Here is a 230686-nt window from a genome sequence, read left to right on the forward strand (position 1 = left end):
ATTTTCCACTCCATGCAGTCCCACTTCTAGGAGCACTGCCATAGCGATATAAGGATTAGCCATAGGGTCTACTGAACGCAACTCCAAGCGAGTTCCCATGCCGCGCGATGCCGGTACTCGAACCAAAGGTGAGCGATTTTGCCCAGCCCAAGCGATGTAAACTGGCGCTTCAAAGCCAGGCACCAAACGTTTATAAGAGTTGACAGTCGGATTCATGATAGCCGTATAGTTATAGGCGTGCTTAATCAAACCGCCCAAGAAATAGTAAGCTGTCTCAGACAACTGCATCCCTTTTGGATCCTCTGGATCATAAAATGCATTATTTCCATCTTGGTCAAAGAGGGACATATTGCAGTGCATACCAGAACCAGCAATACCAAACTTGGGCTTAGCCATGAAGGTCGCATAGAGACCGTGCTTACGAGCAATGGTTTTCACCACCAGCTTGAAAATCTGAATCTTGTCACAAGCTCGTAGCACTTCATCATACTTAAAGTCAATCTCGTGCTGACCGACTGCCACCTCATGGTGACTCGCTTCTACTTCAAATCCCATCTTAGTCAAAACATTGACAATTTCTCGACGAGTATTGTCTGCCAAGTCTGTCGGCGCCAAGTCAAAGTAGCCACCCTTGTCATTCACTTCCAGTGTCGGATCGCCATTTTCATCCAATTTGAAAAGGAAAAATTCTGGCTCAGGACCAAGATTGAAAGACTTGAAGCCCAGTGCTTCCATATGTTTGAGAGCTCGCTTAAGGTTACTACGAGGATCTCCTGCAAAGGGAACATGTTCTGTCGTATAAACATCACAGATCAAGCCTGCTACACTGCCATTTTCATCTCCCCAAGGAAAAACTGTCCAAGTATCCAAATCAGGATAAAGATACATATCAGATTCATTAATCCGAACAAATCCCTCGATAGACGAACCGTCAAACATAGCCTTATTTGATAAGACTTTTTCAAGCTGCTCATCCGTTGCTGGAATTTCAACGTTTTTCATGGTTCCCAAAATATCAGAGAACATTAGACGGATGAAAGTGACGTTTTTTTCTTTTACTTCGCGACGAATATCAGCTGCTGTAATGGGCATGGGTAACTCCTTATAGTTTTAAAAAATAGTTTATGGCCGACGCATGTGACCAAAGGTTGGCAGAGAAGAGCCAAAACGACCTTGCTGTAAAATATCATTGTGGAGAGCCCGGCGGACTTCCTTTTCACTAATCGTTTTGTGGGATTTAGCTTCACGCTCAGCATATTTCTTTTTGATAGCGGCGATATTATAACCTTCAGAAATATAATCCTTAATTTCCAAAAGTCGATCCATATCATTCAGAGAATACATTCGGCGATTGCCCTCATTCCGAAGGGGAGTGATGAGGTTTTGCTCCTCATAATATCGAATCTGACGGGCAGATAAGTCCGTCAACTTCATAACGCTACCTATGGGAAAGACTGCCATATTTCGGCGAAACTCTTTTTCCTTCATTTTTTTCCTCTCTATGCACTATTATAACTAATTTTTTTGTATGTCAACAATCAATGTGAGATTTTCTCACACATTTAATTTATAGACTTAAAGAAATTCTTAATTCTATCCACATCCGAATTTACCACTATTGCAACAAAGACACCCATAAAGGTTTCAAAAACTCTAGCAAAAACGTATAAAATAGTATCTTCCGGACTAATGGAGAGAGTGATAATCAGCATAGCTGAAACACCACCAATCACCCCAGCCTTATTGTTCATAGCAACATTGGTCATGATCGTCAGCATCGTACAGATTGGCACAAATACCAAAGTCACCCAAAATTGGCCGTTCAATAAATTTCCCAACAGATAGAATAGCAAAGCATAAAAGCCCCCGACACTATTTCCTAAAATACGAGAAGTTCCGAAATGAACACTTTTATCAAAATCTTCTCGCAGGCTAAACACCGCTGTCAAAGCCCCAATTTGGAGCCCCTTCCAGCCAAACATACCAAAAATGAGTAGGACAATAAAGACTGCTATCCCTGTTTTCATCGTCCTCATGCCTAAGCGAAACTTTGATTTATCAAATTTGTACTTACTAAAATAGCTCATGCCTTTTCCCTTTTAAAAGTAAACTATCTCTATTCTAACATATTTTTCAACAAAAAGGCTCTGTCCATCGAGTTTATTGTTTGTATCCTACAAGAATGCATAGCCAGCTTCTACTGTATTTCTAACTATATTTCCCATTATTGATTACTCATTAGGAAAATAGAAGCCAAAAGCCCATTTCCTCAGACACATACGTGGACAAAAGAAAAAGAGTTGGTTTCCCAACTCTTTTCGTTTCAAAGATTATTTTTCAGTCAAAGCTGCAAGCCCTGGAAGAACTTTACCTTCAAGGAGTTCCATTGAGGCACCACCACCGCGTCACAAATACCTCCACTAACACAAAAAGGTGACATAGCCACCTTTTTGTTAACGTTTCAGTTTTGTTCCTTTTTCTACAAAATCAGGATTTTGTAGAGACTAACGGGCTGAAATTATTTTTCTGTAAGTGCAGCCAAACCTGGCAATACTTTACCTTCAAGAAGCTCCATAGAAGCGCCTCCGCCCGTACTAATCCATGAGAACTTGTCTGCACGACCAAGGTTGATGGCTGCAGCAGCTGAGTCACCACCACCGATGATTGATTTCACACCTGGTTGTTTCACGATAGCGTCCATGACACCGATTGTACCAGCTTGGAAGTCAGGGTTTTCAAACACACCCATTGGTCCGTTCCATACAACTGTTTTCGCACCAGTCAAGGCTTCGTCGAATTTAGCGATAGATTTAGGACCGATATCCAAACCAAGGAAGCCTGGATCCACTGCTTCACCTTCAGTATCTTTCACTTCAGTGTAGTCAGCAAATGCGTTTGCTTCTTTAGAGTCAACTGGCAAGATCAATTTGCCGTTTGCTTTTTCAAGAAGAGCTTTCGCAACATCCAATTTATCTTCTTCTACAAGTGAGTTACCGATTTCGATACCTTGTGCTTTGTAGAATGTGTAAGTCATACCACCACCGATAAGGACTTTATCAGCTTTTTCAAGCAAGTTTTCGATAACACCGATCTTGTCAGATACTTTTGAACCACCAAGGATGGCTACGAATGGACGTTCTGGAGTTTCAACTGCTTCTTGGATGTAGGCAATTTCGTTTTCAAGAAGGAAGCCAGCAACAGCTTTTTCAACGTTTGCAGAGATACCAACGTTAGATGCGTGTGCACGGTGAGCTGTACCGAATGCATCGTTTACGAAGATACCATCTCCAAGAGATGCCCAGTATTTACCAAGTTCTGGATCGTTTTTAGACTCTTTCTTGCCGTCAACATCTTCAAAACGAGTGTTTTCAACCAAGAGAACTTGTCCATCTTCAAGAGCGTTAACAGCTGCTTCCAATTCAGCACCACGTGTAACGCCTGGGATAAATTTAACTTCTTGTCCCAATTTAGCAGCCAAGTCAGCAGCTACAGGAGCAAGTGATTTACCTTCTTTGTCTGCTTCTTCTTTTACACGTCCAAGGTGAGAGAAGAGGATTGCACGTCCACCTTGTTCAAGGATGTACTTGATAGTTGGAAGTGCTGCAGTGATACGGTTGTCGTTAGTAATCACGCCATCTTTTACAGGAATGTTGAAGTCAACACGAACGAGAACTTTTTTCCCTTTCAAGTCAACGTCTTTAACAGTCAATTTTGCCATTAGATATGACTCCTTCTTTTTTTATACGTGTTAATTATATCACAAAATCTACAAAAGTGATAGCAAAAATTCATGGCTTTTCCTTTTCTCCAATCAAAGATAGATGAAAGACCACACTATTCTCATTTTTCTGATAAATGCTAATGCTGCTAGATGATCGAGTTGATTTCCAATAGCCATTCCTTCAAACTGTTCTGCAAAACAAAAAAAGAGATCCATTCGGATCCCTTCTTCATACAATTGAATTATTTAGCGATTTTCGCGAAGTATTCAAGAGTACGTACAAGTTGTGCAGTGTATGACATTTCGTTGTCGTACCATGATACAACTTTAACCAATTGTTTACCGTCAACGTCAAGAACTTTAGTTTGAGTTGCGTCGAACAATGAACCGTAAGACATACCTACGATATCTGAAGATACGATTGGATCTTCTGTGTAACCGTATGATTCGTTAGCCGCTGCTTTCATAGCTGCGTTTACTTCATCAACAGTAACGTTCTTTTCAAGAACTGCTACCAACTCAGTAACTGATCCAGTTGGAGTTGGAACGCGTTGTGCAGAACCATCAAGTTTACCATTCAATTCTGGGATTACAAGACCGATAGCCTTAGCAGCACCAGTTGAGTTAGGAACGATGTTAGCAGCACCAGCGCGAGCACGACGAAGGTCACCACCACGGTGTGGTCCGTCAAGGATCATTTGGTCACCAGTGTAAGCGTGGATAGTAGTCATCAATCCTTCTACAACACCAAAGTTGTCTTGAAGTGCTTTAGCCATTGGAGCCAAACAGTTTGTAGTACATGAAGCACCTGAGATAACTGTTTCAGTACCATCAAGAACGTCGTGGTTAGTGTTAAATACGATTGTTTTAACATCGTTTCCACCAGGAGCAGTGATAACAACTTTCTTAGCTCCACCTTTAAGGTGTTTTTCAGCAGCGTCTTTCTTAGCAAAGAAACCAGTTGCTTCAAGAACGATTTCTACACCGTCAGTAGCCCAATCAATTTGTTCTGGGTCACGTTCAGCAGAAACTTTAACGAATTTACCGTTAACTTCGAATCCACCTTCTTTAACTTCAACAGTACCATCGAAACGACCTTGAGTTGTGTCGTATTTCAACAAGTGTGCAAGCATAACTGGATCTGTAAGGTCGTTGATGCGAGTAACTTCAACACCTTCTACGTTTTGGATACGACGGAAAGCAAGACGACCGATACGACCGAAACCGTTAATACCAACTTTAACTACCATTAGTGATTTCCTCCTTATGAAAATCAAAAAAATTTTATGTGAAAAGAGTAACTTGAATCACTACAAATCACCTTTCAACATTTCTATTATATACCTTATTGAGTAAAATTGCAACTGATTTCATTATTATTAACAAGTAACAAATTTTCTTTCATGTATTTTCGATGTTTTTCATAAATTTCATATTTCGATTCCAAAAAGAAAAAACGCCCGCTAGAAGCGGGCGTCATGTAGTGAATTATTCACCACGGTGTTTCTTAATGATTTCTTCTTGTACTGACTTAGGTACATCTTCGTAGTGGTCAAATACCATCATGAAGGTACCACGTCCTTGAGATGCTGAACGAAGAACAGTTGCGTAACCGAACATTTCAGCAAGTGGAACGTAAGCACGAACGATTTGGCTGTTACCGTGTGCTTCCATACCATCTACACGTCCACGACGAGCAGTTACGTGACCCATAACATCACCAAGGTTTTCTTCTGGAACAGTGATTGTTACAAGCATCATTGGCTCAAGGATAGCTGGTTGTGCAGTCTTAGCAGCTTCTTTAAGGGCAAGTGAAGCCGCAACCTTGAAGGCTGTTTCAGATGAGTCGACATCGTGATATGAACCATCGTAAAGTTTAGCTTTCACGTCAACGATTGGGTATCCAGCAAGGACACCATTCGCCATTGACTCGATCAAACCTTTTTCAACCGCTGGGATGAATTCACGAGGAACCACACCACCGACGATTGCGTTTTCGAATTCGAAACCTTTTCCTTCTTCGTTTGGAGTAAATTCAATCCATACATCACCGAATTGACCTTTACCACCAGACTGGCGTTTGAAGAATCCACGTGCTTGAGTAGAAGCGCGGAATGTTTCACGGTAAGATACTTGAGGAGCACCTACGTTTGCTTCAACTTTGAACTCACGACGCATACGGTCAACAAGGACATCAAGGTGAAGCTCACCCATACCAGAGATAACTGTTTCACCAGTTTCAACGTTTGTTTCAACGCGGAATGTTGGATCTTCTTCAGCCAATTTTTGAAGGGCAATACCCATCTTATCTTGGTCTGCTTTAGATTTTGGCTCAACCATCAATTGGATAACTGGTTCTGGAACGTTGATTGACTCAAGGATGATTTTAGCTTTTTCATCTGTCAATGAGTCACCAGTTGTCGTATCTTTCAAACCAATAGCAGCTGCAATATCCCCAGCATAAACGGTTTCAATTTCTTGACGACTATTGGCATGCAATTGCACAAGACGTCCGATACGTTCACGTTTACCTTTAGAAGTGTTCATTACGTAAGAACCAGATTGAAGTACACCTGAGTAAACACGGAAGAATGTCAAACGACCTACGAATGGGTCAGTCATGATCTTGAAGGCAAGAGCTGCAAATGGCTCTTCGTCAGATGCTGGACGAGTTTCTTCTTCGTCTGTATCTGGGTTGATACCTTTGATCGCTGGGATGTCTAGTGGGCTTGGAAGGTAGTCAATAACCGCATCAAGCATCAATTGAACACCTTTGTTCTTGAAGGCAGAACCACACAATACTGGGAAGAATTCAACGTTGATAGTTGCCTTACGGATACCAGCTTTCAATTCTTCGTTAGTGATTTCTTCACCTTCAAGGTATTTCATCATCAATTCTTCATCAGTTTCAGCAACAGCTTCCACCAATTTTTCACGATATTCTTGTGCTTGTTCAAGGTATTCAGCTGGAATATCTTCTTCAAGGATATCTGTACCAAGGTCGTTAGTATAGATTTCAGCTTTCATCTTGATCAAGTCGATGATACCACGGAAGTCATCTTCAGCACCGATTGGCAATTGAATTGGATGAGCATTTGCTTGAAGACGGTCATGAAGTGTGCTTACTGAGTAAAGGAAGTCAGCACCGATTTTGTCCATTTTGTTAGCAAATACAATACGTGGAACTCCGTACTCAGTTGCTTGACGCCAAACTGTTTCAGTTTGAGGCTCAACACCTGATTGTGAGTCAAGAACGGTAACCGCACCATCCAATACACGAAGAGAACGTTGTACTTCGATTGTGAAGTCCACGTGTCCTGGTGTGTCGATGATGTTTACGCGGTGGTTGTTCCATTGAGCTGTTGTCGCAGCAGATGTGATAGTGATACCACGTTCTTGCTCTTGCTCCATCCAGTCCATTTGTGACGCACCTTCGTGAGTTTCACCGATTTTGTGAATTTTACCAGTATAGTAAAGGATACGCTCAGTTGTAGTTGTCTTACCAGCATCGACGTGAGCCATGATACCGATATTACGAGTTTTTTCAAGTGAAAATTCGCGTGCCATGAGGTTAGTTTCTCCTATTTTTTATTTTACAATCTATTATAACATTATTTAGAAAAAACGGATAGGCAGGACCTACCCGTTCTAAATGTTTATCTTGTTTTTTGTTGGTTTCAACTTACAAGATGATCAGTTGAATTATAGCTAAGAATAATATTTTTAGCTAATTTGAACCCGAGCGAGGCCCTGCGCAAAAAAGACAAACTGCTTTGTGTTCTTCAAACACTGCATCAGTTTCCTATTTTTGCCTTGTGCCTTTAGCGCTCTTGGTATCATGATCTTACCAACGGAAGTGTGCGAAGGCACGGTTAGCTTCAGCCATACGGTGAGTATCTTCGCGTTTCTTAACTGCTGCACCAGTGTTGTTAGCAGCATCCATGATTTCTTTTGCAAGACGATCTTGCATAGTGTGTTCACCACGACCACGTGAAATTGTTACCAACCAACGAAGTCCAAGTGTAGTACGACGTTCTGGACGAACTTCAACCGGTACTTGGTAGTTTGAACCACCGACACGGCGTGCACGTACTTCAAGAACAGGCATGATGTTTTCCATCGCTGTTTCAAATACTTCAAGTGCATCATTTCCAGTAGCTTCTTTAATTTGCTCAAAAGCTCCGTAAACGATAGAAGCTGCTGTACCACGCTTACCATCAAGCATAACGCGGTTGATAAGACGAGTAACTAATTGTGAATTGTAAAGCGGATCTGGCAATACTTCGCGCTTAGGCGCACGGTTTTTACGACTCATTTATCTTTATCCCCTTTCCTTATGCTTTTGGACGCTTAGTACCGTATTTAGAACGGCCTTGCTTACGGTCAGTAACACCTGCTGTATCAAGTGCACCACGAACGATATGGTAACGTACCCCTGGAAGGTCTTTTACACGTCCACCACGAAGAAGCACCACGCTGTGCTCTTGCAAGTTGTGTCCGATACCTGGAATGTAAGCTGTAACTTCAATCAAGTTGCTCAAACGTACACGGGCAAATTTACGAAGGGCTGAGTTAGGCTTCTTAGGTGTCATAGTTCCGACACGAGTTGCAACACCACGTTTTTGTGGTGAAGATACGTTTGTTTGAACTTTTTTGTGGCTGTTGTAACCAACGTTCAAAGCTGGTGATTTAGATTTTTCTACTTTTGATTTACGCGGTTTGCGAACCAATTGGTTAATTGTAGGCATCTACATTCTCCTGTATTTTTTTAATTTTGGTGATGATACACTTGGTGACAGCTACCATCTGTGTGTACTTTTGCAACATTTGTCAGCACGTCTCTGTACACTTTTGAGAGACCAAAAGTAAAAAGTACCGTTTATCATTGTAACACAGAAGCATATCCTCGTCAATAGGTTTTCTTAATTTTTTGCTTATTCTTGTAATCTTTAATAAGCGTTTAAAATAAAGATATTTTACTACTAACAAACTAAAAAAACTCTCAGAACATGATTCATATTACATGATTAAGAGTTCTTATTATTTTTATCATGATTCTTCTACTCGTAATCACTGTGTCGCTTAAGCCCCTGAGGGAGCAGAAGACGAGCCGGGAGTATGCTCCGAACTTGTAGCAGGGGCTGGACTGTGATTTTCCTGTGGTTGTGATGGTGTCTCACTTGAAACTGCAGGAGCTACATAGGCTGGTGAGGGCGTTGGGACAGGCTGCTGGTCTGAATCAGGTTCAGAGGATTCCTCAGGTGTCTTCATTGCATATTTTACGGCTTGAATTCGGCCTTGGAACTTAGCTTTGGCTTCCTCATCTTTTACCTTATCAACCGCTGCTTGTGCTTGAGCCAAACCTTCATTGGTACGCTCTTCTTCTAATTTTTTAACAGCGGCTTCAGCATCCTGAATCGTATTATCCTCTGAAGATGCTTGATTTGTAGAGCTAGCGCTAGCGTCGCTAGAGCTTGAACGTCTACTGTAACTAACGTTTTTAGTAGAGACAGTATTCTTTTGAGCTGGTTTTAAAAATAAAAGACCAGAAATCAAGATAGCCGCTAAGATCAATATAATTCCAGAACGAACAAAAACAGAAATTCCCTCTAATTTATCAAAAATATTTCTCATAATTCTTTCCTAAAGTTAATCAAATATATTCCCAATCTCAACATCAATCGTATTTGATTTAACATCGATATTGGTCACCTTTAACAGTGATTTGTATTCTAGATGATCGCGATTGGCTTGCGCATTGTCCGCAAAGACCGCTACTCCTGCCAACTCCGAATCAAACTCGGACAGAAGGCTAATCATCCCATTAACTGTTCCGCCTCCCTTTAGAAAGTCATCAACAATCAGTACCCGACTGCCAGCCTTTAGGCTACGTTTTGAGAGAAACATTTTCTCAATTCGATCTCCGCTAGAGCCAGAGACATAGTTGACACTGACCGTAGAGCCCTCAGTGATTTTCAAATCGCGACGGACAATGACAAAGGGAACATTCAAGACATTAGCGACAGCATTGGCCAAGGGAACACCCTTGGTCGCCACTGTCATAACGGCATCAATCTTTTGGTCTTTGAAAGCTTTGGCAATGATGCGACCGATATTATTGAGGATAGACGGCGTACTGAGCAAATCGGACAAATAGATATAGCCGCCAGGCAGGATTCGATTACTTTCAGACAGTTGATCGCGGAGATCTTGAACGATAGCTTTTGCCTCCTTTTCTGAAATGGAAGGAGTAAAGACGACACCTCCCCCAGCACCGGTAATTGTCTCAATCGTACCAATTTCGATTTCTTCAAAGGCACGTTTGATAATCACGATGTCTTCTGAAATAGAAGACTTGGCAGACTCATATTTTTCTGCAAATGTATTTAAACTTGTTAATTGGTAAGGATGGTTAATCAAGTAATTGGAAATAACCACCATGCGCTCACTTCTTCTTAATTTCATTTTTTCACCAATTCGACTCCATCAAAATCAGCCACAAACTAATCTATGAGCTAGGATCTTCTCGCACAGAGCACAAATCAGCTCTTTCGATTTCAAAGTTTGGAGTGATTTCCATGAATATTTATTTTATTTTTTTCATTATATCATACTATATCAAAAAAACGAACATTATACTAAATATAATGCCCATTTTTCGTATTTCACTTATCAATTTTTGGTTTATAGAAGGAACGATTTTCCAATGCGAAAATTTTATTGGTCATTTCTCCCGGAGCAACGAGAGACAAAGCCGTGGTCATCATCATCATTTCCGCATCCAGATTGTCAATCATGTGTAGGATTTCGGCCTCCATAATCTTTGGACGAACGGGACTGCCGTATTCAAGGAGACCGTGATGGCTGAGGAGGACGTGGCGCAAAACGATAACATCTTCTTTGGTGTCGTCGATTTTCAGCTCCGCCAAGGTTTTGGTCAGTTCCTCATCAATCAGTGCAATATGGCCAATCAGATTGCCTCGCACAGTATATTCCGTATTTTCTGGACCGCTCAACTCAATGACCTTGGCCAAGTCGTGCAGCATGATCCCCGCAAAAAGAAGACTTTTATTGAGCTGAGGATAGATGTCACCAATCGCATCCGCTAGCTTGACCATGGTAGCTGTATGAAAAGCGAGTCCTGATTCAAAAGCATGGTGATTGGTTTTCGCTGCTGGGTAGGAATAGAATTCCTTATCGTATTTGCTGTAAAGCGAGCGCACAACCCTTTGCCAGACTTGATTTTCAATCTTGAAAATCATTTGCGCTAGATATTCCCGCAGTTCTTTTTGGTCAACGGGTGGTTTTTCTTTAAAATCAGCAGGATTGTTGGGCTCACCAGCCTTTGGCAGGCGCAGGGTCAACTGATTAACCTGAGGGGTGTTATTGTAGACCTCGCGGCGTCCTTGCATGTGAACGACTTTCCCTGCTGTAAATTCCGCCACATTATGGGGCTGGGCATCCCATAATTTCCCCTCAATCACTCCAGTGTCATCTTGGAAAGTGAAGGCGAGGTAATTCTTCCCAGCTCTGGTCTGTCGGACTTCGGCTGACTTAATCAGATAAAAGCCTTCAAACAGTTCATCTTTTTTCATTTGATTAATTTTCATAGTCTTCCCTTTCATCTGGAATATCGAGCAAGTGAAAATGGAGGTCTTGGTCAGACAATTCAATATGCCGCAGCGTTCTTTCAATGGCATTGGTTCGTCGAGTCAGTAGCTCATCAATGCTGCCAGAAGCATTCTTCAGGTGCTTCTGAGCCTTAGCTAGAATACCGCCAAATTTATTAAATTCCAGCTTGACACTACCCAAAACCTTGCTGATGTCATCTGCGCTACGCTGAATGTTCAGGGTTTTAAAGCCAACTGAGAGAGAGTTGAGCAGGGCTGACAGGGTAGATGGACCCGCTACAACAATCTGCTCATCTCGCCGCAAACCGTCGAAAAACTCTGGATTGCGAACCACTTCGGAATAGAGTCCTTCCGTTGGCAAAAACATAATCCCAAAATTAGTCGTAGTTGGCGGAGCTAGATATTTACTGTTGATATCCTTTGCAAAGCGCTTGACACTAGCCAACAACGACTTACGGTGAAGTTCAATTTCTTCCTTGTTGCCCGACTCATAAGCTTCTTCCAAGCGGTAGTAATCTGCTAAAGGAAACTTAGAATCGATGGGCAGGTAGACATAGTCCTGCTCCGTCTGCCCCGGCAATTTGATAGCATACTCCACGCGCTCACTAGAGCCTGCCACTGTGGCAAATTCTCGCTCATATTGGCTGGGCGTCATGATGTCTTCGATAATTTGTCCCAGCTGGAGTTCGCCCATAATGCCACGGGTCTTGGTATTGGAAAGAACCTTATTGAGACTGCCCACATCCCGAGCCACTGTCTGCATCTCTCCTAAACCACGATTAACAGACTCTAGTTGTTTGGACACCGTCTCAAAGGAGGTCTGCAGACGACTCTGCAAAGTCTTCTCTAATTTTTCCTCAACAGTTTGGCGCATCTGCTCCAGCCGTAAGTCATTGGACTCCTGAATCTGACGCATCCGCTCATCGGTCTTATCTCGATTTTTGCTGAAACTCTCCGCCATTTCAGTTCGTAAATCCGTCAAATGAAGGTGCAAATCTGTTCGAACTTCTGCCAGCCGATCTCCCAGAACAAGTTCCAACTCTTTTTGCCGAAGAGCCTCCTGCTGCCTTTCCTGCTCAAAGCGGTAATCCAGCTGGTCGGACAAGTGATCCTCCTGCTCTTCTAGCAAGACTCTGATTGCCTGCTCCTGCTGCCCCTGTCTCTGCCAGAAGAAATAGAGAAAGACCAGATTGATGATAAGCAGGATGATGATGATATATTCCATATCAACTCCTATCTTTACTGTAAATAACAACCGTATAACCCCTGTCAAAAGATAAAAATACAGGTCTATCTATAAATTCGTTAGAAGCATAGACTTTTTTAAAGAAAAAATTCGTTTCATTTAAAGGATATTTAGCTCCTTCAATGGTCAAAGGAACATCCTCTGTCGGCAGAAAGGCCAGATAGTCCATGCCTTCCACCGGCTTGATCTCATGACGGCCAGAGGGAACATAGCAGATGCAATTCTGGGCATCCACTAAGATCAGCTGCTCCATATAGGGAGCGATTTTATCATTGCTGGGCAAGAAAACATTGGCCAGAGCATGATCTAGACGACCGCCAAAGGCGCCGAAAATCGTCAGATAAGCGTCTGGATAGCGCTCAAAGCAAGCCAGAACAGCCAATTCTAAGTCCGTATCATCCTTTTCAGGCTGAGCCTGAATGACTTCCTTGGCTCTATCTTTGATATGCAGCAATTCTTCGTCAGAGACAGAATCAAAATCACCAACCGCTAGATCTAGAGGCAAGCCCTGCTTTAGCAAATAAAAGGCACCACGATCAACTCCGACAAAAAGATCAAAATCTCGATTGACCTCCGTCAAATCACCGCCAGCAAACAGAGCAATCCTAAGCATCTAGTACATCCCTCAAGGTCTGAACTTGATGGCTGACATCACCTTTGAAGACATAGCTGCCTGCTACGAAAACATTGGCTCCAGCTTCTCTAGCCATCTGAATCGTCTTATCATCAATCCCACCGTCCACTTCAATATCAAAGTTCAGCTGATTGGCCTCTCGCAGAGCGACCAGTTCACGAATCTTACTCATGGTTTCTGGCAGAAAAGCCTGACCACCAAAGCCTGGGTTGACTGTCATCACTAAGACCTGATCCACTAGATTCAAGACATTTTTAATCGCTTCAACCGGTGTTCCAGGATTGATAACCACACTAGGCTTGACACCTGCCGCCCGAATCTTCTGCAAAGCTCCGTGAATATGCGGCGTTGCTTCCACATGGATGCTGATAATATCTGCACCTGCTCGAGCAAATTCCTCGATATGATGCTCAGGATTGGATACCATGAGATGGCAGTCAAAAACCATCTTGCTGTGGGGACGCATACTAGCCACAACCCCAGCCCCAAAGCTGATATTGGGTACAAAATGGCCATCCATGACATCCAGATGGGCATACTCCGCCCCGCTAGCTTCTAGCTTTTTCAACTCTGTCTCAAAATTAGCATAATCCGCACTCAGAACAGAGGGAGCAATTTTAAATGTTTTCATGATAGTTCCTTTCTCTATTTAGGAAGTTTTTTAGCCGTCTTTTTATAAGTTTCACGACGATTTTCGATTTCACTGAGAAATTGCAGGTAATTTTCAAAACGAAAAGCAGCAATTCGCTCAGCTTCTACGGCTGGTTTGACGGCACAAGCCGGTTCATGCGTATGGGTACAAGTTCGGAATTTGCAATCCCGACTGATTTCGGCAATTTCTGGAAAGGCTGCATTCAAGTCTTCTCCCTTGTCTACCTCATAATCCAGAGAAGAAAAGCCCGGAGTATCCGCAATTTTTCCGCCATTTAGGTTATAAAAGCTGACCGCCCGTGTCGTATGGCGACCCCGCCCCAGACTTTCAGAGATTTCTCCTGTTTCTAACTGCAAGTCTGGCGCAATTTTATTGAGCAGAGTGGACTTCCCAACACCAGTCTGACCCATGAAAACTGTGATTTTCCCCGTCAGCAGTGGCAATAAATCCTCGACAGACCGGACCACCTGATAGCCAATCCGCTGATAGGCCTGAACATAAGTATCCAAGCTGGCTTCATCCTCCAATAGATCCAACTTACTCAGATAGATAAGGGGGTGGATGCCCTTGTGCTCCAAAAGCACCAGAAAACGATCCAAGAGATTGGCATTGAAGTCAGGCTCCTTGGCACTCATGATGACAACTGCCTGATCAATGTTGACAATGGGTGGCCGCACCAAACTATTTTTACGCTCGGCTATTTTTAAAATGTAGCCTTCAGAATCCTTGTCCGCTGAAAATTCGACATGGTCACCAACATAAGGCGTTTGTCCTTTTTTGCGGAAATTCCCACGCGCTCTGGTCTGATACACCTGCCCATCTGACTCTACATAATAAAAGCCAGCCAAGGCTTTGATAATTATTCCTTGCAAGATTGCTCCTTTAAAGTTAATACAATTATTATATCAAAAAAACATATATTTGGCTTTTACTATTGGCATTTTCAAAAAATATGTTATAATAAAAAGCAAGCGGAGGTGGTGGAACGGCAGACACGCATGCTTCAGGCGCATGTGCCCGTACGGGTGTGAGGGTTCAAATCCCTTCCTCCGCATCGAACAAGAACTCTTGTCTAAGTTGACAAGAGTTTTTCTTTTAAAAAATTATGGAAACCTCGTGAAATTTCTTTCAAAAAAACCAGCTCTTTTCAAAAAGGGCTGGTTTTCAAATCTTATAATCCTTGTTCCTTCAAGGCATCCGCCAGACGGGCAAAATCTGCCAAAGTCAAGGCTTCCCCCCGAACACTTGGAGATAACTCAGCTTGCTCTAAAGCAGCTGTTAATTTAGCCTTGGTATCCTCTGACTTTCCAAAATGACTGGTCAGATTGTTCCAGAGCGTCTTGCGACGGTGAACAAAGCTAGCCTTGGAGACCTTGAAAAAGAATTTCTCGTCCTTTACTGCAACTGCCGGCTGGTCTCTGCGCACCATCTTGAGAATGGCCGAATCCACATTTGGCGCTGGCACAAAGACTGTCCGCGGCACGATAAAGGCAACCTTGGCCGTCATGTAATACTGGACCGCAATCGACAAACTACCGTAGGCCTTGGTATTCGGCTGAGCTGAAATCCGATCCGCCACTTCCCTCTGCATCATAACGACAAACTCACTAAAAGGAATCCCACTCTCAATCAAATGCATGAGAATCGGTGTCGTGATGTAGTAGGGCAAGTTTGCCACTACCTTAATAGGCAGGTCTGGATTCTTAAACTCTGCTATGTACTGAGCCAGATCAACCTTGAGAATATCCTGATTGACCACAGTCACATTGTCAAAATCACGCAGAGTATCTGCCAAAATCGGCACCAGACGATCATCAATCTCAAAAGCCATGACCTCGGCGGCACTTTCAGCCAAAAACTCCGTCAAAGCCCCAATACCGGGACCAATTTCAATGACATTGACCTTTTTGTCAATCTCGGCTGTATCCACAATCTTCTGGAGGATGTTGGTATCAGTCAGGAAATTCTGACCGAACGATTTTTTAAAAGTGAAACCGTGACGCTCCAGAATGGCACGGGTCACACTATAGTCTGCAATTCTCATTTTCTCTCTTTTCTATCTCTTAGCCATCATATAAAAAATCAACCGAATTACTAGTGCCAATAAAAGCAAATATATGACCCCATTACCTCGCTTGTTCTCTTTTGCTTCGGCCCCAGTCTCATCAAGCACTTGATCATCTTCTTGGGCTTGTACCTGCTCTTCTTTTTGGCTTTGCTCTTGTTTAGGTTTAGCTTCTTGACGTTGTACTAGCTTATCTTCTTGAACTTGGACTTGCTCAGCTTCTTGGACTTGCACTTGTTTATCTTTTGGGCGTTGCATTTTCTTCAACTCATCTTGGTATGCAACCGAGTCTAGAATATTGTCTTCTGGCAACAATTTTGAGGCATAATAATCAGGAAACCCCATGGCAAGCCCAATCAAGTTCGTACCTGTTAAAGAAAAATCCAATTCTTGGGGTTGATTTCCCTGAATTGCTCGGATGTTTTTTAAAAGCTTACGCGAAGCTGTAGACAATCCGTCCATAGAAGCAACTTCTAAAATATCAAATCCTAGCATGTCACCATCTTTGACATTTGCAAGAATATAGCGAACAAAATCATCATATAGTTGCAAGGACTGAGGGGCATTCTTTTCTAAAAAGGACCGATTTTTGTGGGAATTTTTCTGGAATTTTTCAATATGAAGTAAGATATTAAATTTTTTCCATAGAATACTAGGCATTCGCAAATCTTTTTCATCCCAAAATAATTGCCAAAAATAAGGAATTGTGTAAACGCCCTCCGTTAGAATACGTGCCTCATCGCCGTTTTTTAAATAAATATAGCTTCTATTTGCCATGTCATCTCCCTTCACAATTTTTTATTAAAGTTTAAATTTCCGTTAAAGTCACACCAAACAGTTCCAAACGCTTGAGTCGCCTCTGTTTCCACCATTACCAATACAGATGCTTGCTAATTCGTTATTCGTTATCTTTTAAGGAGGTCATTTGCTCAAGTAAGGTGTAAAGTTTTTTCTGCTCTTCGTCATCGTAAGCAAATGCATTAGCCTTAACTTCTCTACATTTCTCGTCATACAAAAAGCCCTCATAGTCATCTTCTGTAGATAAGGCTGTATAGACTTTCGCCATTTCTTCAGGACTAATCGAAAATCTCGACTTAATTTTATACAGATTTTTCATAAAAGCGCTGAGGTGATCATAACGGCGCATATCTACTTTGACATTGGTCACACGGATTGCGTGAACCTTGATACCTTCCCAATGTTTACGCATATAAAGCGACAGCATCAACAAGGCCAGTTTATTCTGATAATAAGTCTTAGCAGGACTGTAATGTTTTTGACCAGATAAATTTTCAAAATCAAGCTTCATGAAAGGATAAAGCACTAGCCCTTGGGAAGAAATATTAATAATCCGACCACTCTCAGACTTTTCCAACAAATCTTTCAACAGGATAGAAAGCAAGAAGGGAGCGCCCACGTTGGTCGCAAACTGCTTTTCTAATCCATCTTTGGTTATCACAGGACTTTTGATTGATAAATCAAAATCAGCCGCATTGTTAATTAAAACATCTAAAGTCTCTTCTTTTTGGATATACTGTTCTACCACTTTCCTGACGCTCTTCATATCAGACAAATCAACCAAGGTATAATCTACATGCGGATTGCCTGTTTGTTGACGGATTTTCTCACAGGCTTGCTCAGCAGCTTCTTTTCTCCGGCAAAATAGGGTCACTGACCACTCTTTTTCAGCTAACTGTTTAGCAGCCTGGTAGCCAATACCACTATTGCCGCCTGTAATAATTACTTTTTTCATTTCTGACTCCGTTAGACTGAATACTTAAGCATCACTTCTTCCACTTCCGCCAAGGTCACCCCAAACAGTTCCAGCCGCTTGAGTAGCTGCTTACCGTTAGAATAGCCGATGCGGAGTTGCTCACCTAGATACTCTCGGCGCTGACGGCTATCGCTTCCCATGAGCAACCCTAGGCGCATAAGGTCATTCTTTGTTACATCAAAATCACTGCTTGACTCAAAATGGCTGGTCACCCCAGTGAGGGCTGTTTTTAAGTCTTCAAAACTAGCGTGCTCAATACCTAGTGAGCACCCTTTGGTCTTGGACTTAGGAGCCGCTTCGTCACGCTTGAGAAAGGCATGTTGGACAGTGGGAATTTCTGTCATAATCAGACGGCGAATCCGCTCGCCGTTGAAATCAGGATCTGTAAAGACAATAACTCCATGTAAGTCCTGTAGGCGACGAATCCGTTCGATATCGGCACCGCTGATAGCGGAACCTCTAGTTTCATAGGTCTCAACATCAAAATAGCGCTTGAGATTGGCTGTGTCATCACGCCCTTCCACAACGACCACTTGGGGGATTTTTATCTTTTCAGTCAAGCCCAAACACCTTCTTTGCATTTTCATAGGTCGCTTGCGCCACTTCCTCGACCGTCAGTCCACGCAGTTCAGCAATTTTCTCGACAACATAGCGAGTATAGGCTGTTTTGTTTTCTCGGCCACGCTTGGGAACAGGTGCCAAGTAAGGCGCATCCGTCTCGACGAGGATTTTGTCCAAAGGCAGGTTCTGCGCAGCTTCTTGAATATCCGTCGCTTTTTTAAAGGTGACGACTCCAGAAAAGGAAATCATCATCCCCAGCTCGATAAAGCGCTCTGCCATTTCCAAAGAACCCGAATAAGAGTGCATGATACCGCCACGAGGGCCTACACCCTCACTCTTGATAATCTCATAGGTGTCTTCTAAAGCGTCGCGCGTGTGGACGACAAAGGGCAGATCTAACTCTTTGGAGAGCTGGATTTGTCGGCGAAATACTCGCTCTTGCACTTCCTTTGGCGCTGTCATCCAGTGATAATCCAGCCCAATCTCGCCCAGAGCCACCACTTTTGGATGAGTAAGCTTGTCCAGCAGATAGGCTTCCACCGCCTCATCATAAGTCCCAGCCTCAGTCGGATGCCAGCCAATCGTAGCATAAATCTGCTCATAATTGTCGGCCAACTCCAAGGCGCGCTCAATGGTCGGCCGGTCAAAACCGACAACATTCATATTGCTGACACCCATTTCTGTAGCTAGCTGGAGCTCCTCTACCTCTCGACCAGCAAATTCTTCCACGTTTAAATGCGTGTGTGTATCAAAAATTTTCATGCTTTACTTCCTTGTATTTCCTGCCTTTCATTATACCAGAAAAGTCAGTTAAAGGGGCAAGAGCTTTACTTTCTCTCCATCTATTCCAGCGAGTATTTGTTATTTTTTCAGCGCCTATCAAAAATAATTTTACTGTTTCTTGATAATTTTTTATTATTTTTCGATATTTTGTTATTGATTATCGATATATTTTGTGATATAGTAAATAAAACTAGAAATTATTTGGAGGAATCCATGTCAAAGACAAGACAAAAAACAGCTGAAGATATAAGCATTGTGCTTACAAAAATCAGCCTCAGCATTTTATTTATTGCTTCCATTGTCCTGATAGCCATCGGACCTTGGGTAGTCAGCCTAGTCATCGAATTTCCCTCACCTTTCTTTCAGGGAGAAAGCCGCTATTGGATATTGTTGCTCCTAGGCTATGTCTTGGGCTGCCTGGCTCTGACCTGTATCGTACATCTCTATCGACTCCTCAGCCGCATCGGGAAAAATCAGGTCTTTATCAGACAGAATGTACAGTATATGCGCTATCTAGGCTGGGAAGTCGGAATGGTCACCCTCATTTCTTTCTTTATGGGCTTGACAGTCTATATGCCCATGCTCCTCGTAGCCGTTTCTTGCTGCATTTTAACCTTGATTATTCGGGTTATCCGCAATGCTTTTGGCAAGGCAATTGAGCTGCAAGAAGAAGTAGACTACACGATTTAGGAGGGACTATGATTCAAATAAATTTAGACCTTGTCATGGCTCAAAAACGGATTAGTGCTGGACGCTTAGCAGAATTGATTGACCTCACCCCTGCCAACTTGTCCATCTTGAAAAATAATCGAGCCAAGGCAATACGCTTTTCAACACTTAATGCCCTTTGTCGGGAATTGGACTGCCAACCCGGCGATATTCTTGAATATATCACAGATGAAACCGAGGAGGAATAAACATGGAAACACCATCACAAGGACAGATGACGGGACAACCCTACCTTCCTTTTGAAAAAGACCAAGAACGAAAAAGCATCTTCACAGCTTTAAATATAAAGGAACTGAAGAATTTTAGAATCAGCTCTCTCATTCTCTATTTCTTGGCCTACTTTTATACAGTTGCCATTGACGGCAACAAGACCATTTACTTTTTTCCTATTGCGATTGGTCTAATTAGCCTGACCGAGTGGTTAGTAAGAAAAACGCCGACAAGCTTGCCTCAAATCGAAAAGGATGCCTCTGCTAGGCTCGAGTCCAAGCTTTTCCTGATTCTCAGCCTGACTCAGGCACTGGCTCTCAGTATCTGGGGCTTTCACCCGCAATTAGAGATTTTTCAAGCTTTGACTCTCCACATCTCCTTTTCTTTTTATATCCTGTCACGGACGGGTTGGCTCAATCAAGGTCGCTTGGGGATCATGGTTTGGTACGATAGCATTCAGGCCTTTCTAATTCTACCTTTTAAAAACTTTTTCGCTGGTCTTCAGGTCTTTGCTCTGAGTGATAAGGCTTCAGATGCAACTACTGAAGACAGCGATTCTTCGAGAAAAACACTCCAAAGTACGATGATCGCAAGCAGCCTTCTTATTGCTGGTATGCTTGTCTTCTTCGTTTGGTCACAACTCAGCCAAGTCTCTGATCGATTTGCTCTTTTCTTTAGTGATACAGCTGATGCCTTGCATCTTTTCTTTGACTTGATCTTTTCAAATCTTGATACAGACGCCATCGCTCTTCGCCTCTTCTTGGCCCTACCTATCAGCCTCTATCTCTACAGTCTGATTGTTGGCAGCTTACTGAATCAAAAGAATATCAAAGTTACCTATCAAAGCTTCCAAAATAAAATTCAGCCACTGCGAATGTTTCCTGCTTTTACAGCCTATATCATCATCGGCAGCCTCTGCCTGACCTACGCTCTCTTTTTCCTCGTTGGTTTAGGAGAATTAAGCGAACTCCTTAGTGCTGGCACTAGCCTCCAAACCATTTCTCCACAAAATGCCTCAACCGTAGCTGTTGCTGGTTTCTGGCAGCTCGTTCGTGTATCACTTCTAAATTTCGCTGTCTTAGCCGCCTTTTATTTGCTGGCCCAAAAACCTCTCTGGGACCAAAAAGGCACTCGACTAGCCAGCACTATTCTCTTTATTTTCGCATTTTTACTGGCCTTGCTTGCTGGCTGGAAACTCTTTGGCATCTATATCTATCTTTATGGCCCAACACCATTGCGCCTGATTTCAGCTTGGTTTATCCTTGTTCTACTGGTCTGGTGTATCCTGACCCTAATTCGTTTCTACAAGCCCATCCAAGCGATCCGAATCGGTATCTTCTACGCCCTTATTAGTTTCACGCTGCTCTGCTATCTCTATCCTCTGCTCTTAGCCGCTTGATAGAGAGCATACTTATATGCCAATATAATTATCAAAATAATTATCAAAAAGAGGCTGGGACAAAAGTCCTAGCCTCTCAATTGTCTTTGGATTGTCGAGCAAGACGCAGTGGTTGAGTGGGCTCTACTACGCTGATTTCATCAGCTTTTACAGCCCTACTCAACTGTGCGGAGGTGGGATGACGAAATCGAATTCTAACGAATTACCGATTTCTGTCCCACTCTCTTTTCTTTTATTCAAACTAGATAAGATACACCTAGAAACTCCCAAACCATCTCGCTTACTTTCCCTTTCACGTTAAGTTCCTATCCGGCACGGACTCTCTGAGTCTCATTTCTTCATAGCAATACTAGCCACCCTTAAACCATAAAAGCCTATTTTATCAAGAACAATAGAAAAACCAGCGGTCTCGAGTCTCCACTGGTTTCTTTATGGTAATCGTTTGGATTATGCAGCCAAAACTTTGCGTCCTTTACGACGACGAGCTGCCAATACGCGACGACCGTTTTTAGTTGACATACGGTTACGGAATCCGTGTTTGCGCGCACGACGAAGTTTACTTGGTTGATAAGTACGTTTCACGATGAATACCTCCTCATAGATTTTGTATTCGTTTAGCCGGCTATAAAGTGATCAGTTACTAAACATACTTTACTATTCTATCGGATTCTCTCCTGTTTGTCAATAGTATTGGACCAATTGTTTCTTTTTGGAAACGAAATCATTCAAATCGTGTCGCTTCATAGAAGGGAATCAAGGCAGTCATAGCCTGCTCAAGCTCCGACAGAACTTGCTGCTTGCTTGTAGCTTGGGAAAGATTGACGTCATATTTGATCAAAACCTTGCGGACTAGCCCAGCAGCCACCTCCTGTCTTAGATGCTGCCTATTTGCCTCCGTAGCTTCGAAGCGTTGACTCACGCCATCTATCTGGGCAAAATAGTAAGCTGGCGGCTGAATGGGCAGATTCAGCACCCGATTTTGCTTGCTGAGACTGTGATCGTCTTTCTTACGCTCCATAAAGCTTACCTCCAGCGACACTCCAAAATCTTCTGCAGTTCCATACAAGCGCAGAGCGAACATGGGCTCTGTGATGTCCCCATAGCCTCTTAGATAATTCCAAAAGTGTGGGCGTAAAATCTGAGCCTGATTCAGCCAATTGCTGGTCCGCTCCAGACTCAGCTTAGGATAGAGAGCCTGAAAGTCTCGGACTAAGTTCGCAAACTCCTGCCGAGCAGCCTGACCTCTAGCTTTCAAATCCAACATTGTCTCTCGCAGTTCCCCTGCCTTATCTGGTGAAATGTATTTACTTCCTTGAACAGTCAAAAACGACTCAATAGCTGGAAAAAGTGACATAGAATTTTCTCCTTTCTGTATCTAAAAACCAGCTGAGCAGCTGGTTAAGATTTATTCCGAATCAATATCTACAACAACGTAGCGGTTAGGCTCATCGCCTTCTGAATAGCTTGTCACACCATCAATTCTTGAGATAATCCGGTGGATGATTTTACGTTCACTATTAGACATAGGATCCGTATGCTGGCTGCGACGGTCCTCTAGAGCACGCTGAGCCAATTTTTGCGCATAGCTTTGCAAAACTTCTGCACGATGCTCCACGTAGTCATTTACATTGATAGAAATGTAGAAGCTCTTGGAATATTGATTGTAAAGATAATTCTGAGCCAACAGCTGCAAGGCTTTCAAGACTTTACCGTGGTAACCAATCACGCGCCCTGGCTCATTCGTATCAATTTGCATATTGATTGTTCGGCGATTGTGGCTGCTAGAAAGAGTCGCTTCAACATCCATTTCATCCACAATCTTTTGCACATATGCAGTCACACTTGCGACAACTTCCTCAATATCACAATCATCCTCAACCTGGATTCCCAAGTCAAAGAAGGATGACTCAGCTGTCTCTTGCTGACTAGGTGCCACTTCTGCTAAAGAGCTATCTTCCTCTGAATCTTTCTGAGTCTGTGCTTCATCAACCGCTTGACTGGTCTTTAAGAAATCAATTGCACCTGTTTCTTCCAGAATGGTACTAGCGTCTTTATCGTTTTTAAGAATTTCAGCCTTGATTTTTTCTGAAACAACTTCACCTTCGTCTTCGGCCTTCTTGATAGCCGTCACCACTCGCCCTAAGTCGACTGTTGCTTCACTGACACTTTGTACTGGCTCGTTTTGTGCATTGATTTCCTCAGGAACTCCTTTTACCGCCTGTTGGTTGGCCTTGGCCACAGTCGTTTCAGCAATCGGCTCCACATCTACCTGCGCAGGTTTCTTGCCAAATAAACCGAGAAAACCTTTCTTTTCACGCGAAACAACGGTAATATGTGCTCTCATTCGTGGGATATCCAGCGTTTTTAGTCCATTTTGAATCGCTTCTTCAACACTTGCTCCTGTAAAAATAACCATCTGCAAGAGTCCTCCTTTTTACTTTTTCTTTTTCTGTGCTTTTTGAAGAGCACGTTTTTTCTTCATTTCCAATTGGCGCTCCGCCTTTGCCTTCGCTTCACGTTCAGCAATAATCTTAAAAGGATTGCTCAAAAGTAGGGTCTGACCGACTTGATAAGCGTTAGAAACTGTCCAGTAAAGAGCGACCCCGCTGGCTGCATACACCGCAAAGAAGAAAATCAATACCGGCATTAGGTAGGTCATCACTGCCGTCCCACCATTTTTCTCTGGCAAAGCCTTATTAGATAGCCAAGTGCTAAAGAAAGTAAAGAGAGCAGCGAGAATAGGTAGGATAAAGGTCGGATCTGTTGTTCCTAGATTAAGCCAGAGGAAGTGACCTGTTTTCAAAAATTCAACCCGTGTCAGAGCTTGAAAAAGTGCTACAAGCACTGGCATTTGGATAAATAAGGGAAGAAAAGCGGCATAGGGATTGACTCCCATTTCTTTATAAAGCTTGCTGGTTTCCTCTGCCAAAGCTGCTCTACTATCCATATCTTTGCCCGGATATTTTTCCTGAAGCTTCTTGATATGGGGCTGAACTTCCTGCATCTTTCTGGATGAGGTCGTCTGAAATTGAAAGACTGGCAACAAGACTGTCCGAATAATCAAGGTAAAAAGAATAATCCCGATTCCTGTACTTCCATTGAAGGACAAGAATTGAATCATCTCCGCAAAGAAATAAACTAATTTCTCCCAAAAATCACTTGAATTAGCGGTCACTTCGCTGGTGCCACAAGCCGTCAGAATAAGCAGCGAAGCCGCTAAAAGAAATCCTATCTTACTCTTCTTTTTCACAAACAAATCCTTCCTGATAAATTCTTGCAACTTTTAAGACATGCAATAAATTTTGTTCCACTTGATGGTAGTCTAGAGTTTCAACTCCCTTACGAGCAATAACAACAAAGTCATCCTTGGTCAAGTCTGCCCGATGCTGAATCAAGACATGACGAATCTTTCTTTTGATACTATTGCGGACAACTGCATTGCCCAGCTTTTTACTGACTGAAATCCCCACTCGAAAATGGCGCTGTTCTTTTTCTAATTTATAAACGACAAACTTTCGATTGGCAAAATTCTGCCCAGCTTTAAAAATCGCCTTGAAATCTTTTTCGCTCTTGACGCGATAGTTTTTTCTCAAAACTCAACTCCATCCACCAAAATTAACTCTATTATACCATATTTTCCCAAAAAGCCAATAAGGGCTAGGTGCAAGACGAGCCCTCTTTTTGAATAGTTTTACCGAATGAAAGAAGTAGTTTGGAGAGAAGAAACCGACCGCTCAGCTCCAAAAAAGAGTCCGGGACAAAAGTCCTAGCCTCTCAATTGTATTTGGATTATCGAGCAAGACGCAGTGGTTGAGTGGACTCTATTACGCTGACTGCATCAGCTTTTATAGCCCTACTCAACTGTGCGGAGGTGGGACGACGAAACCGAATTCTAACGAATTACCGATTTCTGTCCCACTCTCATTTTACACGGTAAAAAACGTCTGGGTGCTCTGAGATACCTTGGGCAATAATGAAGCGATCTCGACTGCTATCAGTCGGATCCTGCCCGCTAACAGTCTCTCCTGCTGGCAGCTTTTTCCCTGCTGGAATAATAGACAGGGCAGCACCTGTAAGATTATGCCAACGAATATTTGTGCGATAAATTCCATTTTCATCCAGACCAGCGTAAACCAGCTCCAACTTGGCAACATCTGACACCAGTCCCTTGGCATCAAATGTATAAGTGACACCATTGGCATCTTTCCAAGTACCAGCCATGCTAGAAAAATCCCCAGAAGCAATGGCCTGCATATCTAAATTAGAGGTTGCGGCAGGCTCTTTTTCCACCTTGCTTTCTGACTTAGCAGAAGACTCCTTAGTTGCTGGCTCCGAAGGCTCCTGACTGCTAGAGATAGAAGTGTCCGAACTACTTGTTTCGGTAGAAAGCTCTGTCGAACTTTTGCGCGTCTCAGACTTTTTGGAAGAAGCCGAGCTGGTCGAGGTCGAGCTAACTTTGGAACTGCTAGAAGGCGAAGTCGGCTGGTCTTTCTTTTGACCGCAGGCCACTAACACAGACGATGCCACCAGAGTTCCAGCCAAGAGAATCATCCATTTTTTCATCTTTAGCACCTCGCAATATTTTCTTGTTCTTGTAACATTATTGTAACATAAATACAGCTTTTTAGAAAGCAAAAACCAGCTCGAAAGCTGGCTTATCTTATTGAATTTTTTTCAACATATTGTCGATATGCTGGATAGATTTTTCGCGGCCTAATAGGTAAATGGTATCTGGCAACTCTGGACCATGCATTTCACCTGAAACAGCGATACGAATTGGCATGAAGAGGTTTTTGCCCTTGATACCTGTTTCTTTTTGGACTGCTTTGATTTGTGGGAAGATGTTTTCTGTCACAAATTCTTCATCTGTCATTGCTTCCAGTTTTGCTTTGAAAGTTTCCAAAACGACTGGAACTGTTTCGCCGGCCATCACTTCTTTCTCTGCTTCCGTCAATTCTGGGAAATCTGAGAAGAAAAGGTCTGTCAATGGCACAATCTCATCTACTGACTTCATTTGTGGTTTGTAGAGTTCTACCATTTTTTCAGCCTTGTCGGTCAAGCGTCCTGCTTCCTCCAAGAATGGTTTTGCCATTTCAAAGATTGTCTCAAAATCCGCATTCTTGATGTACTCATTGCTCATCCAGTCCATCTTTTTCTGATCAAAGGCAGCTGGAGATTTGCTGAGACGGTTTTCATCGAAGAGTTTGATGAGTTCTTCACGAGAGAAAATTTCGTCTTCCCCACCAGGATTCCAACCAAGAAGTGCGATAAAGTTAAAGACTGCTTCTGGTAGGTAGCCCTTTTTGCGGTAGTCTTCGATAAACTGGAGAGTGTTGGTATCGCGTTTAGACAACTTTTTACCAGTTTCAGAATTGATAATCAGGGTCATGTGGCCAAACTCTGGTGCTTCCCAACCAAGCGCTTCATAAACCATAAGCTGCTTAGGTGTATTGGCAATATGGTCGTCACCACGGATAACATGAGAGATTTGCATATCGTGGTCATCGATGACAACGGCAAAATTGTAAGTTGGGTAACCATCTTTCTTTTGGATCACCCAGTCACCACCAATATTGCCACCTTCAAACTCAATATCGCCCTTGACCATATCAGTCCACTTGTAGATACCAGCTTCATTGACAGCCAGACGAACCGTTGGAATGATAGCCGCTGCTTCGCGTTCTGCGATGTAAGCTGCTTTTTCTTCTTCGCTCATGCCAAGGTATTCGTTGATGTAGCGAGGTGTTTCGCCAGCTGCTTCTTGGCATTCGCGCTCAGCAGCCAATTCTTCTTCTGTAACATAAGATTTGTAGGCCTTGCCTTCGGCTAGCAATTGGTCAATGTATTTTTGATACAATTCCAAACGTTCTGATTGGCGATAGTTTTCATGTGTTTCAGGGCTTTCATCCCAATCCATGCCCAACCAACGAAGGTTTTCAAGCTGTGAACGTTCACCATCTTCGACATGGCGCTTGCGGTCTGTATCTTCAATACGGATGATAAAGGTTCCACCGTGGTGACGAGCATAGAGGTAGTTAAAGAGCGCGGTCCGCGCATTTCCGATGTGTAAAAGTCCCGTCGGACTTGGTGCATAACGCACTCGAATATCTTTTGTCAATTTTCGATCTCCTATTTGGGAATAGCAGGAAGGTCTTGCCCCTGCTTTCGTATTCAAACGTTATTATTATATCACATTCTCGACCCAGAATCCGCTGAATCGCATGATTTTTTAAGACAGTCTTTCTTCGAGGACAAAGTCAATTGGCAGCCAAGCTAAAACCTGCTCCATCTGCTTTTCCCAGTAGTACCATTCATGGTTGCCAGGACTGTGGCTGTAAGTAATATCCAAGCCCAAGTCTTGCAGATTTTTCACAGCCACCTGATTGGCCTCGTAGAGAAAATCCTCTTCACCGCACCATGCCCAAAGCTTAGTCTTTTTATCAGATTGCTTGGCTATACTTTCCAGTGAATGGGGGCTACTGGTCCAGTCTTTAAAGTCTCCAAAAACTCCTCGCCAATAGGCTGGTGTTGCTATTTCAGCATTATCTGGACGACTATCAAGAAAACTCAAAGCCCCTGAAAGACTAGCCGCGTATGAAAAACGGTTAGACTTGAGAGCCAGCTTAAAGGATCCGTATCCGCCCATGGAAAGACCAGCGATAAAATTCTTCTCTCGCTTGTCAGACATATTGGGGAAAAAGCGCTTGAGCACCCGTGGTAGCTCTTCAGCGATAGCCTCGTAATAGTTAAAACCGTATTGAGTATCGGTGTACCAGCCATTGCTGGTATTCGGCATGACAACAATCAAGTTAGTCGAGCGAACCAGACGTTCGATATTTGAGCGCTTAAGCCAGCTATTGTGATTACCGTTCATACCATGAAGCAGATACAAAACAGGAATATCCTTATCATCTGGCTTGTCCACGCGCGACGCATCTGGATAGAGGACATTGACTCCCCACTCCATCTCCAAGGCTTCTGAATAATATTCTATCTGCATCACTGCCATCTTTTTTCTCCTCTTGTAAAAACTACTGTTCTTGACCATGCAGCACAGCCAGCCACACTCCGAAAGCAAAGCCTGTTCTGCGACCGCCAAAAGATAAGAAAAAGCCGATATTCGACTTTCTCTCTGCAAAATACTGGGAAAGTTACTCCCTCGAGTGACTCTAGCGAACTTCCATGACAACCGGAAGAATAGCCGGCCGTCGTTTGGTTTGCTCGAAGAGGAACTTGGCCAAACTATCACGGACTGTTCCCTTAAGCTCGCCCCAGTCAAAGTTATCCTGAGCCAGATAGTCTTCCACTGTCTTATTGATCAGGTCAGTGCTCTCCCGCAGGATGTCACGACTCTTCTTGACATAGACAAATCCACGAGTATGAACCTTGGCTTTGGAAATGATTTTCTTCTCCTTACGATTGACCGTGAGCGCCACGATAAAGATACCGTCTTCAGACAGAACCTTACGGTCACGTAGGACGATATTGCCCACATCGCCGATGGCATTTCCATCAATCATGACATCGCCTGCTGACACTGCTCCAGCTGGCACAAAGTCGCCATTTTCGTAGGACATGACGCTACCACGCTTCGGTATCAAGATATTTTCTGGTAAAATCCCGACTTCCATGGCTGCCTTAGCATGGGCATCCAGTCCGCGGTATTCTCCCTGAATCGGGAAGAGGTACTTGGGTTGCAATAAATTGAGCATGAGCTGCAAGTCACGTGCATTGGCATGGCCAGATACACGCAAGTTTTGGGTAATCAGCTTGACCACGCCACCAGCTTGGTAAATCATGTTTTCCACACGCGCTACGACTGCTTCCTTGGCAATAGATGGCGTTGTAACGATGTAAACCAAGTCTCCGTCTTTGATTTCTACATAACGGTGACGACCGATGGACATCTTGCGTAGACCATTAATAGGCTCGCCCATCCGACCCGTCTCCAAGATAATCAGCTCGTGGTCCTCAAACTTAGACATTTCCTTAGGCTTGATCAACAGGCGCTCATCCGCCAAGGATAATTTCTTGAGGCGAATAGCCGTACGGACGATATTTTCAATATCAAAACCTGTCAAAACGACGCGACGACCTGTTTCTGCCGCAGCTTCAAAGACCTGCTGAATCCGAGACAGGTTGCTGGCAACTGCTGCTACGATGACACGGCCATCCCAATCCGAAATCGTGTCCGTAATCTCACGGCCAACCTCGCTCTCACTAGCTACTTGCACAGTGCTATCAGCGTTGGCTGAATCGCTTAGCAAAGCTAAAACGCCCTCACGGCCAATCTCAGCTAAACGGCCAAAATCTGTCGCATAAGATTCGCTGGCAGATTGGTCAAACTTGAAATCTCCCGTATAAACAATATTGCCTTCACGCGTCTTGACCACGATTCCCAGACTCTCTGGAATCGAGTGGGTCGTCCGGAAGAAAGAGACAACCGTTTCGCCAAATTCAATTTCGGTATTTTCATCGATAACATGAAAATCATTGAATTTCTTCACAGCGTCATTGCTTTTAACAAAGAGCTTGGCTAGCTCAATTGTCAACTCCGAACCGAAAACCGGTACCTTGGCTTCTGTCAAAAGATAGGGCAGCGCACCGATGGCATCCGCATGACCGTGGGTCAGAAAGACACCTGCAATCCGGTCTTTATTTTCAAACAAATAATCCATGTTGGGAATGACTACATCTACTCCCAACTGCTCATTTTCTGGGTACTTGAGCCCAGCATCCAATACAAAAATGGAATCATCCACTTCGGCGACGTAGAGATTTTTCCCATTCTCACGAACGCCACCCAAAGTAATCAGCTTAATCGTGCTTTTACTCATTTTTACTCCTATCGATTTTAGAATCTCCTTTATCAAAGATTCCTTGATTTTATTACTAACGGTCCTTGGCAAGCCAAGTCGAATTACAGTTTTGCAAACAGAGTTTGCACATCTTAGTCATTATAGCATTTTTTCACGCTTTTTTCAAAACAAAGGAAACCTATAGAATGAGCAGCAAATCTAAGGATAGTAGTTTGATACAGCAAGTCTCTGGTCACTTCTTCCTTCCTAATTCAAAATGCGAAGAAAGGCACCTCCCAGTTTCATTTTAGAAGACAGCTTTTATAAACTAGATCTACTCACAAGATAAAAAATAATAGAACCTAGTCTGAGGCTAGATTCTATTATTCGAACGGGATGCCCTAAGCTGCTCTCCTGAAATCGATCAGAAGATTAGTTGGGAAGCTGCCCTATCTTATATAGGCTGAATGGATGAACAGACTTACTCAAAGCCATTGTTTTGGCTTAATTCTTTGAACCAGTGCCCTGATTTTTTGATAGTCCGTTCTTGGGTTTCTAGATTGAGCTCGATCAAACCGTAGCGGTTCTTATAGCTATTGAGCCAAGACCAGCAATCGATAAAGGTCCACATGAGATAACCTGTACAGTTGGCCCCGTCCTGGATGGCACGATGGAGCTGGCGCAGATGGCCTTTAACAAAGTCAATCCGGTAATCGTCTTGGATCATGCCATTTTCACGGAATTTCTCTTCACCCTCGACGCCCATGCCATTTTCCGTCAGCATCCACTCAATATTGCCATAGTTTTCCTTGATGTTTTGTGCAATATCGTAGATTCCTTGTTCATAGATTTCCCAGCCACGGTGAGGATTAATCTTGCGGCCAAGCATAACATAAGGCTCATAGAAATGATCTGGCAGAAGCGGCGACTCTGGATGTTTCAAATACTTGGGCGCTGCAACCCGCAGAGGCTGATAGTAATTGACACCCAAAAAGTCGACCGTATTTTCCCGAATCGCTTGCAACTGCTCCTCAGTCGTAGCTGGTAAAAGATCATGCTCACGCAAAAGATCAACTAGCTCTGCTGGATAATGCCCCAAAACAGATGGATCCAAGAAAGACTTGGCTTGGAAGAGCTCGGCAATGCGAGCGGCCTTCAAGTCCGCCGGATGCTGGCTGCGTGGATAAGCAGGTGTCAGGTTTAGGATAATACCGATTTTGTAGTCTGCTCCAACCTCATGACAGGCTTTCACTGCTAAAGAACTAGCTAGCTGGGTATGATAAGCCACCTTAACCGCAGCCCGAGCGTCCACTTTATTAGGATAATGTCCATCGTAGAAATAGCCAAACTCAACTGGTACGATAGGCTCGTTAAAGGTCACCCACTGATCCACCAAGTCACCGTAGCTTTCAAAGCAGAAACGAGCATAGTCTACATAAGCATGGACTGTATCTAAACTTTCCCAGCCTTCTTGCTCTTCCTGCAAGGCAAAGGGCAGATCAAAATGATACAGATTGACAATCAAGCGAATGCCCTTGGCCTTGATTCTTTCAAAAACCTTGCGGTAGAAGTCAACACCGACTTGATTGACTGGACCACGACCATCTGGAAAAATCCGTGACCATTGGATAGACGTCCGAAAGGCCGTGTGGCCTGTTTCGACTAAAAGGTCGATATCTTGCTCCCAATTTTCATAAAAAGTGGATGCCTTGGCAGGACCAATTTCGTTATAGAAACGATGGGGTTCTTGGCTAAACCAATAGTCCCAAAGGTTGTCTCCCTTTCCATCTCCTGAAATCCGACCTTCTGTTTGCGGACCCGATGTAGAAGATCCCCAGACGAAACCTTTTGGAAATTGAATCATATTTTATTTACCTCTCGATTTATCTTTACACTTCATTATATAAGGACCTTCTGCAAAAAGAAAGCAACAGTCTATTCAAATTTCTCCACTGATTAAAGACATTTTTGATTTGGAAAACTAAAAGTTCATTCAAAAAACGCAGACAAATTGTCTACGCTTCATCATTTTTACTGATTAATAAACTGTTTTCTCTGTTTCGAAATCAAAGAAATGCGCCTTGTTTAGGTCAAAACCAAGGTCAATTCCAGCACCTGTTTCTGAGTAGTCACGAGCATCTACCCGCGCGATAAACTCACTGTCGCCAACTTGGCAGTAAAGGTGAGACTCAGAACCCAAAAGCTCAGAGACAGAGATGGTCGCATGAACCACAGAATCTGGAAAGGTCTCTAAGAAGGCAGGTTCTGTATTGATGTCTTCTGGACGAATACCAAAGATCAACTTCTTGCCGTCATAACCCTTCTCACGCAACACCTTCAGTGTTCCTTCTGGCACTGTCAAACGCAAGCCATCGGCAACAATTTGATTTCCCTCAAGTGTCACAGTGATAAAGTTCATCGCCGGGCTACCAATGAAGCCTGCCACAAACTTGTTGACTGGATTTCTGTAGACTTCTTGTGGGCTACCGATCTGCTCTACTCGACCAATGGTTCCAGTTCCAGCAGGGTTCTTGGTTGCTGACATGATAACAATGCGGTCTGCAAGCGTCATCGCTTCTGTCTGGTCGTGGGTAACGTAGATGGTTGTTGCTCCGATACGGCGATGGATTTTGGCAATCTCAGCCCGCATGGACACCCGCAGCTTCGCATCCAAGTTTGACAAAGGCTCGTCCATTAGGAAAACCTTTGCATCACGCACGATAGCGCGACCCATGGCAACACGCTGACGTTGACCACCTGACAAGTCCGCTGGCTTGCGATCCAAGAATTCTTTCAAACCAAGGATTTCAGCTGCTTCTTGCACCCGTTTGTCAATATCTTCCTTGCTGTACTTGCGCAATTTCAATCCGAACGCCATGTTGTCGTAGACTGTCATGTGCGGATAGAGGGCATAGTTCTGGAAGACCATGGCAATATCGCGGTCTTTCGGCGCCACATCGTTGACCACTTTACCGTCAATTGACGCTGTTCCTTCTGTGATATCCTCAAGACCCGCAATCATACGCAGCGTTGTGGATTTCCCACATCCTGACGGACCGACGAAAACGATAAATTCCTTGTCCTTAATGTCCAAATTAAAGTCTTCAACAGAATAGTGCTCACTATTTGGATACTTCTTATAAATATTTTTTAGATTTAATTCAACCATAAGCTTCTCCTAACTCCTTTATCATATTGTAAGTTCTTTCTGCTTGATTATATCACGAATAGTAGGCTCTCACACTGACTCTTCTATATCTTTTTTTCTACTTTTTTTAGCATTAATATAGAAAAGAAATGAAGGTTCACTCACTTTAGCGATTCCATCACTCGACTTGCTTCCGATAGGCCTTAGGAGACTTGCCACACAGCTTCCGAAAAACTTTATAGAAATAACCAACATTGCTATAGCCAACTGCATAACAAACGTCTTCTATACTGTCATTTTTGGCAAGTAAGAGCTGCTGGGCAGCCTTGATGCGCTGCTTATTTAGCAACTCTGCAAAAGTAGAGTTGGTCTCACGCTTGATTAGCTGCCCCAGATAAACTGGATTGATATAGAGTTCCTTGCTGATATCTTTTAGGGATAAGTCTTTTTGATAATCACGACCAATCACCTCCAAGACATTGGCAACATTCTCATTCATTCGATACTGAGCGAACAAATCTGAGAGCTGATCTTTCATATAATCCAGCAAGTCTGCAAAGGTATTCGTGCTTTCAATCTTTTTGATAATGGTTGTCATATCGTCTGGTTTCAAATGCTGAAACAGATGGTAAACATCCATGATAAACTGAATGAACAACTGTTTGGTAATGGAAACTTCAGGCGTATTTTGCAGCACGATATCCTTGAGCAAGTCCAATTCGTCCAAAATCTGACCGATATTTCCTTGAATAATCACACGATACATGGGCTCATAGTAGCTAAAGAGCGGATTGGTTTCTTGCAAACTAACCGTTCCATAAAATAGAGTTTTTTCTAGATTTAGCTTGAAAGCCTGCAGGCCTTGTTTATAAGGAGCTGTGAATTCTTCCAGATAGAGCGCTTCTTCCTTTTGCGAGGATAAAAACAAATAGCCTGTCTGTCCTAAAATACTATAAGGAACTGAAACTAGGCCTTTTTCGTGAGCAGCTGCTCCCAACCAGACACTATCGAAGGATTTGAGATAAGTAGCTATTTCATCTTCGCTTGTCTCTTCTTTAAAAATCAGATCTAGTTGATTATTGGAAGAACGGTCAAATTCCCTTTCCAATTTTTCTAGGATTGCCGCCAGTTCAACCTTATCGACTGGCTTCACCAGATAATCTGCCACCTGCAAATTGAGGGCGGTTTTGACATATTCAAATTCTTGATAGCCTGAAAGAATGATAAAAGCTGCATTGGGCAGGGAATTCTTCATCTGCTCAATCATCTGCAAGCCATTCATCCCTGGCATATTGACATCGGTAATGACCAAATCCACAGGATTGTCCTTGATATAGGCGAGGGCCGTTTCTGCATCATTAGCTGTAGAAACAACCTCCATATTCCATTTTTCAAAAGGAATCAGCACCTTCAAGCCTTCTGTGATCATGTATTCATCATCGACTAGTAATACTCTGTACATCTTTTTCTATTCATCCTTAATTTCTATAATATAGGTCACTCCTTGCTCCTTTTGAGATTTCAGTCGGATACTATAACGGTCGCCAAAAAAGAGCAAGAAGCGTTCATGAATATTCCGAATACCAATGGATCTTTGCTGTTCTCGATTCTGGGCATCCATTAGCTCTCGGCTGGCCAGAATGTCTTGGATTTCGGCCAAACGGTCAGCTGGGATGCCTCGACCATTGTCTTGGATCATCAGCCTTACAGCGCCGTCTATCTTTTGAGCCTTGACACTGATAACATTATCCTGCCTGCGGTAGTCGATACCATGGGCAAAGTAATTTTCAATCAGCGGCTGAATACTAAACTTGGGAATCATCATTTCTTCCAAGCCTTCTTCAATTTTGAAGCCATAGGCCACTGATTTGGGATGCCGAACCATGCAAAGATAGCTATATTTCCGACAAAATTCCAATTCATTTTTCAAACTACTTCTGGATTCATCTGAGATATTATTTCTCAGCAGGCTGCTAAATTCATAGATAATATCTGCCAACTCTTCCTGCCGCTGCATAACCGCATACATCCTGATAAATTCCAAGGTATTGTACATAAAATGAGGATTGATTTGCGCCTGCAAGGCCCTCATATTAGCATCTTTTTGGCTAATCTCCAAACGATAAATATCCCGAATACTCTTGTCCAGACTATCCAACATGGTATTGGTCGTTGTCGCAATCAGAAGCAACTCCTGCTCCTTGGTCTCTGTTGCAATACGCTTCTGATTGTCACCATCTGTGATGAGATGGAGTGTATCCACAATATCAACAACCTGCCTTTGGTAATTGAGAAATATCCTCTGCAAAGCGGCATATAAAACTCCAACCAAAATCAGACCAGAAAAAATAATCAAACCAGTGCTGAAAACCGTCTTCTCTATCACATAGTGCGCAGGGACTGCTGTCTGGACAGTGTAATTGTAGATAGTTTCTTTTTTGATCCAATCATTTTGGCCAATTCCTTTTGTATCACCAAAATGCAGAATTTCTTTTTTGTAAGGCGAAATGACACTGAGAGCGAGTGGAACATCGCCCCGCGTATTATCGACAACCTTGTTGAAGACTTCCCCATCAATCCGAATGTAAATCGTTCCGATGACTTGATCGACTGTCTTATCATAAATCGCGATTGGAAAGGCATCGCGCGCAGGTCTAAATTCCTCAGCAGGAAGCTGTTTGCCACCTCTCGCTTGCCTTGTAGAGACAAAAACAGTTTTGTAATCATTTAAAGCAATGTCAATGCCTGTAACAAATTCATTTTCAACATAAATATCATTGATATTTTGATGGAGGGATACTTGAACATAAGTAGGTACATCTGCCGATAAGCGCCAGCTAGCGTACTCAGAGGGACTCATGATAAAGTAGTTATAAACCCCGTCCAATTTTGCTCGATTTTCAACTAAACTTTGAGCCAGTTGATTCGCTCGGCGATTGTAATAATCCACTTCGTCAGCCAAGCGAGTCACTGCTTGTTGCGCAATCTGCTCAGTTTCCTTATAACGACTATGCCAATCAGAATAAGACAAAATGAGACCCAAACATCCCACAATAGCCACCATAATGACAGCATAGACTTTTAGTAACGAATGGAGCCAAAATTTCTTCATGGTTTTTCTGTTATCAACTTAGACTGAATGGTTTGGTAAATTGGGTCTAAAACATCACTAACAAAAAAGTGCCAAAGCCCAATAAAAGCAAAGAAGAGCAAAGCCGGCATGAAGTAGCTGGCAATCAATAGCAAGATTGTCCCTAATAAGAGTTTCAACATGGCTGAAATATTGAGAAAAACGCCAATCAAAGATAATTTCAAGCTATTTTTATAAGAAAACTCAAAAAAGACCTGCAATTTCAGATAGACTGCGTATACTGCTGGTGCCAAAAGCAAAAAGAGCAGATTTGCTATCGTCAATAAAAGGTAGAAAATAGTTTGGTGAGGAAGCTGGATAAGGAGATAAATCCCATAAGATAAAAGAGCCTGCACTACAAGCAAAGTGAAAAACACTTTGTTTGTAGCAAGGAAATTTTCTTTAAACAGATCCCACGCTTCCTTCCAGTGATATTTTTTATAGTCATAGCGATATTGCTGAAACAAAGTCATGAGCACACACCCCGCTGGAGCAAGTCCAAAAACAAGACCTCCACACAGAGCCAATACCCAAAAAATTGCGGATGCAAGCATAGCCATATAAACTCGTTGAAAAATCCACTCAACTAATTTTCCCATCGTTCTTCCTTTCTGCTGGTCAAATTTCCACACATTCTAAAATTATAACACATTTTAACCGTTTACAAAAATTCCTATCACTCCAAAAAAGAAAAATCCTCCCCAAAACGAGACGAGGAGGATTCATCATGTTGCTTATTTCTTAGAAGCAAGGAATTCGTCGTATTGTTTTTGCATCTCTTTCAATACTTTATCGTATGCTCCTTCAGATTTCAGTTTGTCCATCATCTTAGGAATTTCAACATCAGGATCAACTGTACCAGTGTTGATAGCAGTGTCGTATTCTTTCATTGTGTTCGTAATGCTAGATACTTCTGCTTTCACTGGGTCTACATTGAAGTTAAATCCAAGAGCAGGTGACTCTTGTGCTTCTGCAAGAATCTTCTTAGAATCTTCGATTTGTTGATCTGTTACGTTTTCATTGATGTAAAGAATCCAGTTGTTACCTGTGTTCCAGCCAGACATATGGGTATTACCATTGTAGGCTTTCAAAGTACGAACGCGGTTTTCTTTACCTTCAACTTTTTCCCAGTTTTCGCCTTCTGGACCATATACAAGGCCGTTCAGCAATTCAGGATTTGTGTTAAGCAAAGTCAACAATTCCATTGATTTTTCTTTGTTCTTAGAGTTGTTTGAGATAACGAAGTTCGCTACTTGAGTAGTTTGGCTCTTCTTGTAGTTCTTAGTCAGTTGGCTGATTTCGATCTTACGGTTTGCCACACGAGAAAGCAAGCTGTTACCGTAGTCAGCAGGTCCTACTGTTTCTTCACGAACGAACCAAGAATCTTCAGACAATTGATAAGCTGTATCGCTAGTTGCTACGTCTTTTGGAATATAGCCAGCTTGATAATATTTATGGATGGTTCTGAGGCTATCCAAGAAGCGAGGAACTTCATAACGGTTTACAATCTTAGTTGTATCGCCTTCCAGGTCAATAACGAAAGGAAGTCCGTTAGTTACAGGATAATCAAAGTTATCAGATGGGATAAAGTTCTTACCGATAGCGAAAGGAACAACTTTTGGATCTTTTTCTTTAGCAGCTTTCAAAACTGGTTCCAAATCTTGGTAAGAATGGATATTTGAAATATCGCTGATACCATATTTTTCAAGAAGTGGTCCGTTGAAGGCAAAGTTTTGTGAAGAAGTTACATTGGCATTAACTGGAACAGCATAGATTTTACCGTTGACAGTGTTTCCTTTGATGTAAGCTGGGTCTAAAGAATCGTAAAGCTTTTTACCTTCTTTTTTGTAAAGCTCAGTCAAGTCAGCATAAGCACCTTTTTGGGCATTGATGACATAGTTTTGAGCGAAGGCGATGTCGTAGTTTTCACCTGATGAAGTGATAACGTTCATTTTTTGTTCGTAGTCACCCCAACCGATGTATTCGATATCCAACTTAGCATCGATTTCTTTGCCGATAATCTTGTTAGCATTTTCGAGCAATTTGTCCAAATTATCTGGTTTATCACCGATTTGGTACATTTTGATAACCGTCTTACCATCATCAGTTTTAGATGACTTTTGGTTGTTACCGGTAAGACTACCGCAGCCTGCTAGGAGGCCTGAGAAAGCCAAGAAGCTAGCAGAAGCTAGAGCATATTTTTTCCAATTTTTCATAGAAAAATCTCCTTTTAATTTTTTATATACAAATTTAATGATGTGAGTTTTTAGTGGTAAAAACTCTGAGACTAAAGGGGCAGCTTATTCTTTGACGCCTCCGATAGTCAATCCCTTAACAAAGTAACGTTGGAAGAATGGATAGACGCAAGCGATTGGCAAGGTTGCAATTACGACCATGGCCATACGACCAGACTCTTTAGGTAGAGATCCTGTCAAGCCTGCAAGCTGAGCACTCGCTCCCGCACTCTTAGACAAGTAGTCCATATTTTGCTGAATCTTCATCAGCAAATATTGAAGGGGAACTAAGTTGTCACTGCGAATGTAGAGCAGCGCGTTAAACCAATCGTTCCAATAAGCAAGGGCAGTGAAGAGTGTGATTGTAGCGATACCTGGAAGAGATAGTGGCAAGCAAATTTGGAAGAAAATCCGAGTCTCACTGGCACCATCTATCTTAGCGGATTCAATAATCGCTTCTGGGATCGTTCTCTTGAAGAAAGTTCTCATCAAAATGATATTGAAAGGACTAAGCAGTAGCGGCAAAATCAAAGCCCACACTGTATCTCCTAAACCAAGCAAGTTGGTCATAACGATGTAAGTTGGAATCATCCCTGCTTGAAAGAGCATACTTGCCATTGCAAACAAGGTAAAGAAGCGTTTGAATTTAAAGCTGCGACGTGAGATAGCGTAGGCATAAGTTGTTGTGAAGAAAACATTCAAACTAGTACCTACTATCGTAATCACTACTGTCACAAAGAGTGACTGCAAGAGCTGATCTTTCAAGCCAAATAAGAATTCATAGCCCGCTAGACTGAACTGTGACGGCCAAAAGGCAAAACCATTATGAACCAAACTACTTTCATCCGTCAGCGAGATGATGATGACAAAGAAGAAAGGCAGCACACAGGAGAGCGAGAAGATGGCAATCAAGATGTTAAAGAAAAAATCGGCTTTTTTGCTAAAGGAGTGAATTCCCACATTATCGACTTTTTCTTTTTGAATTTTTGGGGATTTCATAAGTTCCTCCTTCTAAAAGAGAGCAGATTCTTTATCAATTCTGCGGACAATCAGGTTGCTGACGATCACGAGGATACAGCCCACAACTGATTGATAGAGACCCGCAGCTGAAGCCATCCCGATATCACCTGTACCGGTCAATCCACGATAGACATAAGTATCCAAAACGTTGGTTACACTATAAAGTGATCCTGAATCATGCGGAACAGTGTAGAACAAACCGAAGTCCGCGCGGAAGATATTTCCGACTGCTAGAATGGTTAGTACTGTGATCAGAGAAGCCAAAGATGGCAAGGTGATATTACGGATACGCTGCCATTTTGTAGCACCGTCGACCGTTGCTGCCTCATAGTAAGTCGGATCAATTCCCATGATACTTGCATAGTACAAAATACTACTATATCCTAAGCCCTTCCAAATACCAATGAAAAGGATGAAGGCTGGCCAGAAAGAGATCACTGTATAAAAGTTGATATTCGGATTATGCAATAAATTATTCAGCAAGCCCTTGCCAGGGTTCAAGAAAGCATCTACGAAGAAACTAATAATAACCCAAGAAAGGAAATACGGAAACAGCATAGTTGTCTGATAAATCTTCACCATCTTTTTCGAGCGAAGTTCGCTAAAGATGATGGCAATTCCGACAGAGAAAATCAATCCTAAAACGATGAAACCACCATTGTAGAGAATGGTATTTCGTGTAATCGTATAAGCATCTCTGGAATTAAACAAGAACTTGAAGTTATTGAAGCCCACCCATTCACTGCTCATAAGACTATGGATGAAGCCTTCGCCGCTTAGTTTGAAATTCTTAAATGCAACGACGTTTCCTAAAACTGGTATATAGAAGAACAAAACAAACCAAATAACTCCCGGTAAGACCATGAGCAAGAAAATGAAGTTTTCTTTTAGTGTTTTGATAACCTTATTCATTCAAATCTCCCTTTCTATTGTTTTGATATCGTTTTCATGTTTCTATTATATGCCTTTTTTTACTCTCATTTAAACTCCTAATTATAGAAAAAACTATACAAATTATTTATCTAATATACAGATAAAAAGTAGAGTAGAGCCATAAAAACTTTGATCAAACAAAATAATTACGTTGTGTAAATCGTTGACGCTGTAGCGATGGTATGCCACTGGTTAGCTGTTGTGGCTGCAAAATCCTTGTCTCCATAAAAGTCATTGAAAGGCAAGATTTCTTGCTCTAATTCTTCTACAGAATCAAGCTGACCAGTCGTATATTGCTGCAGGCGTTCCTGCGCCCGTTTGATCCGCTTGAGCAGGCCTCCAAAGCGGATATCAATAGTATCCAGTCCGAAAATTTTATTTTCTAGCTGCCATTGGCGACTGAATTGCTCGGCAAAGTCTTCTACTTTTTGATAGAGCAAAGGCAAATCATTTTCAGCCAATTCTGCCAAGCGATCCTTGTCTCCTGCACGATAGGCTTCTTGAATGCCAGATGTGACGGCAATTTTCAAGGCCAAGAGCGCATTCAACTGAGCCTGAGTTTCAAAAAGATAGCTATATTCACCAGCTTTGAGGCAGACTTCTTGCAAGGACTGAGCGGCAGCTTCAAAGTGCTGGCTGTCCTCCTCAGGTCGTATATGGCGTTCCAGCAAAGGACAGAGAATATCCTGATAGAGGATGTAGCGATTTGGATTGATACCACTGAGGTTTTCTGGCAAGCCTGGCAAGAGATTGGCCAAGTCTACTTTCATAAAATCATCAAAGGCAAGGCCTGTGCTAACTAAGAAATGCTCGGCTAATTTATCTAAATCATTTCGATAGGCCAATTCTGCCCAAATCTGTAAGGCAGGCAGGATTGAGAATTGAGAGGTTTCTCCTCCATTATCCCCCCAACCAGTCACAATCACTTCCTTGACATGATTTTGGCGGCAGGCTTTATTAGCTTCGATGGCTACCAAGCGACTGAAATGGTTGTGCGGGGTAAAGCCAATCCACTTCCAAGCACCGCCAGCAAAGGCAATGTCTTGACTGATTTTATGATGATTTTGGAAGTTACGGTTGTATTTTTCTTCGCTATCTTGATAGTAATCCCAGTAAACCAAGGTCACACGGTCTTTGAGCCGCTCTAGATAAACTCGAGTTTCCTCTGGGATTTCCACATCACGGTCGTACTGGCCATCTGCTGACATGAGCTTGAAGAACATATCGCTCCACATCTGACAGTGGAAACCGTACTTATCAGCGATATCCAGCACGCGCTCAAGGTGTTGGCACATGAGGAGACTGCGGTTTTGGAAACCATGCTGAATCAAATAGCGTCCAAGACCGACCAAGTGGGCTTCGTCCATCCCGATATTTATCTTACGTGTACGAAGTTGGGACATAGTCTTAAACATGCCTTCGATAAGGTCGTAGACCTTTTCTTCCCCGATCAGTAAGATATCCTCCACATCTCGAAGCTCCTGCACTTCCTTGACACCCCATTTGACAAAAGCTGATAGGTGCGCCAAGGTCTGAATGCAAGGCACGAAGGCCATATCGAAATCTGCGGCATAGGCCTCAATCTCTTGCAATTCTGCAACAGTGTACCGGCCTCTGAAATAGCCAAAATAGGGCTGGTCTTCTATCTCATAGGTATCTTCCATGTAGAGTTCAAAGGTAGAATACCCCATCAAGGCCAAGACCTCAATCATCTTCTTAGCTGAGCTTAGATTCAAGACGGCATTGCGGGAACAGTCAGCCATATAGGCCAAATCCTCATAGGCCACCTCTTCCTCAATCTCCACCTCATCCTGCCCTTCTTTAAGGGCAGCAGATAAGAGGGCTAAAGCTCGATAGAGCTGATGAGGCTTATGATAGCTGACTTGATAACATCCCTGACGGCCTTCCACCTTGATCGATACGGCTGAGTTAGGAACAAGACTGACTTCAATCTCGCCCAAGTTCAAATATTTTTCTAAGCGAGCAAGAGTCTTTTCTTGCTTGCTTGATAATCCTAAGAATGTGGCCATTGGCCTTCCTCCTGTAACCAGTTTACTAAAGCACCATAAAGATTAGCCTCCCCCTTGTAGGTACATGCTAAAATTTCTGGCACCACCGAATACTCTTCATAGCGGTCGACATAGTAAGCAATCGCTGAGCGGACACCTTGGATGAAGTCTGGATTTTGGCTGATGGAGCCGCCCAGACTAATCACATCTGGATCGATGAGATACTGGATATTGAGCAAACCTTGTGCAAGATTCCGGTTCATCCGCTCGATAGCTTCTTGACAAAGGGCATTTCCTGCCGCAGCCTCTTGGTAAATCTTGCGACCATCCCAGTCAGTCTGACCAGATTTTTCAATTACGTATTGAACCATGTTACCTGTAGATGCTAGTTGCGACCAGTTATTGAGTTTTTCAGCAGGCGCTAGGGTTGTCATATAGCCAAACTCCCCACCCAAACTGTGACGACCATGATGAAGCTTGCCATTGATAATCATAGCTCCGCCAATCCCAGTACCGATAACCACACAGGCTGCATTTTCCAGCTCGGGATGAGCAAGAAGTTCACTCAAACCAACACAGTTGGCATCATTTTCTAAGTGAACCGGCAGACCATAAGAAGCCAGCTTATCATACCAAGAAAAACCGTGAATATAAGGAACAGCGCTAATCCCACCAATGACTCCTGTCTCTCGGTTAACCGCCCCAGGCACACTCATGGCAATGCCCTGGTAATCCCGCTTGGAAAGACAAGAATCCAGCCAAGTCAGCAAGTCATCTAAATTGTCTGGCGTAGAAATGTTTTGCTTTTCCAGTATCTCTCCTTCTTTGGAAATAGCCGCAAACTTGATACCTGTACCGCCTATGTCAATTGTTGCAATAAGCATTTTTTCTCCTTTCTCTGTTTTCTAGAACTTGAAAGGCAATAGGGCAAGGAACTAAATTTTCAAGTATTTAGTCCATTGCCCTAGCCTCCTCTTTTTAATCGTTTTTCAAGAGCTCTGTGCGAATTTCCTGTGGTCCTAAGATTCCATCCTTTTCTGGAAGCACTTCTTCCAAAAGGTTGACTAGGGTTTGGGAAGCAGTTGTCACTTCTTGCTCTTCTTGGGTCATATTGTAGTAGCGAAGTACGATACCTGACTCGTCTTCTGCCACTTTAAGGGCTGTCGGGCAGATTTCTGCTAAGTTCAGAGCAGGGTGGTCCAAGGCTTGTCCAGTCGCTGCAACACTTCCTTCTTGTTTGGAAATTTGCAGAGCTGTCAACGGTGTTTGGAAGGCTTTGGCCCGACGATAAGCAGCAAATCGCTCTTGCGGTTGGTGGCATTCCACCGTGTACTCGACTTGGAAGTCACGCAAGCACTGCGCTTCTGGAGTTGGGAAGTAGCCCCAGTCGCCCAGCTCACCAGTTGCCCGCAGAATGGTTACTGCAATCGTGTCATCACCTAAAATCTCGTATTCATTTAGACCTTTATTAGCAACTGTGACTGCTTTTTGGTCATCATAAAGGCTGACGAAGGCTTGTTGGTGCTGTGGATTTTCTGGATTTTCCCATGAGGCAGCTGGTTGGTTGTTGCGACGAACCACTTCGTAAATGCTGTCTGAATCGTTGGTTTTACTGCTGTTGTGAGTTCTGAAGAGAACACGGATGCGGTGATCCTTAGCAGTATTGGTAAAGCGAGTCTTAAAGCGCAATTGCGGGCTGTCCGCAAAGACTGTCAACTCAGTTGTCAAGATCATAGTTGTCAATTCTGACGAACGGCCTGCTGAACGCTTCATAAACTCAACGATGCCCTTTTGTTCTTGATCCAACAGTTCATCTGCACTTACTGGCAAGGTCAATTCATGGCTTAATTCCACCTTGGTATAGCGGGCATTGTTTTCCAGCACCTTTACGCCAGCTAGTTTTGCATAGATTGGCTCTGTATTTTTGGGTTGGAAGTAGATATACTCATTTCCAATATCGCCGCGATCTTCAAAGCGGAGGAAGTCTTCATAGGCTTCATGGGTCGTCTTATCGTAGACGGTCAAGTCTTCATCAAAGCTGATAGTCACAAATGGAGTGTCAATCACGCCATTGCGATAGAGGCCTTCATGCTCTTCTTTTGCACCAGGAAGCAATTGGAAGGTTTTCCAAGACAGAGGTGCTAGATGAATCGGCAACGTCACGCGCAACTGCCGGGCAATATAAGCCTGACGGAAGCGATCTTTTGGAAGGTCATATTGGAAATTAGCTCCCAAATCTTCGATTTTAGCTTCAACATAGCGGCCATCCAAATCCTTCACAATCAAGTCTGGAATTGTCAATTCTGCCATTCTCCGATAGGCTTCTGTCGGATGAGCTTCCTTGAAATCACAGGTCGCAAAGGTCACATCCACAGAAACGGTATCTACCTTGTCATGGAGGCCAGTATTGATAACGGTGAAGAGCAGGTCGCTCTCAGATTGGCGGCTATCCAGCTTTTGCTTCCATTCTCCCAGCAAGTTACCTTTGACAAATTCGCCCACTTGATTGACCTTGGCGAAGCGGATTTCCATTTCGCGGTGAACTTCGTCGACACTGCAGCCGCAAATACTATCGTGCGGAGCATTTTGCAAGAGTGTCTTCCAAGCATAAGTCAGCTGGTCTTTGTGATTGTGACCGCCTGTGATAACAGTCAGCGGCTCAACTACCTGCTCTAGCAAGTTACTGTTTTCTTGGAAAGCCTGCTTCAGATAGATGCGGGCTGAAGAGGTATTAGCCAAAGTGTACCAACCGTCGGTTTCTTGGCTGGTCAATTCGCCTTGAACTGTTGACAATTCCTCAGGCAGAGCAGCTTCCACAGCTTGCATATAGTCATCAAAAGAACTGTGCACAAAGTTGATTTCTGGATAAAGCTCATTGGCTACTCGGATGGCTTGGCTGAGGTCACGCTGAACTGGCTGGTGGTCACAGCCGTTCATCATCAGCCATTGATTGGTAGAGGCATAGCTCTTCACGTCAGCCAGTTTTTGCTCCCAGAAAACTTTCGCTTCTTCTGGATCTGTTGGGATTTCATTCCCATTGCTGTACCAGTTGGCAAAGAGAATGCCTAGAACTTTACTTCCATCGGCACCTTGCCAGTACATTTCAGAGTACTGAGAAGTAAACTGCTCGTCCTCCAAGACTTGGTTGTCAAAACCAATCGGCTTAACCCCACGGCCAAAAGCAGCTATGTGAATGCCTGATTGCTGCAAAAGCTGAGGCGCTTGTCCCATATTTCCAAAAGTATCTGGGAAATAACCAATCTGAGTGGACTTGCCCCATTTCTTGCACTCCTGCTGACCGATCAAGGTATTGCGAACATTGGCTTCGCTGGAAATCAAATAATCATCCTGCAAGATATAGAAAGGCCCGATTTTTAGCTTGCCTTCATCAATATAGCGCTGCAGTTTATCGCGATTTTCTGGACGGATTTCCAGATAATCATCCAAGACAATGGTTTGCCCGTCTAGGTGGAAGCTCTTGAATTCTGGATCATGTTCAAACAAATCAAAGAGATTGTCAAAAAGCTCGACCAGCTGCATACGGTGGGATTCAAAGGGGAGATACCATTCGCGATCCCAGTGGCTGTGAGAAATGATATGTACAGTAATATTTTCCATTTTTGTTCCTCTACTTGTTAATTCTATACCTCAATTTTTAAATCATAATAATCTAATACCAGTTCGCAGAACATCATGTTGGCCCAGCTGAACCATTCGCGAGAATACTTGGTTGGATCGTCCACATGGAAGCTTTCATGCATAACACCTGTACCACCATCGCAGGCCACGAGCAAGTCCAGAATCCGACGTTTTTCTTCCTTATCGTGCGTGGTTAATCCTTGAATGGCTAGGGCAATCGGCCAGATATAGCGGTAGAAGGTATGTGAGCTACCAAGTCCCGCAGCATATTTACCCTCATAATAGTAAGGATTTTCTGGGCCTAGAATGGTGCGGCGTGTCGCTTGGTAGACTTCGTCGTCAATTGAGCAAAAGCCTAGATAAGGCGCTGCCAAAAGGCTTGGTACATTCGGATCGTCCATAATGCTGGCATTTCCCAAACCGTCTACCTCAAAAGCGTAAATCTTTTCACCTTTAGCATTTTGGGTGTAGGCGTGGTTTTCAATTCCTTCCTTGATTTCCTTTTGCAGGCGCTGCGCATGCGGAACGATCTCCTCAGCACCCTCTAAGTTCAATTTTTCAAAAATTTCTGCCACATAGCCCAAGACAACCGTTGCAAACATATTAGACGGTACTAGATAGCTGTAGATACAAGCATCATCACTTGGACGAAAAGCCGACCAAGTCATGCCTGTCACTGCAAAGTCAGGGCCTTTGCCATCATTAACCAAGGTATCTTCCTTGCGATCTGTATCACGGACAAAGCGATAAGAAGACTGGCTGTGGTCCTGCTCGATCGTCCAAACTCGTAAAATTTCTCTGACGCCAGCAATAAAGGTAGCGTCTAGATGACTCGTTTCTCCAGTCTCTTTCCACAAGAGATATGCCAGCTGCAGAGGATAGCAGAGAGAGTCAACTTCGTACTTGCGTTCCCAAATCCAACCAGACAAGTCTGTATGATCTGTCTCATGGTGGCCTTTCCAGTTGTCAGCGATATTAAAGGCATTGGCATAAGGATCTTTGAGAATCAGCGTCATCTGGCGTTTGACCAAGCCAGCAATCGTTTGACGGATTTTTGGATCTTGCTTGGCCACAAAGAGATAGGGCTTGAGCTGAGCAGTCGAATCCCGTAGCCACATAGCTGGAATATCGCCTGTCAAGACAAAAGTAGACCCATCTTCCAATATTTCGACCGTGTTGTCCAAGGTATCCGTATAGCAACGCTCAAAAACAGAGACCCAAGTCGGATGATCCTGGGCTAACTGGGCAATAGACTCCAACCATTTCCCAACAATTTCTTTAGAATAAACCATATTCATTCTCCTTTTTCATACTCGTTTACATTCTCTAGTATAGGCTAAACAGTTTTTAAAATATATACACAAACTAAAGGCCTTTCGATCATATATTTTTGCCTTGTCCGCTGCTTCCTGATTCATGTTATAATCAAGACAAAGCAAGCTGGATTGAAGGAGATTTTCCATGAAAACAATACTAGAAACGATTGATACCCGCTATGGAACGGACAATTCCCATAGCTTTTCCCACGGCAATACCCTGCCCTATACAGGGGCACCATTCGGCATGAATTATTTCGTTCCTCAGAGCAGCCATACAGACGGCTCTTGGTTCTTTAAACCAGACCTACCCATCTTCCAAGGTATTCGTCTGACCCACCAGCCCAGTCCTTGGATCGGGGACTTCTCTTGACTCCTGCTCACGCCTGTCACCGAAAAGATAAGCAAGCCTGATATCTATCACCGCCAGTCGTCCTATCGACCGGACGAGAGTATTTTTCAGCCACATTATTTGAAAGTTCACTCCAATCGCTATCAAGTCAGCACGGAACTGACTCCGACTACTTATGGAGCTCGCTTCCGACTCACAAGCCAATTGGCCCAGCCTATCAGCCTTATTCTACACAGCGGAGCTCAGACCCATTTCCATATGCTGGACGCCTACACGCTTCTAGGCCGTCTGAAAGAAGAAACCAATCCAGCCAAGCGGCCTCTAACCATGCATGTCTGCCTGCGCTTTGATCAGCCTATTCAGACCAGTCATGCCCTTGGAGAGGACTTGGTGCTAGACTTTGAACAAGGACAACTGCAATTTGCCCTAGCCACTTCCTTTATCTCGGAAGAGCAAGCCCTGACGAATCTGACCCAAGCCGACTTTGATGCGGTAAAAGAACAAACCAAGCAAGCCTGGGAAAGCTACCTCCACCGATTTGATGTTGTAGAGCAGGGTAAGGCTGACCGCCGCATGTTCGACCAGACTCTTTACCGCGTCTTCCTCTTTCCTCAGACTTTTTATGAGATTGATGCTGAAGGACAAGAAATTCATTGGGACTTTACCCATCAGACTGTCCAGCCTGGTAAATTCTTTACTAATATTGGATTTTGGGATGGTTTTCGTACCAATTTTCCTCTGCTAGCTCTTATCGCACCCAACACCTATCACGATTTTCTAGAAGGATTTCTGAATTTCTACAAAGAAACGGGCTATCTACCCAAGTGGCTGGCTCCTGATGAACGAGGCATGATGCCAGGAACCTTGATCGACGGTGTGATTGCGGACGCCGCTGCGAAAGATCTCATTCCTGACCTAGAACAGGAATTGTTCCAAGCCATGCTGGACACATCAGAGAAAGAATATCCTTCCAAACGTTACGGCCGACAAGGGGCTAGCGACTACCAAACCTTGGGCTACCTGCCAGCAGATTATCATGAAAGCGTCAGCCACACGCTGGACTATAGCTACAGCGACTTTTGCATTGCCAGCCTAGCCAGCAAACTCCAAAAGGAGCAAGTAGCTCAGCGATATGCCCAGCAGGCGCTTCATTACCAAAACCTTTTCGATTCAGAAACGGGCTATATGCGGGCCAAAGACCGACAAGGGCAATTTCGAGCCGACTTTTCTCCTTACAGCTGGGGCCGAGACTATGCCGAATGCTCTGCTATTCAAAATACGCTCAGCGTCTTCCATGATATTGAAGGCTTGAAAGAGCTCATGGGCGGTGAGCCAGCCTTTACCGATTATCTGACTAAGCTCTGTCAGGACCAGCCTTATTTTGATGTCATGGGCTACGGCTACGAAATTCACGAAATGAGCGAGATGGCGAATGCTCACTTTGGCCAGCTAGCCATTTCCAATCAGCCTAGTTTCCATATTCCTTATCTTTTCCGCTATAGTAGCAGGCCAGAATACACTAGTCTGTTAATCAAAAGCTTAAGAGAAGAGGCTTTTCAGGCTAGTTGGCAGGCTTTTCCTGGTGACGAGGACAATGGAAGCCTTTCTGCTTGGTATATCTGGAGCGTCTTGGGGCTCTATCCGACTTGTCCTGGAAAGCCTCACTATGACTTAGGCATTCCTCTCTTTAACCACCTTCGCCTCTTCCTACCACAAAGTCAAAAATGGCTCGATATTTACGCTCATGACAACCATCCCCATTTCCAGTTTGTGAAAAAGGCAGAATTAGACGGACAAAGCCTGCAGCGAATTTCCCATGAGGACTTACTGGCTTCTGACAGGCTGGACTTCTACCTATCCTGGTTACCAAATTCATCTTCCACCCACGTACAAAAACAGCAAAAGAGGCTGGGACAAAAGTCCTAGCCTCTCAATTGTCTTTAGATTATCGAGCAAGACGCAGTGGTTGAGCGGGCTCTACTACGCTGATTTCATCAGCTTTTACAGCCCAACTCAACTGTGCGGAGGTGGGACGACGAAATCGAATTCTAACGAATTACCGATTTCTGTCCCACTCTCTTTTCTCATTCTAACTCCCCTTGACCTCAATCTTGAGTCTGCTTTGACGACCGTCCTCTCGGCTGGCACAAAGGTAAAAATTCAATTCTTGCTGACTCGTAAAAGCCAAGGTTGATAAGGTCAGCTCTTTTCTGGTCTCACCTGGAGCAAAGCTCACATCCCAGATTTGATCCTCATAAGCCGTTCCGTGCGTTCCTGTTCCAGGCTCCGTAACCAGTCGAATCTGCTCCACCTGCTCCAGTCCATCTAATCGACGCAGACTAATCTGGCTTGATTGCCCCCCGATTACTGTGTCCGCTGCTTGTGAAATCACCAAACCAGAAGGCCTCTTCTCTTCCTCCATAATCGCTGGTGTCCTGTACACGGCCAGCTTACTCAACAGTGGTAAGGCTTGGAAATCCGTCAAAATCAAGCGCAAGTAACGAGCCTCGACCATTTCGCCCAAAAGTAGACGCTTATAGCCAATCGTCTGACCACGGGCAAAAACAGTCCAGCCATCCTCTTTCTTCACTTCTAGGATAAAACCTGCGACCCGTTGCCCTTTGGCAATCGGTTCTCCGATTTCTAGCAAATTAAAAGTGCAACTGCGACCTAGGTCAATCTCCAAGACATAAGAGGTTTCCTCTTCATTCGGAGCCCAGAAACTATCCCTTTGACCATCCGTCAGATTGCTTGCTGGATAGCCTGCCCTTTCACTGCTACTTGTGACTTCGGCCTCCGCAGCCAAATCTTCATCGTAAAGGCTAGAGATAACCTGATGAAATTCCTGCAGGCGCTGGACATCAACTTCCGCCAACAAGCCCTCCTTGGTCGGAGGCACGTTGAGCAGAAGCGGTGTCCCCCGCCCCACCGAAGCCAGATAAATATCCAGCAAATCCGTCAAGGACTTGGGTGGCTGACTGTCATGATAAAACCAGCCTGAACGCAGGGACACATCTGCTTCTCCGATAGAATAGTGAGTACCGTCTGGATCGCCATGGCAAAGATAGATAGGCGGTGTCTGCTCACTCAGCTTTTCCGGCCGAATCTTCTGCCACAAGGGATCGCCAGCTCGGCCACTTTCATTGCCAATCCAACGCAATTCAGTCGCCTCAGTTGAGAAAATGACAGCGTCTTTTTGATAGCGACGAATGGTTTCAAACCAAGCCTCAAACTCATAGGAAAGCTTTTGAGCTCCTTCTCCACGCGCCCCATCCATCCAGATTTCAACAAATTTTCCTTTATTGCCATAAAGTGGATTGCTCAAGATTTCTTCTAATTGCTGCTGATAATATTCATTGTAGGCTTCTTGAGTATCTACGTGATAGAGCGGGCTGTGGGCGTCCCAAGGTGAAAGATAGAGCCCCAAATCCATATCATAGTGACTGGCTGAGCGGGAAATCTCAGCCAAGAGGTCACCCTTGCCATCTCTCCACGGACTGGCAGCCACCGTATAGTCTGTATAGCGGCTCGGATAAAGAACAAAGCCATCATGATGCTTGACCACAACAATGACCCGTTTAAAACCTGTTTCTTTCAGAACCCTGATCCACTGGTCTGTATCCAGTTTAGTCGGATTGAAACGCTTGGGATCTTCTTGACCATTTCCCCATTCCTGCTCGTAAAAGGTATTGATGCCAAAATGGATAAAAGCGGCCAATTCATCTCGATGATAAGCCAACTGAGCCGCCGAAGGCAAGGGACCAAAATCCGCAATCTCTTCCAATTTTTTCATATGTCTCGCTATTCCTCATTTCTTCCTAGTCAATCTCTTCTCTAGCTCCACTATAGCAAAAAAAGAGGACGCTAACAACGCCTCCTTTTTGACTTCCTAAAAAGCTACTCTTTCTTCTATAATTTGTGGAAGACTGAAAATCCTGACCTAGTCCTTGCAAATCCTTTTACTGATCTCTCAGAATTTCAAATTCCTTTGAGTGCCTTTAACATCCCCTAGCATAATAATCTTGACAAACCTTAGTCAATCACAATCAAGGCCTTAATGGTCTTCCGTTCGTCCATATCTTTATAGGCTTGGTCAATCTCTTCCAGTTTATAGCTGGAAGTAAAGACGCGACCTGGATTGATATCGCCATCAAGAACTGCTTTCAATAAGAGTTGTTTGTCGTAGGTTGTGACAGAGGCTGCGCCACCCGCCACTGTGATGTTTTGTGCAAAGGTGGAACCAAGGGCACGATTATTATAGTGGGGAACACCAACAAAGCCTAATCGGCCGCCGTTGTGAAGGACTCCAAGCGCTTGGTCAACAGCTGCTTCTGTTCCGACACATTCGAGCGCAGCATCAGCTCCGCCACCGAGGATTTCGCGCACCTTGGCAATGCCTTCTTCTCCACGTTCAGCAACAACAGCTGTCGCTCCTGATTCAAACGCCATCTTTTGCCGGTCTTCATGACGGCTCATGAGGACGATTTGGGAAGCACCACGCATCTTAGCGGCGATAACAGCGCATTGCCCAACAGCGCCATCACCGATGACGACTACCTTGTCACCTGCTTTAACATCCGCCACACGCGCTGCATGGTAGCCTGTCGGCATGACATCAGCCAGCGACAAGAAGGACTTAAGCATCCCTTCTGAATAATCTGACGGCTGACCCGGAATTTTCACCAAAGCCCAGTTGGCATACTTGAAGCGCATATATTCTGCTTGCACCCCATCTGACCAGTTATTGCCAATATGCCGGTCACAAGTCCCGTCATATCCTGCTCGGCAGGCATCACAATCCCCACATCCATGAGTAAAGGGAGCAATGACAAAATCGCCTGCTTTCACAGTCGTTACTGCCTCACCGACTTCCTCGACAATCCCAATCGCCTCGTGTCCACTGTTCATGCGCCCAGGCTTCACCTGCTCATTTCGATAACTCCACAGGTCAGAGCCGCAGACACAGGTACGAACAATACGGATAATGGCATCATCTGGATCTAGAATTTGCGGATGATCCATTTCTGCTAGTCCAACTTGACCAGCCTTGAGATAAACTGCTGATTTCATTGCATTTCTCCTTGAATTTTACTAACTATATTATATCACTTTTCAGAGACCTAGCCTAAGGGAAGGTAAAAGAGTTGCGTGACAATTTTATATCCCAGCAAGCTCTACCCATCACTTTTTAAAGCCGCTTTCTTAGCCCTCACTAGCTGAGGCCATACTCCAGCAGCAGCAGCTGAATCCATCAAAATGACCTCTAGCGTGACTCGGCTAGAGGTCTGATTCACCTTGCTGATATGGGAGCAATCAGTTTATTCCATTCGGAACTGACTAACAACAATTGTTGATTATTAAATTTTTAATTCCTTTAAGCGCTAATGATTTTCTTTTATCTTAGCATTAGAAATATTGATCACAAAGCAACTATCGGTTAACATCTCGAAGACTGAAAACCATCTAAAAGCTTCTACTTTCTATCCCACTGTCATAATCAGATAGGCTAAGCAGGCCTACCCAATGATTTAACCAATAGTCCAGTAAAGCAACGACTTATATGTTACAAATAAATATATCAGCAAAGCAAATCGAATGCGAAATTAATTTTTTCCTTTCCCTATCTTTACTTATATTATACTCCTCCCACCAAAATATTGCAAGCGTTTACACTATGAAGTTTGGAAAAATTTAACTAAAAAGAATGAACATAAAAAAGTAAAGGAGACCCTAAAATGAGGTCTCCTTTAGACTGTAGTTGATTTCTATCAGCTACTATATATAATATAGCATAACCTTATTTCTCGTCGTCTTTATGAAGCATGTTTTTAACACCTTCAATAGCGCCTTCAACTGCATCTTTTGCATCTTCAGCAACTTCTTTGACTTTAGAAACAACTTTTTCAGCTGCTCCTTCTTTTTCAAGTTTTTCGTCACCGATTACTTTCCCAACACCTTCTTTGACAGCGCCTTTAGCTTGGTTGAATTTTTCTTCTGTTGACATAACTATGTCCTCCTTTATTTCTTTTTGTTTTTAATTAATGTACGCGAGCTTTTTCACTTGATGAAGCAGCATCTTTAACAGCTTCTACACCTTCACCAACTTTTTCTTGAACGGCTGAAAAACCACCGCTAAGACCAGATTTTGCTTTTTCGAATTGCTCTGAAGCAAATTCTCCTGTTGATTCAGCAACATCTGTCACTCGATCTTGAAGGCTAACTGAGTCAGCTTCATGTTGTTCTTTCGTTTTAATATCAACAACATTGACATTTACTTCAACAACTTCCAAATCAGTCATCTTAGAAACTTCCGCCACAACAACATCTTTAATTTCCTTGTACAAGGCAGGAACATTCTTTTGATATTCCACTACTACGTTCAAGTCAACAGCCACTTGTTCTTTCCCAACTTCAACATTAACACCATTCGTTACGTTATCAGTGTTAATCAATTTATCTGCTAAATTAGAGAAGAAGCCACCATCAACAGCTAGCAAACCTGAAACTTTCTCTAAAGAGAGACCAATGATTTTTTGAATGACTTTATCTTCGTAAGTCAATTCACCTTTTACTTCATGAGTTGCTTGCGCAACTTCTTTTTTAGCAACATCTTTAAAATCTTTATTTGTATTTGACATAAGAAACTCCTTATTATTTATTTAATATATTTTTTTGTTGTATATAATATCCGATTCCTGCTCCTATGGCAGCGCAAATCAAGACAAATAGTGTCTTAAAGAAGCCAAAGGATAGGATAAAGCAGGCTAGAACACCGCCCGCTAATCCAGATAGGATTAGATATTGATATTTTTTAAACCATTCCATTTTGGTACTTCCTTACTTTACACGACTAGTATTTTTTTAGCCTGCGATTTTGGTTTGAAATCTGATACAGAGATTTCAAGCTTGACATCATGATTGAGACCGAAGAATTCTGTTAATCCAGTAGCAATTTCATCCTGAATCAACTGACTTCTTTTGATGATGTTTTCTGACGGAACAATTGCTCCTTTAACAGAAACCAGACATTTGTTTTTCCGGCTATTTACGGAAACTGTAGGATCTTTAATAAAATCATGGTCTGTCACCAGACTACGAACAAATCCTTCTATCGCTGAATTTTTCAGCATTAGTTTACCATCCGCATCAGCTAACTGAATTTCCAAACGTCTCTTAGGATAAAAAAGTATCACTAACATCAGCAACAATATTAAGCTTGCTAAAACCAGTGTCCCCCAGAAAACATATCTAGATAGATAGTATCCTACAAAAGGAATCTTTTTCCAAGTGAATAACTGGATGCCTAAACCGCTAACTTTATGAAAATCTAGTAAAACAGGAATCAAAATCGTCAAGATTAAAATACAGAAAATAAGGGAAAGTATTTTTCTTGATTTTGACATATTGAATCCTTTCATCATTAAATTATATTTGTACAAAAAGCAATTCTATGCTTTCTTTCCTACAAAAAACGATACAACTGCAACTACAATAACTGCGCCGATGATAGAAGGAATCAAAGCCATGCCAGCCAAACTAGGTCCCCAAGTTCCTAAAAGAGACTGACCAACAGCTGAACCAACTAAACCTGCAACAACGTTGGCGACAATTCCCATAGAACCGCCTTTTTTTGTTATTGATCCAGCAACCAGACCAATAAGACCTCCGACAATAAGTGACCACAACATAGTAATTCTCCTTTCTAAATCAAAATTATTTAATATTATTTTTGATTAATATAATTATATAATTTTCCAACTTGGAAACATAATAATTCAGCTTGGTTTTCTTACCGTTTATCTGTACTATAGATACGAAAAGATGAGAATTCCTTGTTCTATAGGCTTTTACAAGCATTTTTAGATATATTTTAGAGTTATTAAACGAGGTTAAATGTATAAAAATATGGTATAATTTCCTGATAATAAAAACACTATATAAAGAAAGATAATATTTTAATGCGAGAATTACTGTCTAAAAAGAGCCACAGGCAATTAGAACTATTAGAACTACTATTTAAAAACAAACGCTGGTTTCATATTTCTGAACTGGCTGAACTATTAAATTGTACAGAACGTTCAGTAAAAGATGAGTTATCCCATGTTAAGTCCTCTTTTCCTCAATTGATTTTTCACTCGTCCACTAATGGCATACGTATCATTAATACCGATGATAGTGATATTGAAATGGTCTATCACCATTTTTTTAAGCATTCAACCCATTTTTCAATTTTAGAATTCATCTTCTTTAACGAAGGATATGAAACCGAGAGTATTTGTAAAGAGTTTTATATAAGCTCTTCCTCACTCTATCGTATAATCAGTCACATTAACAAAATTATAAAAAAACAATATAATTTTAAAATTAGTCTCAATCCTGCTCGAATCATTGGAGATGAGATTGATATCCGTTATTTTTTTGCACAATATTTTTCGGAAAAATATTATTTTCTTGAATGGCCCTTTACAGATTTTTCAGTAGAACCTTTGTGTAAGCTGTTAGCACTGGTCTATAAAGAAACTGCATTTCCTGTCAATTTCGCAACTCAACGAATGTTAAAATTGCTCCTCGTTACGAATTTATATCGAATAAAGTTTGGTCATTTCTTGGAAGTTGAGAAAAATTCTTTTAACAATCAATTGTTAGAATCTTTCATGCAGGCAGAAGGAATTGAAGACATTGTAGCGAGCTTTGATTCTGAATATCATATCTCTTTGAATAAAGAAGTGATCGGTCAACTATTTGTCTCCTATTTTCAAAAAATGTTTTTCATTGATGAAAATCTATTTATGAGCTGCGCAAAAACAGATAGTTATGTAAAAAATTCGTATCAATTGTTAAGTGATTTAATTGATCAGATAGAAAGCAAATATAATCTAAAAATAGACAATAATGACAATCTTATTTGGCATTTGCATAATACAGCACATCTGCACCGTCAGGAACTATCTACAGAGTTTATTCTGTTTGATCAAAAAGGGAATACCATCAAGAACTTTCAAAATATTTTCCCTCAATTTGTTTCAGATATTAAAAAAGGAATTGAACATTATCTAGAGACTCTTGGTATCGATAATAATTCAATGAAAGTCAATCATCTATCTTATACTTTTATCACTCACAGCAAACATTTAGTGCTGAATCTTTTACAAAATCAGCCTAAATTAAAGGTTTTAGTCATGAGTAATTTTGATCAGTATCATGCAAAATCAGTAGCAGAGACACTTTCTTATTATTGCAGTAATAATTTTGAACTTGAAGTTTGGAATAAATTAGAATTATCAATCGATTCTTTAAAAGAATCACCTTACGATATCATCATTTCTAATTTTATTATTCCACCCATTGAGAACAAGAGACTGATCTATTCCAATAATATTAATACAGTCGCGCTCATCTCCCTGCTTAACGCGATGATGTTTATTCGCTTAGATGAGTGATTTAGACTATTTTGATAACAAAAAACCGCAATCTAGCGGTTTTTATTCATTTATCTGAGCAAATTTTTGAAAAACGGATACACCCCTGTGAAGACAGAGTTATATCCGTTTAATAATTATTTACTGCTTATTCATTTTTTTAGCATTCCAAAAAAATGGGCAAGCCTATTCAAACAAGCCGTAATAGTCCGCTATGGTCATCTTGGCTTTTTCTTCTTGCTTGAGGTCTTGGATGATTTGCCCTTCCTTCATGACAATCAGTCGGTTGCCGTATTTGAGAGCATCCTCCATGTGATGGGTAATCATGAGGGCCGTCAGCTGGTCTCTGCGGACAAAGTCGTCAGTCAGCTCCATAAGAGCCACACTGGTCTTGGGGTCCAGCGCTGCCGTATGCTCGTCCAAGAGAAGCAGCTCTGGACGCTTGAGTGTCGCCATGAGCAGACTCAAAGCCTGTCTCTGACCACCTGATAGAAACTCAATCGGCGTATCCAGATGTTTTTCCAGACCATTACCAATCTTATCAATAGTCTCCTGAAACTCCTGCCGATAGCTATTCAGCCGACGAGGAACTAGACCGCGCGATTCGCCACGAAACTTGGCAATCAGCAGGTTTTCCGCCACTGTCATCCGAGGAGCCGTTCCCATCTTGGGATCTTGAAAGACGCGCGATAGATATTTGGCTCTCTTTTCAGGTGAAAAGTTGGTCACATTTTCCCCCAAGATGTAAATGCTACCGCTGCTTAGAGAGAGCGTACCGGCAATCACATTAAAAAGAGTTGACTTCCCTGCTCCATTGCCACCCAAAATCGTGATAAAATCGTGCTCATGAATCTCCAGCGACACATCGTTTAGGATGACCTTTTCTTCATCAAAGCCGTTATTGACCCGCTTGCTGGCATTTTTTAATTCTACAATCGCTGTCATTTGCTTAACTTAGCTCCTTTAAAGAATTTATTTTTCAAGGTCGGAATCATGAGGCAGACCGCCAAGATAACCGCACTATAAAGACGGAGATAGCTCGTGTTGAAGCCAAGAGCGATGACACCCCAAATCAGAAACTGGTAGGCAATGGCACCAACCACAATGGTAATCAGGCGCTCAGCCAAGGTCAGACCCCTAAAAAGCACTTCTCCGATAATCAGACTGGCCAATCCGACGACGATAACCCCAATCCCGCGGGACACATCCGCATAGCCTTCCTGCTGGGCAATCAGAGCACCAGACAAGGCAATGACGCCATTAGACAAGATCATGCCCATCAATTCCATGCGGCCAGTATTGATACCGAAACTACGCGCCATATCAGGATTGTCTCCAGTCGCGATATAGGCCTGCCCTAGCTTGGTATCTAGGAAAAAGAGCAGAGCGACAATAACCAGACTGACAAAAATCAAGCCTGTCAGGAGATTGTTAATTTCTCCAGAGAAGGGCAAAAAGTCCTGAATCTGCTGAGTTCCCAGCAGACCTAGATTAGCCCGCCCCATGATCATAAGCATAATGGAATGGCAAGAGGTCATGACCAAAATTCCTGACAGCAGGGTCGGAATCTTGCCCTTGGTATAGAGAAGCCCGGTCGCCAAGCCTGCCAGACATCCCGCCAACACCGCAGCCGCCGTTGCCAAGAAAGGGTTCACCCCCTTGGTAATCAAGGTGACAGCTACCGCCCCACCTAGTGGAAAGGAACCTTCCGTAGTCATATCTGGAAAATTCAAAATCCGAAAAGTCATGAAAATCCCCAGACCCAAAATGGCCCAGACCAGACCTTGTGAAATAATGGAAAGAATCATCTTATTGTCCTAACTAAATTAAAATCGTATTCTATTTTAACACAAAAAAGCAGCCAATTTCAATGCCGAAATACCGACAGATAAATTGGCTTTTCTAGGTAATTACTGAACGACGGTCATTCGCCCTGTAGCAACGTCATATACTGCTCCTGAGATCTCTACATCATCTGGTATTAGAGGTGATTGGCGGAGAAGCTCCACGTCTTCCCGCACACTTTCCTCCACATCTGTAAAGGGAAGGAAATCCTGACCGCTAACATCAACGCCCAGCTCTTGATTGAGAAAAGCAGCAAATTCTTCATTTTTGAAAGTTTGTGCGCCACAATCCGTATGGTGCAAGACTACAATTTCCCGCGTGCCCATCTGCTGCTGTGAAATAACCAGCGAGCGAATCATGTCCTCCGTCACCCGCCCGCCAGCATTGCGCAAGATATGAGCATCTCCCAGCGCCAGCCCCAGAGCCTGAGCCACGTGTAGCCTAGAGTCCATGCAGGTCACGATTGCCACCTTGGTCTTGGGCTTAATAGGCAGGTGGGAGGTTCCATGCAGGTCCACATAGGCTTGGTTGGCCTTCATAAAATTTTCAAAATAGGACATTCTTTCCCCTTACTAGAATTTATTTGATAGTCAAATTATTTCCTACCATCTTATCATCTTTTGGGTGTTTTGTCAGTTCTCAGATCTAGATAAAGCAAAAATGTCCGTTTTTTATGAAAAAATGAAAGAAACATGCAAAAAAGGTGCGAAAATTCATCCACACCTTTCTATGAACCTTTTGCGATATAGCGACTGAGTGAGCCCGCAAAGCTTTGAAGATTGAGACTTTGAACATAGATTTCCCCGGTACCTCGGAAGGTGTTGACAACTCCTTCTCCCGTTCCAATCGACTGCCAGAAACCATTTTCCAGATGGATATTATAATCCAAGGACTGACTCCAAGCTACGACATGGGCATTGTCAATGGTTACTTCTTGGTTATTTAGCTCAATTTTCCTAATTGATCCATAGGCATTAGCCAAGAGAGTACCCTGCCCTTGAGTCGTCATGACGAAGAGGCCACCTTGACCGCCAAATATCGCCTTGCCAACAGACTGGCGCTCCATCGTATAGTAAGCTGTACCATCCAGAGCCAGAAAGGCACCGTCATTGAGCCGGTACTGCTTTTCTCCCAGATAAAGTGGAATAACTTGGCCGGGAACTTCTGGTGCTAAAGCTAGGAAACCATTGTCAGACTGGGCGACAGCTTGGGTAATGAAGGTACTTTCACCCGACACCATGGAACGGCCGACTGCCTTGACAAAGCGTCCCAAACCCGAACCGTTAGCATTGAGCTGAGTGTTCAAGGTTACATTAGGCGTGTGATAGACCATACTGCCACGCTGGATAAAGACTGTCTCCCCTTGATTGAGGTAGAGGTCAACGAGTGGAAATTGCATGTTGCTATCCATGGAAAATTGCATAAGAGTTCCCTCCTTGTTTTTAAGAAAATTATAGCAATAATAAAATATTTTTGCAATCTAAAACAAAGAAAATCATCCAGCAAAGACTTTTTTCAAGACTTCCCCAATCGTTGTCACACCGATGACTTGGATATTGTCTGGCACCTTGAGGCCGTTCAGAGAGTTTTTGGGAGCATAAATCTTGGTGAAACCCAATTTCGCCGCTTCGTTGATGCGCTGCTCGATACGATTGACTCGACGGATTTCACCTGTCAGGCCGATTTCGCCGATAAAGCACTCTTGAGGATTAGTCGGCAGATCCTTGTAGCTGGAAGCAATGGCGACCGCTACTGCCAAATCAATGGCTGGCTCATCTAGCTTGACACCACCAGCTGATTTGAGGTAGGCGTCTTGATTTTGCAGGAGGAGCCCTGCCCGTTTTTCCAGAACCGCCATGATAAGGCTGGCTCGGTTAAAGTCCAGTCCAGTCGTGGTTCGCTTGGCATTGCCGAACATGGTCGGTGTCACCAAAGCCTGCACCTCAGCTAAAATCGGCCTCGTTCCTTCCATGGTCACGACAATAGACGAACCTGTTGCGCCGTCCAGACGCTCTTCCAGAAAGACTTCACTTGGATTGACAACCTCAACTAGCCCACCAGACTGCATTTCAAAAATGCCAATCTCATTGGTTGAGCCAAAGCGGTTCTTGACGGCTCTCAAGATACGGAACGTGTGCTGACGTTCGCCTTCAAAATAAAGCACGGTGTCCACCATGTGCTCTAGCGTTCGGGGACCAGCTAAGGTTCCTTCCTTGGTCATGTGGCCAACGATAAAGGTCGCAATATTATTGGTCTTGGCCAGCTGCATAAGCTCAGCTGTCACCTCTCGAACCTGAGAGACAGAGCCTTGAACACTGGAAATCTCCGGCGACATCACTGTCTGAATGGAGTCAATAATCAGAAAATCTGGCTTGATTTTCTCAATCTCTGTGCGGATGTTTTGCATATTGGTCTCGGCGTAGAGATAAAATTCACTGTCAATATCACCGAGACGCTCCGCCCGCAACTTAATCTGCTCAGCTGATTCCTCCCCACTGACATATAGGACGGTGCCCTGGTGAGAAAGCTGAGTGGACACCTGCAGAAGCAGGGTAGACTTCCCGATACCAGGATCCCCGCCAATCAGGACCAAACTGCCAGGTACTACGCCACCACCCAGCACACGATTGAACTCATCCATTTCCGTCTTGGTCCGGTTGACATCAATCGAAGTGACCTCAGCCAGCTTCATGGGCCGAGTCTTTTCACCTGTCAGGGAAACACGGGCATGCTTGACTTCTGCGGCCTCCACTTCCTCAACAAAAGAAGACCAAGAGCCGCAGTTGGGACAGCGACCTAGATACTTGGGCGAATGATATTCACAATTTTGACAGACAAAGGTCGTTTTTTCTTAGCGATAATAAACCTCTTTCTATATCTCTATCTCACACTCAATCACTTGGCAAAAATCAATTTGCTCATTTGGCACAAACTGACGAATCAGCATGCGATGGGCTACAAGGACTACTGTCTGGTAATCTCGATACTTTGCCATACAGTCTACAAAACGAGCCTTCATCTCCTCAGCCGTCTCATACTGAATAGGACTACTGGGGAGCAAGGCACCATTATTTTCTAAAAACAGGCTTCGAGCTTTTTCAAAGTTCCCTCTTCCCGTTTGATAAACCTGCCATTCGTGTAGCAAAGGCTCCACTCTCAAAGGAAGGCCAGTGGCACAAGCCACATAAGATGCCGTTTCTAAAGCTCGCGTCATTGCAGAAGACACCAGCAAATCAGCTGAACGCATTAAAGGATGCTGGCAAAGTTCCTGAGCCTGCCGTCTTCCCTGCTCAGATAAAGGCGCCAAATCCAGACCAAAGCCAGTATAAGAACGCTCCTCTAACTCATGGTAATCAGGCTCACCATGGCGCACAAAGATCACTTTCATCTCAATGCCCAGTAGAGCCAAATCCGCCTGTCCGCACACCGTCGGCTACATCCCCATCCGCAATCAAAAATGGTGCGAAAACAGCCTGCACAATGCGGTCACCCACTTCCAGTACAACCTCTTGGTCTGTGATGTTCTGCATCTGAGCAAAGATATGGCCTTCATTTCCAGGATTGCCGTAGTAGTCGCCGTCGATGACCCCAACGGAGTTAATCAAAACCAGACCTTTTTTACGAGGATTGGACGAGCGGTCATAGAGGTAAAGCACCTCACCGGGCTGCATATAGGCCTTGACACCAGTCGGAACTAGCTTAATCTCCCCTGGCGCAATGATGGTGCGCTCTGCCACTTTCAAATCATAGCCCGCTGCGTGAGCCGTCTCTCTCTTGGGTAATAAATCTTCATTTGGAAAGCTGGAAACCAGCTCGAATCCACGAATTTTCATACAGTTCTCTTTTCTACTTTTGCTGTCCCTATTATACTAAATTCGCAAAAAACAAGCAAAAGAACCGCCGATTGGGCGGTTCTCCTTAGTATAAACCTTTGACGACCTCTCCATCCTCTAAATAGGTAAACTGTTCCGTCAAATCTGACGTGAAAACCTGATACATTTCCTGAAAGCTCACGGCCAGCGAGTAGCGGTCAAGGTCTTTGCGGTCAATCCAGAATACCTCCCCTTCTTCGGATGAGACCAGTTCTCCCTCAAAACGATTGGTCTTGTAAAGAAAAACGATGTAACGCTCATCTTTTTCAGTATAAAACTGCTTGACACCACACAAGCGAGGCTCATAGATGGTCAGACCTGTTTCTTCCTTGATTTCCCTTATTACCGATTTGACAAAGGACTCACGATGTTCAACATGGCCGCCTGGAAAGCAAAGGCCGGTCCAATCATCATTTACTTTATTTTGCACTAAAATGCGGTCCCCATCGTAAACCATACACATATTTGTTAAAATAACTCGCTCCGCTCTTGACATCTCTGCTCCTCCATCTACCGACCGATTCACTCGGCCTGCTGTGACTCATTATAACATAAAAGTGATTAAATTGATGAAAATCCAGATTTCTCAGCCCTTCCAGCAAAAAAACCGCCGATTGGGCGGTTCTTATAGGGAGATTATTATGAAAAAGAAAAGTTTTAGGATTTCATCAAATAAAGTTAGGAGGTCTTCATTTGATGGTTATATTATATAAAGCTTATCTTAAAATTAGCTAAAAATAATTTTAGGTTTTATAATTCTTGCAAAAGATATTGAAATAGCTCTAAATTACCCTTTTCTTCGTTGATCAAAAACTCTGGATGCCACTGAAGGCCGATGATACGACTGCCATCCACAGCCTCAATCGCTTCGATGGTATTATCCCTTGGGTCAAAGGCAGTTGCTCGGAAATTAGGCGCCAAGTCCTTGATGCTTTGGCGATGGACAGAATTGATCTGGCTGGCTTGACCAAATAAACGCTCCACGACGCTGCCTTTCTCTGTACGAATGGAGTGCGAAGTCCCAAACGGTTGCCCCTGCCAATGATTGTCAATTTGCTGATTAAGCGTGCCACCAAAAGCGACATTAACCAACTGCAGACCACGACAGATAGCTAAGACTGGCTTACCCTGACGAATAGCTTCCTTTAAGAGTGCCAGCTCAAACTCATCGCGAGCCAGATTGTAATCATCGCTATCGATGGCCTTTTCCTCCCCATAAAACTGTGGATGAACGTTTTGACCACCTGATAAAATGAGCTTATCAATGGTTTCTATATAGTCCTTGACCAGACTCTTATCCCCGACAGGAATCACCATAGGCAGACCGCCGACTAGCTTGATGCTTTCGGCAAATTTGCAAGATACAGACGAATGAATATTTTTGCCCGCCTGATCCACTGGACAAAGATTAGCCGACACTCCAACAATTGTTCTGCACATAGATGATCCCTCCTTAACTTGATATAGAATATCTTACCATTCTACCTCTCAGCCGTCCAATAGTATTTTTTTAAGCTGGCCATAAAAATTTTTTATGTCAAGAACAGCTTTCCACAAAAATAGATATAGTAGCGACAGACAAGAAAAAATCAGCAGAAGTCCGCTGATTTCATTTTTCTAATTCAAGCATGACGCTGACTGCCGTCAAGGCATAAAGCGGAGCAGTTTCAGCCCGCAGGATACGTGGACCTAGACCAGCGGAGACAGCACCTGCTTGGCCAAAGGCTACTATTTCATCTGGCGATAGACCACCTTCTGGTCCGAAGATGAAGAGCAGTTTGTCTCCCTTATCCAAACCTTTCACGGCCTGCACTAGAGCTGCAGTTTCTCCTTCTTTGGCCGATTCTTCATAGGCCACGACGATGCGGTCAAAGTCTGCCAAGACCGCCAGAAAGTCTGCCTTTGTATCAAAGAGCCGAACCTCAGGAATCATATTGCGCTTGCTCTGCTCTGCTGCTCCCTGAGCAATTTTCTCTAGTTTTTCGCTCTTTTTGGCCAGCTTTTTGCTATCCCACTTGGCCACCGACCAGTCAGCTGGAAAGGCCCAGATAGCATTGGCTCCTAGCTCTGTTGCCTTTTGAGTGATAAATTCCAACTTATCACCCTTGGGAAATCCTGAAGCAATGGTCACTTGAACCGGCAACTCGGTATTGTCTGCTAGCTCCTCCAAAATTTCCAAACTCTGCTGGCTGGGTTCCAACACATGAGCCAGTCGTTTCACGCCATCATCAAAGACCAGTGTGACTTGATCGCCCTCCTTGAGCCGCATGACTGAAAACATGTGTTTGGCCGTGTCCTTATCCTTGACTACCAGAGGAGACTGAGGATTTCCTTTTATAAAATACTGCTGCATCTAACCACCTATCACGCCTGAAATGTCCTGCGTTTTCTTAAAGACACAGGCATTCCATTCGCCCTGAATCATATGTGTTTCTAAGAAAAATCCTGCTGCTTCTGCTGACTCGCGCACCATTTCCCACTTCTCAGAAATAATCCCACTCATAATCAGATAGCCCTCATCCTTGACCAGACGATAGGCATCCTCTGTCAGATGGATGAGAATATCGGCCAAAATGTTGGCAACAATGACGTCCGCCTCGATTTCTACACCTCGGAGAAGATCCCCTGGCGCCACATGAATGTTCTCCATACCAGGATTGAGCTCAATATTTTCCTGCGCCACGCGCACTGCCACCTTGTCTAAATCATAGGCGTAGATATCCTTAGCGCCCAAGAGTGAGCTAGCAATAGAGAGAACTCCGCTGCCCGTGCCTACATCCAGCACCGTTTCTCCGCCCCGCAAAACCTGCTCCAGAGCAAAGAGGCTCATCTTGGTCGTCGGGTGAGTACCCGTACCAAAGGCCATGCCAGGATCCAGTTTAATAATCTTCTCACCAGCTGTCGCCTCATACTCCGTCCATGATGGCACAATGGTCAAGTCGTGGGTGACCCGAGCCGGCTCAAAGTACTTCTTCCAATTGTCCGCCCAGTCTTCCTCGGCCAATTCCTGCCGAGTCAGCTGAATATCTCCCGTCTCCAAGCCAAATCCATCCAGCTCAGCCAGGTGCTCATTGGCCTGGGCCGCAATGGCCTCTATATCCACAGAATCTGGGTAGTAGCCGGTAATCTTGACCCGCTCGCTCTGCTCCACTTCTGGAAAAAGCTCGCCATACTGGTCAACCTGCCCTAGATAATCTGCGCTGTCATCAATAGCCACACCCTGACTGCCCAGCTCAATCAGAATATTAGAGGCTGCTTCCTCCGCCTCACGCTTCACTTCAATCGTTAATTCCTGCCAAGTGTCCATCATTAAAATACCAAGCCCGTAAAACCTAAGACCAAAATAGGAAATTCTCTGACGACGCTTGCGTCTATGAGAGCCTTATCTTTTTTGACACAGTGTTTAGGGCGGGTTCAGTTAAGAAATTTAACTGAACAATCCTTTCTTTGTTTATTTCATTGTCTTCGTCATGTAAACCATATCCATGCCCTCTTTTTCGGGCTCAGTATGAGTCTGTCGGTAGCCATTTTTCTCATAAAAAGCTACCATACCTTTATCTTGGAAAACCGTGCACAAATCCCATTGCATAACGGTGGAGAATTTCTCCTCTATCAGACCAAGCCCCTCAGAACCATATCCTTTGTTCTGGTACTGAGGCAAAATCGCCACTGTTCCAATCCAGCCTGCTGTCTGTTCATCATTTGTATTCAAGCGAATAAAGCCCAGAATCTTCTCGTCGTCTTTGACAAAATAATAAAAACTATTGGACCGCTCAACCAGCTTCCAGCGAATCCGCTCACGCTCCTCCAGATAGGGGTCGTATTGATCCTGATATTTCTCATAAACGGCCTTAAAACTCGCTCGCTGAATGGCAATAATGGTCTCTAAATCCTCAGCTCCCGCCCGTTCAATATAAATCATGCTCGCACCTCCAAATAATCACTCAACCTGTCCTGCAACTGCGGAATAACCTTTTCATCTGCTAAAAACTGGCTCACATCCATCATCTGATAAGCCTGGCCCTCATCACCAAAGATGATACTGGCACATTCTTCCTGAGAGATAGTTCCAACCATAAAAATAGAAGTTGTGTCAGGATCAAGCATTCCTTGATAGTCCTTAACCCAGAGAATATCCGCTTCTTCAAGCTTTAAACCAAGCTCTTCAAAAACTTCTCTTTGGACGCATTCAAAAGGCGTCTCCTCACCCTCACGGCCACCGCCCGGCAATTCCCACATATTGGGCCAAGGGATGGTTGAAATATCGTCTCGCAAGATAGTCAGCAGCTTATCATCACAGATCAAGGCAATCTTGCAGCCAGAAAATTCCATCTGTTTGTACAGCAAATCTAGTCCTTCTGCATTTTCCATAAGCGCCTCCTAGTACCTCGGATAAGGATAGAAATCCGTCTCAGTCAAGTCCGCTCTACCATTTTCAAAAGCCTCAGCATTCCAAGGTATCTCAAACTCTGCTGCCTCTGGATCTGCTAAGAAATCCATGAGTGCATCGAGACCAGACTCAGCTGTTTGGGTTAGGAAATCCACGAAATAAGCCAGAAACTCCCGCGACAGCCCCTTCTTAGGCTCATAGGGCAGGGCAGCCAGATAGTCCTCGGCCTCAAAACGAGACTTGACCGGATTATAGAAAAGCATGGCTTCCTCAAAGTAAATATCCTCAGCCGAGGCATTGCCTTCAGCATCAACCGTCTCAATCCCGCCTGGGTTTTGCACCTCAAGGAGAAAGGCCACTTCCACCGCGTGATTTTTCTTGTCCCAGTTAATCTCATAGTCAAAAGAAAAATTCTTCTCCATTTCCTCATCTAATATATCTAAAAAACCGTACTTAGCCATGATTTCCTCTTTTCATTGTGATAAAATATTACTATCTATAATAGTAACACAAAACGCTAAGAAAAACACTTGCAGAAAGGAAATCTTATGCCAGAAAACCTAGCCCTGCGCATGCGACCGACCAGCATTGATCAGATTATCGGCCAGCAGCATCTGGTCGGACCCGGGAAAATCATCCGTCGCATGGTTGAAGCCAACCGCCTGTCCTCGATGATTCTCTACGGGCCACCCGGCATCGGCAAAACCTCCATCGCCTCAGCTATTGCCGGCACAACCAAATATGCCTTTCGAACCTTTAACGCCACCGTAGATAGTAAGAAGCGCCTGCAGGAGATCGCTGAAGAAGCTAAATTTTCCGGCGGACTGGTGCTCCTTCTGGACGAGATTCACCGTCTGGACAAGACCAAGCAAGACTTTCTGCTGCCACTATTAGAAAGCGGTCTGGTCATCATGATTGGAGCGACGACAGAAAATCCTTTCTTTTCTGTCACCCCTGCCATTCGAAGCCGGGTTCAGATATTTGAGCTTGAACCCCTCAGCAACGACGACATCCGGACAGCCATTCAGCTAGCCTTGACGGATAAGGAACGAGGATTTGATTTTCCAGTGGAGCTAGACGATGAAGCTCTAGACTTCATTGCTATCTCTACCAACGGAGACCTGCGCTCTGCCTATAACTCGCTGGACCTAGCAGTACTCTCTACCCCAGAAGATGGCAAGGGTATCCGCCACATCACTCTCGATGTCATGGAAAACAGCCTGCAAAAGAGCTATATCACCATGGATAAGGACGGGGACGGCCATTATGATGTCCTCTCTGCTCTGCAGAAGTCCATCCGTGGCTCCGATGTCAATGCCAGTCTCCACTACGCAGCTCGCCTCGTTGAGGCAGGAGACTTGCCTAGCCTAGCTCGACGCTTGACCGTTATTGCTTACGAGGATATTGGCCTGGCAAATCCTGACGCCCAAGTCCATACCGTTACAGCTTTGGAAGCTGCCCAACGGATCGGCTTTCCTGAAGCCCGTATCCTCATTGCCAATATTGTTATTGATCTGGCTCTATCTCCCAAGTCCAACTCAGCCTATGTGGCCATGGATAAAGCTTTGGCTGACCTACGGAAGAATGGCAACCTCCCCATTCCCCGCCACTTACGCGATGGCCACTATGCCGGCAGCAAGGAATTGGGCAACGCACAGGACTATCTCTACCCTCACTCCTATCCTGGCAATTGGGTCAAGCAAGACTATCTGCCTGACAAGATAAGAGATGCCGATTATTTCACTCCCAATGAAAATGGCAAGTACGAGCGAGCTCTTGGATTGACCAAGAATAAGATTGATGACTTAAAAAAATGATGGCATCGTTTGCAAAAAATCACATTTTTCTCTTGAATTTTTCAAAATTTATGGTATTATAATTATAGAAACGCTGTGGTGTACGACTTCACACTTAAGTGTTGACCGACTATTTTTTGTATTATTAGGGAAACAAAAGACTTCTAACAGCGTGCAAGCCGTGTCACGCGGAAGCAGCTTCAGTTAGAGCGAGTTGCCCACCTGCTTAATTGCGCGGGTTCAATACAAATCGTGAAGGTCCGGCACCAATACAGCTTTTTCTCTTGCCTCCTTAGCTCAGTTGGTAGAGCAGTAGACTCTTAATCTATGGGTCGCAGGTTCGAGCCCTGCAGGGGGCATAGAAAGTATGACTAAGAAAGCCTATTCTATAGGCTTTTTTACTTGCTCCGAAATCATTTTGCCCCACTTTCTGCCCCACATTTTTTTATGAGTAATCTTTCCAAATATCTCTTATTTGATTAAATTCTTCAAAAATTTTCTCTTCTAAAGTGTGTCCGTACACTTCTACCAACATTGAAATATCTCTATGCCCTAGAATTTTTGCGATAACTCCAAGGTCAAATCCTTTGTGCCAGAGGTAGCTCCCATAGGTATGACGTGCTCCTTTTGTCGTGATAATTGGATAAATGTCCAACTCATTTAAGAGAACACTCAAAGCTTTATTGACACTTGCAATATCTGGTACCAAGTGAATATATCCATAATGCTGAAAAATCATTTTATACCTATTCTTGATTCCTAGCTCTTTATTAGCCTTCTCCTGTTCAATTTTTAGGACTTGTAATATCTTAATACATTCTTCGTCTATCGGTACCATCCGAATAGACGTTTTATTTTTTGGAGGGACAAATTTATGAGAAAGGGTATTAAACCTCCTATATGTTTTTAGCAGTCCTCTGTCAAAGTCAACTTCATTCCAAGTTAACGCTATTAACTCTCCAAACCTCATGCCTGTTTTTAATAGAAAATAGACAATATAAGGAACAATTGAACGTTGGTAATCAAATTTTCTCTTTACTGCTAAAAGTAAATCCAGATAGTCCTTTTCTGTATGTAAATATTTCTCTTCTGTCATCTGTTGTTCTTTGGATGAAAATAACTCGACATGTTGTGTAAAATCATCTATTAGAACTTTGTCTGCAATTGCCATTTGGATGCTCTGATGAATCCCAGTATTCAATCTACCAAGAAAATTTCTACCAACTGTTTGTCCATACTTATTCATAATTCTTTGGTATTCACTCGCACGAATTTGAGTGACTTTTTTATTTCCAAATAATCTTTCAATTGTGTTTTTACGGAGAAGATATTTTTTCTTTGTCTCTTCCGACCTACTACTCGGTAGAATTTTTAGTTCAAGCCATTCTTGATACAGATCTACAAGAGAAATATCTCTAGAAATTCTTTTTCCTAAACGAAGTTCTTGCAGAATCGGTTCAGCTTCTGACTCTGCAAGTTTTTTTGTTTTAAAACCGCTATTATGAACAACAGTTTTCCCTTCGCTACGAATTTCATAGGTCCATAAATTACTATCTCCTCGCTTTCGAAACGAACACTTGCCATATTACGCCACCTCAGTTCCTAGAATCTCATTTACAACACTTTTTGGAACAACCATCAAACGTTTGCGATTATAAAATGTATAGCCTCGTGAGACAAGTAATTCTCTTGCCTGATGAATGATATCATTTGCTGTATGAGGGCGATAGCCCATTTCAATTAATTCTTTGTTACTAATTAAATTATTGTCCATAGTTATCCTCCTTATTTATTTTCTAAATTCAGAAACTCGCCTACAAGTAGTTGTAATTCTGCATTTAATTTAGGGAGATTCTGTATTAATACTTCTTTTAATTCTTCCGCAAATTGGTTCGTTTCTTCTCTCAATAGTTTGCGGACTCTTGTTTTTTTCTTTTTGATGCTGTCTGATTTTAAATTTGGAAAAGCCAATGATAACAGTTCAGGATTGTTGAGAAAGATAATTGTAAATGCTCTTTGCTCCACTCGAATATGTTCTAGCTTATAAAATCCGAAATTATCAAGTCGATTCATAACATCTTGGACCATCTCCTCACCAATCGCTTTGGTTCTAAGTTGGAATTCCAGTCTCCACCAAAACGGATTTACAGCCAAATCTAGCTTCTCATCGCGCTTGTGAGCAATGATTTCTTTATTCTTATCATATAACCTAACTTGTACATTACTACCGCTAGAACCCCAATATTTCGTCTCTAATTCACCCCCTCTACCATAGAAGACCTTATGGGTAACACCACCTTTAATATGTTGCAAATTAACGATTTCAGTCCTATTGAAAATGTCAAATGCCAAATCAAAACGAGACAAACGTACTGTCAATGAATTCAATCTAGCAAAGTACATTAATTGCCTCCATACTTTCATTCCATCAAATTCTTTTAAAGTATTAGGATTGAAATCAATTCGAATCAATTGTTCATTTCCATAAGTGGATAATTGAAAAAATATAATATTGATTGAATCATACTCATTAAAATCTTTAGCTAAAGTAAATACATCATCTCGTACGTTATCATGTATTTCAAATGAATCAACTCTTGTACTTATTGCCTGTTTCAGATTTTTAAAAATTTGTCTTAGGGAACCAATGTCTGTATCCCAGATAACCGTTAATCTATCAATACTGACATCTAACCGCTGTACTAATTCTCCTACATCACATCGTTCTTGAATACTTCTTAAATCTTGTATAGAAACCAACAAAATTGTCCCCCCTTCTTTTAGATTTTTTAGGTTTCAGAAACACCGTCAAATCAACGATTGCTCGTTCCGTCGTTCTTTGGGCGTTGCCCTAAGTGTCCCTTTTTGCTGGCTGTTAGAATAGCCAGCTTTTGCTTGGCTAGAAATTGTCTGGACGGCAGTCTGCAGGACTTCGCCTGACTTCCCGTCAGGCTCGTCCCTTGTCCTTGTCCACACAATTTCTAGCTCCAAGGCTTCGAATAGTCGTAAGTCATAGTCTCGTCCTCAACTTCCTCCTCACTCACTGTTCCTAAACTTATGAGCTATTTTTATCGTTTATAACTTATTTTTAAGTTATAAATATATTTTATAAAAAATATTTTAGTTAGTCAACTAAAAACTTGATTTGTAAGTTTATAGGTGATAAAATAAGTTAAAAATAAAAATAGGAGTTTCCCATGACCTTTATTATTCAAAATTTTGGACCCAATTTGGCACGACTACGCATAGAAAAAGGGGTAAGCCAAACTCAACTAGCTGAAGATTTAGGAATCGGTAAACAGTCCATCTCTGATTACGAAAAACAAAAAAGCTATCCTACCTTTGCAAATTTGGATAAGATAGCAGAATATTTTAATGCAACTCCAACCCAACTCTTTGGAACGAGTAAAGAGATTGAGTTAGAAAAGAGTGTTCTTGAATCTAATGAATACTCTGATAAAGTAAGTGAAATCTTAAAAGCTGTCAAATACATCGAGCATTTCCTACATACTGATGGACAGTACTTAGAGGATTTACTTTACCTAACAAGAGGCAACCAACTATACACAGAAGATGGAAAAGAGTTGTATATTGATCCAACTTCTCAGAAAAGAACACTTCATACCCAATATGAACCTGGTTTTATTGAAGCAAGAGATAAATCTCCACTAGAGCTCTTAATTGAAAATAAGGAGCTATTAGATTAAATAAAAAAAGCGAGGATATCCTCGCTTTTCTATTGTAAAATCTTATTCTTCATTATCAATCATCAAACACTCTGCCTGTGAGTTGGTACATGAGGTAAATGTGCTCCAAGGTTTTGACAATTCGCGTCACATGAAGTTATTTAAGCATCTCCTTTTCTCTCATTACCATTTTCTGTTATAATAAATTGTACTTCTAGAATAGAAAGGACTTAAGATGACAACTCTTATTAAACATAAACGTGTAGAATTTTCAGAACTTTTTTATGACCTAGTTTTTGTTTTTGCAATTTCAAAAGCAACTACTTTAATTGAGCATCTTCATAACGGTATTTTGACTTGGAATTCTTTCCTTGATTTTTTCATGGCTGTTTTGGTTCTCACTGATTCATGGATGATTCAAACCGTTTATACCAATCGCTATGGAAAGAACTCTTTATTTAACATGGTAATCATGTTTATCAAAATGGGACTTTTACTCTTTATAGCCAATATGATTGGACCTGATTGGCAACAATATTTTCATTATCTTTGTTGGGCTGTTGGTACATTAACCTTTACCTTATTTTTACAATATTTGGTTGAATTTTTTAGAAAATCAACCGATAATGTTGAACGGGAAAGTATCAAAGGTTTTCTATGGATAACAGGTCTAGGAAGTTTAGGAGTCTATCTAGCAGCTCTTCTTCCTATTTACGTTGGAGTCTCTGTCTTATTTGCTAGTACTCTGCTAACATTTATTATGCCAATTATCTTGCTTAGTAAAGATAAGCATTACCAGGTAAATCTCCCCCATTTAATCGAGCGCATCTCCCTTCTTGTCATTATTACGTTTGGAGAGATGATTATGGAGCTAGCTAACTTCTTTACAATCGAGAATTTCTCGATTTATTCGGTTCTTTATTTCATTATTATGCTTTCTCTGTTCTTGTTTTATTTTGGTCAATTCGACCATGCTATTGATGAAGAATCTAATCAAAAGGGACTATTTCTAATTTACAGTCACTATCCTATTTTCATTGGACTTATTATGATGACCGTTTCGATGAGTTTTCTTCTGAATCCTGAAGCTAATCTTCTCTTTGCAACCAGCTTCTCTTATATCGGATTTGGCCTCTTTCAAGCTGCTGTCCTAGTAAATGGGCCCTATAACAAACACTATCTTCGCTATTCGAAAAGTTACTACTGTGTCCAAGCGACACTCTATCTGGCTGCCTTGATTCTCTCTTTAATCTTTGCTTCTAATCCTATAATAGTAGTGAGTATAACAACCATTTTAGCTCTAGCTATAGCCATTCATTTTATTTATTTTTATGTGACACAGAATAAAAAATATTCCAAATCTAACTGGGGGTTCTTTTAATGAGTTTATAACATAAAAAAGCTTTGGGAACCAAGGCTTTATATGATATCAATCACCGACCACGAAAATGTTTAGCTTACAGAACTGCTAGTGAAGCTCTAGAGGATGAGTTCGAGTAAATGTTGCACTTATTCTTGCAATTTATCATTTACTTGATGCACGAACTCGATATTTTTTTCGTTAATTTGTTTTTGCCCCACTTTTGCCCCATTTTTAAATCCTGACATTGAAAATACCTAAAAGTATTTCCCTAAAATCAGCTATATTTCAACATTTTTGTTTATTTTCAATATGAAAAGTTCTTACAAATTCATGCAGGGGGCATAGAAAGTATGACTAAAAAGCCTTGGGTTCCAAGGCTTTTTCATTTCATTATCCGTACAATAAAAAGGCTTCAAACCATTGTTTTGGATCAATAGTTTGAAGTCTTTTTTACTTTATTGATTTCAAAAAAGTTGTACTTTCTTCGATGTGTCTTACATCATGCCGCCCATCATGCTTGGATCCATAGCTGGTGCTGCTGGCGCAGGTTCTGGCTTGTTGGCCACAACAGCTTCTGTTGTCAAAATCAAGCTAGCAACTGAAGCGGCATTTTGCAGGGCTGAACGCGTTACCTTGACTGGGTCAATAATTCCAGCCTCAATCATGTTCACCCATTCGCCGGTCGCTGCATTGAATCCTGTACCTGCTTCAGAGTTTTTCAGGCGGTCAATGATGATAGAGCCTTCAAAACCAGCATTCAAAGCGATTTGACGGACAGGCTCTTCCAAGGCACGGAGGACGATGTTACGACCAGTCGCTTCATCACCTGTTAATTCGAGGGCAGCTACTGCATCTAATACGCTAACAAAGGCTGTACCACCACCAGATACGATTCCTTCTTCTACTGCGGCACGAGTCGCGTTAAGGGCATCTTCGATGCGGAGTTTCATTTCTTTAAGTTCGGTTTCGGTTGCAGCACCGACCTTAATCACCGCCACACCACCGGACAATTTAGCCAGACGTTCTTGCAGTTTTTCTTTATCAAACTCAGAAGTTGTACTTTCAATTTGAGATTTGATAACCGCCACACGGTTGGCAATAGCTTCTGGATTGCCAGAACCTTCCACAATCACAGTACTGTCCTTGTCAACAGTGACTTTAGAAGCTTGTCCAAGCGCTTCAATCGTCGCATCTTTGAGCTCCAGACCAAGATCTTCTGTAATCACTGTACCGCCAGTCAAGATGGCAATATCTTCCAGCATAGCCTTACGACGGTCACCGAAACCTGGTGCTTTAACAGCCACTACATTAAAGGTACCACGAATCTTGTTAAGAACCAGTGTTGGCAGAGCTTCACCATCTACATCATCCGCAATAATCAAGAGCGGACGGTTGGTTTTCAAAATACTTTCCAACAATGGCAAAATCTCTTGAATGTTAGAAATTTTCTTGTCTGTAATCAAGATATAAGGGTTGTCCAGATCAGCCACCATTTTTTCGCTATCCGTCACCATGTATTGAGACAGGTAGCCACGGTCAAACTGCATTCCTTCTACGACATCCAGCTCTGTTTCCATCCCTTTGGACTCTTCGATAGTGATAACGCCATCGTTGCCAACTTTTTCCATAGCTTCAGAGATGTACTCGCCGACTTTCTCGCTGCGAGAAGACACAGCAGCAACCTGAGCAATTGCTTCCTTGTTAGAAACTGGAATCGCAGTTTCTTTCAGAGCGCTGACAGCAGTCGCAACTGCTGCTTCAATTCCGCGGCGGATACCGATTGGGTTGGCACCCGCAGTCACATTTTTGATGCCTTCACGAACGATAGCTTGGGTCAATACAGTAGCAGTCGTTGTTCCGTCTCCAGCGATATCATTGGTTTTTGAAGCCACTTCTGACACTAGCTTAGCACCCATATTTTCAAAATGGTCTTCCAGTTCGATTTCCTTGGCAATGGTCACACCGTCATTGGTGATGAGGGGTGAACCAAAAGATTTTTCCAAAACGACATTGCGCCCTTTAGGGCCCAAGGTTACCTTGACAGTATCTGCTAGAATATCCACACCACGAACCATTGCACTACGTGCATCTGATGAAAATTTAATATCTTTTGCCATTTTTAAACCTCTTTCTTAGATTTTTACTCCACAATTGCAAGAATGTTGGCTTCCCCAACAACCAAGAATTTCTCATCTTGATCTTTGACTTCAATGCCAGCATGGCTTTCAACTAAAACCTTATCACCTGGCTTGACACTTGGCGCGACCAGCTCTCCGTTCAACGTACGGATTCCTTGACCAACTGCGATGACTTTTGCCTCTTTTGTCGCGTCTTGTCCTGCACCAGCAATGACAAAGCCACCAACTTTCTGTTCTTTTTCTTCTACTTTTAAGACCACACGGTCACCTAATGGTTTTAACATCTTTATTCCTCCAAAGATTGAATTTTAGCACTCTACAACAAAGAGTGCTAATCTATAGTTATTATTTTATCACTTGGTCAGAAATAGTCAAGAAAAAACTTTGCCGAATGACAAAGTTTTTGGGGAAATTAATTGGAAACATTATTGAGCTAACTTCAGTTTCTCTTCAAAATCATCAATCACTTTTTGCAGATTTAGTCTACCCTTGTAGATGCCATAGCCAAAGACCAGCATGACAAGAATTCCCAAAATAGCTAAGATGACTCCTACGATAAACAGAAGCAGATTGGTTCGATGAAAGAGATAGATCAGGACAAAACCGATACTGGCAATGGTGAAGAAAAGACTAAACCAACGTCCTAGATTTTCAATCATATGCTTCTGGTATTGAATTTCTGTTTCATAGCCTTGAATCAATTCTTGTTCTGTCATGATTTTCCCTCTTTTTCTTAATATTGGAGACCTGGGTTAAAGAAGCCAGCCAGTACACCAAGGAAGGCGATAACAACTAGAATGAGCATCACTTTAATTGGAGAAAGGTTCTTCTTGGCCATGAGCCACCAGCAAAATACGATAAAGACAGCTGTTAAGAGACCTGGATAAACACCATCTAATTTATCTTGTAAGACAAGGTAAGGCTCTTTTTCACCCGGATTGGTCAATTGGAAAGCAGTTTTGATAGGTACCCAAGTTGCTGCAACAGCACCGATAACCATTCCGCCGACAATCCCAACAGATTTACGGATAGCTTGCCCTTGTTCTCCTACTAGGAATTCAACGGCCTTGTCTCCTAATTCATAGCCTTTAAAGTAAGCGAAACGCATACCGAAATAAGCCAGCAGATTCCAAACTAGGATATAGAAGATAGCTCCAACAGGTGAACCTCCATTTGAAAGCCCCATTGAGATCCCCAAAATAACTGGAATCAAGGTTCCAACGATCAGAGAGTCACCGATACCAGCAACCGGTCCCATCAAGCCAGCCCGAAGTCCGTTGATGGTTTCGTCATTTACCGCTTCTGCACCATTGGCACGCGCTTCTTCCAAACCAGCTGTGATCCCAACGACCAGAGTACCCAGCTGAGGTTCCGTATTGAAGAAGGCTGTATAAGTGTGCATAGAGCGTGCTTGCTCTTCTTTTGTATCGTACAATTCTTCCACGATTGGTAGCATAGAAGTCAAGTAACCAAAAGTCTGCATGTGCTCTTGAGAGAAGCAGGTCAAGTGACCATAGTACCAGTGGTGGAATGATTTGGTCAGTGTTTTTTTAGATATTTTTTAGTTGCCATCTTAGATATCCTCCTCGTCATCATCGTCAAAATCACCTACTGCCACAGCACTAGCTTTGACATTTTTCGCCATCTGTACTTCATAGAAGAGCAGGGCAAAGATCAGTGATACAACTGCACTAGACACAAGGTTGAGACCAAGTGAGGCAGCCAAGGTAAAGCCAACGAAGAATGGAACAAAGTCTGTCACTTTTTCAACGATTTGTTTCAAGAGAATCGCAATACCGACACATGGAAGGAGAGAACCTACTGTAAAGAGGGTTTTCATTGGTAGACCATCCATTGGGAGGGCATCTTTCAGAGCTGTAACGGCATCAGCACCGTAACGGCAAAGAATCAGTGTTGGCAAGAAAGAGAAGAGGAAGTGGGAAACCCATGGCAGATACCAGTCAACCGCATACAATTTTTTGTATTCTCCCTGTTCGACTGCTTTCCAGCCCATGTGTTGCCATACCAAGTTCATCGTTGCTGTTCCGTAGAAGAGAACAGTTCCTAGTGTACCAACCAGCACACCCATTGATTTTGCAAAGTCAGCAGCCTGCTGAGCATCTGAAATCCCTTGTGACTTGATCGCAACCATTGCCAAAGGAATACCGATATAAGAAACTGCACGGACATCGGCCGAAACAGTACCGCCAGGTGTTACCAGCGCAATATACACCAACTGCATGGCTACCCCACAGATAATACCGAGGCTCACATCTCCTAAAATTAAACCACAGACGAGTCCTCCGACAAGCGGACGTCCAAGTGTATAGTTACCAATACTTGAGCCACCCATACCCGGCATAGAGGATAAACTAGCAAAGATACCGAGGATTGCGGCTTGCAACCAAGAAATTGTCATAATCTTTCTCCTTTAAGTAAGATCGAGCAGTAGCAGGAGCTCGGTTCCAACTCCTTCAAATAGACCTTGCCCCGCAAGGCTATCGAAAGTCCAAAACCTTGTCCTGCTTAACTTCTGCCCCTGTTTAAAAACCAAATTTAGATTTGAAATCACTCCAGTAACCGATGGAAACGTCTGGAAGCAGCTGGAATTTTACCTTGTAACCTGCTTTTTCAATCGCTTCGATCGCTTCCGCTTCTTCTTGTGTGATGGATTGATTGTTGCCCAGCTTGACAGCTCCTGGACGGTCATTGGCTGGTCCGACGATGATTTCTTTGACATTGCCTGGCACATAGCCTTGGTCCACCAAAATTTCTTTCATATCAATCGGATTTTTAGTAATCAAGAAATAACGGCTGTCAGATTCGGTTACCTTGCCAGATTTTTCCTTGAAGGCTTCCTTAGTCCAAACAAAAGTTTTCTTGTCAGAAGCCCCTTTATAGGCTTGGATCAAAACCTTGTTGCTGGCTGCTGCATCATTGACTGCAATCAGCCCATCGCAAGGATATTCCTTAGCCCAACGAGTGACCGTTTGACCGTGGATCATGCGGTCGTCAATCCGTACAAATGTTACTACCATTTTGAATCTCCTATCTAAGTTAGTAAATGAATAACTTTTTAAATGTCGTCATCTTCCTCATCGTCATCTGATGAGACTTCAAACTCCTGTAAGGCTGCTGTCGCTTCTGAAAGAATCGTCTGAACAAGATCTTTGCCTTCCAGCATATCCTTCATCACAAGCCCAGTGAGCCCCATTGTCAGATTCAGCCCTCCAAGAATGACTGCCGAATCCAATTTGCCTAATTCTGCTAGGACACTAGCCGCCGTTGTTAGAGGACTTCCTCCGACAATATCGGCTAAAACCAAGACTGAATCATCTGCTTCTAAACCTGCCAAGGCTTGACGGAAATCGAGAGCAAAATCATCGACTGATTTTCCCTCTTTCAGACCCACAGCGATGATTTGGTCTGTTTTATCACCAGCAAACATCTTCAAGGAGCTCTGTACGCCTTCAGCTAGCCCCCCATGACTGACCAGTACAAGATATTTCATCTTTCCTGCCTCCTTATTTTCTTGATTCTATTGTACACAAAATGAAATCGCTTCCCTATTGTCAAATGTCACTTTGAAAAGATGACAAATGTGAGTTTAGATGTGACAAATGTCATATTGGTCTAGTCATCCGTGACTTTCTTTCTGACTTAATTAGAAATAAAAAAGAAAGCAGAAAATTATCTGCTTTCAATTTCTTTTTGAATACTTGGGAGGGCACTGTCAATTTCTTGATTGCCCAGAGCTTCCTTAATCAAATAATCAAGTCTTTCCAAGGTCTGCCGATCGACTTCTTGTCCAATATCTATGATAGAACGCTCCATCATACTATCTAGCCTCTCAGAAGTCAAGGAATCCAAGCCGAAGTCATCTGCTTGCAAGATTTTTCTGGTTTGCTGACTTTTCACGACAGAGGGCAAGACTGATGTTCCCTGCGATTTTTCAAACAAGGTCTGCTGGCTCTCTTTGTCTTGTGACAACAAGAGCATAAATTCCCAAGCCAGCTTCTCTTGCTTAGTGTTGGAAGACATGCCAAAGAGGGAAGTCTTGACCTGTGTTCCCATCACCTTGCTATTGGCTGTCGGCATCGGGATACAGGTCCAAGAAAAGCTAGAATATTTAGCAACATGATAAGGATAAGGCTTGTAGGTCCGATACTGGGCTAGACTCATAGGATAGAAGGCCACTCGCCCCTCGTCAAAGTCATGAGAAGTCACCTTATAATGCTGGCTGAGCATGTCTAGCTTGCTCATAAAGGCCAATGCTTGATGCATCTCTGGGCTGTCTACATTGATACCTGATTTATCGGTAAGATGGCCGCCGTAAGCTATCAGAGCTTGCTGCCAAGTGTAATCTGTAATACCGTACTGATCTACCACGCCATCGCCATTGGTATCCTTGGTTACTTTTTTGCAAATCTCATAGAAATCCGCCAAAGTCCAGCCTGACTCAGGAATGCTGATTCCTTCTTTTTCAAGCAGGTCTTTATTGACACACATCATGATAGGATTACTCTCAACTGGAAGAGCATAGCTGACTCCCTGATATTGTCCAGCTTCATAAGCGACGGGATAAAAGGCTGTCCGTTCATCATCCGTTAGGAGGGTATCCAAGGATTTGAGGGCACCAGCTGAAGCCAACATGCTAAAGTCATTTTCTGGCACCATGAAAAGATCTGGCTGTTCGCCTTTTAAAACCTGTTCTGCCAGCCAGTCAGCATAATTCTTCTTGGGAATCCCGCTTTCGTAGATGATCTTGACATGGGGATGCGTCTTTTCAAATTTTTTAATCAGGGTGTCCAAGGCCTTGTTTTCACGACTATTTGGAACATCCCAGCTAGAGCCCGCATAGACACCGATGCGTAGGACTTTTTCATGACTAGACGACCAAAGTGCAAAGCTTAAAATAACTGAAACAAAAACCAAAACAAGAACAACCAAATGTCTAAGTCGCCACTTCATTTGTCACTTCCCTTGCTAAAGTCTCGCTGGGTGACTCCGGTCTGCACGGCCCAGATAGCCAGCTGAGTCCGGTCACGCAGATTCAGTTTAGACAGAATCCCTGATAGGTAGTTGCGCACGGTTCCTTCCGACAGATAAAGCTTGGCTGCAATCTCCTTATTAGAAATCCCAAAGCCAATCTGCTGGATAATCTTCCACTCCGTCCGGCTCATGTCCTCTACATTTTCCTCTGACACCGTGATAGCAAAGTTGGACTGGGCCATCTGTGAAAAGATTTTGAAGACCTTGGTGGCAATATTGGGATTGATCATAGCTCCGCCCCGATAGACTGTCTGAATGGCTTCGTGAAGCTCTTCTGTCGAGACCCCTTTTAGAATGTAGCCAGAGGCACCGTATTTGAGAGCAGAGAAGATAAATTCATCGTCATCAAAGGTCGTCAGAATGATAATCTTAGCATCCGGATACTGCTCCTTGACAGCCTTGGTACAGAGCACACCGTCCATGACTGGCATGCGAATATCCATCAAAATCACATCTGGACGCACCCGATGAAGCTTTTCCAGCACTTCCTTGCCATCTCCAACTGTCCCGACTACCTCGATGTCAGCATGAGCAGACAGGATGATTTGCAGAGACTCACGAATCAAGGCCTGATCGTCTGCAATTAAAACTTTAATCATTCCAACCTCCTATTTTGGGGATTTCAATGTAGGTATAAAAGCCATCTCGATTTTCAAAATGAACCTTCCCACCGATAATAGCCAACCGTTCCTGCATTTGCTTCAGACCATAGCCATAGTGCAATTCATCAAACCCTACACCATCATCTCGAATGGTCATAATATAATTTTCTTTTTCTAACAACTCAATCCAAACGGTCTTGGCGTGCCCGTGACGCACAGAATTGGTAATTGATTCCTGAACGATGCGAAACACAATATCTTCTTTGGCAATATCTAAATCGATCGTATCCCATTCATAGAGAAAGTGGATATCCAAGTTGGAAATGGCTTCATACTCTCGGATAATCTTTAACAAAGCCTCTTTCAGACTATTATTCTCCAGAGTACCTGGCCGCATTTTATTGAGTGAGCCTCGGACATCCCGAATCCCGTCACGAACGACGACCGAGACATTGTTGAGCTGTTCCTTGGCCCGCTCGGTATCAATATCCACTAGTACCTTAATGGCATCAATTCCCGCTGAGATACCCGTCAAAGCATGGCCCAGTGTATCATGAATCTCACGGGCAATTCGTTTCCTTTCTCGGTCTTCAGCAATTTTTTCTGACAAAGCTAGATAGCTATTCAGCTCCCGATTGGCCTGAGAAGCCATGCGAAGCTCCTCCTCAATTCGGTGCCGCTCTGTAATCGCCGACATGATATAAAAGAGCAAGGAAATCATAAAGACTACAATATTGAGGGAGAAAAGAAAATTCTTACCAAAAAGCAGCAGCAAACGTATAGATTCTGGATAAAAACGAATATAGGTATCCAACGAAGGCAGTTTAACAAAGAGTGACAGCAGGTCGTAGTTTGACAATAGCAACATACTGAAACTCAAGATAATAAAGGAAAACCAGTATTTTTTATCCTTGGAGGCATTGAACTCTTTAGATCCATAGAAAATATCTGCAAAGACGAGAAGAATCAGCCCATTGTAAGACGAATGCAGGGCAGTAAAGATGACCAACATCAGCAAAATCTCAATCATGGTCACCTTATCGTAAACGGATAGCTGATTGGGGTGCTTTTCCCGATAGTACATCACCAGCAATAGGCAGGCATAAAAGATAATGGAAATCAGAAAAATGAAACTGGGAGATCCTGGAATGGCATCCAAACGTTCCAAAAGCGAGTGACTGAAGCTTCTTGTTACGACATAATTGGTTGCAAAGAGGTAAATCGAAGCATTATAGACAATGGCTATAAAATTGATGACCATCAGAGCTATTTTACTGTAAAAAATGCTTTTGTTTGGTTTCATTACTGCCACCCTGTAACTATATACTCGCTGATATTGTCCTTGTTTATCAAGCGGACTGGTATCAAATACTGTCTATCACACGACTTCTCTTCCCGCAGCAGCTCAATCACTTCTGCCACCTTTCGTCCCATCTGAATAGGCGACTGGGCCACTGTTCCTTGAATGTCGTTCGTATTGGCTAAAAAATTCTTAATATCTGGAGAACCGTCAACTCCATAAATATAAATTTTTTCTGCTACACCTTGATCCTTGATTGCTGCCAAGGCACCGATTGCTGCACGGTCATTAAGAGCCATGACAACGTTAAATTCCAAGCCATTATCCAAGGCATTTTTGACCTGGGGCATGCTTTCTTCGGTCTGTCCCAAAGTCTCCAGCTGAGAAACGATTCGATAGCCGGGATGTCCCTTGATGGTATCCAGAAAGCCCTGTAGCCGATCCATAGCTGAGATGGCATTCTGATGTTCAAGCAAGAGAATATTCGCCTCGGAAAGCCGACTCATCATATCTTTAGCAATCAAAACTCCCGCTTGATAGTTATCTGACACGATAGTCGTGTCAACAGCTACTTGCTTGCTCATTGGCGCATCTACCACGATAATGCGAATACCCGCTTTTTTAGCTTTATTCAAAGCCTTGATAATAGCTGGGCTGTCACTCTTTACTGGATTGATGACGATGATATCCACTTTCTCTTTGATAAAATAAGCAATTTGCTGGCTCTGCTTTTTCTCATCTAACTCCGAATCACGAACATAGAGCCGACTCCCCTGTTGATTGGTTTTTTTCTCCAATTCAGCATTCAAGGTTTGATAAAAATCATTGTTCATGGTCATATAGGTCGCCCCGATTTTCATTTGATTGCTATCGGGCATACTAGCCTTAGAATAAATAAAAGTAAGGCAACAGATTACCAGCACAAAAATAGACCAGAGAGCACATTTCTGGCAAGTCTGAATCCTCTTTTTCCCCTTACTTGATCCCATTTCTATCTCCTAGTCACCTATACTTATTAACACTTCACTTACGTTTATTATATTATAATCAAGCGAAAAATCAAAACGTTTCTTGAATCCTGTAATAAATGAATAGCAAAAACAAAAAACAAAGGCATTCTCATGGAATACCTCCGTTTCTATATATATTTATTCAAATACAAATTGATTGTGGTAGAGCTCAGAATAGAAGCCACCTAGATGCAGCAATTCATGATGATTGCCTCTTTCAATGACTTCCCCATCTTTTAAGACAATAATCTGGTCTGCATTCAATATGGTCTTCAATCGGTGAGCGATGACAAAGCTGGTTCGGCCTGCCACAATGGCCTCCATCGCGCTCTGGATCTTGCTCTCTGTTACCGTATCAACATTAGAGGTGGCCTCATCCAAGATCAGCACTTGAGGATCGGTCAAAAGGGTTCGAGCGATCGAAATCAATTGCTTTTGACCTGTTGAAAAGATGTTTTGATCATCATCTACGATTGTGTCGTATTTATCAGGCAAGCTTTCAATATACTCGTGAATATGAGTAGCACGCGCAGCGATTTCAACCATCTCCTGACTTGCATCCGGTACTCCAAATCGGATATTGTCTCGAATGGTTCCGCTGAACAAGACAGAATCTTGCAAAACGATCCCTACATGACTGCGCAAGCTATCCAAGTCATAGTCTCGGATATCGCGCCCGTCAAATTCGATACTGCCTTTATCCACATCGTAAAAACGATTGATCAGGTTCATGATGGTCGTCTTCCCTGATCCTGTCGGCCCTACAACGGCAATCATCTTACCTTTTGGCGCTGAAATGGAAACATCTTTCAAAATTGGCTTACCTTCAACATAAGAGAAATCCACATGCTTTATCTCGACGCCTTCTCTCAGCTCGGTAAAGGCTGGAGCATTCTGCGGGCGCACCTCCTCAGGCGCATCAAACATTTCCTGAATCCGATCCGCACCAGTGAAAGCCAGCTGCAGGCTTCCCCAGCTTGCCGCAACCTGAATGATAGGCTGATAGTATTGTTGAGAAAACTGTGTAAAGGTTGAAATCAGACCAATGGCTACTGAGGTCTTCACATTAGGATCATTGAGCATAATGGCTGAACCTACAAAAATCACGATAGCCGTATTGATCAAGCTCATTCCGTTCATGACAGGAAAGAGCAAGCCAGCAAAAGCGCGTCCTTTGAAAGTAGCTGACCGAACCTTATCATTTTGCTGGACAAAGCCTTTGATGACTTCTTCTTGCATTCCCTGCACAATGACTACCTTCTGGCCGGAAATCGTCTCATCCATATAAGCATTGAGCTGACCAACTTCTTTTTGCTGCAAGTCTGTGTACTTGCGAGCCAGCTTGACGATGGACACCAAGACAATGATGGCTACTGGCGTACTGGCAATCGTCACCCAAGCCAAGGTCGCATGCCGCATAAACATGATGATAATCAGGCCGATGTAGAGAGCGATATTGCTCATCACTTGGACTAGACTCTCGTTGAAAGCCTGCAAGATATTGTCCAAATCACTGGTAAAACGAGACAAGATATCCCCGTCTTGATGACGGTCAAAGAAGGAAACGGTCAAGCGAGCTAATTTTCCAAAGAGCCCCTTACGCATTTCATTGGTTGAGTAGGAAATGATCCGACTCATCAATAGCATGTAAATCAAGCTCGATAGCGAAAGGAAGATGAAAGCCAGCGCTAAATTCCACATGATTCCTTGAAAAGCAGCAAAGGCAGAAACATCGCCTGAAGCAAGCTTGCCACTCGCAAAAGCACTACCCAGCTCCACTAACTCACTAATGGCGAGACCAGTAAAAATCGGAAATAGAACCTGTAAAACCGTAGAGATGACAATCATAATCATAACGACCAAAAAGGCCAGTTTATACTGTTTGAAATATTGCCAGAAAAATTTTGCTGTCTTCATCTTAGTCCTCCTTTCCTTTTTGAGTCTCATAAATTTCTCGGTAGACATCATTTGTAGCAACCAAGTCTGCGTGTCTACCTTGCCCAATCAAGCGTCCTTGATCTAGCACCAAAATCTTGTCCGCATGGACAACAGAGCTAATCTTCTGGGCAATAATGATGGTTGTAGTTCCCTTCAAATCCTTGTTCAGTGCCTCCTGAACCAGCTTTTCGGACTTGGCATCCAGAGCTGAAGTCGAGTCATCTAGGATAAGAATATTGGGATTGCTGACGACACCACGCGCGATGGACATTCTCTGCTTTTGTCCGCCAGAGAAATTATTTCCCCGTTCTTCGACTTGGCTGTTGTAGGTATCTTCCATGCGATTGATAAACTCGCTTGCCTGAGCAATTCGCGCCGCCTGTTCTAATTCTGGCAGGCTAGCATTTTGCTTTCCTTGACGCAGATTGTCCGCAATCGTCCCCTTAAATAAAATAGCTTTTTGCAGAACGATAGAGACATTTTTTCTCAGCGAAGCTTCACTAATGTCTCGCAAGTCCTTGCCGCCAATTTTGATGGAGCCTTCCTGAGGATCAAAAAGACGTGGAATGAGCTGGGCCAGAGTTGATTTTCCTGCTCCTGTCGCTCCGACAACACCAATCATCTCTCCTGGTTTGACTTCAAAGCTAATATCCTTTAGCATGGGCTCTGTATCTGTCGGATAGGTAAAGGTCACATGGTCAAAGACCAGACTACCTTCCAAATCTTCTTCAGCTTCATTCTTGAAAGTCATCGCTGGCTCTGTATCCAAGACCTCCTTGATCCGCCGAATCGAAACCATAGCACGCGTAACGGTATTGCCCAAAAAGCCAACCATGATAATAGTAAACATGATTTGATTCAAGTAAGAAATGAAAGAGACAATCGAGCTAACCAAGCCTGGATCCATCTGTATCATGCTGGACAAGAGCCACATAGTCAGATAGACAGCCCCGTAGCCGACGATCATCATCATCGGTTGAACGATCGAAAAGGCATAACCAATAAAGAGATTTTGCTCCAAAAGTTCATCTGAAACTTGCGTAAACTTCTGATACTGCTCTCTCTCCTGCACGAAAGATTTGACGACACGGACGCCACGCAGATTTTCTTTGGCAATCGAATTGATCTTTTCTAAGAGAACTTGAAATTTGGCAAAGCGTGGCCCCATCAATCCCATCATCACTCCTGTCAAAAAGAAGACCAAAAAGACCATCAGGACAATCACCCACCATAAGGAAGGAATGGTCACCACCGCCAAAATAAAGGAACCTAAAAATAGAATAGGCAGGCGGAATAAAATCTGAAACATCATCATGACCAAATTTTGCACTTGGTTGATGTCATTGGTCATTCGGACGACAAGATTTCCCGCATTGAACTGTTCAATATTGGCATAAGAGAAGGTCTGGATTTTCCGAAAGGTCTTTTCCCGTAAATCCGACGACACACCTTGCGCAATATAGGCTGCCAGGGTCACATTTGCCCCGCCAGCAAGCAGGCCAACCAAACCAAAACCCAGCAACCAAGCCCCTAAACGATAGATTTCTTCCCGATTTCCTGACAAAAGAGCATTCAAGACATCTTTTAAATACAAGGGCTGCAACAGCGAGCTAGCTAGCATCAGCGATGTCATAAGAAGAGATAAAAAGATAAATAATTTATAGGCTGATAAAGCTTTTTTGAACATAATCCCTCCTCGTAGATTTTTAACTTTGTTTAGCTTCCTTACTATATCATAGATAAAAACAATGTCAAGTAAGAAATTTCAACTATTGTATGGTACAATATAGTAAATAACTCTAAAAGCAAGTGAGTCCTTTTGTGGGTCTCGTACAAGGAGAAAAGATGGATAAACAACGAATTGCTGTGGTTGGCCCCGGTTCTTGGGGAACGGCTCTATCGCAAGTCCTCAATGATAATGGCCATGAAGTCCGGATTTGGGGCAATATTGCAGAGCAGATTGACGAGATCAATAACCAGCATACAAATAAACGCTATTTCAAAGATGTAGTTCTAAGCGAGGAAATTAAGGCTTATCACGACTTGAAAGATGCTCTAGCAAACGTAGATGCTGTGCTTTTTGTCGTACCGACCAAGGTGACCCGTCTGGTAGCCCAACAAGTTGCGCAAACCTTAGATCACAAGGTAAAAATCATGCATGCATCCAAGGGATTAGAGCCTAATAGCCACAAACGAATTTCAACTATTCTGGAAGAAGAAATCCCTGCAGACTTGCGTAGCGAGATTGTCGTTGTTTCAGGTCCTAGCCACGCTGAGGAAACTATCGTCCGCGATATTACCTTGATTACCGCAGCATCTAAGGACCTCGAAACCGCTAAATATGTGCAGGAGCTCTTCAGCAACCATTACTTCCGCCTCTACACCAATACCGATGTCGTTGGAGTGGAGACAGCAGGTGCTCTCAAAAACATCATCGCAGTCGGAGCTGGTGCTCTTCACGGACTGGGCTATGGTGACAATGCCAAAGCTGCCATCATCACACGCGGTCTGGCTGAAATTACCCGACTGGGTGTCAAGCTTGGTGCCAGCCCTCTGACTTACAGCGGTCTTTCTGGTGTCGGTGACTTAATCGTCACAGGAACCTCTATCCACTCTCGCAACTGGCGGGCTGGAGATGCGCTGGGTCGCGGCGAAAAACTAGCTGATATTGAAGCTAATATGGGCATGGTTATCGAAGGAATCTCTACGACCAAGGCAGCCTACGAACTGGCTCAGGAGCTCGGTGTCTACATGCCTATCACTCAGGCTATTTACAAGGTCATCTATGACGGCCATGATATCAAAGATGCCATTCATGATATGATGAGCAATGAATTCAAAGCTGAAAATGAGTGGTCTTAAGTTATAGTATTTTTTATAAAGGAGAAATTTATGCCAAAAGTCAGAAAAGCAGTCATCCCTGCAGCCGGTCTCGGAACCCGCTTCTTGCCAGCCACTAAGGCACTGGCCAAGGAAATGCTGCCAATCGTTGACAAACCAACTATTCAGTTTATCGTCGAAGAAGCTCTTAAATCTGGAATCAAAGACATTTTGGTTGTCACAGGAAAGTCAAAACGCTCCATCGAGGACCACTTTGACTCCAACTTTGAACTAGAATACAACCTCAAGGAAAAGGGCAAGAACGACTTGCTCAAGTTGGTGGATGAGACCACTGGTATTGGCTTGCATTTTATCCGTCAGAGTCACCCACGTGGACTCGGGGATGCAGTCCTTCAAGCTAAGGCCTTTGTTGGAAATGAACCTTTTGTGGTCATGCTAGGTGATGATTTGATGGACATTACCAATGATAAGGCAGTGCCACTCACCAAGCAACTCATGGATGATTATGCGGCAACCCACGCGTCTACCATTGCAGTTATGCAGGTTCCTCACGAAGAAGTATCAGCTTACGGCGTTATTGCACCGCAAGGCGAAGGCGTCAATGGCCTCTACAGCGTTGAAAAATTCGTCGAAAAACCGGCACCAGAGGATGCACCAAGTGATTTGGCCATTATCGGACGCTACCTGCTAACGCCAGAAATTTTTGAAATCTTAGAAAAGCAAACTCCTGGCGCTGGCAATGAAATTCAACTGACTGATGCCATCGATACCCTCAATAAGACTCAGCGCGTTTTTGCCCGCGAATTCAAAGGTGATCGCTATGATGTCGGCGACAAGTTTGGCTTCATGAAAACTTCTATCGATTATGCCCTCAAACACCCTCAAGTCAAAGACGATTTGAAACAATACATTATCGATTTAGGCAAAAAATTAGATAAGAAAACGAAAAAATAATAGAGGCGCTCAAGTAATAGATTAGCTGATGCATCAGCTTTTAACACTATACAGAAAAACACCTAGATTTACTAGGTGTTTTTCACTTGTTGTTTTGATTGGGAAATCATTTGGTATTAACAAAAGTTTCCACATTCTTGAAATTTTTGCCATTATCAGAATTAGCCGTATATCCAAAACGATTATTTGGATTGCCTTCTGCATTCGCAACTGTTATTTGTGGAGCCTGACTTGGTGCTTGAGGAGTCTGGTTTTGTACTTGAGGCACTTCAGTACGAACAGATGGTTGTCCAAAAACTTGCACATTTGCTTTAGCTGCATAGCCAAAGCGATTGTTTGGATTGCCTTCTGCATTGGCAGGAATATCATGTGTTGGAGGAGCCGCAGTATAATCTGGTGCTGGAATGATAGTTTTATTTGCATCATCCGTAATTTGTGGTTTTTGTGGTGGCTTCGGAGTATCCGGTTTTTCAGGTGTTGATGGATCTTGTTTATCGTCTGGTTGTGAAGCACGATAAGGATCAGACTTACGTCCAGCAGCTTCTAAACGTTTTTCCATCATCTTTTCATAGTCCTTGAAGTGTTGGAAAAGTCGATCTGACATTTCAAGAGAATCTTTAGTTACTTTACCTTCAGCGGCCTTCGCAGCATCTGGTTGATCTTTCAGCGAATAGTTCTCAATATCTTTTTTCTCTTGATCAGCGATAAATTGTTTTTCCATCATCTTCCAATGGTCTTGAACACTCTTGCCAAAGATATCTTGGTTCTTGATAGCCATTTGGTCAATATGCCATACTGTCCAGTACCATGAGTTTGGATCATAAGTAGCTGTCTGTGGCTTGAAGGCCTTGTAAGTATCCTGAACGTTACCGTAGAAAGGCACGTATGGTGTATTGCGTGATGGTCCCAAACCGAGCCAAACTTTACCACCGAAAGATTTTGGCAGTTTCGGATCAATCTGGTAGACATGGGCATCGATCACATTTTCATTACCTAGGGCGTATTTGTACTGATCTTTCCGAACAGCATCATTTGCCCCATCATCACCTTGTTTCTTAACGCCAATTTGATCATCGGGTACGAAACGGCCATTCAGATGTTCAAAGCGGTTTCGTTGCAAAGCAAAGGCGTCTTCAAGAGTAAATTTCTTGTTTGGATCTGTTGGAGAGCGGAAAAGTTCGTACTCCTCATCTTCGTAAGTAATTTTAGATTTTGGATCAAGCAGTGTGATTCCTGCATACGTACGAGAACGGTCGCCTTCTGCGTATTTTTCTGGTCCGTATGATTTAGCAATGTGGAAATTGCCATCTTTATCTGTCTTGTAGTTTCCTGCTTCTTTGGCTACTTTCTCTACATCTTCAGAAGCAATAACATTTTCTTTGTCCTTCAAATCTACATGGCCAAGGTAATAAGTATTAGCAAATACTGCGTACTTATCTTCAGGCACTTTCACGGCTACGTATTGGTGACCAGACAAGATTTCCATGTACCAAGTCTCTTTTTGATCGGCAACCACCACTGTGTTCCCTTCAGCAGAGCCTTTTTCTTGAATGACTTTTCCAAGCAACTCGATTGCTTCACGAGCTGTTTTGGCACGTGGCAGAACCACATCTAGCATAGCAGCTTCTGCCAAGCCATCTGCTTTCAGAGGGTCTTTTTCAAGAACCTTCTTATTTGGAATTGCTGTGACTGTGGACGACATAGAAACACCTGCTTCATTAAAGCCATGTTCTCCAAAAGCACCGTTACTACCATCACCACGCGCAGAATCATAGGTTGCAGTATATTTCATTTCGCTGGCTGCACGTGGATAGGTGAAACCATTGGACTCATCCACAATCTGGTCGCCTTCCTTATATTTCTTAGCTTCCACAACAACATAATTTTTGTTGTGCTTGCCACCATTCGGGTAGTAAGGATAGTCTTCTGTACGACCAAAAAGTGTTGATCCATCCTTGGTCAAATGCCGACCAATAATGAAGCCACAGCAGGCTTGCACAGCTTGGATAGGTAAGAGCATGATTGCCATTAATGAAATAGCAATTTTAAAGATTGTCTTCTTCATTATGAACTCCTTTTTATTTTTTGGGGATACCCCTGATGTTTATAATTCTAGTATAGTCCTTTTTAGATCTTTTTGCAAGCGCTTACAAAAATGTTTTTTTATACCTTTTACAGATAGAAAATAGAGAAAACATACATTAATGAAAAAGTAGAGATAGAAATATTACTAGTTTATTCCTAATTTATCCATATTATGCCTCTTTAAAGTAAAATTCCTTGCTTTATAAAAATCATATTTATAAAAAGAATACCACTTTTTAAAGTGGTATTTGAGTTCATTTCTCAAAAAATTGGTCGTTGAAAAGTCAAAAAAATCAAAATAGCTGCTAATCCAAGGTAGGCTGCCAGTGCTAAAAACCGTTGAGACTTGCTAAAAGCGTAGCGCTCTCCCGAAACTGGTAAGATCACAGCTCCTAAAGCTCCGCCAACTAGACCGCCCAAGTGGCCTGCAAGGCTAATTCCCGGTAAAAAACTCATGACCAGATTGACAGCCAGTAGGCTCATATAGGACTGACCCAGCTGCTGCAGATAGTAGTTTCGCGTAGCATAACGAAGCACAACAACGGAAGCAAAAAGGCCGAAAAGAGCAGTAGACGCCCCGGCTGCCAGGCTATTGGGTGAAAAATAGACCACAAATAAATTCCCCATAATGCCTGACATCAGGTAGAGTATCAAGAATTTCCAAGAGCCAAAGATAGCCTCAATCTGTCGACCAAGAAAGTAGAGCGTCAGCATATTGACCACAAAATGCTCCAAACCAATATGGATAAAAATAGCAGCAAAAACCCGCCAAAACTGCTCCGGCATCGCTTGAATAGTATAACCGTGCACGGCTCCAAAATGATACAAGGCTTCGGAACTGCTGTATTGAAAACCGTAAGAAAGAAACATCAAGACAAAAACAAGGCTCGTTAGGATAAGTAATATGCTTGTCACAGGATAATCTCTATCAAAGATTTGTTTCATAAATGAGTAACTCCTTTACCGCAACATCATGTTGAGCTGGTAGAAATTCTGCCTGTTGGACTGCATAAATAGTGCTAATGGATGCTCCTGCATAATCAGCCAGATAGCGGTCATAGTAGCCACCGCCGTAACCAATCCGAAACCCTTGAGAATTGAAGACCACACCCGGCACATAAATCAGATCAATTTCTGTCTTGTCCACAGCCTCTTCACTTATCGGCTCCATAAGTCCAAAAGAGCTTTTTTGCAGGCAACTTTCATCATAATCCACAAATATCATCCGACCCTGGCCATAGGTTTTGGGTACTAAAACCCGCTTGCTATCCAACTGAGCCTGCTTAATAAAGGCTGCAGTTGAGACTTCATGCGGCATAGAAAGATAGGTAGCGATAACCTGAGCTTTTTGATAAGCTGCTGAACTGAGCAAGCGCTGGGTCAGCCAGTTATCTGCCAGCTTTTTTTCTTTTCCTGACAGTTTCTTCATCTGGGTCAGTACAGCTTGTCTCAACTCTTTTTTCATATAGCTCGTCCACTCTTTCCTTATCTTTCGTTGATTTTATAATCTAGGAATTTCCCAATCTTTTCAATAGCAAAGGGCAGTGCTGCCTCGTCTGGTGTCATCTTGGGATGATGGAGGGCATAGGGACTGTCCACTCCCAGCCAGAACATGACGCCATTGACCTTGCTGAGCAGATAGCCGAAATCCTCGCCTGTCATAGCCGGCGCAATATCAATCAGCTGCACTCCTTCTTCCTTCTGGAAAAAATCCATCAGTTCGTCTGCCAGACCAGGATGGTTTTCCACAGGCAGATAGCCACTTTGTTTAAGCTCCAAGTCCAATTCCAGACCGAAACTTTGAGCTATGCCCTCTGCTATTTCCCGTAAGCGCTTCTGAGTCAAGAGGTTCATCTCCCGAGTCAGAGTCCGAATGGTGCCATGCAGAAAGGCCGTTTCTGCGATGACATTGTTGGTCGTGCCAGCATGGAGCGAACCAAAGGTTACAACCGCTCCCTCGATCGGATCGACATTGCGGCTGACAATGGTCTGCACCTGGGTGATAAAGTAGCTAGCCGCTACCAAAGCATCATTGGCTTCATGAGGAAAGGCCGCATGACCTCCCTTCCCCTTAAAGGTCAGCTTAACTTCACAGGTACCAGCAAAAAGCGTTCCTCTGTTAGTCGCAATATCGCCGACCTTGAGGTCCGGTCGCACATGGAGTCCGTAAAATTCATCTGGCAGCCAGTCGCCAAAGGCACTAGCTTCATACATGAGCATACCGCCAGCTTCATTCTCCTCTGCAGGCTGAAAGAGAAAGAGCAGATTGTGGGTAGGCTGAGCACTCACAGCTTGTTCCAGCAGGCCTAGAGCAACCGTCATGTGCATATCGTGTCCGCAAGCATGCATCCGGCCTTCATGGGTACTGGCAAAGTCCAGTCCTGTATCCTCCACGATCGGAAGGCCATCAATATCTGTCCGCCAGCCAATCGTCTTATCCGGTGAACTTCCCTTGATAAAGACCAAAATACCTGTCCGCCAAGTTCGGATTTCCACAAAGTCTAGACCTGCTGTCAGTTCATCAATGACTTGCATCAAGTAAGCATGAGTCTTGTATTCTTCCAGACCGATTTCTGGTATCTGGTGTAAATCACGGCGAATTTTCAGATAATCAAGCATTTTTCTTTCCTTTAAAATCCTGTCAGAGCAAACAAAGATTCAGACCGCCCCTGATGCAATCCAAGGGCGTCAGTATTCTGTTAACCAATATTAAAGCGTACGCAGAGCATCTTCCAGAGCTGTCTTCTGCTGGGTCTTTTCGTCAATGGTCTTGATAACTCGAGCTGGAACACCAGCAACCACTACGTTTTCCGGAACATCTTGGGTCACAATCGCACCAGCCGCAACAACGGAACCACTGCCAATCTGCACACCTTCAATCACAACCGCATTGGCACCAATCAGCACATTGTCTCCGACCCGAACTGGCTCAGCGCTAGCTGGCTCAATGACTCCTGCCAGAACAGCACCAGCACCGATATGGCTATTTTTACCGACAATAGCTCGGCCACCCAGAATAGCACCCATATCAATCATGGTCCCAGCACCAATCTCCGCACCGATATTGATAACCGCCCCCATCATAATGACAGCATTATCACCAATTTCGACTTGGTCACGGATAATGGCACCCGGTTCAATACGGGCATTGATATCGCGCTTGTCCAGAAGCGGCACTGCTGAATTGCGGGCATCCTGCTCTACGACATAGGTCTTATTTTCCTCTAAGTTCACTAGGAGTGGCTTTATTTCTTCCCAGTCTCCAAAAAGAACATTTCCTAATTTCACAACAGACCAAGGGATTGATCCGTGCAATTCTCCATCAAAGGTTACCTTGACAGGAGTTTTTTTCTTGGCATCAGCGATAAATTTGATAATTTCTTGAGCGTTCATTTTCGTAGCAGACATGGCGTCACCTCTTTGTTCTTTCTATTCTTTGTTGGAGGCTGGGACAAAAGTCCTAGCCTCTCAATTGTCTTTGGATTGTCGAGCAAGACGCAGTGGTTGAGTGGGCTCTACTACGCTGATTTCATCAGCTTTTACAGCCCTACTCAACTGTGCGGAGGTGGGACGACGAAATCGAATTCTAACGAATTACCGATTTCTGTCCCACTCTCTATCTCTTTTATTTTTCTATTATAACACAATTTGGCTATACAGTTAAGACTTTATTAGCAGCTAGTATGCTATTTAGTCTCTTGAACTTTATTCAAATGAAATTGTCCGTCCTTGCCCTTGACAAAGTTTAAATGGAAGAAGGTTCTATCCTCTGCCCTATAGCCCATAGACATACTGTAATATCCTTTCACCACTGCTTTGTAGTAGTTGTTGGGAAGTTCCAAATGTTCTATCACTTCTAGATCAGTGATGCCATTTTCTTCATTCAACGTCATTCCCTTAAGGAAGGAAAGCCGTTCCCCTGTCAAATCCTCATTTTGATAAATATTATAAGCTATGCTAGTAAGATATAGACCTGAACCAAAATCCCAGAATTGAAGGACGGCAAAGCCTCCTCCCTTCAAATCATAGATCAGTGATAATAATTTATCCTTCTTGCCAATCACCGTTTCATCGCTGCTTTTAGCTAAACCATGTTGACGAACAAAATTGGACACTGTAATATTTTTATCCTCGTCCTCTTCAATCTTATACTTTATAAAATCCCTTGGTTCCCATTCCAAAACTTCGGCATTTGAAGAAGAATATTTTGCTTCTGTTCTTACTAACGGATTCTTTCTGTAAGAATTGGTCCAATTCCCGATTAAGACAAGTAAGCCGATAACAAGACCTATCAGGGCTAGAGCACTCACTAGCTTGAAGAATGGTGATTTGTGTTTAAACTTTGCGGTTCTCTTAAAAGTTGACTTTGGTTCTTGTCTTGTGCCTTCCTTGAGATTTGTTTCAGCTAGCAAACCAGACCCTTCCTTAGACTCTCGTTTTAAGGGTGCCCTAGTTCTACTAAATTTTCCCTTATGTTCCCTTCGTAATTTTTCTAAATCTCTTTTTCCCATCTTTCTATCCTTGTCTGTTTAAGAAAAAATTCCACGCTCTCCAGTCTAGGCTCTCAGACGGTACTTGTCATCATACTGGTGAGGCGGTAAGTTCCATTCACTTCGTAAAAAAACAAAGAAACTGTCATATTGTCCGTGGTTGAATATTCAAGAAGAAGTGAATCAACTTTGCCCTTAACTGGTTTATGAGCATAAATATTCTTAGGCATCCCCAGTTCTTCTATGGCTTGCTTGACTTCCATTCCTTCTCGATCACTTTTGGGAATGAGCGACCGATAATCATCAACTGTCTTCGTAATCGATGCCTCAGCATTCTGGAGGAAATCGGCAGATACCGTAGAGAGCTCCATTCCTCCTCCAGTACTCCTAAGATGCATATTAACAACTCCTTTTCTTCCTGTTAGCTTGTATGAAAGCAGCACCAGTTGACTATCTTCCACGCGATTATCCACACTCCCAGAGCTAGCTTTCCCATACTTCTCAACAATATCCTCTGGAGACACATTAGGTTCGTTCATGGTTTTAATCAATTCTAAAATCTCTTCGAATTGAAAATCGACCTCTCGATTCTTTTCAATAAAAGCTGAATTCCCCTCCGTCAGGATCTCTATCTTATTTTCTGATTCTGTCGGAACAGTATGAACAGACGATACAGCCGATTGATTTCCTTCTGACTTAAAAGTTGGTCGCATATACATCATCAAGAAGCTAATCAGTCCCACTAGACCTGCGGCAATCAGTAAGAGTGAAGCATAACGTGATAGCCAAGACTTTGCTAAAAACTGGCCATTAGGATTGACTGCTGACTCTGTTCGCCGCTTTTCTTTACTTGAAAACTCAAAACCCGACTCTCGAGAGCCATCATTAGAGAAGGCTCTCTGCTTTTTTTGGTCTAAACTTGACCTTTTTCCCCATTCTCTTTGGACTTTTCTTCCTTTTCCCATCCTCATCTCCTCCAAGGAACCTAGGTTCCTCTTGCTTTTCTGGTAATTCCTGTCTTTCCGCTAAAAACAACTTCTGCTAAATAAGCCAAGCTCTAGCACCAAGCACTCCCTATCAATAGACACTCTTCCGAGTCAACTCATAGTCACCTGTTGGACTTAAGACAAACTCTAAATAGAGATATCTTCCATCTTTTAGTTTATATTTGATGTAAACTGTCGTTTGATTCTTATAGTCCGCCGACTTATTAATAACTTGTGGCACACCAAATCGTTCCAATACTGCTTGTAAATTTTTACTTGGTGCTGATTTATCTACAGTAAAATCCTGAAAATCCTCCTCAGTCCATAAATCCGAATGGCTTAATTGAGACTGGCTAGTCAAACCTTCCCCTCGAATTGTATTCAGACGATACTGATCTCCGATAAGGTTGAAATAGAGCTTGACAATTTGCCCTCCACCTGATGAGAGATAAAAAAGGTAGAGAGCCTTTTCTTCTCCATCTTTGGCCACACTTCCCGAACTTGCTTTTCCATATCGTTCAGCAATTTCCTCTGCTGTAGGAGACAGTTGCTCACTCGTCCCCTGCCCAGGCGAAGAAACTTGCAGAGCTAGGACATCCTCGAAAGTCCAAGTCATATTTTCTGGCTCCTTGTCAGCACTAGAAGCCGACGATGCCGACACCTGTGGCTCCGAAGCTTCCCATTCGCTAGACGAGTCTGCAACGTAAGCAGAAGCTATATTTTCTTGGCTCGATTCCCAGCTTATTTGGTCAATACTTCTGTCATGAGTGCCCATATTTGAAAGAAAACGATAGAGCAAAAGAAAGACTAATGATAGCAAGACCAGACTCGCCAAAGCAGCAACTAGAAACTTAACATTCCCCTTCTTTCTTGTTCTAAGCCTCTTCGATTTCCAACCACTTTTGACTCCAAACTGCTTCTCTCCTAGCTTTTCTTTCCTTGATTCTTCCTTTGTCTGTTCGAGGGCAGCTCCTCCCCGTTCCCACTGATTCTTGACCGACGAAGTGTTTCTAGCTTTAAACTTGGATTTGTGCTCCCGCCTCAATGCTTCTAAATTTCTATCTTTCACCTTTTCACCTATCAACTAAATACTTGATTGCTCATTCCCTTTCTACAAACAGCTGATGCTCCTGCTAGCAAGCGCTACTGAGCGCCTGTATCTCCCGCTTCATTTCCCAAACCTGAACTCTCTGTCAATTGATAGCTCTGAGACTTATTATTTTCAAAAGAAAAACCGACTTCCTGCCCATCCTCTAAACGGTAATAAATCGATAAAGTAGCATTGCCAAAGATTCCCCCATTCCAATCAAGGCGCTCTGGAAGTCCCAACTGACTGACAATCTCCTGATAGGTCTTTCCTTTCTCTATACCAGTAAGTTCTTGACGAGTGAGTTGAGCATTTCGGTTTGGCAGATGCGCACTACTGAGATGAGCACATTTTAGGGATTGCAACTTAGGAGTTTCAGAAGAACCAAAATGGCTCTTAAAAGAGAGGCTAACTTTCGCTTCCGTCCCCGCTTGTGAATAGTCTAAATCTATCGTCTTGATTGGGTCATCTTGGTCTATTTCTTTACCGGACTCAGCTTTCCCTAACTTTGCAACCACCTCGTCGACCGTGGTCAGATTTGGAACCGATGAAGTGAAGTCTGAGAACAAAGAAGTGACATCATCATAGCTAATATGGAACTGATACTTCTCTTTTTTAGCAATCCATTCTGGACGATTAGCAGATTTTAAATCTTGATCCTTTATATATGAGTCTAACATACGAGAAATAGCTGCAGCTTCTTCCATGCGTTTTAAATCATCATTCTTTTTCCACTGCTCTACTATGTCATACATTGAGGCTATAATCCCTAAAACGAAAAGTATCACCACCCATATCTTAGAAAAGATTCCTAGTTTTTTCTTCTTAAACTCTACTTTATCTATCTCTCTAGCAAGCTCATTAGAGGATATTCGCGGAGAAAGTTTTGTCTGCTTTGGTTCAACAAGGCCTGACACCGGCTGGCTAGCTTGATTTCCACCAAGGACTTGGTTTTGTTTTTTAGCTTTCAGTGATTCTAAGCTAGAAATAAGACGCTTCAGCTCTCTCTGCTTTAATTCCAACAAATTCTGTGATAGAAGCGACAGAGGCTCCTTTACCTGCTGAGCTCCTTCTAACTGCTCAGAAAACACTGGCTGGTCTTGAGGACTTGGTTTAGCCCCATAGCCGGTTTTGTCCTCTATTGAAGAGACGGCAGACAACTCATTGCTTGAGCTCTCTATTGGAAAGGCCACTTTTGATGGGGACGAAACAGAAGGACGAGGTTGATTTTCTTCTGGTCTTCCCTGCGCTTCTTGCAATCCAGCAGATGGTTTGATATGTTTGTCTTCCTTGGTTTTCCATTTGGATAGAAAGGATGGTTGGCTATTTGCTGGCTTTTTCGTTTGGGCCTTCTTGAATTTTGATTGATGTTTCTGCCTCAAAGCTTCCAGATTTCTCTTTCCCATAGCTCCTCCTCATCTATTGACTCTTCTATCATTAAAAAGACGACTCTATTAACAGTTCACACTGCCTCTTCGCTGAATGCTGCTATTCTCTTTTCTATAAAAAACACCGTTAAGCAGTCAAATAGCTACACAAACTATCAGGATGGCTACCTTTTATAAAATAACTATTTGAAGACAGTAGCCTAGCGTGAAACTTGTCATGCTAATATAACTGTATTCCAGTATATCATATTTTGAACGGGCTTAGCTTGAAAGCACACAAGCAAAAAGGCACGAACTCTCATCCGTGCCCACAAAACCAACTATATATGACTATTTTTGTTTCACTTTTTCAGCCAATAATAACTTCATCCGAACTCCTTCCCAATCTTGGTCCTCTGCTTTTCCAGAGCCATCAAAATAGCAGCAAGTTCAACTTTCTAGATAAAAGTCTATCACATTGCTACTGCATCTTCTCTGATTGTAACATATAATCAGGGAAAGGAAAAACATTGCTAAATCGACAAGTAAGTGAAAAACCCAGATAGCAGGCTGGCAAACAAATCATGGTAGAAGTTGAACTCTAAAACAGCAAAAAACCTCCCCAAAGGGAGGTTCCGTTCTATATTACAAACGTGCGTTGAGTTCTTTACTCAATTCTTCAAATCCTGGTTTTCCAAGAAGGGCAAACATGTTGCGTTTGTAGGCTTCAACACCTGGTTGGTCAAATGGGTTGATGGCATTCAAGTAACCTGAAAGGGCGATAGCCAATTCGAAGAAGTAGATAGTGTAGCCAAGAGTGAAGGCATCTTGCTCAGGAAGAGTTACGTACATGTTTGGCACGTCACCGTCTGTGTGGGCAAGAAGAACACCGTCAGTCGCTTTTTTATTTACAAAGTCAACGTCTTTTCCTTGAAGGTAACCAAGTCCGTCAAGATCTTCTTCCAAAGTAGGAATGATCACGTTCTTACGTGGTTTGTCAACACGGACAACTGTTTCAAACATGATACGAGTTCCTTCTTGGATAAATTGACCAAGTGAGTGCAAGTCAGTTGAGAAGTTTGCTGAAGTTGGGTAGATTCCTTTTTGGTCTTTCCCTTCTGACTCACCAGCCAATTGTTTCCACCATTCTGAGAAGTACTGAAGTGATGGCTCGTAGTTTACCAAGATTTCAGTAGCATAGCCTTTGCGGTAAAGGATGTTACGAACTGCTGCGTATTGGTAAGCTTCATTTTCAGAGATTTTATCTGAAGTGTAATCTTTACGAGCTGCGTTAGCACCTTCCATGAGGGCTTTGATGTCAGCTCCTGATGCAGCGATTGGAAGCAAACCAACGGCTGTCAATACTGAGAAGCGTCCACCGATATCATCTGGGACCACAAATGTTTCCCAACCGTTGGCATCTGCTTCAACCTTAACAGCACCTTTTTGGCGGTCAGTTGTTGCATAGATACGTTTGTTGGCTTCTTCTTGACCGTATTTCTTAACCAAGAGTTCTTTGAAGACGCGGAAAGCGATCGCTGGTTCAGTTGTTGTACCTGATTTAGAAATCACGTTTACTGAGAAGTCTTTGTCAGCTACATACTCTACCAAGTCAGCAAGGTAAGTAGATGAGATTGAGTTTCCAGCGTAAAGGATTTGTGGCGCTTTGCGCTCTTCTTTTGTTTGCAAGTTTGCAAAGTGGTGGTTCAAGAAGTCGATAGCTGCTTTAGCTCCAAGGTAAGATCCACCGATACCTATAACAACCAAGACATCGCTGTCTGATTTGATTTGCTCAGCAGCTTTCAAGATGCGGTCGAATTCTTCACGGTCATAGTTTTCAGGAAGATCCAACCAACCTAAAAAGTCGCTACCAGCACCAGTTCCTTTACGGATCAATTCGTCTGCTGCAGTTACCTGTGCTTGCATGTATTCCACTTCATGTGGGGCAACAAATTTATCTAAAACTTTTGAATAATCAAATTTAATATGTGACATGATATTCCTCCATTTTTTCTTCCACTCTATCATATCGCTTTCATACTTTTTTAGCAAGTAATTCCTTCAATGAAAACGCTTTAATATAAAATTTTGTTAATTTTTTTACAATTTTGCAAATCCTAGACTAGAAGCGAACGCAATCGTTTGCGCAATCTGCTATTATTACCACAAAATCTCTGTCCCCAATTTCATGGGTAGGTTGAGATTTATAGCGTCCTTTGGGCTGGATTCACTAAGAATCTTTATACGGTTTACAAGTATTAACTTATTTCCACCTTAACTAAATATTAGTCAAGCAATTGAACGCAGTAACTGATTAGCTCTTCTTTTGCTTTTCAAGCTTGGAAGAAAGCCTAATTAGCCTTGCGGGGGTGGAACTACGAACAAAAGTTCTGTCCCACTCCCATCCATTGCTCTAAGATTCATCTGCGCCTTTTAGGCTTGATTTTGTAGTTTTCGGAACGTAGTTCTCACTTCGTTCGAACTGCGTCAATGTACCTAAGTTTCTCTGCGTCCTTTGGACTTGATTCACTAAGGTACATAGAAAAAGAGCACACAGTTCACCTCGCTTAGGGCTGCTGGATTCCTCCCCTGACCCGCTTCACGCAGAACTGTTGCTCCACTAATTAGTATAACACAAACTTTCTTTTTTGGCTAATTTTCTTTACTTTTTCCTGCGATTTCTGAAAAAGTTCTGCATAATCGCCGCACATTCTTCTTCTAAAAGGCCGCTTTCAACCTCTACGCGATGATTCAAGCGCTCATCCGTCAGGATATCGTAGAGACTGCCCCCAGCCCCGAATTTCTGGTTTTTCGCCCCATAGATCACCTTGGGAATGCGAGCCAGACCGATGGCTCCGCTACACATGACACAGGGCTCAATCGTGACAAAAAGCGTCGTATCCAGCAGGAGCCAGCTATTTTCACGCTGATATATTGTGTTATAATAATTTTTGGTAGGTGGTCATGGAGGTGACATGCTAGACAAAAATAATAACCAAACTCATTATGGGCGGGGAAATCAATACATTGATCAAAGAGTTACAAACAATATATTTGTAACATACGGCGACTCTCAGCCCAGTAGCTCATCAGATAATCCTAGTATCTGGGCCATCATTTTTTTAGTAGTTACACTATCTTTAGGAAATTTGCTTCTTGGTCTTATTCAAGAACATAAACAAGTAATTATTATGACTCAAATCATTCTACTTATCGTTGTCAATTGCTATGTTTATTTCAAATCAAAAGACATGAAGCTACTAATCACTGAAATGGTTCCTTCTATCCTAAGTATTCTAACGACAGTATTCTCGGTTAATAATCAAATCCCAACTAACCTTCAATCAATACTGGATAAGGTGAGTACCTCCCCTGATTTATCTTCTTGGGAAAATATAGTAAAGAGTTTTTTCAACAGCTTTATACCAAAAGCCCTTGAACTCATCTCTCAACACTCTAGTAGTACTATCATTCTTACAGTTCTCTATATCACTCTAGTCCTCTCAACCATTCTTAGTCCGTTGTTGATTGGATTTAATGCGTTCTTTAAGAAATCTGTTAAGAATTATCCCGCTTATGTATTCACTATCGCTTATTGGATTTTTTTCTTTGTTTTAAAAATGATTCAATAACTGTACAACAATAAATTAAGGCGGTCATAGTGAAACTAATTAGTAATAAGGACAATAAAGTTTGACCTCCACCTACCAACCTAATTATAAACAAGGCGTAGCCTAAAAAAGTATACATAGTCACTTTAGTAAAGATTCTTACTAATAGTTTCATTCGTTACCCCCTTTACCTGGTTAGATACCAGGTTTTTTTGATATCAACAAATTGTAGAATTAAGATATATCATTTATTTTCCTACACATATCCCATCAATTCTGGATTAAACTCTAGAGTCAACTATAAGGCTTCAGCCTGAGTCAATTGGCTAGTTTGTCCCCAGGTTCCATCTCTCGCTCTCCTAAAGTACGGATATGTGCCAAGGTTAATCCTGGGATGTAATTCATGAATAACATCATCTTTTATAACTTTCCATAGGATACTAGAGGGCTTATAATAATAACCGTTTCCAAGCCAAACTCTATCGTGGTTATCATATGGAGATACCTTTTCTTCAGAATTTCCTTTAGGGATACAATCTACTATATCTTCATCTTCGCTCTTATCAAGATCTATAACATCAAAAATTTCTAACATATCAATATCCATAACAATTTCAATATTATCTGACACATGTACCTCCTAAAATACAAAAAAAGGTTAATGAATTACTCATCAACTTTTTGTTTATTATGTATCTCGAAACTCTAGATGCCTACTTACTTTTTCCTGCGATTTCTGAAAAAGTTCTGCATAATCGCCGCACATTCTTCTTCTAAAAGGCCACTTTCAACCTCTACGCGATGATTCAACCGCGCATCCGTCAGGATATCGTAGAGACTACCCCCAGCCCCAAATTTCTGGTTTTTCGCCCCATAGATCACCTTGGGAATGCGAGCCAGACCGATAGCTCCGCTACACATGACGCAAGGCTCAATCGTAACAAAAAGCGTCGTATCTAGCAGGCGCCAGCTATTCTCATGCTGATTGGCCTCCTCGATCGCCATGATTTCCGCATGCATGACCGCCCGCTGCAGCTCCTCACGCGCATTATGCCCACGTCCGATAATCTGACCATTCTTGACCAAAACACAACCAATCGGTATTTCATCATTGGCGAGGGCAATCTCCGCCTCCTTCAGCGCCTCCCTCATAAACATCTCTTTTTCCTCTATCGTGTAGGCCATCTCTTCCCTCTTCCTTTTAGTTTCTTTGTTCATTATACCACAGGCAGCTTAGGACTCACAAAAAAAGCCGCCGATTGGGCGACTCTTATGGGAGATTATTATGAAAAAGTTTAGGAGGTTTAAACAAAGTTAGGAGGTCTTTGTTTATGCTTCTAGTATAGCTGGCCTATCTTAAATAAAGCTTAAGTTCTCTGAGTATTGATGATTTTGGAAATATCGCCACTTAGAATCTCAAAAACATCAGACAAATTGCTGGCTTACTACTATCCGCTTTGTCGCAGAACCAACTATTGCGACATCACTCATCCTTTACGTAACTCAAGAATTTGGTCATAGCGCTCTTCTTCATCAATATGATGGGCTATTTCCAACACAGTGATCGGTAAAGAAAAGATTAGGTCTCTAACCAGACGACTATTTTTTTCGTCCAATGCTGATGTCACTTCGTCCGCTAATAAAATATCCTTCTCGCGTAAGAGAAAACGCGCTAATTCCAATCTGACACGTTGACCTCCTGAAATGTTTTCACCATTATTATGAATCTCCACATTCAAAATATCCTGAAATTCATCTATTAAGCCAACTCGGTCCAAGACCTCCAATAATTCATGGTCCTGAAAAGGCTGACCAAAAGTTAAATTATAGCGGATAGTATCGTTAAACAGGAAGGGATGCTGACTAATTAAACCGATATTCCCTTGAAAAAATGTCTCCCTCATCACATGCTTCTTCTACTAAAATCAAGCGAAAAAGAGTCGTCTTCCCAGACCCGCTTGGCCCTTTGATTAAGACCTTCTGACCTACTGAAATCGTCGCCGTCAAGTCTGAAAAAAGCTGACGTCCAGCAAAGCTTTTTGAAATATGATTTAATCGCAAAGATTCAAGATTTTCGACAAATTGATCCTTTGTCTCTTCAAAATCAGGTTCTTCTTCGATAATTTTAAACAGGCGGTTCGCAGTCGGCAGGGCGCCTTGGAGATTAGCTGCGCTGTACATCAAAGTTTGGATCGGTTCGACCAGCATCCCCGCAGCAACATACATAGAGATGAGGCTTGTGATGGAAATAGAATTCCCCTGTAAACTCAAATAAAAGCCTAAAGCAAGAGGAACAACCTGACTAAAAAAGACCATAAACCCATTAAAGAAAAAAATAATATTATGTGTGAAACAAAATCTTTGGATGGCTTTTTGATACTCTCCATTTAGATCATTCACCCGCTCTTCATTCAGCTTCATGGCCTGATTAATCCGTAAGGTTTGGCTGCCTTGCATACTATCTGAGACAAGCCCGTGTAATTTCGTTCTAAGCTTGGACCAGCTGTCTCCCGAATCTTGTAGACGACGATTCATGATGAACTGAGGAATGGGTCTCATAATCGTAAAAATCACAAAAATAAGTCCTAAGAGAAAGTTTTGTGAAACAATATAAATGGCTGTAACAAGGGCGACAAATCCCCAACTCACCATAACATTTATATTTTCTAAATAATTATCGCCCACATATTCCATATCTTGAGTTAGTAGACTAACTTTTTCATCATTGGAAAATTTAGGATTCAATATGACCTTTTTAAATAAAAGAGCACGGACACTTTTGTTGATTTCTCTTCGAAATATATTGTGCGAATGGTTTGAAAACAGCATCAGACTATAAATAACAAGATAGACCGACAAACCAAATAAAGCAAAATTGAGAATTTTTTCGTAAGAAAGGCCGTCTTGATCTAACTTCAAGGCCTTCGTTAAAATCAGAGGTTGCGCCAACACCAAACCACTGTTGACAATACGCCCTAGAAAAATAGGAAAAAGGTACTTCTTATCAATGTACTTGTAAATATTTCTCATAATTATCACCTATCAAAATAGAAAAGTGCATCTTCTAATAGATATCGTGACAAATTTACATTGTCGCTTTTTTATCTGTGCAATCTAATTATACTCATTATACATTTATTGAAATAGTAAATCAAGAATATCTAAAAGATTAGCCTATAAAAGCTGCAATATCGCTAACTTCTTGGGCAATATAAGTGGCACCAGCTTCTTCCAATTCTTCCATGCTACCAAAGCCATAAAGGACGCCGATAGAATCAAGCTTTTGCGCTTGAGCGCCAAGCACATCGTGCTCCCTGTCTCCAATCATGATGGTATGCGCCAAATCTGTGATCTGATTTTGCTCTAAGGCATACTGGATAACATCGCTTTTTTTACTACGTTTTCTGTCCATGGTCGCACCAGCAACAAAGTCAAAATAATCATACAAGCCAAAATACTTGAGAATTTGAATGGAAAATTCTTCAGGTTTTGACGTAGCTACAATCAACTGTTTGCCAGCCTGCTTGAGAGAAGCCAGCAAGTCAGGAACGCCTGGATAGACCTCATTTTCATAAAGGCCTTTTTCGGAAAAATACTCATGATAGTAGTCAATGGCCTTTAAACATTCTTCCTTAGAAAATCCATAAAAGCGCTCAAAAGACTCCTGCAAGGGCGGACCGATGAAGACTCTTAAGGCTTTCTTGTCTGGCACTTGAATCCCATATTTTCCTAAGACGTAGGCCACCGAGTTGGTAATCCCTAGTTCTGAATTGGTCAAGGTGCCGTCTAGGTCAAATAAAATTGTTTGATACATTTTTTCCTCTTTCTGCTTTCAAAAAGAGGCTGGGACAAAAGTCCTAGCCTCTCAATTGTCTTTGGAATGTCGAGCAAGACGCAGTGGTTGAGTGGGCTCTACTAAGCTGATTTCATCAGCTTTTACATCCCTACTCAACTGTGCGGAGGTGGGACGACGAAATCGAATTCTAACGAATTACCGATTTCTGTCCCACTCTCTTGTCTTCACTTGCTTATAAACTTGACCAAACACTTTCCAAGATATTGGTCTGCTCGCGACCTGGTCCGACTGAGAAGGTCGAAATGCGGACACCGACCAGCTCGCTGACACGGCGAACATAATTGCGGGCATTTTCTGGTAGGTCTTCTAGGCTGCGGACACCAGTGATGTCTTCTGACCAACCTGGCAATTCCTCATAGATTGGCTTGCAGCGCTTGAGCTGCTCCAAACTTGCTGGATAATGGTCGATTCGCTCCCCATCCAAATCGTAGGCTACACAGATTTTGACTGTATCCAGACCACTCAAAACGTCAATGGAGTTGAGAGAAAGGTTGGTAATTCCTGATACACGGCGGCTGTGGCGCATCACAACGGAGTCAAACCAGCCCACTCGACGCGGACGGCCCGTCGTTGTACCGTATTCATGGCCCACTTCGCGAATACGTTCGCCCACTTCATCAAACAATTCAGTTGGGAATGGTCCATCACCGACACGGCTCGTATAGGCCTTGCAGACACCAACTACCTTGTCAATCTTGCTTGGACCAACACCTGAACCAATCGTCACCCCACCAGCAACTGGATTAGACGAGGTTACAAATGGATAGGTCCCTTGGTCAATATCCAGCATAACGCCTTGTGCCCCTTCAAAGAGGACACGCTTGCCTTGATCCAGCGCATCATTGAGGATGACAGATGTGTCAGTCACATACTGCTTGATTTGCTGACCGTATTCATAATATTCTTCAAAAATATCGTCAACGCTCATCGCTTGGCTATCATACAATTTCTCAAAGAGGCGGTTTTTCTCAGCTAGATTCCGCTCCAAGCGCTCTCTGAAAATGTCTTTATCCAAAAGGTCAGCGATGCGGATACCAACACGCGCAGCCTTGTCCATGTAGGCAGGACCGATTCCCTTGATCGTGGTACCAATCTTATTGTCGCCCTTAGCTTCCTCTTGCAGGCGATCCAGCTCGATATGGTAAGGCAGGATGACATGGGCACGATCTGAAATGCGCAAATTATCTGTGGTAACACCTTCTTCGTGCAGATAAGCCAACTCCTTGACCAGAGATTTAGGATTGACCACCATCCCATTTCCGATCACTGAGATCTTTTCTGGGAAGAAAATTCCTGACGGAATCAAGTGCAATTTATATTTTTTCCCGTCAATCACAATCGTATGTCCAGCATTGTCACCGCCTTGGTAGCGGGCAATCACTTCAGCATTGGACGAAAGGAAATCCGTAATTTTCCCTTTTCCTTCATCTCCCCATTGGGTTCCTACAACAACAACTGATGTCATAATTTCGTCTGAGCTACGAGAGCTCTTCCTTTCTTAATCTACAAGGCAGGAGTTTCACCTGCAAACGTATCTTACACTTTATTATAAGAAAATTTTGAATTTTTTTCAAGATCAGGTGTCTTTTAAATTTGGATTTTCACTTTTGAAAGCGAATAATTCTTTTTAAAATTTTCTATTTTCACGAAATATATCCAACAAATGGCGATAAAAGTTCGGAAATTCATTAAAAACGTAGTGAATAGTTGTTTTCTGGCTTTTTTTATAATAGACTGAAAGTACTATACTAAGGACGGAAAAAATAATGACTATTGATCGTTTACTTGAAAAGCTAGACCCTGCAAGTCCGATCTTACAGGCGACTTTTGGACTGGAGAGAGAATCCCTGCGCGTGACAGAGGCAGGGACACTGGCTTCAACTCCCCATCCCAGCTCTCTGGGTTCTCGGAGTTTTCATCCCTATATCCAGACAGATTTTAGCGAGCAACAGCTAGAATTGATTACGCCCATCGCCTCTTCAACTCAGGAGGCTCGTCGCCTGCTGGGTGCCATCACCGATGTAGCTGGACGCTCCATTCCCCAAGATGAACTCATGTGGCCCTTGTCCATGCCTCCCCAACTCCGAGAAGACGAGATTGAAATTGCCCACCTCGAAAATACCTACGAACTCCATTATCGTCAAGGTTTAGCAGAAAAATATGGCAAACGGCTCCAGACCATTTCCGGCATTCATTACAATATCGAGTTAGGAAAAGATTTGATGGCGGCTCTCTTTGAGGCTAGCGACTTTTCTTCCTTCAAGGTTTTTAAAAATGCTCTCTATCTCAAATTAGCTCGCAATTTCCTCCGTTTCCGCTGGTTCTTGACCTATCTTTATGGTGCGGCTCCACTGGCAGAAGATGGCTTTTACGATGAGCCGGTTGAGGCTCCTGTCCGCTCACTCCGCAATAGCCATCACGGCTACGTCAATGACGAGCATATCCATGTATCATTTCGCTCGCTGGAAAGCTATGTCTCGGATATCGAGGACTATGTCGAGTCTGGCGACCTCAGTGCAGAAAAGGAATTTTACTCGCCTGTGCGTTTTCGCGGTCAAAAACGAAATCGAGACTACCTGGAACAAGGCATTACTTACTTGGAACTGCGCTGTTTCGACCTCAATCCTTTCGACGTTTTGGGCATCAGTCAAGAAACCTTGGACACGGTCCATCTCTTTCTCTTGGCTCTATTGTGGCTGGATGATGTGACAGATAGTGATACACAGCTACAAGCGGCTCATGCTCTCAACGATGCCGTTGCTTTGTCTCACCCCTTGACGCCCCTACCTGCAGAGGCCGACAGCTCTGCTATTCTCCAAGCTATGGAAAATGTGATCCAACATTTCCATCTTCCTGCCTCCTACCGTCAATTGTTAGCACAAGTCAGAGCTACACTGGCTGAACCCAAGCTGACTCTGGCAGGGCAATTATTGCCTCATATTGAGAAAAATTCCCTCTCAGCTTTTGGACTGGCAAAAGCACGGGAATATCGAGATTACGCCTGGACCGCGTCCTACGCTCTCAAGGGGTATGAAAGTATGGAACTTTCCACTCAAATGCTCATGTTTGACGCTCTCCAGAAAGGCCTCCATCTCGAAATCCTAGATGAAAATGACCAATTTCTCAAGCTTTGGCATAGTCAGCATGTGGAGTATGTCAAAAACGGAAACATGACCTCCAAGGATAACTATGTCATCCCTCTGGCCATGGCCAATAAAACCGTCACCAAAAAGATTTTGGCTGCAGCTGACTTTCCTGTTCCGGCTGGGGCGGAGTTTTCTTCTCTCGAAGAGGGACTGGCCTACTATCCTTTGATTAAAGACCGACAAATTGTTGTCAAACCCAAGTCAACCAACTTCGGACTGGGCATCTCTATCTTCCAAGAACCGGCTAGTCTGGAAGCTTATCGCAAGGCTTTGGAGATCGCTTTTTCAGAAGACGCTGCTGTCTTGGTGGAGGAATTCATCGCTGGAACGGAATACCGCTTCTTTGTCTTAGACGGTCAATGTGAGGCAGTCCTCTTGCGCGTGGCAGCTAATGTCGTTGGAGACGGTCAACACACCGTGAGAGAATTGGTTGCCATCAAAAACGACAATCCCCTGCGCGGTCGAGACCATCGATCACCGCTCGAAATCATTGAACTGGGGGACATTGAACTGCTCATGCTGGACCAGCAAGGCTATGGACCAGATGATATCCTGCCTGCTGGTGTCAAAGTTGACTTGCGGCGCAATTCCAATATTTCTACTGGCGGAGACTCGATTGACGTCACAGACAGCATGCACTCATCTTATAAGGAACTCGCTGCAGACATGGCACAAGCTATGGGAGCTTGGGCTTGTGGCGTTGACCTAATCATCCCTGACAGCTCTGCTATTTCTACCAAGGAAAATCCCAACTGCACCTGCATCGAGCTCAACTTCAACCCCTCTATGTATATGCATACCTATTGTGCTGAGGGACCGGGGCAAAGTATCACCCCTAAAATACTGGCCAAACTTTTCCCAGAAATGGACTGATAAAACAAGAATCGCAGGGGATTCCGTGCGATTTTTGCTTGCCCACTTGTGATAAAAAAGAACTCTTACGCTTGCTTGCAGGAAAGGAAGCAAAGCTCTTTCTTGATGAGGCAAACATTCTCATCAAATCTAAAAGTGCATCTGAATATATCAATCTTTCTCCTTCAAAAACTAGCTTTTATGTTAAAATAGAGATATCACATTGAGAAGAAAGAGAAAGGTTCATGTCGAGAAGAAAGAATTATTCTAACCAGCAGCCGGAATGGTTTAGCTGGATTTGGATACTTGCAATTATTTTTGGTTCTGGAGTGGTAGCCAGCTATCTGATCCCCATTGCTATTTTAGGAGGTATTGGCTACGGAATCTATCGCTACCAAAGACAGAAAAGAGTTCGTATTGAAGCTAAACAAGCTAGCATTGGCCGTATTGAAGATTTAAAAGCAGTGATTGGTCAGGCGGACCGCCGTATTAAAGAATTAGAAAGCTACCAAGAATACGGCAAGAAGGAAGACTACCAAGATTTGGCCCTGCAAATTCTTCCCCAACTCACCTATATCAAAAACGTTGCTAAGGAATTACGAGATGAAATTCCTGCATCTGTCTACCAGCGCATTCAGACTAAAATTACTACTGTAACCGAGGAAATTGATAAACAACTGCAAAAGATTGAACGAGAGAAAAGGCAAAAGGAAGCGCAGCCAAAGAAAACGAGTCTAGAAGAACTAGCCCCAGAATTGGTCGCTACGGTTCGCAATATTCAGATTGATCACGAGGCCATTCTTCAAAAAATCTCTCAATCTGAAAGCAACAACAAGGAAGAACTGACTGCCATCCATCAGTCCCAGATGGAGCACTACGAAGATATTTTACAAGGCTACCTCAAAATCAAAGCCTCTCCCAAAGATTTTTACAATGCAGAGGAGCGGCTAGCCAAGGCCAAAGCAGCTATCGAGCAGTTTGACTTGGACCTAGACGAAGCGCTGCGCCAGTTAAACGAAGCTGATTTGAGGGACTTTGACATCAGCCTGCGCATCTTAGACAAAGAAAAGCAAACAGACACCGGCCTTTAAGCTAGATAAACCAAAGGAGAAACTATGAGCCAAGAATTTAATTTTGATATTGATAAAATTGCTAACAATGCCATCAGCAAAAGCGACAAAACAACAGAAATCATCGGAGCCAATACGACTCAAGAAAATGGCCAGCTAACTTTTCTGGAAAAGCTGACCCCTGAGCAACAGAATGCGATTACGGCCAAAGCTCCTCAGCTTGTGGATAATTTCGTATCGGACCAGAATGCCTTGCTGGACTTTGGCCAATCTGCTGTAGAAGAAGTCAACGGTACTGTCAATCGTATCTTAGCCGAGCAGAAAAAATTACAAATTCCTCAGGTAGATGAGCTCTTAAAAAACACCAACAAGGAACTCAATGGCTTTGTCGCAAAATACAAGGATGTTCAAGTAGCGGAACTGGATAAGAAACCTAATTTCTTGGAAAAACTCTTCAAACAGAGCAAAAATACCCTTCAAGAATTCTATTTCGACTCACAAAATATTGAGCAGAAGATGGACGGCATGGCTGCAACCGTCGTCAAGCAAGAAGACGTTCTGGCTCGCAATATTGTTTCTGCTGAAATGCTGATCGAGGATAATACCAAATCGATTGAAAACCTAGTCGGAGTCATTTCCTTTATCGAAGCTGCTCAGCAAGAAGCTGGCAATCGAGCGCTTAAGTTGCAGGCTGAAGTTGCTCAGTTAGATATGACTACCGTTGACTACCAAGTCAAATCGCAAGAATTAGCCCGAATGACGGAGGTGGTCAATACCTTAGAACAGCAACACACTGAATATGTCAGCCGTCTCTATGTAGCTTGGGCGACAACGCCTCAAATGCGTAACCTAGTCAAGGTTTCCTCTGATATGCGCCAAAAACTTGGAATGCTCCGTCGCAATACCATTCCAACTATGAAACTGTCTATCGCCCAGTTAGGCATCCTCCAGCAATCGATGAAGTCCGGTCAGGTAGCTGATGCTATCTCTAATGCGAATAACGCTGCCCTGCAAATGCTCGCCGAAACCAGCAAGGAAGTCATTCCTCAGCTGGAGCGGATTTCCCAAAGCCCTACTATCGCTGTTGAATCTGTCACTAAGCTGGCAGAAAGTCTCGTCGCACAAAATCAAGGCATTATCGAAGCTATTGATAAAGGACGGGAAAAACGCGCTCTGCTAGAAGCGGCTGTTATCCAATCTGCAGATACCATCAACAACTCTGTCAAACTGCGTGATCAAAGGATTATCCAAGCCCTGTTGGACCAAGGCAAGGAAGCCCAGAAAGAATTAACTTCAGAATAAGTAAAAAAGCCTAGGTGGCTCTTTCAACTCGTAGACAAACGTCAAAACTGATGTTTGTCTTTTTGTATTTTTGGTCAAGAAGACAAAAATGCACTCAGCTCTTAGGGAGAATTGAGTGCATTTTTTGGAAAAGTATAATTCTTTACAGACTTTTGACTGCAGCAATGGCTGCATCATAATCTGGCTCGGTATTGATGTTGTCCACATATTCAGCATAGGTCACAGTGTTGTTTTCATCCAAGACAAGAACTGCACGGGCCAACAGGTGCCATTCATTGATGAGGACGGCATAGTCGCGACCGAAAGAATGGTCAAAGTAGTCAGATAGCATGACAGCATTTTCGATACCTTCAGCAGCACACCATTTGCCTTGAGCGAAAGGCAAGTCAACTGAAATCGTGATTACAACAGTATTATCCAAGTCAGAGAGTTCTTGATTGAAACGACGGGTCTGAGTTGAACAAACCCCAGTATCGATAGACGGTACGATGCTTAGGACTTTCTTTTTACCAGCAAAATCAGCCAAAGTTTTCTTTGAAAGGTCAGTAGCTGTTAGGCTAAAATCGTGGGCTGTGTCGCCGACTTGCAGTTGTTGGCCCGTAAAGGTTACAGGATTTCCGAGAAAAGTTGTCATAGGAAGTCTCCATTCATGTTTGATAGCTCCATTGTACTGCGAATAGTGATTTTTTTCGAATAATTTGACCGAAAATTTGAGAGCGACTCCATGTGAAGCTTGTCCTTCAGAAATAAAGAGGTTAGGATTTTATCTTCCTAACCTCTTATTATTATTTAGACAGACCTTCTGCGATCTTTTCTAAGTTGTATTTCATCATGCTGTAGTAGCTATCACCCTCTTCGCCTTTATCAGCGATTGAGTCAGTGAAGATTTTAGCGTAGATTGGGATGTTGGTGTCTTTAGAAACAGTTTTCATCGGACGGTCGTCTACACTTGATTCCACAAAGAGTGATGGCACTTTGGTCTTACGAAGTTTTTCAACCAAGCTTTTAATTTGGTCTGGAGTCCCTTCTTCTTCAGTGTTGATTTCCCAGATATAGGCTGATGGCACATTGTAGGCCTTAGAGAAGTACTTGAAGCAACCTTCGCTGGTCACAATCATTTTCTTTTCTTCAGGTATGTTGTTGAATTTCTCTTTAGCTTCCTTGTCCAAAGCGCTCAATTTTTCCACATAAGCCTTAAGATTTTTCTCGTAAGTTTCTTTGTTAGCTGGATCCTTTTCGCTCAAACGCTTGGCAATGTTTTTCGCATAGATAATCCCATTTTCCAAGTTAAGCCAAGCATGCGGGTCTTCCTTGCCCTTTTCATTTTGGCCTTCAAGATAAATGACATCAACGCCTTCGCTGACAGCGTAGTAGTCCTTGTTTTCTTTCTTCTTAGCATTCTCTACCAATTTTGTGAACCAAGCATTTCCGCCGGTTTCAAGGTTGATCCCATTATAGAAAATGAGATCCGCTTGGGAAGTCTTTTTGACATCTTCAGGCAGAGGCTCGTATTCATGTGGGTCTTGGCCGACAGGTACGATACTGTGCAAATTGATCTTATCGCCAGCGATATTCTTTGTAATATCCGCAATAATCGAGTTGGTTGCAACAACATTCAATTTTGAAGAACCAGTCTCGGTACTGCTTTTTTGACTAGAGCAGGCTGCTAGGCCGACAAAAGCCAGCAAAAGCAGAACTAAGAAACGACATTTTTTCATTGGAAATCCTCCATAAATATATTATTTTACTTTTCTTTTTAAATACCGCTGTTTTGGTGCGATAAAAAATGAAACCAAAAAGATCAGGGCAGAGGTTAGAACGATACTCGAACCTGCTGCAACATTAAAACTATAACCGATGAAGAGACCTAAAACAGATGCACCAGCCCCCAAGGCAGATGACAATAAAATCATGGTCTTGAGACTCTTGGCATAGAGATAGGCTGTCGCAGCTGGTGTAATCAGCATGGCCACAATCAGAATCGTTCCGACACTTTGCATAGCTGTGACAGAAACCAGAGTCAAGAGAATCATCAGCAAATAGTGGTAAAAATTAACCTTCATTCCCATAGCCTTGGCCAAAAGTGGATCAAAGGAAGTCAACAAAAGCTGCTTGAAGAAAATGGCAATGACCAGCAGCACCAAGATGCCCACACCAATACTAATCCACATATCAAGGTCTTGCACCGCCAAGATATTCCCAAAGAGGATATGGAAAAGGTCGGTCGAACTCTTGGCAACACTAATCAAAATGACCCCCAGAGCCAAGAAGGAAGAAAAAGTAATCCCGATAGCTGTGTCACTCTTGATAATGGAATTGCCCTTGATGTAGGTGATAATAATAGAAGCTAGTAAGCCAAAGGTAATGGCACCGATGAAGAAATTAATCCCCAAAATGTAAGACAGGGCCACGCCAGGCAGCACCGCATGAGAAATGGCATCCCCCATGAGTGACATGCCCCGCAGAATGATAAAGCATCCAACGGCACCGGCCACCACCCCAATCACAATGGCCGTAATCAACGCATTTTGCAGGAAATGAAAATCATGCAATCCTTGAATAAATTCCTGGATCATCCTAGTCACCTCCATTCATAAAGAGCTGAGAACCGTAGGTCTTCTGCATATTTTCTTTGATGAAGGTGCTCTCAGTTGATCCGAAAGCAATGACTTCCTTGTTAAGCAGCAAGACTTGATCAAAATAAGCGACTACCTTGCTCAAGTCATGATGAACAATCAAAATCGTCTTCCCAGCTTTTCTTAGCTGGCGGAGGGTCGCCATGATAATCTCTTCACTGACTGAGTCAATTCCAACAAAAGGCTCATCTAGGAAGATATATTCAGCCTCCTGGACCAAGCAACGGGCAATCAAGACCCGTTGAAATTGCCCACCAGACAACTGGCTAATCTGCCGCTCAGCGAAATCTTCTAAACCAACGATTTTCAAAGCCCGAGCAACCTTTTCCCAGTCAGACGCTTTGAGGCGTTGAAAGAGCTTGATCTTAGGATATAATCCCAGAGACACACACTCCTTGACCTTGATAGGAAAATTATAGTCAATGTGAATTTTCTGCTCTACATAAGCAATCTTGCTTAATTCTTGCTTCATGGGTTTTCTATCCAGAAAGGTCTGCCCCTCACTCTCAACAATTCCTAACATACCCTTTATGAGAGTTGACTTTCCAGCCCCGTTTGGTCCGATAATCCCTGTGATAGTTGGTCCTTTTATTGTTAAAGAAGTTGGTTCTAAGGCCAGCTGTCCTTGATAACTGACACTTAAATTTTTCATTTCAATCATTGTTATACCTCTTTTGTTTTAATATACATTAAAATGAAAATTAAGTCAAGTTAATTTTTAAAAAATCCTTACAATCAATATAAGAAATATTTGAAAAAAGGAGCTAATTTTGATAAGGTTATATCAAAAGCAGGAAAGCGAGAAAAACATGACACGTTTACAAGATGATTTTTATGACGCCATTAATGGCGAATGGGCCAAAACGGCCGTTATCCCAGATGATAAGCCTGTCACCGGCGGCTTCACAGATTTGTCAGATGAGATTGAAAAGCTGATGCTCTCCACTACTGATCAATGGCTGCGGGGTGAGGAAGTTCCTGATGATGGTATTTTGCAAAATTTTATCAAGTACCACCGTTTAGCAGCTGACTATGACAAGCGGGAAGCACTCGGTATCAAGCCTGTTTTGCCTTTGATTGCAGAATATCAAGCACTCAACTCCTTTGCAGAATTTACCACAAAGATTGCCGAGTTTGAGCTGGCTGGCAAGCCCAATTTCTTTCCTTTTGGTGTAGCGCCTGACTTTATGGACGCCCGTATCAATGTCCTCTGGGCAGATGCACCAGGTACTATTCTCCCAGATACGACCTACTATGTCGAAGGTCACCCTCAAAAGGATAAGCTCTTGAAAAAATGGCGCGAATCTTCCGAAGCTTTGCTGCAAAAATTCGAATTTTCAGCAGAAGAAATCCAAGATTTGCTGGATAAGGTTTTAGAACTGGATGCTCGAATTGCTAAAGTCGTTCTGTCACGTGAGGAAAGTTCAGAATATGCCAAGCTTTACCACCCTTACAAGTGGGAAGACTTCAAGGCCTTAGCACCGAATCTACCTTTAGATGCGATCTTCACCCAACTCATCGGGCAAATTCCTGACCAGATTATCGTACCGGAGGAGCGTTTCTGGCAGGCTGCCGACCAATTCTACTGCGAAGAGGCTTGGCCCCTGCTCAAGGCCGTGCTTATCTTTAATGCTATCGCGTCAGCTGAAGCCTACTTGACTGATGAAATCCGTGTCCTAGCAGGCGCTTATCGTCGCGCCCTATCTGGAACACCTCAAGCACAAGACAAGAAAAAAGCTGCCTTTTACCTAGCTCAAGCGCCTTTCAATCAAGCCATCGGACTCTGGTATGCTGGACAAAAATTCTCCCCTGAAGCCAAGGCCGATGTCGAGCAAAAAGTAGCCAACATGATCCAAGTCTACAAGGAACGCCTCGCAAGCAATGACTGGCTGACACCAGAAACTCGGGACAAGGCTATTGTAAAACTCAATGTCATCAAGCCTTATATCGGCTACCCAGAGGAGCTGCCTGAGCGCTATGCAGACAAGATTGTGGATGAAAATCTCAGCCTCTTCGAAAATGCCCAAAAACTGCGACAAGTGGAAATTAAGTATGGTTGGAGCAAATGGAACCAGCCAGTGGATTACAAAGAATGGGGAATGCCAGCCCACATGGTCAATGCCTACTACAATCCGCAGAAAAATCTGATTGTCTTTCCAGCGGCTATCTTGCAGGCACCATTCTATGACCTGTACCAGTCCTCTTCAGCCAATTATGGCGGTATCGGAGCGGTCATTGCCCATGAGATTTCTCATGCCTTTGATACCAACGGCGCTTCCTTTGATGAAAACGGCAGCCTCAACAACTGGTGGACGGAGCATGACTACCAAGCCTTTACTGAGCGGACTCAGAAAGTCATCGACCAGTTTGAAGGTCTAGATTCTTACGGTGCCAAGGTCAATGGTAAGCTGACCGTTTCAGAAAATGTGGCGGACTTGGGCGGTATTGCAGCAGCTCTTGAAGCAGCCAAGAAAGAAGACGATTTCTCTGCGGAGGAATTCTTCACCAACTTTGCCCGCATCTGGCGGATGAAGGGACGCGAAGAGTACATGAAGCTTCTAGCCAGCGTCGATGTCCATGCGCCCGCTAAACTTCGTACCAATGTCCAACTGCCTAACTTTGACGACTTCTTTACAACCTTTGGTGTCCAAGAAGGAGACGGCATGTGGCGTAGCCCAGAAGAGCGCGTGGTGATTTGGTAAAGGACTTCAATTATATTTAATCAAACAAAAAACCTGCTCAGGAAGCGCAATAGAGCCTTCTCGAACAGGTTTTTATAGTTCTTTGATTTCTTTCATATAGCCGGCTGTGATGATACCAGCGGGCAGAGCCACAATGGCGATTCCTAAAAAGGAGGAAATCATAGTAATAATTTTTCCAGTCGTTGAAACTGCATAAATATCACCATAACCAACTGTCGTCAGGGAAATGGTTGCCCAGTAGAGGGCGTCAAAAAAGGTAGGAAATGTGCTGGGCTCGACATTAAAAATGATAAGGGCAGAGATGAAGATATAGCCGAGAGCCAAAAAGCCCACGATAATCAAACTGTCCTTCTGCTTTTTTAAGACATTGGTCAATATTTGAACATTTTTAGAATAGCGAATAAACTTAAAGACCCGCAAGATACGAAGCATGCGCAAAATCTTAAAGAGCCGCAAACTATTATTTAACAAAAAGAGAGAAGGCAAAATGCAGAGCAAATCAGCCAACGCCAAAAAGGTGAAAGGATAAAGTAGAAAAGAAAGCTTACCTTTTTCCAATTTATAATCGGCCGTTACAAGCCGAAGGATATAGTCAATAATAAAAATAACCGTTGACACAAAATCCAACCACATGAAGATTCCTGTGTGACTTTTTGTGGTCAGGGGGATCAGGCTGACAATAATAGTCAGGAACATAAAGACATCGTAGGCTTTTTCAATCGCATTTTCCTTTTGATGGGGCTCAATAATCTGAAATAAAGTCTTTCTTGTCATCCTCAACCTCACTTTTTTAAACTTGCTTTCATTCTATCTGTTTTTAGAAATAAGTCAAGGTCAATCCGCAAAGATTTTCTTCATTCTCCTTCGTCGGTTACTTTCAAAATCCCTTGAAAATGGTATAATAGATAGAAACGTGTCTAGAACACAGAAAAGATCGTTGGAGAGTAAATGATTATGGCAACTTACAATCACAAAGAAATCGAGCCCAAGTGGCAAGGCTACTGGGCGAAACATCATACATTTAAGACAGGAACAGATGCCTCAAAACCGAAGTTCTATGCTCTGGACATGTTCCCTTATCCATCTGGGGCAGGTCTGCACGTAGGACACCCAGAAGGCTACACAGCAACGGATATTCTCAGCCGTTACAAACGTGCGCAAGGCTACAATGTCCTTCACCCAATGGGTTGGGATGCCTTTGGACTGCCAGCCGAGCAGTACGCTATGGATACAGGCAATGACCCAGCTGACTTTACAGCAGAAAACATTGCCAACTTCAAACGCCAAATCAATGCGCTTGGTTTTTCTTACGACTGGGATCGGGAAGTCAATACCACTGATCCAAACTACTACAAGTGGACCCAGTGGATTTTTACCAAGCTTTACGAAAAAGGCCTGGCTTATGAAGCTGAAGTGCCAGTAAACTGGGTTGAAGAGTTGGGAACGGCTATCGCCAATGAGGAAGTTCTGCCAGACGGAACATCTGAGCGCGGTGGCTATCCAGTCGTCCGCAAGCCTATGCGCCAGTGGATGCTGAAAATCACAGCTTATGCAGAGCGTTTGCTCAATGACTTGGATGAGTTGGATTGGCCAGAGTCTATCAAGGACATGCAACGCAACTGGATTGGTAAATCAACTGGTGCTAATGTAACTTTCAAAGTGAAAGGGACTGACAAGGAATTTACAGTCTTTACGACTCGTCCAGACACCCTTTTTGGTGCAACCTATGCTGTTTTGGCTCCAGAGCATGCACTTGTTGACGCCATTACAAGTGCCGAACAAGCCCAAGCAGTTGCAGACTACAAACATGCAGCCAGCCTCAAATCCGACCTGGCTCGGACTGATCTAGCCAAGGAGAAGACTGGTGTCTGGACAGGAGCTTATGCCATCAATCCTGTCAATGGCAAGGAAATCCCCATCTGGATTGCCGACTATGTGCTTGCTAGCTATGGAACAGGGGCTATCATGGCCGTTCCTGCGCACGATGAGCGCGACTGGGAGTTTGCTAAGCAGTTCGATTTAGAGATTATTCCGGTTCTAGAGGGTGGCAATGTTGCTGAAGCTGCTTACACAGAAGACGGTCCGCATATTAACTCTGGCTTCCTAGATGGCTTGGACAAGGCTGCCGCGATTGACAAGATGGTTGCTTGGCTGGAAGCGGAAGGTGTCGGAAATGAAAAAGTCACCTATCGCCTGCGCGACTGGCTCTTTAGCCGTCAACGCTACTGGGGTGAGCCGATTCCAATCATTCATTGGGAAGATGGCACTTCAACTGCTGTCCCTGAAAATGAACTACCGCTTGTCCTGCCTGTAACCAAGGACATTCGCCCTTCTGGTACTGGTGAAAGCCCTCTGGCCAATCTGACTGACTGGCTGGAAGTGACTCGGGAAGATGGTGTCAAAGGACGCCGCGAAACCAACACCATGCCCCAATGGGCTGGTTCCAGCTGGTATTACCTGCGTTACATTGACCCGCATAACAATGAGAAATTAGCAGATGAAGACTTGCTCAAGGCCTGGCTGCCAGTTGATATTTATATCGGTGGCGCAGAGCACGCTGTGCTCCATCTTCTCTACGCTCGCTTCTGGCATAAATTCCTCTATGATATCGGAGTGGTACCGACTAAAGAGCCTTTCCAAAAACTCTTTAATCAAGGGATGATTTTGGGGACTAGCTATCGTGATAGCCGCGGTGCTCTAGTGGCAACAGACAAGGTCGAAAAACGTGACGGTTCTTTCTTCAATATCGAAACTGGAGAAGAACTAGAGCAGGCTCCTGCTAAGATGTCTAAGTCTCTGAAGAATGTAGTCAATCCAGACGATGTGGTGGAGCAATACGGTGCTGATACACTTCGTGTCTATGAAATGTTCATGGGGCCGTTGGATGCATCCATCGCTTGGAGCGAGGAAGGTCTGGAAGGTAGCCGCAAGTTCCTAGATCGTGTCTACCGTTTGATGACAAGCAAAGAAATCGTTGCGGATAACAATGGTGCTCTCGACATGGTCTACCACGAAACAGTCAAGGCTGTCACAGAGCAGATTGAGGAGCTCAAGTTTAACACAACCATTGCCCAGCTCATGATCTTTGTCAATGCAGCCAACAAGGAAGAAAAACTCTATGTCGAATATGCCAAAGGCTTTATCCAATTGCTGGCACCTTTTGCACCGCACTTGGCTGAAGAACTCTGGCAGGCAGTAGCTCAAACAGGTCAGAGCATCTCCTACGTAGCTTGGCCAACTTATGATGAAAGCAAACTGGTCGAGGCAGAGGTCGAAATCGTCGTTCAAATCAAGGGTAAGGTTCGTGCTAAGCTAGTCGTAGCTAAGGACCTGAGCCGTGAAGAACTGCAAGAAATCGCTCTGGCAGATGAGAAAATCAAGTCTGAAATCGCCGGCAAAGAAATCGTCAAAGTGATTAGCGTGGCAAATAAACTGGTTAATATCGTAGTAAAATAAGTAGTTTGGTGCAACATTATAGTGATTATAAAAAAGAGAGTGGGACAGAAATCGGTAATTCGTTAGAATTCGATTTCGTCGTCCCACCTCCGCACAGTTGAGTAGGGCTGTAAAAGCTGATGAAATCAGTGTAGTAGAGCCCACTCAACCACTGCGTCTTGCTCGACAATCCAAAGACAATTGAGAGGCTAGGACTTTTGTCCCACTCTCTTTTTTGATAAGAATTTTCCCTTAAATCGTCGGACTTTTCTCATTTTCCGATTTTCACTTGCTATCCTTATTCTTTTTATTTATAATCATTATAAATAAAAAGAAAAGAGAAAAGTTTTAGAATGGAAGAACATAAGATTGACAAGAATTTTAGTGGACGCCTGAATATTTTGCGAGCTGGAGTTTTAGGAGCCAACGACGGTATTATTTCTATCGCAGGGGTGGTCATCGGGGTGGCCAGTGCGACGGAAGATGTTTGGATTATCTTTCTATCTGGTCTGGCTGCTGTCTTTGCCGGTGCCTTTTCTATGGCAGGTGGGGAGTATGTATCCGTCTCCACTCAGAAGGATACTGAGGAGGCTGCAGTGGCTAGAGAACGAGAACTCTTGGAAAAGAATACCGATATTGCCAGACAGTCCCTCTACGCCTCCTACATCCAAAATGGTGAGTGCGAGACTTCTGCCCAACTCTTGACCAATCGCGCCTTCTTGCAGGATCCGCTCAAGGCCTTGGTCGAGGAAAAGTACGGCATTGAGGTCGAAGAGTTCACTAATCCTTGGCATGCAGCTATATCCAGCTTTCTAGCCTTTGCCGTAGGTGCAATTTTCCCTATGCTGACCATCGTTCTGCTTCCGGCTGCCTATAGGATTCCAGCGACCGTCCTTGTTGTAGCTCTTTCTCTCTTGGGAACCGGCTATACCAGTGCAAAATTGGGACAGGCACCCATTAAAAATGCCATGATCCGTAACCTCACTATCGGACTTTTGACCATGACTGTTACCTATCTCGTAGGCCAGTTCTTCTCAATTTAAAAGAAGAACTATTCAGGCCAGAATAATAAAAAGATTGAAAAGAAATAATTTCTTTTCAATCTTTTTTTGTTATAAACTTAGATTAGTTTTGGCCAAGAGCAGCTGCCATTGTTGCTGCAACTTCTGATTCGAAGTCGTTAGCTGCTTTTTCAATACCTTCACCAACTTCAAAGCGAACAAACTCAACTACTGAAGCATTCACTGATTCAAGGTAAGCTTCAACTGTCTTGCTGTCATCCATGATGTACACTTGTGCAAGAAGTGTGTAAGCTTGGTCAACTTTAGTGTTGTCAAGCAAGAAGCGATCCATTTTACCTGGGATGATTTTGTCCCAGATTTTTTCTGGTTTACCTTCTGCAGCCAACTCAGCTTTGATGTCAGCTTCAGCTTGTGCAATCACTTCGTCCGTCAATTGAGCTTTTGAACCATATTTCAAGTGTGGAAGTGCTGGCTTATCAACCATAGCACGGCTTTCATTGTCTTGATCGATAGCGTGGTTCAATTGTGCCAATTCATCTTTGACAAATTGCTCATCCAATTCCTTGTATGAAAGAACAGTTGGTTTCATCGCAGCGATATGCATAGAAATTTGTTTCGCAAGAGCGTCATCGCCACCATCAATCACTGAGACAACACCGATACGGCCACCATTGTGTTGGTAAGCACCAAAGTGTTGAGCATCAGTCTTTTCAACCAAAGCAAAACGACGGAATGAGATTTTTTCTCCGATAGTTGCAGTTGCAGATACGTATGCAGCTTCAAGAGTTTCACCTGAAGGCATTGTCAATGCAAATGCTTCTTCGTTATTAGCTGGCTTGCCTTCTGCGATAACTTTTGCAGTAGCATTTACCAATTCAACGAATTGAGCGTTTTTCGCAACAAAGTCAGTTTCAGCGTTGACTTCAACGATAGCTGCAACGTTACCATCCACGTAAACGCCTGTCAAACCTTCAGCGGCAACACGGTCAGCCTTCTTAGCTGCTTTTGCCATACCTTTTTCGCGAAGCAATTCAATCGCTTTTTCGATGTCACCATCAGTTTCAACCAATGCTTTCTTAGCGTCCATGACACCAGCACCAGATTTTTCACGCAATTCTTTTACAAGCTTAGCTGTAATTTCTGCCATTTTTCTTCTCCTATGTTTGCTATTTTTAAATAAAGGGGCCGGGCTGAGCCCCGCCCCTTTAGGTTAATTGACTTATGAAAATTATGCGTTGTCGCCTTCTACAACTTCAACGATTTCTTCGATTGAGTCTGCTTGAGTTTCAGTTGCAGCAAATTCTGCTTCAACAGTCGCTACAGCGTCCTCACCTTGACGACCTTCGATAACAGCATCAGCCATTTTCGCAGTGATCAATTTAACGGCACGGATAGCGTCATCGTTAGCAGGGATAATCACATCGATATCGTCTGGATCAGTGTTTGTGTCAACCATCGCAACTACTGGAATACCAAGTTTCTTAGCTTCCTTAACAGCGATTTGCTCTTTATGAGGGTCAACGATGTACATTACATCTGGGATACGTGGCATATCTTCGATACCACCCAAGAATTTTTCAAGACGAGCACGTTGTTTGTTCAAAAGTGCTACTTCTTTCTTAGGAAGAACTTCGAAGATTCCTTCTTCTTCCATACGTTTGATTTCTTTCAAACGAGCAACACGTTTTTGGATAGTTGTCCAGTTTGTAAGAGTTCCACCCAACCAACGGTGGTTGATGTAGTATTGACCAGCACGTTCTGCTTCTTCTTTTACAGCTTCAGCAGCTTGCTTTTTAGTACCAACAAACAAGATAACTGCATCGTTTGCAGCTGCATCACGCATGAAGTCATAAGCTTGATCTGCGTATTTTACAGTTTGTTGAAGGTCGATAACGTGGATACCGTTACGCTCAGTGAAGATGTACTTAGCCATCTTAGGGTTCCAGCGACGAGTTTGGTGACCAAAGTGAACACCAGCCTCAAGAAGTTGTTTCATTGAAATTACTGACATGAGTAAATTCTCCTTTTTGTTTTTTCCTCTCTTAGATTTCAGCTCGCAGAGCTACCAATTGGCAACGGCTCCACAATTCATCTAAAATGAGTATTTCTGCCGTTTAAACGGCATCTACTATCATATCAAATTTTCTAGCTTTTGACAAGTCTTTGGACACTATTTTCTTGCTTTGATTCAACCCATATGCTAGGCATCCTTCAAGAAATTCTCACTTAAGTCGGGTCAAGCTCTTGACGAACAGGCCATTTTAAGGTAGAATAGTAAGAGTTGTGGCGGTATAGCCAAGTGGTAAGGCACGGCTCTGCAAAAGCTTGATCGTCGGTTCAAATCCGTCTACCGCCTTTTTTATCGGTTCAAATCCGACTCTATACTAACCAAGAGGCTGGGACAAAAGTCCTAGCCTCTCAATTGTCTTTGGATTGTCGAGCAAGACGCAGTGGTTGAGTGGGCTATACAACGCTGATTTCATCAGCTTTTATAGCCCTACTCAACTGTGCGGAGGTGGGACGACGAAATCGAATTCTAACGAATTACCGATTTCTGTCCCACTCTCTTTTTGTTTGTCTTTTTTACGTCATTGGTCAAGTTTAATGAATTGCAATGATACCAGAATGACCAGCTTTTATCTAAAATCTCAGCGCTGCTAACAAAAAAGAGCGGAAAATGCTTTCCAGCTCCTTTTAGTGCATTTCAAAATTATAATTCAGCAATTTGGCTGAGGTTGACTTCGGCAACCGTGTCATTTCCAAACATAGAGATAATCATCTTGACCTTATTATTGTCAATTTCCGTGATTTTGCCAGTATAGTTAGCAAAGGCACCGTCAATGATGCGAACTGTATCGCCCACCTTGACATCCAAGTCAAATTCTTGAACCGTTTGTCCCATAGAAATCAGAATGCTGCGGATTTCTTCCTCCAAGAGCGGCGTTGGTTTCGAACGGTTTCCGTGTGAACCTACAAATCCAGTTACGTTTGGTGTATTCCGCACGACAAACCAAGCTTCGTCCGTCATAACCATCTCAACCAATACATAACCTGGGAAGCGGTTTTCTTCGACTTCCTTGCTCTTACCGTTTTTCTCGACTTGCACGGTCTGAGTCGGAATTTCCACGCGCAGGATATTTTCCAGCATATTATAGGTCTGGGCACGTTGCAAGAGATTTTCCTTTACCTTATTTTCATAGCCTGAGTAGGTTTGCAGTACAAACCAGCCTTTATCAAAACTGTCCATGTTTTGTCCTTTCCTAAATAAAAAAGCCTAGGGCTTCTGCTTGATATTCTAGCCTTATTATACCATAAAATCTAAAATTACAAAGCATTTTAATAAATATTTTACAGACAAATGAGAGTGGGACAGAAATCGGTAATTCGTTAGAATTCGATTTCGTCGTCCCACCTCCGCACAGTTGAGTAGGGCTGTAAAAGCTGATGAAATCAGCCTAGTAGAGCCCACTCAACCACTGCGTCTTGCTCGATAATCCAAAGACAATTGAGAGGCTAGGACTTTTGTCCCAGCCTCATCTTTCTTATGAAAACATGTTGATTATGCGGAAGAGACCGCTGGCAACTACCTTATCAAAAATATAGATGACAACAGCAAAGAATGCTGTGTATTCCATTACGGAAAGGAAATCAGTCCATCTTTCTTTACGGGTAGGCCAAGTTGTATCTCGTAGCAAAACGAAAACATCTTTAATGAATTTCACAACTATCTCCTATCTGGTTTCTTTATGCAGCGTATATTTACTGCAGTGTTTACAATATTTATTCACTTCTAGACGCGTAGGTTTTGGAGTGCTACTAAGTTTGATTGAGTAGTTTCGTGACCCACAAACTGTACACGCTAGACTCGCTTTTTTTAATGCCATGACGCCTCCATTCCCCTTATTATAGCAGTTTTCTACTTCTTTGACAAGCCGTTTAGACGATTAATGGAACCAGCCAGTAATGGTATCCCATAGATTTTTGGCTTTCTCAGTAATTCCAGACTCATCAATAGCTTTCTTGGCATCATCTACCAGGTTTTGTGCCCGCTCTTGGACATCTTTCAGGAAGTCTTTATTCTCGCTAGTCGTATTCGTTTGACCAGTTCCGTAGGTATCGACTGGGGAAATCCCATTTTCAGCATAAGCATTTTTCTCACCCGAGAAGGAAGTTCCTTCTGTATAAGGCAAGATGGTGTTGGCGACATTGCGGAAAATAGCCGAAGCTTCATTGGCACTTGTACCAGTCAGATAGTGAGTTTCATCCGTCTTAGGGAAGCCCAGCCATTGGCTGATAACCACATCTGGTGTGTAGCCGATGACCCACTGGTCTCCTGACAGATCAGGGTTGAAGTCAGTCTCTGTTGTTCCTGTCTTTCCAGCCATTGTATAGCCATACGGAGCTGCATAGACTCCCGTCCCGTTTGAGAAAGTTCCCAGCATCATACTGGTCATCTTTTCTGTGGTTGAGCGATTGAGAACGCGGGTAGAAGTCTGCCGGTGGGTTTTGACAACCTGACCACTAGCATTTTCTATCTTGGTGATAAGATGGGCATCATTCATAACTCCATCATTCGCAAAGACTGAGTAGGCTTGAGCCATCTGAAGTGGATTGGTCGTCACGCCGCTTCCCAGAGCTACACCCAGATTCTGTTCTACCTTATCCATATTAAGACCAAACTTTTTGCCGTACTCAAAGGCCTTGCTCACGCCTAATTCATCCACTGTTGAAACCGCGGGAATATTGAGGGATTCAGCCAAGGCTTGATACATTGGAACCGTCGGTGAACTTTGGATATTGCCATAGTTATTAACCTTATAGTCACCAAAAACTGTCCGACTATTATCTAGCTCCTTATCCGTTGACCAGCCGGCTGCTATAGCTGGGCTGTAGGCCACCAAAGGCTTGATGGTTGAGCCTGGACTACGAGCAGACTGAGTCGCGTAGTTGAAAGTCCGAAAAGCAGAGCCATCAGCACTGTTGACACGGCCAACCAAAGCCCGAACACCACCCGTCTTAGGATCTAGCGCTACGCTTCCTGACTCGGCCCGCGTCCCGTCTTCAGCCTGCGGGAAGAGATCGACATTGCTATAAATAACCTGCATGCTAGCTTGGTAATTTTGGTCCAATTCGGTGTAAATCCGATAGCCGTTGTTGACGATTTCTTCTTCCGTCAGACCGTAATCATTGACCGCTTCATTGATAACCGCATCAAAATAAGATGGGTAGCGATAGTCTTCTGATTTGCCTTCGTAGGCATCGACTAGCTGGCCTCCAATACCAACCGTCGCAGCCTGATCCGCCGTTGCCTGATCAATGTAACCTGCCGCCACCATATTTTGAAGAACGGTGTCACGACGGTTGGTCGCATTCTCAATCGAATACAGGGGATTATATAGTTCTGGTCCTTTGAGCATACCAGCTAGAACCGCTGATTGATCCAAGCTGAGCTGGCTGGCAGATACACCAAAGTATTTCTTGCTGGCATCTTCCACTCCCCAAACGCCATTTCCAAAATAAGAGTTATTGAGGTACATGGTCAGGATTTCCTGCTTGCTGTATTTTTTGTTAATCTCTAAAGCTAGGAAAAATTCCTTGGCCTTGCGCTCAATGGTCTGATCTTGAGAAAGATAGGCATTTTTGGCCAACTGCTGCGTGATAGTCGAGCCACCACCCGAACGCCCCGCAGTCAAAATGGCTAGAAAGAAGCGACTGTAGTTAATCCCGCCATTCTTATAAAAAGAACGGTCTTCTGTCGCAATCACAGCGTTCTGCAAGTCCTGACTAATCGCGTCTAATTCGACATAGGTCCCCTTTTGCCCAGACAAGCTGCCCGCTTCGTTTCCATCCTTATCATAGATCAAAGTCGTAGCTTTCAGAGCATTCTGCAAGTCTTTGACATTGGTCGTCTTAGCTACATAAAAAAGATAGCCACCGACCACCAAACCAAAGGTCAAGCCAAGAATCAAGAATATCTTGGTCAGATGGAACCTGCGCCAAAAGCGGCGGAAGGGATGTTGAGACAGGGGCTTCTTCCGATTCTTACCAGACCGGCTATAGCTAGGTTCAGGCGTCTCGCCTTCCAACTCCTCAGCAACTTTTTTCTGAGGATGATCCGTTTTAAACAGATTGACTAATTTTTCAAATATATCATTTAATTTCTTCATAAAACATATTTTATCACCTTATCCATGCAGACACAAGGCACGACTCCGCTACTTGCTACTCCTTTTAGCTTTCTTTAAGGAAATAGCAGATCTGCTTTCCTCTTTCTAACGAAGCATTTCCAAATGGGCTAGTTTTTGCTACAATGAAAACATGAAATTTACTATTACCATCCCCGCAAGCCTGCCTCCGATGACTGTCAAAGAACTGCTAGAAGAGCAGCTGCTCATCCCACGAAAGATTCGTCACTTTCTCCGAACCAAGAAACACATTTTGGTTAACGGTGAGTCCATCCATTGGCAAACTTTAGTCAAGCCTGGTGACAGCATTCAACTAACTTTTGACAAAGAGGATTATCCAGAAAAAGAACTCCCCGCTGGCCATCCTCATCTGGTCGAGGAGCTCTATCAAGACGAGCATCTCATTATCGTCAACAAGCCAAACGGCATGAAAAGTCACGGTAATGAACCGACAGAAGTCGCTCTACTCAACCATGTGTCAAGCTATGTCGGACAGACCTGCTATGTCGTCCACCGGCTGGACAAAGAAACCAGTGGCGCCATCCTGTTTGCCAAAAATCCCTTTGTCCTCCCCATTCTCAACCGCCTCTTGGAAAACAAAGAAATCTCTCGTGAATATTGGGCCCTTGCTCAAGGAAAATTTCACAGCAAAACTATCGTCTATAAAGATAAAATCGGACGCGACCGCCATGACCGAAGGAAACGACTCGTTGATCCGAAAAAAGGGCTCTATGCCGAAACTCATGTGACCCGACTCAAGGACTTTGGCAACACGACTCTAGTCAAATGCCAATTGAAAACAGGACGGACTCACCAAATTCGTGTCCATCTCGCCCATCACGGCCATCCTATCGTCGGTGACCCCCTCTACCATCCTCAACCCCAAGGCCGCCTCATGCTCCATGCCCATCGTCTGACCTTGACTCATCCGTTCACCCTAGAAACCATCAGCGTGGAAGCACCGTCAGAGAGTTTTGAAGCAGAAATCAAACGGCACAAAAGCAAATCTAAAAAAGATAGCTAACCAGATAACCGATTCCCCAAGACTTATACTCCACATCGACAACTAGCCACAATTCTTTCAAAAAACAGATTTTCCCCAAAAAGACGATTCCCTACCGGACATCGTCTTTTTCTTCTCCTCTATCTAGCAACTTAGCATGCCAGATACAAACAAGCATCTATCCGTTCTTTATAGATCATCTACCTTGTGTCAAATTGATATTCAGTCAATGCGTAATTATTAGCGCTGAATGGAACAAGCTCCACCTAGCTTTGAATCATCCTATCTGACCAAAGAATGATCACAAAGTCACAAGAAAAAGCTCAGCTAGGCCGAGCTTTTGATTATTGATTTTTAAAGCGTTCTACATCACGCGCAATGACCAACTCTTCATCTGTCGGGATAACCAGAACTCTGACTTTAGCAGCTTCTGTTGAAATATCTCCTGTAGCACCAAAGAAATTCTTCTCTGGATCGACATCGCAGCCAAACCAAGAAATTCCTTCGATAACCATGCGACGGATGGTCACAGAGTTTTCACCAATACCAGCTGTAAAGATAATGGCATCTGCTCCATTTAAAACAGCTAAATACTGACCAATGTATTTTTGAATGCGATCCACAAAAATTTCATTTGCCAATTGTGCCTTTTCATCACCTGCACGCATAGCTTCATGAATATCACGCATATCGCTTGATTTCTCTGAAACACCCAACAGTCCAGATTCACGGTTCAGAATTCGGCTGATATCTTCTGGCGTGTTAAAATCATCTGTATGCTGCATCAAGTATGGAATAATCGCTGGATCGATGTCACCTGTACGTGTTCCCATCATAACTCCACCAAGAGGAGTAAAGCCCATAGAAGTATCCACTGAGCGCCCCTTATCAACTGCTGTGATAGAAGCACCGTTTCCGATGTGGCAAGTGATGAGTTTCAATTCTTCAATCGGTTTACCCAAAAGTTTCGCAGCTTCGTGGGCTACATACTCATGGCTAGTTCCATGTGCTCCGTATTTACGGACCTTATTTTCAGTGTAGTACTTAGTTGGCAATGGATAGCGATAAGCCTTTTCTGGCATAGTTGTGTGGAAAGATGTATCAAAAACAGCCACACTGGTAATGTCTGGAAGAATTTCCTTGAAAGCACGGATACCGTCAGCATTGGCAGGATTGTGCAAAGGAGCTAGCAGAGACAACTCTTCAATCTTTTTCAACACATCGTCAGTCACAAGAGCTGATTCTTTGAAATACTCACCTCCAGCTACGACACGGTGCCCAACACCTGTGATTTCATCGTAAGATTGAATAATTTCAAACCGTTTCAAATCATCCAATAAAATTTTCACAGCTTGTGTATGATCAGCAATATCTAAGGTTTGGCGTTCAGAACGACCATCAAATTTAACCGTAGAGATTGAGTCCTTGAGACCAATCCGCTCAATCAAACCTTTAGCCAGCACCTTTTCTTCTGGCATTGAATAAAGTTGCCATTTTACACTCGAACTTCCAGCATTAATAGAAATAGTTTTTGACATCTCGTCACCTCTTTAAGCGTTTTCAAACTATTATATCAAAAATTTGTTTGAATTTCACTAACTTTGACCCAGTTTTGAAAACTTTCACGAAACTTCAAGATTTCATCCTGACTTTGCAAGTCCTGCAAAGGGTAGATAAACGGCTGGATGTCTGATTCGCCTTGTTTTCTCAGGACAAATATCGTCTTAGCATTCTGCCGGCTCGCGAAAATCTTTTCTGGCAGGGAAATCATTGCCAAGAGCTGAGCGCTAGACAGTAGCCATTTTTTCAGCAGATGACTTTGTGGGCTCGTCAGCAGATTATTTGGGGCGAGAAAGATAGCATAGCCCCCCGGTTTTAAATATTTTAACGATTGTTCCATCAAGAGATGATGGGCATAAGTATGCTCGTCTGGACTGGCAACCTCATAACGAGCCGCCACGGCATCATCTGGGTAATAGCCCACTGGCAAATCACTGACAATCAAGTCGCTTTCTTTCAGAACCTGAGGCCGCACCGCATCTCCTTGAGCAAAGTGTGCCTTAGAATTCATGACTTCGGCAATGCTGGCAGACAAATCAATCAGCAAGTCGTCAATCTCTAGGCCCAAATAATCCATATTCTTTTGCGTGTGGTTGAGCAGAGTCTCCGCCAAATTGCCTGTTCCACTGCCAATCTCTAGCAAATCGACTCTCTCGTCTTGGGCCAACTGGTCAATCAAAAAACTCAGTAAGAAGCCGACCGAATCCGGTGTGAACTGATGATTGGCTTGTAGCGGCTCTGTCTGAGAAGCCTTCATAAAAATAAACTGATAAGCCCGACGCCACTCTTCCTTGGTCAAGTGCAAGGCACGAAGTTTCTCGTTATTTTTCAGAATTTCTTGTAAGTCTGTATCTCCATCCAGATAAATCCCATTTTGCTCAATCAGGGCATCATAAAAATTAGTCCCCAGCACATTTTGGATATTTTGCACATTTTCTAAAAGCAGGTGAAAAGCTCGTTCTATTTTTTCAAATTTCATGGCATCCTCCGTTGTCTTATGATACCAAAAAGAAGCCCTCTTTCCAAGGGCTATCGGATTACAAATCTTTTACATTTATATTAGTCGCTTCTCTTGTCGGTTGAAGGAGAGGGCGCTTTACTTTTTTTAGTATCTTTGGAGTCTTTAGCTTCCTTGTCCTTCTTCTCTAGCTCCTTTTTGCTCTCAAAATAGAAAGAATAACTCTTCTGATTGGCGAGTTGGCTGCTGACTTCCAGCATATTTCCCTGCCTGCGATAATGGGTGCTCCCTTGGTCAAAGGCTAATTGCCCGTTCTCCTCTGTGGCAGTCTCCTTGGTCAAAACAGCCAAGGCATAGGCTTCTGCCCGCTCCCTATTGGCTTGAAAGAGACGCTGATTGGCTACCTGCCGGTTCAGATAAAATTGCAAGAGCAAGCTAAAGACCGCTGCCATAAAGAGGGCATAAAGCAAGATGCCTGCCTTAACTTTTATCTTGGACACGATAGATGTACTCTCTTTCTAAATTATTTTCAAACCGGAAGCGAAAGCGAACAAGGTCCCCCTCCTGACTGACCGGAGCAGCTTTAAGTCCATAGATCATGGGCTGATAGCCGCGTCCCGAAGCATCCGTCTTTCGGAAATCATCACTCCTAGATTTGCCCAAAGCTATATGTTTGCCATCCTGTTTGACGTAGATTTTGTCGTTTTCGACTCGGTCAAATTGACTGCGCGATAGCTCTGTCTCTAACTGATCGACAAATAAGAGCCATTCCTGCTGCTTATTTTCCTGTTGATGTCGCAGTTCAAAAGCCAGAAGCTTAGTCATCGACTGAAAGACTAACATACCACCGCTCAAGACCAACAGGGCGACTAGAGTCTCCAAAAGTGTAAAAGCTTTGATTTTAACGTTTTTTAACACTGAGCACCTTCTCCTCTTGGTGATAGACAGTTAATTGCTGGTCTGTTTTAACCTGGCGGACTGTAATGCCGTTGGCTGTCAGATTTTCCTGTCCCGTCTGCATGGCCATCCGAGCAACCCGTAGGACTTCCTCCTCCTTCAATAAGCGAGTCTGTTCCTGCCGCGACTGACTAATCTGGCCAAGCAGGAGGCTGGCAATAGCCGCAAAAACCGCCATTGCCACCAAGGCCTCCAGCAAAATGCTAGCCTTCATTCGTCGTCTTTTTAAACTTTCCATTGCCCATATAAAGCTGGTAAACAACCTTTTTATCCTCCGTTTGAAAAACAATCTTACTGAGCGAAGAATTCCCGCCAGCCTGGTCAAACTGAATGGTCTGGGGAGCATGTTCCTGCAAAGTCTTGGGAAATTCTACTTGCTGATAGCCGTTGGAGATGTTGCGCTCCGAAATGGTCAATTTTATCTTTTCATGTCCAGCCACACTTAGCTTTTGGCTCTCCTGATAAAGATGCTCAAATTCCATGAAAAACAGCTGCTCCTGTACTTGATTGAAACCAGCCTGAACAGAGCCAGATAGACCTAATAAAATGAAACTGACCACAAATAAAGCCAGGAGACTTTCTAACAGCGTAAAAGCCTTAATCCGCAACTGTACGAGCTTCACTGCTGTTTTTTCCATAGTAGGCCTTATAGGATGCTACCTGCTTATCGGTAATCCGACCATCAGCAACCAATTTCCCTAGAGTGGCTTTTTCATTAACATTCTTCAATTCATAAAGCTCAGCCTGACTTTCTACGACCTTGACTACGGCCGCATTGCCCGTATCTGAAACAGCATCCTTCTGCTTAGTCAAATTCGGGACAAACAAGAGCATCAAGACGCTAATGATTAAAAGAACGACTAACATTTCCACCAGAGTGAAGGCTTTAACCTTCAAAGTTTTTAATTTTTTCATAATTGAATCTCCATATTCTGATAAATTGGCAGCAACATGGCTGCATAAAGTAAAACGATAACAAGGGCGACAAAGACAAAGACGAGAGGCTGAATCAAATTCATGGCACGATTGATTCTCAGGAAAAACTCTTCCCAAGTCTTTTCGGCATACAATTCCAATTCGTCACCCAACTTGGACTTGACCTCACCATATTCGATGATCAAGGCCAGCTCTTTCTTAAAAAAGGGGTAGGTGCCGACCTTCTCGGCATAGCCCTGACCTGCGCCTAGAGCCGTCTCCAAGTCTCGTCCCAGCTCCTGAAAGAGCTGAGAAGGCTGGTCCTGCATGATAAGAAAGATCTGGCTCAATTCCAATCCTTGCCCAATCATATTGCCCCATTCACGCGCATAGTAGGCTGTCAGGTAGGCCCGCACTAAGGCGCCAACAAAAGGAAACTTGGCCAAACGGCTGAAAAATCTCATCTTAGAGCTCTTGCGATAATAGAACCAACCTCCGCCAATCAGTAAGCAAATCACCAGAACGCCTCCCAAAAAGATTTGCGGTAGATAATGAATAAACTGAGTAGCCATATTTTGACTGTCCAACTGAGGCAGGAGATAATTACGCAAGCCCAGCATGATCAGTACTAGAAACCCAAGCAGCATCAGGGGATAAGTCCCCACCTCAATCAATTTCTTACGGACCTTGGATAGATTTTCCAGATAATCTTCGATTTTACCCAAACTAAGATTTAGATTTCCGTGCAACTCAGACAAAGATAGCTGGGTGACCACATTATCTGAAAAACCTAAACGCTTCATAATCTGGGAAAATGACTGGCCAGCAGCCAAACCCGAACGCATTTCCGCGACATAGGCCTCCTCTAAAAGGGCACTCCGCCGTAGGAAATCGACAATCTCCGCAAGATGGAAACCGCTGGTAAATAGATTGCGGAACAGCTCGATAATCTTCTTTTGCTTAGGCGTAGATAATTTTTTCCGCCTGCCTTTGATCATCTGTGATATGTCCATCTGCAAAAAGCTGGTCAATCTGCTGGTTCCAGAGACTGGCTTCATGCTTTTGATAGTCTTGGTTGACAAAGTCGATCACACCTCCTCCCCCGATTAAACGCTGGTAACAAACGCCCTGTAGTACCATACGCAGCTCGTCTTCACTGACACCCAGCTCTAGCAGGCGCTCATACACTCCGCGAATGCTCTTAGCATGGATGGTTGAAAAGACCGTGGCTCCTGTCAAACTAGCCCTTACCACCGCACGAGCCGTTTCTTGGTCTCGGATTTCCCCGATAATCAAGAGATCTGGCCGATGGCGCAGAGACAGCTTGATGAGGCTGTCATAGGTCATCCCGATAGTTTCATTCAGCTGAAGCTGGAGCATGTTTTCCTGCTTGATTTCCACAGGGTCTTCGATAGACATGACCTGTTGTTGCCCAAATCTCATCTGAGCCAGCTGGTGCATCAGCGTCGTCTTTCCACTGCCAACTGGCCCTGAAAAGAGATAAAGGCCGCGAGAATTGACTTTTTTACGAAGATCAGGCAGATTGCCAAACCAGAAACGCAGCTCACGCTCCTCATCGTGTAAGAGCCGAATCACAAGACTCTCATAGCCACGGTAATCCCCGACGGTCGACAGACGAAGCGAGACCGTTACATCCCCACAATCATAATCGCAGGAACCTAGCTGACTACGCCTCTTCTCCCCGACATTCATCCCCGAGACAAACTTAAAATGGCTGATGACTGACGATAATAAATCAAAATCATAGGTCTTAATGAAGCGCCGCTCATCACCCACCCGCATATAAAGCTCATAGCAGGTGCTCTTGGGAATCAGATAGACATCTTGAGCTGCTTCCTGCCTGGCCAATTGAATCATTTCCTTTGCAATTTTTTGAACCATAAGTCCTCCTCACCTTACTATTCGCACAAAATGAGAAAAAATAAAAAAAGAATGAAGAAATTTTCTCCATTCTTTGACTTTTATCCTACCTAGCCCGCACTTTAATTTTGCAAATACGGTGTTTTTCAGTAGCATTTTGCTTGCGGTAACCTGGACGATACTTGCTCTTGGGGATCTTACTTTCATTTTCTAACAAAAGCAGGGAGTGGTATTGCTGAATATCTTCATTGCACTCCTCACACCAACGTTGATCGGACGGATCCCAGAAAATCGTCATAAGATCACTGCGGCTTTTATAAAGTGGCGATGCTTCAGACATCTCTAACCAGCGGTTCTTGTAGTATTTGAGGGCGGTATAATAATCATCGAAATACCTTTTTTCAATGATATCGTCCTCCCAACCGTCTAAAAACCACCAGGGCTCATAATCGCCATACATTTCTATTACGCTGTACATACCTGTCCCCTTTTGTATCCTATATTATATATAAAATTCTTTGATAATGAAACTATTTTGCTTGTAGGCTCTATAATAGTTCGTTTTTCATCAAAGAAAGCAAAGAAACAAAAGGGAGTGTCGCTTTTTGTGCTTATTTCCAATTCAGATGCACATGCTCTTTCATTTCCTTATAGGCCGTATCAATCCGATCTTTGGTCGCCTGATCCAGCTGATTGCGATATTTTCCACCCTCGATGAAATCTTCCAAGATCAGAGTTTGATAAGTGTAAAGCGGGTAACCCTCTGGTGAGTAAGTTCCCTTTTCCACACGGCTAACCCAGCTTGGATGTGCCTGAGCTTTTTTGATAATGGTCCCCTTGTCCGTCTTTTCAATGGTAACATCCATCAAGACACCACGCTCGGTCCACTCAGCCGTATCCACACCAGCCATAGTTTCAATCCGCTGATTAGAGATAAAATTTCCCATGGAATAGATAATCAGCTTCTTCTGACCATCTTTTTCAAGGATTTCTGAAGGCTGCACCACGTGCGGATGCCCACCAAAAATGATGTCCGCTCCCCAGTCCACCATCTTATGATAAAGCTCAACCTGCTCCTCATTTGGCTCCAGCTGGTATTCGATCCCCGTCTGTGGCATGACTACCGTGATGTCCGCTTCTTTCTCCGCCTGCTCAATCTCCGCTTTCATCTTCTCCTCATCAAAGGTTGATAGGTGATGATCAATCTCCTTATGACTGAGATTGGACTCCAGGCCATTAAAACCATAGGAATAAGCCAGAATAGCAATCTTGATGCCTTTTACCTCTTTGATCAGAATGGGCGATTTATCCCTGTTTTTGTGAGTATAGACACCAACTGGGCTAATTCCTTGATTTTCAAAGGCTTTGGCAGTCGTAAAGACTCCCTCAAGCCCTGAGTCTAGGATGTGATTATGGGCCAGATCCACTACTTGGTAGCCGGCATCTTTAATAGCGGGCACAACAGCCTCCGGAGCATTGAAAAGCGGATAGCCTCCCAAAGGATAGTCCGAGCGAATGGTTCCTTCAAAATCCCCCAAGACCAAGTCACCTTGATGAAGCCAGTCCTTGACATAGGTGAAATTTTCCGAAAAATCATAGCTACCATCAGCCTTCTGAGCGCTCATATAAAGCCCATCATGGTACAAAAGATCGCCATTAGCCATGATGCGCACCGTTTTCGAGTCGGTCTTCTTTCCTGATAGCGAGGAGGATTTGGGAGTATCTTTAGCAACATTCCTACCGCTTCCCTTAGGCATCCCCATGATGCTTTGGAAGAATAAAATAGCAGTCGCTGATATAAATACCGCTCCCAGCAGGGCAAGGATAAAGGCACGGTTGCTTAATGCTACTTGTCGCTTAGTTCCAGATCTTTTCTCCATTTTGCCAACCTCCGTATTACTTATATTTTATCATAAATTATCCTCCCAAGGGAATAAAAAAAGAGTCTGGGACAAAAGTCCTAGCCTCTCAATTGTCTTTGGATTGTCGAGCAAGACGCAGTGGTTGAGTGGGCTCTACTACGCTGATTTCATCAGCTTTTACAGCCCCACTCAACTGTGCGGAGGTGGGACGACGAAATCGAATTCTAAGCAATTACCGATTTCTGTCCCACTCTCTAAATATCAGGCCGAGCTCAGCATCAAGGACTGCAAATACCAGCGATAAGCTGCCCGATAGTGATAGGCATTAAAAAACTTCATCTCCCCGATACCATAGCGCATCAGGTAGTAAATCAGATAGCGCAGATGCAGGCTTTCCCACTCCGTGCTAGCCTTTTGACAATGAGCATACTCAGCCTCAAGCTCTCCATAGTAATCTCTGAATTGATTATAAATTTCTTGAATTTCCATCATAACTCCAATCTTTTTGCTTTAACACTAGTTTATCGTAAAAAGAAGAGGATTAGGGGCAAGAATCGTATCTTGTCTCGTTTAAGAGCCAAAAGGTAGGGTAAGCCACTAGAAAATGACATTTCAGGGAATATTTTTGACATTTGGGGGTTGGGGGACAGTCTACTTTTTACTTTATCTTCTACATCAAGACAATTAAGATAGAACTTTAAATTTGTAAAAATGACTCCATACTTATTTTTCAAGTTCATCTGCCATAACCTGCAATGCTCGCTCAATAAGCAACTTAGATCAAAATAATTTTCATTATGTATCTTATAATAGGAACGGCCCTTAACTAGAACTGAGTAGAGTATAACTGAATCAAACAGATCAAGTTATCTATTAAGAGCAATACAATGGCTGTATCAATAGAGCCTAAACATGGCAAGAAAATTAAGTTTAAGCCAACACTGACAATCAAATTCCTATAATTTTTGTAGTGAGTAAATCTATCGTAAGAATTTTGAATCCTTAAATCCAAATACTAATCTAACTCGCTAAATAATTAAAAATATACATCGAAAAGGATTACATCTGGTTTAAATCCTGTTTCATTATAGAAATCATTCTTTTTGCAACTGTATCCCACGAATACTCTACTTTATAATACTCTTGTTTACTCTGAACATTTCTAAAGAATTTTTCATTTGTTATTAGACTATACATTTTCTCGGCTAAAACCTGTGGATTTTCTTCTTCAGCAGATAGCAGTAGGCCTGTCTCATTATTTTGAATTAAGTTTGGCATTTCCATTAAATTTCGACCAATACATGGCAAACCATAGCAGAGTGCTTCAACAAATACAATCCCAAATGCTTCAAATCGAGAAGGTAAAACAAATACATCGCAAAGATTATAATAATATTGTACTTTATTAGCTGGTAGATTACCTAAAAAATAAACATTCGGATTATCAAAATCCATTGGAGCATCCGAGGGCCCTATAATATACAACTCAGCTTCAGGCATGAGATTATTCTGCAGATATACAAAGGCATTATAAACCAAATCCCCACCCTTACGCAAAAAATCCTTGCCAATAAATAAAAATTTATTGCGCTCCTTATGGCAATTCTCAATCAATAAATTATCCATATTGGTTCCAGCGCCTACATAATGAACTTTTTCAATTGGAAGCCCTTGTTGAGTTATCAAATAATCTGAGAACCATTTACTCATAGTAAATACTCCGGTCACTTGATTATAAAATATTTCTTGTTTTCTTAAGCGGCTATCTAAAATATCAACTGGGACATTCTGAAAGCCACTATATTGGAATGATTGACTATTGTTTTCAGAAACCTCTCTTAAATAAAAAAGATTCAGATCCTGATAAATATAGATAGGATTTTTAGGAAACGATAATGGAAACTCATCAAAAGTGAGACAAACATCATTTGGTGATAAATGAACTTGATTTTCAGCATATTTTATATACGTCATGTTCATATCAGATCTTCTAAGACCTAAGCGAACAAGAGCCTTGTGTACGTTCATTCTAAATGTATAGAAAACATTCTGTTCCTCAACACTCTCGTACTTCCCCAAATATTTCTTAATATTAGTTATCGTCCCGGACCAATCCCAGATCAATTGTTCTTTGTTATGAATAATTCTTGGAATTACAATCTTCAAACTTATCCCCTTATATTTATATTAGCAGGTAGCTTCCGCCAATATAAACCCTTTCTTAACTATTTTATAGATTTGTTTTATACTTAGTTCAGCGCTGTGGATTAGTAAGTGTCACCAATCACTTAGACGATTTCAAGGAGGCTCTAACCCTCAGCTCTTCACTTAATTGGTAATGAGAATGATAACGCTTGGACGTTTTATCTCGTTTAAGGATACAAGACAAAGAGTGCGTGGAACAAACAACAGTCGCTAACCATTTTGAAAAGAATCAAAAATCTATGCTCTATGTTGGTATAGACATTGACAAAAATAAATAAGATTTAGCCTGTAACAATGAAAATGGAGAAATGATAATAGCTAACTTCAAATTTGCCAATTCTTACCATGGCTTTTATCAGCTTAAGCTAAGACTAGAACAGCTATCTCCTCTAAAACAAGACATCCAGATAACACTTAAAAGCACAGGACACTATAATTACAATCTTGTGGATTTTTTAAAAGAGTAGACTCGCTATCAAAATCGCTCAATTCAGTCACGTTCTAAATGCAAGAACTTATACATCAGATTATTTGGCATTGTTTTTCCTGAACTCCACAGAATCGTTAAAAACCCTCACAATCAGTTCATCTATGACTTACTTACAAAATATACTTCTCCACAAAAAATTGCTCGCACTTGTTTCTCATCTCTGATAAAGACTAAGCGATTAACAGCTGATAAAGCTCATCATACAAGAGGTATCAAACCTTTGATGAAGGCAAACTGAGATGAAAACTATAAAACATAGAAACAATAAAATTAATTATCGTAGGTTCCTCCTCATCTAGTTTACTACTTTGATTGATTTTAAGCTTATGATATCTGCATTCTGAAAACTAGGATTTTTCATGCGTTTGCCATGAGAGAGGAGAATTCTCGTTTTGAATTTCAGCCCCACCCTCAAAGTCTTCAGATAGCAGCGTTAAGCCATCCAATAATGATAGACGTTAAAAAATTCGATCTTCCGAATATCGTAGTGCAAGAGATAGTAAACCATATGGCACAAATGCAATTTTTGCCACTCTATGCTTGTCTTTAGGCAGCGAACATACCTCCATATAATCTCTGAACCTATTATAAGCGCCTTGAATTTCCATCAAAACTCCAGTCTTTTTGCGTTAAACTTGTTTCAAAGCTAAAAGAAGGACATTCGGTCAGAAAATTTTCTAGTCTCATTTAAAAGCTAAAAGGTAAGGTGCTAAGAAATGAGATCCCAGGGAATATTTTTGACATTTGGGAAAACTATATCCGTTTTAAGATATCTACAATCTGTTTACAAGCTGTTCCATCTCCATAAGGATTACTAGCTTTACTCATTTTTTGATATTCGTTATCTTTTTCTAAAAGTAACTTAAAGTTCTGATAAATCGTTTCTTCTTCTGTTCCTACTAGCTTCAAAGTCCCCGCTGCCACACCTTCTGGCCTTTCTGTAGTATCACGCATAACCAAAACAGGCTTACCCAAAGACGGAGCCTCTTCTTGAACTCCGCCAGAATCCGTTAGAATCATGTAGCTACGGTTCATGAAATTATGAAAATCAAGGACATCTAGTGGTTCTATAATCTGAATACGCTCAATATCTCCAAAAATCTCAGCTGCTGTTTCTCTGACTAAAGGATTTTTATGAATTGGATAAACAACCTTGACATCTGTATGTTCATTTAAAACACGCTTGACAGCCCGAAACATATGTTTCATAGGTTCTCCAAGATTTTCTCGCCTATGAGCAGTAAGAAGAATCAAACGACTTCCAGCAACCCAATCTAAGACAGGATGTGAATAATCCTCTCTGACCGTCGTTTTAAGCGCATCAATCACTGTATTCCCAGTAACATATACATTGTCGCGTCCTTCTTTTTCGAGATTTTCTCTTGCCAATTCAGTCGGTGCAAAATGACAATTCGCGATAATTGATGTCGACTGACGATTGAACTCCTCTGGAAAAGGACTTCGTAAATTGTAGGTGCGCAATCCTGCCTCTACATGCCCCACTTTAATTCCTAGATAAAAGGCTGCTAAAGCTGCTGCATAAGTAGTAGTAGTATCACCATGTACAAGTACAATGTCTGGTCGTTCATTTTCTAAAACAGGTTTTATTTTATCTAGAATACTCGTTGTAATGGAAAATAAAGTTTGATTTACCTTCATAATCTCCAAATCATAGTCTGGTTTAACACCAAACAGTTCTAAAACAGGGCTCACCATTTCTTTGTGTTGACCCGTCACACAAACAAGAGTTTCTATTTCACCTTGTTTTTTCAACTCATTTACTAATGGGCACATCTTTATCGCTTCTGGACGTGTACCAAAAACTAGCATTACTTTCTTCATTGGTTTCTCCTAAATTATTATTTATAAAATAATTAATGTAATAACTTTAACAAATTTCTAACAGTTTACGGCTTTAACTTTATAAATTGTAATAATTGAATAGTAACCTCCTCTTTTAGCAAAAGTAAGATACCTAAGTATATAGAGAAGAAAATACTTCCTGCAAGAAAAAGAGATAAAAATGGAGTGGCTAGTACAATTCGACTTTCAACTACTATTAAGATTATGGTTGCAATAACTGTTGCTAGTATAACATTTCGTAAATTATTTTTTGAAATATTACCTGCTAAGTATTTATAAGAGTAGATAAACTGAACTGTCATTTGTGTTAATTCCGCAAAAAGGGTAGCCATTGAGGCTCCTATAATTCCTAATTTGGGCATCAAAATTAAATTTAAACCAAGGTTAACAAGAGCACCTAACGAAACAGCAAACATGAAATATCTTTCCCTATTCATAGGTATTAAAATTTGATTACCTGTAATATTTGAAAAACCCGATATAACCAAAATTGGCATGAGAATTTGCATTGAAAGTGTCGCAGAAATATACTTTTCTCCTCCTAGTAATTGAATACTATTCTGTGCTTCTACGATAAAAAATGCAACTAAGGGAATAGCAATAAAGAAAATAACTGCCGAAGACTCCTTTAGCATCTTATTAAATTTTGAAGTATCTTTCTTACTAATATAAAATGATAATCGTGGCAAGAGGACTGCACTAATTGAAGTTATCAGTGAAAGTAAAATCCACTTAACTTTTGACGCTACAGAATAGTAACCCACTGCTTCATTTCCGTTAATAAATCCAAGCATAACTGTATCTAAATTGGTATAAATATTAACAGCAAGTAATGAAGCAAAAAGATAAAACATCGGCTTAAAATGTTTTTTAAATTCTAAATTTTTGTAACGTTTTATATAAACAAATTTACGGCTATGCCATACATTTAAAATGTTTGAACCTAAAGTTGAAAACAGGGTAATACCAGCATAAACAACGTAATCCGCTGGTTTTTTGACAAATAAAAATATTAATATCAACGAAAATACTTTAAATATTAATGATCGTTTCGTAATATAGGCGTATTCCTCAATTCCGCTATATAGCCAATTTAAGGCAAGTGGTGAAGATAAAATGGTTAAAGAAGTTATCAATAATAGTGAAGATTCTTTACTCAATTGTTTTATTACTAGCGCCATCCCTAATAATAACAGAGTTACCAATCCCGACATTATAATATTTATGACTGCCAGCTCCTGCACTATTCTAGAAAGTTTATTTTTGTCTTCTCTAATACTTGCAACCGCTCTGATTCCATAAGTCGATATTCCCAACGAAGCAATTAAAACACCATAATTACCTATTGAAGAAAAAAATGATACTACACCTATACCCTCAGGATTTAAAATTCTAGATACATATGGGAACGTTATCAAAGGAAAAATAATATTTGAAAGCGTCAAAATGATATTCAATAGTGCATTCAATCTAATTGATTTATTCCTCATATTTTTTCAACCTCAATTTTAAATCAGTATACTTTATCAAATATATCAGCCTAGTATACAATTCTGGAATAAACAAAAAATTAGTCCCAAAGAACGGCTTATAAGCAAAATCAACCCAGAAAAAGTTCTTTTTCTCCTTAATTAATCTTTTAAGCGATTTTTTAGCTATATTTTTAGTCACAATTTCTCCAAAATTCTCTGCTACCTGTTCCTTTAATAACCTTGAAAATGATAATAATTTAGGAAGATGAACACACTCTTTTTTTAGTGACATCGTCAACCAGAGTTCCATTTGCTCAAAAGGAAGAGAACTCAAATTCTTATATGCTTCAGCTATCTTTATAAATCCTTCAACCATCTGTTTCTGATAATTTTGCACAGCCCTATATATTTTTACATGTTTCTCGTTTTCATCTAGAACTGGAACAATCATTTCTTCCTGTTTATATTTTAAAGTTGGGCCATGATCTGCTACAAAAATATCTTCATAATAGCCAAAATTTCTACTGACAATATCAAAAAATGGAGATTTGTTAGGATAATCAGAAAAAAGCATTCCAAATTTATTATCTTTGTTCTGTACTGAATACTCATTTAGAATTAATCCTAAATAATAGCCCACAATTTTCTTATTTGGAACAGCTCTTTGTAAGCTATCCTGTATAGTCCCTTTCCATCCAACATCAACAATATATATTTCATCCTGACTTGGAGTTAATGCTTCCACATAATTTCTGAGTAGTAAACCATCTTCTTTTTCTTTATTAAATCTTGAAATAAAAACTGGGTGAGCTTTTAAATCCAATAACAACTTAGAATCAATAGTTAAGATATCTGTAAATTCTCTATTCATATCTTGAGTAATTGAAGTAATTTCATTATCAGTAAAATTCAAATTTAACAAAAAATTTTGAATTGTCATTTTTTTATATTGTCGAAAAATAATCTCGAACTTTTCATCCTCCAAACTTGTGAAAGAAGGGTATAAGGTAGATCGCCTAGAAACATAAAAATATTCTGTTTTGATTCTTTGATTTTCATAAAAGAAAATATTTTGATAAATATCAAATAGCTGTTTTAACAATTGGCCTTCGCGTGAACAAAATAAAGCAGTTTGAACACCATCTTTAACTAGTCTTTTATGCAATTCTGAGATAAAGAATACAATATCTGCCAAAAAAACATTAAAGGGGGCCTTCATACTATCTCCAAATAAGATTTGTTTATATAATCTAGCTAGTTCCCTATTTCCTGTGATAGTGTATGTGTCTTCATATTTCCTATGAATTGCTTTTAAGCCAAGAGATTTTGGGATTTCATAATCAGATTCGAAATTATCTCCTATCATAGTTACATCCTCAGGAGATAATTCCAACTCTTTTAAAAGCAACTTATAGAGATTACCTGTTGATTTACGATAAGATTTCTCACTAGAAATATAAATCTCTGAAAAATAATCTAAAATTTTGAACTTTCTTAATATCTCTTCTATAAGCTTTTTATCAGTATAAAAATCTGAAACTAGTATGATTCTCTTTGATTCTTTTTTTAGAAATTTTAAAGCTTCTAAAATTTCAGAATCTAAATATATATGCTGTAATTCTATATTTAATTCTATAATTTTAGCTTTCTCTATAAATTCCTTTTGACTCATAGTCTCCAATTGATTTTCAATTTTCCTATAAATACTTGATAAAAGAGTATCATATTCGATTTCTTCAATACCAGAATTTTTATAAGTCTTCTCAACATTTTTTCTTAAATCATATAGTATTGATGGATAGATCTCAAATTTCATTTCAAAAGCCATTTGCTTCGACCATTGATATAATATTTCTTCAGGATGACAATCTCTATGAACTACTGTATCAAAAAAATCAAATGCGACCGTTTTAGTATTTATTTTAGAAATATCTATTAACTCCATATTTCACCATATTCCTTTTTAATGTTCGTTTATTATTAGCAATATATCATGTCCTAATAAGGCCTATAAGCAAAACATAACAAAACACCAATGAATCATTCATTCTCAACAATAATAAAAGGGTAAGAAGGATCAACCCTATTAAAAACACCATCTAGATAGTATCTTATTTTATTTTTTGCATTATTCTTTCTTAATAAAAAATGGTAACCTTGTTGTAAAAATAAATATATTAAGAAACAGTAATATTTTATTCTACTATCAATATTGCGTCTAACAAATACAACCCTATTTCTCGCCATTAGATATTCCTGTAAGCCCGAAACTGATTTAATTGAGACCGAACCTTTATGGTAAATGTAACTGTCAGTCAAACATATATTTTTATAGCCCATTTTTTGTGCTTTATAGCACCATTCTGTTTCCTCGAAAAATAAGAAATAATTTTCAGGAATATATCCGATATTTTTCAAAATGGAGGTCCGAAACATGATGCAAGCGCCTCCAATATAATCGCTTTCGATTTTAGGGGGAAGTTCTATCCTCCTAGCGCCATGATTCTTTAGAGTTACAATCCCTTTATTAATAAAGATATCTCCTCCCGTTGACTGGATTAAATTATTATCCTTATACTCAACTAATGCTGGACTGACAAAAGCTACTTGAGCACTATTTTTTAGTTCATTTTTACAAGTTTCTATAAAATCAACATCAATTATAGTGTCATTGTTTAGAATACAAATATACTCATATCCTGCCTGTTCAGCATATTTTATTCCAATATTATTACCATGTGCATATCCTCTATTTTCTGAACTTACAATGATCTCTATAGGAGATAGTATATTATTTAACTTACTTACACTATCATTCGTTGAGGCATTATCAACAATCACAATCTTGTACTTTTCCGAATTTATTGCACTTCGCAGACTCTGCACACATTCAATTGTATCTTCACAATTATTATAATTAAGAATAACTATACATACCTTATCCATCACACACCTGATCTTCTATATTATGTTTCAATTTATAATCATAGTAAAATATTATAGCGAGAATAATTGCTAATGAAAAACTTCTTTGAGCACCAAAAATATTCAATGATATTGAAGTGATTATTAAATTCACTAACAAAGCAATGAAAAAAGCTCTTTCTAACATAAATTTTTCACTTGACATTCTGACAATTAGGCTTATTATTTTATAAAATATATAACCATACATAAGGAATGCCACTATTCCAAACTGAACAAATAACTCTATAAAACCCAAATCATCTAAGTACATTTTTACTGCCCCAGGACCAGCTAAAATATAATAACTATTTATATTATTTGAGGTTAGTACTCCAACTCCGGTTTTCCATATATTATTATTTAATAATCCTAGATAATATTTCAGTTCCCAGTAGCGAAAGCCAAGCCCCATGTCCATTAGTCCTGTATCAATGTTAAAATATGACCGAATGTAATCTATCCCTCCTCCAAAAATGAATGAGGAAATTGCAATTATTAAACTTATAAAAGTGACAAAACGAGTTGTTCTTCTAGAATATATAAACATCACAAAGATAGAGATTAATATTGAAAGAAGTAGTATTCGTGTCTGGTTGACAAATATGATATATAAAATTATAAACAGAGAATTGTACAAATATTTTAGATTTCTAAATTTGAAATAGAAAAAGACTGAGATAAGTAGCCCTATTACAATCAAAGGTGTTCCATCAACACGTATTGAATATTCATTCCTATACCAGAGATTCCCGTACTCTCTTAAAATAGATGGAAATAATTCTACTTTAAATACGGTATAGACTGCCCATGATATGCTTCGTACACCTAAAGAAATCAATAATATATTAACGGTATTATCTAAAACTCTTTTTAAATTACTATCACTGTTTTTAAATAAATAAATTAACACCAAGAAAAGGAAAATCCATATGTACTGTCTAGCAGCGAAAAATATATCACTAAGGCTGTACCCATACAGGACTTTCGCTCGATGGATACTAGAAGAAAAACAAATAAATAAAAAATTGCATAAAGTAAGGAAGAATTAGCAATTTTTTATTATTAATTATTAGAACAGGAACTACTAGTAACAATAAAAAAAAGATAAAATAGTTAATAAGTTTCTATGCACATATAAGTTAATAGAGAGAGCTAGAAACATTCCCACCGATAACATGACTGTAATGTAATATAGGATTTCTATGATTCCAAAATTATAACGCTTCATTCATTCCTCCAATGAAAATCATAATTGCTCAATTAACTCATGAATAATTTCTGCTCTCTTTTCCCAGGTGTTGTTTTTCAAGAAGTTTTTTCTAGCCAGCTCATCATACTTCAAGTTATTATTAGCAATCAATTTTATCAAATTTTCTTTATACTCAGAATAATCCGAATACATGTATGAAAATGCTTCAAACCTTGAAATTTCCTTATAACGAACTGTGAGAATATTTTTACCAAAATTGATATACTCATATAATTTGACAGGATCTACAGCTTCTACAATATCATTAAGCCGAAAAGGCATAATAAGAACATCTGCATCTTCAATCATATGATAAATTTCTTCATGAGGAACACTGCCCAAATAATGGATCCTATCGTGTTCAGGAATACTTGCCTTACTAATTGGACCAATCAAATTATATTCAATGTTTTTAAAATCTTTCAAACTTTGCAAGAGTACATCAAAGTCAAACCAATGACTAATTGTTCCAACATAAGTCAAAATATATTTCTTATTTGTCTTTTTGCTGCTATTAGAAAGCTTTAAAATTTTACCATTATAACCATTTCTGACTATTACAATTTTTTCTTCTTGATTGTATAAGTCATAATCAGTTAACAAATTATCTTTTAATTTTTCACTAGATACTAGGACCAAATCTGCTCTTTGCACTAATTGATTCTCTAAATATTGCAATCTCCTACGTTCAACCTTATCCTCAATAAAAGCAGAATGGTAGTCCATACAATCATATATGACCTTAATATTCGAATTACTCGAAACCCCCTCAAATTGCATTGGGTTAGTAATATATATATAATCTGGATCATAGCTTTTGACTTTTCTTCTAATATTCCATGAAACAATTTTGTCATTAAGCTGCTTTATCCTAGGAAATCTATTTACGAAAGGTAAAGCATATATTCTTGATAAATTTGTTATATTTGAACTATTATCTAAAGTCAAGCCTTTTCTATTATACCAATATCGATATATAACTAGCATTTCATAAAATTCGGATAAGCCTTCAGCAAGGAATTGGGGACGCTGTTTTATCCAATTCCAATCCACATTTGTTACGTATAATATTTTTTTCATATTTCTCTCATTCAATTTATTCTTCTAAAGTTATAGCAGTAACCTAGGTAATCTCCATCAACTTTAAAAAATAACTAGTTGATTCAAAATTACATCTGTTTGAAAATAGTGTCTTTTCTAACAGATTACTGTAAACTTGATTAGTCGCAACATTTTGATGATGCAATACCCTGATTTTGGGAGTATAGAGACGCTTGTAGCCCTTGCATTCAGCCTCGTAATCTAAAATTTCTGTTTCATAGTAAAGGAAAGTATTGGGATTAAAAGCATAGTCTTCCTTAGTGATATAATCTTTGGAGTAAATAAGAAAAGAACCATGTAGGATAGGATTTTCAACTTGATTTCTGAAATCAATTTCTTTTCCTTTACGCCTATTCTGATAGACAAAGGTTCGCAGGGCCTTGTTTGCTTTTAACCAGCATTTTATCTTTAAAGCTAAGCTAGGTTTGCTCTCCCTTTTAAATCTTTCGTTAAGATTTTTAACTTCCTCATAGCTATAGCGAGTAAGCCGCTTTGGATTTTGGTGGAGCTGGTAGGTCGTAGAAAAAATATCTGGACCAAGTATATGGAAGCCTTCCTGATGATAAATATCTGAAACAACTTCCTCAAAACTTTCTGTTTCAATCTCAATATCGTTATTCATGATAACCATAAAATCTGGATTATATTTTTCTTTAGCAAATTTATAGGCCAGATTATTCCCTCGAGCAAAACCTGCATTTTCATGATTAATCAGAACATCTATCTCCGAATCAGATTGATATATTTCTTTTAGTTTTTCGCCAGTGCCATTATCGGAAAAATTATCAATAATCACCAGCTGTTTTGGATTCGGATTAGTTTCCTTAATAGATTTGATACAGGCCAGTGTTTCTTCCAACACTTTGTAATGCAAAATAATATAACAAAACAAATCCTTAACCTCCTAAATGTGATTTTTTTTCGTCATCACTAGGTTCCTCATAACGATAATTTTCACCATAAAGCCTTTTTAGATAGTTATCAAAGTCTGTAGGAACTCTAAACTCTGTATCTTCAAAAGGCATCATGACCCCTTGACCCCAGATTTCTGATGGCATAACCTCTTTAGCAAAAAGGGAAGCATTAATCGTGCCTGCATACTTTTGTTTGTGCCAATCGTACTTTTTATAAAGCCTATCTAAGCGAGCATAGACAGAATTCTGCGGAAAGATTTTTGCAAAACCAATTTTTTTGAAAAGGCCGATGATCATTTTTTGTTTAGGAGAATGCATATCGACATGATCTCCAACATAAGTTGTACCTAGACTAGCCAAAAATCGATACCAATAAACCTTAGCAAAGTAAAATCTTCTCAATATAGAATTATTTGGAGCTCCATCTAGTGGGATAATATCAATCAAATGCAAACCTAAATTTGTATTTCTAGGTAATCCTAAGCGTTTTCTCTCATCCTCTAATAAAAAGAGACGGGGAAAATAGCAGTGTAGGCTATCACTATATTGGTAACAAAGTACCTGATATTTACCAGCGATAATACGATCTTTAAAAATGGTAGGCAACCTATCATACCCTTCTCTAGGGATGGCCACATCCATATCATCATCCCAAGGAATAAAACCATTATATTTGACGGCGCCCAAGACACTACCACCACGAAGGAAAAAATCGATACCGTGTTCCCCACATATTTTTCTAAATTCCTTAATAGCATCTAACTCTACTTTTTGAATTAAGGCAAGCATTTCTGTTTGATTCAAAATTGATATCCCCTTTTCGCCTTTAAAATTTTCCTTACAAATGTAGCATTCCCCACAAAATAGCGCTTAAAAAGTCGTTTAGGTTCATTTGCAACCCTAAACAACCATTCTAAGTGAGACTTTTGCATCCAAAGAGGAGCACGTTTGATATGACCTGACAGAACATCAAAACTGCCACCTACCCCCATAAAGACTGCTTGAAGCCCATTGTCCAAAAATTTTTGAATCAGGTACTCTTTTTTGGGTGAAGTAATGCCGACAAAGACTAGATCCGGATTTTTCACCCGAATATCTTCCTGAATAGCTTCCTCGTCATGTTCTGTAAAATAGCCATTTCGAAAACCAACTACCTTAAGTTGTGGATAGGTCCCCTTAAAAATAGATAACATATCCTGTAGAACTTCTTCCTTAGCTCCTAAAAAATAGACAGAGTATCCCTTTCTGTTAGACAAGTTCAGTAACTCTTGCATAAGATCAATCCCAGCAACGCGCTCAGGAATTGACTGACCTAAAAATCGACCAGCTAATACGACCGAAGCCCCATCTGCATTGATGATCCCCGACTCATTGACTATCTTCTTGATAACTTCATCCGAATGACATTGATTGATCTTGTCCGCATTTACCCCCATAAGATGAAGAGGAGTTTTTTCAATAATAATTCTATCTACTTTCTCTACCGTTTCGGCCATTGTTAATGGGTCAATATTAATGCCTAATATTTGAATTCTGTTAACCATTCCTCTACTTCGCTCCATCTTTCATTAGTACGACTTTGACAGTCTTTAGTAAAATTTTTATATCCGACCAGATGGTCCAATCATCAATATAAGACACATCTAGTTTTACAACATCATCAAAATTCGTGATTTCACTGCGGCCGCTGACTTGCCAAAGGCCTGTGATACCTGGTTTGAAACTCAAACGTTTTTTCTGTTCAGGCGTGTATTTCTCATATTCATCCACAGTTGGTGGACGTGTACCGACCAGGCTCATATCGCCTTTGAGGACATTCCAAAATTGAGGCAGCTCATCCAGACTTGTCTTGCGAATAAAGTGTCCAATCGGCGTGATACGAGGATCATTATCGACCTTAAACATGCCGTCTGACATTGTGTTTTGCGCCATCAGCTCTTTTTTGCGCTCTTCCGCATCCACCGCCATAGAACGGAATTTATAAAATTTAAAGATACGACCATTCTTCCCAACTCGATCTTGAGAGAAAATGGCTGGACCGCCATCTTTTTTGATCTGAGGCACTAGGAAAATAGCAGCTATCCCACAGAGCAATAAGCCAAAGAGGGCACCAACAATGTCTAGAAGTCGTTTCAAAAGGACATGGTAATAACTATAGAAACGAGTTGAGAACGTCACGATATTAAAACCAGCCACATTACGAATGCGCTTCTCGCCATTGGTTGGGAAATCTAGGGCATTGATATTAACATTGACGTCGATTCCCATGTGCTCAAACTGAGAAATCAAATCTTCCAAGCGATAGAGGTCACTAGGTAGGTTGATAAACACTTCATCCACTACTGACCGGGTTGCGTACTCAATCATATCTTTTTCCAGCACTACATCAAAAGCAGAACTTGTAAAAGAAGGATCATCCACTACTGTGACTGCCACTATCTGACCAACAAAGTCTTGTGCTTTTTCAATTTGAGCAAAAAATTTTCCTACCCTAGAACTTGTAGTAATGACAAAAACCTTTGTACTGTTTTTTGACCGAGCATGAATAGAAGAATAGTAGTTTTTGAACAAAATATTGGCCGCATAAACTAATAGGCCATTTAGTAAGATAAAATAGATGAGCCCTCGGCGCGAGATAGAGAAGTGTTCCTCCATGACAAAGGAAGCAAAAGTGACAAAGAGGGCATAGAAGGCACTGTATTTTAAAGTTTGGATGAACTCTACAAAATAACCTCTGCGGAAAAAGTGATGAAAATAATTGCTGATGTAAAAAGCAAGAATATGAAGCAAAGAGAGAATAAAGACACTTGTCCTTGTCAAGTCAGAATTAGAAATAAAGCTCACTAAAACCGCTGCTAGCATAGACACTAGCAGTTCTAATACAGCTACTCCTAACTCTTGAATTTCCCTTTGCTTTCTAAACATATAGTCTTTCCCGCTTTTCTTCTATTCTTTACTCTTCTTTACTCAAATTATCCCCATAGTGTCCATAGGAACCATAGAAACCGTATTTGTCTGCTTGCACATTGTATTTATTTAAGACCACGCCAAGGAATGGTGTGGACGATTGTTCCAACTGCGTTTTAGATTTTTGAACCATTTTCCGTTTGACTTCATTTGTCGATACGACTAAAAGGCTAGCATCGCAAACTTTGGCAATCAAGGTTGCGTCTACCACCATACCAATAGGCGGCGTATCCACAATAATATAGTCGTAATGACGGCGCAAGACGCTCATCATAGTGGTAAATCGTTCACTCTGGAGAAGAGCCGTTGGATTAGGTGACGCTTGTCCTGAGGTGATGACGAAGAGATTTTCCTCATCCGTTTCACACAGTCCTTGAGATAGGTCTGTATTTCTCGCAAGATACTCTGTCAAGCCAGAAACCTTCTCACCGCTCTTAAAGACTCCACCTAGCATTTTTGAATTTCGGATATCTGCATCAATCAAAAGTGTCTTATGACCCGCCTTGGCAAAGGTCAGGGCAAGATTGGTTGAAGTTGTCGTCTTTCCCTCACCTGGGAAGGTAGAACTCACAGCAATCACCTTGATATCTTCACCGCTAAGTTGGATATTGGTCCGAAGGGCATTATAATACTCCTCTACCCGTGAAATAGAAATTTTTTCTTTTTTGCTAACTCTAGTATTGGCATTGTATCTCCTAACCTACCTTACTCATATCTGGGATGACACCAAGCAGGGTCATTCCTAGGGTTTCTTCGATATCTTCTGGCTTCTTGACACGGTCATCAAGGATTTCCACGCTCACTACTACAAGGACCATCAAGACACCACCCGCAAGCACTCCAATGATAGTATTGCGACGGATGTTTGGAGAAGACGGTGTTTTTGGTGTTTCTGCTTCTTCCAGCGTTGTAACGTCGGATACCTTGGTAACAGCGATGATCTTCTCAGCAGCAACTTCACGCAAAGTATTGGCGATACGGCTTGCTTCTGCCGGATCTGCATGCGTAACCGTAATAGACACAATCCGAGTATCTGTTGGTACAGTCACAGTTACCTTAGATGCCAAATCAGATGGTGATCCTGACAGTTTCAATTCTGAAATGACTGATGCCAAGACATCTTGAGACAAGATTATTTCCTTGTAGTCCTTTACCAGATAAGAACCTGCCTGCAAGTCTTGGTTTGTCAATGTAGGATTTTCGCCCTGCTGACGATTGACAACGTAGATACGCGTCGTGCTCTTATAAGCAGGTTTGGCAATAAAAACGCTATAACCTAGAGCTAAAATCCCCGTCAATAAGGCAGTTAAGATAATTAAAAATTTCCGTTTCCAAATTGTCTTCAACAGAGACAACACATCGATTTCGATCATTTGATTTTCTTGATTCATGTATTTACTTTCTCCAGAGTTTGATTGATTAAATAAACTCGTTACTTAATAAGATTTCTTGGTTCGTCTTAAAGAGTTCTTCCGCACGCGCAGCGCCATATTTTTTCGCGACAATCTGATAGGCCTTTTGCATATAAGGCGGTCTGTCATCGAGATTATGCATATCGCTGGCAACGAAATGGACCAAATCCCGTTCTAGAAAGAACTGAACACGCTTTTTCATAAATTTGTAACGATCACCAAAGAGCTTAGGATTCAAAATATTTGAACTATTGACCTGCATATAGCAGCCCATATTGATCAATTCACTGACCTTGTCTTCGTCATTTTCTAGACAGTGATAGCGCTCGATATGGGCCACTACCGGAGTCATACCGAGGCGAATGACATTGCCCAAGGCGGAATGAATATCCTTGTAGGGTGTATTCATGCTAAACTCGATCAAGATATACTTGGTGCCACCTAGACTAGGAAATGTCCCCTCTTCTAGCTTTTTTAAAATATCACTAGTATAGTAAATCTCCGCTCCATATAGCACGGTCAAATCGTCAGCAACCTGCTTCGCTACCTCCTGAACTTGCTTGAAGTTTGCTGCAATCTTTTCTTCGGGCGTTTCAAACATGCCCTTTCGGCGATGAGAAGTAGAAATAATGGTGCGAACGCCCTGACGATAGCTTTCTTCGAGCAGACGTCGGCTATCCTCTAGCGTCTTAGGGCCGTCATCCACATCAAAAATGATATGCGAGTGAATATCAATCATGCTTTACTTCCCTTCCATTACTTCTTGGATCGCCGCTTTGGCCGCTGCCAAGCTATTTTGATCAATTTCCATCATGTAGAGATTGGCTTCTGGCATCGCATGGGAAGGCAGACCTGTATTCCCAGTTCCGGTCAAGGCTTGAGAAGTCACGTTATAACTTCCGCCTGACTCCAGCTGAGTATTGATCAGATTCATCATCGTCTCCAAGCTCATATCGGTCTGGACAGAATCCTGCAGCCCTGAAAGAATGGCGTTGTAATTCTTCAATGCATCTGTCGAAGTTAGTTTCTTAATGACCGCTGCAATGACCTTTTCTTGGTTCTTACCACGATCATTATCTCCACCATTTAGAGAATAACGCTCACGGACGAAGCCTAGAGCTTGATCAGAGTTCAGATGGACCTTACCTACTGGGAAATGGTAATTACCGTGCAGACTAGTAAAGTCTTGGTCGTTCTCAATATCAATTCCGCCTAGCAAGTCAATCAACTTGAGGAAGGAAGTAAAATTTAGCCGGACATAATAATTCAAATCAATACCGTAGAGGTTTTCCAAGGTGTGAACTGAAGCATCTACGCCGTAAATACCCGCATGAGTCAGCTTATCCGGCTGATTAAGGCCACCGTCCGCAATTGGAACATAGGCATCTCGTGGTGTGGTTGTCAGCAAGACTTTCTTGGTCTTACGATTGACTGTCATGATAATGTTGACATCCGAGCGTGACACAGAAGAAATCGGGCCATAAGTGTCAATACCACTGACATAGATATTGAAGACCTCTGCATTTGGATCTTGCTTGCCAATAGCTGTATCAATCTTCTTGCTTATCTTATAAGTATAGATTTTTTTAATTTTTGAAGCATAGTCAGGATCTTCACCACGAATCGTATCTTCAAAGACGCTATTCAGGACCATAGCCTTGGCTTCACCAGAAGTCAACGACTTATAGGCAGCGAGATAAGAAGATGCTGTGTCCACTGTCAGCTCATGTCCTTGTGTTTGACTGATATTTTTCATCAGCGCTTGAACATTGTCTTGGTCATTTCCTGATGGTGCTAAGACATTTGTCAACTGCTTGAGGTCCTGAACATCACTATCTGCCGGCACCATAACACTCATTTCATACTCAGAATAGTTGGAAGTAGAATTAACGCCAGCCGACAAGTCAACCAAACCCTTTACAGCATACATAGACACTGACCCCACAAGCAGGGCTACTATTAGGATAGCACTAGTGGTCTTGCCTGCCTTACCCTTGAAAATCAGGAATCCTGATAGGACTGCCACTGCCAGGATAAGGGCTGTCACCAAGATATTCACATAGCGAAAAGCTAGAAAATGATAGCGGAAAATTGTGAAAATCAAGAAGGCCGCTAACAAAGTATAAACACCCAAGAGGGTGCTATTAACTATTTTTAATCGATCGTTTTTCTTTTTAGACTTTTTTGCTCTCTGATACATTCACCTTACTACTTTCTGTGCGAAATTACTCTAGTCTATTATAGCATAAAAACATAGCTTTTTTAAGAATTTCTTAAGAATATTACATAATTGTAAAAAAATCCTATTCTTTTGTCAACGACTTCAACTTTGAAATCGAATTCAAGCCAAAACATAGAAAAATAAAGCGATATCAAGGCATTGACACCACCTTATTCTGGTAGATAAGATAGAGCTCTGCTCATGAAATTCAGAGAGCTGCTGGCATATAGTAAGCATATTTGAAAAATTGTGGACAAAATTGAACCAAACGTCCTATTTTTATACTGAAAGTTTTGCTCTGATCTTGACGATTATAGTAAGCCGTCTCGATCAACTTGCTCATAGGTCTGGAGGCCATCATTGAGCTTGTCCCAGATGACTACCTGTCCTGACTGAAGAGACTTCTGCACATCAATGATGCGCTGATTAGAGGAACCACGAAATTGTAGCATGAGATTTTTCTTCGTGATATCAAAACGGCCGTCCACCAGGATATCAATCAGGCTCAGCAGCTCCAGCTTGTCCTCCGTTTCCAGCATCATCTCCTCCCAGGTGTAGCCCGTCCAGGACCAAATATCCTTGTCTGGAAGCTCTCTCCGAATCCGCTTGACCAAGGGCAGGAGAATGCCTGTATTGAGAAATGGCTCGCCGCCTAGAAGGGTCAGCCCCTGCACATAGGGCTCTGCCAAATCTTTCATAATCTGTTCCTCCAACTCTTGCGTATAAGGAATACCAGCGTTGAAAGACCAAGTTGCTGCATTATAGCAGCCTTCACAGTGAAACATACAGCCGCTGACATAGAGGGAGTTGCGGACGCCTTCGCCATCCACGAAGTTAAAGGCCTTATAGTCAATGATGCGTCCCTTGCTCAGCTCCTCACTTTTCCATTCTTGGGGTTTGGGATTGTTCATCGTCATCCTCCAAATCTATCCAATAGCGCTGACTTCTGTCGATTGTATTTTCGTAAACACCGCCAGCAGAGAGAATGGTGCGACGACTGGCTTCGTTATCTTCATCGCAGGTAATCAGCACTCGTTCCAGTCCTTGCTTTCGAGCTTCTGCTAACCCGAGCTCCAGCTGCATCTTGGCCAAACCCTTTCTGCGTTGACTAGGCCGAATAGAATACCCTATATGCCCACCCTCCACAAATAATTTGTCATTCAAGGACAAGCGCAGAGCTAAAAAGCCCAGAGGCAAGCCGGTCTCATCAAAGGATAAAAATTGGACGGCAGGAACCCAACCTGCTGGCAAGTTTGCCACATCTTCCTTCCGTTCTACAATTTTCAGCCAATCCTTATAATCCTTTGCTCGTTTCCAAGTAGAGCCCATGCCGCCGTGCATGTAGGATTTTGCAGCATCAAACTCCGCAATCATCTCTAAAATCGCGTCTTTATCTTCCAAAGTTGGTCGTCGTAACTTCATAAACTATCCTCAATCTAAATCAATCCAATAGCGCTCTTTACCAGCTCGAATATCCTCTAAAGCTCCGCCATTAGCTAGAATCACTGCCCGACTGGCAGCATTATCACAATCGCAAGTCACTAAAGCACGTTTGATATTTTTACTCTTAGCTACTTGCAAACCTTGTCGCAGCTGCTCTTTGGCCAATCCTTTCCCACGCGCAGAGGGACGGATACTATAGCCGATATGCCCGCCTTCTTGGAGTAAATGGTCATTGAGCCGCAAACGCAGATTGAGAAAGCCCACAGCCTGACCATCTGCAGCAAAAGAGATTAGTTGGATGTAAGGCACAAAACCTTGCGGCAAGCCTAGCCCTGCCTCAGCTAGCCGAATGGTCTCCAGCCAGTCCTCATAGACAAAATCCGCTCCACCAAAGAAGCCGTCCTGTCGGCTACCAGCCGCTTCAAAGTCAGCCAGCATCTCTAAAATATTTTCCTTGTCTTCCAGTTCTGGTCGTCTCAGCTCCATAGATCCTCCTGATACGAAGAGAGTGAGACCGCCTTGCGCCCCACTCTGACTTCTATTATTTCTTGTTCTTTTCTAAAAATTGCTGACGCAGTTTGGCCAATCGCTCTTTTTTGCCATTGCCTCCCCGCGAATGTTTTTCATGGAAACGCTGCACCTGAGCCTTTCCTTTATCATCCAATTGATACTTTCCCATCTTAATTTCCTTCGTACTTAATAGTTGAGCCATTCATGTGCTTGACCCGAGCTGATATTTCCTTGTGGCGGCCATTAACCATTGGACGAGCTTGCGGATTTCCTAAGTAACCGCAGGTCCGCTTGACCACATCGACCGTCTTAGGATCGCTGTTGCCGCAGTTTGGACAGGTGAAGCCTCGCTCGGTCGGCGTGAAGTCTCCCTCAAAGTTACACTTGTAACAGCGGTCAATCGGCGTATTAGTTCCCAGATAGCCGACCCGATCATAGGCATAGTCCCAGACAGCTTCCAGTGCCTTTGGATTTTGCTGCAACACAGGGTACTCACAGTAGTGGATAAAGCCGCCTGAGGCTCCCACTTCAGGATAAATCTTCTCAAAGTCCAGCTTTTCAAAAGGAGTTGGACTCTTGCGCACATCGTAGTGGAAGGAGTTGGTGTAGTACTCCTTGTCAGTAATATCTGAAACAACCCCAAACTTCTCAGTATCCAAACGGCAGAAACGGTCAGTCAGACTTTCAGATGGCGTCGAGTAGACAGAGAAATGGTAGTCATACTGATCTGACCACTCTTCCACCCGGCGCTTCATATCTTTGACGATAGCAATCGTAAAGTCCTTGGCTTCTGGATTGGTCTCCCAATTACCGCCGTAAAAGACTGCTGCCACTTCATAGAGCCCGATATAACCTAGGGAAACCGTTGCCCGACGGTGAGTAAAGAGCTGGTCTACCTGATCATACTTGCCCAATCGTTTGCCAAAAGCCCCATACTGATAGAGAATCGGTGCATTGGCTGGACTGGCTTCCTTGGTCCGCTCCACGCGGTAAACCAAAGCATCCTCAGCGATATTCATCCGCTCGTTAAAGATCTCCCAGAATTTATCCAAATCCCCCTCAGATTCAAGCGCAATCCGCGGTAGATTGACAGTCACGACACCTAGATTCATACGGCCAGAGTTGACTTCCTGACCATTTTCATCCTTCCAGCCTTGCAGGAAAGAACGGCAGCCCATCGGTACCTTGAAGGATCCAGTCAAGTCGATAATCTTGTCATAGGAAAGGACATCTGGATACATACGCTTAGTGGCACACTCCAGAGCCAGTTCTTTGATGTCGTAGTTAGGCGTTCCTGGCTCAAGATTAAGCCCACGCTTAAGGGTGAAAATCAGCTTAGGAAAAATCGCTGTGCGGTGCTCGCTTCCCAGTCCCTTGATACGGATATTGAGAATGGCCTTCTGAATTTCCCGCTCAAAACGATTGGTCCCCAGACCAAAGCCCAGCGAAGTAAAAGGAGTCTGACCGTTAGAGGTAAAGAGAGTATTGATCTCATACTCTAGCGACTGCATGGCATCGTAGATATCCTTCTTGGTCTTCGCCCAGGCGTACTCTTCCTGCTTATCCGGCAAAACCCATTGCTCTGCATCCTTGAGGTGCTTTTGATAATTAAGCTCAGCATAAGGCGCCAAGACTTCATCAATTCGGTCCGCTGAGCAGCCACCGTACTGGCTAGAAGCTACATTGGCAATGATTTGCGAGATTTGAGCCGTTGCAGTCTGAATAGACTTGGGACTCTCTACTTCTGCATTGCCAATCTTGAAGCCATTTTTCAGCATGCCGTCAAAGTCAATCAGACAGCAGTTCGTCATCGGCGTATAAGGGCTGTAGTCCAAATCATGGTAGTGGATGTCCCCCTTCTGGTGGGCATTAGCCACATGAGGCGGCAGCATCTTAAGTCCAATGGACTTGCCGACAATCCCTGCGGTCAAATCCCGTTGGGTATTGAAAACATCGCTGTCTTTATTAGCATTCTCATTGACCACCGTACGATCTTTGTTGAGAAGCTTGTCAATAGTAAAGTTGATGTCAGTCGCTTTTGAGCGCTCAAAATCCCGTTGAGTGCGGTAAGTGATGTAGTTCTCTGCAATGGCATATTCCTTGGCATTTAAAAGCTCATGCTCAACGATGTTCTGAATCTCATAGATTTTGACATACTTAGCGAAGCGACTGCTGATTTCTGCCACAACACGGTCTGTGATGGTTTCGAGCTTAGCTTCCAGCATAGGCGTCATGGGACCAAGGTCCTGAGCCGCTCGTACCATAGCCTTATAGATCTTAGTCACATCAAAAGCTACTCTCCGGCCATCTCGCTTCTCAACGTAGATGGTAGGCGCTGTATCAAATTTTGCTTCTCTTAAAATCATCACAAACACTTCCTCTTCTCAATTAATCATCTACCAAACATTATATCACTCCAAAATAAAAAATCAATATGTTGTGGTGAAATTGTTATTTTTTTATTTTACACACAACATATTGATTTACTTACTTGATTTGATAAAGCTTGAAGTGATTGAGTTTTAGGTTTACTTCTTCATAATCTTGAGAAATTTTCTTTTTCACGTCCGAAAAGAGTTTCACATCTTTATTAACTAAAATAAACTTTGGACTTGCCTCGTTTAAAGCATTACGCAAGAAAATGCGATTTTCCTCCGTTCCTGTATAAAGCGACGGACTCAATAGAGAAACAGCTGATAAACGCTGCGATTTTTTATAGAGGCTAGCTGTATTGTCCCAAGCATAAATGCTATCCTTGCTAGTGCTGTTTTCACGAATATGTTGGGCAACCAGATTTCTCTCTGCTGAAACTCCATTGGATAGAATATACTCATTTACAAACGGATAAGCTACGAGATAAAGCATCACAAACAAAGGCAGAAAGAGTTGCTTACCCAAATAACGATTCCAGCTAGAAGCCTGGGTAGGCTTACGGTGGCGTCTTTCATGTCCATCCCTGTCTCCACCTGTATCCAGCCATAAAGCCAGTAACAGCAAGGCAAAAGGCAGAGTTGTCAACAATTGATAAGCGCCCTTCTCTGGCAGGCCTAGAACTCCAATAAAGCTGATAGGAAGACCTAGCAAACCAATGAAGCGCATACCACGCGCAGCAGTTGGTTCTTCTTTGAGAGCAAAAGCCGTCATCAACGCTGTCGCAAAACCTAATCCTAGGAAAAGCAAACCATAATAGAGCAAATGATCTAATAAATAGCTGCTATTGAGACGAAAAGCCTCTAGAACATAAGTAACTTGGCTAATCGCCACACCAAAGGAACCATTCAAAACTGTATAGTAGCCCAGTGGATAAAAGACTAGAGAAAAACCTAATAGACTTGCCAGTAATTGATAAAAGCCACGCGCTTTTCGCTTGTCAGCGATATTGTACAGAAGCAAAAACAGCGTCGTCAATGAGTAAAAGAGCAGACTAAAAGCTGGCTCGATTAGAAAAGCCAAGGCTCCAACCATCCCAAAACGAATAAAAGACTCATCACGGACACGTCCTTGTAAGTACTTCACGAGATGGTACAAACTCCGAAAGATAAATGGAAAAGTAAAAATAATAGAATAGGTTCCGCCAAATCCCAGTGTCAGCACAAACAAATAGAACAGAATTGTAATCTGGCGAGCTAGACCACTTCTAACCGTTATTTGTGAAATTGTCTGGAAGAGATATATTCCTGCCAAGGTCAAAGCCACTACTTGGAAAAGTAAAAACAATAGCTGACCCAAAAATAAATTCCCCAACCAGCTTACCAAGTAGTAGAGAAGACCACTAGTTCCATAAATATTTGCATAGGCAACTTCTCCCTGAGTCAAGGCCCAGCCAGCATATAGATTTTGTGATTGCAAATTGGTGGCTAAGTTGGTTAGTAGAGGATTGATGACACTGGTCAAACTGACCAAAACGCTCCAAAAAAATAGTTGTAAGGAAGGAAGCGGCTCGATTATTTTCTCTAACCGCCGTCTCTCACTCGTATTTTGCCAGGTTTCTGCGGACATAGATACTAAAATTTCCACGTTTTCCTGCTGATTTCTATCGTTCATAAAAGTTCTCCTTGATTTCCATACTCTATAGTATATCAAAAAGCACTCTTTCTGTCAGCCTTATCTTGGCTCCCTTTCTTTTTCTGTCTCTTCTTTGCCAAGCGCTCCAAATCGCGGAATCTTAGGTAAACTAGCCGCTCTTCTGGACAAGAAAGCCGATAAATTATTTTTGCTATTTCCATCTATGATTCTCCTCTTATTCTCTTACTTACTATTCGTAAAATAAAGGCGAGCGTCGCAAGAAAGTGTCATTTATAGCTTCTCAAGCAAATCCTCTCAGCAAAAAACAGAAAAAAGGGGCTGGGACAAAAGTCAAAGTCCTAGCCTCTCAATTGTCTTTGGATTGTCGAGCAAGACGCAGTGGTTGAGTGGGCTCTACTACGCTGATTTCATCAGCTTTTACAGCCCTACTCAACTGTGCGGAGGTGGGACGACGAAATCGAATTCTAACCAATTACCGATTTCTGTCCCACTCTCTTTAGAGTAGCGGAGCAAATAATTGCATGATTTCCTTCAGTAAACGCTGGTACCAGCTATTCTGGAGGGTTTCAAGAGAAATTTCTTTGGAAACATCAAACAAATCTTCAAAATCCCGCTTAATGTCCGCAATTGATTCTGTTTGATACATAAGAACAGCATTTTCATAATGATGCACCAGACTACGGTAGTCAAAATTAATAGTTCCGACCACGGCTAACTCATCATCCGAAATAACGTTCTTACTGTGGATAAAACCAGGAGTGTACTCATAAATCTTAACACCAGCCTCCAGCAAGTCTGGATAGGCACCACGAGTGACTATCTGAATCAGCTTCTTATCAGGAATAAATGGCGTCACAATGCGAACATCCACCCCTCTCATGGCTGCATTTTTGATATCCTCTGTCAAATCATAGTCAATAATCAAATAAGGAGTCGTGATATAGACATAATCGATGGCTTGGTTGATGATATTCTGATAGACGGCCTTGCCCACCTGTTCCTTGTAAATCGGCTTGGGCCCGCTCCCGTAAGGGATATAGAGCCCCTTACCTTCCACTCGCTGGCTATCAAAATGGTAACGGTCAAAGTCCGTAATTTCCCCGCGATTGATGTACCAATTCATTAGGAAAAGACGTGTCAAAGCTTTCACTGCTCGGCCTTCCAGACGGACACCGCCATCTTTCCAATGCCCGAAGCGCACGATATGGTTGATGTACTCGTCAGCCAGATTGATTCCGCCTGTATAGCCGACTTGCCCATCCACCACCAAAATCTTGCGGTGATCACGATTATTATAGGCCACCGTCATCCGCGGAATCACCTTATTAAACTTATGGGCATCAATTCCCATCTTGCGCAGTCTTTTCGTGTAATCTCCTGGGAGGGTCGCCATACAGCCAATATCATCGTAGAGCAGCTTGACTTCAACTCCCTGCTGGACCTTATCTACCAAAATCTCAAGGACACGATTCCACATCAAACCTGGATCAATGATATAAAATTCAAGAAAAATGAATTTCTTGGCTGAGCGCAAATCATCCAGCATGGCCTCAAACATCTCTTCACCAAGGGAGAAATACTGCGAAGCCGTGCCATCGTAGACATCAGCATTGTGATCCATACTCAGCAAAGACTTGACAATACCAAAGGCTGATTTATTTTCCTGCTTGAGCTCGACTCGCAGGTCATAGCTGTTGTCCTCTCGAAACTTCATTGAGTCCATTTTTTCCAGCTGCTGAATTTCTTTTTTGGAAAGGCGCCGCTCACCAATCATCAGATAAAGCAAGAAGCCAAAAACGGGCACAACTGCAAACAAGAGCCAAGTCACCTTGCTTTCGGGAGGCATATTCCGATTGACAATCGCCAAGATAGTCCCAATATATAAAGAAACAATAACAAGGGCTGACAACCAATTAGGCACCAATTGATTAAAATAGAAAAAGGCCGCAAAAACAAGAAGCAATTCCAATAACATGATAATGATGCTGAAACCATACTTGGACATCAGCAAACGAAACTTGCCTAGATTCATCCTAATCCTCCCTCGTCTCATATTTCATCTAGTATAACAATAATTAGCAGCAATTTCAAAACTTTTTCAAAGAAAATAGTCTCTAGTACAAGATTAAAGAAAGCCCTAGCACTCCGTTATTCACAAACACAAAAAGCTGGAGCAGCTGCCCAGCCTTTTATAGGGTATTCCTTCTTTGAAAATTATTGCTTGGTGAAGACGATTGTGTCGTCATCATCGTTTTCCTGCGATAAATCTTCCAGAGTCAGTTGTTTTCCCTCTACTCGATAACGCTTAACGTCATCGCCAACGATCATAGTTTGATTAGTTGGATCAACCTGCACCTGTTCAATTTCCTGCTCACCGTCGCGTTCGACTTTGGTCAGGGTTCCTTTATTTCCAGAAACTTCTAGGGTTAAGGTATCGCCTTCGTGAGTGGCCTTATAAGTCCCATCTAAGTCACTAGCAGCCGTTTGACTGGAAGTAGAAGCCTCTGAACTATTAGTATTTGTGCTATTGTTTGTATTGCTACTTGCCTTGCTATTTGATGACACTGTCTCAGATGACTGAGAAACAGAGGAACTCGCTTGAGATTGAGCAGCTTGATTGGATGGATTTTGACCAGAATTGCCACAAGCTACCAATACAAAAGCGATCATAGCCGTAAGGGCTGAAAGAACTAATTTTTTTGAAACTTTCATTTTGTTTCTCCTTTCTTTGTTCCACTTCTATTTTACCAAACAGGGCTTTCTATGGTCAACTTATACACTCTGGAGGTAGGCTCGAACCTCTGCAATAAAATAAAGTGAACCCGTTACAAAAAGAACTTGGTCGGCCGTCTGCTCTTGTTTGAAATTCTCGATAAAGGCTCTATAATCCGCCACATAATCAAAGTCCGCAGCTTCTGCCTGCCCCACAGATTCCCCGTAGTCAAAGCTGGTCACCGTCACCTGAACCTCCGGCAGAGCCTCCTGCAAATAGGCCAGCATACCGCTATAATCCTTGCGCTTCAAAGCTCCAAACAGCAGGCTGCATGTCTTGCCCTTCTGGCTCTTGATAAACTCGACCAGACGTGCCAAAGCTGGTAAATTATGAGCCCCATCCAGATAGATATTCGGACTAATTTCCTCTAGCCGCCCCGCCCAATGGGTCTTTCGCAAAGAAGAAGGAAGTAGAGAAAAATCAATTTCCCAGCCCATTTGCTTCATAAAAAGCAGAAAAGCCTGCAAAGCCAGCGCTGCATTTTCTTCTTGGTAAGCACCCTGCAGTCCCAAGGTTACATGCGATAAAAGAAGATCTTGATTCTTAAAAGAACCATCAGAAAACCAAAAATCTCGTCCGTATTCGTACAAATCCAAGTCCAAGCTTGCTGCCCGCTGTTCACAGACCTGGCGAGCCTCCTCTGGCAGGGGGCCAATGACTGCGGAACGACCCTTTTTGAAAATACCAGCCTTCTGCTCTGCAATCGCTGTAAGCGTCTGCCCCAACGTCTCCTGATGATCCAAGCCCACTGAAGTCACCACTGAAACTTGCCCATCCAAGACATTGGTCGTATCCAAAAGTCCACCAATACCCACCTCGATGAGAGCCAGATCAACCTTCTCCTCTCTGAAATAAAGAAAGGCCAGCAAGGTCAAGATTTCAAAATAGGATAGCTGGTCGTGCGTCTTGACCAATTCTCTCTCCATCTCCTGAATCTGCCGTCCCAAGCGAACAAAATCAGCATCCGAAATCGGCAGCCCATTGATACAAATACGGTCATGAACGCTAATCATATGTGGCGATGTAAAGCTGGCTACTTTTTTCCCTTGATCGGCAAATAAATTCCACATAAAAGCAATAGTGGAGCCCTTGCCATTCGTTCCCGTCACATGAATGACGGGGTAAGCCCCTTCAGGATTCCCCAGCAAATCTACCGCTCTCTGCATCCGCTCCAGACCTGAACGAAAGTTTAGGCCAATACGACCGTTCAACCATTTTTCAATTTCATTCATCACTTTTCCTACATAAAAAGAGAAGCGAAGCGGACTTCAAATGTGAATCACCACTCGCTCCTCTCTTTTCTATTCTTTGTAAAGAAACTAGCTGTGGCCAAGCCACGATAAGTTCTCAAGCCGGCTGATTTTCTAGTTTCTAGTTGCTATACTCGGGCTAAAAAGGTCCCCCGGACCTTTTTACTCCTCCATAAAGCTGTTGAAGACTTCTTCAATCATATCCCACTCTGCATCAGAGTCTTCTGGGATTGGTTCCAATTCGCCTTCTGTTCCGTCTTCATTTTCTGTAAATGAGTAAGCTTGGATTTCAACTTCGCCGTTCTCATCTTCTTCAGCATTTACTGGTACCAAAAGTACGTAATTTTTTCCGAACTCTTCCTTACCATCAATGGTCAGAAGAATTTCAAATAAATTCTCGTTCCCTTGCTCATCTACCAAGGTAATCAATTCAGGCTGTGCCTGTTCGTGGTCATGATTATGATCGTGTGCCATAATTGTTTCCTCAATTCTTTCTAAAAGTTTCTATCTAAATAATTTTGTAAAATTAGCTGAGCCGCCAATTTATCAATCACTTTTTTGCGCTTGCTGCGGCTGACATCTGCCTGTTCAATCAGCATGCGCTCAGCAGCCACTGTCGTCAGACGCTCGTCCTGATACTCGACCGGGATTTGGAAAAGCTGGGCAATCTTCTCACCATAAGCCTTACTCGCTTCCACTCGTGGACCGCTGGTATTGTTCATATTTTTAGGGAGGCCAAGCACAAACTTGTCCACCTTATATTGCTCGACAAGCTCCGTCAAACGCTCAAAACCGAACTGCTCTTTCTCTTCATCAATCTGAATGATTTCAAGTCCCTGAGCGGTGAAGCCAAGTGGATCGCTAATTGCGACGCCCACTGTTTTCGAGCCGACATCTAGTCCCATAATTCTCATCAGAGGTCAATGCCTTGCCCTTTCAGATAATAACGCACCAGTTCTTCTACGATTTCATCGCGTTCATATTTACGAATCTGATTTCGAGCATTATTATAACGAGGCACATAAGCAGGATCTCCACTCAGCACGTAACCTACGATTTGATTGATTGGATTGTAGCCCTTATCATTGAGTGACTTGTAGACATCGGTCAAAGTCTCGCTAATTTCTTTTTTGTTTGAATCATCAAGATTAAAACGTACAGTTTCGTCTGTAAATCCCACAATTACACCCTCTTTCTCTAAGAATACCATCATTATAGCATAATTACAGCAGTTTCACAAACTTAATCCATGTAAATTTTCTACTTTTTCGACATTTTCTCAACTATTTACCGCTCCTTCCCATCAAAAAACTAGCCCTTTTTCAAAGACTAGTTTTCATCAGAAATATTAGGACGGATTGCTAATTTCCTTGCCTCCTTCATCTTGGAAGGACTTGATAAATTCTTCTGGAGTCTGAGACTTCATTTGGCTAAAGATTGGCCCATAGGTCGGTACTTTAGAAGCCGCATCGTAATCAAGATTTGTCGGATCGATAATAAAATCAATATCAACAGTGCCTTTTTCAGTCACTTTAACATTCACTTGAATACCTTTTACTTGTTCAAGTTTATCCACTCCTGAACTTTGCTTGAAGCTCTTGCTCACCTCTTCTTGCAGAGAGGACAAGTCTTGACTAGCTAAGGCAGACTTAGCTTCTTCTGGCAAATTTTGTGAAATAGCAATATTCACTTTTTCATACTTCTTGCCCGCGTAGGTAACTGTCAAGGTCATCGTTTGATCAAGGCCTTGTACCTTTTGATTTAACTGATAAGACTTGGTAACCGATTTATCTTTTGCCTTGCTTTGGACAGACTGATTGCTACCAGCTTTTCCACTATGTGATTGTTGTCCACAAGCTGTCAACACCGCCAAACTAGCCATTAAAAGTACTACTGATTTTTTCATTTCTTTCTCCTTTTTGGTTTTCTATGATTGACAAGAAGCTTCCTTACTGTTGCTCCTCAGCCCCGTTCATCAATAAATTATTGATATATTCTTCAGGTGGCATCTTTGTCATTTCTTTTAGATTGCTATTTTTAAAATAATTTAAAGTGAGTGCCTTTTCAATATCCAAATTGTCAAAATCGTAAGTTGACGTGATTTTCATTTCATTTTCATTAAGAATCTGAACGGTTCCGGTAAAACCAGCAACAGTTTTTGCTTGAGTATAGTCCGTATCCTTTTGCATTGATTCATCCAAGAGCCGTTGAGTCTCCTCCAGCCCCACTTCTTTAATCGCATTTTTGATACTATCATCCGTTGGAGTAATTCTCTCCATAATCACCTTGATAAAACGTTTCCCTTGATAAGTGATAATTTGACTAGATTGAATTCCTTGCTCATCTTTGGGGAAAACTAGTTTTTTGGTGATAACTTCCTGCTTTTCAGCCTGACTGATAATGGGAAGATTAGTTGTAATTTCCTCTTTTTTCCCCTTTGGCTTGTCTGCTTTCTTATGAGCGCAGCCAGTCAATATCACAGCTGCTAAGCCAAAAATTAGTAAAAATTTCTTCACGTTCCGTCCTCCTCAGAGATATTGTATCATAGTTTAACCGCTTGTCAATCATTTTTAGGTAATGAGACAGAAAAAAGGCAACCTAAAAGGCGCCTTTCTTTATCTAAATTATAGAGCTGCTCGTAAGCGAGCTTCTGTATTCTCAACATTGCGCACTGCACGAGGTAAGAAGGCACGGATATCATCTTCCTTGTAACCAACTTGGAGACGCTTGTCATCCACCAAAATCGGACTTTTCAGAATCCGCGGTGTTTCCATGATAATGTCAATAACTTCGTTCACACTCAAATCTTCAATATCAACACCGAGTCCTTTTGCATAACGGTTTTTTGAAGATACAATGCTGGCAATGCCATTTTCAGTTTTTGCTAAAATATCAAGAATTTCTTCTTTGGTAATTCCTTCCTTACCAAGGTTTTGCTCCTTGTAAGTCAATTGATGGGCGTTTAGCCAGGTCTTTGCTTTTTTGCAGCTAGTACAACTTGAAACCGTATAAATTGTGATCATGCAAGTACTCCTTTCGCTACACGATACTACTATCGTAGTATATTATACCACAAAAACCATCGGTCTTGCGACCTATTTTGAAAAATTATTCCTCAATATCAAAGGCATCGTCTAGGTCAAGAGTCACTTCTTCTAATTTTTCAAGAGGAGCCTCAACCTTACCCTTCACTGCTTCTGCTGGCTCATCATCTTCAATCAAGCCGTAATGTACACGAACTTGACGGTCGATTTCGTCAAAGACTTCTGGATGATCAGCCAAGTATTTCTTCGCATTTTCAGAACCTTGACCGATTTTTTCATCATTGTAAGAATACCAAGCACCTGCTTTTTTGATGATATCCAAGTCAGTTGCAATCTTAATCAGCTCGCCTGTCTTAGAAATACCTTCTCCGTACATGATTTCCACGAAAGCTTCCTTGAATGGTGGAGCCACCTTGTTTTTAACGACCTTGATTTTGGTTTCCTTACCGACATTGGTGTCCTTCGCATCGCCTGTACCCTTGATTTGGGTATTACCACGGACATCCAGACGAACAGAAGCGTAGAACTTCAAAGCACGTCCGCCTGGTGTTGTTTCAGGATTTCCAAACATAACACCAACTTTTTCACGAAGTTGGTTGATAAAGATGGCAATCGTCTTGGTTTTGTTGATAGAAGCAGACAATTTGCGCATGGCTTGGCTCATCATCCGAGCCTGCAAACCGACGTGGCTATCACCGATATCGCCATCGATTTCTGCACGTGGCACCAGGGCTGCAACTGAGTCGATAACGACCAAATCAACTGCACCAGAGTCAATCAATTTTCCTGCAATTTCAAGACCTTGCTCCCCTGAGTCTGGTTGTGACAGCAGCAATTCATCAATGTTGACACCCAGAGCTGCAGCGTAGGATGGATCTAAAGCGTGCTCCGCATCGATAAAGGCTGCGATACCTCCTTCTTTTTGAGCCTGAGCCACTGCGTGAAGAGCAACGGTTGTCTTACCGGAAGACTCTGGACCGTAAATCTCAATAATCCGCCCCTTAGGATAACCACCCGCACCAAGGGCGATATCCAAAGCCAGAGAGCCTGAACTCATGACTTGAACTTTTTGTTCCGCCCGCTCGCCCAGACGCATAATGGCTCCCTTGCCAAAGTCCTTTTCAATATTCTTCAGAGCGTTATCCAAAGCTTTTTGGCGTTCATCTCCAAATTTCTTTGTGATTTCATCAAAATTTTTCTGTTTTTTTGCCATTTATTTCTCCTATTTTTTTCTAAAATGTCTTTTGGCCATCTGTTTATTATACCAAAAATCAGTTCTTTAATAAAGTTTTTCGTATGAGGTTGAAGGCATGCATAACGGCAATCTTCCGCACATCCCGTCGGCTGCGACCAGCAATATTGACCTCAATAATTTCCGTTTCTGATTCACTCGCTAAGGCGATAAAAACGGTCCCTGCTGGATGGTCTTCCAGCGAATCTGGACCAGCCACACCTGTCAGACTGACAGCTAGGTCACTTTCGGTCAGCTTTCTAGCCTGCTCTGCCATTTTCCCAGCAGTAAAAGCAGAAACGACACCGTGCTGCTCCAGTTCTCCCAACGGAATATCCAGCATCCGGCTCTTTTCCTCCATGCTGTAGGTGACAAAGCCACCTGAAAAAATAGCTGAAGCTCCAGCAAAATCAGCCAAGGTCGCTTGAAAGAGGCCTGCTGTCAAACTCTCCGCCGCCGAAATCGTCTTCGTTTGACTCTTGAGCAAATCAAAGGCAACTTGAGCCAAAGAATTGTCATCCCCATAACCGTAGAGAATCTCAGACAAAGGCTGCCCCTCAAAAGTCTTATGCGCCAAAATTTCCTTTTCCACAACCTCAAACTTAGCATCCGCTTCTGCCTGGCTCAAGGCCTTGGTGGACAGTCGCAAGGTCACTTCGCCCGTCTTTGCATAAGGTGCAATGGTCGGATCGCTTTGTTGATCAATCATTTCAGCCAAAATAGTCACCAGCTGACTCTCGCCAATTCCGAAGAAGCGCAGCACCCGTGAATACAGTTTTTGACCTGTGGATAAGAGGGGAACCAGCTCGTTATTGACCATAGGTTTGAGCTCGCTAGGTGGGCCAGGCAGGACTACATAGGTCACTCCGTCTGCTTCTAACAATCCTCCGACAGCTAAGCCAGTCGCATTTGGTAGCGGAGTCGAGCCTGTCACCAGCTGGGCCTGACGTTCATTGTTGGGCGTTCGGGCATAGTCTGGTCGGCTGGCAAAAAAACGATCCAACTTTTCCACAGCCGCTGGGTCGAAGCTCAAATCTCGACCGACAAACTTAGCCAAGGTCTGCTTGGTCAAATCATCCTCTGTTGGCCCCAAACCTCCTGTCAGGATAATTAAATCACTGCGCTCTTTGGCAATTTCTAGGACAGAGAGAAGGCGATTTTCATTGTCCCCCACTGCCGTCTGAAAATAGACATCAACTCCTAGACTAGCTAGCTTTTCAGATAAAAATTGGGCATTGGTATTGACAATCTGACCTGTCAGAATCTCGGTGCCCACAGCAATAATTTCTGCTTTCATAGAACCTCCTACCTTACTATTCGGAATTGGCTTTATTTTATCACAAAAAAGAGTAAAAAAGTTGATTTTCATTTCAAGAAATAAAAAGAACTGTCAACTTATTGACAAAGTTGTCAACATCCTGTGGATAACTTTTAAAAATCTGTTTGTTATGGAGAATAACTGGATTGTTAGGCAGATGCTATTGGCAAAGGAACTTTTTCTTTTTATAATAAAAATGAAAAGGATGTAAAGAAGAAACTTATTTATTTCATTAGAAAGGGAATCATCATGAAAATCTCTCAAGTTCTCAAAGATATTCGTCAACATCATCAACTCACTCAGGAAGCCTTAGCAGAAAGACTCAAGGTTTCCCGCTCTGCCATTGCCCGCTGGGAAAGCGGAAAAGGAATCCCTGATATTGGCAATCTCATCGCTATCAGTCGGGAGTTTGATCTCAGTCTAGACCAGCTCATCAAGGAGGACGAGCGTTTGGAGAAAAAGGTTATCGAAGACAGCAAGGCTAAAAAATGGCATTATTTAGTTATCCTCTACCTTTTTTCCATCTTGGTTTACATTGGTGTCTCTGCTTACTTACACCATATCTTTATGGCAGGCTTCCTTGTCTCTACTCTCTTTATGCTTTTCTACGAGCTGCGCATCTTTATCAAGGAAAAGATTTGGATTCAGAGGGAAGAGTAATAATATCCGCACTCTACAGAAAAGGCTTAGACAACTATCTTGTCTAAGCCTTTTTCGCGTCATTCTTTAACTGACTTTCATAGCGGAGACGGATGGTTGGCTCTCCGCGAAGGCTCAAGCCCTCCTTTTCCCACATCAGTGTCATCCCAATTTTTTCTAAAACTCCTTGACTAGCAAGATTGGGCTTAGTCGTGTGGGCAAGAAATATCTTTACCCCCGGCATGTTCTGAGCCAATTCTTTCAAGGCTAAGGCTGCTTCAGTTGCGTAACCTTTTCTGTGATAGTCAGCATTGACAGTATAGCCTATTTCCGCCGTTTCTTGTTCCGTATCTATTCGAAGAGAGATATTGCCAATTAATTTACCTTCAGATTTCAGCTCAATACCGTAGCGCCCCAAAGGAGCACTTAAATTATATAAAACAAGACTCTCTCGGCTCTCTTCTATGCTTTGGTGCTCTGGATAATCATATTTTAATAATTCTCCATCTGAAGTATATTCATGATAATCCAACAAATCATCCATGGTCATAGGTCGTAGAAGGAGACGCTCCGTCTCCAAGATAGGATTCTCCGCCAAATATACTAAGGCTCTATTATCCATCCTTCATTTCCTTTCTGAATAATCTTAAAAATGACTAGAGCACAATATCTTCTTCTTATTGACTTAGCAGTCTACTGACTTATTGAAAAAATTGTCATCATAAAAGCAATGATATTGTTGCAACAATGAAGGGCAATTGGATACCAGATATTTTTGTCCTTTCTCAGATATAGGAGCGAGAGAAGAAGACCTCCGGCAATATAGGAAATAGCTGTCACCCACTCTGATAAGGCCCAGCTGTGCATATGAAGGGTGGCAAATAGAATGGTTGTCAACACAATACCTAGCCAGTTGGAGAATTTTGCCAAGAAAGTGCCTAGGAAAAAGCAACGGAAGAAAAACTCTTCAACGATTGGCCCGATAAAGCAACCGATAACCAAGATTAAAAATGGATTTTTCAACAAGGCATCTTGAATACTGGCATCATTCTGCCCCTGTAGCGGCAAGCCTAGACTCTGTTTAATCAAAGCTGAAAGCAGGTTGCAGGCAATGGACAGGAAGAAAACGAAGACCATGTACAAAGAAATCGTTTTTAAAAATTCCTTCTTCTTGGTCAGAATCAAGGCCAACTGGTCCTTTAATTCTTCACGATAAGCTAAGATTCCCAAGATAAATAAAAGGAAATAAACTGGGTAAATCAACCAATTTATCCCAAGCAGTTGCAAGCCTCTACCTAAAAAGAAGATTGTATAGAGGGTGATAAAAATGAGGAGGAATTTTCTTGTTTTCATTGTTCTACTTCCAATCACAATTATTTTCATGGTCATTGATAAGGCCAGCTGCTTCTAGGAATGAATAGACACAAACTGGACCGACAAATTTGAAACCCTGCTTTTTCAGCGCCTTGGACATAGTTTCTGACAGCTCTGTCTTAGTAGGCGCTTCCTTGTAGTTCGTAATTTGATTGTCAATCGTTTTGAAATCGACAAAGGACCAGATATAGTCGTTAAAAGAGCCAAACTGCTTTTGAACAGCCAAAAATGCTTGGGCATTCGCTCTGGTCGCATAGATTTTCATCTTATTGCGGACGATATTAGGATTGTCCAAAAGAGCATCTAAGTCTGCATCCGTCATCTGAGCAATTTTCTGGGCATCATAGAAATGAAAGGCTTCCCGAAAAGCCTGACGTTTATTGAGAATGGTCTCCCAAGAAAGTCCAGCCTGATAGGTCTCCATGCAGAGCAATTCAAATAATTTCTGATCATCATGGAGAGGCTTGCCCCACTCCTCATCATGATAGGCTACATACAAGGGGTTGTTCATTTTTACCCAGCCGCAGCGTTTGGTCATATCTTTCTCCTATTTCACCAACATCTTAAGGGCAGACTTGATATAGTTTTCAGCTGTGTCCGTCGTTCCTTCAAAGAATTTCTTGATTTTCTTGAGCTCAGCAGCTTTGTAGCCCAAAGCCAGCATGGCTTCCATAGCTTCTTCAAGCTCCTGATTATCCACAGTCTGGACAGGTGCCTTGCTTTCTGCCGGACCATCCGCCGCCACTACCTTGCCTTCTAAGTCCAGCACCATCTGCTGGGCTGTCTTCTTGCCAATCTTAGGAAACTTGGTCAGGTAGGTGATGTTTTTCTGCTCAATAGCTTGTACCAAGCCAGCATTATCATCCGCCGCAATGATAGCCAGGGCAGACACTGGGCCAATACCTGAGACTGAAATCAAGCTGAGAAAGAGTTGCTTCTCCTCCTCAGTCGCAAAGCCGTAAAGGAGCTGCGCATCCTCACGGACAACCTGATGCACATAAATTTGCGTTTCTTGATTGACTAGACTTGAGTATGCATAAGGATTGGCCACATGAAGAATATAGCCGATCGAGTTGACTTCCAATACAATGTACTTGGCTGTTATTTTACTGATGATTCCTTTAAAATATTCGTACATAATCTTCCTTCTTTTTTGTATCATTTTGCCTATCTAGTATATCATATTTTCCATTTGGAAACTGCAAATAGAAGTGCAACCATTGGTTGACAAAATGTACAGGAAGCTGTATTCTCAAGATAAGGAAAAGCTGTTAGGATAGAGATAGAAAAAGAAAGGAGCTGTCATGATGAAACTCGCTGATAAATTATTTGAACTAAGAAAAGAAAAGGGCTGGTCACAAGAAAGACTGGCTGAACAAATCAGTGTCTCTCGCCAGAGCATTTCCAAGTGGGAGTCTGGCCAAGCGCTACCTGAACTCGAAAAAATTGTAGAGCTGAGCAAGATTTTCCAAGTGACGACAGATTATCTGCTTTTAGAAGACAGCGATAAGCCGGAAATAAAACCCATTCTCTCAGAAGACGAAAAAGATCGCTACTACAAGGAAGTAAAATCTTATGGCTTCTGGCAGGTTCTGTATATTTTTATATCTGCCTTGGCTATCTTTCTCTTTTTCGCAGGTTCTAGCTTTCCAGCAACATTCACTGCGCTGGTCTGGTTAAGCTTTTTCCTCTTAATCGCGTCTGCAATGGCTATTAACAAGGCGCTAAAAATCAAGAAAAAGTATCTGGACAAGGTTATAGACCTTGATGAGGCTTCTAAGAAAGAAGGCGACAAGGATGAATCTAAAAATTAACAATCCCATACCTGTCAAAACACGTCTGAAAGAACTCTTTGGAGACTGGCTCTTCATCTCAGGCTACCTCATTGCTCTTTTTTTACTAGCTATGGGCTTTTATAATCTGGTTCTAGGGGGCATTCCTGTATTCACTGAAGCCCAGAGCCAACTTCTGGCTTTTTCTACCTCCGTTCTTCCTCTAACTATCATCTTTGCTTAGCTAGACTATAGAAAAGGCTGCTTGGGCAAACCTTGGGCAGGTTTACAGTTGGTTTACAAACATAAGAGCCTTTCCTACAGCCTTTTGCGCTCTGCTATCAAGTTTTTCCCTTGGCAGCTGGGGCATCTGGGAGCTATCCGTAGTGCTTATCAAGCAGATGCTCTGTCAATTTTCTTGTCAACTTCAGCAGGTATTCTCTTCTTGACCTTTCTGCTGATGGGACTGCTTCGCAAGGACAAACGCCATCCAGCTGATTTACTTGCTGGGACACAAGTTCAGCTCAAAAATTCAAAACAGCTCTAGTTCTGCGACTAGGGCTGTTTGATCTTCTATAAAGTTTAGTATTTCCCCAACTCCCGTAGGCTAGTATGATTTTCCTGAATGCGGCGGAACATTTTTTCCATATCCGACTTGGTAAAATTGACCAAGACCGGCCGGCCGTGTGGGCAGTTGTAAGGATTATCACACTGGGACAACTGAAAGAGCAAGTCACGCGCAGAGTAGTCATCCAGACTGTGATTGGCCTTGATGGAGCGTTTGCAGCTCATCATAATGGCCAGCTCTGCTCGATATTTCTTGATGGAAACTTCCTTGGTCAAGAGCAGCATATCACACATCTCATAGATGCCTGCCTCAATCTCCTCTTCCTTAAACCAAATGGGGTGCTCACGGAGGATAAACTGATTGGCTCCATACTCTTCTAAAAAGATACCAGCATCTTCTAATAGCTCCATCCGCTGCTTGATTCGCAGCATATCGTCCGCTGGAAATTCAAAGATATAGGGCACTAAAAGCTGCTGCTGCTGGCTATTGTCCACATCCCCAATCTTCTCCCGATAATACTCATACTTGACCCGCTCTTGGGCAGCATGCTGGTCAATAATATAAAGACCGCCCTTGCCCTGAGCAAAGAGATAAGTACCATGCATCTGACCGAAATATTCTAACTCTGGGAAGCTTGATTTCTCTTCCTGCTCCAACTTATCCACAGCCCGCTCCAGACTAGCCTGGTCAAGCTCTGGATGGTCTAGTTGGTCATAGCTAACTGGCTTTCTCTCTGCAAATTTGACCGAAGTCGGTTGCGGTTCTGCTTTTTCATCTGTCGCTTGATGAACAGGCTTTGCTAATTCTTCAAAGGATAGTTGCTGCTCGGCCACCTGCGGCTTGAGGAAGAAGTCATTCTGCTCCTTATCGTAGTAGAGGCGATTTTCTTTAAGGGGAAGACTAGTCTGTTCGGGCTTAGTCGCACGCTTAACAGTTGATTTGGCTAGATTTTCCAAAGCATCTGGGATAAGGTCCTGCTCCTTGAGACTAGTCGCAATGGCTTGCGAAATCAAGGCCATGAGTTCGCGTTCTTTAGAAATGCGCACCTCTTGCTTGGTCGGATGGACATTGACATCGGCTAGATAGGGGTCAATCTGAATATTGATGACCGCTAGTGGAAAGCGACCTACCATCAGCTTGCTGCCGTAGCCGTCCAAAATAGCTCGATTGAGCAGGAAATTCTTAATGTAGCGGCCGTTGATGAGAATCGTAATATAATTCCGATTCGCACGAGTCAACTCAGGCAGGCTGACATAGCCGCTCACTTCAAAGTCCAAATCTGAAGCAGAGATTTCCACCATTTTCTTAGCTGTTGCCAAACCATAGATTCCTGCAATAGCCTGACGCAGATTACCACTGCCGGCAGTCCGTGTCATTTCGCGGCCGTCGCTGATAAGGGTGAAAGCCACTTCCGGATGGGCCAGACTAAGCCGATTAATCACATCAACGATGTGGGATAGCTCAGCCTGCTGGCTCTTCATATACTTGAGCCTGGCTGGAGTATTAAAGAAGAGATCTTCTATCTTGATTTTCGTTCCCACCGAACTACTGGTGGGTTCGTGCTTTTCTATCTCGCCACCCTGCGCAACCAGCAGAGTCCCGTGCTGGCCAGCTTCCGTCGCTGTCTCAATAGTAAAACGCGAGACAGAAGCAATGGAAGGAATGGCCTCACCACGAAAACCCAACGTCCGAATCCGAAAGAGATCCGCCTGCTTCTTGATTTTACTGGTAGCATGGCGTCGAAGAGCCAGAGGGACATCTTCGTGGTCTATGCCCTCACCATTATCTGTCACCTGAATGCTCTTGAGTCCGGCCTCCTCGATTTCGATGGTAATCTGGCTGGCACCCGCATCAATTGAATTTTCCACTAGCTCCTTGACCACGCTGCTGGGCCGCTCAATGACCTCACCGGCCGCAATCTGATTGGCTAGAATTTCTGGAAGTTCGATAATTTTTGACATCTTTTTCTCCGTATTTGTTCTGCTATCTATTATAACACATTAGGCTCTTTCTAGCAGAGGGCAGCCTTTTCTCAACCACTCTGCTCGCAAGGCAAACCAGATAGACTCAAATAGCTGCCACATAGACAAAAGGGCTTGTTTTCACTGCCATGTTGAGGTTTAATAAAGGTGAAAGGAGGAAGTTATGAAAGTTAAGCTAAGAATAGATTCTCAAGTCACCGAAGACTCCGTCAGCATTGAGGCTCGCCTTATGACAGAAAGCATTCAGGAATTGGTCCACTTTGCTCAAGATCTAGGCAAAGTGGACAAGATTCATGTCAAGAAAGAAGACGAAATTCACTTACTAGATGCTAAGGAAATCCACCGAATCTATACAGAAAACCGTCAGGTTCGGGTCCGAACGGCAAAAGACGGCTACCGAGCTCAACAAGCTCTTTATCAGTTGCTGCAGGTCCTGCCGGACTATTTTCTGCAGATTTCTCAATCGGAGATTATCAATAGCCGACAAATCAGTCACCTCAAGCTGACGCCCAATGGTCTAATCCAAATATTTCTGAAAAACGGCGACCAGACATACTCGTCTCGCCGTTATCTCAAATCTATCAAAGAAAGGTTGCAATTATGAAAACTCGTCTTAAAAAACTCTTTTTCGGAGGGATTGGAGGGATTTTCATCGGTCTCTTCTTCTCCATGATTGTTTCTTATTTTTACAATCCAGCTTATCTACCGCTGCACCCTGACTCGCCTATCGGTCACTTCTTTTTGAGCCAGCATGTCCATGTTTCCCTTATCATGCTCTACTGCCTGCTTATCTGGTTTATCATGGGAGCTATTTTCAGATGGAGTGGAAGCTTCTTCCAAAGAGACTGGAGCATTCTGCGCTCCATCGTTAGCCACTTTGGCGTGATGATTCTGACCTTTGCACTTTTGGCTAATCTAGCTGGATTTTTCCCAAGAGAAAAAATACTCAGTCTGACACTGACTGCCGTCGGGGAATTCACCCTCATTTATCTAATCATTTCAGGTGCCATCTACTACCGCACCTACCGCAACATTCAAAAAATCAATAGCGGTTTGTCTAGCAAATCGTGAGAATAAAAAGAGAGTGGGACAGAAATCGGTAATTCGTTAGAATTCGATTTCGTCGTCCCACCTCCGCACAGTTGAGTAGGGCTGTAAAAGCTGATGAAATCAGCGTAGTAGAGCCCACTCAACCACTGCGTCTTGCTCGACAATCCAAAGACAATTGAGAGGTTAGGACTTTTGTCCCAGCCTCTTTATTTTTACAACTTCTTCTTGAGCTCGGCCACTGCTGCCATGACTTCCAGGGGAGTCATATTGTAGATGTCCAAGTCTCGGAGTTCAGTCAGGACTGGATTTTCCGTTCCTTCTGCGAAAAGAGACATCTGCTCAGCTACTTGTGATTGCTTCGGTCTGGATGCAGCAGGAAGCTCTGAGCCTAGTCCTGTACCTTGACTCTCCAAATGGCTCAAAATGCTATCCGCCCGCTCCAGTAATTTCTCAGGAAGTCCAGCAATCTTCGCCACATGGATTCCGTAGGACTTGTCAGCCGGACCCGGCTCAATCTTATGCAAGAAAGTCACTTGTTCGGCCTTTTCCAAGGTTGCCACATGGACATTTTCCAAATGCTCCAAGCTATCCTCCAAGGCTGTCAGCTCATGATAGTGGGTGGCAAAGAGGGTCTTAGCTCCAGTATAATGATGAATATGCTCAATAATAGCCTGAGCTAGCGCCATCCCATCGTAAGTCGCCGTCCCACGGCCCAGCTCATCAAAGAGAATGAGCGAACGCTCGCTGGCCTGTCGGATGGCTCGATTGGCCTCCATCATCTCCACCATAAAGGTGGACTGGCCAGATACCAGATCATCCGCTGCACCAATGCGAGTGAAAATCGCATCGAATAGCGGCAGACTGGCAGACTGAGCGGGCACATAAGATCCCATCTGTGCCATAATGACGATGATAGCCAGCTGGCGCATATAAGTCGATTTCCCGCTCATATTCGGACCAGTAATCAGCTGGATGTCCGTTTCCTGGTCCAGCAGAATACTATTTGGAATGTAGCTCTGGGCTCCCATGACCTTTTCCACAACAGCATGCCGACCTTTTTCAATCTGCAGACGGCGCTCCGCAGTAAAGACTGGGCGCACCAAATGCTGCTGCTCTGCCACCGCAGCAAAGCTCTGCAGGACATCTACAGCTGCCAGCGTTTGTGCCAAGGCCTGCAAGCGCTGGATATATTTGCCAACTTCCTCGCGAATTCGCATGAAAATCTCGTATTCCAGATTAGCAGATTTTTCACGCGCCTCCAACATCTCTCCCTCAATCCTAGCCAGTTCCTCCGTTCCGAAACGCTCAGAATTTTTCAGGGTCGCCTTGCGAAAGAAATGACCAGGCACATGAGCCAGCTGGGAATTGGTCACATGGAAATAGTAACCATCTTTTTTGTTGTAATCAATCTTCAAATTGTTGATGCCGCTGTTAGCACGTTCTTTGACTTCCAGCTCTGCAATCCATCCGGTCCCCTCTCTCAGCACAAGCCGATACTGATCCAAGGTCTCATCAAAACCGGTCCGAATAATATTACCCTCGGTGATGATATGAGGTGCATCCGGCGAAATGGCCGAGCTAATCAAGCCCGCCAACTCCGGAATAGGATCCAAGCCCTCAATCAAATGAGCTAGATGCGGGCTGCCGATTCCTTGCAAGATAGCTTTAATCTGAGGCACATTGCCCAATGTGGCTGCCAGCTGCAGCAGATCCTTGGGATTGGTCTTGCCAAAAGACACCCGACTAGCCAGCCGCTCGATATCATAGACTCCCTTGAGGCTCTCCGTCAAATCACTCCGCTCAAAGAAATGTTCCAGAAAAACCTCGACGACATTCTGCCGCTGGCTAATTCGCACTTCATCAATCAACGGACGCTGGATCCAAGAGCGCAGCATACGGCCGCCCATGGCCGTCTTGGTCTCGTCCATCAGCCAATAAAGACTGCCGTGTTTCTTACCCGAGCGAGCATTTTCTGTCAAATCCAGACTCGCCTTGGTAGCATAATCCATTTGCAGAAAGTCCTTGATTTCATAATGCTGGGCCTTCTTCAAATGGCTGAGCTCCCTCATCTGGGTCCGGTGCACATACTCTAGCAATTTCCCCGCTGCCTGACGCTCCATAGGAGACAGTTCCTCGCCCAGCAGCTGGACATCGTCCAAGGCCGTCTGTACATAGGACAGCAAAAGATTCATCTGTCCAGCCAAGACCTGCTCCTCAGCTTCTGGCAAAGCATAGCCCAGCACCACTTCCCTAGCCTTCAAATTACGGATTTCCCCGCAGACCAGGGCAAAGTCCTCTAAACTAGTCACCTGAAACTCACCGGTCACCAAGTCCATATAAGCCAGACCATAGAGGCCCTCTGAGTAATCCAGAGCCACCAGAAAGTTATTCGCAGAGTCCTGCTTACTGGAGTCCACCACCGTCCCCGGCGTGATAACCTGAACGACCTCCCGCTTAACAACGCCCTTGGCTTCCTTGGGATCTTCCATCTGCTCCGCAATCGCTACCTTATAACCTGACTCGACCAAAACATCAATATACTGCTGAGCCGAATGATAGGGAACTCCAGCCATGGGAATGGGGTTTTCAGCATTTTTATTGCGGCTAGTGAGAGAAATCTCTAAAATCTGCGCGGCATTGACCGCATCATCATAAAATAACTCATAGAAATCCCCCATCCGAAAGAGCAAGAAAGCATCTGGATAATCCTTTTTGATATCCAAATACTGCTGCATGCCTGGCGATAACTTTTCTACTGCCATCTCTATCCTTTCTAAAAACAAACGAGGTCAGGACTTCCGTCTCAAACCTCTCCGTCAATTCTAAGCTTTTGGCTATTCCATACCTTCTTTGACACTCGTCTCGATTTCTCTAGCCGCATCCTGATCCCTGCAAATCACGAGCAAGGTATTGGCCCCTGCAACGGTTCCTAAAATCCGACTATCCAACGAACCATCTACCACATTTGCCAAGACCGTCGCTTCGCCCAGTCCTGTACGGAAAACCAGCGTAAACTCCGCTCGAGAAACAGCCTGAACATGACTGGCCAGAAATCCAGCCAGGTCCAACTCCTCTGCTTCATGAGCCAGCACATAGTAGACTTGCCCGTCTCTCTTCAGCTTGGTCAAGCCAATCTCCCTTAGGTCCCGCGAGAGGGTTGTTTGGGTCACAAATATCCCCTCATCTTCCAGTCTTTTTTGAATATCCTTCTGTGTTCCTAACTTTTCTTCCTTGATCATCCATTTAATAAGCTGATGACGCTCGCTTTTTCTCATACTCGACCTCATTGACTGAATATTTATACTTTCAATTATATCAAAAAATCTATCTTATACCAAAAAAATTGAAGATTCCTCATAAAATATGATAGAATAGTAACAAAAGACCCAAAGGAGCAAATATGGATAATAAACAATTAATCGCTAGCGAATTGGCCAAAGTTATTGACAGCTTGGACCAAAGCGCTATCTCTAACCTACTAGAGCAACCGAAAAGTTCCGATCTTGGAGACATTGCCTTCCCAGCTTTCTCACTTGCAAAAGTAGAACGCAAGGCTCCTCAAGCTATCGCTGCAGATATTGCTGAAAAGATCGACCCAAGTCACTTTGAGAAAGTTGTCGCAACTGGACCTTATGTCAACTTCTTCCTCAACAAAGCTAAAATCTCTGATCAAGTTATCAAAGAAGTCATCAAGGAAGGCGCTGACTACGGTCAACAGAACGAAGGTCAGGGCGGAAATATCACCATCGACCTTTCTAGTCCTAACATTGCAAAACCTTTCTCTGTCGGACACTTACGTTCAACCGTTATCGGTGATGCCTTGTCCAATATCTTCCGCAAGATGGGCTACAATACCATCAAGATCAACCACTTGGGTGACTGGGGCAAGCAATTCGGTCTCCTCATGGTTGCTTACAAGAAGTGGGGCAACAAGGAAGCCGTTGAAGCTAACCCAATCGATGAACTCTTGCAACTCTACGTTCGCATCAATGCCGAAATCGAAAACGACCCAGCCTTGGATGAAGAAGGTCGCCTTTGGTTCAAGAAACTGGAAGATGGCGATCCAGAAGCAACAGAACTCTGGCAATGGTTCCGTGACGAAAGTCTCGTTGAATTTAACCGTATCTATGAATTGCTCGGTGTTGAATTTGATAGCTTAAACGGAGAAGCCTTCTACAATGATAAGATGGACGAAGCCGTTAAAATTTTGGAAGACAAGGGTCTCCTGAAAGAATCAAAGGGCGCTAGCATTGTGGACTTGGACGATGTCAACCTGCCACCAGCTATGATTAAAAAATCAGACGGTGCTACGCTTTACATCACCCGTGATATTGCCACTGCTATGTACCGTGCGCGCACGTACAACTTCGTCAAGAACGTTTATGTCGTTGGTCAAGAGCAATCAAACCACTTCCGTCAGCTCAAGGCCGTCCTTAAGAAGATGGGATTTGACTGGAGCGATGACATGATCCACGTGGACTTTGGTCTGGTTACGAAGAACCGCCAAAAACTTTCAACACGTAAAGGAAACATCATCCTTCTGGAACCAACTCTGCAAGAAGCGATCAGCCGTGCAAAAGCTCAAATTGAAGAAAAGAATCCAAATCTGGAAAACAAAGAAGCTGTTGCCCATGCAGTTGGTGTCGGTGCCGTTAAATTCTACGACCTTAAGACTGACCGCCGCAATGGTTATGACTTTGATTTGGAAGCAATGGTTTCCTTTGAAGGTGAAACTGGACCGTATGTACAATATGCCTATGCACGTATCCAGTCTATCCTACGCAAAGCAGACTTCAAGCCAAGTCTTGACGTTAACTACAATCTCAACGATGCTGAAAGCTGGGAAATTATCAAACTGCTCCAAGACTTCGCTCGCGTAGTCAAACGTGCAGCTGATAACTTTGAGCCATCTCTGATTGCCAAATACGCAATCAGCCTAGCTCAAGCCTTCAATAAATACTATGCTCACACTCGCATCTTGGATGAATCTCCGGAACGCGACAGCCGTCTAGCTCTCAGCTACACTACTGCTGTTGTGCTGAAGGAAGCTCTCCGCATGCTTGGTGTAGAAGCACCAGAAAAAATGTAACCCTACACAAACCTTCCAGTTTTGGGAGGTTTTCTTAGGAAGAGATATTTTATGAATGAAACTGCTTATATTTTAGTTGCCCTTAGCTTGGTCATTCTCTTTTTGTACAACAAAAGAGAAAAGGTAAAGTTGCAGATTTTGCTGCAGCAGGAACTCCTAAAAAGTGATCATTTTCGACAAGAACTCCAAGAAAAAATGGCCACTAGCGAAAACCAAAATGACCTTATTGCTTACATTAACAAAAACTACCGTTTAGGAATTTTATATTCAAAAGAGCTGGTCGAGACTATCGCAAGCGAGCATGCAAGTCAAGAATAATAACAAAAGCCGCTCGATCAAAAATATTGATCGAACGGCTTTTTACTTATACTTTTATTTCGTACAATTCTTCAATAATTCCAGCGACCTTTTTGATATCGCCCAGCATACCACGCATTTCAAAATCAGCTAAAACGGGGAAACCAAAACGTTGGCTGTATTGCTTAGCAGTCAGGCAGTACTGGTTGTTAAAGTTACGGTTGCCACTTCCGATAACTCCCAAACACTTGCTAGCATTCTGTCCATAAGCTATAAAATCGGCCACATCTGTCGTAAGAATCTCGACATCGCCATTATCTACACCATTGCCACCTTCCAGATAGGTCGGTAGAAAGGTAATGAAAGGATTGGTCATTTCAAAAAACGGATGCCCCTCTTTCACTAAGTCTTTGATGTGGATTTTCTCAATCTCTAAATTCGGATGCTGCTCTAACAAATAGTCGCTCAAACGACGGACAAAACTCTCTGTATTGCCACTCAAGCTAATATAAACTAAGGAAACTTTCATGTTTATTTGCTCCATTCCAAAAAAATAACATTTATCTGCCCATCTAGATTGTAGCAGGTAAATGTTATTTGCCAAATCTTATTCTTCTTCAGCTACTTCTACAGTTTCAGCTTCCTTTTGCTGCTTGATAAGCTTAAAGACAACAATCGAAAGGAAGATGAGGCTAAGAACGACAGAGAAGCCGACGCTCATATTCAACCCCAGTATCTGAGTTGAAAGTAATGTTGGATCTGAGAAGGAAGAAGTTGCAATCCCTTTTGCTACCACATAACCATACGCTGTTCCAATCAAGCCAATAAGAACGTTCGCGATGTAAATAAGATTGGCTTTGAAAATATCTTTCTTAACAACGAAGAACCAAGCTGCAATCAAAAGAAGCAAGCTAGCATAAAAGAAAACATTACTTAGTAGCGAACCGGACAGTTCCGCGCTTTTGCTAAAATAAGTTGCAAACTGAGATTTCACTGGCTCTTCCATGCCTTTAAGCAAGGATTCCACTGCATCATTAGAAGAGGAGAACTTCGACACAAGCCCCCATAAACTGCCAGCTGTTGCTAACCCCAGTAAGATATAGAGATAAATCGGTTTCTTTTTCATAACAACCTCCTGTAAAGAAATACTTTTTCTTATTATACACCCAAAAGAAAAGACTGACAAGAGGGAAGATCTGATACGATTTTAAAAGCTCTATCTACTAGAAAAGCTTATCCTCCAAGGCTACTTACTCTAGTCTTCTAACAAGAGAAAAGCCAAGACAGTCCCGTCTAGGCTTTTTCCCTTATTTTAAATAATTAGTTCTCCAAATGCCATACTTCGTCATTGTATTGTTGGATTGTACGGTCTGCTGAGAAGAAGCCAGCTTTTGCAATGTTAACGATCACTTTATCCAACCATGCATCGCGGTCTTCGTAGTCAGCAAGCATTTGCTCTTTAACTTTGATGTAGTCTTCCAAGTCAAGAAGCGTCATGAACCAGTCTTTGTTGATCAATTCGTTGTAAAGACGTTCCAAGCGTTCTTTCTTACCTACTGCAAGAACAGCATCGCTGATGATAAAGTCAACCAACGGTTTGATAGCTGGACGAGCGTAAAATTCGCTTGATTTGTAGGCTGCTTTTGCGTAAAGGTCGATAACTGTTTCTGAATCTTCACCAAAGATGTAGATGTTGTCTTTGCCAACCAACTCAGCGATTTCCACGTTAGCACCGTCCATAGTACCAAGTGTCAAAGCACCGTTGAGCATGAATTTCATGTTACCAGTACCTGAAGCTTCTTTAGAAGCAAGTGAAATTTGCTCAGAAATATCACCAGCTGCAATCAAGAAGCTTGATGCTGTAACGTTATAGTTCTCAACCATAACCACTTGCAAGTGTGGTGCCACTGCTGGGTCATTCGCGATGATTTCTGACAAGCAAAGAATCAAGTGAATGATGTCTTGGGCAATTGTATAAGCAGGAGCTGCCTTACCACCAAAGAAGACAGTGATTGGGCGAGCAGGAATGTTACCAGCCTTGATGTCCAAGTATTTGTGGATCACATACAAAGCGTTCATTTGTTGGCGTTTGTACTCGTGCAGACGCTTGATTTGGATATCAAAGATAGAATCTGGATTGATTTCTATACCTTGAGCTTCCTTCAAGTGACGAGCCAATTTACGCTTGTTGTGAGACTTAATGCCTTCCAGCTTTTCTTTCACTTCTTGCTTGCCAGCGAAGTCAAGTAGACCTTCCAACTTAGCAGCATCATGGTGCCAATCGCGACCAAGAAGTTCATCTAAGTAGCTAGACAAACGTGGGTTAGCGTGCATGAGCCAACGACGGAATGTGATACCGTTTGTCTTGTTGTTGAATTTCTCTGGATAAATATCGTAGAAAGCTTTCAACTCAGAGTTCTTCAAGATTTCAGTGTGGAGTGCTGCAACCCCGTTAACGCTGTATCCATAGTGGATATCCATGTGTGCCATGTGAACACGACCACTCTCGTCAATGATTTGAACAGCTGGATCTTTGTATTCTGCTTTGACACGACGATCCAATTCTTCGATGATTGGTACCAAGTGAGGAACCACTTCTTGCAAGAATTCAAGAGGCCATTTTTCAAGGGCTTCAGCAAGGATAGTGTGGTTTGTGTAGGCAGTCATGCTACGAACGATTGAGATAGCTTCATCAAGCTCGATACCACGCGCAGTCAAGAGACGGATCAACTCAGGAATAACCAGTGATGGGTGAGTGTCGTTGATTTGTACAACTGCATAGTCTGCAAGGTCATGCAAATTGCTTCCTTTTTCGATCGCTTCATCGATGATCAATTGTGCACCGTTTGAAACCATGAAGTATTGTTGGAAGATACGGAGCAATTCACCTTGCTTGTCGCTATCATCTGGATAAAGGAAAAGAGTCAAGTTGTGAGCGATATCTGTCTTGTCAAATTCGATTCCCTCTTTGATGATGGAAGAATCAACTGAATCCAAGTCAAACAAGCGCAAACGGTTTTTAGTAGCTGTCTTGTAACCAGGAACATCAATATCGTAAAGAGTTGATGTCAAGGTAAAGTGCGCAAATGGCACTTGGTAGCTACGACTTGAGCGAACCAACCAGTTTTGCTCAGTCAACCAGAAATTTGGAATAGTTGTTTGTTCATTATTTTTAAGGACTTGTTGAAAAAGACCAAAGTGGTAGTTTAGTCCAACACCGTCACCATTGAGACCCAAGGTTGCGATAGAGTCCAAGAAGCAGGCTGCCAAACGGCCCAAACCACCATTACCAAGAGATGGTTCCAATTCTACTTCTTCGACTTCGATCAAGTCTTTACCGGCAGCGGCAAGTTCTTTTTTCACATCGTCGTAAAGGCCAAGGTTAATCAAGTTGTTTGACAAGAGTTTACCAATCAGAAACTCAGCAGAGATGTAGTAGAGTTTCTTTTTACCAGTATTGACTGGCTTTTGAGAGCTCGCTAATTTTGTGTAGTTCAAGAGAGCCAAATAAAGCTCTTCATTGCTACAATCAGCAATTTCCTTTTGATAAGTTTTTTGGATATATGTTTGTAAGTTTGACATGATTTCTCCTAGTATTAGAAAGTATTGAAATTTATTGTCTTATGAAAGTAAGTCCGTATTCAGACGACGATAGACCTTAGTCAAATGATAAAGCTGACCTTCTACGATAGGGTTTAGCTCTTCAGCTGTCATCCGCCATGCCCAGTTGCCGCCAATTGTAGAAGGCAGATTCATGCGGGCAGAGCCATCTAGCTCTAGCAAATCTTGCATCGTCGCGATAGCCATGTAGCTAACGGAAGCAAAGATTGTACGAAGCATTGCATGTGGCACCGTTTCGTATTCTTTGCGGTTAGTATACTGAGCCATGTATTCACGGGTTGGATCATCGATCTCATCCTTATACCAGCCCAATACAGTGTTATTGTCGTGAGTACCAGTGTACATCACAGAATTATGTGGCGCCAAGTGTGGACTATCGATGCTTTCATCATCTGGATTGAAAGCGAATTGCAGAATCTTCATACCTGGGAAGCCAGTTCGTTCACGCAATTCAATGACTTCATCCGTCATGAATCCAAGGTCTTCTGCAATGATGTTCAAATCACCTAAAGCTTCTTTCACTGCGGCAAACAGCTTATAACCTGGACCTTTGACCCAGTGACCAGTAGCCGCTGTGTCAGACTCAGCTGGCACTTCCCAATAAGACTCAAAGCCACGGAAGTGGTCAATCCGAACAATGTCGTAAATCTTAAAGCTTTCGCGAAGACGCTCAATCCACCAAGCATAACCATCTTGATCCATGGCATCCCAATTATAAATTGGGTTACCCCACAATTGGCCAGTCTCTGAAAATTCATCTGGTGGGCAGCCAGCAACCTTAACTGGGCGACCTTGCTTATCTGTCTTGAAGAAGTGAGGCTGAGCCCAGACATCTGCGCTGTCAGCAGCTACATAAATCGGCATGTCTCCAACGATTTCGATGTGATGGTCATTGGCATATTTCTTGAGTTCTAGCCATTGTTTAAAGAAGAGATATTGAGTTACACGATGGTACTCCAGCTTGTCTGCCAATTTCTCACGATAGCTAGCCAAGCTTTCTGGTTGGCGACAACGAATTGCTTCATCTGGCCATTCTGTCCAAGCTTTCAGATCAAAATGCTCTTTAACAGCCATGTATTCCGCAAAAAGCTCCAACCAAGCTGCATTTTCCGCAACAAAGTGACGGAATTTGTCAAGATCGCCAACTTTAAGGAAACGAGCAACCGCTTTTTCCAAAAGAGGACGACGTGCTTCAAATACTTTTGCATAATCTACAGCTTTTGGATCATCACCAAAATCAACACCTTTTAGATCTTCTTCTGCCAACAAGCCTTCGTCAATCAAGAAATCCAAATCAATAAAGTGAGTATTCCCTGCAAAGGCTGAGAAAGACTGGTAAGGAGAGTCCCCATAGCTAGTCGTTCCCAAAGGCAAGATTTGCCAATAACGTTGCTTCGTTCTAACTAAGAAATCCACAAAATCATAAGCAGACTGACCAAAAGAACCAATCCCGTACTTGCCTGGCAAAGAGGAAATGTGCATCAATACACCACTTTGTCTCGCTTTCATATGTAACACCTCAAAAATTTTTTCATGCTTGTTTCCTACTTTATTTAGCGAAAACGTTTGCGTTGCTTGAATTATAACCTATTTTTTTTTAAGTGCAAGCTTTTTAAAAAACTTTTTTATTTATTATACCATAGATTTCCATTTTCTTTCCTTATATATCATCTAAATTAACATTCTTTCCTTAAAAATTTTTTAAAATTTTCTTAAAAACGCTTGCAAGCGTTTACCTTTTGTGCTAAAATTATTTTAAGTTCAAGAAAACGTTTGCGCTATGCAAGCGTGTTCTTAGATGGTATTATATTTTTTATTCTTTAGGAGGAATAATCATGAAAAACAAAATGTTGAAGAGCGTTGCTGTTCTCGGTACTGTTGCTTTAGCAGGTTTTATTTTGACAGCCTGCGGTAGCAAATCTTCTAAAAAAGAAACTGCTGCAAGCAATGAGCTCACTGCATATGTAGACCCAGGCTACAAGAGCTACATGGAAGAAGCTGCCAAAGCTTACGAAAAAGAAACTGGAACAAAGGTCACTATCAAAACTGGTGATGCTCTTACAGGTCTTGATAACCTTTCGCTTGACAACCAATCCGGTAAATCTCCAGATGTCATGATGGCACCATACGACCGCGTAGGAAGCCTAGGTGCTGATGGACAACTTTCAGAAGTTGAGTTGGGTAAAGATGCAAAAGCTGACGATACTACTAAATCTTTGGTATCAATCGACGGTACTACTTACGGTGCTCCTGCTGTTATCGAGACCTTAGTAATGTACTATAACAAAGACCTGATCCAAAAAGCTCCTACAACATTTGCTGAACTTGAAGAATTGGCTAAAGATAGCAAATACGCTTTTGAAGGAGAAGACGGTAAAACAACTGCCTTCCTTGCTGACTGGACAAACTTCTACTATGCTTACGGTCTCCTTTCTGGAAACGGTGCTTATGTCTTCGGTAAAGATGGTACAGATCCTAAAGATGTAGGTTTGGCTAACGAAGGTGCTATCAAAGGAATTGAGTACGCTAAAACTTGGTATGCAAAATGGCCTAAAGGTATGCAAGATACAGAAGGTGCTCCTAACTTGATCCAAACTCAATTCCAAGGTGGAAAAACTGCAGCAATCATCGACGGTCCTTGGAAAGCTGCATCTCTTAAAGAAGCTAAAGTAAACTACGGTGTAGCAACTATCCCAACACTTCCAAACGGCAAAGAATACAAAGCCTTTGGTGGTGGTAAAGCTTGGGTCATCCCTGCTGGTTCTAAGAACGTTGACGGCGCACAAAAATTCGTTAACTTCCTTGCATCAACTGCACAACAAAAAGCTCTTTACGATGCAACAAACGAAGTTCCTGCTAACACAGAAGCACGTGAATACGCTGTAAGCAAGAAAGATGAATTGACAGACGCAGTTGTTAAACAGTTCAAATCTGCAGAACCAATGCCAAACATCTCTGAAATGAGTACTGTTTGGGATCCAGCTAAGAACATGCTCTTCGATGCTGTAAGCGGCAAGAAAGATGCTAAAACTTCAGCTGAAGATGCTGTTAAATTGATCAAAGAAACTATCGATCAAAAATTCGGCAACAAATAAGCAAGTTTAAATAAAGGGGTGGGAATTTTCCCTACCCCTTGTTTGATAGAATAAGGATTTACTCTATCTTCTAATAAGAAAAACTCGGATTAGGACTTGTACTTGCTGCAATTCCTCAATCTTTCTCGTATCTAAGGAGACTACAATGACAAAAAAAGATCCCAAACAAGCCATGTTGCGCTCCCTCATTCCAGGGTTGGGGCAAATCTATAATGATCAAAAAGCCAAAGGATACATCTTTCTTGGGGTTACGGTTGCATTTTTAGCTTATTTCGTAGCTATTGCCCTACCAGAAATTGAAAATCTCATCACCCTTGGTGAAGTCCGTGGTGACAACTCACTCTTCATGCTGATCCGCGGTGCCTTCCACCTCATCCTCGTGGTATTTTTCCTGATTTTCTATGGATTTAACTTGAAGGATGCTCGGACGGTTGCTAAACAGTGGAACAATGATTATCCTGTTCATACTACCTTGAAGGAAATGTTTGATGGAATCTATGAAAATGGCTTCCCTTACTTACTCATCATCCCTTCTTATCTGGCAATGACCTTTGCTATCATTTTCCCCGTATTGGTAACGCTCTTGATCGCCTTTACCAACTATGATTTCAAACACTTGCCACCAAATAAACTTTTGGATTGGGTTGGCTTTACCAACTTTGCTAATATTTGGCAATTGAGCACCTTCCGTGCGGCCTTTGGTTCTGTCTTGACTTGGACTATCATCTGGGCACTGGCAGCCTCTACTTTGCAAATCGTAATCGGTATTTTCACTGCTATTATTGCCAACCAACCATTCATCAAAGGAAAACGCATCTTCGGTGTTATCTTCCTGCTTCCTTGGGCAGTTCCAGCCTTTATCACTATCCTGACTTTCTCAAATATGTTCAACGATAGTATCGGTGCTATCAACACTCAAGTCATCCCGCTTCTCAGCAAGGTTCTTCCCTTCCTAGATGGACATCTGATTCCGTGGAAGACTGATCCGACTTGGACTAAGATTGCTCTGATTATGATGCAAGGTTGGCTTGGATTCCCTTATATCTATGTCCTGACCTTAGGTATCTTGCAGTCTATTCCAAATGACCTTTACGAAGCAGCCTACATCGACGGAGCCAATGCTTGGCAGAAATTCCGCAACATCACTTTCCCAATGATCTTGGCAGTTGCGGCACCAACTTTGATCAGTCAATACACCTTTAACTTTAATAACTTCTCAATCATCTACCTCTTCAATGCAGGTGGTCCTGGTAGTGTCGGTGGAGGAGCCGGTTCAACTGATATCCTGATCTCTTGGATTTATCGATTGACCACAGGTACAGCACCGCAATATTCAATGGCGGCGGCCGTTACCCTCATCATCTCCATCATCGTCATCTCTATCTCTATGATTGCCTTCAAGAAACTACACGCATTTGATATGGAGGATGTATAAGATGAATAGTTCTGTTAAATTTAAACGTTTTATCAACCATAGTTTGACCTATCTCTACCTTGTAGTGCTTTCCATTATCATTCTCTACCCGCTCTTGATCACGATCATGTCTGCTTTCAAGACGGGGAATGTCGTGGCCTTCAAGCTAGACACAGACATCAACTTCAGTCTGGAAAACTTCTCTCGTCTCTTCTCAGAGACTCTATATGGCACTTGGTACTTTAACACCATTATCATTGCCGTCTTGACAATGATTGTCCAAACCAGTATAGTGGTACTTGCAGGTTATGCATACAGCCGTTACAATTTCATCGCAAGAAAGCAAAGTTTGGTTTTCTTCTTGATTATCCAAATGGTGCCAACTATTGCAGCTCTGACCGCCTTCTTCGTTATGGCTCTGATGCTCAATGCCCTTAACCAAAGCTGGTTCCTCATCTTCCTTTATGTGGGTGGTGGTATTCCAATGAATGCTTGGTTGATGAAAGGATACTTCGATACCGTTCCTATGTCTCTAGATGAGTCAGCTAAATTAGACGGTGCTGGTCATTTCAGACGTTTCTGGCAGATTGTCCTGCCTCTCGTTCGTCCAATGATTGCTGTGCAAGCTCTCTGGGCCTTCATGGGACCTTTCGGAGACTATATCCTCTCTAGCTTCCTTCTTCGTGAAAAAGAATTTTATACGGTTGCAGTTGGTCTTCGTACCTTCGTCAGCGATGTCAAGAATCAAAAAATTGCCTTCTTTGCTGCCGGTGCGATTCTCACTGCCCTTCCAATCTGTATTCTCTTCTTCTTCCTGCAAAAGAATTTTGTATCTGGTTTAACAAGTGGTGGAGACAAGGGATAATCTTGTCCCACCCTGTTTTTGATTTAAAAACAATTATAGTTATATGGCAGCCAATAAGTTCTTTATTGGCCACCACCTGATTATAATTTTAGAAAGAGGCAGCTATGTTACCTTATCCTTTTAATTATTTTTCGAGCTTGATTGGTTTTAGAAAAACTTTCGCCAATCGTCGGATGCTCAGCTGGTTCCAGCTCATCTTTACCAGCGTCTTTTTGATTTCTCTGTCTTTGATTCCCGTGGCTATTCAAACAGCATCTTTGACGAGCTATGCTCTGGATACTTTTATCAACAAGGCTTTTGATACTTTGGATGAAGACGTGATGCTTGACCTTGACCATCATGCCCAGATAAAAGACCATGTGCTGACCACTGAAAATCCTGAAGGGATTCATCACAATGCCGCTGGGACTGTCATTATTGGCCATCACGAGGAGCTCAAATTAGGCAAGGAGCTGACCCTTTACTTCGACAAAGAAAATCTTAAAATCACCAAAGAAGGAAAAGAACTGGCCAATATCCGCTACCAAGCCATTGACCAGAAGGCTCTGAAAAGCAAAGAAGCCCTGACCAAAGCCATTTCTAAAGACTGGTTCCAACAAAACCGCTTGGTGATCAGCCTCTTTCTGGTCCTCTCCGCAGGCTTCCTCTTTAGCATCAACTTTGCCTTTCTAGCGCTCGGTGCTTCCTTCTTGCTCTATCTGACCAAGAAATCACGGCTATTTTCTTTTAAAACCTTTAAAGAATGCTATCATTTTATCCTCAACTGCCTAGGATTACCAACGATTATCGGTCTTATCTGCGGTTTATTTGGGCAAAGCCTGCCTACGATCATCACCGTCCAAAATATCTTGTTTGTTCTTTATTTGGTGATTATTTTCTACAAAACACATTTCCGTGATGAGGATTTCAGAAATTAGGAGGTTATTATGCGCGTTACGATTAAAGAAGTAGCGAAACTAGCAGGTGTGTCTCCCTCAACGGTGACACGCGTCGTACAAAACAAGTCAACCATCAGTGATGAAACAAAAAAACGTGTCCGCGCTGCCATGAAAGAGCTGGACTATCATCCCAATCTCAACGCTAGAAGTCTGGTCAGCCAATCAACCCAAGTCATCGGCCTAGTGCTGCCCGATGATTCGGATCTTTTTTACCAAAACCCATTCTTCCCAACTGTCTTGCGGGGGATTTCGCGCATCGCATCTGAACATGACTATGCCATTCAGATTAGCACCGGACAGGACGAAGAGCGTCGTTTAGAAAATATTAAACAAATGATTTTCGGAAAACGCGTCGATGGTTTGATTTTTCTCTATTCTAAGCCAAACGATCCGCTGGTTGACTTTGCGATTAAAAACCAATTTCCCTTCTTGATTTTAGGGAAAGCAGTGTCACCATTTGTTTCTTTGGTCGATAATGATAATATCAAGGCTGGCTACGATGCAACCAAATATTTCCTAGATCAAGGTTATAAAAAAATTGCCTTTCTAGCTGGGAATAAAGAGCTTATCGTATCCCAAGACCGCTTTACCGGCTACAAACAAGCCTTGGAAGAAGCAGGCATCCCTCTCGATGAAAACATCGTCAAGTTTTCTTTCGGTTTCCTCTTGGAAGATAGCAGTTATAAGATTATGGAAAAGATGCCTATTCAGGAAATTGAAGCCTTTGTGACATCGGATAGTATGGTTGCCGAAGGGGCTCTCCACTATCTCAAAGACATTGACTACCGCTTCCCGATTGTCACTTTTGACTCTATCAAGCCACGCATCGACGTGGATGCCTATATTGATATCAACACCCTCGAGTTGGGGAGGGAATCTTTCCGTACCTTGCTCCAAATCATTAAAGATAATAAGGATGACAAGCATACTTGCTATCGCCAGGTTATCCCCCACAGCATTCTTACTCGTTAGTTAAGGAGAAATTTCATGGTTTATCGTATTTTCCAAGCCTACTTAGATGATGAAAATAGCATCACTATCGAATTGGAAAAATCCTTTGACGCTTATTCTATCCACTTTACTCTAGAGGACAAGCATAGCTCTAGTCCTTTGACTATCAAAAAAATTGAGAATCAAGAACATCAGATTGTCTACACCCTTTCAGTCAATGACCCGATTGATTTGACTGAATCCTACACAGTCTATGATCAGGATCGCAATCACACCATTCTCCAGTATCGTCACATTGTCCAAAAGCCAGTTTTTGATGAATTATTTAGCTACCAGGGAAGAGACTTGGGAGCTAGCTATAGCCCTCAGGCAACAGATTTCAAACTGTGGGCGCCTATTTCAGAAAAAGTCTTGCTGCATCTGGAAGAGCAAATTATTCCTCTCCAAAGGCAAGATAGGGGCGTCTGGCATACGCAGGTCCTTGGGGACTTAGAAGGCAAGGCCTACTACTATATCCATAAGGTGAACGGAAAATGGGTAGAAGTACATGACCCCTACGCCCTCTCTTCAGATGCCAACTCTGGTCATAGTTATGTCATTGATCGCAAAAAGATTAGCAAACCTATTCATCGGGCTGCCAGCCAAGTAAAACCAACAGAAGCCGTTATCTATGAAATGAGCGTGCGTGATTTCTCCATGCAAAAGGAAGCTGGTTTTTCACAACCTGGTAAATTTGCTTCTCTGTCCGAATCTCCAACCGTACACGGCCACACTTTTGGTCTAAAATACTTGCAGGATTTAGGCATTACACACGTTCAGCTTATGCCAGTCTATGACTTTGGCAGTGTTGACGAAAAACACCCCGAGCTCGTTTATAATTGGGGCTATGATCCCGTCCAGTATAATGTTCCTGAAGGTAGCTTGTCAAGCGACCCACACAATCCCTATAGCCGTATCTTTGAACTACAAGACGCGATTACAGCTTATCACCAGGCTGATATGAGCGTTATCATGGATGTCGTCTACAATCACGTCTATGAGGCAGATGCCTATGCTTTTGAGAAGATTGTGCCAGGCTACTTCTATCGTCTCGATGAGCAAGGCCTACGGACAAATGGCACCTTCTGCGGAAATGATGTAGCCAGCGAAAAAGCTATGGTGCGCCATTATATCCAACAATCCGTCCAGCAATGGGTTAGCCTCTACGGCTTTGACGGTTTCCGCTTTGACTTGATGGGCATTCTCGACATAACCACCATGAAGCAAATCGCTGAGGAACTAAAAGCCATTTATCCCAACATCTACCTTTACGGAGAAGGTTGGCAGATGCCTACCGGTCTTGATAGCGACCTTCTAGCTCATCAGTTCAACGCTGAACAACTACCTGAGTATGGATTCTTCAGCGATCATTTCCGTGATACGATCAAGCAAACCATCGTCCAAGGTAGCCGACTGGACAAAGAGCATGCGACCAGCTGGCTAGAAAATGTCCTGACAGCCAATGTCGGCCTGACAGGAGAGCAACATTTCCTAGCGCCTCATCAGGCGATCAACTATGTAGAATGCCATGACAATGCAACGGTGTTTGATTATTTTGATATTCAAAATCCAAATATCAGCCTCCGTCAGCGCCTAGCTAACTCTCGTCTAGCACTGCACATCGTTCTCTTAGCACAAGGGGTGCCTTTCCTCCACAGCGGGCAGGAATTTTATCGGACCAAGAATCTGATTGACAACACCTACAACCTGCCTGATGATATCAACAAGCTAGACTGGCTGCGCTCACTTCACTACACTGAAGACATTGAATTTTTGAAGCAACTCATTGCCTTTAGAAAGGCTCATCCGCTTCTGACTCTGACAACTAGCTCTGCTATTCGAAAAGCTTGTCAGGTCAAATGGCTCAGCCCTAGCCTCGTTGAATATAAGATTCAAAAAGATAAACAAGCGCTGACCATCTTGATTAACTTTGGTACTGAAGCAGCGACTTATGAAAATAAAATGAAGCAAAGCATCCACCTTCAGTATCCGCACATTAACGCTAAAAAACCAATCGCCCCGCTAGCAGACTCTTATACAGTTCCTGCTAAGCAAGTCTTGGTTTTGAAATAAAGCAACAACTATAAAAAAAGAACAGGTTCATTTTGGATGGGAAAACATCCAGCTGAACTTGTTCCTTTTTTATGTATAAATGGAAGCATTGCGTTTGAGTAAGATCCACTAGCAATGTCGATAATCGAGACTACTCTTCTACAAATCTTCCTAAAATATGTACGTTGTCAGATACGGATACAAAGGCGGTCGGATCCGTCTGTTTCATGATGTACTTAAATTCGCTAAACTCGGCACGGGTAATGACTGTAATCAGTACCGCCTTTTGCTCGTGATTGTAAGTTCCCTCCGCTCCATTGATAATGGTCGCACCGCGGTGGAGTTTGTGGTGAATCTTGTTAATTACCTCTTCAGGATGACTAGTGATAATCATGGCCTGCATCCGCTTTTGCTTGGTAAAAACAGCGTCCGTTACACGGCTAGATACAAAGATGGTAATCATTGAGTAGAGAGCGTATTCCCATCCGAAGGTCAGACCAGCAATCAGCATAATAATCCCATTGACAATCAGGGAGATACTGCCTACATTACGGCCTGTTTTCTTGCGAATGGTTAGACTAACAATATCTGTCCCTCCACTTGAAATGCTTGACTTGAGGGCAAAGCCGATCCCTGTCCCCATGACAACTCCCCCGAACAAGGCATTGATAATGGGATTAGTCGTCAATGTCACTTCTGGAACAAAATGGATAAAAAGCGAGCTCATCGAAACAGTGATAAAAGTAAAAACAGTAAATTTATGCCCGATTTGGTACCAAGCCAAAATCATCAGTGGAATATTGATCGCATAAAAAGTAATGGAAACTGGAATGGTAAAGCCGATAAAGCGACCACTCAAAGCCGAGACAATCTGCGCCAAACCTGTTGCACCACTTGAGTAGACATGACCCGGCTGAAAGAAGAAATTGACCGCTACTGCTGAGAGAAAGCCGTATACCAGAGAGGCTGAAAATTTCTCATCATATTTTTCACGCGAAATACTTTTCAGAACTTCTAGCAACTTGACATGATAGGCAAAGCGATGAAGATAATAGCGAAAAAGTTTCCGCAAACTAGTCTTTTTCATGTGATTCTACTTGTAAACTTAATTCCTCTAATTGTGCAGGAGCAACCAAGCTTGGTGCTTGCGTCATTGGGTCAGAAGCCTTGTTATTCTTAGGAAAAGCAATGACTTCACGGATATTTTCTTCACCAGCCAAAAGCATGACGAAGCGATCCAGACCCAAAGCCAGACCTCCATGTGGTGGGAAACCATAATCCATGGCCTCTAGAAGGAAGCCGAACTGGTCTTGCGCTTCTTCAGCTGAAAAGCCTAAAGCCTTAAACATACGTTCCTGCAGATCTTTTTGGTTGATCCGTAGGCTACCACCACCTAGTTCATAGCCATTGAGTACGATATCATAGGCAACTGCACGAACCTTGCTCAGGTCTCCTTCTAACTCCTGCTCAGAATCTCTTTGAGGCAGAGTGAATGGATGGTGAGCACTCATATAGCGGCCTTCTTCTTCAGACCACTCAAACATTGGCCAATCTACTACCCACAAGTAGTTAAACTTAGCAGGGTCAATCAAACCTAATTCCTTACCTAAACGGACACGAAGAGCGCCTAGAGCTGCGTTGGCAACATCCAAGGTATCTGCCACAAAGAGAACCAAGTCGTTTTCTTCTAATTGTAAAGCAGTTGTCAACTCACTTGACAGGTCTGTCAAGAACTTAGCAACAGGACCAGTCAGCTCTCCACCAGCAAGTTTGATCCAAGCAAGTCCCTTGGCTCCATGCTGCTTAGCTTGCTCTGTCAGCTTATCAATATCTTTACGCGAGTATTTGTCGGCCGCATTCTTAACCACAATCGCCTTGACAGCTGGTGCCTCGGAAAAGACCTTAAAGTCAACGTCCTTGACAAGCTCTGTCAAGTCCTGTAATAACATGTCAAAGCGAGTATCTGGCTTGTCGCTACCATAGAGAGCCATGGCATCGTCATATTTCATCCGTGGGAAAGGCAAGGTCACTTCAATTCCCTTGGTTTCCTTCATGACACGGGCAATCAAGCCTTCTGTGATGTCTTGGATTTCTTGCTCAGATAGGAAGGAAGTTTCCAAGTCCACCTGTGTAAACTCTGGTTGACGGTCTCCACGTAAGTCCTCGTCTCGGAAACACTTGACAATCTGGTAATAACGGTCAAAGCCAGCATTCATCAACAGCTGCTTGGTAATCTGTGGACTTTGAGGCAGGGCATAGAAATGACCTTGGTTGACACGGCTCGGTACCAAATAGTCACGCGCTCCTTCAGGCGTTGACTTGGTCAAAAATGGTGTCTCTACATCGATAAACTCCAGCTCATCCAAATAATTGCGGATGGAATGAGTCACTTTGGCACGCAACTTAAGATTTTCTAGCATTTCTGGGCGACGCAGATCCAAATAACGGTAGCGCAAGCGCGTATCGTCATTGGCTTCAATCCCGTCCTTAATCTCAAAAGGAGTCGTTTTAGCAGTATTCAGTACTATCAGACTGTCCACGTGAAGCTCTACACTTCCTGTAGCCAGCTTGTCATTGACCTGCTCACGCGCGGCTACCTTACCAGTCACTTCAATGACAAACTCGCTGCGCAGGCTCTCAGCTGTCTTCATGACCTCATCTGAAACACTCTCAGGATTAATAACTAGCTGCATAATGCCTTCGCGGTCACGCAGATCAATAAAAATCAAGCCTCCCAAATCGCGACGGCGGGCAACCCAACCTTTCAAAGTAATTTCCTGACCGACATGCTCACTACGAACACGTCCCGCATACATTGAACGTTTCATCTTTACTCTCCAAAATTTTAATTCTGTTACTATTTTACCACAAAGAGCCTAGGAAAGCCCCCCTACCTGTCCTTTTTCTGAAAAAAATTAAAAGTCTTTATTTCCAGTGCCTCTTTTATAAAAAAGGTCTAGAGGCAATATCCCCAGACCTGCTAATGCCATATAGATTATTCCTTTTTCTTCCCATCCTCATAAAGACTAGGAGCCAGCGTTTTTGTCACCATGGCTGTCAAGAAGCGAAAGGCTCCAGCTGCCAGACCAAAAATCGGCGCCAAAGCACGGAAGAAAAAATCCCCTCGCATAAAATAACAGAGCAGACCCGTTATCACAAACAAGGCCACTCCCTGCACCACAACCACTAATAATATTTTCTTCATCATTCCCTCGACTTTCTATAGACTATTATAGCATAAGGGGGGAATGAGTAGAGAAAATTTTATCTTTTTAGAATATAGAAATATAATAAGATTTCTACAAAATAAACAGTGTTCTTATTATCATCTAATTGACAGATTGACGAGCAAAAAAATCTGAATAATGGAGATAAAAGAGAAGGCAACTGTCTCCTCTATAATTACTCTACTCTTGTACTAAACAAAGAGACCCAAAAGTTAGATTTTTTGTCTAACTTTTGGAATGCCTCTCACTCTGTCATACTATTTTGGCTTTTTTTATATTCTTTCGACTTTTCACCATACCAATCTTTAACTGAGTAGCCGAATTGTTTTCGATATTGTTCAGAATATTTAAAAAGATAATAGCCTCTCAGAAGGTCAATAGAAAAGACATATACAGCAAATAAAAGAATCGCAGGCACAAAAGGTGTGACAATAGCATTGATTGCCCCCCTAGTATCACTTCCTGTCGAACGATCAAATAGTGCTAAAAAAGCAGTAATTCCCGTTCCCCCTATAAAAATGAGGCCATCAGAGACTTTCTCTGTAAACAAAGCTGATAAAGGAACAAATGGTTCTCTTTTTTCTACCGATTCTCTTATTTTTCTAGGAACGGTTCTCATGAGATAATAGCAGACAATTACAAACAGAAATCCCGATAGAATTCCTAGAAGATTTCTTCGTGAAGCTATTGATAAAGTTAAACAAATTTCCATTATGAATATTAACAAAAGCATATAACAAAAAGTTATATATTTTAAAATCATTGGATTGTTTCTATATTTTATAGAAGAAATAATATAAACGATATAAAACATAAGAAACATAATAATTAAAGGTAAATTGAACCAACTAAAATTTTGTGTAGAATATATAGTATCACCGCTTAATAGTACAGGAACTACTAAAGATAAAACATATAGCAAGATTGAAAACAATGCAAATCCTATAAATCTTTTATAACTCCCTTTAGTCTTTACCTTATTTATAATATCTTCATTAACAAAAGATTGACTTTCTTCAAATGTATAATTGAATAATCTCATTTATATCCTCCATTATCCAAACCATCCTAGGGAGTGTTTTTAAGCTAATTCATCACTATCAGGGTGCTTTTTTACATAAATAGCTGCATAAACTGCATCTACCATGACAGCTGGCAGGGTCAAGGTCAATAAAATTCCCAATAAAACACCAAAAGCAATCTGAATATAGCCTGTTAGGAGGGAGGGAATGATTGTTGCCCCAGCGAAAGCTATAGCAAAATTATTCCACCATGTTTTCTTTCTATCTCCCTCTTTTACTTGATTAAAAGCCCAGACTTTTCCTTGATTCTTTGGAATATAGTACCAAGCATAGAGGCCACAAGCAAAGATAAAAAGAAATAACATAAAGATAACATAAAATGGAGTGAGAGGGGATTGATATATTCCCTCTATACTATTTGAATCTCCTATTGTTATAAACATCAACATTCCTATAAAATCGGTCCAAACTAATGTAGTCCAAGTAAGCAAAGCAATCATAATGTAGGTTAAAAATTTAAATCGATTGATCAGCAACTTAGAAAAACCAAACAACATACTTACCACATTAAGAATCACGCAAGTCAAAAATAGAACTTTAATCCATCCCTGACGACTTCCTGTTTCACCTATAAGGGCCCAGTAAAAGAAAAATGAGCAAAATGGTAAATTTATCCATGGATAAATCTTAATGTATCCTAAACTGACGCCATTTGTAATCAAAGGACCATGGTATCTTTCTTTTTCTATATCAGTAATCTTCGCTTTATTTTTTCTATTTTTCTTTGCCACTAACTAAACCACCCTCCTATTGTTTTTATTAAGGCATCCTTAGATGCTATTACAGAAAGCTCTATCAAACTGGAGCTCTTCTTTTCTACCACTCATGCCTCAAAGCTTGCTTCACACTTTATACATGCTCTGGTAATATTCGTTTTTGTCCCATCATTCTTCCCCCGTACTGGATTTATAATATTGTAAAAACTCTTCTTCGCTTTGAACCAGATGCTCCTGTCCATCTTTCGAACTAGCTGCTGGAATGGTGATATCCTTAAAAATATTTGTACCCTCTGGAAGGACTAGCTTTAAGAGAGAGATTTCAAAATGAACATCTTCTTTTCCGAGGAAATATAATTCAGATAACAACCCTTTACTCAATATATCAAATACCTTTGGATATTTGCTTGCCAAAGACATGTGTTGGGATTTTTCTACTGGTTTTTTAAAGCTGAAGTTAGATGAATCAAAAGTAAAATTTTGGCTTGAAAGTCCATCATTTTGATTGATTATATCTTCAAAATCGTCTCTATTTTTTATTGTATTTTGAGAAACATCATAAAACTCTTTGCCTGACTTTCCAGATGGTGTTTCAGATAAAATTTTTCCACTCGTCAAATCAATTATACCTATAAAAGTTTTAGCACTTGGTTCACTATTCACAGCCATTTTTATGGGTAAATAATCTTTTTCATTCTCAGATTGTAATAATTTTGATGATTCAGCAACTCCAATTGGAATATAATCCTTATTATATTCTCTCACCATCTTAAATACATCATAGGTTTTTTGTTTGATTGTCCCATCTTTCGTATCATAGACGTCTAACAACCAGTACTCTCCCTGCTCTGGAATATTACTTTTCAAATATGGCACCGCGTCTTCTTCAAGGATCCAATACTTATACGTAGCTGATTTTAATTTGTAACTCTGGCGAACAATAAAACGTTCACCATTGGTCGCTGTTTGACGATTGTTTACATTGATACGTGAATCATATTTTTTAGCTTCTTCTGCTTCCTTTAACCCCGCATCATTATTCCAATCAATCGCTACTGCCTTGTTGTCATCCATGAATTCATAACTTGCAATTTTTGCCCTTGGACTCCACATAACAAACTGAGTAAGTTCATGCCTACGATATGCCTGATAAGCAAAGTATAGGCCTATGATAGTGAGTGCAAGAAGTATGACTTGAACTAATTTTGATTTTATCAGTCTTTTCATTCTTCCTCCGTACTGGATTTATAATATTGTAAGAACTCTTCTTCGCTTTGAATCAGATGCTCCTGTCCATCTTTTGAACTAGCCGCTGGAATGGTGATATCCTTAAAGATATTCGTACCCTCTGGGAAAACGAGTTTTATCATATCTATGGACGTTTGCAAATCATCATCAGATGCAAGTTTATATATATAGCTTGTTTCAGGATTTTTAGAAATTATTTCCATAGATTTCGGGTATTTTCTATTTAAGAGCCAGTGTTTTGTATTATCTCCAAGTTTCCAAAAATGAATATCATTATCGCTAACATAAAAATCATGATCCTCAAATAGCTGTGAAAAGGAATCTATCGAACCAAGTCCAATTTTAGGCGAACTCTTTTTTTGATTGTTCGGGTCAATATCTACAATCTTTCCTGTCTCTAAGTCTATCAATCTCTTAAGTAATTTGGATTCGTCTCTGACGTCAGTGATGGTATCTTCTTTTTTCCGTAAAGAAATCGTTAGATATTCCTTACCATCTATACTGTCTATCGAATACTTATTTAATATAAAAGCAGGATAATAGTTCTCATTATAATTTCTAGTGATCTCAAATACATCCAACACTTTCTTGTCTAATTTTTCATCCTTAGTGTCATAGACATTTATTCTCCAATATTCCCCCTTATCTGGATAATTTTGTTCTAGAATAGGAAAATCATCTCGCACTGCATTCCAGGCAGATTTTGCTTTTAATCGCGCCGCATAGGAAACAAGGAAACGACTACCAGCTATTCGCCCTGGAGAGCCAAATTTAGGTTTTTTATCAAGAACACTTACTTGTTGATTGACTTCCTTTTTACTGTGCCAATCAACTGTGATAATTTTCCCATTTTCAATAAATTCATAATCCGTAATTTCTGTATCTACAATCCAATATTCATATTTAGATAAGTCTTGTTTTTCAAACTCTCGAATACCAAATACAACAAGGCTACATACACCAATTAAAATTAGAAAGATAACACCAATTTTTTTAGCTTTCAATTGCCCATTCTCCTATCATTAGACTAGTCGTCCATCTACCTTGTCCCATTATACCATATTGAATATTAAACATTGAGCGCCGATGGGAGGATAAGGTCTGTCGCAAACAAAAAAGAGAAGATGCTCGTCTCCTCTAAATTCGCTCTCTTTATCACTCTGGTAATTCTACCTTCAAGCTCATATTTTTAGGTTGCAAGACTTTCTGAGCAGCTGCTAGGAAGGCTAGGCCATTGTCAGATGGAGAATGCTGGAATGTGATATGGATGACTTTTTTATCAAAGTTATCACCGTATCGTTCCACATACTGTTTGCTTTCGAGGAAGTAGATATAGTTGTTAATTTTTTCCTGCAGAATTTCCAGATGGACTGCTTCAATTTCTTCCTGCCACTCGAGAGAGTCTACTAGAAGAAGTTCCAAATGATTATCAACTGTACCAATTGCATCAAGTTCAGTTGACTTTAGTTTTGAAGAAATGCCTTCTTGTAGCAACTCAATAAATTCTCGTTCACAAAACAACCGCTTAATAGATGGTGGATTTACTAAAACGCGAACAGGTGATGACCTAAAATAATTTTGTCTAGCCGCTTCGTTGCTTTCCTTAGTCACCCATTCTCCGGTTTCTAAGAACAGTTCAACTTCATAAGCATCCTGTTCTGATTTTAAAGCTTTATCAACTAATTCTTTACTAACTGGATAACTAACTTCTTTATCTTGAAAACCTCCTGTCATCCAGGACATAGTATAATTTCCGTCTTCTTCTGTTATAATAAAACCATTTGCTTTCATTTGATTCATTTAGTAATACACCTTTTTCCCTTCATACAAGTATGCTCAATGAAAAATATAACACTGTTTCTAATCAATCGATTTCTGTATCATCTAATAGAATTGGAGTTTCTTTTATCCAAAATGTTGTTTTTATCAAACGAAAAAGTCGCTCTATTGCATCATTTTCACTTTTAAATTCATCTCTAATCCAGACACGTTGACGTTCATTAACTTCATAAACCTTATACTTCCTAGGCTTATCATCATAATAGTATCCCAAAGTAAATTGACCTTCAAATCGTTCATCAAGCGCAATATGAAATGCCCCTATCTTATCTCTATGTTTATTAATAAAATTTATTAGTTCTTGTTTAGTCATTTAAAATTCTCTACAACTCTCACATCCACCATGATGCTTGCTATTGTTCTACCACTTTAGGTGGATTGTAGTATTTTTCCTTAAATTCCTTAAGGATCTTCTCTACCTTTTCTTCATCAGTTTCATTAGTGTCAGGCTTATATACACGTGGATTTTTTATTTCATAATAGCCTTGACGTTCAATCGCAGATAGAAAATCATCGTAAGAATACCCTTTTGTACCAATCGTCGGCATAAGTAGTTCACTGTTTAGAACTGTTAAATAATCTTTTTATAAATATAGTCTCATTATACCACAAAAAGAGAGCGTTTCCGCTCCCTTTATTACTCTGGTAATTCTATCTTCAAGCTCATATCAGTCGGCTGTAACACTTTCTGAACAGCGGCGAGAAAGGCTAGTCCATTATCAGATGGAGAATATTGGAAGGTGATATGGATGACTTTTTTAGCAAAGTTATCACCGTAACGTGCCAGATACTGCTTGCTTTCGAGGAAGTAGATATAGTTGTTGAGTTTTTCCTGAAGCTTCAACAAATGTTCTTCTTCGGTATCTGGAAGCCAAAGATTGCCATCTATTAATAAAAGTTCCAAGTCTGTATCACTCGTTCCGATTGCATCAATTTCTGAAACATCTAACTGAATAGGAACGCTTTTAATCCTACATCTAAATTTCACAACCTCATATAATTCTTTAATAGCGTCCTCCTCTCTTTCAAAACTAACTTTTTCATGTAACTGTTGACGTTCAGTCACCTCATACACTATAAATCTATTTGAACTCAAATCCTGATAATATCCTATCGCAAACTGCTCTAAAACCTTTTTATTTAAGTGTACAGAATAATATTTCGCTTTACTACTATTATGTTTCAAAAAATCTAATAATTCCTGTCTTCTCATTAGTTTTTCTCCGTCATTCCTATATTCAGCTAATGATTTCCTCGATAGTAGTTTCTCTATCTCCCACCAAATCATAAAATCCTAAATGAACGTCTTCCTCATATAACCAGCATAAGTCGGTGCCGTATGGGGCTTCAAAAATTTCCAACATAACAGGAGCAATTTTTACAATGCTATTTGCTCCTAAAATTGTGAAATTTTTTGAATTAGCTAGGTAAGCTTCATCATCTTCGATTGATAACAGTGTCCAGCCATTTAATTGTGGAATAGCAGATTTCTCGCGATAGGAATAGCTAATAGCTTTTCCATCAAGAATATTGTTTGAAACGACAAAACCACCAAAATCATTGTTATTAATTTCTAGCATCTTCATACTCCTTTATAATATCAAGCAGACTACTTCTCCAAGAATATTCTTCCGCATAGTCTAAACACGATTTACCAGATTTATTTTTTAACTTATAATCCGAACCGGCCTCTAGTAAAAGCTTATATAGAGGGTCTAACTCTTCCGTTGCTAATTTTAATAACGTCACTGAGTAAGTCATCGGAATAGAACCAAATTTGTCAACTGCATTTACATCAATTCCTGCCTCAACGAGTAATTTTACCACCTCGTATGCATATGCTATTTTAGGCCGCCAATTGGCTTGGAAGAAATAATGAAGAGCATTTCTGTTTTCTTTTTTTGACAAAAAATTTATCTCTGCCTTCTCAGACAGCAGATATTTAATAATTCTCAATTTCTCTTCTGGTAAATCATCGTTAAGCATTGCTGTACATAACAAATTCAGTTTTGTATATTTATCAATTTGTGTTATGTCACCATTGTAATTTTCTATAAACTCATTATATGTCCCATTTTGAACAATATCGAAAATATCCATCTTATCTCCTATTCAAACTTATGACTTCTATTGGCAGAAGGTGTTTCAATTCTAAAATTATCCGGATTAAATTGGAAATCCTTGAATTCTTGTAAAATGATTTCTCTGCTTTTATACTTTTAGACTTTTCACTGATATTTTTTGAATTCTGTGTTATTCATCTATAATTTAAACCGAAATCATTTCTTTACGTTTAAAGGGCATTTTAGTTTAAAACCAAGCTTTTCTCTAAGTCTTTCTTAGAACTGCCATTCCATTCAGATCTAGATAATCAGTTCCATTTTGCTTTACCTTTTAGGATGTTTCTTTTAGCTGTTTAATAGCCTGTCCGCGCTTTAAATGATTTAATTCTATTAAGGTAAATATTAAGGAAGTCATCATACAAAAGAAGAACAAAAACAGAAAATCTACTTCGCAAAAATAAAGCCCTAGACAGACGACAAAAGCAAATCCTTCTATAACAAGTTGATTCGTCCTATATACCAAAGAATAAAAATCACTTTGTTTTCTCTTCTATTTCAAATTCTACAATCTGATTGTTTTCATTAATAATAATCCCATTATAAAACAAAATGGTATAAAGTATAATTGGTATAATCAAAAACAGTCTCAACTGAACAAAATAAGAAATAAAAATGCATAAGCAACTACTTTTATAAAAACCACTTTCATAATCACCAAAAACCAATCCCTTCTTTCACTGTTTTTAATGGAGTCAATGACCTAACTTTTCCGATGTATCTTAAATCCGCATTTTGTTTTCTAAGAAAATTTTTAAGTTTAATTTTCCTATACCAGGACACCAAAAAAAATGAAATGAATAAAACAAGGACTAAGATCAATACATTTATACTACCTTGAACTAAACTTGCTGTATGATTTGTCGGACCTAACCATAATTCAAATGGAGTCAACCAACGGATAAATGCTGATAGCACAATTGCTATTCCTAAATTAGTCAATCGCTTATTGCTATTTAATCCTCGATCAGAAATATGGCTGCACAATGGATATTCTGTTTGATAAATTTTAAAAAAACTCTTAGAAGATAGACTATAATTTCTTTGCATAAGATATTCTTGACCTAAATCTGTCACAATCAGATACCAACCTTTTTGTACCACCTTATCATTCAATGTGATATTAAAAACTCGGCCTTTAACTCTGTATACATTTACCATGAAAATAACCCTTTGATACCATTAACCATATTATTCCAACCAGAGACAACAGCTTTCCCAATCATCGCTAAAATACCTGATATTATTTTTTAAACACTAGACTGAATAAAAGCAACATTTGTTAATTGCCTCAAATCAGGGACAACCAAAACAACCTCCACCCAAATCCAAATAGATTGGATATTGCAGATTTTAACAATATTGATTAGAAATATTCTTTTTTACATTATATCACATTAGAAATTAGGTCCAGAAAAGATTGTAAAATTTCAAGAATACTAGAAAAGAGAAGACAAACATCTTCTCTTTTGATATCTCAATCCGGCAATTCTATCTTCAAACTCATATCTGTATTCTGCAATACCTTCTGAACAGCTGCTAAAAAGGCTAGGCCATTGTCAGATGGAGAATACTGGAAAGTGATATGGATGACTTTTCTAGCAAAATTGTCTCCATATCGCTCCACATACTGTTTGCTTTCAAGGAAATAAATATAGTTGTTCAGTTTTTCCTGCAGAATTTCCAGATGGACTGCTTCTATCTCTTCCTCCCAGCCAACTGGATCTACCAGAAGAAGCTCTAAATGACTATCAACTGTACCAATAGCGTCAAGCTCCGTTGGTTCCAATTCTGAATCAATGGCTTGGGTGACAATTTGTCTAAATTCCTCTGCTGTGAAAAGACGACGGCTATTTTCAGGATTCTTCAAAATAAAGGAAGGATGATCTTCGATGAAGAGCTTACCAGACTCATCTTGTGTATATTGCTTTTTAGATTTCCAAAAACCATAATCTGCATAATTCATCAACTCTTTACCAGTATGTTCTCCAGACATATAACTATCTGCGGCTTCTTTGGGGATTTCTCTAATCACCTCTGGGCAGGTAATATTAAAAGTTGGATAACGCAAGAAATACTTATCACCATCTTGACAGATTTCCAACATGTCTTCTTTGCTTAAATAAATTGTTTTCATTCATATCCTCCGTCAATTCAAGCTAGTTGAAAAATAAAAGTCTGAGACAAAAAGCCCCAGACCTGTTATCTATATAAATGAGATCCTAAATCTTATTTCAAACTATTAGATCTTTGATTTATCGGAAGATGAAGAGGAGCTTGAGTCAGATTTAGAGCCAGAATCGGTTGATTTGTTTCCTTTACGGGTTTCCGCACCATTTGCTGAATACTCATTTACAAACATTGATTTACGCAATTCAATAAAGTTTTCGTCATTGAGAATATAGCGACCCTCTTTTGTCTTCGTTAACTCCATTGTAAACTCACGTGGCGCAATGTAGCCAAAGTCTTCATTCATACGGTCAAAAGCATAGTAGAAGAGGAAGTTATTTACCAAAGCCAAACGCTTCTCAAGATCTGGATCCGTTGAGTCTTCCAAGGCTTTTACATCTTCAATCCCATTTTCAAACAGACTAGCTTTCGTCATATTGATTAAATTGGCCAAATCACGTGTTGCAATCGCACGGCTCTTAAATGTTACCGTTGCTGTTTCTCCATCGTCTTCAACTTTAGTAATTTCAAAATCATCGCCAATCGTAGCCAAGACTTTAAAACGTGCTTGGTCAAATAGCTCTAAGATTTTTGATGGAGGGAATTTTTCTGTCTTTAAGTCAAGCGTATAGTTTTCTTCTGGCGTATATTTAGACAGATTTTCATCAACGTAAGACTGAGTAATACCTTTCTTCCATTTGTCAACAGACGTTCCCATCAAGGTCGTGAAACCTGAAGAGTGATCTGTAAAGACTGCACGCAAGATAATATCTGCATCTTTTTCAATCCGCTTTTCATTGGTTTCTTTTTCTGATGTAGAAGACGAAGATTGCTCCGTCTTCACGTTTTCAGCGTTCTTTTTCTGTGGTTTTGGCAGGGCCGAACATGCTCCCAACAAAAGAATACAAGCAGGCAATACGCCAAATTTCATCAATTTTTTCATTTTTTCTCCTTTATTTATGTAAGAGTATATCCATTATACCAAAATATTATCAATTTGTTACATTATTTGCTCGCCGTGTAACAAAATTGTAATATTTTGAGATTCCTTAAAGAGCTCAGCCTTTAAGAAAGAATAAATTTTTCTCTAACAACCTAATTTTTCGAGAACAGCCTGATAGTTTTCTTGAACTTGATTCAGTCCAACCACTACTTCTTGACGAGTTTCATTATTCTTCACAGTGACTTGGTTGCTTTCGATCTCACTTTCACCTAAAGTAATGATGGTCTTGGCTCTGAAAGCATCTGCTGACTTGAATTGTGCCTTAAGCTTGCGGTCCAAATAGTCTCGCTCGGCCGCAAATCCTTGATTCCGAAGGGCTTGCACCAATTCCAAAGCGCTGCGATTGGCAGCCTCACCTAGAACGGCAATATAGGCATCCAAGCCTGTCTCAAATGGCAAAGCTGCTCCCTGTTTTTCTAAAATCAAGAGGAGACGTTCCATTCCCATACCAAAACCAAAGGCAGGGGTTTCTGGCCCACCAAAGTAGTCAACCAAGCCATCATAACGGCCACCCGCACAGATAGTTAGTTCGCTGCCTGCCACATCAGTCGTAAACTCAAAAATCGTGTGATTGTAGTAGTCCAGTCCGCGCACCATATTGGTGTTAATGACATAAGGAACCCCTAAAGACTCTAGCATTGAGCGGACAGCCGCAAAATGCTCCTGGCTCTCCTCGTCCAGAAAGTCCAAAATCGAAGGAGCCTGCGCAACGGCTGCCTTATCTTCTTTTTCCTTCGAATCCAGCACACGCAGCGGATTTTCCTCCAAACGACGCTGACTATCCTTAGAAAGACTGTCTTTCAGCGGAGTCAAATAATCAATCAAGGCCTGACGGTAGGCAGCTCGACTCGCTGCATTGCCCAAACTATTCAGCTGCAGCGTCACCTGCCCAATTCCAATTTCCTTGAAGAATTGAGCCGCCATAGCAATCGTTTCTGCATCTGTCGCTGGATTTTCAGAGCCGAAGCACTCCACCCCGATTTGGTGAAATTCGCGCAAGCGACCAGCCTGAGGCCGCTCATAGCGGAACATAGAGCCCATATAATAAAGCTTAACTGGCTTTTGAACTTCTGGTGCGAAGAGCTTGTTTTCGACATAAGAACGAACGACCGGTGCAGTTCCTTCTGGCCGTAGCGTAATATGACGGTCCCCTTTATCGTAGAAATCATACATTTCCTTGGTCACGATGTCTGTCGTATCCCCAACAGAACGACTGATGACCTCATAGTGCTCAAAAATCGGTGTCCGAATTTCCGCATAGTTGTATTTTTTAAACGTCTTACGAGCAAACTCCTCCAGATACTGCCATTTAGCAGATTCCTGAGGGAGAATATCCTGAGTTCCTTTAGGTTTTTGTAATTTCATTTTCTAATCCTCTGCAACTATATAATATCTATTATTTTACCATAAATCAGATGTTTTGAGGAGTTAGAGCAGAAAAATTCCCTCCAAGAGACTAAATCCGTTTTCATTCGCCAGAATTTCTTGAAAAATTGTCAGAATTATGAGAAAATAAGACCACCATTCTATAGAGAAAGAAGGACCGAAGATGAGAGACGATATCAAAATCAATGACCGAGCAGCAGCTATCCAAGAAGAATTAATTAAAAAACTCGAAACGATTTACGATCCAGAGGTCGAGCTTGATGTCTACAATCTCGGGCTCATCTATGAAATCAATCTTGACGAGACTGGCCACTGCAAGATTGTCATGACCTTCACAGACACAGCCTGCGACTGTACTGAAACCGTTCCCATTGAAATTGTCGAGTCCCTGAAGCAAATCGAGGGCATCGAAACTGTCTCCGTTGAAGTCACTTGGTCGCCCGCTTGGAAAATCACCCGCATCAGTCGCTTTGGACGAATTGCGTTAGGCATTAGTCCTAGATAAAAAGATGCCTTGTTCATCTGCATTAAATAAAATAGTAAACCCGCTAGAAAAACTAGCGGGTTATTTTGTCATATATAGGCTATTTCTTCCCTGTTTCTTCTGGTTTCCAGAAATCGGTAACAGCACCTTTAGCGGCAGAGGATACCATGTGAGCATATTTACCAAGTACACCGCGGCTATAAAGCGGTGGAATGGTTGTTTCTGCTTTGCGTTTTTCAAGTTCTTCTTCAGAAACTGCCATGGAAATTTCCTTGGTATCTTGGTCAACCGTGACCATATCGCCTGTACGAAGATAGGCAATCGGGCCACCATCCTGAGCTTCCGGAGCGATATGTCCGACAACGAGACCGTAGGTACCACCTGAGAAGCGACCGTCTGTCAAGAGGGCTACCTTATCTCCTTGGCCTTTCCCTACGATGATAGAAGAAAGTGATAGCATTTCTGGCATACCAGGGCCACCCTTTGGACCAACGTATCGAACCACGACTACATCGCCATCGACTACTTCATCGGCCAGCACTGCATCAATGGCAGCTTCTTCTGAGTCAAAGACCTTAGCAGGCCCGACGTGACGACGAACTTTAACACCTGATACCTTGGCAACCGCGCCATCTGGTGCCAGATTTCCATGCAAGATAATCAATGGACCGTCCGCACGTTTTGGATTTTCAAGCGGCATGATGACCTTCTGACCTGGTGTCAAGTCAGCAAAGTCAGCCAAGTTTTCCGCCACCGTCTTACCTGTACAAGTGATTCGATCACCGTGCAAGAAGCCGTTCGCCAAAAGATATTTCATAACGGCAGGCACACCACCGACATTGTATAGGTCTTGGAAGACATACTGGCCGGATGGTTTCAAATCCGCCAAATGCGGCACGCGCTCTTGAATGACATTAAAATCATCCAAGGTCAGCTCCACATTGGCCGCATGGGCAATGGCCAACAAGTGCAGAGTAGCATTGGTAGAGCCGCCCAAAGCCATGGTCACTGTGATGGCATCTTCAAAGGCTTCGCGAGTCAGAATGTCAGATGGCTTGAGCCCCATTTCCAGCATCCGGACAACTGCTCGGCCAGCTTCCACGATATCATCCTTCTTATCTTGAGATTCTGCTGGGTGAGAAGAAGAACCTGGCAAGCTCATCCCTAGAACTTCAATAGCTGTCGCCATAGTATTAGCCGTGTACATACCGCCACAGCCACCAGGGCCAGGGCAGGCATTACACTCGATGCGGCGCACTTCCTCAGCAGTCAAATCGCCATGGTTCCACTTCCCGATACCTTCAAAAACGGAAACCAAGTCAATGTCTTTTCCATCAAGATTCCCGGGTGCAATAGTTCCACCATAAGCAAAAATGGCTGGAATATCCATGTTCGCAATGGCAATCATAGAGCCAGGCATATTCTTATCACAGCCTCCGATAGCGACGAAGGCATCCACATTATGTCCGCCCATGGCAGCTTCGATAGAGTCTGCGATGATGTCGCGTGAAGTCAGAGAGAAGCGCATGCCCGGTGTTCCCATGGCAATCCCGTCTGCTACAGTAATCGTACCGAACTGAACAGGCCAAGCACCTTGTTCTTTTACTCCTTCCTTGGCTAGTTTACCAAAATCATGTAGGTGAATATTACAAGGCGTATTTTCTGCCCAAGTCGAAATCACTCCGACAATTGGAGTTTCAAAGTCCTTGTCCGTCATCCCTGTCGCGCGAAGCATGGCGCGGTTAGGAGATTTGACCATACTATCATAAATCTTACTTCTGTGGCGTGTATCTAATTTATCTATCATGTCTTTCCCTTTCGTTGTAGTCATCTTTGTGCTTTATTATACCACACTTATGCTCTATTGGATAGAAGAAAATTTTTAAATTTTCAGAATATTGGAATAATATTCTGAAAATAGGTGCAACTGCTAAAAAGCCTTACTATTGTCCAAAAGAAAATCAAAAATTTCTGTCAAGTAACTTTACTTTACAAAAAAGTTTTGTTATACTGTTAAAGTTGATGAAAATCATGAGATTGCATCGAATTACATTCTAAAAGGAGAAACAAACAATGGCAGTACCTGCACGTCGCACTTCAAAAGCGAAGAAAAACAAACGTCGTACACACTACAAAGTAACAGCTCCATCTGTAAACTTTGACGAAACTACTGGAGATTACTCACGTTCTCACCGTGTATCACTTAAAGGATACTACAAAGGACGTAAAATCGCTAAAGCTGCTGCAGCTGAATAATAGAAGGGAGATACCATGCGCGTAAATATTACACTTGAACACAAAGAATCTGGTGAACGCTTGTACCTTACTTCTAAAAACAAACGTAACACTCCAGACCGTCTTCAATTGAAGAAATACTCACCAAAACTTCGCAAGCACGTTGTGTTTACAGAAGTGAAATAAGACAACATACAGAATGCCTATGAAATCAACGTTTCACAGGCTTTTTTCTTTTGTTTTCGATGAAATAAACTGGATTTTAACTGATTAAGATTTGTTCACACTAAGTACAGGTGTTTTTTGATATAATTATCGTAGTATAACTTGTTTTTAAAGAGGTGTGAGGTTAATGACAAATAAAGTGATGACAAAGAAACAACATTACTACCCAAGATGTCTATTAAAGTATTTTGCTGATGAATATGACGAAGTGAATGTCTATATTCGGCAAGCCAATAAATTATCTAAAGTGAATTATGAACGTCTCTGTTTTTCAGACTATTCATATGAAAGTGACGACACTATTGATAATATTTTAGAAAATAAGCTTGGCCATTATGAAGCAAAAATGGGAGCAATCGTAAATGATATTTTAAATCATTTTTCTGATGAAGATTTTACAGTTACTAGAGAACAACAGGAGTTCTTATATCTATACATGTGGTTACAATACTTAAGAACTGATGCTGGTCGAATCAACTTTATTACAATGTATGAAAATATTTTCTCACACAAACCTAGAACTTTACCTATAGAGTTAACTGAGATAAAAGATAATCAAGAAAAGATAAAAAAATTTAACAAGTTATTTAAACAAGATGGAGTTCTAGAAAGTTACTTAAAAAACTTTGAAAAGCCTGAAACAATGAATTTTCATATTACAATTAGTGAAGATAATCTATTAACCAGTGATAACCCATTAATTGGTACTGATGGATGGAAAAGGATTATTTTACCAATATGTCCATGTTTATGTATTGAATTTATTGATAATTCAATTGATGAAGCTAAAACCATGTTTATCAAGTTAACTCCAGATCATATCAAATACTTAAATGAAGCAACTATTAATACCGCAAATTACTTCGTCATTTCAAATAAACCATTTACTCTATCTCAGAACAATTATTTGTATAACCGATTTAATAACAAAAATTGGACATTTAGTAAACCCCACTTTAATAATTAAAAGATTAAAAACCCATGAAATCAACGTTTCAAAGGCTTTTTTCTTTTGTTTTTAGCGAAGCAACTGAATGTTATATTACCCCTCTTAAACTAAAAATCTATCTTCCGTTTTTATGAGATTTACAGTTTCTTTGACGTCCAAATCATCTGTATACAGCAAATGATTTTTCTCAATATTTTTAGTTAAAAACTCATTTCTTGACTGGATAGATAAATCGCCCGTTCTTTCAATTTCTTCTCTAGAAGAATCTCGGTCTCTAAGCGTTTCTTCTTCTGCCAGCAATACACAGTATTTTAAGTTTATCTGTCTTGTCTTTAAGAACTCTGCAATTTTCTTCAGTTGTTCCTCAAATATGACGTATTCTATGATGACTGTAATGCCTCGGGCTATGAAATTATCGGTCAGACTGATGACATTATCCCAGAATAAATCCATGTAGTAGCCACCATCTTCCCAAGGAGCTACTAGGCCACTTTTAATCATCAAGTAGATCATGTCGCCTTCTATCACCGCACTTTTGTCAAAAGAGTAGGCTAATTCTTTGCTGACCGTGCTTTTTCCAACGCCTGGAGGACCAGAAACAATATAAACACAATTTTCCAATTTAATACCTCTATCAATTATAACGGTTCTGATAATAACTTCTCATATTATATCATTATTTCGAAGATATTATTTCTATCGACTTCAACTCCTTCAAAAAAGAGAGTAAATATGGATAAAATTCGGAGAAAAACTCTTATAAAGTTCCAAGAAAACCCTTACTTTTGAAAATCTTCATTTTAATGCAATAAATTTTGACAGATGCTCTACTAGCCTTTATAATAGTATTATTACTAAAATTAGGGAGAGTATGTCCATGCCAAATAATGATGAGAACAAAGGTATGTTTCGTAATTTTTTAGGTGGCTTTAAGCGTCTTATAAAAGGAGAAGAGGACGAATCATCCACTTCTGCGGTCAATAACAACGAAGGAAGTAACCCACAAGTCAATGTGAACCCAGAAGATAGAGAAAATTTCCTCATTGAGAAAGCTTTGGAGTCGATCCAATACTACGACCGCTTGGATGTTATGAATATCGGTGGAGAAGAAGTAGACGAATCTCCAGCTGTAGAAAGTGAAGCTAGTCTGGAGCAAGAAAAAATGGCAGCGAAAAGCCAGGCAGCTAGCACTACAGAATCTGCTGAGACAAGTATTTCTTCAGATTCTATGAAAAAGAGGGGCTTGAAGAGCACTGCTGATTCAATATCTCTATCATTAAGTATAGAAAGTAAAAAGGCATCTCGTAGTTTGGAAGTAACCGAATCACAGACACACAGTTTGGAAGTTGGGCAATCTGACAGCAAAGAAACGGATACTTCTGCTAGCTTGTCAATTGCGCAAAGTTATGCCTTCGAGCAATCAATCCTTGAAGAAAATAGAGCGTCACTGAGCTTATCAATTTTTGAGTCAGTATCTCAAAGCATGGCCGCTGAAGAGTCTCTCAGTGCGGACAACGAAGCATCGCTGAGCTTATCTGCTGCTGAGTCTGTGGCGCAAAGCATTGCCATCCAAAAATCAATCAGCGCAGAAATCGAAGCGTCTACCAGCTTATCTGTAGCAGAGTCTGTTTCGCAAAGTATTGCTATCCAAGAATCAATCAGCGCGGAATTCGAAGCATCTACCAGCTTGTCCGTGGCGGAGTCTGTGGCGCAAAGCATTGCCATCCAAAAATCAATCAGCGCTGAAATCGAAGCGTCTAAGAGCTTGTCCGTGGCAGAGTCTATTTCTCAGAGCGTTGCCATCCAAGAATCGATCAGAGCTGAAATCGAAGCGTCTAACAGCTTATCTGTAGCTGAGTCTATTTCGCAAAGCATTGCTATCCAAGAATCGATCAGCGCAGAAACGGAAGCATCTACTAGCCTATCTGTAGCAGAGTCTGTTTCGCAAAGCATTGCCATCCAAGAATCTATCAGCGCAGAAATTGAAGCGTCTATCAGCTTGTCTGTGGCGGAGTCTATTTCTCAAAGCGTTGCCATCCAAGAATCGATCAGTGCAGAATTCGAAGCATCTAACAGCTTGTCGATAGCGGAATCGGTGTCTCAAAGCATTGCAGTCCAAGAATCAATCAGTGCAGAATTGGAAGCGTCTAACAGCTTGTCTGTAGAGGAATCCCAAGTCTTAGATAGAGCTATTGAACAGTCTATTATCACGGAAAACGAAGTGTCTACGAGCTTATCTATCGTAGAATCTGAGGCGCTAAGCAAAGCAATTGAACAATCCATTAGCGCAGAAAATGAAGCGTCTATCAGCCTATCTGTAGCGGAATCCGAAGCCTTAAGTCGAGCAATTGAACAGTCTATCAGTGCTGAAAACGAGGCATCGCTAAGTCTATCTATTACTGAAAATGAAATTCAAAGCACCGCTATTGAACAGTCTATCAGCCTAGAAAATGAAGTATCTACTAACCTGTCTATGGCGGAATCACAAGCGAAAAGCGTGGCCGTAGAGCAGTCTATCAGCTTGGAACAAGAACAATCCCTTAGCCTGTCTATCGCGGAATCACAATCACAACATGCGGCGGTGGAACAATCTCGCAATCTGGAACAGGAATATTCATACAGTTTGGCAGCTGCGGAATCTAGAGCGAAAAGAGATACTATTGAGCAGTCTACCAGCTTGGAGCAAGAACAATCATTTAGTTTATCTACTGCAGAATCTAAAATCCTCAGCAGAGCTGTTGAACAATCAATCAGCGTCGAACAGGATCATTCATTCAGCATTTACCTTGCCCAATCTGAAGCCCAAAGTAAGATTATTGAGCAGTCTATCAGTCTAGAGCAAGAACAGTCACGTAGCCTGTCTGTGGCTGAATCACAATCACAAAGTATCGCTATTGAGCAATCAATGAGCGTGGAAAGAGAGCGTTCAATCAGTCTATCTATCGCTGAGTCGCAATCACAAAGAATGATTATTGAACAATCAATCAGTGCAGAGAGAGCCCATTCGATCAGTCTGTCTGCTGCCGTATATCAATCGCAAAGCATGGCTTCTGAGTTTACTACTGTCACACAGAATCTATCAACCTTGGCCATGATTACTAAGAGACAGAAAAAATAAGCTCAGAACAAGCAGCGAATGAATACTGAAAGGAACTAATATGATTAGAAATATTCTATCAAGTAATGGTAAAAGTCTAGGAATCACCGACATCCTGCCCCGGTATGGTGAAGACTATCGTCTCTCTGTCATGGACGGAACAGTTGACTATCGAACAATCCCCCTAGGAGCCTACGATTTGTTCAAACAAGGCTCCAGCAAACAGGATTATCTGGCAGACATTGAAAAAATTAAAACAATGGGCTTCAATACCTACCAGCTGTCCTTTTCATGGACTCGCCTCTTCCCAACTGGAGAAGAGCGGAGACCCGATGCTAAGGTCCTTGCTTTCTATGAGTCAATTATTGATGCACTGCTAGAAAATGACATCGAACCAATTGTAAGCTTGTCTCATTTCGATTTCCCGCTTCATTTGTATGAAAAATACGGCGCATGGAAAAGTCGGCAAATGATTGCCATGTACGAAAAATATTGCGAAGCCGTTTTGACCCACTTTAAAGAAAAAGTCACTTACTGGATTACCTTTAAAGAAATGAGCGCTCTGTCTTATTTGCCATTCTTAGGCGCTGGGCTACACTTTGACAGCACGGAAAACCAAGAGCAACAAATTTGGCTGGCTGCTCACCATCAGCTAATCGCGTCCGCAAACGTGGTTAAGCTCGGTCAAACCATCAATCCAACCTTCCAATTTGGTAGCTTGATTACCATCAATAGTGATTCCCACCAAGAAAATCACTCAGCTACCGATGCCTTGGGCCATGAGTTGAACAGACGTAAAAACTACATTTTTACAGATGTGCAGACCAAGGGCCACTATCCAAACCACTTTCTTCGCTACATTGAGCGAAATCAGCTGGATCTGGGCATTACAGAAGAGGATGTCTTCGCCTTAAGAGAAGGCATCGTGGATTTTGTTGCCTTCTCACATTATGCAGCGGAAAATATCCAGGATTTGTTTACCAACAAATATGTCCGCAAAAATGTAGAAACTTGCCTTGCACAACCCGTCCTTCTTCGGATTGCCATGTCTGAGCTATATGAGCGCTACCACAAGCCTCTGTTGGTCATTGAGACTTGCTCTGAAGTTTCTGACCATCCGCAATTAGCTAAGAACATTCAAGACAACGTTCAAGAAATCATTAAATCCGTTGAGATTGACGGGATTGAGTTGCTTGGCTACACACCATTTAGCTGGAGCGATGTAAACATCTAGGATCCAGTCCCAAGTTCAAAACATAGAAAAAATCTCCCCGAGAAAGTGAATAATCACTTTTGGGGAGATTTTTGATGTTTTAGAATAGAAATCAAAGCCTTACTCTTTTCCTTTGCTATCTCTAAAAATTCGATAGCTGGTCTCAGCGACAGGCAGGCCGATGATGGTATGCATATCACCTGTAATTGAGCGGATAAAGCGAGGATCCAGCTCCTGAAAGCCGTAAGCACCCGCCTTATCCAGCGGACGCTTCTCATGCAGATAGGCCTCGATGACAGGCTCTAATTCTGGGTAATAGTCTACAAAGTCCACCTGAGCCACGGTGTAAAAAACTTCTAAAAAACCCTGCATACGTAAGCAGACCGAGGTCACTACATGGTGGCTCTTGCCAAAGTAAGAGCGGAACATCCGACTGGCATCAGCTAAATCCTGTGGTTTATTGTAAATCTGACCATCCACTACGACGATGGTATCAGCTGAAATATAAAGGGTTTCAGCTTCCAAGTCCAAATCGGACTTGGCCTTGGAAATCTCACAACAAATCTTGGCTGCCTTGGTCAGAAAATCCTGTTCATCGATGGTTGCCATGCAATGCTCTTCGATAGCTCGCTCGTCCACTTCTACAGCCTGAATCTCTGGATTCAAAAAACTCAGCAATTCCTTGCGTCTGGGCGACGTAGATAGCAGGACAAAGTGACGAATCTTTCCTTTTTCACCTTCCCTTTGATAGTCAAAAACCATCTTCATGATTGTCCCCCTGTGTCCTTTAATTGAAAGAGTTCTTCCACCCGCAAATCAAAAACCTGAGCGATTTTTAAAGCCATCTCTAGCGAGGGATTGTAGCGATTATTTTCCAAGTGCAAGATCGTTTCGCGCCGCATTCCAATGTGGTCCGCTAACTCCTGCTGGGTCATGCCCCTAGATTCGCGGACAGATTTGAGATTGGTGATAATATTGCTTTCCTTGGCCATTTTTAACCTCTCTTTTCAAATAAAAAGAAGACAAATCCAAAGAGTAACACCAAGACACCAATCATGACGAAAAATATTCCGGCATTGACTGTGATAGATCCTACATTAGCACTAAGCCCTGCAAGCACCAGTAAAGTTGCTATACAGATAGCAAACATCAAAGTCGCTGCTTTTGCTAGATTGGCATAAAAACGCTCGTCTGCTCTCTCCTTAACCTTTTTCAAAGCAAAAAACAGAAGAAAGAGAAACTGGATAGCGAGGAGCCCTCCCAAGGCAATGTACTTTATAAAGGGCGGATTGGTGCTTGGAGTCCACAACCAGATTCCGACAGTATAGATAGAGGTTGCTGAAAGCGTCAATAGATTGTAAAATTTCATGGTCAGATCATAGACCTGCCTTTCTTGAACTTCTTTCATCTTCTTAGGCCATGGTTTCATGTGAAACCAAGACCAGATACTCACGAGCTGACCTGAACTTACTAAACCGACAATCATCCACTTGGCTGTCCAGCTGAGATTGCTGGGAGCAAGGAAAACAGCGAAATCAATAAAGAGAGCGGTGGCGACCAGCAAAATGAGGCCACCCATTTTTTGACTGTTTTTCATGATAGACTCCTTTCGTATGTTAGAAATATTTAACACCTTTATGTTATAAATATATCACACACAAGAATAAAAGGCAAGCATTTATGTGCTGTTTGGGAATTTTTTATTTTCAAAAACAGAAACCCCAGAATTTCTCTGGGGAGCTGGCTTATTCTTTACCAATACAATATTCTTGGTGTTCCTGCAAGCTTTCATCGGTCTGAATGGTCACTTTGGCAATGCCATAAGCCAAAAGCTTTTGGCGTAGGACAATCTGCGTTTCAGCCAGCAAATTGGGATTTTCCAAACAGATATGAAGCATGGCATATTTTTCCAAACCATCCGTTGTCCAGACATTGAGCTGGGTAATGGCTCGCACGTTTTCCAGCACTGCTATTTCCTGATAAAGCTGACTGAGATCTACATCGCTGGGCACATGGTCTAGGAAAATCCGGATATTCTCCCAAAATTTTGGCATAGCCTTGCTGAGAATAAAGCCTGCGATGACGAGAGAAAGCAGCGGATCCAGGAAATACCAATCGGTGAAGCGCAAAATAAGGGATACTAGGATAACCGCTAGCCAACCCAAAATATCCTCAAGAAAATGCAGGCTAAGAATGGATTCATTGTGACTGTGGCCGTGGCTGACTACTCTGCTAGCTGCTGTATTAACGGCAATAGCGACAATTCCCAAAACCAACATGCCATCATAATTTACCTTCTCAGGAGCCAATAATTTAGGGACATTTTCTACGATAACCAAGGTCGAACCGACCAGCAAAATCACCGAGGTCAAGAGGGCACCCAGCAGGCTGTAGCGTTTATATCCTAGGGTATAGTTGCGGTCTTCTTTTCTAGTGGAAATCTTCTCAAAAAAAGTCGATAGGCCAATAGCCAAAGCATCTCCTGTGTCGTGAATTGCATCTGCTAAGACAGCACTGGAATGAAAGAGAAGGCCAAAGATAAACTCAATAATAGCAAAAGAAAAGTTCAAGAGAAAAGCGATTGTCATATTTCTACTGGATTTCATGTGAACCTCCTTATTTATTTTCCTAAAAGAATACGATTTATGGTATAATCTAATCAATACCGAACACTCTGTTCAATTATATTATCCACTATTATCAGAAAGGAAACAAGAGCCAGTTCATGCCCTTTGTCTCTTAGCAGACAAAAAGCTCTTTTTGTACGGAATTTCCATGGATAGACGAGTAAAAAAATCACGCACAGCTATTTACCAAGCCTTTATCAGCCTGCTCAATCAGAAAAGCTACGAAAGCATCACTGTTCAGGAAATCATTGATCTAGCAGATGTGGGCCGCTCTACCTTCTATAGCCACTTTGAGACCAAAGAAACCCTGCTGGAAGAACTCTGCCAAGATCTCTTTCAGCATACCTTTATCGAGCGATCTGAAGGACGCGATTTGTTTGAAGCGACAGCCCATATTTTCCATCACTTTCGGAAAAATCAGGATCGGATAGCCACCCTCCTCCTAGCTAAAAATACTTATTTCATCAACCGTCTGAAAATCGAGCTTGAGCGCTATCTCTTTCCCATGATTGAGCAGACATTATTGCAGAAAAAAAGTCATCTGCCAGACAACTTTTTAAAAAATTATGTGACGTCAACTTTTGTGGAGACAGTCAGCTGGTGGCTGCAGCAACGAAATCAGGTTGATGAAGACACGATTTCTCACTATTTTCTGGACTTGATGGACTAAGCCGCAATTCGCCTATCATTTTCTAAAAAGATATGGTATAATCGTTCCTTGACGTACGAAAGGAGATTGACTATTTATGAAAAAAGAACACTCACCATTTTTAATTCCAGGTATAGTGATGATCGGGATAGCACTGCGGGCTCCTTTTACTGTTTTGCCTATCGTTCTGACAGACATTGCGGAGGGGCTACAGGTTCCAGTTAGCTCCCTGGGCCTCTTGACTAGCCTGCCTTTGATTATGTTTGCCCTCTGCTCGGTCTTTGCTCCGCGCTTAGCACAAAAGATGAGCTTAGAAAAACTGTTTGCTCTTGTGTTACTCGTGCTAACTCTAGGCTCGCTGATTCGCGTGTTTAATCTCCCCTTACTTTATACAGGAACTATTATTTTAGGAGCGGCTATTGCTGTCTTAAATGTCCTTCTTCCGAGCTTGATTCAGGCCAATCAGCCACATCGAATTGGATTTTTGACAACCCTTTATATCACATCGATGGGGCTGTCAATCACGATTCTGTCTGCTCTGGCTGTTCCCATCGTTCAAATGAGCTCTTGGCGAGGTCTCATTTGGGTGTCGACCTTGATTTGCTTTGTGATTCTCCTGGTTTGGCTGCCCAATGTCAAATATAGCCATCGCTTGGCGGCTAAACAGCAAGGAAAGCAAGAGCAAGGAGCTCTTCTAAAAAATTCAAGAGTCTGGGCCTTGATTTTATTTGGCGGCTTACAGTCACTACTCTTTTATACCAGCATGACTTGGTTGCCAACTTTAGGACAACAAGCTGGTCTTTCTACTGATACGACAGGCTTACTAGCAGCCATCTTTTCTCTGATTAGCCTGCCCTTTTCAATGACAATTCCTAGCTTGACAGCGCGCTTGAAAGCTCGTCAACGTCTGGTCATGATTAGCCTGGTTTCTGCGGCAGGTCTGATCGGCATTACCATGCTCTTGATTCGGACAGATTCCTTTGCTTATTGGCTGATTCTTAATCTGCTCATTGGTATGTCTGTCAGCGCCCTCTTCCCCTATCTCATGGTGACCTTCTCCCTCAAGACCTCTACACCTGCGCAAACGGCTCAACTATCTGGACTGGCTCAAACTGGAGGATACATCCTAGCTGCCTTCGGCCCGAGCCTCTTTGGCTACAGTTTTGATTTATTCCATTCTTGGACACCAGCCATCCTCATCCTCCTCGGACTGACCGTCATCATGACTATGAGCCTCTTTTACATAGAAAAATTTGATAAGATTCTATAAAACTTCTGATTCTTCATCAGGAGTTTTTTTACTGCCAAGTTTCTTGTAATTTCCGAAATTCACTTAAAATCATCTTTCCTCATCTTACCTGCTTGATTTTTTTGATTATAACATAACTTTTAAACGACTTTTTTATATTCGACAAAATAACTTACATTCCATTATAAACACTTGCATATACTTAAACAATAGATTATAATGAACTTATAAAGAAGCAGAAAGGATGAGAAAGATGTATCAAGAGCAGCGGCTTTCAAAAATGCTGGAACTTTTAGAGGACAAAGGGCAGCTGGCGGCCAAGGATATGGTGGATTATTTTCAAGTTTCTAAGGACACTATTCGCCGTGATTTTTCAATTTTGAGCGAGCGAAAACTAGTCCAGCGCACCCATGGCGGGATTATTCCTTTGGAAAATAGTCGGCAAATTCCTTCTTTCAACGACCGTGTCGGCCAACTAAACCAAGAAAAAAAGGCCATTGCTCACAAGGCTCTGAACTTTCTCAAACCCAATCAGGTCAATTTCTTTGATGTATCAACGGTGGTTCTCAAGCTGGCTCAGCAAGTTCAGCAACCGATGACGATTTTTTCTCATTCTTTGGATAATGCCATCATGCTGAGCGACCAGGAGCAGGTTGCTTTCCATCTTTTAGGTGGAAAGTTCTATCCGAGAAATCGTTTTTACTACGCCCTCAATGAAGCCGAGCTGCTCAGAGATATTTCTTTTGATCTAGCTTTTATCGGATCTGCAGGGCTGAAAAATGGCCAAATCAGCTTTGAAGATCAGGAAGATGCCTATCTAAAGAAGCTAGCTCTCAAGCAGGCTAAGACAAAGATTCTGCTGGCCGAGCAGTCCAAAGTTAATAAAGAAGCAACCTATATTTTAGGAAATATCAGCGATTTTGACTACTGGGTTACCGATCAAAGACCTAGCTCTGAGCTAGAGGCTCTTCTGGCTGGGAAAGTCACCGTTATTTACTAGCTCGACAAGATTTCATTTTATAGCTTATGGAGGAAGAACCATGACAAAGCAAGATATTCGCTTAATTATCAGCGACATTGACGGCACAATCCTTAATGACCAACACCAAGTAGATCCGCAACTGAGGGAGCAGATTCCCTTGCTGAAAAAAGAAAATATCCCCTTTGTCCTAGCCTCTGCTCGCTCTCCTCTTGGCATGGAGCCAATTGCGCGTAAGCTGGGACTGGGAGATAATCCTCTAGCCTGCTACAACGGTGCTCTAGTCATCAAGGGTGACCCGCAAGCTTACGAGACCATTATTGAGCATCCATTGGATAAAAAAGAAATTCGCACTTTTCTGGAATTGGTCAAAACTAAGTTTCCTAGTGTTTCCATCAATCTCTACTCTGGCAAAGATTGGATTGCTGACCGTTTGGATAGGTGGGTGCAGATTGAAGCTGAGATTACAGGTGAGCAGCCTTTTATTCAAAATGTTCTGCTGCCTGTTCTAGATGTGCTCATTCCAGCCCATAAGTTGCTGTTAATTGATGATGCAGCTGTTATCCAGCAGCTCCATGCCTACTTGCAAACGATGGATTTTCCAAATACAGCCTTCTACCTGTCCAAGGACAACTATTTGGAAGTCACACATAAAGAAGTGTCAAAAGAGCAAGCCCTTCTGGAAGTGGCCAAACACTACCAGATTCCGCTGGAACAGGTCATGACAATTGGAGATAACTTCAATGACCTTCCGATGCTGCGACTGGCTGGTCTGGGAGTTGCCATGGGCAATGCCCCTGAAGCAGTTAAACTCGAGGCAACAGCCATCACTAAAAGCAACAACCAGAACGGTGTCGCAAAAGCTATTGAAAAGTATGTTTTACTATAATGCAAAAAATCTGCCCTTGAGCAGATTTTTTTATTGATGATAATCGTAGGCAAGGCGAGGACTGCCATCTGGCAAATAAATCGTGCCACACTGGCTAAAACCGTAGCGGCGAATGGCTGACTGCATCGGATGGTTATCTTCATGCGTATCGATGCGGAGATAAGGAATCTGCTGCAAGCAAAAGTCAAAACATTGATGAGCCAGACCCTTTACTTGTCCATTTGAAGCGATACGATGGATTGTACCGTAAGGCTCTGAAAAATGCCAAGCACCTTCAATCTCTTGGTAGGTTGGATCTGGTCCGATGATGAACGCAAAGGTTCCAACAACTTGCCCAGCCTCTTCAAAGACATAGCAGTGACCTACCCGAATATCTTCCTCTACCAGCTGACGATTCGGATAGGAAGCTGGCCACTGACTGAGATTTCTCATAGTCCGCATAAACTCCCTAGCCTGCTCAAAAATTGCTAAAATTGCTGGTATATCTTGCATTTCCGCCAAGCGAATCATGTCGCCTCCTTCCAGCCTATTACCTTATTTGACAAATTCCTCGTAGTTACCCGTGTAATTAGCCCACTCCTTACTGAAGAATTTTTCATTGATCTGATAATTCGGAGCAGGTTGAGGGTTAGACACAAAAGGATCGACAGCCTTGTCGAAGGCCAGCCAGCCATTCCAGCCCATGTGGATCGTGTCCTGCATAAAGTAAGGCTTATCGCCGTCCTTAGAAAAGTCAGCAATATTCGTAAAGCCTTGACTCTCCAGCTGGAACTTAATCTTCTCAACTGTCCGCTGGTACATCTCTTCACTCAATCCAGTATAGGCCATCCATTTGGCATTGACCGGTGGAATGACAAAGATAACATTCGTATGGGATTTGGCAAATTGCTCCAAAACCAGCTGCAAGTCATTGTACTCGGGAGACTTTTCGTAAGACTGCTTGGATTGGAAGCCTTTGAACTTCTTGATTTTTCTAGCTAAACGCTTCTTATAAAAGTCGTTATCGATACCTAAATCATTGTTATTGGTCTGCTTGACAGCATCTGCCGTAGCCAGTTTTTCCAATTCTTCATAGGAGAATTCATCTGGAAGACGAGAAAGCTGAGGCAAAACCTTCGTGTCATAGTTGCCATTATTACCAGCAGCAAATGTACTGAAAAATGCATCCTCCCGCTGATAAATACGGCTCATAGTACTGATATACTGCTGCTCAAAAGAAGTCAGTTGGCTTCCATCGGCTACTTTCCTGACAATATCCCCCATAGCAATGTTGGGATATAGCTGCAAAAGTCGCTGGGCTGCATACTGAGCGCCTACTCCACCGTCCTGCCAGCTAAGAAAACCAGCTAGCTGGTCGCTATTGAAATACTGCTGAAAAGCTGCTGCATCATAGCCTTTTTTAGTAAACCATTGCGGAGAAACGACATAGACAGCCGTCTTATTTTCCAGCTCAGAGGTCATCTGCTGCATCCCAAAATATTGGTTGAGCGAAGCCGCCCCCCGCTGCCCTAGAAAATAAGGTCGGTAATTGCGGTCATACTTCTCGGCCAAAACAGCTGGGTGCATGCTGTCAAAGCGCAGCCATTCGCTGGAGCCAAAGTAGGGCACAAAACGGGTATCTTGATCTGTCAGGGCCGTCATTTTTTTGCTACGGCTTTTGAACGTTTCTGCTGTAAGGGTCACAGCTGCCCGCTTCTCTGCTTCCACATCGTGCTTTTTCTCAAGCGGATAGAAGAAAAAGAGCAGGGCGACCATGACCAAGGCGCAGAAGACCGGCCCCAGAATCAGCCAGAGTCGTTTAAGCATTACGAAGCTCCGTTACACCTTCAACGATTTTATTGGCTGTATTCCAGTCATCGCGGCCAAATTCTGATACTGGCACGCGGATGTCAAAACGGTTTTCCAACTCAACAATCAGCTCCACCGTTCCCATACTGTCC

The 230686-nt window shown here is 42.1% G+C and carries 224 protein-coding genes, 3 tRNA genes, 1 other RNA gene and 7 pseudogenes (1 of these 235 cut by a window edge); 44 read left to right on the top strand and 191 right to left on the bottom strand.

What is annotated here, in order from left to right; genetic code table 11:
• From glnA to rsgA, 15 genes are all read right to left on the bottom strand, one after another.
• Positions 1–1092, bottom strand: a 1092-nt coding sequence (gene glnA / locus HMPREF9960_RS01955) for a type I glutamate--ammonia ligase (RefSeq protein WP_005592131.1), incomplete at its 3' end; no start/stop codon positions are given.
• A gap of 30 nt (positions 1093–1122) precedes the next feature.
• On the bottom strand, positions 1123–1488 hold the full coding sequence (locus HMPREF9960_RS01960; RefSeq protein ID WP_005591665.1) for a MerR family transcriptional regulator: 366 nt from the start codon (positions 1486–1488) through the stop codon (positions 1123–1125).
• A gap of 74 nt (positions 1489–1562) precedes the next feature.
• Positions 1563–2087 (bottom strand): FUSC family protein, encoded by a 525-nt coding sequence (locus tag HMPREF9960_RS01965; protein WP_005591664.1) that lies wholly within the window; start codon positions 2085–2087, stop codon positions 1563–1565.
• Between the two features lie 431 nt (positions 2088–2518).
• Positions 2519–3718: a phosphoglycerate kinase gene (locus tag HMPREF9960_RS01970; RefSeq protein WP_005591663.1), complete on the bottom strand. Its 1200-nt coding sequence runs from the start codon at positions 3716–3718 to the stop codon at positions 2519–2521.
• A 245-nt stretch (positions 3719–3963) separates the two neighbouring features.
• Positions 3964–4971 (bottom strand): type I glyceraldehyde-3-phosphate dehydrogenase, encoded by a 1008-nt coding sequence (gene gap, locus HMPREF9960_RS01975; protein ID WP_005591661.1) that lies wholly within the window; start codon positions 4969–4971, stop codon positions 3964–3966.
• A gap of 238 nt (positions 4972–5209) precedes the next feature.
• Entirely contained in the window at positions 5210–7288 is a 2079-nt protein-coding gene (fusA, locus tag HMPREF9960_RS01980) for an elongation factor G (protein ID WP_005591660.1), read from the bottom strand.
• Positions 7289–7565: 277 nt separating this feature from the next.
• The gene (gene rpsG / locus HMPREF9960_RS01985) at positions 7566–8036 is read right to left on the bottom strand and encodes a 30S ribosomal protein S7 (RefSeq protein WP_005591659.1); all 471 of its coding nucleotides are present in this window, start codon (positions 8034–8036) and stop codon (positions 7566–7568) included.
• A gap of 19 nt (positions 8037–8055) precedes the next feature.
• Entirely contained in the window at positions 8056–8469 is a 414-nt protein-coding gene (gene rpsL / locus HMPREF9960_RS01990; RefSeq protein WP_005591658.1) for a 30S ribosomal protein S12, read from the bottom strand.
• A gap of 334 nt (positions 8470–8803) precedes the next feature.
• Entirely contained in the window at positions 8804–9355 is a 552-nt protein-coding gene (locus HMPREF9960_RS01995; RefSeq protein WP_005591657.1) for a hypothetical protein, read from the bottom strand.
• Between the two features lie 15 nt (positions 9356–9370).
• Positions 9371–10186 carry a pur operon repressor gene (purR, locus tag HMPREF9960_RS02000; RefSeq protein ID WP_005591656.1) on the bottom strand — a complete coding sequence of 272 codons (816 nt, stop codon included), beginning with the start codon at positions 10184–10186 and terminating at the stop codon, positions 9371–9373.
• Positions 10187–10386: 200 nt separating this feature from the next.
• Positions 10387–11331, bottom strand: coding sequence for a 3'-5' exoribonuclease YhaM family protein (locus tag HMPREF9960_RS02005; protein ID WP_015605815.1), 945 nt, complete (start codon positions 11329–11331; stop codon positions 10387–10389).
• Positions 11321–12577, bottom strand: a complete 1257-nt coding sequence (locus HMPREF9960_RS02010) for a DNA recombination protein RmuC (RefSeq protein ID WP_005591654.1) — start codon at positions 12575–12577, stop codon at positions 11321–11323. Before HMPREF9960_RS02010 ends, HMPREF9960_RS02005 begins: the two co-directional genes overlap by 11 nt.
• 1 nt (position 12578) lies before the next feature.
• Complete coding sequence (locus HMPREF9960_RS02015) at positions 12579–13211, bottom strand: thiamine diphosphokinase (protein ID WP_005591653.1); 633 nt, start codon at positions 13209–13211, stop codon at positions 12579–12581.
• Positions 13204–13863: a ribulose-phosphate 3-epimerase gene (gene rpe / locus HMPREF9960_RS02020; protein ID WP_005591652.1), complete on the bottom strand. Its 660-nt coding sequence runs from the start codon at positions 13861–13863 to the stop codon at positions 13204–13206. Before rpe ends, HMPREF9960_RS02015 begins: the two co-directional genes overlap by 8 nt.
• A 14-nt stretch (positions 13864–13877) precedes the next feature.
• Positions 13878–14756 carry a ribosome small subunit-dependent GTPase A gene (gene rsgA, locus HMPREF9960_RS02025; RefSeq protein WP_005591651.1) on the bottom strand — a complete coding sequence of 293 codons (879 nt, stop codon included), beginning with the start codon at positions 14754–14756 and terminating at the stop codon, positions 13878–13880.
• Between the two features lie 99 nt (positions 14757–14855).
• On the opposite strand from rsgA, the gene HMPREF9960_RS02030 reads away from it, so the two are divergent.
• Positions 14856–14938, top strand: a tRNA-Leu gene (locus HMPREF9960_RS02030).
• Between the two features lie 117 nt (positions 14939–15055).
• Here HMPREF9960_RS02030 and rsmA read toward each other — a convergent pair.
• The 5 genes from rsmA to HMPREF9960_RS02055 form a co-directional block, all read right to left on the bottom strand.
• Positions 15056–15928 (bottom strand): 16S rRNA (adenine(1518)-N(6)/adenine(1519)-N(6))-dimethyltransferase RsmA, encoded by an 873-nt coding sequence (rsmA, locus tag HMPREF9960_RS02035; RefSeq protein WP_005591650.1) that lies wholly within the window; start codon positions 15926–15928, stop codon positions 15056–15058.
• 12 nt (positions 15929–15940) lie between these two features.
• Positions 15941–16726: a hypothetical protein gene (locus tag HMPREF9960_RS02040; RefSeq protein ID WP_005592067.1), complete on the bottom strand. Its 786-nt coding sequence runs from the start codon at positions 16724–16726 to the stop codon at positions 15941–15943.
• A gap of 121 nt (positions 16727–16847) precedes the next feature.
• On the bottom strand, positions 16848–17702 hold the full coding sequence (locus HMPREF9960_RS02045) for an SDR family NAD(P)-dependent oxidoreductase (protein ID WP_005591648.1): 855 nt from the start codon (positions 17700–17702) through the stop codon (positions 16848–16850).
• An 11-nt stretch (positions 17703–17713) separates the two neighbouring features.
• Positions 17714–18310: a ribonuclease M5 gene (rnmV, locus tag HMPREF9960_RS02050; RefSeq protein ID WP_005591647.1), complete on the bottom strand. Its 597-nt coding sequence runs from the start codon at positions 18308–18310 to the stop codon at positions 17714–17716.
• The gene (locus HMPREF9960_RS02055; RefSeq protein WP_005591646.1) at positions 18276–19046 is read right to left on the bottom strand and encodes a TatD family hydrolase; all 771 of its coding nucleotides are present in this window, start codon (positions 19044–19046) and stop codon (positions 18276–18278) included. The genes rnmV and HMPREF9960_RS02055 overlap by 35 nt, the downstream gene beginning before the upstream one ends.
• A 234-nt stretch (positions 19047–19280) precedes the next feature.
• On the opposite strand from HMPREF9960_RS02055, the gene HMPREF9960_RS02060 reads away from it, so the two are divergent.
• From HMPREF9960_RS02060 to HMPREF9960_RS02070, 3 genes are read left to right on the top strand one after another with little or no spacing between them, the layout of a single operon-like run.
• Complete coding sequence (locus HMPREF9960_RS02060) at positions 19281–19757, top strand: DUF2975 domain-containing protein (RefSeq protein ID WP_005592081.1); 477 nt, start codon at positions 19281–19283, stop codon at positions 19755–19757.
• An 8-nt stretch (positions 19758–19765) separates the two neighbouring features.
• On the top strand, positions 19766–19984 hold the full coding sequence (locus tag HMPREF9960_RS02065; RefSeq protein ID WP_005591644.1) for a helix-turn-helix domain-containing protein: 219 nt from the start codon (positions 19766–19768) through the stop codon (positions 19982–19984).
• Between the two features lie 2 nt (positions 19985–19986).
• On the top strand, positions 19987–21405 hold the full coding sequence (locus HMPREF9960_RS02070; protein WP_005591643.1) for a DUF4153 domain-containing protein: 1419 nt from the start codon (positions 19987–19989) through the stop codon (positions 21403–21405).
• Between the two features lie 447 nt (positions 21406–21852).
• Here the strand turns inward: HMPREF9960_RS02070 and rpmH are convergent, their stop codons facing one another.
• From rpmH to HMPREF9960_RS02170, 21 genes are all read right to left on the bottom strand, one after another.
• A complete protein-coding gene (gene rpmH / locus HMPREF9960_RS09915) occupies positions 21853–21987 on the bottom strand; it encodes a 50S ribosomal protein L34 (protein ID WP_000831905.1) in 135 nt (44 codons plus the stop codon).
• Between the two features lie 139 nt (positions 21988–22126).
• Positions 22127–22759, bottom strand: coding sequence for a hypothetical protein (locus tag HMPREF9960_RS02075; protein WP_005591642.1), 633 nt, complete (start codon positions 22757–22759; stop codon positions 22127–22129).
• 51 nt (positions 22760–22810) lie between these two features.
• Positions 22811–23821 carry an RNA-binding cell elongation regulator Jag/EloR gene (gene jag / locus HMPREF9960_RS02080; protein WP_005591641.1) on the bottom strand — a complete coding sequence of 337 codons (1011 nt, stop codon included), beginning with the start codon at positions 23819–23821 and terminating at the stop codon, positions 22811–22813.
• Between the two features lie 18 nt (positions 23822–23839).
• Positions 23840–24655: a YidC/Oxa1 family membrane protein insertase gene (locus HMPREF9960_RS02085; protein ID WP_005592102.1), complete on the bottom strand. Its 816-nt coding sequence runs from the start codon at positions 24653–24655 to the stop codon at positions 23840–23842.
• On the bottom strand, positions 24639–24998 hold the full coding sequence (gene rnpA, locus HMPREF9960_RS02090; RefSeq protein ID WP_005591639.1) for a ribonuclease P protein component: 360 nt from the start codon (positions 24996–24998) through the stop codon (positions 24639–24641). The genes HMPREF9960_RS02085 and rnpA overlap by 17 nt, the downstream gene beginning before the upstream one ends.
• Positions 24999–25326: 328 nt before the next feature.
• Positions 25327–25968, bottom strand: a complete 642-nt coding sequence (locus HMPREF9960_RS02095; RefSeq protein ID WP_005591638.1) for a DUF6287 domain-containing protein — start codon at positions 25966–25968, stop codon at positions 25327–25329.
• A gap of 97 nt (positions 25969–26065) precedes the next feature.
• Positions 26066–27523 carry a glutamate--tRNA ligase gene (gltX, locus tag HMPREF9960_RS02100; RefSeq protein WP_005591637.1) on the bottom strand — a complete coding sequence of 486 codons (1458 nt, stop codon included), beginning with the start codon at positions 27521–27523 and terminating at the stop codon, positions 26066–26068.
• Positions 27524–27634: 111 nt separating this feature from the next.
• A complete protein-coding gene (locus HMPREF9960_RS02105; protein WP_005592071.1) occupies positions 27635–28414 on the bottom strand; it encodes an alpha/beta hydrolase in 780 nt (259 codons plus the stop codon).
• Between the two features lie 160 nt (positions 28415–28574).
• Positions 28575–30242 (bottom strand): ribonuclease J, encoded by a 1668-nt coding sequence (locus HMPREF9960_RS02110; protein ID WP_005592096.1) that lies wholly within the window; start codon positions 30240–30242, stop codon positions 28575–28577.
• 442 nt (positions 30243–30684) lie between these two features.
• Positions 30685–32067 carry a glycoside hydrolase family 1 protein gene (locus HMPREF9960_RS02115; protein WP_005591634.1) on the bottom strand — a complete coding sequence of 461 codons (1383 nt, stop codon included), beginning with the start codon at positions 32065–32067 and terminating at the stop codon, positions 30685–30687.
• A 174-nt stretch (positions 32068–32241) separates the two neighbouring features.
• The gene (locus HMPREF9960_RS02120) at positions 32242–33372 is read right to left on the bottom strand and encodes an ABC transporter ATP-binding protein (RefSeq protein ID WP_005591633.1); all 1131 of its coding nucleotides are present in this window, start codon (positions 33370–33372) and stop codon (positions 32242–32244) included.
• Positions 33373–33529: 157 nt separating this feature from the next.
• Positions 33530–34813 (bottom strand): response regulator transcription factor, encoded by a 1284-nt coding sequence (locus HMPREF9960_RS02125; RefSeq protein WP_005591632.1) that lies wholly within the window; start codon positions 34811–34813, stop codon positions 33530–33532.
• Between the two features lie 6 nt (positions 34814–34819).
• A complete protein-coding gene (locus HMPREF9960_RS02130; protein WP_005591631.1) occupies positions 34820–36463 on the bottom strand; it encodes a sensor histidine kinase in 1644 nt (547 codons plus the stop codon).
• Positions 36460–37080 (bottom strand): DUF624 domain-containing protein, encoded by a 621-nt coding sequence (locus HMPREF9960_RS02135; RefSeq protein ID WP_005592124.1) that lies wholly within the window; start codon positions 37078–37080, stop codon positions 36460–36462. The genes HMPREF9960_RS02130 and HMPREF9960_RS02135 overlap by 4 nt, the downstream gene beginning before the upstream one ends.
• A gap of 135 nt (positions 37081–37215) precedes the next feature.
• Positions 37216–38697 carry an ABC transporter substrate-binding protein gene (locus HMPREF9960_RS02140; protein WP_005591629.1) on the bottom strand — a complete coding sequence of 494 codons (1482 nt, stop codon included), beginning with the start codon at positions 38695–38697 and terminating at the stop codon, positions 37216–37218.
• Positions 38698–38781: 84 nt separating this feature from the next.
• Positions 38782–39714, bottom strand: coding sequence for a carbohydrate ABC transporter permease (locus HMPREF9960_RS02145; protein ID WP_005591628.1), 933 nt, complete (start codon positions 39712–39714; stop codon positions 38782–38784).
• Between the two features lie 12 nt (positions 39715–39726).
• Positions 39727–40647, bottom strand: coding sequence for an ABC transporter permease (locus HMPREF9960_RS02150; protein ID WP_005591627.1), 921 nt, complete (start codon positions 40645–40647; stop codon positions 39727–39729).
• 167 nt (positions 40648–40814) lie between these two features.
• Positions 40815–42698 carry a beta-N-acetylhexosaminidase gene (locus HMPREF9960_RS02155; protein ID WP_005591626.1) on the bottom strand — a complete coding sequence of 628 codons (1884 nt, stop codon included), beginning with the start codon at positions 42696–42698 and terminating at the stop codon, positions 40815–40817.
• Entirely contained in the window at positions 42683–43561 is an 879-nt protein-coding gene (locus HMPREF9960_RS02160; protein ID WP_005591625.1) for an ROK family protein, read from the bottom strand. Before HMPREF9960_RS02160 ends, HMPREF9960_RS02155 begins: the two co-directional genes overlap by 16 nt.
• A gap of 94 nt (positions 43562–43655) precedes the next feature.
• The gene (locus tag HMPREF9960_RS02165) at positions 43656–46295 is read right to left on the bottom strand and encodes an alpha-mannosidase (protein WP_005591624.1); all 2640 of its coding nucleotides are present in this window, start codon (positions 46293–46295) and stop codon (positions 43656–43658) included.
• Positions 46296–46318: 23 nt separating this feature from the next.
• Positions 46319–47608: a glycoside hydrolase family 125 protein gene (locus HMPREF9960_RS02170; RefSeq protein WP_005592117.1), complete on the bottom strand. Its 1290-nt coding sequence runs from the start codon at positions 47606–47608 to the stop codon at positions 46319–46321.
• Positions 47609–47777: 169 nt separating this feature from the next.
• On the opposite strand from HMPREF9960_RS02170, the pseudogene HMPREF9960_RS02180 reads away from it, so the two are divergent.
• Positions 47778–49910, top strand: a pseudogene (locus HMPREF9960_RS02180) (GH92 family glycosyl hydrolase).
• Positions 49911–50073: 163 nt separating this feature from the next.
• Here HMPREF9960_RS02180 and HMPREF9960_RS02185 read toward each other — a convergent pair.
• From HMPREF9960_RS02185 to HMPREF9960_RS02215, 7 genes are all read right to left on the bottom strand, one after another.
• On the bottom strand, positions 50074–51777 hold the full coding sequence (locus tag HMPREF9960_RS02185) for an alpha-L-fucosidase (protein WP_005591620.1): 1704 nt from the start codon (positions 51775–51777) through the stop codon (positions 50074–50076).
• A 239-nt stretch (positions 51778–52016) separates the two neighbouring features.
• Positions 52017–53054 carry an alcohol dehydrogenase catalytic domain-containing protein gene (locus HMPREF9960_RS02190; RefSeq protein WP_005591618.1) on the bottom strand — a complete coding sequence of 346 codons (1038 nt, stop codon included), beginning with the start codon at positions 53052–53054 and terminating at the stop codon, positions 52017–52019.
• 727 nt (positions 53055–53781) lie between these two features.
• Positions 53782–53988 (bottom strand): CsbD family protein, encoded by a 207-nt coding sequence (locus HMPREF9960_RS02195; RefSeq protein ID WP_005591616.1) that lies wholly within the window; start codon positions 53986–53988, stop codon positions 53782–53784.
• A 34-nt stretch (positions 53989–54022) separates the two neighbouring features.
• Complete coding sequence (locus tag HMPREF9960_RS02200; RefSeq protein ID WP_005591615.1) at positions 54023–54622, bottom strand: Asp23/Gls24 family envelope stress response protein; 600 nt, start codon at positions 54620–54622, stop codon at positions 54023–54025.
• Positions 54623–54635: 13 nt separating this feature from the next.
• Positions 54636–54809 carry a DUF2273 domain-containing protein gene (locus HMPREF9960_RS09920; protein WP_005591614.1) on the bottom strand — a complete coding sequence of 58 codons (174 nt, stop codon included), beginning with the start codon at positions 54807–54809 and terminating at the stop codon, positions 54636–54638.
• 17 nt (positions 54810–54826) lie between these two features.
• The gene (gene amaP, locus HMPREF9960_RS02210) at positions 54827–55387 is read right to left on the bottom strand and encodes an alkaline shock response membrane anchor protein AmaP (RefSeq protein WP_005592111.1); all 561 of its coding nucleotides are present in this window, start codon (positions 55385–55387) and stop codon (positions 54827–54829) included.
• A gap of 45 nt (positions 55388–55432) precedes the next feature.
• Complete coding sequence (locus HMPREF9960_RS02215; RefSeq protein ID WP_005591612.1) at positions 55433–55672, bottom strand: GlsB/YeaQ/YmgE family stress response membrane protein; 240 nt, start codon at positions 55670–55672, stop codon at positions 55433–55435.
• Positions 55673–55942: 270 nt separating this feature from the next.
• Here HMPREF9960_RS02215 and HMPREF9960_RS02220 point away from each other — a divergent pair, with 270 nt between their 5' ends.
• Positions 55943–57424, top strand: a complete 1482-nt coding sequence (locus HMPREF9960_RS02220; protein ID WP_005591611.1) for an AcpB/EbpR/MafR family transcriptional regulator — start codon at positions 55943–55945, stop codon at positions 57422–57424.
• A gap of 165 nt (positions 57425–57589) precedes the next feature.
• Here HMPREF9960_RS02220 and HMPREF9960_RS02225 read toward each other — a convergent pair whose 3' ends face one another.
• The 14 genes and pseudogenes from HMPREF9960_RS02225 to HMPREF9960_RS02290 form a co-directional block, all read right to left on the bottom strand.
• Positions 57590–58348: an ABC transporter ATP-binding protein gene (locus tag HMPREF9960_RS02225; protein ID WP_005591610.1), complete on the bottom strand. Its 759-nt coding sequence runs from the start codon at positions 58346–58348 to the stop codon at positions 57590–57592.
• Positions 58345–59211: an ABC transporter permease gene (locus HMPREF9960_RS02230; protein WP_005591609.1), complete on the bottom strand. Its 867-nt coding sequence runs from the start codon at positions 59209–59211 to the stop codon at positions 58345–58347. The genes HMPREF9960_RS02225 and HMPREF9960_RS02230 overlap by 4 nt, the downstream gene beginning before the upstream one ends.
• A 102-nt stretch (positions 59212–59313) precedes the next feature.
• Positions 59314–59808 carry a beta-class carbonic anhydrase gene (locus HMPREF9960_RS02235; protein WP_005591608.1) on the bottom strand — a complete coding sequence of 165 codons (495 nt, stop codon included), beginning with the start codon at positions 59806–59808 and terminating at the stop codon, positions 59314–59316.
• Positions 59809–59975: 167 nt separating this feature from the next.
• Complete coding sequence (locus HMPREF9960_RS02240; protein ID WP_005591607.1) at positions 59976–60671, bottom strand: TIGR00266 family protein; 696 nt, start codon at positions 60669–60671, stop codon at positions 59976–59978.
• Between the two features lie 72 nt (positions 60672–60743).
• Positions 60744–62099 (bottom strand): annotated as a pseudogene (gene radA, locus HMPREF9960_RS02245) (DNA repair protein RadA); the annotation flags it as partial.
• 21 nt (positions 62100–62120) lie between these two features.
• Complete coding sequence (locus HMPREF9960_RS02250; protein WP_174263559.1) at positions 62121–62636, bottom strand: histidine phosphatase family protein; 516 nt, start codon at positions 62634–62636, stop codon at positions 62121–62123.
• Between the two features lies 1 nt (position 62637).
• Complete coding sequence (locus HMPREF9960_RS02255; protein WP_005591604.1) at positions 62638–63081, bottom strand: dUTP diphosphatase; 444 nt, start codon at positions 63079–63081, stop codon at positions 62638–62640.
• An 85-nt stretch (positions 63082–63166) separates the two neighbouring features.
• On the bottom strand, positions 63167–63616 hold the full coding sequence (locus HMPREF9960_RS02260; protein ID WP_005591603.1) for an 8-oxo-dGTP diphosphatase: 450 nt from the start codon (positions 63614–63616) through the stop codon (positions 63167–63169).
• 254 nt (positions 63617–63870) lie between these two features.
• On the bottom strand, positions 63871–64560 hold the full coding sequence (locus tag HMPREF9960_RS02265) for a gamma-glutamyl-gamma-aminobutyrate hydrolase family protein (RefSeq protein ID WP_005591601.1): 690 nt from the start codon (positions 64558–64560) through the stop codon (positions 63871–63873).
• A 169-nt stretch (positions 64561–64729) separates the two neighbouring features.
• The gene (locus HMPREF9960_RS02270) at positions 64730–65473 is read right to left on the bottom strand and encodes a 16S rRNA (uracil(1498)-N(3))-methyltransferase (RefSeq protein WP_005591600.1); all 744 of its coding nucleotides are present in this window, start codon (positions 65471–65473) and stop codon (positions 64730–64732) included.
• Positions 65474–66427, bottom strand: coding sequence for a 50S ribosomal protein L11 methyltransferase (gene prmA, locus HMPREF9960_RS02275; protein ID WP_037586111.1), 954 nt, complete (start codon positions 66425–66427; stop codon positions 65474–65476).
• A gap of 144 nt (positions 66428–66571) precedes the next feature.
• Positions 66572–67042 (bottom strand): GNAT family N-acetyltransferase, encoded by a 471-nt coding sequence (locus HMPREF9960_RS02280; RefSeq protein ID WP_005591598.1) that lies wholly within the window; start codon positions 67040–67042, stop codon positions 66572–66574.
• On the bottom strand, positions 67039–67491 hold the full coding sequence (locus HMPREF9960_RS02285) for an NUDIX hydrolase (protein ID WP_005591597.1): 453 nt from the start codon (positions 67489–67491) through the stop codon (positions 67039–67041). The genes HMPREF9960_RS02280 and HMPREF9960_RS02285 overlap by 4 nt, the downstream gene beginning before the upstream one ends.
• Positions 67492–67500: 9 nt before the next feature.
• Positions 67501–67971: a DUF3013 family protein gene (locus HMPREF9960_RS02290; protein WP_005591596.1), complete on the bottom strand. Its 471-nt coding sequence runs from the start codon at positions 67969–67971 to the stop codon at positions 67501–67503.
• 87 nt (positions 67972–68058) lie between these two features.
• On the opposite strand from HMPREF9960_RS02290, the gene HMPREF9960_RS02295 reads away from it, so the two are divergent.
• Together HMPREF9960_RS02295 and HMPREF9960_RS02300 are read left to right on the top strand one after the other, a co-directional pair.
• Positions 68059–69327: a replication-associated recombination protein A gene (locus HMPREF9960_RS02295; RefSeq protein WP_005591595.1), complete on the top strand. Its 1269-nt coding sequence runs from the start codon at positions 68059–68061 to the stop codon at positions 69325–69327.
• Between the two features lie 265 nt (positions 69328–69592).
• Positions 69593–69665, top strand: a tRNA-Lys gene (locus HMPREF9960_RS02300).
• 86 nt (positions 69666–69751) lie between these two features.
• On the opposite strand, the gene HMPREF9960_RS02305 is transcribed toward HMPREF9960_RS02300, so the two are convergent.
• From HMPREF9960_RS02305 to HMPREF9960_RS10980, 4 genes are read right to left on the bottom strand one after another with little or no spacing between them, the layout of a single operon-like run.
• Positions 69752–70837, bottom strand: coding sequence for a tyrosine-type recombinase/integrase (locus HMPREF9960_RS02305; protein WP_045501342.1), 1086 nt, complete (start codon positions 70835–70837; stop codon positions 69752–69754).
• A 54-nt stretch (positions 70838–70891) separates the two neighbouring features.
• Complete coding sequence (locus HMPREF9960_RS02310; RefSeq protein ID WP_000369785.1) at positions 70892–71080, bottom strand: DUF3173 domain-containing protein; 189 nt, start codon at positions 71078–71080, stop codon at positions 70892–70894.
• An 11-nt stretch (positions 71081–71091) separates the two neighbouring features.
• Positions 71092–72069 (bottom strand): hypothetical protein, encoded by a 978-nt coding sequence (locus tag HMPREF9960_RS02315; RefSeq protein ID WP_005591593.1) that lies wholly within the window; start codon positions 72067–72069, stop codon positions 71092–71094.
• Positions 72070–72114: 45 nt separating this feature from the next.
• Complete coding sequence (locus HMPREF9960_RS10980; RefSeq protein ID WP_002916824.1) at positions 72115–72297, bottom strand: hypothetical protein; 183 nt, start codon at positions 72295–72297, stop codon at positions 72115–72117.
• A 206-nt stretch (positions 72298–72503) separates the two neighbouring features.
• On the opposite strand from HMPREF9960_RS10980, the gene HMPREF9960_RS02320 reads away from it, so the two are divergent.
• Positions 72504–73013, top strand: coding sequence for a helix-turn-helix domain-containing protein (locus HMPREF9960_RS02320; protein WP_005591592.1), 510 nt, complete (start codon positions 72504–72506; stop codon positions 73011–73013).
• A gap of 214 nt (positions 73014–73227) precedes the next feature.
• A complete protein-coding gene (locus HMPREF9960_RS02325; RefSeq protein ID WP_005591591.1) occupies positions 73228–74373 on the top strand; it encodes a low temperature requirement protein A in 1146 nt (381 codons plus the stop codon).
• Between the two features lie 476 nt (positions 74374–74849).
• On the opposite strand, the gene groL is transcribed toward HMPREF9960_RS02325, so the two are convergent.
• From groL to HMPREF9960_RS02390, 13 genes are all read right to left on the bottom strand, one after another.
• Complete coding sequence (gene groL / locus HMPREF9960_RS02330) at positions 74850–76472, bottom strand: chaperonin GroEL (protein WP_005591590.1); 1623 nt, start codon at positions 76470–76472, stop codon at positions 74850–74852.
• A 23-nt stretch (positions 76473–76495) separates the two neighbouring features.
• The gene (gene groES, locus HMPREF9960_RS02335) at positions 76496–76777 is read right to left on the bottom strand and encodes a co-chaperone GroES (RefSeq protein WP_005591589.1); all 282 of its coding nucleotides are present in this window, start codon (positions 76775–76777) and stop codon (positions 76496–76498) included.
• A gap of 141 nt (positions 76778–76918) precedes the next feature.
• Positions 76919–77209, bottom strand: coding sequence for a hypothetical protein (locus tag HMPREF9960_RS02340; protein WP_005591588.1), 291 nt, complete (start codon positions 77207–77209; stop codon positions 76919–76921).
• Between the two features lie 17 nt (positions 77210–77226).
• Positions 77227–78051, bottom strand: a complete 825-nt coding sequence (locus tag HMPREF9960_RS02345) for a PTS system mannose/fructose/sorbose family transporter subunit IID (protein ID WP_037586078.1) — start codon at positions 78049–78051, stop codon at positions 77227–77229.
• Positions 78052–78066: 15 nt separating this feature from the next.
• A complete protein-coding gene (locus tag HMPREF9960_RS02350; RefSeq protein ID WP_005591586.1) occupies positions 78067–78912 on the bottom strand; it encodes a PTS mannose/fructose/sorbose/N-acetylgalactosamine transporter subunit IIC in 846 nt (281 codons plus the stop codon).
• Positions 78913–79036: 124 nt separating this feature from the next.
• A complete protein-coding gene (locus tag HMPREF9960_RS02355; RefSeq protein WP_005591585.1) occupies positions 79037–79531 on the bottom strand; it encodes a PTS sugar transporter subunit IIB in 495 nt (164 codons plus the stop codon).
• Between the two features lie 38 nt (positions 79532–79569).
• Positions 79570–80004, bottom strand: coding sequence for a PTS sugar transporter subunit IIA (locus tag HMPREF9960_RS02360; RefSeq protein WP_005591584.1), 435 nt, complete (start codon positions 80002–80004; stop codon positions 79570–79572).
• A gap of 179 nt (positions 80005–80183) precedes the next feature.
• On the bottom strand, positions 80184–81464 hold the full coding sequence (locus tag HMPREF9960_RS02365) for an ABC transporter substrate-binding protein (protein ID WP_005591583.1): 1281 nt from the start codon (positions 81462–81464) through the stop codon (positions 80184–80186).
• The gene (locus tag HMPREF9960_RS02370; RefSeq protein WP_005591582.1) at positions 81461–82144 is read right to left on the bottom strand and encodes a response regulator transcription factor; all 684 of its coding nucleotides are present in this window, start codon (positions 82142–82144) and stop codon (positions 81461–81463) included. Before HMPREF9960_RS02370 ends, HMPREF9960_RS02365 begins: the two co-directional genes overlap by 4 nt.
• Positions 82137–83450 (bottom strand): sensor histidine kinase, encoded by a 1314-nt coding sequence (locus HMPREF9960_RS02375; protein WP_005591581.1) that lies wholly within the window; start codon positions 83448–83450, stop codon positions 82137–82139. Before HMPREF9960_RS02375 ends, HMPREF9960_RS02370 begins: the two co-directional genes overlap by 8 nt.
• Positions 83450–84436, bottom strand: coding sequence for a substrate-binding domain-containing protein (locus tag HMPREF9960_RS02380; protein WP_005591580.1), 987 nt, complete (start codon positions 84434–84436; stop codon positions 83450–83452). The genes HMPREF9960_RS02375 and HMPREF9960_RS02380 overlap by 1 nt, the downstream gene beginning before the upstream one ends.
• 159 nt (positions 84437–84595) lie before the next feature.
• Positions 84596–86374, bottom strand: coding sequence for an ABC transporter ATP-binding protein (locus tag HMPREF9960_RS02385; protein WP_005592129.1), 1779 nt, complete (start codon positions 86372–86374; stop codon positions 84596–84598).
• 1 nt (position 86375) lies between these two features.
• Positions 86376–88082, bottom strand: a complete 1707-nt coding sequence (locus HMPREF9960_RS02390; protein WP_005591578.1) for an ABC transporter ATP-binding protein — start codon at positions 88080–88082, stop codon at positions 86376–86378.
• 158 nt (positions 88083–88240) lie between these two features.
• Here HMPREF9960_RS02390 and HMPREF9960_RS02395 point away from each other — a divergent pair, with 158 nt between their 5' ends.
• Together HMPREF9960_RS02395 and galU are read left to right on the top strand one after the other, a co-directional pair.
• Complete coding sequence (locus tag HMPREF9960_RS02395) at positions 88241–89257, top strand: NAD(P)H-dependent glycerol-3-phosphate dehydrogenase (RefSeq protein ID WP_005592086.1); 1017 nt, start codon at positions 88241–88243, stop codon at positions 89255–89257.
• A gap of 30 nt (positions 89258–89287) precedes the next feature.
• Complete coding sequence (galU, locus tag HMPREF9960_RS02400; RefSeq protein WP_005591576.1) at positions 89288–90190, top strand: UTP--glucose-1-phosphate uridylyltransferase GalU; 903 nt, start codon at positions 89288–89290, stop codon at positions 90188–90190.
• 106 nt (positions 90191–90296) lie between these two features.
• Here the strand turns inward: galU and abpB are convergent, their stop codons facing one another.
• From abpB to HMPREF9960_RS02455, 12 genes and pseudogenes are all read right to left on the bottom strand, one after another.
• A complete protein-coding gene (abpB, locus tag HMPREF9960_RS02405) occupies positions 90297–92255 on the bottom strand; it encodes a C69 family dipeptidase AbpB (RefSeq protein ID WP_005591575.1) in 1959 nt (652 codons plus the stop codon).
• Positions 92256–92536: 281 nt separating this feature from the next.
• Complete coding sequence (locus HMPREF9960_RS02410) at positions 92537–93220, bottom strand: rhomboid family intramembrane serine protease (protein WP_005591574.1); 684 nt, start codon at positions 93218–93220, stop codon at positions 92537–92539.
• Positions 93204–93740, bottom strand: coding sequence for a 5-formyltetrahydrofolate cyclo-ligase (locus HMPREF9960_RS02415; protein WP_005591573.1), 537 nt, complete (start codon positions 93738–93740; stop codon positions 93204–93206). Before HMPREF9960_RS02415 ends, HMPREF9960_RS02410 begins: the two co-directional genes overlap by 17 nt.
• Positions 93741–93760: 20 nt before the next feature.
• A complete protein-coding gene (locus HMPREF9960_RS02420; RefSeq protein WP_005591572.1) occupies positions 93761–94894 on the bottom strand; it encodes an N-acetyldiaminopimelate deacetylase in 1134 nt (377 codons plus the stop codon).
• Between the two features lie 90 nt (positions 94895–94984).
• Positions 94985–95683, bottom strand: coding sequence for a 2,3,4,5-tetrahydropyridine-2,6-dicarboxylate N-acetyltransferase (dapD, locus tag HMPREF9960_RS02425; RefSeq protein ID WP_002907860.1), 699 nt, complete (start codon positions 95681–95683; stop codon positions 94985–94987).
• A gap of 278 nt (positions 95684–95961) precedes the next feature.
• Positions 95962–96786, bottom strand: coding sequence for a hypothetical protein (locus HMPREF9960_RS02430; RefSeq protein WP_005591571.1), 825 nt, complete (start codon positions 96784–96786; stop codon positions 95962–95964).
• 53 nt (positions 96787–96839) lie between these two features.
• Positions 96840–97730, bottom strand: a complete 891-nt coding sequence (locus HMPREF9960_RS02435; protein WP_005591570.1) for a hypothetical protein — start codon at positions 97728–97730, stop codon at positions 96840–96842.
• Between the two features lie 112 nt (positions 97731–97842).
• On the bottom strand, positions 97843–98820 hold the full coding sequence (locus HMPREF9960_RS02440) for a hypothetical protein (protein ID WP_005592136.1): 978 nt from the start codon (positions 98818–98820) through the stop codon (positions 97843–97845).
• 74 nt (positions 98821–98894) lie between these two features.
• A complete protein-coding gene (locus HMPREF9960_RS02445; RefSeq protein WP_005591568.1) occupies positions 98895–100244 on the bottom strand; it encodes a hypothetical protein in 1350 nt (449 codons plus the stop codon).
• Positions 100245–100850: 606 nt separating this feature from the next.
• Entirely contained in the window at positions 100851–102200 is a 1350-nt protein-coding gene (locus HMPREF9960_RS02450) for a glucose-6-phosphate isomerase (protein WP_000018246.1), read from the bottom strand.
• Positions 102201–102743: 543 nt separating this feature from the next.
• Positions 102744–102829: signal recognition particle sRNA small type (gene ffs, locus HMPREF9960_RS09810), an RNA gene on the bottom strand.
• 38 nt (positions 102830–102867) lie between these two features.
• A pseudogene (locus HMPREF9960_RS02455) lies at positions 102868–103128 on the bottom strand (nucleoside deaminase); the annotation flags it as partial.
• A 52-nt stretch (positions 103129–103180) separates the two neighbouring features.
• Here HMPREF9960_RS02455 and HMPREF9960_RS02460 point away from each other — a divergent pair.
• Positions 103181–103837, top strand: coding sequence for a hypothetical protein (locus HMPREF9960_RS02460; protein WP_005591565.1), 657 nt, complete (start codon positions 103181–103183; stop codon positions 103835–103837).
• A gap of 277 nt (positions 103838–104114) precedes the next feature.
• Here the strand turns inward: HMPREF9960_RS02460 and HMPREF9960_RS02465 are convergent, their stop codons facing one another.
• The 5 genes and pseudogenes from HMPREF9960_RS02465 to HMPREF9960_RS02490 form a co-directional block, all read right to left on the bottom strand.
• Entirely contained in the window at positions 104115–104447 is a 333-nt protein-coding gene (locus tag HMPREF9960_RS02465; RefSeq protein ID WP_005591564.1) for a hypothetical protein, read from the bottom strand.
• Between the two features lie 86 nt (positions 104448–104533).
• Entirely contained in the window at positions 104534–105001 is a 468-nt protein-coding gene (gene tadA, locus HMPREF9960_RS02470; RefSeq protein ID WP_005592127.1) for a tRNA adenosine(34) deaminase TadA, read from the bottom strand.
• Positions 105002–105303: 302 nt separating this feature from the next.
• Positions 105304–106846, bottom strand: a pseudogene (locus tag HMPREF9960_RS02480) (ATP-binding cassette domain-containing protein).
• Between the two features lie 139 nt (positions 106847–106985).
• Positions 106986–107630, bottom strand: a complete 645-nt coding sequence (locus HMPREF9960_RS02485; RefSeq protein WP_005591560.1) for an HAD family hydrolase — start codon at positions 107628–107630, stop codon at positions 106986–106988.
• Positions 107631–107844: 214 nt separating this feature from the next.
• Entirely contained in the window at positions 107845–109137 is a 1293-nt protein-coding gene (locus HMPREF9960_RS02490; protein WP_005591559.1) for an adenylosuccinate synthase, read from the bottom strand.
• Positions 109138–109438: 301 nt separating this feature from the next.
• On the opposite strand from HMPREF9960_RS02490, the gene gshAB reads away from it, so the two are divergent.
• From gshAB to HMPREF9960_RS02505, 3 genes are all read left to right on the top strand, one after another.
• Positions 109439–111691 (top strand): bifunctional glutamate--cysteine ligase GshA/glutathione synthetase GshB, encoded by a 2253-nt coding sequence (gene gshAB / locus HMPREF9960_RS02495; RefSeq protein WP_005591558.1) that lies wholly within the window; start codon positions 109439–109441, stop codon positions 111689–111691.
• Positions 111692–111915: 224 nt separating this feature from the next.
• The gene (locus HMPREF9960_RS02500; RefSeq protein WP_005591556.1) at positions 111916–112761 is read left to right on the top strand and encodes a coiled-coil domain-containing protein; all 846 of its coding nucleotides are present in this window, start codon (positions 111916–111918) and stop codon (positions 112759–112761) included.
• A 24-nt stretch (positions 112762–112785) separates the two neighbouring features.
• Positions 112786–114042, top strand: a complete 1257-nt coding sequence (locus HMPREF9960_RS02505) for a toxic anion resistance protein (RefSeq protein ID WP_005591555.1) — start codon at positions 112786–112788, stop codon at positions 114040–114042.
• A 142-nt stretch (positions 114043–114184) separates the two neighbouring features.
• Here HMPREF9960_RS02505 and tpx read toward each other — a convergent pair whose 3' ends face one another.
• The 4 genes from tpx to HMPREF9960_RS02525 form a co-directional block, all read right to left on the bottom strand.
• The gene (gene tpx / locus HMPREF9960_RS02510; protein WP_005591554.1) at positions 114185–114676 is read right to left on the bottom strand and encodes a thiol peroxidase; all 492 of its coding nucleotides are present in this window, start codon (positions 114674–114676) and stop codon (positions 114185–114187) included.
• 151 nt (positions 114677–114827) lie between these two features.
• Positions 114828–115760, bottom strand: coding sequence for a metal ABC transporter substrate-binding lipoprotein/adhesin ScbA (gene scbA, locus HMPREF9960_RS02515; RefSeq protein WP_005591553.1), 933 nt, complete (start codon positions 115758–115760; stop codon positions 114828–114830).
• Positions 115761–115781: 21 nt separating this feature from the next.
• Positions 115782–116618 carry a metal ABC transporter permease gene (locus HMPREF9960_RS02520; RefSeq protein ID WP_005592073.1) on the bottom strand — a complete coding sequence of 279 codons (837 nt, stop codon included), beginning with the start codon at positions 116616–116618 and terminating at the stop codon, positions 115782–115784.
• A 1-nt stretch (position 116619) separates the two neighbouring features.
• Positions 116620–117339, bottom strand: coding sequence for a metal ABC transporter ATP-binding protein (locus HMPREF9960_RS02525; RefSeq protein WP_005591551.1), 720 nt, complete (start codon positions 117337–117339; stop codon positions 116620–116622).
• A 148-nt stretch (positions 117340–117487) separates the two neighbouring features.
• On the opposite strand from HMPREF9960_RS02525, the gene HMPREF9960_RS02530 reads away from it, so the two are divergent.
• Positions 117488–119380 carry a M13 family metallopeptidase gene (locus HMPREF9960_RS02530; RefSeq protein WP_005591550.1) on the top strand — a complete coding sequence of 631 codons (1893 nt, stop codon included), beginning with the start codon at positions 117488–117490 and terminating at the stop codon, positions 119378–119380.
• A 72-nt stretch (positions 119381–119452) separates the two neighbouring features.
• Here HMPREF9960_RS02530 and HMPREF9960_RS02535 read toward each other — a convergent pair whose 3' ends face one another.
• Entirely contained in the window at positions 119453–120154 is a 702-nt protein-coding gene (locus HMPREF9960_RS02535; protein ID WP_005591549.1) for an ion transporter, read from the bottom strand.
• 180 nt (positions 120155–120334) lie between these two features.
• Between HMPREF9960_RS02535 and leuS the strand changes: the two genes are divergently transcribed.
• Both leuS and HMPREF9960_RS02545 read left to right on the top strand, forming a co-directional pair.
• Positions 120335–122836, top strand: a complete 2502-nt coding sequence (gene leuS / locus HMPREF9960_RS02540; RefSeq protein WP_037586114.1) for a leucine--tRNA ligase — start codon at positions 120335–120337, stop codon at positions 122834–122836.
• 332 nt (positions 122837–123168) lie between these two features.
• Positions 123169–123858 (top strand): VIT1/CCC1 transporter family protein, encoded by a 690-nt coding sequence (locus tag HMPREF9960_RS02545; protein WP_005591547.1) that lies wholly within the window; start codon positions 123169–123171, stop codon positions 123856–123858.
• Positions 123859–123940: 82 nt separating this feature from the next.
• On the opposite strand, the gene tsf is transcribed toward HMPREF9960_RS02545, so the two are convergent.
• Together tsf and rpsB are read right to left on the bottom strand one after the other, a co-directional pair.
• Positions 123941–124984 (bottom strand): translation elongation factor Ts, encoded by a 1044-nt coding sequence (gene tsf, locus HMPREF9960_RS02550; protein ID WP_005591546.1) that lies wholly within the window; start codon positions 124982–124984, stop codon positions 123941–123943.
• Positions 124985–125065: 81 nt separating this feature from the next.
• Entirely contained in the window at positions 125066–125848 is a 783-nt protein-coding gene (gene rpsB / locus HMPREF9960_RS02555) for a 30S ribosomal protein S2 (protein WP_005591545.1), read from the bottom strand.
• A gap of 274 nt (positions 125849–126122) precedes the next feature.
• On the opposite strand from rpsB, the gene HMPREF9960_RS02560 reads away from it, so the two are divergent.
• Positions 126123–126193 (top strand) — tRNA-Cys (locus tag HMPREF9960_RS02560).
• A gap of 354 nt (positions 126194–126547) precedes the next feature.
• Here the strand turns inward: HMPREF9960_RS02560 and nusG are convergent.
• From nusG to pbp2a, 4 genes are all read right to left on the bottom strand, one after another.
• Positions 126548–127084: a transcription termination/antitermination protein NusG gene (gene nusG, locus HMPREF9960_RS02565; RefSeq protein WP_005591544.1), complete on the bottom strand. Its 537-nt coding sequence runs from the start codon at positions 127082–127084 to the stop codon at positions 126548–126550.
• 295 nt (positions 127085–127379) lie between these two features.
• Positions 127380–127559 carry a preprotein translocase subunit SecE gene (secE, locus tag HMPREF9960_RS02570; protein ID WP_005592084.1) on the bottom strand — a complete coding sequence of 60 codons (180 nt, stop codon included), beginning with the start codon at positions 127557–127559 and terminating at the stop codon, positions 127380–127382.
• Between the two features lie 9 nt (positions 127560–127568).
• The gene (rpmG, locus tag HMPREF9960_RS09950) at positions 127569–127721 is read right to left on the bottom strand and encodes a 50S ribosomal protein L33 (RefSeq protein ID WP_015605910.1); all 153 of its coding nucleotides are present in this window, start codon (positions 127719–127721) and stop codon (positions 127569–127571) included.
• Between the two features lie 60 nt (positions 127722–127781).
• Entirely contained in the window at positions 127782–130004 is a 2223-nt protein-coding gene (gene pbp2a / locus HMPREF9960_RS02575; RefSeq protein WP_005591543.1) for a penicillin-binding protein PBP2A, read from the bottom strand.
• A 151-nt stretch (positions 130005–130155) separates the two neighbouring features.
• Between pbp2a and HMPREF9960_RS02580 the strand changes: the two genes are divergently transcribed.
• On the top strand, positions 130156–131046 hold the full coding sequence (locus HMPREF9960_RS02580) for an RluA family pseudouridine synthase (protein WP_005591542.1): 891 nt from the start codon (positions 130156–130158) through the stop codon (positions 131044–131046).
• A 323-nt stretch (positions 131047–131369) separates the two neighbouring features.
• Here HMPREF9960_RS02580 and HMPREF9960_RS02585 read toward each other — a convergent pair whose 3' ends face one another.
• From HMPREF9960_RS02585 to HMPREF9960_RS02795, 46 genes and pseudogenes are all read right to left on the bottom strand, one after another.
• The gene (locus tag HMPREF9960_RS02585; RefSeq protein ID WP_005591541.1) at positions 131370–132563 is read right to left on the bottom strand and encodes an acetate kinase; all 1194 of its coding nucleotides are present in this window, start codon (positions 132561–132563) and stop codon (positions 131370–131372) included.
• 35 nt (positions 132564–132598) lie between these two features.
• A complete protein-coding gene (locus tag HMPREF9960_RS02590; protein ID WP_005591540.1) occupies positions 132599–133564 on the bottom strand; it encodes a class I SAM-dependent methyltransferase in 966 nt (321 codons plus the stop codon).
• An 80-nt stretch (positions 133565–133644) separates the two neighbouring features.
• The gene (gene comGG / locus HMPREF9960_RS02595; RefSeq protein WP_005591539.1) at positions 133645–134043 is read right to left on the bottom strand and encodes a competence type IV pilus minor pilin ComGG; all 399 of its coding nucleotides are present in this window, start codon (positions 134041–134043) and stop codon (positions 133645–133647) included.
• Positions 134024–134461 (bottom strand): competence type IV pilus minor pilin ComGF, encoded by a 438-nt coding sequence (comGF, locus tag HMPREF9960_RS02600; RefSeq protein WP_005591538.1) that lies wholly within the window; start codon positions 134459–134461, stop codon positions 134024–134026. The genes comGG and comGF overlap by 20 nt, the downstream gene beginning before the upstream one ends.
• Entirely contained in the window at positions 134445–134738 is a 294-nt protein-coding gene (gene comGE / locus HMPREF9960_RS02605) for a competence type IV pilus minor pilin ComGE (protein WP_174263560.1), read from the bottom strand. The genes comGF and comGE overlap by 17 nt, the downstream gene beginning before the upstream one ends.
• Complete coding sequence (comGD, locus tag HMPREF9960_RS02610) at positions 134704–135138, bottom strand: competence type IV pilus minor pilin ComGD (protein WP_037586086.1); 435 nt, start codon at positions 135136–135138, stop codon at positions 134704–134706. Before comGD ends, comGE begins: the two co-directional genes overlap by 35 nt.
• On the bottom strand, positions 135098–135415 hold the full coding sequence (gene comGC, locus HMPREF9960_RS02615; protein WP_005591535.1) for a competence type IV pilus major pilin ComGC: 318 nt from the start codon (positions 135413–135415) through the stop codon (positions 135098–135100). Before comGC ends, comGD begins: the two co-directional genes overlap by 41 nt.
• Positions 135412–136428 (bottom strand): competence type IV pilus assembly protein ComGB, encoded by a 1017-nt coding sequence (gene comGB / locus HMPREF9960_RS02620; protein WP_255209852.1) that lies wholly within the window; start codon positions 136426–136428, stop codon positions 135412–135414. The genes comGC and comGB overlap by 4 nt, the downstream gene beginning before the upstream one ends.
• A complete protein-coding gene (gene comGA, locus HMPREF9960_RS02625; RefSeq protein ID WP_005591533.1) occupies positions 136376–137317 on the bottom strand; it encodes a competence type IV pilus ATPase ComGA in 942 nt (313 codons plus the stop codon). Before comGA ends, comGB begins: the two co-directional genes overlap by 53 nt.
• Positions 137318–137402: 85 nt before the next feature.
• Positions 137403–137774 carry a DUF1033 family protein gene (locus HMPREF9960_RS02630; protein WP_005591532.1) on the bottom strand — a complete coding sequence of 124 codons (372 nt, stop codon included), beginning with the start codon at positions 137772–137774 and terminating at the stop codon, positions 137403–137405.
• A 133-nt stretch (positions 137775–137907) separates the two neighbouring features.
• Positions 137908–139176, bottom strand: coding sequence for a CapA family protein (locus HMPREF9960_RS02635; protein ID WP_005591531.1), 1269 nt, complete (start codon positions 139174–139176; stop codon positions 137908–137910).
• 243 nt (positions 139177–139419) lie between these two features.
• Complete coding sequence (gene comW, locus HMPREF9960_RS02640) at positions 139420–139647, bottom strand: sigma(X)-activator ComW (protein WP_005592089.1); 228 nt, start codon at positions 139645–139647, stop codon at positions 139420–139422.
• 570 nt (positions 139648–140217) lie between these two features.
• Positions 140218–141324 (bottom strand): glycosyltransferase family 4 protein, encoded by a 1107-nt coding sequence (locus HMPREF9960_RS02645; RefSeq protein WP_005591529.1) that lies wholly within the window; start codon positions 141322–141324, stop codon positions 140218–140220.
• A gap of 962 nt (positions 141325–142286) precedes the next feature.
• Positions 142287–142442, bottom strand: coding sequence for a sigma(X)-activator ComW (locus tag HMPREF9960_RS11100; protein WP_438270152.1), 156 nt, complete (start codon positions 142440–142442; stop codon positions 142287–142289).
• A 164-nt stretch (positions 142443–142606) separates the two neighbouring features.
• Positions 142607–143695, bottom strand: a complete 1089-nt coding sequence (gene wecB / locus HMPREF9960_RS02650) for a non-hydrolyzing UDP-N-acetylglucosamine 2-epimerase (RefSeq protein ID WP_005591525.1) — start codon at positions 143693–143695, stop codon at positions 142607–142609.
• Between the two features lie 65 nt (positions 143696–143760).
• Positions 143761–145206 (bottom strand): flippase, encoded by a 1446-nt coding sequence (locus HMPREF9960_RS02655; RefSeq protein WP_005591524.1) that lies wholly within the window; start codon positions 145204–145206, stop codon positions 143761–143763.
• The gene (locus HMPREF9960_RS02660; RefSeq protein ID WP_005591523.1) at positions 145196–147133 is read right to left on the bottom strand and encodes an HAD-IA family hydrolase; all 1938 of its coding nucleotides are present in this window, start codon (positions 147131–147133) and stop codon (positions 145196–145198) included. The genes HMPREF9960_RS02655 and HMPREF9960_RS02660 overlap by 11 nt, the downstream gene beginning before the upstream one ends.
• Positions 147134–147228: 95 nt before the next feature.
• The gene (locus tag HMPREF9960_RS02665) at positions 147229–148134 is read right to left on the bottom strand and encodes a glycosyltransferase family 2 protein (RefSeq protein WP_005591522.1); all 906 of its coding nucleotides are present in this window, start codon (positions 148132–148134) and stop codon (positions 147229–147231) included.
• Complete coding sequence (locus tag HMPREF9960_RS02670) at positions 148127–149065, bottom strand: polymerase (RefSeq protein WP_255209849.1); 939 nt, start codon at positions 149063–149065, stop codon at positions 148127–148129. Before HMPREF9960_RS02670 ends, HMPREF9960_RS02665 begins: the two co-directional genes overlap by 8 nt.
• A gap of 336 nt (positions 149066–149401) precedes the next feature.
• A complete protein-coding gene (locus tag HMPREF9960_RS02675; RefSeq protein WP_005591519.1) occupies positions 149402–150484 on the bottom strand; it encodes a glycosyltransferase in 1083 nt (360 codons plus the stop codon).
• A gap of 43 nt (positions 150485–150527) precedes the next feature.
• Positions 150528–151397 (bottom strand): glycosyltransferase, encoded by an 870-nt coding sequence (locus HMPREF9960_RS02680; protein WP_005591518.1) that lies wholly within the window; start codon positions 151395–151397, stop codon positions 150528–150530.
• Positions 151398–151401: 4 nt separating this feature from the next.
• Positions 151402–152223, bottom strand: a complete 822-nt coding sequence (locus tag HMPREF9960_RS02685; protein ID WP_005591517.1) for a LicD family protein — start codon at positions 152221–152223, stop codon at positions 151402–151404.
• Entirely contained in the window at positions 152220–152963 is a 744-nt protein-coding gene (locus HMPREF9960_RS02690) for a WecB/TagA/CpsF family glycosyltransferase (protein ID WP_174263561.1), read from the bottom strand. Before HMPREF9960_RS02690 ends, HMPREF9960_RS02685 begins: the two co-directional genes overlap by 4 nt.
• Positions 152964–152967: 4 nt before the next feature.
• The gene (locus HMPREF9960_RS02695) at positions 152968–154344 is read right to left on the bottom strand and encodes a sugar transferase (RefSeq protein ID WP_005591515.1); all 1377 of its coding nucleotides are present in this window, start codon (positions 154342–154344) and stop codon (positions 152968–152970) included.
• Between the two features lie 28 nt (positions 154345–154372).
• A pseudogene (locus HMPREF9960_RS02700) lies at positions 154373–155073 on the bottom strand (tyrosine-protein kinase).
• Positions 155074–155081: 8 nt separating this feature from the next.
• Positions 155082–155777, bottom strand: a complete 696-nt coding sequence (locus HMPREF9960_RS02705) for a CspC family polysaccharide chain length determinant protein (RefSeq protein WP_005591513.1) — start codon at positions 155775–155777, stop codon at positions 155082–155084.
• 28 nt (positions 155778–155805) lie between these two features.
• Complete coding sequence (gene cps4B / locus HMPREF9960_RS02710; protein WP_005591512.1) at positions 155806–156537, bottom strand: capsular polysaccharide biosynthesis protein Cps4B; 732 nt, start codon at positions 156535–156537, stop codon at positions 155806–155808.
• 3 nt (positions 156538–156540) lie between these two features.
• Positions 156541–157998 (bottom strand): LCP family glycopolymer transferase CpsA, encoded by a 1458-nt coding sequence (cpsA, locus tag HMPREF9960_RS02715; RefSeq protein ID WP_005591511.1) that lies wholly within the window; start codon positions 157996–157998, stop codon positions 156541–156543.
• A 332-nt stretch (positions 157999–158330) separates the two neighbouring features.
• A complete protein-coding gene (nrdG, locus tag HMPREF9960_RS02720) occupies positions 158331–158936 on the bottom strand; it encodes an anaerobic ribonucleoside-triphosphate reductase activating protein (protein ID WP_111705368.1) in 606 nt (201 codons plus the stop codon).
• Positions 158896–159441 carry a GNAT family N-acetyltransferase gene (locus HMPREF9960_RS02725; RefSeq protein ID WP_005591508.1) on the bottom strand — a complete coding sequence of 182 codons (546 nt, stop codon included), beginning with the start codon at positions 159439–159441 and terminating at the stop codon, positions 158896–158898. Before HMPREF9960_RS02725 ends, nrdG begins: the two co-directional genes overlap by 41 nt.
• Before the next feature lie 9 nt (positions 159442–159450).
• The gene (locus HMPREF9960_RS02730) at positions 159451–159948 is read right to left on the bottom strand and encodes a GNAT family N-acetyltransferase (RefSeq protein ID WP_005591507.1); all 498 of its coding nucleotides are present in this window, start codon (positions 159946–159948) and stop codon (positions 159451–159453) included.
• Between the two features lie 55 nt (positions 159949–160003).
• Entirely contained in the window at positions 160004–160141 is a 138-nt protein-coding gene (locus tag HMPREF9960_RS10365) for a hypothetical protein (RefSeq protein WP_005592063.1), read from the bottom strand.
• A 1-nt stretch (position 160142) separates the two neighbouring features.
• Entirely contained in the window at positions 160143–162338 is a 2196-nt protein-coding gene (nrdD, locus tag HMPREF9960_RS02735) for an anaerobic ribonucleoside-triphosphate reductase (protein ID WP_005591505.1), read from the bottom strand.
• 121 nt (positions 162339–162459) lie between these two features.
• A complete protein-coding gene (locus tag HMPREF9960_RS02740) occupies positions 162460–164016 on the bottom strand; it encodes a hypothetical protein (protein WP_005591504.1) in 1557 nt (518 codons plus the stop codon).
• Between the two features lie 35 nt (positions 164017–164051).
• Positions 164052–164198, bottom strand: coding sequence for a hypothetical protein (locus HMPREF9960_RS10645; protein ID WP_005591503.1), 147 nt, complete (start codon positions 164196–164198; stop codon positions 164052–164054).
• Between the two features lie 296 nt (positions 164199–164494).
• Positions 164495–166030, bottom strand: coding sequence for a cardiolipin synthase (gene cls, locus HMPREF9960_RS02745; RefSeq protein ID WP_005591501.1), 1536 nt, complete (start codon positions 166028–166030; stop codon positions 164495–164497).
• Between the two features lie 182 nt (positions 166031–166212).
• On the bottom strand, positions 166213–166710 hold the full coding sequence (locus HMPREF9960_RS02750; RefSeq protein ID WP_005591500.1) for an SP_0198 family lipoprotein: 498 nt from the start codon (positions 166708–166710) through the stop codon (positions 166213–166215).
• A gap of 60 nt (positions 166711–166770) precedes the next feature.
• Entirely contained in the window at positions 166771–168003 is a 1233-nt protein-coding gene (locus HMPREF9960_RS02755) for a bifunctional folylpolyglutamate synthase/dihydrofolate synthase (protein WP_005591499.1), read from the bottom strand.
• A 180-nt stretch (positions 168004–168183) separates the two neighbouring features.
• Positions 168184–168495, bottom strand: coding sequence for a DUF1292 domain-containing protein (locus HMPREF9960_RS02760; RefSeq protein WP_005591498.1), 312 nt, complete (start codon positions 168493–168495; stop codon positions 168184–168186).
• 20 nt (positions 168496–168515) lie between these two features.
• Complete coding sequence (gene ruvX, locus HMPREF9960_RS02765) at positions 168516–168935, bottom strand: Holliday junction resolvase RuvX (RefSeq protein WP_005591497.1); 420 nt, start codon at positions 168933–168935, stop codon at positions 168516–168518.
• Positions 168935–169201 (bottom strand): IreB family regulatory phosphoprotein, encoded by a 267-nt coding sequence (locus HMPREF9960_RS02770; protein ID WP_005592119.1) that lies wholly within the window; start codon positions 169199–169201, stop codon positions 168935–168937. Before HMPREF9960_RS02770 ends, ruvX begins: the two co-directional genes overlap by 1 nt.
• 168 nt (positions 169202–169369) lie before the next feature.
• Entirely contained in the window at positions 169370–169927 is a 558-nt protein-coding gene (locus tag HMPREF9960_RS02775; RefSeq protein WP_005591495.1) for an SP0191 family lipoprotein, read from the bottom strand.
• A 43-nt stretch (positions 169928–169970) separates the two neighbouring features.
• The gene (locus HMPREF9960_RS02780; RefSeq protein WP_005591494.1) at positions 169971–170537 is read right to left on the bottom strand and encodes an SP0191 family lipoprotein; all 567 of its coding nucleotides are present in this window, start codon (positions 170535–170537) and stop codon (positions 169971–169973) included.
• A 108-nt stretch (positions 170538–170645) separates the two neighbouring features.
• Positions 170646–171044 (bottom strand): transcriptional regulator Spx, encoded by a 399-nt coding sequence (gene spx, locus HMPREF9960_RS02785; protein ID WP_005591493.1) that lies wholly within the window; start codon positions 171042–171044, stop codon positions 170646–170648.
• Positions 171045–171129: 85 nt separating this feature from the next.
• Positions 171130–172278, bottom strand: a complete 1149-nt coding sequence (gene recA, locus HMPREF9960_RS02790) for a recombinase RecA (RefSeq protein WP_005591492.1) — start codon at positions 172276–172278, stop codon at positions 171130–171132.
• Positions 172279–172336: 58 nt separating this feature from the next.
• Positions 172337–173593, bottom strand: coding sequence for a competence/damage-inducible protein A (locus HMPREF9960_RS02795; RefSeq protein WP_005592095.1), 1257 nt, complete (start codon positions 173591–173593; stop codon positions 172337–172339).
• A 270-nt stretch (positions 173594–173863) separates the two neighbouring features.
• Between HMPREF9960_RS02795 and HMPREF9960_RS02800 the strand changes: the two genes are divergently transcribed.
• Positions 173864–174274, top strand: coding sequence for a helix-turn-helix domain-containing protein (locus HMPREF9960_RS02800; protein ID WP_005591489.1), 411 nt, complete (start codon positions 173864–173866; stop codon positions 174272–174274).
• A gap of 43 nt (positions 174275–174317) precedes the next feature.
• Here HMPREF9960_RS02800 and HMPREF9960_RS02805 read toward each other — a convergent pair whose 3' ends face one another.
• The 4 genes from HMPREF9960_RS02805 to ruvA all read right to left on the bottom strand — a co-directional run bounded on the left by HMPREF9960_RS02805 (position 174318) and on the right by ruvA (position 176765).
• Positions 174318–174875: a GNAT family N-acetyltransferase gene (locus HMPREF9960_RS02805; protein WP_005591488.1), complete on the bottom strand. Its 558-nt coding sequence runs from the start codon at positions 174873–174875 to the stop codon at positions 174318–174320.
• Positions 174876–174946: 71 nt separating this feature from the next.
• Positions 174947–175606: a CPBP family intramembrane glutamic endopeptidase gene (locus HMPREF9960_RS02810; protein ID WP_005592074.1), complete on the bottom strand. Its 660-nt coding sequence runs from the start codon at positions 175604–175606 to the stop codon at positions 174947–174949.
• 4 nt (positions 175607–175610) lie between these two features.
• Positions 175611–176165, bottom strand: a complete 555-nt coding sequence (locus HMPREF9960_RS02815; RefSeq protein WP_005591486.1) for a DNA-3-methyladenine glycosylase I — start codon at positions 176163–176165, stop codon at positions 175611–175613.
• A gap of 9 nt (positions 176166–176174) precedes the next feature.
• Entirely contained in the window at positions 176175–176765 is a 591-nt protein-coding gene (ruvA, locus tag HMPREF9960_RS02820) for a Holliday junction branch migration protein RuvA (protein ID WP_005592118.1), read from the bottom strand.
• Positions 176766–176934: 169 nt separating this feature from the next.
• On the opposite strand from ruvA, the gene HMPREF9960_RS02825 reads away from it, so the two are divergent.
• Positions 176935–177441, top strand: coding sequence for a helix-turn-helix domain-containing protein (locus HMPREF9960_RS02825; protein WP_037586090.1), 507 nt, complete (start codon positions 176935–176937; stop codon positions 177439–177441).
• A pseudogene (locus tag HMPREF9960_RS10750) lies at positions 177425–177946 on the top strand (RDD family protein). Before HMPREF9960_RS02825 ends, HMPREF9960_RS10750 begins: the two are co-directional and overlap by 17 nt.
• Before the next feature lie 35 nt (positions 177947–177981).
• Here the strand turns inward: HMPREF9960_RS10750 and mutL are convergent.
• Positions 177982–179928 (bottom strand): DNA mismatch repair endonuclease MutL, encoded by a 1947-nt coding sequence (gene mutL / locus HMPREF9960_RS02840; protein WP_005591481.1) that lies wholly within the window; start codon positions 179926–179928, stop codon positions 177982–177984.
• A gap of 184 nt (positions 179929–180112) precedes the next feature.
• Between mutL and HMPREF9960_RS02845 the strand changes: the two genes are divergently transcribed.
• Both HMPREF9960_RS02845 and HMPREF9960_RS02850 read left to right on the top strand, forming a co-directional pair.
• Entirely contained in the window at positions 180113–180553 is a 441-nt protein-coding gene (locus HMPREF9960_RS02845) for a LytTR family DNA-binding domain-containing protein (protein ID WP_005591480.1), read from the top strand.
• Positions 180550–181020, top strand: coding sequence for a DUF3021 family protein (locus HMPREF9960_RS02850; RefSeq protein ID WP_005591479.1), 471 nt, complete (start codon positions 180550–180552; stop codon positions 181018–181020). Before HMPREF9960_RS02845 ends, HMPREF9960_RS02850 begins: the two co-directional genes overlap by 4 nt.
• A gap of 191 nt (positions 181021–181211) precedes the next feature.
• Here the strand turns inward: HMPREF9960_RS02850 and mutS are convergent, their stop codons facing one another.
• On the bottom strand, positions 181212–183761 hold the full coding sequence (gene mutS / locus HMPREF9960_RS02855; protein WP_005591478.1) for a DNA mismatch repair protein MutS: 2550 nt from the start codon (positions 183759–183761) through the stop codon (positions 181212–181214).
• A 72-nt stretch (positions 183762–183833) separates the two neighbouring features.
• The gene (gene argR, locus HMPREF9960_RS02860; RefSeq protein ID WP_005591477.1) at positions 183834–184274 is read right to left on the bottom strand and encodes an arginine repressor; all 441 of its coding nucleotides are present in this window, start codon (positions 184272–184274) and stop codon (positions 183834–183836) included.
• Between the two features lie 125 nt (positions 184275–184399).
• On the opposite strand from argR, the gene argS reads away from it, so the two are divergent.
• Both argS and HMPREF9960_RS02870 read left to right on the top strand, forming a co-directional pair.
• Complete coding sequence (argS, locus tag HMPREF9960_RS02865) at positions 184400–186088, top strand: arginine--tRNA ligase (RefSeq protein ID WP_005591476.1); 1689 nt, start codon at positions 184400–184402, stop codon at positions 186086–186088.
• Between the two features lie 51 nt (positions 186089–186139).
• Positions 186140–186406 (top strand): hypothetical protein, encoded by a 267-nt coding sequence (locus tag HMPREF9960_RS02870; RefSeq protein ID WP_005591475.1) that lies wholly within the window; start codon positions 186140–186142, stop codon positions 186404–186406.
• Between the two features lie 46 nt (positions 186407–186452).
• Here HMPREF9960_RS02870 and nrdI read toward each other — a convergent pair whose 3' ends face one another.
• The 4 genes from nrdI to malQ all read right to left on the bottom strand — a co-directional run bounded on the left by nrdI (position 186453) and on the right by malQ (position 191524).
• A complete protein-coding gene (nrdI, locus tag HMPREF9960_RS02875) occupies positions 186453–186929 on the bottom strand; it encodes a class Ib ribonucleoside-diphosphate reductase assembly flavoprotein NrdI (RefSeq protein ID WP_005591474.1) in 477 nt (158 codons plus the stop codon).
• Positions 186930–186992: 63 nt separating this feature from the next.
• Positions 186993–187511 carry an ABC transporter permease gene (locus tag HMPREF9960_RS02880; RefSeq protein WP_005591473.1) on the bottom strand — a complete coding sequence of 173 codons (519 nt, stop codon included), beginning with the start codon at positions 187509–187511 and terminating at the stop codon, positions 186993–186995.
• A 194-nt stretch (positions 187512–187705) separates the two neighbouring features.
• Positions 187706–189967: a glycogen/starch/alpha-glucan family phosphorylase gene (gene glgP / locus HMPREF9960_RS02885; protein ID WP_005591472.1), complete on the bottom strand. Its 2262-nt coding sequence runs from the start codon at positions 189965–189967 to the stop codon at positions 187706–187708.
• 39 nt (positions 189968–190006) lie between these two features.
• The gene (malQ, locus tag HMPREF9960_RS02890) at positions 190007–191524 is read right to left on the bottom strand and encodes a 4-alpha-glucanotransferase (RefSeq protein ID WP_255209850.1); all 1518 of its coding nucleotides are present in this window, start codon (positions 191522–191524) and stop codon (positions 190007–190009) included.
• A gap of 317 nt (positions 191525–191841) precedes the next feature.
• On the opposite strand from malQ, the gene HMPREF9960_RS02895 reads away from it, so the two are divergent.
• The 6 genes from HMPREF9960_RS02895 (at position 191842) to pulA (ending at position 199381) form a co-directional block, all read left to right on the top strand.
• Positions 191842–193101 (top strand): extracellular solute-binding protein, encoded by a 1260-nt coding sequence (locus HMPREF9960_RS02895; protein WP_005591470.1) that lies wholly within the window; start codon positions 191842–191844, stop codon positions 193099–193101.
• 145 nt (positions 193102–193246) lie between these two features.
• Positions 193247–194536 (top strand): carbohydrate ABC transporter permease, encoded by a 1290-nt coding sequence (locus tag HMPREF9960_RS02900; protein WP_005591469.1) that lies wholly within the window; start codon positions 193247–193249, stop codon positions 194534–194536.
• A 1-nt stretch (position 194537) separates the two neighbouring features.
• On the top strand, positions 194538–195380 hold the full coding sequence (locus HMPREF9960_RS02905) for a sugar ABC transporter permease (protein ID WP_005592080.1): 843 nt from the start codon (positions 194538–194540) through the stop codon (positions 195378–195380).
• Positions 195381–195484: 104 nt separating this feature from the next.
• Positions 195485–196297 carry a DUF1189 family protein gene (locus tag HMPREF9960_RS02910; protein ID WP_005591467.1) on the top strand — a complete coding sequence of 271 codons (813 nt, stop codon included), beginning with the start codon at positions 195485–195487 and terminating at the stop codon, positions 196295–196297.
• Positions 196298–196306: 9 nt separating this feature from the next.
• The gene (locus HMPREF9960_RS02915; RefSeq protein WP_005591466.1) at positions 196307–197290 is read left to right on the top strand and encodes a LacI family DNA-binding transcriptional regulator; all 984 of its coding nucleotides are present in this window, start codon (positions 196307–196309) and stop codon (positions 197288–197290) included.
• A gap of 15 nt (positions 197291–197305) precedes the next feature.
• Positions 197306–199381 (top strand): type I pullulanase, encoded by a 2076-nt coding sequence (gene pulA, locus HMPREF9960_RS02920; protein ID WP_005591465.1) that lies wholly within the window; start codon positions 197306–197308, stop codon positions 199379–199381.
• A gap of 130 nt (positions 199382–199511) precedes the next feature.
• On the opposite strand, the gene HMPREF9960_RS02925 is transcribed toward pulA, so the two are convergent.
• From HMPREF9960_RS02925 to hisS, 18 genes and pseudogenes are all read right to left on the bottom strand, one after another.
• Positions 199512–200447, bottom strand: coding sequence for a YitT family protein (locus tag HMPREF9960_RS02925; RefSeq protein ID WP_005591464.1), 936 nt, complete (start codon positions 200445–200447; stop codon positions 199512–199514).
• Positions 200434–202188, bottom strand: a complete 1755-nt coding sequence (gene aspS / locus HMPREF9960_RS02930) for an aspartate--tRNA ligase (RefSeq protein ID WP_005591463.1) — start codon at positions 202186–202188, stop codon at positions 200434–200436. The genes HMPREF9960_RS02925 and aspS overlap by 14 nt, the downstream gene beginning before the upstream one ends.
• Positions 202189–202355: 167 nt before the next feature.
• Entirely contained in the window at positions 202356–202568 is a 213-nt protein-coding gene (locus HMPREF9960_RS02935) for a hypothetical protein (protein WP_005591462.1), read from the bottom strand.
• A 263-nt stretch (positions 202569–202831) separates the two neighbouring features.
• Positions 202832–203629 carry a hypothetical protein gene (locus HMPREF9960_RS02940; protein ID WP_005591461.1) on the bottom strand — a complete coding sequence of 266 codons (798 nt, stop codon included), beginning with the start codon at positions 203627–203629 and terminating at the stop codon, positions 202832–202834.
• 39 nt (positions 203630–203668) lie between these two features.
• Positions 203669–204400 (bottom strand): hypothetical protein, encoded by a 732-nt coding sequence (locus tag HMPREF9960_RS02945; RefSeq protein WP_005591460.1) that lies wholly within the window; start codon positions 204398–204400, stop codon positions 203669–203671.
• Positions 204401–204553: 153 nt separating this feature from the next.
• Entirely contained in the window at positions 204554–205612 is a 1059-nt protein-coding gene (locus HMPREF9960_RS02950) for a hypothetical protein (protein WP_005591459.1), read from the bottom strand.
• Positions 205609–206637 (bottom strand): hypothetical protein, encoded by a 1029-nt coding sequence (locus tag HMPREF9960_RS02955; protein ID WP_005591458.1) that lies wholly within the window; start codon positions 206635–206637, stop codon positions 205609–205611. The genes HMPREF9960_RS02950 and HMPREF9960_RS02955 overlap by 4 nt, the downstream gene beginning before the upstream one ends.
• Before the next feature lie 151 nt (positions 206638–206788).
• Positions 206789–207433, bottom strand: a complete 645-nt coding sequence (locus tag HMPREF9960_RS02960; protein ID WP_005591457.1) for a DUF6572 domain-containing protein — start codon at positions 207431–207433, stop codon at positions 206789–206791.
• A 64-nt stretch (positions 207434–207497) separates the two neighbouring features.
• Positions 207498–207785, bottom strand: coding sequence for a hypothetical protein (locus HMPREF9960_RS02965; RefSeq protein ID WP_005591456.1), 288 nt, complete (start codon positions 207783–207785; stop codon positions 207498–207500).
• A 40-nt stretch (positions 207786–207825) separates the two neighbouring features.
• Entirely contained in the window at positions 207826–208020 is a 195-nt protein-coding gene (locus HMPREF9960_RS02970; RefSeq protein ID WP_005591455.1) for a hypothetical protein, read from the bottom strand.
• Between the two features lie 89 nt (positions 208021–208109).
• A complete protein-coding gene (locus tag HMPREF9960_RS02975; RefSeq protein ID WP_005591454.1) occupies positions 208110–208685 on the bottom strand; it encodes a DUF6572 domain-containing protein in 576 nt (191 codons plus the stop codon).
• A 25-nt stretch (positions 208686–208710) separates the two neighbouring features.
• Positions 208711–209052 carry an immunity protein Imm33 domain-containing protein gene (locus HMPREF9960_RS02980; RefSeq protein ID WP_005592105.1) on the bottom strand — a complete coding sequence of 114 codons (342 nt, stop codon included), beginning with the start codon at positions 209050–209052 and terminating at the stop codon, positions 208711–208713.
• A complete protein-coding gene (locus HMPREF9960_RS02985) occupies positions 209039–209572 on the bottom strand; it encodes an ankyrin repeat domain-containing protein (RefSeq protein ID WP_005591452.1) in 534 nt (177 codons plus the stop codon). Before HMPREF9960_RS02985 ends, HMPREF9960_RS02980 begins: the two co-directional genes overlap by 14 nt.
• 8 nt (positions 209573–209580) lie before the next feature.
• A pseudogene (locus HMPREF9960_RS09960) lies at positions 209581–209679 on the bottom strand (GH-E family nuclease); the annotation flags it as partial.
• 567 nt (positions 209680–210246) lie between these two features.
• A complete protein-coding gene (locus HMPREF9960_RS02990; RefSeq protein ID WP_005591451.1) occupies positions 210247–210753 on the bottom strand; it encodes a hypothetical protein in 507 nt (168 codons plus the stop codon).
• Positions 210754–211069: 316 nt separating this feature from the next.
• On the bottom strand, positions 211070–211729 hold the full coding sequence (locus HMPREF9960_RS02995; protein WP_005591450.1) for a DUF6572 domain-containing protein: 660 nt from the start codon (positions 211727–211729) through the stop codon (positions 211070–211072).
• Between the two features lie 105 nt (positions 211730–211834).
• Positions 211835–212704 carry a hypothetical protein gene (locus tag HMPREF9960_RS03000; protein WP_005591449.1) on the bottom strand — a complete coding sequence of 290 codons (870 nt, stop codon included), beginning with the start codon at positions 212702–212704 and terminating at the stop codon, positions 211835–211837.
• A 144-nt stretch (positions 212705–212848) separates the two neighbouring features.
• Entirely contained in the window at positions 212849–214129 is a 1281-nt protein-coding gene (gene hisS / locus HMPREF9960_RS03005) for a histidine--tRNA ligase (RefSeq protein ID WP_005591448.1), read from the bottom strand.
• Between the two features lie 184 nt (positions 214130–214313).
• Here hisS and HMPREF9960_RS03010 point away from each other — a divergent pair, with 184 nt between their 5' ends.
• Positions 214314–214655 (top strand): metal-sulfur cluster assembly factor, encoded by a 342-nt coding sequence (locus tag HMPREF9960_RS03010; protein ID WP_005591447.1) that lies wholly within the window; start codon positions 214314–214316, stop codon positions 214653–214655.
• A gap of 79 nt (positions 214656–214734) precedes the next feature.
• Here HMPREF9960_RS03010 and ilvD read toward each other — a convergent pair whose 3' ends face one another.
• Positions 214735–216438, bottom strand: coding sequence for a dihydroxy-acid dehydratase (gene ilvD / locus HMPREF9960_RS03015; protein WP_111705384.1), 1704 nt, complete (start codon positions 216436–216438; stop codon positions 214735–214737).
• A gap of 269 nt (positions 216439–216707) precedes the next feature.
• Between ilvD and rpmF the strand changes: the two genes are divergently transcribed.
• The 3 genes from rpmF (at position 216708) to HMPREF9960_RS03030 (ending at position 218061) form a co-directional block, all read left to right on the top strand.
• Entirely contained in the window at positions 216708–216890 is a 183-nt protein-coding gene (rpmF, locus tag HMPREF9960_RS03020) for a 50S ribosomal protein L32 (RefSeq protein ID WP_000290416.1), read from the top strand.
• Positions 216891–216905: 15 nt separating this feature from the next.
• Positions 216906–217055, top strand: coding sequence for a 50S ribosomal protein L33 (rpmG, locus tag HMPREF9960_RS03025; RefSeq protein WP_001265622.1), 150 nt, complete (start codon positions 216906–216908; stop codon positions 217053–217055).
• Between the two features lie 166 nt (positions 217056–217221).
• The gene (locus HMPREF9960_RS03030; protein WP_005591445.1) at positions 217222–218061 is read left to right on the top strand and encodes a DUF4238 domain-containing protein; all 840 of its coding nucleotides are present in this window, start codon (positions 217222–217224) and stop codon (positions 218059–218061) included.
• An 84-nt stretch (positions 218062–218145) separates the two neighbouring features.
• Here the strand turns inward: HMPREF9960_RS03030 and HMPREF9960_RS03035 are convergent, their stop codons facing one another.
• Entirely contained in the window at positions 218146–218664 is a 519-nt protein-coding gene (locus HMPREF9960_RS03035; protein WP_005591444.1) for an AAA family ATPase, read from the bottom strand.
• Positions 218665–218947: 283 nt separating this feature from the next.
• Between HMPREF9960_RS03035 and HMPREF9960_RS03040 the strand changes: the two genes are divergently transcribed.
• Together HMPREF9960_RS03040 and HMPREF9960_RS03045 are read left to right on the top strand one after the other, a co-directional pair.
• Complete coding sequence (locus HMPREF9960_RS03040) at positions 218948–221161, top strand: serine-rich family protein (RefSeq protein WP_255209851.1); 2214 nt, start codon at positions 218948–218950, stop codon at positions 221159–221161.
• A gap of 40 nt (positions 221162–221201) precedes the next feature.
• On the top strand, positions 221202–222374 hold the full coding sequence (locus tag HMPREF9960_RS03045) for a family 1 glycosylhydrolase (RefSeq protein ID WP_005591442.1): 1173 nt from the start codon (positions 221202–221204) through the stop codon (positions 222372–222374).
• 99 nt (positions 222375–222473) lie between these two features.
• Here the strand turns inward: HMPREF9960_RS03045 and HMPREF9960_RS03050 are convergent, their stop codons facing one another.
• From HMPREF9960_RS03050 to HMPREF9960_RS03065, 4 genes are all read right to left on the bottom strand, one after another.
• Positions 222474–223121, bottom strand: a complete 648-nt coding sequence (locus tag HMPREF9960_RS03050; RefSeq protein ID WP_005591441.1) for a Maf family protein — start codon at positions 223119–223121, stop codon at positions 222474–222476.
• Entirely contained in the window at positions 223118–223345 is a 228-nt protein-coding gene (locus HMPREF9960_RS03055) for a helix-turn-helix transcriptional regulator (RefSeq protein ID WP_005591440.1), read from the bottom strand. The genes HMPREF9960_RS03050 and HMPREF9960_RS03055 overlap by 4 nt, the downstream gene beginning before the upstream one ends.
• A gap of 2 nt (positions 223346–223347) precedes the next feature.
• On the bottom strand, positions 223348–223950 hold the full coding sequence (locus tag HMPREF9960_RS03060) for a DUF3796 domain-containing protein (RefSeq protein WP_005591439.1): 603 nt from the start codon (positions 223948–223950) through the stop codon (positions 223348–223350).
• 148 nt (positions 223951–224098) lie between these two features.
• On the bottom strand, positions 224099–224959 hold the full coding sequence (locus HMPREF9960_RS03065; protein ID WP_005591438.1) for a cation diffusion facilitator family transporter: 861 nt from the start codon (positions 224957–224959) through the stop codon (positions 224099–224101).
• 169 nt (positions 224960–225128) lie between these two features.
• Between HMPREF9960_RS03065 and HMPREF9960_RS03070 the strand changes: the two genes are divergently transcribed.
• The 4 genes from HMPREF9960_RS03070 to HMPREF9960_RS03085 all read left to right on the top strand — a co-directional run bounded on the left by HMPREF9960_RS03070 (position 225129) and on the right by HMPREF9960_RS03085 (position 228746).
• Positions 225129–225650 (top strand): TetR/AcrR family transcriptional regulator, encoded by a 522-nt coding sequence (locus HMPREF9960_RS03070; RefSeq protein WP_005591437.1) that lies wholly within the window; start codon positions 225129–225131, stop codon positions 225648–225650.
• A gap of 76 nt (positions 225651–225726) precedes the next feature.
• Entirely contained in the window at positions 225727–226899 is a 1173-nt protein-coding gene (locus HMPREF9960_RS03075; protein ID WP_005591436.1) for a CynX/NimT family MFS transporter, read from the top strand.
• A 232-nt stretch (positions 226900–227131) separates the two neighbouring features.
• Positions 227132–227878 carry a DeoR/GlpR family DNA-binding transcription regulator gene (locus HMPREF9960_RS03080; protein ID WP_037586093.1) on the top strand — a complete coding sequence of 249 codons (747 nt, stop codon included), beginning with the start codon at positions 227132–227134 and terminating at the stop codon, positions 227876–227878.
• 40 nt (positions 227879–227918) lie between these two features.
• Positions 227919–228746, top strand: a complete 828-nt coding sequence (locus tag HMPREF9960_RS03085; RefSeq protein ID WP_005591434.1) for a Cof-type HAD-IIB family hydrolase — start codon at positions 227919–227921, stop codon at positions 228744–228746.
• Between the two features lie 30 nt (positions 228747–228776).
• Here the strand turns inward: HMPREF9960_RS03085 and HMPREF9960_RS03090 are convergent, their stop codons facing one another.
• The 3 genes in view from HMPREF9960_RS03090 to dltC are tightly spaced (at most 24 nt apart) and all read right to left on the bottom strand, a layout consistent with a single transcriptional unit that may run on beyond the window.
• Complete coding sequence (locus tag HMPREF9960_RS03090; RefSeq protein WP_005591433.1) at positions 228777–229256, bottom strand: GNAT family N-acetyltransferase; 480 nt, start codon at positions 229254–229256, stop codon at positions 228777–228779.
• A 24-nt stretch (positions 229257–229280) separates the two neighbouring features.
• Positions 229281–230552, bottom strand: coding sequence for a D-alanyl-lipoteichoic acid biosynthesis protein DltD (dltD, locus tag HMPREF9960_RS03095; protein WP_005591432.1), 1272 nt, complete (start codon positions 230550–230552; stop codon positions 229281–229283).
• Positions 230545–230686, bottom strand: partial view of a D-alanine--poly(phosphoribitol) ligase subunit DltC gene (gene dltC, locus HMPREF9960_RS03100; protein WP_005591431.1) — the 3' portion only. The gene runs 98 nt beyond the window's last position; the window shows 142 of its 240 coding nt (coding positions 99–240); the start codon falls outside the window, past its right edge; its stop codon occupies positions 230545–230547. Before dltC ends, dltD begins: the two co-directional genes overlap by 8 nt.

Origin of the sequence: Streptococcus cristatus ATCC 51100 (assembly GCF_000222765.1) — a bacterium.
In the GTDB taxonomy this organism is placed as follows: domain Bacteria; phylum Bacillota; class Bacilli; order Lactobacillales; family Streptococcaceae; genus Streptococcus; species Streptococcus cristatus.

Coding starts and splice junctions, on each gene's coding strand:
- HMPREF9960_RS10645 (WP_005591503.1), bottom strand. CDS start 164,198: ATGGAAATAGCAAAAATAATTTATCGGCTTTCTTGTCCAGAAGAGCGG.
- rpsB (WP_005591545.1), bottom strand. CDS start 125,848: ATGTCAGTAATTTCAATGAAACAACTTCTTGAGGCTGGTGTTCACTTT.
- HMPREF9960_RS02970 (WP_005591455.1), bottom strand. CDS start 208,020: ATGCCGACGATTGGTACAAAAGGGTATTCTTACGATGATTTTCTATCT.
- HMPREF9960_RS02365 (WP_005591583.1), bottom strand. CDS start 81,464: ATGAAGTGGCGACTTAGACATTTGGTTGTTCTTGTTTTGGTTTTTGTT.
- mutL (WP_005591481.1), bottom strand. CDS start 179,928: ATGTCAAAAATTATCGAACTTCCAGAAATTCTAGCCAATCAGATTGCG.
- HMPREF9960_RS02590 (WP_005591540.1), bottom strand. CDS start 133,564: ATGAAATTTGAAAAAATAGAACGAGCTTTTCACCTGCTTTTAGAAAAT.
- HMPREF9960_RS02380 (WP_005591580.1), bottom strand. CDS start 84,436: ATGGGATCAAGTAAGGGGAAAAAGAGGATTCAGACTTGCCAGAAATGT.
- prmA (WP_037586111.1), bottom strand. CDS start 66,427: ATGGACACTTGGCAGGAATTAACGATTGAAGTGAAGCGTGAGGCGGAG.
- HMPREF9960_RS02415 (WP_005591573.1), bottom strand. CDS start 93,740: ATGAAAAAAGAGTTGAGACAAGCTGTACTGACCCAGATGAAGAAACTG.
- HMPREF9960_RS02580 (WP_005591542.1), top strand. CDS start 130,156: ATGAAATTTACTATTACCATCCCCGCAAGCCTGCCTCCGATGACTGTC.
- HMPREF9960_RS01965 (WP_005591664.1), bottom strand. CDS start 2,087: ATGAGCTATTTTAGTAAGTACAAATTTGATAAATCAAAGTTTCGCTTA.
- gshAB (WP_005591558.1), top strand. CDS start 109,439: ATGACTATTGATCGTTTACTTGAAAAGCTAGACCCTGCAAGTCCGATC.
- cls (WP_005591501.1), bottom strand. CDS start 166,030: ATGAATCTAGGCAAGTTTCGTTTGCTGATGTCCAAGTATGGTTTCAGC.
- HMPREF9960_RS02825 (WP_037586090.1), top strand. CDS start 176,935: ATGAAACTCGCTGATAAATTATTTGAACTAAGAAAAGAAAAGGGCTGG.
- spx (WP_005591493.1), bottom strand. CDS start 171,044: ATGATCACAATTTATACGGTTTCAAGTTGTACTAGCTGCAAAAAAGCA.
- HMPREF9960_RS02310 (WP_000369785.1), bottom strand. CDS start 71,080: ATGGACAATAATTTAATTAGTAACAAAGAATTAATTGAAATGGGCTAT.
- HMPREF9960_RS02140 (WP_005591629.1), bottom strand. CDS start 38,697: ATGAAAAATTGGAAAAAATATGCTCTAGCTTCTGCTAGCTTCTTGGCT.
- HMPREF9960_RS02905 (WP_005592080.1), top strand. CDS start 194,538: ATGAATAGTTCTGTTAAATTTAAACGTTTTATCAACCATAGTTTGACC.
- HMPREF9960_RS03030 (WP_005591445.1), top strand. CDS start 217,222: ATGACAAATAAAGTGATGACAAAGAAACAACATTACTACCCAAGATGT.
- HMPREF9960_RS02660 (WP_005591523.1), bottom strand. CDS start 147,133: ATGGAGTTAATAGATATTTCTAAAATAAATACTAAAACGGTCGCATTT.
- HMPREF9960_RS02135 (WP_005592124.1), bottom strand. CDS start 37,080: ATGGGAAAATTAGTTGAGTGGATTTTTCAACGAGTTTATATGGCTATG.
- HMPREF9960_RS02295 (WP_005591595.1), top strand. CDS start 68,059: ATGCCAGAAAACCTAGCCCTGCGCATGCGACCGACCAGCATTGATCAG.
- HMPREF9960_RS02750 (WP_005591500.1), bottom strand. CDS start 166,710: ATGAAAGTTTCAAAAAAATTAGTTCTTTCAGCCCTTACGGCTATGATC.
- HMPREF9960_RS02290 (WP_005591596.1), bottom strand. CDS start 67,971: ATGGCTAAGTACGGTTTTTTAGATATATTAGATGAGGAAATGGAGAAG.
- HMPREF9960_RS03090 (WP_005591433.1), bottom strand. CDS start 229,256: ATGATTCGCTTGGCGGAAATGCAAGATATACCAGCAATTTTAGCAATT.
- groES (WP_005591589.1), bottom strand. CDS start 76,777: ATGTTAAAACCATTAGGTGACCGTGTGGTCTTAAAAGTAGAAGAAAAA.
- HMPREF9960_RS02960 (WP_005591457.1), bottom strand. CDS start 207,433: ATGAATCAAATGAAAGCAAATGGTTTTATTATAACAGAAGAAGACGGA.
- HMPREF9960_RS02725 (WP_005591508.1), bottom strand. CDS start 159,441: ATGAAGTTACGACGACCAACTTTGGAAGATAAAGACGCGATTTTAGAG.
- HMPREF9960_RS02530 (WP_005591550.1), top strand. CDS start 117,488: ATGACACGTTTACAAGATGATTTTTATGACGCCATTAATGGCGAATGG.
- HMPREF9960_RS02940 (WP_005591461.1), bottom strand. CDS start 203,629: ATGAGATTATTCAATTATACATTTGAAGAAAGTCAATCTTTTGTTAAT.
- HMPREF9960_RS02975 (WP_005591454.1), bottom strand. CDS start 208,685: ATGAGAAGACAGGAATTATTAGATTTTTTGAAACATAATAGTAGTAAA.
- HMPREF9960_RS02410 (WP_005591574.1), bottom strand. CDS start 93,220: ATGAAACAAATCTTTGATAGAGATTATCCTGTGACAAGCATATTACTT.
- HMPREF9960_RS02910 (WP_005591467.1), top strand. CDS start 195,485: ATGTTACCTTATCCTTTTAATTATTTTTCGAGCTTGATTGGTTTTAGA.
- jag (WP_005591641.1), bottom strand. CDS start 23,821: ATGGTTATTTTTACAGGAGCAAGTGTTGAAGAAGCGATTCAAAATGGA.
- HMPREF9960_RS02435 (WP_005591570.1), bottom strand. CDS start 97,730: ATGGGAAAAGGAAGAAAAGTCCAAAGAGAATGGGGAAAAAGGTCAAGT.
- HMPREF9960_RS03085 (WP_005591434.1), top strand. CDS start 227,919: ATGACAAAGCAAGATATTCGCTTAATTATCAGCGACATTGACGGCACA.
- rpmG (WP_015605910.1), bottom strand. CDS start 127,721: ATGGCATTAAAAAAAGCGAGTCTAGCGTGTACAGTTTGTGGGTCACGA.
- HMPREF9960_RS02255 (WP_005591604.1), bottom strand. CDS start 63,081: ATGAAAATTCGTGGATTCGAGCTGGTTTCCAGCTTTCCAAATGAAGAT.
- HMPREF9960_RS02285 (WP_005591597.1), bottom strand. CDS start 67,491: ATGGAAAATGCAGAAGGACTAGATTTGCTGTACAAACAGATGGAATTT.
- HMPREF9960_RS02250 (WP_174263559.1), bottom strand. CDS start 62,636: ATGAAAGTGATCTTTGTGCGCCATGGTGAGCCTGATTACCATGAGTTA.
- HMPREF9960_RS02055 (WP_005591646.1), bottom strand. CDS start 19,046: ATGAAAATTTTTGATACACACACGCATTTAAACGTGGAAGAATTTGCT.
- HMPREF9960_RS02450 (WP_000018246.1), bottom strand. CDS start 102,200: ATGTCACATATTAAATTTGATTATTCAAAAGTTTTAGATAAATTTGTT.
- HMPREF9960_RS02525 (WP_005591551.1), bottom strand. CDS start 117,339: ATGATTGAAATGAAAAATTTAAGTGTCAGTTATCAAGGACAGCTGGCC.
- amaP (WP_005592111.1), bottom strand. CDS start 55,387: ATGTCAAAATCAAGAAAAATACTTTCCCTTATTTTCTGTATTTTAATC.
- recA (WP_005591492.1), bottom strand. CDS start 172,278: ATGGCAAAAAAACAGAAAAATTTTGATGAAATCACAAAGAAATTTGGA.
- HMPREF9960_RS03040 (WP_255209851.1), top strand. CDS start 218,948: ATGTTTCGTAATTTTTTAGGTGGCTTTAAGCGTCTTATAAAAGGAGAA.
- HMPREF9960_RS02220 (WP_005591611.1), top strand. CDS start 55,943: ATGCGAGAATTACTGTCTAAAAAGAGCCACAGGCAATTAGAACTATTA.
- HMPREF9960_RS02070 (WP_005591643.1), top strand. CDS start 19,987: ATGGAAACACCATCACAAGGACAGATGACGGGACAACCCTACCTTCCT.
- rpe (WP_005591652.1), bottom strand. CDS start 13,863: ATGAAAACATTTAAAATTGCTCCCTCTGTTCTGAGTGCGGATTATGCT.
- cps4B (WP_005591512.1), bottom strand. CDS start 156,537: ATGATTGATATTCACTCGCATATCATTTTTGATGTGGATGACGGCCCT.
- groL (WP_005591590.1), bottom strand. CDS start 76,472: ATGGCAAAAGATATTAAATTTTCATCAGATGCACGTAGTGCAATGGTT.
- nusG (WP_005591544.1), bottom strand. CDS start 127,084: ATGGACAGTTTTGATAAAGGCTGGTTTGTACTGCAAACCTACTCAGGC.
- nrdI (WP_005591474.1), bottom strand. CDS start 186,929: ATGGAGCAAATAAACATGAAAGTTTCCTTAGTTTATATTAGCTTGAGT.
- HMPREF9960_RS02690 (WP_174263561.1), bottom strand. CDS start 152,963: ATGGTTAACAGAATTCAAATATTAGGCATTAATATTGACCCATTAACA.
- rsmA (WP_005591650.1), bottom strand. CDS start 15,928: ATGAGAATTGCAGACTATAGTGTGACCCGTGCCATTCTGGAGCGTCAC.
- HMPREF9960_RS02155 (WP_005591626.1), bottom strand. CDS start 42,698: ATGGCCACATTCTTAGGATTATCAAGCAAGCAAGAAAAGACTCTTGCT.
- rpmG (WP_001265622.1), top strand. CDS start 216,906: ATGCGCGTAAATATTACACTTGAACACAAAGAATCTGGTGAACGCTTG.
- HMPREF9960_RS02870 (WP_005591475.1), top strand. CDS start 186,140: ATGAATGAAACTGCTTATATTTTAGTTGCCCTTAGCTTGGTCATTCTC.
- HMPREF9960_RS02125 (WP_005591632.1), bottom strand. CDS start 34,813: ATGTACAGAGTATTACTAGTCGATGATGAATACATGATCACAGAAGGC.
- tsf (WP_005591546.1), bottom strand. CDS start 124,984: ATGGCAGAAATTACAGCTAAGCTTGTAAAAGAATTGCGTGAAAAATCT.
- HMPREF9960_RS02120 (WP_005591633.1), bottom strand. CDS start 33,372: ATGGTTGAATTAAATCTAAAAAATATTTATAAGAAGTATCCAAATAGT.
- HMPREF9960_RS03050 (WP_005591441.1), bottom strand. CDS start 223,121: ATGAAGATGGTTTTTGACTATCAAAGGGAAGGTGAAAAAGGAAAGATT.
- HMPREF9960_RS02630 (WP_005591532.1), bottom strand. CDS start 137,774: ATGTACAGCGTAATAGAAATGTATGGCGATTATGAGCCCTGGTGGTTT.
- HMPREF9960_RS02235 (WP_005591608.1), bottom strand. CDS start 59,808: ATGTCCTATTTTGAAAATTTTATGAAGGCCAACCAAGCCTATGTGGAC.
- hisS (WP_005591448.1), bottom strand. CDS start 214,129: ATGAAATTACAAAAACCTAAAGGAACTCAGGATATTCTCCCTCAGGAA.
- HMPREF9960_RS02340 (WP_005591588.1), bottom strand. CDS start 77,209: ATGACAGAACAAGAATTGATTCAAGGCTATGAAACAGAAATTCAATAC.
- HMPREF9960_RS02775 (WP_005591495.1), bottom strand. CDS start 169,927: ATGAAAAAATCAGTAGTACTTTTAATGGCTAGTTTGGCGGTGTTGACA.
- HMPREF9960_RS02320 (WP_005591592.1), top strand. CDS start 72,504: ATGACCTTTATTATTCAAAATTTTGGACCCAATTTGGCACGACTACGC.
- HMPREF9960_RS02170 (WP_005592117.1), bottom strand. CDS start 47,608: ATGGTTTATTCTAAAGAAATTGTTGGGAAATGGTTGGAGTCTATTGCC.
- comW (WP_005592089.1), bottom strand. CDS start 139,647: ATGGAAATTCAAGAAATTTATAATCAATTCAGAGATTACTATGGAGAG.
- HMPREF9960_RS02360 (WP_005591584.1), bottom strand. CDS start 80,004: ATGAAATATCTTGTACTGGTCAGTCATGGGGGGCTAGCTGAAGGCGTA.
- HMPREF9960_RS02695 (WP_005591515.1), bottom strand. CDS start 154,344: ATGTTTAGAAAGCAAAGGGAAATTCAAGAGTTAGGAGTAGCTGTATTA.
- HMPREF9960_RS02635 (WP_005591531.1), bottom strand. CDS start 139,176: ATGGAGAAAAGATCTGGAACTAAGCGACAAGTAGCATTAAGCAACCGT.
- HMPREF9960_RS02040 (WP_005592067.1), bottom strand. CDS start 16,726: ATGGCAAATAGAAGCTATATTTATTTAAAAAACGGCGATGAGGCACGT.
- scbA (WP_005591553.1), bottom strand. CDS start 115,760: ATGAAAAAATGTCGTTTCTTAGTTCTGCTTTTGCTGGCTTTTGTCGGC.
- comGE (WP_174263560.1), bottom strand. CDS start 134,738: ATGGAAAGTTTAAAAAGACGACGAATGAAGGCTAGCATTTTGCTGGAG.
- HMPREF9960_RS02420 (WP_005591572.1), bottom strand. CDS start 94,894: ATGCTTGATTATCTGAAAATTCGCCGTGATTTACACCAGATACCAGAA.
- HMPREF9960_RS03045 (WP_005591442.1), top strand. CDS start 221,202: ATGATTAGAAATATTCTATCAAGTAATGGTAAAAGTCTAGGAATCACC.
- HMPREF9960_RS02325 (WP_005591591.1), top strand. CDS start 73,228: ATGACAACTCTTATTAAACATAAACGTGTAGAATTTTCAGAACTTTTT.
- HMPREF9960_RS02445 (WP_005591568.1), bottom strand. CDS start 100,244: ATGGGAAAGAGAAATCTGGAAGCTTTGAGGCAGAAACATCAATCAAAA.
- argR (WP_005591477.1), bottom strand. CDS start 184,274: ATGAGAAAAAGCGAGCGTCATCAGCTTATTAAATGGATGATCAAGGAA.
- HMPREF9960_RS02015 (WP_005591653.1), bottom strand. CDS start 13,211: ATGCTTAGGATTGCTCTGTTTGCTGGCGGTGATTTGACGGAGGTCAAT.
- HMPREF9960_RS02095 (WP_005591638.1), bottom strand. CDS start 25,968: ATGAAAAAATGGATGATTCTCTTGGCTGGAACTCTGGTGGCATCGTCT.
- ruvA (WP_005592118.1), bottom strand. CDS start 176,765: ATGTACGAATATTTTAAAGGAATCATCAGTAAAATAACAGCCAAGTAC.
- nrdG (WP_111705368.1), bottom strand. CDS start 158,936: ATGACGATGAACAATCCCAAACCCCAAGAATGGAAAAGTGAGGAGCTG.
- comGD (WP_037586086.1), bottom strand. CDS start 135,138: ATGGAAAAAACAGCAGTGAAGCTCGTACAGTTGCGGATTAAGGCTTTT.
- HMPREF9960_RS02075 (WP_005591642.1), bottom strand. CDS start 22,759: ATGTCACTTTTTCCAGCTATTGAGTCGTTTTTGACTGTTCAAGGAAGT.
- HMPREF9960_RS02675 (WP_005591519.1), bottom strand. CDS start 150,484: ATGAAAAAAATATTATACGTAACAAATGTGGATTGGAATTGGATAAAA.
- aspS (WP_005591463.1), bottom strand. CDS start 202,188: ATGAAACGTTCAATGTATGCGGGACGTGTTCGTAGTGAGCATGTCGGT.
- HMPREF9960_RS03000 (WP_005591449.1), bottom strand. CDS start 212,704: ATGAAAAAATTGATGAAATTTGGCGTATTGCCTGCTTGTATTCTTTTG.
- dapD (WP_002907860.1), bottom strand. CDS start 95,683: ATGTCTGCTACGAAAATGAACGCTCAAGAAATTATCAAATTTATCGCT.
- abpB (WP_005591575.1), bottom strand. CDS start 92,255: ATGAAGAAGACAATCTTTAAAATTGCTATTTCATTAATGGCAATCATG.
- HMPREF9960_RS02925 (WP_005591464.1), bottom strand. CDS start 200,447: ATGAAAAAGACTAGTTTGCGGAAACTTTTTCGCTATTATCTTCATCGC.
- HMPREF9960_RS02370 (WP_005591582.1), bottom strand. CDS start 82,144: ATGATTAAAGTTTTAATTGCAGACGATCAGGCCTTGATTCGTGAGTCT.
- HMPREF9960_RS02990 (WP_005591451.1), bottom strand. CDS start 210,753: ATGGTAAATGTATACAGAGTTAAAGGCCGAGTTTTTAATATCACATTG.
- HMPREF9960_RS02935 (WP_005591462.1), bottom strand. CDS start 202,568: ATGATGAAGAAAATATTATTAGTGGTTGTGGTGCAGGGAGTGGCCTTG.
- HMPREF9960_RS02150 (WP_005591627.1), bottom strand. CDS start 40,647: ATGAATAAGGTTATCAAAACACTAAAAGAAAACTTCATTTTCTTGCTC.
- HMPREF9960_RS02950 (WP_005591459.1), bottom strand. CDS start 205,612: ATGAAAAGACTGATAAAATCAAAATTAGTTCAAGTCATACTTCTTGCA.
- HMPREF9960_RS02110 (WP_005592096.1), bottom strand. CDS start 30,242: ATGAGTAAAAGCACGATTAAGCTGATTACTTTGGGTGGCGTTCGTGAG.
- HMPREF9960_RS02705 (WP_005591513.1), bottom strand. CDS start 155,777: ATGAATCAAGAAAATCAAATGATCGAAATCGATGTGTTGTCTCTGTTG.
- HMPREF9960_RS03080 (WP_037586093.1), top strand. CDS start 227,132: ATGTATCAAGAGCAGCGGCTTTCAAAAATGCTGGAACTTTTAGAGGAC.
- rpsL (WP_005591658.1), bottom strand. CDS start 8,469: ATGCCTACAATTAACCAATTGGTTCGCAAACCGCGTAAATCAAAAGTA.
- HMPREF9960_RS02995 (WP_005591450.1), bottom strand. CDS start 211,729: ATGAAAACAATTTATTTAAGCAAAGAAGACATGTTGGAAATCTGTCAA.
- HMPREF9960_RS02045 (WP_005591648.1), bottom strand. CDS start 17,702: ATGAAAAAAGTAATTATTACAGGCGGCAATAGTGGTATTGGCTACCAG.
- galU (WP_005591576.1), top strand. CDS start 89,288: ATGCCAAAAGTCAGAAAAGCAGTCATCCCTGCAGCCGGTCTCGGAACC.
- HMPREF9960_RS02130 (WP_005591631.1), bottom strand. CDS start 36,463: ATGAAGAAATTTTGGCTCCATTCGTTACTAAAAGTCTATGCTGTCATT.
- HMPREF9960_RS02230 (WP_005591609.1), bottom strand. CDS start 59,211: ATGATTCTTTCCATTATTTCACAAGGTCTGGTCTGGGCCATTTTGGGT.
- HMPREF9960_RS02810 (WP_005592074.1), bottom strand. CDS start 175,606: ATGAAAACAAGAAAATTCCTCCTCATTTTTATCACCCTCTATACAATC.
- HMPREF9960_RS02490 (WP_005591559.1), bottom strand. CDS start 109,137: ATGACATCAGTTGTTGTTGTAGGAACCCAATGGGGAGATGAAGGAAAA.
- HMPREF9960_RS02985 (WP_005591452.1), bottom strand. CDS start 209,572: ATGGATATTTTCGATATTGTTCAAAATGGGACATATAATGAGTTTATA.
- HMPREF9960_RS02655 (WP_005591524.1), bottom strand. CDS start 145,206: ATGAGGAATAAATCAATTAGATTGAATGCACTATTGAATATCATTTTG.
- HMPREF9960_RS02395 (WP_005592086.1), top strand. CDS start 88,241: ATGGATAAACAACGAATTGCTGTGGTTGGCCCCGGTTCTTGGGGAACG.
- HMPREF9960_RS02815 (WP_005591486.1), bottom strand. CDS start 176,165: ATGACCAAACGCTGCGGCTGGGTAAAAATGAACAACCCCTTGTATGTA.
- HMPREF9960_RS02185 (WP_005591620.1), bottom strand. CDS start 51,777: ATGAAAAAATTGGAAGAGATTGCGGATTTTGGTCCCTTGCCTTCGGCG.
- comGB (WP_255209852.1), bottom strand. CDS start 136,428: ATGGACATATCACAGATGATCAAAGGCAGGCGGAAAAAATTATCTACG.
- HMPREF9960_RS02535 (WP_005591549.1), bottom strand. CDS start 120,154: ATGACAAGAAAGACTTTATTTCAGATTATTGAGCCCCATCAAAAGGAA.
- HMPREF9960_RS02755 (WP_005591499.1), bottom strand. CDS start 168,003: ATGAATGAAATTGAAAAATGGTTGAACGGTCGTATTGGCCTAAACTTT.
- HMPREF9960_RS02585 (WP_005591541.1), bottom strand. CDS start 132,563: ATGTCAAAAACTATTTCTATTAATGCTGGAAGTTCGAGTGTAAAATGG.
- HMPREF9960_RS01960 (WP_005591665.1), bottom strand. CDS start 1,488: ATGAAGGAAAAAGAGTTTCGCCGAAATATGGCAGTCTTTCCCATAGGT.
- HMPREF9960_RS02165 (WP_005591624.1), bottom strand. CDS start 46,295: ATGGAAAATATTACTGTACATATCATTTCTCACAGCCACTGGGATCGC.
- pbp2a (WP_005591543.1), bottom strand. CDS start 130,004: ATGAAGAAATTAAATGATATATTTGAAAAATTAGTCAATCTGTTTAAA.
- HMPREF9960_RS02520 (WP_005592073.1), bottom strand. CDS start 116,618: ATGATCCAGGAATTTATTCAAGGATTGCATGATTTTCATTTCCTGCAA.
- cpsA (WP_005591511.1), bottom strand. CDS start 157,998: ATGTATCAGAGAGCAAAAAAGTCTAAAAAGAAAAACGATCGATTAAAA.
- HMPREF9960_RS02145 (WP_005591628.1), bottom strand. CDS start 39,714: ATGAAATCCCCAAAAATTCAAAAAGAAAAAGTCGATAATGTGGGAATT.
- HMPREF9960_RS02850 (WP_005591479.1), top strand. CDS start 180,550: ATGAAAACTCGTCTTAAAAAACTCTTTTTCGGAGGGATTGGAGGGATT.
- HMPREF9960_RS02385 (WP_005592129.1), bottom strand. CDS start 86,374: ATGAAGACAGCAAAATTTTTCTGGCAATATTTCAAACAGTATAAACTG.
- HMPREF9960_RS02160 (WP_005591625.1), bottom strand. CDS start 43,561: ATGCTTATTGCAACAATTGACATAGGCGGTACAGGTATCAAGTTTGCG.
- HMPREF9960_RS02065 (WP_005591644.1), top strand. CDS start 19,766: ATGATTCAAATAAATTTAGACCTTGTCATGGCTCAAAAACGGATTAGT.
- HMPREF9960_RS02430 (WP_005591571.1), bottom strand. CDS start 96,786: ATGGGAAAAAGAGATTTAGAAAAATTACGAAGGGAACATAAGGGAAAA.
- HMPREF9960_RS02270 (WP_005591600.1), bottom strand. CDS start 65,473: ATGCAGCAGTATTTTATAAAAGGAAATCCTCAGTCTCCTCTGGTAGTC.
- HMPREF9960_RS02665 (WP_005591522.1), bottom strand. CDS start 148,134: ATGGATAAGGTATGTATAGTTATTCTTAATTATAATAATTGTGAAGAT.
- HMPREF9960_RS02060 (WP_005592081.1), top strand. CDS start 19,281: ATGTCAAAGACAAGACAAAAAACAGCTGAAGATATAAGCATTGTGCTT.
- HMPREF9960_RS03055 (WP_005591440.1), bottom strand. CDS start 223,345: ATGGCCAAGGAAAGCAATATTATCACCAATCTCAAATCTGTCCGCGAA.
- tadA (WP_005592127.1), bottom strand. CDS start 105,001: ATGGCCTACACGATAGAGGAAAAAGAGATGTTTATGAGGGAGGCGCTG.
- HMPREF9960_RS02375 (WP_005591581.1), bottom strand. CDS start 83,450: ATGAAACCAAACAAAAGCATTTTTTACAGTAAAATAGCTCTGATGGTC.
- comGA (WP_005591533.1), bottom strand. CDS start 137,317: ATGGTTCAAAAAATTGCAAAGGAAATGATTCAATTGGCCAGGCAGGAA.
- HMPREF9960_RS03060 (WP_005591439.1), bottom strand. CDS start 223,950: ATGAAAAACAGTCAAAAAATGGGTGGCCTCATTTTGCTGGTCGCCACC.
- rpsG (WP_005591659.1), bottom strand. CDS start 8,036: ATGAGTCGTAAAAACCGTGCGCCTAAGCGCGAAGTATTGCCAGATCCG.
- HMPREF9960_RS02010 (WP_005591654.1), bottom strand. CDS start 12,577: ATGGAATATATCATCATCATCCTGCTTATCATCAATCTGGTCTTTCTC.
- dltD (WP_005591432.1), bottom strand. CDS start 230,552: ATGCTTAAACGACTCTGGCTGATTCTGGGGCCGGTCTTCTGCGCCTTG.
- pulA (WP_005591465.1), top strand. CDS start 197,306: ATGGTTTATCGTATTTTCCAAGCCTACTTAGATGATGAAAATAGCATC.
- HMPREF9960_RS02215 (WP_005591612.1), bottom strand. CDS start 55,672: ATGTTGTGGTCACTTATTGTCGGAGGTCTTATTGGTCTGGTTGCTGGA.
- HMPREF9960_RS02895 (WP_005591470.1), top strand. CDS start 191,842: ATGAAAAACAAAATGTTGAAGAGCGTTGCTGTTCTCGGTACTGTTGCT.
- fusA (WP_005591660.1), bottom strand. CDS start 7,288: ATGGCACGCGAATTTTCACTTGAAAAAACTCGTAATATCGGTATCATG.
- HMPREF9960_RS10365 (WP_005592063.1), bottom strand. CDS start 160,141: ATGGGAAAGTATCAATTGGATGATAAAGGAAAGGCTCAGGTGCAGCGT.
- HMPREF9960_RS02200 (WP_005591615.1), bottom strand. CDS start 54,622: ATGTCAAATACAAATAAAGATTTTAAAGATGTTGCTAAAAAAGAAGTT.
- HMPREF9960_RS02740 (WP_005591504.1), bottom strand. CDS start 164,016: ATGAACGATAGAAATCAGCAGGAAAACGTGGAAATTTTAGTATCTATG.
- comGC (WP_005591535.1), bottom strand. CDS start 135,415: ATGAAAAAATTAAAAACTTTGAAGGTTAAAGCCTTCACTCTGGTGGAA.
- HMPREF9960_RS02965 (WP_005591456.1), bottom strand. CDS start 207,785: ATGACTAAACAAGAACTAATAAATTTTATTAATAAACATAGAGATAAG.
- HMPREF9960_RS01995 (WP_005591657.1), bottom strand. CDS start 9,355: ATGAGAAATATTTTTGATAAATTAGAGGGAATTTCTGTTTTTGTTCGT.
- HMPREF9960_RS02190 (WP_005591618.1), bottom strand. CDS start 53,054: ATGAAATCAGCAGTTTATCTCAAGGCTGGTCAAGTTGGACTAGCAGAA.
- HMPREF9960_RS03065 (WP_005591438.1), bottom strand. CDS start 224,959: ATGAAATCCAGTAGAAATATGACAATCGCTTTTCTCTTGAACTTTTCT.
- HMPREF9960_RS02900 (WP_005591469.1), top strand. CDS start 193,247: ATGACAAAAAAAGATCCCAAACAAGCCATGTTGCGCTCCCTCATTCCA.
- rnmV (WP_005591647.1), bottom strand. CDS start 18,310: ATGAAAATGCAAAGAAGGTGTTTGGGCTTGACTGAAAAGATAAAAATC.
- purR (WP_005591656.1), bottom strand. CDS start 10,186: ATGAAATTAAGAAGAAGTGAGCGCATGGTGGTTATTTCCAATTACTTG.
- HMPREF9960_RS02105 (WP_005592071.1), bottom strand. CDS start 28,414: ATGGCAGTGATGCAGATAGAATATTATTCAGAAGCCTTGGAGATGGAG.
- glgP (WP_005591472.1), bottom strand. CDS start 189,967: ATGTCAAACTTACAAACATATATCCAAAAAACTTATCAAAAGGAAATT.
- HMPREF9960_RS02240 (WP_005591607.1), bottom strand. CDS start 60,671: ATGCAATTTTCCATGGATAGCAACATGCAATTTCCACTCGTTGACCTC.
- HMPREF9960_RS02460 (WP_005591565.1), top strand. CDS start 103,181: ATGCTAGACAAAAATAATAACCAAACTCATTATGGGCGGGGAAATCAA.
- HMPREF9960_RS03070 (WP_005591437.1), top strand. CDS start 225,129: ATGGATAGACGAGTAAAAAAATCACGCACAGCTATTTACCAAGCCTTT.
- HMPREF9960_RS02545 (WP_005591547.1), top strand. CDS start 123,169: ATGGAAGAACATAAGATTGACAAGAATTTTAGTGGACGCCTGAATATT.
- HMPREF9960_RS02845 (WP_005591480.1), top strand. CDS start 180,113: ATGAAAGTTAAGCTAAGAATAGATTCTCAAGTCACCGAAGACTCCGTC.
- HMPREF9960_RS02795 (WP_005592095.1), bottom strand. CDS start 173,593: ATGAAAGCAGAAATTATTGCTGTGGGCACCGAGATTCTGACAGGTCAG.
- argS (WP_005591476.1), top strand. CDS start 184,400: ATGGATAATAAACAATTAATCGCTAGCGAATTGGCCAAAGTTATTGAC.
- mutS (WP_005591478.1), bottom strand. CDS start 183,761: ATGGCAGTAGAAAAGTTATCGCCAGGCATGCAGCAGTATTTGGATATC.
- HMPREF9960_RS02505 (WP_005591555.1), top strand. CDS start 112,786: ATGAGCCAAGAATTTAATTTTGATATTGATAAAATTGCTAACAATGCC.
- nrdD (WP_005591505.1), bottom strand. CDS start 162,338: ATGATTTTAAGAGAAGCAAAATTTGATACAGCGCCTACCATCTACGTT.
- HMPREF9960_RS02805 (WP_005591488.1), bottom strand. CDS start 174,875: ATGGATAATAGAGCCTTAGTATATTTGGCGGAGAATCCTATCTTGGAG.
- HMPREF9960_RS02355 (WP_005591585.1), bottom strand. CDS start 79,531: ATGGTAGTAACATTTGTACGGATTGACGACCGCATGATCCACGGTCAA.
- HMPREF9960_RS02880 (WP_005591473.1), bottom strand. CDS start 187,511: ATGAAAAAGAAACCGATTTATCTCTATATCTTACTGGGGTTAGCAACA.
- HMPREF9960_RS02485 (WP_005591560.1), bottom strand. CDS start 107,630: ATGTATCAAACAATTTTATTTGACCTAGACGGCACCTTGACCAATTCA.
- ruvX (WP_005591497.1), bottom strand. CDS start 168,935: ATGAGAATTATGGGACTAGATGTCGGCTCGAAAACAGTGGGCGTCGCA.
- HMPREF9960_RS02730 (WP_005591507.1), bottom strand. CDS start 159,948: ATGGAGCTGAGACGACCAGAACTGGAAGACAAGGAAAATATTTTAGAG.
- gap (WP_005591661.1), bottom strand. CDS start 4,971: ATGGTAGTTAAAGTTGGTATTAACGGTTTCGGTCGTATCGGTCGTCTT.
- HMPREF9960_RS03010 (WP_005591447.1), top strand. CDS start 214,314: ATGAGAGACGATATCAAAATCAATGACCGAGCAGCAGCTATCCAAGAA.
- HMPREF9960_RS02980 (WP_005592105.1), bottom strand. CDS start 209,052: ATGCTAGAAATTAATAACAATGATTTTGGTGGTTTTGTCGTTTCAAAC.
- HMPREF9960_RS02260 (WP_005591603.1), bottom strand. CDS start 63,616: ATGTCAAGAGCGGAGCGAGTTATTTTAACAAATATGTGTATGGTTTAC.
- tpx (WP_005591554.1), bottom strand. CDS start 114,676: ATGACAACTTTTCTCGGAAATCCTGTAACCTTTACGGGCCAACAACTG.
- HMPREF9960_RS02265 (WP_005591601.1), bottom strand. CDS start 64,560: ATGTGCAGAACAATTGTTGGAGTGTCGGCTAATCTTTGTCCAGTGGAT.
- HMPREF9960_RS02195 (WP_005591616.1), bottom strand. CDS start 53,988: ATGTCAACAGAAGAAAAATTCAACCAAGCTAAAGGCGCTGTCAAAGAA.
- HMPREF9960_RS02115 (WP_005591634.1), bottom strand. CDS start 32,067: ATGATTCAATTTCCAAAAGGTTTCGTCTGGGGATCTTCTACATCGGGT.
- leuS (WP_037586114.1), top strand. CDS start 120,335: ATGGCAACTTACAATCACAAAGAAATCGAGCCCAAGTGGCAAGGCTAC.
- HMPREF9960_RS02350 (WP_005591586.1), bottom strand. CDS start 78,912: ATGACAATTTCTTGGTTGCAAGCCGCAATCCTCGGTATCTTTGCTAGT.
- wecB (WP_005591525.1), bottom strand. CDS start 143,695: ATGAAGAAAGTAATGCTAGTTTTTGGTACACGTCCAGAAGCGATAAAG.
- HMPREF9960_RS02280 (WP_005591598.1), bottom strand. CDS start 67,042: ATGATTTATATTGAACGGGCGGGAGCTGAGGATTTAGAGACCATTATT.
- HMPREF9960_RS03075 (WP_005591436.1), top strand. CDS start 225,727: ATGAAAAAAGAACACTCACCATTTTTAATTCCAGGTATAGTGATGATC.
- HMPREF9960_RS02760 (WP_005591498.1), bottom strand. CDS start 168,495: ATGGCACACGATCATAATCATGACCACGAACAGGCACAGCCTGAATTG.
- HMPREF9960_RS02005 (WP_015605815.1), bottom strand. CDS start 11,331: ATGAAAATTAATCAAATGAAAAAAGATGAACTGTTTGAAGGCTTTTAT.
- rpmF (WP_000290416.1), top strand. CDS start 216,708: ATGGCAGTACCTGCACGTCGCACTTCAAAAGCGAAGAAAAACAAACGT.
- HMPREF9960_RS09920 (WP_005591614.1), bottom strand. CDS start 54,809: ATGGAATGGTTTAAAAAATATCAATATCTAATCCTATCTGGATTAGCG.
- HMPREF9960_RS02915 (WP_005591466.1), top strand. CDS start 196,307: ATGCGCGTTACGATTAAAGAAGTAGCGAAACTAGCAGGTGTGTCTCCC.
- HMPREF9960_RS02800 (WP_005591489.1), top strand. CDS start 173,864: ATGAAAATCTCTCAAGTTCTCAAAGATATTCGTCAACATCATCAACTC.
- HMPREF9960_RS02225 (WP_005591610.1), bottom strand. CDS start 58,348: ATGACAGCGATTGTAGAATTAAAAAATGCCAGCAAGCGGGTCAATAAC.
- HMPREF9960_RS02500 (WP_005591556.1), top strand. CDS start 111,916: ATGTCGAGAAGAAAGAATTATTCTAACCAGCAGCCGGAATGGTTTAGC.
- HMPREF9960_RS02390 (WP_005591578.1), bottom strand. CDS start 88,082: ATGTTCAAAAAAGCTTTATCAGCCTATAAATTATTTATCTTTTTATCT.
- HMPREF9960_RS01970 (WP_005591663.1), bottom strand. CDS start 3,718: ATGGCAAAATTGACTGTTAAAGACGTTGACTTGAAAGGGAAAAAAGTT.